This is a genomic window from Serratia sp. 121840015-1, from assembly GCF_053627655.1.
On record NZ_JBSEYF010000007.1, the window covers coordinates 1 to 226767 of the forward strand.

A 226767-nucleotide genomic window follows, 5' to 3' on the forward strand; every position below is an offset into this window, starting at 1 on the left:
GCAGTGAGTTAGGCGCTTTCGCTTGCTAACTCGAGGTGGCGTATATTACGCTTTCCTCTTTCAGAGTCAACCCTAATTTTCAGGATTTTTTCTCTTTCTTCCCGGCCGCTGTGTGAAGTGAATCACTTGCGCCGTGTCGATGGAGGCGCATTATAGGGATCCGAGTTTTTTGCACAACCCCTTTTTTGATCTTTTCTTTCTGTTTGCACACTTTTCAGCCCTTCCGGGTGGATCTTGTGCGATCAGGGCCATTTTCCGCAGGATCCGGCGCTGCTGTTGGTTGTAATTCCATCGCCAGAGTCTAGTATTGCCGGTAAATATGATCCCGACGTGAGGCAGCATTATGTCCGATGCAGTACGTTCTTATCTTCAATACACCCCCAAGCTCGGTCAGCGCGTCTTGATCGATCCTTCCAGCGTCGTGATCGGCGACGTCGATCTGGCGGATGACGTCAGCATCTGGCCGCTGGTCGCTATCCGCGGCGACGTCAATGCGGTAAAGATCGGCGCGCGCAGCAATATTCAGGACGGCAGCGTACTGCATGTGACTCACCGTTCCGAACACAACCCAGACGGTTATCCCCTGCTGATTGGGGAAGACGTGACCGTGGGCCATAAAGCGATGCTGCACGGCTGCGCCATCGGCAACCGGGTGCTGGTCGGTATGGGATCGATCCTGTTGGACGGTGTAGTAGTAGAAGACGACGTAATGATTGGTGCCGGCAGTTTGGTGGCGCCGGGCAAGCGCCTGGCGAGCGGCTATCTTTATATGGGCAGCCCGGCACGCCAGGTTCGGCCGTTGACCGCCGCCGAGTTGGAGGGATTGCTTTACTCTTCTAACAACTATGTACGCTGGAAAGACGAATACCTGTCGGAAGATATCTGATGGGCGCCCCGTTCCCTATAAAGAGAACGGGGTAGGATTTATGCCGCCAGCTCGCTGCGCAGCTGGCGCAATACCGGCTCGATCTCTGGCATCACTCCGTGCCAAAGCAGGAAAGCATGCGCCGCCTGCCCCACCAGCATACCCAGCCCATCGGCATATTCCGTTGCCCCCCGCTGCTGCGCCCAGGCCAGGAATGGCGTGACGCCCTGCTGATAGAACATGTCATAACAACGGGTTTTCGCGTTGACTACGCCCGCGGGCAAGGCCGGGATCTCCCCGCTGATGCCGGACGCCGTCGCATTGATCACCAGATCGAACGCTTGCTGATCCAGTTGATCCATCGGCGCCGCCGAGATTTCCCCCAAATGCCGGAAAGCGTGTGCCAACTCTTGAGCCCGGCTGAAGGTGCGGTTGGTGATCGTGAGCCGGCAGCCGAAAGACAGCAGCGGTAGGATCACACCGCGCGCTGCGCCGCCGGCGCCCACCAGCAGAATGCGATCCTGCGGCCGGATCAATTGTTGACGCTGCAGATCGGTCAGCAAACCGACGCCGTCGGTGTTATCCCCCAATAGACCGCCATTCGGCAATACCTTCAGGGTATTGACCGCCCCGGCCATCGCTGCACGCTCGCTCAGCTCGGAGGCGAGCTCATAAGCACGCTCTTTGAAAGGCACCGTGACGTTCGCCCCCAGCCCTCCGGCGTGGATAAACGCCTGCAGGCTGGTTTCAAAACCGTCCAACGGCGCCAACACCGCTCCATAAGGATGCTCAATGCCAGTCTGGGCAGCGAACAGCGCATGAATTCGCGGCGACTTGCTGTGACCAATAGGGTTGCCAAATACCGCAAACTTCTCCATGCCCATTACCTCTAGCCCTGACGGATCTGTTCGCCGGTCAGAGCATCTCTGATTTCGGAAGGATTAAGACGGCCACCCACCTCGCCGGCCAATACCGGGAAAGCAGTGCCGAATTGTCGTGTGACTTCATCCGCACTGCGGCACGGCTCCAACCCACTGAGATTGGCACTGGTCGATACCAGTGGCTTACCGTACTGCCGACACAGCCGCTGCACCAACGGGTGATCGCTAACGCGCACCGCCAGCGAGCTGAAACGCCCGGTCAGTAAACGTGGCGTCTCCGGGCGAGCAGGCAATACCCAGGTTACCGGCCCAGGCCAGCTGGCGAACATCGTCGCGCGCTGCTGTTCGCTGAGCGCACTGTCGTCGATATAAGGCTTAAGCTGCGCATAGTCGGCGGCGATCAGAATCAGCCCCTTTTCCCACGGCCGCTGTTTCAACGCCAGCAGCGCATTGACCGCCTGTTCGCTGTCGGGATCGCACCCCAGGCCGAATACCGCTTCGGTAGGATAGGCAATCACCTGCTGTTGATGCAAAGCATCGATGATAGATACAAGGTTCGGGCTTAATTCTGAGTTCATGATGTGATTATTCTGTAGTCGCGACGGGTTTTCCGCACAGCTTGCTGGCACAGCACAGGACGGGGCCTTTTGCCGTGCGCTTTTCCATCAGCAGCGGATAATGGCAATAGGCACATTCACCGGCGACGGGTTTAACATTGAGGGCAAATTGGCATTCCGGGTAACGATCGCAGGAGTGAAAAACCTTGCCATAGCGCGATTTACGCTGCAGCAGTTTGCCCTGACCGCACTGCGGACAGGTAATGGCGGTTTCGTCAGGCTTATCGATCACTTCAGTGTGATCGCACTGCGGATAATCGCTGCAACCGATAAACATGCCATAGCGCCCCTGGCGCAGCACCAACGTCGCCTGGCACTTCGGGCACTGTTGCCCATCCAGCACCTTGACGATATGCCCGTCGGCCTGCGCTTTCAGCGGGCGAATATATTGGCATTCAGGGTACTGGGAACAGCCGAGGAAGGGGCCATGGCGACCGCTACGGATCACCAACTCGGCCCCGCATTCCGGACAGGGTTCATTTTGCCTGGCGGCAAAAATCGCGTTTTTTGTCATAACGTCTTCTATGCGCGTTATCGGCTCAATGCAGATAACCTTCGTTCACTTCAAACAACAGTTCTTCCATTTGCTGATAGGCGCTTTCATATCCGGGGATATTAAACAGCACCATCAACACGACCCATTTCAGATCTTCGAGATCGAATTCCGCATTATCCAAGGCCATAACGCGGTCGATAACCATTTCACGGGTTTCGAGGTTCAATACCTGAATCTGTTCCAGGAACAGGAGAAAACCACGGCAGCCGGCGTCCAAACGCGCGCTTTCCTCTTCGGTGTAGATCCGCATCGCCAGCGGATCGGCATCCATAAAGTAAGGCGCATTTTGACCTTCTTGCAGGTCAGCCAACTTCTCAAGCCAATTCAACGCGTTGTAGATATCATCCCGATGAAACCCCGCCTGAGCGAGATCATCAGTCAGTTGATCCTGATCGACGCGCATCTCTGGTTCATTGTGGATATAAGTTTCAAACAAGTACATGAGTACGTCGAACATGGCTTGCCCTCCTTATTCGGACATAGCCGCCGGGTACAGCTGCGATCCAACCTGCTAACTCCAGTTCGAGTAACTTGATTACCACCACTGGCACAGGTTGGCCGGCACGTTCAGCGACGACGTCAACAGGTGTCACCTCATCTCCTACGTTAGCCAACACATCGGCAAATGGCAATTCAACTTCAGCCTGCGACGCACAAATAGTTGTATTTTCGTTCAGTGGCAGCCAGTGAAGGCCGCTTCCCAGCAATTCTGCGATATCTTTAGGCCCGGTGACCAGGTGCGCGCCCTGTTGGATCAGCCAATGTGTCCCCTCGCTCATCGGGTTCCCTAACGGCCCCGGCAAGGCGAACACTTCACGCCCCTGCTCCAGCGCATAGCGAGCCGTCACCAGAGTACCGCTGCGCAACGAGGCTTCTATGACCAGAACGCCCTGGCTCAGCCCGCTGATAATACGGTTACGGCGCGGAAAATGGTCGGCCAGAGGTAAATCAGTGACCAAATGATCTGAAATCACCGCGCCGCCCTGCTCGACAATATGCTCCGCGAGCCTGCGGTGCCGGCGTGGATAAACATTGGCCAGTCCGCTGCCCAGCACCGCTACCGTGCAACCCCCGACCGCCAGCGCTGCGCGATGGCAAATGCCGTCGATGCCGATCGCCAAACCGCTGGTGATGGTGAAACCGCAACGCGCCAATTCCTCGGCGAAATAATTGGCCCAACGCTCACCGTAGTGGCTGAACTGCCGGCTGCCAACCATGGCGAGCTGCGGGCGCAGCAACGCCTGAGGATCGCCCTCGATCAGCAGAAACAGCGGCGCATCGTCGATCTGGGCCAGGCGTTCCGGATAACCGGCCGCTCCGTAGTTCAGCATACGGTGCGCCGGCTCCTCCAGCCAACGCAGGGTCGCGGCCAGATAACCGGGATCCACCTGGTTGAACTGCGTCTGCTGCCGTTCGTCCAACCCTAGCTCATGCAGCACGCGGCGAGGCTCGCACCCCATTTGCGATAGCTGCCGCACGAGCCGGCTGGCCACAACGGTCTGCAGCCCCGTTACCCCTCGCATCCGTAAAGCGATCTCTTCCGGCCGCATCGTCTGTTCCCTCAGCAAAAACGGTGGTATTACCAATCTGAGCAATTGGTGCGCAATGCTGTCAATCAGGCCGGGAAATGTCTAGAATAGAGGTTAAACCTCGTTCATTACTCGGATACAGATCTAAAGATATATGTCAGTCTTGCAGGTATTACATTTCCCAGACGAGCGTCTGCGCAAAGTCGCAGCGCCGGTAAAAGAAGTCAATGCAGATATCCAGCGCATCGTGGATGATATGTTTGAAACCATGTACGCAGAGGAAGGCATTGGCCTGGCTGCGACTCAGGTGGATATCCATCAGCGCATTATCGTGATCGACGTCTCCGAGAATCGCGATCAGCGCCTGGTGCTGATCAACCCGGAACTGCTGGAAAAAAGCGGCGAAACCGGCATCGAGGAAGGCTGTCTTTCCATTCCCGAACAGCGTGCGTTGGTACCCCGTGCCGCGCAGGTGAAGATCCGCGCACTGGATCGCGAAGGCAAACCTTTCGAGCTGGAAGCGGACGATCTGTTGGCGATCTGCATCCAGCACGAGATGGATCACCTGATGGGTAAACTGTTCGTCGATTACCTGTCGCCGCTCAAGCGTCAGCGCATTCGTCAGAAACTGGAAAAAATGGCCAAGCTTCAAGCCCGCGCCTAACCGATCAGGAAATCAACGTGTCTGACTCTTTACGGATTATTTTCGCCGGAACACCAGACTTCGCAGCGCGTCATCTTGACGCGCTGTTGTCATCTGAGCACCAGATTGTCGGCGTTTTTACCCAGCCCGACCGCCCGGCGGGCCGCGGCAACAAGCTGACGCCAAGCCCGGTCAAAGTGCTGGCTGAACAACACCAACTGCCGGTCTTCCAGCCCAAATCGCTGCGCCCCGAAGAAAATCAACGCCTGGTGGCCGATCTCCACGCCGACGTGATGGTGGTGGTTGCCTATGGGCTGATCCTGCCGCAGGCGGTGCTGGATATGCCGCGTCTCGGTTGCATCAACGTACATGGCTCGCTGCTGCCTCGCTGGCGCGGCGCGGCACCAATCCAGCGTTCGCTCTGGGCCGGCGACAGCGAAACCGGCGTGACCATCATGCAGATGGACGTAGGTCTCGATACTGGCGACATGATGCACAAGATTGCCTGCCCGATTGAGAGCAGCGATACCAGCGCCAGTCTCTACGACAAGCTGGCACAGCTCGGCCCGCAGGGCATGCTGACTACGCTGCGCCAAATGGCAGACGGCAGCGCCACCCGCGAAGTGCAGGACGAAGCGCTGGTCACCTACGCAGAGAAGCTGAGCAAAGAAGAAGCCCGCCTGGACTGGAATCTGTCCGCCGCTCAGTTGGAGCGTTGTATCCGCGCCTTCAACCCTTGGCCGGTCAGCTACTTCACCATCGACGATCAACCGGTGAAAGTGTGGCAAGCCAGCGTACTGGCGCAAAGCGCCAACGTGGAGCCAGGCACCGTTGTCCATGCCGACAAGCACGGCATTCAGGTGGCGACCGCCGACGGCATCCTCAATCTGATCCAACTGCAGCCCGCCGGCAAGAAACCGATGTCGGCGCAAGACCTTTTAAATTCACGTCGTGAATGGTTTACCCCGGGTAACCGGCTGTAAGTCACCCCACTGCCCGGCCGTTCATCGCCGGGCCGTTATTTTCTTAATGCCGATCGTTATCAGCTTCAGCCTATGAAAAATAATTACAATCTCCGCAGCATCGCTGCCAAAGCCATCGGCCAGGTGCTGGATCAAGGGCAGTCGCTCAGCACCGTCCTGCCGGCGCTCCAAACCACCATCAGCGATAAAGATCGCGGGTTGCTGCAGGAACTGTGTTTCGGCACGCTGCGCGTGCTGCCGCAGCTCGAATGGTGCATTCAGCAATTGATGGCCAAGCCGCTGACCGGCAAGCAGCGTACGCTGCACTATTTGCTGATGGTCGGCCTGTATCAGCTGCTGTATACCCGTATCCCGGCGCACGCCGTATTGGCGGAAACCGTGGAGGGCGCGGTAGCGCTGAAACGCCCGCAGTTGAAAGGCCTGATTAACGGCGTCTTGCGGCAATTCCAGCGCCAGCAGGAAGAGCTGCTGCAGCGCGCCGCCAACAATGACAGCCGCTATCTGCACCCAAGCTGGTTGCTGAAACGCCTTCACCAAGCCTATCCCGCCAACTGGGAACAGATCGTCGACGCCAATAACCAGAAGCCACCGATGTGGCTGCGCGTCAACCGCCTGCATCACACTCGGAAAGCTTATCTGCAGTTGTTGACCGACGCCGGCATCGCCGCAGAACCTCACGCAGACTATGCCGATGCAGTGCGTTTGCTGGCGCCTTGCGCCGTGACCGATCTGCCTGGGTTCGCCGACGGCTGGGTCACCGTGCAAGATGCCTCAGCCCAGGGCTGTGTCGATCTATTGGATCCGCAAGACGGTGAACAGATCCTCGATTTGTGCGCCGCGCCTGGCGGCAAAACCACGCATATTCTGGAAGCGGCACCGAAAGCGCACGTCATGGCGGTCGATATCGACGAACAGCGCCTGGCGCGGGTGAAAGAAAACCTGCAGCGCCTGCGTTTGCATGCCGAAGTTAAGCTGGGTGATGGCCGCACCCCGCAGCAATGGTGCGGTGACAAGCAGTTCGACCGGATCCTGCTGGACGCGCCTTGTTCCGCCACCGGCGTGATCCGCCGTCACCCCGACATCAAATGGCTGCGCCGCGATCGCGACATCGCCGAACTCGCCGCGCTGCAGGCCGACATCCTGGAAGCCGTCTGGCCCCATCTGAAATCGGGCGGCGTGATGGTTTACGCGACCTGCTCTATCCTGCCGGATGAAAACAGCAGCCAGATCGCCGCGTTCTTGCAGCGCCACGCCAATGCCAAACTGGTTGAAACCGGTGATGCGCAGCGGCCAGGGCGGCAGAATATCCCGCATCCCGAGGACGGCGATGGCTTCTTTTACGCTAAGCTGATTAAAATGTAATGCTTCGGGGCGTGCACGCGCGCCCTAAGTCTTTCAGTGTGAAGCAGAGAACACGATGAAAATAATTATTCTTGGTGCCGGTCAGGTTGGCGGGACGCTGGCGGAAAACCTGGTGGGTGAAAACAACGATATCACCGTCGTCGATACCGATTCCGGTCGTCTGCGTCAGCTGCAGGATAAATTCGATCTGCGCGTGGTTCAGGGGCACGGCTCTCACCCTCGAGTGCTGCGCGAAGCCGGCGCGGAAGACGCCGACATGCTGGTCGCCGTCACCAACTCCGACGAAACCAACATGATCGCCTGCCAGATCGCCTATTCTCTGTTTAATACCCCCAACCGTATCGCCCGTATCCGCGCGCCGGAATATATCCGCGAGTCGGAGAAACTGTTCCTGCCGGAAGCGGTGCCGATCGACCATCTGATTTCACCGGAACAGTTGGTCATAGACTATATCTACAAGCTGATTGAGTACCCCGGCGCGTTGCAGGTGGTCAATTTCGCCGAAGGCAAGGTCAGCATCGCCGCGGTTAAAGCCTATTACGGTGGCCCGCTGGTCGGCAATGCGCTCTCTTCGATGCGCGAACACATGCCACATATCGACACCCGCGTCGCCGCAATTTTCCGCCAGGACAGACCGATCAGGCCGCAAGGCTCGACCATTATCGAAGCCGGTGATGAAGTCTTCTTCGTCGCCGCATCACAACACATCCGCGCGGTGATGAGCGAACTGCAGCGGCTGGAAAAACCGTATAAGCGCATCATGATCGTCGGTGGCGGCAACGTCGGCGCCGGCCTGGCCGCCAAGCTGGAAAAAGACTACAACGTCAAACTTATCGAGCGAAACCAGCAACGCGCCGCCGAACTGGCCGAGCAGCTGCACGATACCATCGTGTTCTACGGCGATGCCTCCGACCAGGAGCTGCTGGCCGAAGAGCACGTCGAGCAAGTGGATGTCTTCATCGCTATCACCAACGACGATGAGGCCAACATCATGTCCGCCATGCTGGCCAAGCGCATGGGCGCCAAGAAGGTAATGGTATTGATCCAGCGCCGCGCCTATGTCGATCTGGTGCAAGGCAGCGTGATCGATATTGCCATTTCCCCCCAACAGGCGACCATCTCCGCCCTGTTGGGGCACGTGCGCAAAGCGGATATCGTCAGCGTTTCGTCACTGCGCCGCGGCGTGGCGGAAGCGATCGAAGCGATTGCCCACGGCGATGAAAGCACGTCCAAAGTAGTCGGCCGCATCGTCGAAGACATCAAGCTGCCACCAGGTACCACCATCGGTGCGATCGTGCGTGGCGACGACGTTATCATCGCCAATGGCAACAGCAAAATCGAACAGGGCGATCACGTCATCATGTTTATTACCGACAAGAAATTCGTGCCGGACGTTGAACGCTTGTTCCAACCGAGCCCGTTCTTCTTGTAGAACGAATTTATTAGGCGATGGTCTATAATCGCGTAGTTGTTCTCTGCCTTGGGGAGATAAAACTTCTCTCCTTTTGTGGCAAAGGGAAATTGCTTTGTTAAACTTGAGTTATTAATTCTGCAAGGGGTGCGTTCTATGAGTATGTTGAAAGAGTTTCGCGAATTTGCCATGCGTGGCAACGTGGTCGATTTGGCCGTCGGTGTGATTATCGGTGCTGCATTCGGCAAGATTGTTTCGTCCTTCGTGGCCGATATCATCATGCCACCTCTGGGCTTACTGATCGGCGGCGTCGACTTTAAACAGTTTCATCTGGTATTACGTGAAGCTCAGGGCGCCGTTCCGGCGGTGGTAATGAACTACGGTTCATTCATTCAAACCGTATTCGACTTCGTGATTGTCGCCTTCGCCATCTTCCTGGCGATTAAATTGATGAACAAAATGCGCCGCAAGCAGGAAGAAGCCCCGGCAGCGCCGCCAGCACCTACCGCAGAAGAGAAACTGCTGACGGAAATCCGTGACCTGCTGAGCCAGCAACAGCAGCCAAAACTGTAAAACAGCGTTGGTTACGCCAATAAAAAGCCACCTGACGAAGGTGGCTTTTTTAATGCTTAAAACCAGAAGGCCAGTGGTAACTTATCGTTTGATAGTTTACCACTGGCCTCCCAGTTACCGCCTTTGTTGTGTTTTTCTTTACGCCGATAGCTGCCTTTGCCTTTCACATTCTTTTCTACTCGTTGACGGAATAGCGGATCATGCAGCAGCGCCTCAATGGCGTTATCTTGAATCTGACCTTTAGTGTGACGATATTTCGTCATGATAATGCTCCTGTAAAAGGTGGGGTAATAAAACGGGGCGATAATACTGCCGGCGGTATAAAAATTAAAGTACCGTCAGCAACCTTTTTTGCCTTTTTCATCGCTTGCGCCCTGTTCCAAGGCTTCCAGAATAGAGCAATAATTGCTGGTATGGGCAGTGCCGCAGCAGGCATCACTCAGCCGCTTCAGCGATTCGCGCATACGCGTCAGCTCCGCCAACTTGCTTTCCACTTCGCTCAGGCGCGCATCGACGATCGACTTCGACTCTTGGCAGGTATGATGTTCAGGATCGACACGGATCGACAGCAGCTCGGCGATCGTTTCCAGAGTAAACCCCAGCTGCTTGGCATAGCGAATGAAGCGCAGCCGCTGCAGATCCTGCTCGGTGTAGAGCCGATAACCGCCCTCGGTGCGGACATTGTGATCCATCATGCCCTGCTTTTCATAGTAACGCACGGTATCCGGCGTCACTTCAGCAAGCTTGGCCAACTGACCTATCTTGAACATTACTTCTCCTCTCGGGTGAATTTGCCGTCCAATGCACGCTGATATTCGCCATGCAAGAAATCCGTACTCATCCCAGCCTGACGCAATCGATGCTCCAGCAGCGCCATGCGTTTACTGAGTTCGACATAGTCCGGATGCTCACAGCTAATCCCTTGCAGCAAGCGAGCAACGGTCAACGCCTCTTTGCGATCTTCCAGCTCCGGTGGCAGGTAACCGGCATTTTTCAGCAGACGGTAACCGGCGCGTAGCTCAGCCGGCACCGCGCTGTCATCTTCCAACGTCAACGGTTGGCCCTGGCCGGGCAGATTGTCGAACTCGCCTTTATCCTGGGCATCAAGGATATGACGTTCCGCCCATTGATCGAGCAACCCCATAACAAACAGCCTCGGTAAGCCTAATGATGAAGCCTTAGCATAGCGGATAGGGGCGGGGATCTTAAGCGCAGCGGGAGAATTACGCACATTTGGCTGGGTTTGGACGTAAAAAAACCGGGCAAGCCCGGTTTTTTTACGCGTCTACAGATTACTCTGCAGTTGCTACTTCTGCTTGAGACTCAGCACGATCAACCAGCTCGATGTATGCCATCGGCGCGTTGTCGCCTGCGCGGAAGCCACACTTCAGAATGCGAGTGTAACCACCGGCACGGCTCGCGAAACGCGGGCCCAGCTCGTTAAACAGTTTTGCCACGATCTCGTTATCACGAGTACGGGCGAATGCCAGACGACGATTAGCTACGCTGTCGGTCTTGGCAAGAGTAATCAGCGGCTCAACAACGCGACGCAGCTCTTTTGCTTTTGGCAGGGTCGTCTTGATGATCTCATGACGAACCAAAGAGCCGGCCATGTTACGGAACATAGCCTGGCGATGGCTGCTGTTACGGTTCAGTTGACGACCACTCTTACGATGGCGCATGACCTTATCCTTCTCAGTAAAACCTTAACCTGTGATCCGGTTACTCGTCAGCAATGCTTGCCGGTGGCCAGTTTTCCAGGCGCATGCCCAGAGACAGACCACGTGAGGCCAGCACGTCTTTAATCTCGGTAAGAGATTTTTTACCCAGGTTTGGCGTTTTCAGCAACTCAACCTCGGTACGCTGTACCAGATCACCGATGTAGTGGATAGCTTCTGCCTTGAGGCAGTTAGCAGAGCGGACAGTCAATTCCAGATCGTCAACAGGGCGCAGCAAGATCGGATCGAACTCTGGTTTCTCTTCTTTAACTTCCGGCTGACGTACATCACGCAGGTCAACGAAAGCTTCAAGTTGTTCAGCCAGAATGGTGGCCGCACGGCGGATCGCCTCTTCAGGATCGATCGTGCCATTGGTCTCCATCTCGATGACCAGCTTATCCAAGTCAGTACGCTGTTCTACACGCGCAGCTTCAACATTGTAGGCGATACGCTCTACAGGGCTGTAGCAGGCGTCAACCAACAGACGACCGATTGGGCGCTCATCTTCTTCCGAATGAATTCGGGCAGAAGCCGGCACATAACCGCGACCGCGCTGAACTTTGATACGCATGCTGATAGCCGCGTTCTCATCAGTCAGGTGGCAAATCACGTGCTGAGGCTTGACGATTTCGACATCACCATCATGGGTGATGTCGGCAGCGGTCACAGGGCCAATGCCAGATTTATTCAGGGTAAGAATAACTTCGTCTTTGCCTTGAACTCTCACCGCCAGCCCTTTCAGGTTGAGCAGGATCTCCAGGATATCTTCCTGTACGCCTTCTTTGGTGCTGTACTCATGCAGTACACCATCAATCTCAACCTCGGTCACCGCGCAACCCGGCATAGATGAAAGCAGAATACGGCGCAGTGCGTTGCCAAGAGTATGGCCAAAGCCACGCTCTAAAGGCTCAAGGGTCACCTTGGCGTGCGTCGAACTGACTTGCTCGATATCTACCAGGCGCGGTTTTAGAAACTCTGTCACAGAACCCTGCATTGTGTCCTCTCTTTGGTACTAAGCTTTACTTGGAGTAAAGCTCGACGATCAGGTGTTCGTTAATGTCCGCAGACAGATCGGTACGTTCAGGCATACGCTTGAACACGCCTTCCATCTTAGCAGCATCAACTTCCAGCCAAGTCGGCTTTTCACGCTGCTCAGCCAGCTCCAGAGAAGCTTTAACACGAGACTGCTTTTTAGCTTTCTCGCGGATGCTGACTACGTCATTCGGAGATACCTGATAAGAAGCGATGTTAACAACGTGACCGTTTACCATAACTGCTTTGTGGCTAACCAGCTGACGTGACTCTGCACGAGTAGCGCCGAAGCCCATACGGTAAACAACGTTGTCCAGACGACCTTCCAGCAGCTGCAACAGGTTTTCACCGGTGTTGCCCTTCAGGCGGGTTGCTTCTTTGTAATAGTTACGGAATTGACGCTCCAGAATGCCGTACATACGGCGAACTTTCTGCTTCTCACGCAACTGAACACCGTAATCAGACAGACGCGGTTTACGCGCACCGTGCTGACCAGGTGCTTGTTCAATTTTACACTTGGAATCGATCGCGCGAACGCCAGACTTAAGGAACAGGTCTGTGCCCTCACGACGGCTCAGCTTGAGCTTAGGACCCAAATATCTTGCCATTTTCTTTCTCCAACAATCCTAAAAGCTGCGTTACACGCGGCGCTTTTTCGGCGGACGACAACCGTTATGAGGGATCGGAGTCACATCAGTAATATTAGTGATGCGGAAACCAGCCGCGTTCAGAGCGCGGATAGTAGACTCACGACCAGGACCAGGTCCTTTAACCATAACTTCCAGGTTCTTGATACCGTATTCTTTTACTGCGTCAGCACAACGTTCTGCTGCAACCTGTGCTGCGAACGGAGTGGACTTACGAGAACCACGGAAACCGGAACCACCGGCTGTTGCCCAACCCAAAGCATTACCCTGACGATCAGTGATGGTAACGATGGTGTTGTTGAAAGAAGCATGGATATGAGCCACGCCGTCAGAGACTTGCTTTCTTACACGCTTACGTGTACGAACAGGTGCCTTTGCCATTATTCAATAACCCCGATTATTTCTTGATCGGCTTGCGCGGACCCTTACGGGTACGAGCGTTGGTCTTGGTGCGCTGACCGCGTACCGGCAGACCACGACGATGACGCAAACCACGATAGCAACCAAGGTCCATAAGACGCTTGATGCTCAGGGTAATTTCACGACGCAAATCACCCTCAACGGTGTATTTGGCAACTGCATCACGAAGCTTTTCGATTTGCTCTTCAGACAGCTCACTGATCTTAACATTTTCAGCAATACCCGTGGATGCACAGATAGCCTGTGAACGGGTTTTACCGATACCGAAGATCGACGTTAAGGCGATAACGGTATGTTTATGATCAGGAATGTTAATGCCTGCTATACGGGCCACTATGCACTCCTACTATTTTATACAGCAACACCATTCTGAAAAGCCCGTTTTCAGGATACTCAAATAGTGTTGCAGTGCGACATACAAAAGATTGGCTGGCTAATCTAGCCAGCTCAACCCAACTTTGCAAGAAAAATATGCGAGATAATCAGCCTTGACGCTGTTTATGCTTCGGCTCGGCGCTGCAAATCACACGAACGACACCGTTACGCTTAACGATTTTGCAGTTACGACATAATTTCTTGACGGAAGCACGAACTTTCATTTTTACTCTCCGTAACTTCTCAAACGAATCTGACTAGCGGTTATAGCCTTTCAGATTTGCTTTCTTCAATGCAGACTCGTACTGACTTGACATCATCAGAGTTTGCACTTGAGCCATAAAGTCCATGATGACGACAACCACGATCAGTAGCGAGGTACCACCAAAGTAGAATGGTACTTTCATTGCATCACGCATGAACTCCGGGATCAGGCAGATGAAAGTAATGTACATCGCGCCCACCAGGGTTAAACGCGTCATTACTTTATCGATATACTTCGCCGTTTGCTCTCCCGGACGAATTCCTGGTACGAAGGCACCGGACTTCTTCAGGTTATCTGCTGTCTCACGCGGGTTGAAGACCAACGCCGTGTAGAAGAAACAGAAGAAGATGATTGCAGACGCATAGAGTAACACATAAAGCGGTTGCCCTGGCTGCAAATACAGCGAAATCGTAGTCAGCCAGTTCCAACCGGTACCGCCCCCAAACCATGATGCAATCGTGGCCGGGAACAGAATAATGCTGGAAGCGAAAATCGCCGGGATAACACCCGCCATGTTCACTTTCAACGGTAAGTGTGTACTCTGTGCTGCATAAACACGACGACCTTGTTGACGCTTCGCATAGTTAACGACGATACGACGTTGACCACGCTCGATGAAAACAACGAAGAAGGTTACTGCAAACACCAATACTGCAACCAACAGCAGCAGGAGGAAGTGCAGGTCGCCTTGCCGCGCTTGCTCGATAGTATGGGCCACTGCCGGCGGGAGCCCCGCTACAATACCCGCGAAGATAATGATCGAGATACCGTTGCCGATACCGCGCTCAGTAATCTGCTCACCCAGCCACATCAGGAACATTGTCCCGGTCACCAGGCTCACAACCGCAGTAAAGTAGAATGCAAAGCCTGGGTTTAACACCAGGCCCTGCATACCAGGCATATTCGGCAGACCGGTAGCAATACCGATCGACTGGAATATGGCCAATACCAGCGTACCGTAACGGGTGTACTGGCTAATCTTGCGACGGCCAGCCTCCCCTTCTTTCTTGATTTCGGCCAACGCTGGATGAACCACCGTCAGCAGCTGGATAATGATCGACGCCGAGATATACGGCATGATCCCCAGAGCAAAGATAGAAGCACGGCTGAGGGCACCACCAGAGAACATGTTAAACATTTCAATGATAGTGCCTCTCTGCTGCTCAAGCAATTTGGCAAGCACAGTGGCATCGATACCAGGAATCGGAATGAAAGAGCCGATACGGAAGACAATCAGCGCGCCGATTACAAACAAAAGTCTGCGCTTCAGCTCGCCGAGCCCGCCTTTAGCACTTTGAAAATCTAATCCTGGTTGCTTAGCCATCTGCTACTTATTCCTCAATTTTACCGCCAGCAGCCTCGATAGCAGCACGAGCGCCTTTGGTGACACGCAGACCACGCAGGGTTACCGGACGAGCGACTTCGCCAGAAAGTACAACTTTCGCGAATTCGATCTGGACACCAACTACGTTAGCGGCTTTCAGCGCGTTCAGGTCGATAACATCGCCTTCAACCAGAGCCAGTTCAGACAGACGAACTTCTGCCGTGATCATCGCTTTGCGTGAAGTGAAGCCGAATTTCGGCAGACGACGGTACAGAGGCATCTGACCACCTTCGAAACCACGACGTACGCCACCGCCAGAACGAGACTTCTGACCTTTGTGACCACGGCCGCCGGTTTTACCCAGGCCAGAACCAATACCACGACCTACACGCTTAGGCGCATGCTTGGCACCTTCAGCCGGAGACAGAGTATTTAAACGCATCTGTTACTCCTCAACTTTAACCATGTAGGAAACCAGGTTGACCATACCGCGAACAGCAGGAGTATCCTCGCGCTCTACGGTGTGACCAATACGACGCAGACCCAGACCGAGCAGAGTAGCTTTATGCTTCGGCAGACGGCCAATTGAGCTGCGAGTTTGTGTAACTTTAATAGTCTTAGCCATGGTCAATTACCCCAGAATGTCGGCAACGGATTTACCACGCTTAGCAGCGACCATTTCAGGAGACTTCATATTCGCCAGAGCGTCGATAGTTGCACGAACCACGTTGATCGGGTTAGTGGAACCATAAGCTTTAGCCAATACGTTGTGCACCCCAGCAACTTCGAGAACGGCGCGCATTGCACCACCCGCGATGATACCGGTACCTTCATGAGCAGGCTGCATGAACACGCGAGAACCCGTGTGAGCGCCCTTAACAGGGTGCTGCAGGGTGCCGCTGTTCAGCGCGACGTTCATCATGTTGCGACGGGCTTTTTCCATCGCTTTCTGGATCGCTGCTGGAACTTCGCGTGCTTTGCCGTAGCCAAAACCAACGCGACCGTTACCATCACCAACTACAGTCAGTGCGGTAAAGCTGAAAATACGGCCACCTTTTACGGTTTTAGATACGCGGTTTACCGCGATCAGCTTTTCCTGCAGTTCGCCAGCTTGTTTTTCGATGTGAGCCATCTTAAACCTCTTCCTTAGAACTGAAGGCCAGCTTCACGGGCAGCATCTGCCAGTGCCTGGACTCGACCATGATATTGGAAACCGGAACGGTCAAAGGATACTTTCGCAATCCCTTTTTCCAACGCGCGCTCAGCCAGAGCTTTACCTACGGCTGCTGCTGCGTCTTTGTTACCGGAATACTTCAGTTGCTCCGCGATAGCTTTTTCTAAAGTAGAAGCGGCTACCAGTACTTCAGAACCGTTTGGAGCAATCACCTGTGCGTAAATGTGACGCGGGGTACGATGTACCACCAGGCGGGTTGCACCCAGCTCTTGGAGCTTGCGGCGTGCGCGGGTCGCACGACGGATACGAGCAGATTTCTTATCCATAGTGTTACCTTACTTCTTCTTAGCCTCTTTGGTACGCACGACTTCGTCGGCGTAACGAACACCTTTACCTTTGTAAGGCTCAGGACGACGGTAAGCGCGCAGATCTGCTGCTACCTGGCCAATAACCTGCTTATCAGCGCCTTTCAGCACGATTTCAGTTTGGCTTGGGCATTCAGCAGTGATACCTGCCGGCAGCTGGTGATCGATAGGGTGAGAGAAGCCCAGGGCCAAATTCACCACGTTGCCTTTAACGGCAGCACGATAACCAACACCTACCAGTTGAAGCTTTTTGGTGAAGCCTTCGGTAACACCAACAACCATTGCGTTCAGCAGAGCGCGCGTGGTACCCGCTTGAGCCCATGCGTTAGCAAAACCTTCGCGCGGAGCGAAAGTCAGTGCGTTAGCTTCTTGCTTCACTTCAACGGCGTCGTGGATAGTACGAGTCAACTCGCCGTTTTTACCCTTAATCGAAATAACCTGACCGTTGAGTTTTACCTCTACGCCGGCAGGAATGACGACGGGTGCTTTTGCAACACGAGACATTCTTTCCTCCCGAATTAAGCTACGTAGCAGATAATCTCGCCACCCAGACCAGCCTGGCGAGCTGCACGATCGGTCATAACACCTTTAGAGGTAGAAACAACAGCGATACCCAAACCGGCCATAACTTTTGGCAGCTCATCTTTTTTCTTGTAGATGCGCAGACCTGGACGGCTGATACGTTGAATGCTTTCTACCACAGCTTTGCCCTGGAAGTACTTCAGTACCAGTTCCAGAACAGGCTTGGCGTCGCCTTCGATTTTGAAATCTTCAATAAAACCTTCTTCCTTCAGCACGTTGGCAATTGCCACTTTCAGCTTGGAGGAAGGCATGGTGACCGCAACTTTGTTCGCGGCTTGACCGTTACGGATACGGGTCAGCATATCCGCGATCGGATCTTGCATGCTCATCTGTCTTTACTCCCGTGATTCAATTGGTAATTACCAGCTAGCCTTTTTCAAGCCTGGTACTTCACCGCGCATAGCGGCTTCACGAAGCTTAATACGGCTCAACCCGAATTTGCCCACATAACCATGTGGACGGCCAGTTTGGCGGCAGCGTTTACGCTGACGAGACGGGCTGGAATCACGCGGCAGAGTTTGCAGCTTGAGAACGGCATCCCAACGATCTTCATCGGACGCGTTCACATCAGAGATAATAGCTTTCAGTTCAACGCGTTTTGCAAAGAACTTGTCAGCTAATTTCACGCGCTTGACTTCGCGTGCTTTCATTGATTGCTTAGCCATCAGTAACCCTGCCTTACTTGCGGAACGGGAAGTTAAAAGCAGCCAGCAGCGCGCGGCCTTCATCATCAGATTTCGCAGTAGTGGTAATGGTAATATCCAAACCACGAACGCGATCGACTTTGTCGTAGTCGATTTCTGGGAAGATGATTTGCTCACGCACGCCCATGCTGTAGTTGCCACGGCCATCGAATGACTTGGCGGACAGGCCACGGAAGTCACGGATACGTGGAACAGCAATGGAGATCAGACGCTCAAAGAACTCCCACATGCGTTCGCCACGCAGAGTTACTTTACAGCCGATCGGATAGCCCTGACGGATTTTGAAGCCTGCAACAGATTTGCGGGCTTTGGTGATCAACGGTTTTTGACCGGAGATGGCTGCCAGGTCCGCTGCGGCGTTATCCAGCAGTTTCTTGTCAGCAATCGCTTCACCAACACCCATGTTCAGGGTGATCTTCTCGACCCGAGGGACTTGCATGACAGAGTTGTAATCAAACTGAGACATCAGTTGTTTGACTACCTCGTCTTTGTAGTAATCATGCAGTTTCGCCATCGTATTACTCCAAATTACTTGATAGTTTCGCTGTTAGACTTGAAGAAACGGACTTTTTTGCCCTCTTCGAATCTAAAGCCTACACGGTCAGCCTTGCCGGTAGCCGCGTTGAAGATAGCAATGTTAGAAACCTGAATTGCAGCTTCTTTTTCAACAATGCCGCCTGGTTGGTTCAGAGCCGGAACCGGCTTCTGGTGTTTCTTAACCAGGTTGATGCCTTCAACAATGACCTTGCCAGCAGACAGGACATTTTTTACTTTACCGCGCTTACCTTTGTCTTTCCCGGTAATCACGATAACTTCGTCATCACGACGGATCTTCGCTGCCATGTTCGCTCCTTAGAGTACTTCTGGTGCCAGAGAGATAATTTTCATGAACTTCTCATTACGCAGTTCACGAGTTACCGGCCCAAAAATACGCGTACCGATTGGCTGCTCGCTGTTATTGTTCAAAATAACGCATGCATTGCCATCGAAGCGAATGACAGAACCGTCCGGGCGACGTACACCCTTCTTGGTGCGCACCACTACCGCCTTCAGAACATCGCCTTTCTTCACCTTACCGCGAGGAATTGCTTCCTTGATGGTAATTTTGATGATGTCGCCGACGCCTGCGTAGCGACGGTGCGAGCCACCTAGAACCTTGATACACATTACGCGACGTGCACCGGAGTTGTCGGCGACGTTCAGCATAGTCTGTTCTTGGATCATTTTAGTGCTCCGCTAATGTCAACTACTACTTTAAAGACCCAAGTAAAAATTAGGCCGTTGAAAAGCCCCATAACCGAGGGCGCAGCATTATAACACCGCTTACTTGGTATGGGTAGAAAAAATAAACGGCTCATTTTCTGAGCCGTTTATTAAGTGAGAGCCAGCTACTCTATTACAGAATCGCTTTCTCTACAACGCGAACCAACGTCCAGGACTTAGTCTTGGACAGTGGGCGGCATTCGCGGATTTCCACCACGTCGCCGGTACCACATTCGTTGTTCTCGTCATGTACGTGCAGCTTGGTCGTACGTTTGATGAATTTCCCGTAGATCGGGTGCTTCACAGTACGCTCGATAGCAACAACGATGGATTTCTCCATTTTATCGCTAACAACACGACCCTGCAGGGTACGGATAACTTCAGTCATTTACACACCCGCCTTTTGAGTCAGTAAAGTCTTAACGCGTGCGACGTCACGACGCACTTGTTTCAACAGGTGAGTTTGTTGCAGCTGGCCACTGGCCGCCTGCATGCGCAAGTTGAATTGCTCACGCAGCAGGTTGAGCAGCTCGGCATTCAGCTCTTCAACGCTTTTTTCACGCAGCTCTTGTGCTTTCATTACATCACCGTCTTAGTTACAAAGGTGGTTTTGATCGGCAGTTTCGCTGCTGCCAGTTTGAATGCCTCGCGGGCAACCTCTTCTGGCACGCCGTCCATTTCGTACAGGACCTTACCAGGCTGGATCAGGGCAACCCAATACTCCACGTTACCCTTACCTTTACCCATACGCACTTCCAGCGGCTTCTCGGTGATCGGTTTGTCCGGGAATACACGGATCCAGATCTTGCCTTGACGCTTAACTGCACGAGTCATTGCACGACGAGCTGCTTCGATTTGACGAGCAGTCAGACGGCCACGGCCAACAGCTTTCAGACCGAAAGTGCCGAAGCTAACATCCGTACCTTGCGCCAGACCACGGTTGCGGCCCTTGTGCACCTTACGGAATTTTGTACGCTTTGGTTGTAACATCAGCGACTCTCCTTACTTGCGGCCTTTACGCTGCTGCTTTTTAGGTTGAGCAGCCGGTTCCGGTTGTTCAACTGCAGCCATACCACCCAGGATCTCACCTTTGAAGATCCATACCTTAACGCCGATTACACCATAAGTGGTGTGCGCTTCAGATGTGTTGTAGTCGATGTCCGCACGCAGAGTGTGCAATGGAACACGACCTTCGCGGTACCATTCGGTACGTGCGATTTCAGCGCCGCCAAGACGGCCGCTTACTTCAACTTTGATACCTTTAGCGCCAAGACGCATTGCGTTCTGTACTGCACGCTTCATAGCACGACGGAACATAACGCGACGTTCCAGCTGAGAAGTGATGCTGTCAGCAACCAATTTAGCGTCGAGTTCCGGTTTACGGACTTCGGCGATGTTGATCTGTGCAGGAACGCCAGCGATGTCCGCTACGACCTTGCGCAGTTTTTCGACGTCTTCACCTTTCTTGCCGATAACGATGCCTGGACGAGCAGTGTGAATGGTCACACGGATGCTCTTCGCAGGACGCTCGATAACGATGCGAGAAACGGAAGCTTTCGACAGTTCCTTAGTCAGGAATTGACGAACTTTAAAGTCGCTGTCCAGGTTGTCAGCGAATTCTTTGGTATTCGCATACCAAGTAGAGTTCCAAGGTTTGACAATACCCAGGCGAATACCATTAGGATGTACTTTCTGACCCATTGCTAGTCTCCAGAGTCTCAGCGATCGGACACAACCACAGTAATGTGGCTGGTGCGCTTCAGGATGCGATCTGCACGACCTTTTGCACGCGGCATAATGCGCTTCATGCTTGGGCCTTCGTCTACGAAGATTTTCGTAACTTTCAGATCATCGATGTCAGCGCCATCGTTGTGTTCTGCGTTAGCAATGGCAGACTCCAGCACTTTCTTAACCAGACCAGCAGCTTTCTTGTTGGTGTAGGTCAGAGTTTCCAGAGCTTGCGACACTTTCTTACCGCGAATCAGGTCAGCAACAAGGCGAACCTTCTGAGCAGAAGAACGAGCGTGGCGATGTTTAGCGATAGTTTCCATCTCTTCCTCCTACCTTAGCGCTTTTTAGCTTTTTTATCAGCCGCATGGCCGCGATAAGTACGAGTCGGCGCGAATTCACCCAGTTTGTGACCGACCATTTCATCGGAAACGAACACTGGTACGTGCTGACGACCATTATGGACAGCGATGGTCAAACCGATCATGTTAGGAAAGATCGTTGAACGACGGGACCAAGTGCGCAAAGGCTTCTTGTCACCGCTTTCCACCGCTTTCTCTACCTTCTTCAGCAAGTGCAGGTCAATAAAAGGACCTTTCTTGAGAGAACGTGGCATGGCTTATCCTCTAATTATTTTTTGCTACGGCGACGTACGATGAACTTATCAGTACGCTTGTTGCTACGGGTCTTCTTACCTTTGGTCTGAACGCCCCACGGAGTTACCGGGTGCTTACCAAAGTTACGACCTTCACCACCACCGTGCGGGTGATCTACCGGGTTCATCGCCGTACCGCGAACGGTAGGACGAACACCACGCCAACGTGCAGCACCTGCTTTACCCAGAACGCGAAGCATGTGTTCAGCGTTACCGACTTCACCCAGGGTGGCGCGGCAATCAGCTGGAACTTTACGCATTTCGCCGGAGCGCAGACGCAGAGTTACGTAGGAACCATCACGAGCAACGATCTGAACGTAGGCGCCAGCGGAGCGAGCCATCTGGCCGCCTTTACCTGGTTTCATTTCTACGTTGTGAACCGTTGAACCAACTGGAATGTTGCGCATCGGCAGGGTGTTACCCGCTTTGATTGCAGCATCAACGCCAGATTGAATCTGGTCACCAGCTTTCAGGCCTTTCGGCGCCAGGATGTAACGGCGTTCGCCGTCTTTGTACAGAACCAGCGCGATGTTCGCGGAACGGTTCGGATCGTACTCCAGACGCTCAACCACAGCAGGGATACCGTCTTTGTTGCGCTTGAAGTCAACCAGACGATAATGTTGCTTGTGGCCACCACCGATATGACGGGTGGTGATACGGCCATTGTTGTTACGACCACCGCTTTTGCTCAGTTTTTCCAGCAGCGGGGCATAAGGTTTACCCTTGTGCAGCTCAGGGTTAACCACTTTAACAACGTGGCGACGACCCGGAGATGTAGGTTTACATTTAACAATTGCCATTGTTCTTACTCCTCCGACTTACTCTGCGCCGCCGATGAAGTCCAGATTCTGGCCTTCTTTCAGGGTGACGTAAGCTTTTTTCCAGTCGCTACGACGACCAACACGCTGACCGTGACGCTTCACTTTCCCTTTAACTACCAGGGTGTTCACGTCTTTGACTTCGACTTCAAACAGTTTCTGCACTGCAGCTTTGATTTCTGCTTTGGTCGCGTCTTTGGCAACTTTGAGAACGATGGTGTTGCTTTTTTCCATCGCAGCGGATGCTTTTTCAGATACGTGCGGTGCACGCAGCACTTTCAGCAAACGTTCTTCACGGATCATGCCAGCATCTCCTCAACTTGCTTCACAGCATCAGCAGTCATAACCACTTTGTCGAAGGCGATCAGGCTAACCGGATCGATACCTGCTACATCGCGCACGTCAACCTTGTACAGGTTGCGAGCTGCCAGGAACAGATTCTCATCCAGTTCACCGGTCACGATCAGCACGTCTTCCAGAGCCATATCTTTCAGTTTCTGTGCCAGCAGCTTAGTTTTAGGCGCTTCTACAGAGAACTTCTCGACAACGATCAGACGATCTTGACGTACCAGTTCGGACAGGATGCTTTTCAGCGCGCCGCGGTACATCTTTTTGTTTACTTTCTGACTGTGGTCCTGTGGCTTAGCAGCAAAGGTCACGCCGCCTGAACGCCAGATCGGGCTCTTTACAGAACCTGAACGCGCACGGCCGGTGCCTTTCTGACGCCATGGCTTTTTGCCGGAACCAGTTACTTCAGCACGGGTCTTCTGAGCACGAGTACCTTGACGGGCACCTGCTGCATAAGCAACAACAACCTGGTGTACCAGCGCTTCGTTGAAATCACGACCGAAGGTAGTTTCGGAAACAGTCAGCGCGCTTTGCGCGTCTTTCAATACTAATTCCATTGCTATCCCCTTACGCCTTCACAGCTGGTTTAACGATCAGGTTGCCACCGGTTGCGCCCGGTACAGCACCCTTAACCAGCAGCAGGTTGCGCTCAGCGTCAACACGTACTACGTCCAGGCTTTGAACGGTTACGCGCTCATCACCCAGGTGGCCAGCCATTTTCTTGCCTTTGAACACTTTGCCCGGAGTCTGGTTCTGACCGATAGAACCCGGAACGCGGTGAGACAAGGAGTTACCGTGGGTAGCGTCTTGGGTACGGAAGTTCCAGCGCTTAACAGTGCCAGCAAAACCTTTACCTTTAGAAGTACCGGTAACATCGACTTTTTTAACGTCAGCGAAGATTTCTACGCTAATTTCCTGACCTGCAGCGAACTCTTGACCTTCTTCAAGGCGGAATTCCCACAGACCACGGCCAGCTTCAACGCCAGCTTTAGCGAAATGGCCCGCTTCCGGCTTGGTTACACGGTTAGCTTTTTTGCTACCAGTGGTAACCTGAACGGCACGGTAACCGTCGGTGTCCAGGCTTTTAACCTGAGTCACGCGGTTCGCTTCAATTTCAATTACGGTTACTGGGATAGAAACGCCATCTTCAGTGAAGATACGGGTCATACCCACTTTTTTACCGACTAAACCAATCATTGTTTCAACCTCTCAATCGCTCAATGACCTGATTAACCCAGGCTGATCTGCACGTCTACACCGGCAGCCAGATCCAGACGCATCAGAGCATCAACGGTTTTCTCGGTTGGCTCAACGATGTCAACCAGACGCTTGTGAGTGCGAATCTCGTACTGATCGCGCGCGTCTTTGTTGACGTGCGGAGAGATCAGAACGGTAAAGCGCTCTTTGCGAGTTGGCAGCGGGATCGGACCACGGACTTGCGCACCAGTGCGCTTTGCAGTCTCGACGATTTCCGCGGTTGATTGATCGATCAGACGATGATCAAACGCTTTCAGGCGGATACGGATTCTTTGGTTCTGCATGAGACCAGAGCTCCAATTATTTATAAACGTAAATAATTACTCCTCACACCCATTTCGATTGATGGGGGAGTGTAATCGTCAACATATAACCCCCATATCGGGAGTATTGTTCGAAAGGCAAAAAAGGCCTGCCAATCGACTGATTCGCTAAAATCAGGCTTACCAAGATTAGGTAAGCCCGCGCATTATACGCAAAATGGCCCAGGAAGCAAGCCGCAGTTGGAAATATGCTCAGGAAATCGTCATTTTTGCGCGTTCAGCGGCAGTCGCGAGATGAGGACGGCTAACAGGGTATGAATTATGCTTGGCGGGGAAGCTCCCCTGCCCCACCGTAAAAACGGTCGCCGGCAGGAGAGACGATGACGAACGGAAGACAGGCTTACTCTTTGCGCTCTAGAACCTGGGCCTGGGCATAGTTTTGAATACCGAGGCGAGCGATCAGATCCAGCTCGGTTTCCAGCCAGTCGATATGCTCTTCTTCATCAGCCAGGATATCGATCATCAAATCGCGGCTGACGTAATCATGAATCGAGTCGGCATAGGCGATACCTTCACGCAGGTTTTTAGCGCCTGCCAGCTCCAGCGCCAGATCGGAACGCAGCATCTCTTCAATGTCTTCGCCGATGTTCAGCTTGCCGAGATCCTGCAGGTTAGGGAGCCCTTCCAGGAACAGGATACGCTCGATGTAGCGATCGGCATGCTTCATTTCGTCGATCGACTCGTGGTATTCCTTGTCGTTGAGGCGCATTAAGCCCCAATTCTTGAACATGCGGGCGTGCAGGAAATATTGATTGATGGCAACCAGCTCGTTGCCGAGCAGCTTGTTGAGGTGAGCAATGATCTTTTTATCGCCTTTCATAGGTAACTCCTCCTGGCCAGTTCTAAAAGTGTAGAACCTGTAAGCCAAGAGTCAAAAATAACCTTACCCTTTGTTAGGCAACTTCATGCATTGGGATGATAGTTCCGCGTTCCTCCACCATAATCTGTCTTGCCTGACGAATGCACTTTCCACAATCGGTACCAATCGGCACAAGTTCACGCAGCTGCTTCATGGTATGGGGATTGTGCTGACGCACCGCATTACGGATCGCTTTGTCAGTCACCGCATTACACAGACATACATACATAGAGAGACTCACTTCTTAACCAATGCATTGAGTCTAAATAGGAATGGTTTTTATTTCAATTAAGATTTGAACAAATTGCATAAAAAAAGGGCACCGAAGTGCCCTTTTTGTGTCGAAAAATTATTCGCGATTAAGCGATAACTTTAGCAACAACACCAGCGCCTACAGTACGGCCGCCTTCACGGATTGCGAAACGCAGACCGTCGTCCATCGCGATTGGGTGAATCAGGGTTACAACCATGTTCACGTTGTCGCCTGGCATTACCATCTCTACGCCTTCTGGCAGTTCGATGGTACCGGTCACGTCAGTAGTACGGAAGTAGAACTGTGGACGGTAGCCTTTGAAGAATGGCGTGTGACGACCACCTTCATCTTTGCTCAGGATGTACACTTCAGATTCGAACTGGGTGTGCGGCTTGATGGAGCCTGGCTTAGCCAGTACCTGACCACGTTCGATTTCTTCACGTTTGATACCACGCAGCAGAACACCTACGTTCTCACCAGCACGGCCTTCGTCCAGCAGTTTGCGGAACATTTCAACGCCAGTACAGGTAGACTTAACGGTGTCTTTGATACCAACGATTTCAACTTCTTCGCCAACTTTGATGATACCGCGCTCAACACGACCGGTAACAACGGTACCACGACCGGAGATGGAGAATACGTCTTCGATTGGCAGCAGGAACGGCTTGTCGATAGCACGCTCTGGCTCTGGGATGTAGCTGTCCAGGGCTTCGGCCAGTTCGATGATTTTCGCTTCCCACTCAGCTTCGCCTTCCAGCGCTTTCAGCGCGGAACCGCGGATTACCGGCAGGTCGTCGCCTGGGAAGTCGTAAGCGGACAGCAGTTCGCGAACTTCCATTTCTACCAGTTCCAGCAGCTCTTCATCATCTACCATGTCGCATTTGTTCATGAATACGATGATGAAAGGAACGCCAACCTGACGACCCAGCAGGATGTGCTCACGAGTCTGAGGCATTGGGCCGTCAGTCGCAGCTACTACCAGGATCGCGCCGTCCATCTGAGCAGCACCGGTGATCATGTTTTTCACGTAGTCGGCGTGCCCTGGGCAGTCAACGTGCGCGTAGTGACGAGTCGGGGTGTCATATTCAACGTGAGAGGTGTTGATGGTGATACCACGAGCTTTTTCTTCTGGCGCGTTATCGATCTGGTCGAAAGCACGTGCAGAACCGCCGTAGGTTTTAGCCAGTACGGTGGTGATCGCTGCAGTCAGGGTAGTTTTACCGTGGTCAACGTGGCCGATAGTACCAACGTTAACGTGCGGTTTTGTACGTTCAAATTTTTCTTTAGACACGGCTATATTCCTTACTATAGCGCTCTCCCCTTCTGGAGAGAGCACGGGACTTTGGTTTTAACCCTGCGGCTTATTTGCCACGGGCTTCGATTACGGCCTGAGCGACGTTGTTCGGTGCATCATCATACTTCAGGAATTCCATGGTGTATGATGCGCGACCTTTAGTCAGAGAACGCAGCTGAGTTGCGTAGCCGAACATTTCGGACAACGGTACTTCAGCGTGGATCTTAACGCCAGTCACTTCAGATTCCTGACCGCGCAGCATGCCGCGACGACGGCTCAAGTCACCGATAACGTCACCGGTGTTCTCTTCTGGAGTCTCAACTTCAACCTTCATGATAGGCTCAAGCAGAACTGGTTTCGCTTTCTTAAAGCCTTCTTTAAAGGCGATAGACGCGGCCAGTTTAAACGCCAGTTCAGAGGAGTCAACGTCGTGGTAAGAACCGAAGTGCAGACGAATACCCATGTCTACTACCGGGTAACCAGCCAACGGACCAGACTTCAGCTGCTCCTGGATGCCTTTATCAACGGCAGGGATGTATTCGCCAGGAATTACACCACCTTTGATGTCGTTGATGAACTCGTAACCTTTCGGGTTAGAGCCCGGCTCCAGTGGGTACATGTCGATCACAACGTGACCGTACTGACCGCGACCACCAGACTGCTTGGCGTGCTTACCTTCAACGTCGGTAATCTTCGCGCGAATCGCTTCGCGGTAAGCTACCTGAGGTTTGCCCACGTTAGCTTCAACGTTGAATTCACGCTTCATGCGGTCAACGATGATGTCGAGGTGCAGTTCACCCATACCGGCGATGATGGTCTGGTTAGACTCTTCGTCAGTCCATACGCGGAATGACGGGTCTTCTTTAGCCAGACGGCCCAGAGCCAGACCCATTTTTTCCTGGTCAGCTTTGGTTTTCGGTTCAACGGCGATAGAGATTACCGGCTCAGGGAATTCCATACGCTCCAGGATGATTGGAGAGTCTGGGTCACACAGGGTGTCCCCGGTGGTCACGTCTTTCAGACCGATCGCAGCGGCGATGTCGCCTGCGCGAACTTCTTTGATCTCTTCACGCTTGTTAGCGTGCATCTGAACGATACGGCCGAAACGCTCGCGCGCAGACTTAACGGAGTTCAGCACGGTGTCGCCGGAGTTAACAACGCCGGAGTACACGCGGAAGAAGGTCAAGTTACCTACGAACGGGTCGGTAGCGATTTTGAACGCCAGCGCAGAGAACGGCTCGTCATCACTTGCGTGACGCTCAGCCGGAGTGTCTTTACCGTCGTCCAGGATACCGTTGATCGCAGGAACGTCAGTTGGTGCCGGCAGGTATTCGATTACCGCATCCAGCATCGCCTGCACGCCCTTGTTCTTGAACGCAGAACCACAGGTAACCAGGATGATTTCGTTGTTCAGTACGCGCTGACGCAGAGCGGATTTGATTTCTTCCTCGGTCAGCTCTTCGCCGCCCAGGTATTTTTCCATCAGCTCTTCGGAAGCTTCCGCAGCGGACTCGATCAGGTTCTGGCGCCATTCTTCAGCCAGATCCATCATGTCAGCCGGCACGTCTTCGTATTCGAAGGTTACGCCTGCGTCTTCTTCGTTCCAGTTGATCGCCTTCATCTTCACCAGGTCGATAACGCCGGTGAATTTGTCTTCTGCGCCGATAGCCAGCTGCAGAGGAACAGGGTTAGCGCCCAGACGAGATTTGATCTGGCCAACAACTTTCAGGAAGTTAGCACCCATACGGTCCATTTTGTTAACGAACGCGATACGTGGCACTTTGTATTTGTTAGCCTGACGCCATACGGTTTCAGACTGTGGCTGAACACCACCAACAGCACAGTAAACCATTACCGCGCCATCCAGCACACGCATGGAACGTTCTACTTCGATGGTGAAGTCAACGTGCCCTGGGGTGTCGATGATGTTTACGCGATGCGGTTCGAACTGCTTGGCCATACCAGACCAGAAAGCAGTAGTCGCTGCAGAAGTGATGGTAATACCACGCTCCTGCTCCTGTTCCATCCAGTCCATGGTGGCAGCGCCGTCATGAACTTCACCGATTTTGTGGTTTACACCGGTGTAGAACAGAATACGTTCGGTAGTGGTGGTTTTACCGGCGTCGATGTGAGCACTGATACCGATGTTGCGGTAGCGTGCAATGGGTGTTGTACGAGCCATTTGATTCCTCTATTCCTAGGGCGTTCAAGTTCAGTTAACCCAAGCGGGCCGATTTGACGCGCCCGCTTGGTTAGCATGACTACAGCCGGGTGATTACCAGCGGTAGTGGGCGAACGCCTTGTTGGCTTCGGCCATACGGTGAACGTCTTCACGCTTCTTAACAGCAGAACCTTTGTTCTCTGCTGCGTCAGACAGCTCGTTCGCCAGGCGCAGAGCCATGGATTTATCACCGCGTTTACGTGCAGCATCAACGATCCAACGCATTGCCAGAGCATTACGACGAACCGGGCGGACTTCAACTGGTACCTGATAAGTAGAACCGCCAACGCGACGCGACTTAACTTCTACAGTCGGGCGAACGTTGTCGAGAGCGACTTCGAAAGCTTCCAGGTGATCTTTACCAGAACGCTGAGCCAGGGTCTCCAGCGCGGTATAGACGATTGCTTCTGCAGTAGATTTTTTACCGTCTACCATCAGGATATTTACAAATTTGGCCAGCAGCTCAGATCCGAACTTAGGATCTGGCAGGATTTTACGTTGGCCGATTACGCGACGACGTGGCATGGAAATACTCCGTTGTTAATTCAGGATTGTCCAAAACTCTACGAGTTTATTTTGACATTAAAGTTAAAACGTTTGGCCTTACTTAACGGAGAACCATTAAGCCTTTGGCTTCTTCACGCCGTACTTGGAACGAGCTTGCTTACGGTCTTTAACACCGGAGCAGTCAAGTGCACCACGGACGGTGTGGTAACGCACACCTGGCAGGTCTTTTACACGACCGCCACGGATCAGGATTACGGAGTGTTCCTGCAGGTTGTGGCCTTCGCCACCGATGTAGGAAGTTACTTCGAAACCGTTGGTCAAACGCACACGGCAAACTTTACGCAGTGCGGAGTTTGGTTTTTTCGGGGTAGTGGTGTATACGCGGGTGCATACGCCACGTTTCTGCGGGCAGGCTTCCAGCGCTGGAACGTTGCTTTTAGCAGCCTTCACAGAGCGTGGTTTGCGAACCAGCTGGTTAATTGTTGCCATTAAAAAAGCTCCTGGTTTTTGCTTCGTACTAGCTTCGTAAACATGTGATAAATCCCCTCGTATGCACTATTGGCAAAGTACGAGGACGCAGAATTTTAGGGCTGACCAGTATGGGTGTCAAGAAATATACAACATCACTCTCATCACCAGGCCATTTGGCTGCGGTGTTGTTCGGTTAATTCAACGAAGTGATTATAGCCGACGACAGTGATTTTGTGCGAGAAATGACCAACCAATCCCCGGGCTTCCAGGTCGTCCTGCAGCGCGTAAAGGGATATGGGGGCGGCGAGCAGCAATTCAAGATGGGCGCTGCCGGCAAGGCCGGCAAGCACGCCGTCCTGCAGCAGCAGCAGCGCGTCGCCCTCTGCCGTCAGGCGCAGCAGCGCAGGTAAGTCACATTGGTTTGGCGAATGGCTCAGGGTATACAGCATCAAAGGATCCTAAAACGTCATCACGGCGTCGTAGCCGGCCAGTTCGCGGCGCAGTTCGTCCGGCGCCAACACCTCGGCGTCCAGCACCCAATCGGTCACCTGGCTCAGCCCACGCTCCTGCAGCGAAGCCTGGCACAGATAGCAGCGCTCCACGTCATACAGCGGCAGCACGCCGAAGGTGGCAATGTAATTGCGCGCCAAAATCTTTTCCGGTTGCTGGCCCGGCAACAGCTGCAATACGCCATCGCCGACAAAAAACACCCCCAAGTCTTCGCTGAGCGCCGACGTGGCGAGCAGCGCATCCAGCCCTTCCCTGCCGCCGGCGCCGCCGTGCGGCCCGTGGGTGAAAACAAAAGCGACTCGTTTCATCATATCCTCAGAACTGCACCAGACGGTCGCAACTCAGCGACGCTTCGGCCAGGGAACCCAGCCCGCTCAGGGTAAAACCGGGCTGCAGGTTGGCGCTTGCCAGCCCCTGCTGCGCCGCCTCCTGCTCGTCGGTGACGCCACGGCGCAGCGCAGCAGCAACGCAGACGTTGAGCGCCACGCCGTGTTGCTGCGCCAGCTGCGCCCAGCCGCGCACCAGGTCGAACTCGTCGCTGGCCGGCGCGGTCAGCTGGTTGGCGTTCAACACCCCTTCACGGTAGAAAAAAACGCTGGAAAGCCGGTGCCCTTTCGCCAGCAAAGCCTGAGCGAACTGATAGGCGCTGCTGGCCTGCTGCGTGCCGTAAGCCGGGCCGGTGACCAACAGGCAATAATCGAGCATCAACGGTCGCTTCCCAACAGATCGCCGCTCTTGAACTGGCGGATGTACAGATACACGGTGTGTTTGGAGATATTCAGGCGATCCGCCACCTGGTTGATCGCATCCTTGATGTCGAAGATGCCTTTTTCATAGAGATTGAGCACCACCTGACGATTCTTGGCGTTATTGGACACCGAGCGGTCGGCGTTCACCTCTTCGATGGTGAACTCCAGCGTCTGCGCCACCAGATCGTCGACGGAAGAAGCGAAATTCACCGACGACGGCACGTCCTGCGTGGCTGGCGGCATAAAGGTCTGCATGATCTGCGAGAACGGCACGTCGAGGTTCATGTTGATGCACAGCAAGCCGATCACCCGCTGCTCGCGATTGCGAATGGCGATGGTCACCGACTTCATCAACACGCCGCTCTTGGCGCGGGTAAAGTAGGCTTTCGACACGCTGCTGTCGTCGCCGGCCATGTCGTGCAGCATGCGCAGCGCCAGATCGGTGATCGGCGAGCCGATTTTACGCCCGGTATGTTCACCGTTGGCGATGCGTACCGCAGAGCTGTTCAGGTCTTCCAGCGCGTGCAGTACGATCTCGCAGTGGCCGCCGATCAACATCGCCAACCCGTCGACCACCGCTTCATAGGATTTCAGGATTTCATGATCCGTTTGAGTAAACGGACGTTCATTCAGCAAATCAAGTTCGCTGGCTTCGCTGGATAAAAGCGAATTCGACATCGAAGATACCACCCTCATAGATCGCCTGTGCCAGGGGGCGCAGCTAAAACCGCTCGGACCGGATCGCTGCCGTCGTCGGCACGCCGCATCGCGGCCGGCTGAGAGCGGCATCAAACGGCACGATGACATCCGCGGGCGAGGCGGCCGGGAACAATTTTAGGTACACGCCCTAAGGGGCAGACGCATGACTGATAAATCAGAATTATTAGTCTAGCAAAGCGGCCGGAGCAAAGTCCTTGCGTTTGCGCGTGGTATTGACGTTAAGCCCGATGCCCGGCAGGCGTCAAGCGTTCAATGGAGAGAGAGGCGGCGGCTGCCGAAATGAAAACCGCCGCGGAGGGCATCCGCGGCGGTGGCAAACAGAGCGACGATGTTATTTCGCTTTGGTAGCGGCTTTCGCGTCAGCCGGTTTTTCAGCTTTAGCGTCGGCTTTCGGCGCCGCTTTCACGTCCAGCAGCTCAACGTCGAAGACCAGCGTGGAGTTAGCCGGGATGCCCGGAACGCCGGTTTTACCGTAGGCCAGCGCCGGTGGGATCACCAGCTTGATTTTGCCGCCTTTCTTGATGTGCTTCAGGCCTTCGGTCCAGCCTGGGATCACGCCGTCCAGACGGAACGACAGCGGCTCGCCGCGGGTGTAGGAGTTATCGAACTCGGTACCGTCGGTCAGGGTGCCTTTGTAGTTCACTACCACGGTGTCGCTGTCTTTCGGTGCTTCACCCGCGCCCGGTTTCTCTACCTGGTACAGCAGGCCGGATTCGGTTTTCTTCACGCCTTTTTCTTTAGCGAAGCTGTCGCGGTACTTGGCGCCTTTGGTTTCGTTGTCCTTGGCGTCCTGTTCCATCTTCGCCTGAGCGGAAGCCTTCACGCGCGCTTCGAAGCCCTGCAGGGTCTTCTCGATGTCGGCATCGTTCAGCTTGCTCTTGTTGGCGAATGCGTCCTGAACGCCGGCGATCAGCTGATCTTTGTCCAGCTTGATGCCCAGCTTCTCTTGCTCTTTCAGAGAGTTGTCCATGTAACGACCGAGAGAGGCGCCCAGTGCGTAAGCCGCTTGCTCGTCGTCGTTTTTGAACTTGCCGGTGCTCGGTGCTGCTGCCGCGTCCGCTGGTTTAGCGGCTTCTGCCGGTTTGGCGGCATCGGCTGCCATGACCTGGGTCGCATTCAGAGCAAAAGCCATGGTGGTTGCCAGAAGCGTGACTTTAAACAAAGATTTCATCCATTTCTCCAGTGTCTGAAGCAATGCCCCAAACAATCATTAGGTAAGATAACCGGGCTACTATAGCTGCCTGAAACAAAACAAAACAGTCGCACAGGTAACCAATCGAGTCAAAGTGTGACTCCCGCTTTGCCAAGAAGTTTCCCACCGCGTGCTACTCGCATGATAAATCAGATTTTTCTTGCAGAATATTCGGCGAGGTTAGCAAAAAACGGCGTATCAGGCGCGCAACTTTTCAGCACTTTACACTGCCGATCGCAACGTTGCGCGCCGTCTGGAGAAATAGCGCGAGCAAACCCGGCGCCAGCTGTTACCATAGCGCCGAATCAGGATTTTATCGCGTCAGAGGTAGCCTCATGCACAACGCCGACACTCAACGCCTGCTACAGCGGCTTGAAGAACTGGAGAGCCGTCAGGCCTTCCAAGAGCTCACCATCGAAGAGCTCAACCAGACCGTCATCCAGCATCAAATGGAAATGCTGAAGATGCGCGAACATCTGCGCATGTTGACCGACAAGCTGCGCTCGCCCCAAACCTCAATGATCGCCTCGCAATCGGAAGAAACGCCTCCGCCGCACTATTGAGGGCCCGCCATGCGGTTATTTCAGGCGTGCCAGCCCTGCGACGGCACGCTCGAGATACCGGCGCGGGCATCCCAGGTTGATACGGATAAAACCGCTCCCCTGCGGGCCGAAACCGCTGCCCATCGACGGCGCCAGCTTCGCCACCGCCACCAGCGCCTGCTGCAAGTCAGCATCGTTCAAACCCAGCGAGCGGCAATCCAGCCAGGCGAGATAGGTCCCTTCAGCCTGGGTCATCGTGCACCAGGGCGCGGCGTCCGCCAGCGCCTGCTTAAACCAACGCCGGTTCTCCGCCAGGTAGTCGAGCAGCTCATCAAGCCAGGCCGCGCCCCGTTGATAGGCCGCGGTCGCCGCCGTCATCGACAACGCGTTGAACACATCCAGCCCGTGGGCGTTCAGCCGATCGACAAACGCCTGCCGAAGCCAGGCATTGGGGATCAGGAAATTCGAAATGCGCAGCGAGGAAAGGCCGAACGTTTTGCTGGCGGACGTCGCCGCAATGACCCGCTCGCGATATTCCTCGCCCAGATGCAACACCGACGTAAACGTCTCGCCGGGCAGCAGCAGATCGGCCCAAATTTCATCGGAGATCACCGTGACGTCGTGGGCGTGGCAGAGCGCCATGAGCCGCTCCAGTTCATCACGGCGCCAGCAACGGCCAGTCGGGTTGTGCGGATTGCACAGCAACAACAGCGGCGGTTTACGCTGCGCCAGACAGGCGGCCAGCTGGTCGAAATCGATCCGGTATCCCTGCGGGGTTTCCAGCAGCGGGTTTTCAATCACCTCTCTGCCGTTCATGGTGACTATCTTGGCGAACGAGCCATAATACGGCCCCTGCACCACCACGCCATCCCCCGGCTTGCTGAGCAGTTGGATCAGCATCGCCAACCCCGGCACTACCCCTTCAATCGACGTGAACCATTCGCGCCGCAGCGGCAAGCCGTGCCGCTTGGCAAACCAGTCGATCGCCGCCTCATAGTAAGCGTCGTCGCGTTCGCTGTAGCCAAAGACGCCGTGGTCCACCCGCTGATGCAGCGCCTGCTGCACCTCCGGCGGGCACGGAAAGTCGAAATCGGACACCCACATCGGCAACAGTTCACTGCCGTCCAGTTGCAGATAGCGGTCGATGAAGTCCCACTTCACGGAGCCGGTGTTGTGGCGATCGATGATGGCGTTGAAATGACTCGTCATGTCAGGCTTCCTTACGCTGCAAGTCGTTCTGAGGTTGGAGTTTGGCGATACCGAAGCCGGTGAACCCATAAATCAGGGCGAACACCACCGCGGCATAACATTGGATCGCCCACGGCAGCAGATCGAGGGTGCTGACCCCCAGCGTGGTGGCCATGTAAATGCCGGCGGCCGTCCACGGGATCAGCGGTTCAATGACGGTGCCCGCATCTTCGACGGTGCGCGACAGATTTTTGTTGTCCAGCCCCATGCGTCGATAGGCCCCTTTGAACAGTTCCGCCGGGATCAGCAGCGCCAGCTTGCCGTCGCTGGTCGCGCCGGTCACCAGGATAGTGGTGGCAACGGTGGCGGCGATCAGCTGGCCGGTGGTGTGCACCACTTTCAGCAGCCGGCTGATGATCACCGTCAGCGCGCCGGTCAGCGTCAGGGCGCCGGCGAAGGAAAAGGCGCAGAACACCAGCAGGATCGTACTCATCATCGAGAACATGCCGCCGCGGTTCAGCAGGCGCGGCACATCGGCGACGATCCCTTCGACGTTATGGCCCTGAGTGGCGAACATCGACAGATTGAAGCCGTCCATCAACGCATTCAGCCCCTGCTGCAGGCTAAAGCCCTGCAGCGCGACGCCGATGGCGATCGCCAGCGCGCAGGCGGCCAGCATGACGGGGATCACCGGCCGTTTGGTCACCGCGCCCCACAGCACCAGCACCGGCGGCAGGATCAGCAGCAGATTGAAGTGGTACAGCCCCTCGAGCGCACCGACAATTTCGGTCACTTTCTCGGGCGTTGCCACACTGCCCACCGCACCGGTGTGGCCGGCGATCAGGTACACCACGGCGGCCAGGATAAAACTCGGCAGCGTCGTGTACATCAGATGCTGGATATGGCTGTAGAGATCGGTATCCGCAACGATAGCCGCGAAGTTCGTCGAATCGGACAACGGCGAAATTTTGTCGCCGAAGTAAGCGCCGGACACCACCGCCCCGGCCGCGGCGGCCAGCGGCACGTCCAGACCGGCGGCCACGCCCATCAGCGCCACGCCCACGGTGCCGGCCGCCCCCCACGAGGTGCCGGTGCACACCGAGATCACGCTGGTGATGAAGAACGCGGCGATCAGAATGTATTGCGGGCTGATCAGCTTCAGCCCCCAATACACCATGTAAGGGATGGTGCCGCTGATCATCCAGGTGCCGATCAGGCCGCCCACGCAGATCAGGATCATGATCACCGGCATCGCCTTCGCCAGCTTGGCCACGATGGCCTCGATGATGTCGTCCCAGCGGTAGCCTTGCCACCAGGCTAACGCCGCGGCGATGGCGGCGGAAACCAGCAGCAGCGGTTCAATGCGCAGGCCAAACTGGCCATAGCCGATGATGAGCAGCAACAGCATGGCCACAATCGGCAGCGTCGCCAGCCCAAGGTTGAGCGTTTTCTTATTATCCATATACGGCTCCTGTTGAAGATGGGGTACTGCAACAGCGTAATGGCTTCGGTAATTGGAGGATGTGAGCGCAGGCAAGCGGCCATGTAATCGGTTTCATGAGATGGCGTTGTGTGAGCCGTCTCTCATTCGCCGAGCTTGCTTTGCTCATGCGGTTCGCCGTCGGCTACGGAGTCTCGCAGGATAAGTTCGGCCGAAAAGCGGTTGTTCCGTGGCGCGATGTCGCTGCCGCTGTGGATCTGTAGCGCCAGGCGCGCGGCACGCCGAGCCATTTTCTCGATGGGATAATGCACGGTGGTCAACGCAGGGTGGAGATACTTCGCCAGGGCAATGTCGTCAAAACCGACGATCGACAGCGCCTCAGGCAGCTGAATGTGCCGTTGGTGGCAGGTGCGCATCATGCCGGCGGCCATTACGTCGTTGAAGGTCACTGCGGCGGTGAAGCATGGGTCGCTGGCCAGCACGCGCTCGGCCGCCAGTTCGCCCCCTCGCTCGTTGAAGGGCACGCTGATGATCCAGCTGCCGGGTGCCTCAATGCCGGCGGCGGCCATGGCCTTGCGGTAACCCGCTAACCGCTGCGCGCGGTCGTCGATCGGCAGATCCGCCGTCACGCAGGCAATTCTCCGATGCCCCTGGCGTATGAGCAACTCGGTCGCCGTCTGCGCCGCATTGGCGTTGTCGAGCCAGATGCAACGGTTGGCGATGGCGGGCAGATAACGATTGATCAGCACCAGCGCAGGCGTGTGGGCGGCGTAGCGCAGCAGCTCCTCCTCCCCCATGCGCGTGACGTGCGCCACGATGGCTTCGCATCCCTGGTTGATGAGAAAATCGAGGCCGCTTTTTTCCAGCTCGGCCTGATGCCCGCCGCTGCACAACATCAACCGCACGCCGGCCTGCCGCGTGATGTCTTCCACGCCCCGCGCCAGGCGTGAAAAAAACGGATCGTCGAGGTTGCCGGTCAGCAATCCCAGCATATTGCCGCTTCTTTTCGCCAGCGCCAGCGCGGCGGCGTTGCGATGGTAGTTAAACTCGCGCATCGCTTTCTCGACGCGTTCGCGGGTCACCGGTTCAACGTAGGCGGTATTATTGATCACCCGGCTGACGGTGGCCGTGGAAACGCCGGCGCGGCGCGCAACGTCTTTCATGGTGGCCATGGCATGTCCTGTTGTGCCGTTCGGCGCCCGGTGCGCCGCGCATAAAAAAGGGCAGCCGATGGCCGCCCTCTTGTCTCGTCACTGCGCTCTGCTTAGTGGCAGCCGCAGCCGCCGTTACCGCAACCACCTTTACCATGGTCGTGACCATGGTCGTGATCGTGGCTGTGGCCGTGACCGCCGCAGCAGCCTTCACCGTGCTCGTGGTGATGGTCGTGCTCGCCGTGTACGTGGCCGTGCGCCAGTTCTTCTTCGGTCGCTTCGCGGATCGCGACAACTTCCACGTTGAAGTTCAGGTTTTGGCCGGCCAGCATGTGGTTGCCGTCAACCACCACGTGGTCGCCGTCAACTTCGGTGATTTCAACCGGTACCGGGCCCTGATCGGTGTCAGCCAGGAAACGCATGCCAACCTGCAGTTCGTCAACGCCCATGAAGACGTCTTTCGGTACGCGCTGCACCAGGTTTTCGTCGTAGTTGCCGTACGCGTCGTTCGCGCCGACGTGAACGTCAAAACGATCGCCAACGTCGTGGCCTTCGAGTGCTTTTTCCAGACCTGCGATCAGAGAACCATGCCCGTGCAGATAGTCCAGCGGTGCGCTCACCGGAGACTCATCAACCAAAACACCGTCTTCTGTACGTACTTGGTAAGCCAGGCTGACCACCAAGTCTTTTGCTACTTTCATGATATCTCCTACCGTTGGCTACTAGGACGCGCACCGTTATCGGGATGCGCGCCTTTTCCGGACAGATTGTAACGGAAATCTGCCTCGCTGTACCCTCCGGGATAAAAAAACGCTACTTCGGCTGGAAAATGCCGATCACCTGCTCTTGCGGGCGAACGTGTTTTTCCACCTGTTGTTCGGTCTGGCGCTGATGGTGGCCGCACTTGACACACTCCACCACCTCCACCTGATCCTCCCGCCATACCGCCAACGTATCCATGGCGCTACAGCTCGGGCACACCGCCCCGGCGATAAATCTCTTACGTGTTGCAGACATCGTTATGCTCCCGCTTATTCGTATTCGTCCCAGCCGTCGAACTGGCGGCTTTCTTTTTGCATTTCGCGATGGAACAGCTCTTCCAGCTCGCGCCGCGCCTCTTTCACACGGGAAATTTGCGCCACGTCGCCCTGATGCGGCGGCATCAGTTCACGCAGCATGCGCATATCCAGGCGGCGGAAATGCTGCTGGGCGCGGAAGGCCTGATGCGGGTGCATCCCCAACTCCATCAGCGCCTTGCGCCCCAGTTCCAGCGCGCTGGAGAAGGTTTCGCGGCTGAACTGTTTCACCCCCGCCTGCAGCAACTCATGCGCCTCCACGCGGCCGCGCGCCCGCGCCAGAATGCTCAGGTTCGGGAAGTGTTGCTGGCACAGCCGCACGATCTCCATGGTGTCTTCCGGCTCGTTGCAGGTGATCACGATCGACTTGGCCTTCTCGGCGCCCGCCGCGCGCAGCAGCTCCAGCTCGGTGGCATCGCCGTAATAAACCTTGTAGCCGTAGCGCCGCAGTACGCCAACGGCGCTGACGTCGCGCTCCAGAACGGTAATGCGCATTTTGTTGGCCATCAACAGGCGGCCGATCACCTGGCCGAAACGCCCGAAGCCGACGATGATCACCTGCGGATCGTCATCTTCCACGTACGGCGTCTCCTCGTCTTCGTCTTTGGCGTTATAGCGGCGCGCCAAAATGCGGTCAATGGCCTGCATCAGCAGCGGCGTGGTCATCATCGACAGCGTCACCACCACCAGCAGCAAAGAGAGTTGATCCGGCTGCAGCACCTTTTGGGCGCCCGCCGCCGAAAACAGCACGAAGGCGAACTCACCGCCCTGGCTGAGCACCCCGGCGAACTGCAGGCGCACCGAACTGCGCAGGCCGAACAGGCGCGACACGCCGTAGAGCACGCCGGATTTGACCGTCACCAGCACCAGCACGCCGATCAACACCTCGGCCAGATGGGTGTAGAGCACGCCGATATTCAACACCATGCCCACCGAAATAAAGAACAGCCCCAGCAGCAGCCCTTTAAACGGCTCGATGGAAATTTCCAGTTCGTGGCGGTATTCGCTCTCCGCCAGCAGCACCCCGGCAATGAAGGTGCCGAGCGCCATCGACAGGCCGAGCGCTTCCATAAACAGCGCCGAGCCGAGCACCAGCAACAGCGCCGCGGCGGTGAAGATCTCGCGCACGCCGGAAGCGGCGATATAGCGGAACAGCGGCCGCAGCAGGAAACGGCCGCCGATCAGCATGCCGCCGAACGCCGCCACCTTGAGCGCGATCTTCGCCCAGTCGTCGCTGGTGCCGCCGGCGCCGGCCAGAATCGGGATCAGCGCCAGCGCCGGGATCACCGCCATATCCTGGAACAGCAGCACCGAGAAGCCGAGTTGCCCCCCTTCGTTGCGGTTCATGCCCTTCTCGCGCATCAGCTGCAGCGCCATGGCGGTGGAAGACATCGCCAGGCCGACGCCGCCGATCACCGCCGCCTGCCAGGCGAAGTGCGTCAGGTACAGCAACGCACCCAGCACCGCCGCGGTGATCAACACCTGGCCGGCGCCGGCACCGAAGATCGAACGCCGCAGCTCCCACAGCTTGCTGGGGTTCAGCTCCAGACCGATGATGAACATCAGGAACACCACGCCCAGCTCGGAGAAGTGCAGGATCTCGTCGACGTCGCGAATGAAGCCCAATCCCCAAGGGCCGATGGCGATGCCGGCGATCAGATAGCCCAGCACCGCGCCGATCCCCAGGCGACGGGCGATCGGCACCGTCACCACCGCGGCGAACAGGAACAGTAAAATGGCGGTCAGTAAGGTCGATCCTTCCATGCTCACCGTCCTCCGCGCGGCAGCGGGTGGCTCAGCCACTCGCCGTAGGCATCCGCATGGCTACGCAGCACCTCCGGCTTTTGCCGCCGCGCCCAATACACCACGAACGGTGTCAGCCAATGCATATGGCACATCCCGGCGGTCAGCTCGAACGGCCGCAGAATATCTTCCATCGGGTAGTGGTTATAACCGCCGGTGCGGTAGGCGCCTTCCGGTTCGCCGGTGGTGATCACCGAACGCCAGTATTTGCCCGCCAGCGCATTGCCGCCCACGCCGCTGGCAAAGCCGCGCGACAGCACGCGATCCAGCCACTCCTTCAGCAGCGCCGGGCAGCTGTAGGTGTACAGGGGATGCTGAAACACGATGACCTGATGCTCACGCAGCAGCTGTTGTTCGTGATGGATATCGATAAAAAAATCAGGGTAGTGCGCGTAGAGATCGTGCACGGTGACATGTTCCAACTGCTGCGCCGGTCGAAGCAAAACCCGGTTCGCCACCGAGTCATGGGATTCCGGATGGGCATACAGCAGCAAGACCTTGGGCGGCTGCGACATCATTCCCCTCCAAAGCGTCGTCAGGGTAGCGGTTTTCCGTTACCATGCATCGCAAAGACAAAAACAGCGCGCGGTGCGCGTTCTGTTACCTTAATGATAATTTAACATACTCTGAACATACGGCGCTTTATGATTGTATTCTCCTCGCTACAAATCCGACGCGGCATCCGCGTCCTGCTGGACAACGCCACGGCGACGGTTAATCCAGGTCAGAAGGTCGGCCTGGTGGGCAAAAACGGCTGCGGCAAATCCACGCTGCTGTCGCTGCTGAAGGGCGAGATCGCGGCGGACGGCGGCAGCTTCACCTTCCCCGGCAACTGGGCGCTGGCCTGGGTCAACCAGGAGACGCCGGCGCTGGACGTGCCGGCAATCGAGTATGTTATCGACGGCGACCGCGAGTTTCGCCAACTCGAAGCCGAATTGCAGGCGGCCAACGATCGCAACGACGGCCACGCCATCGCCACCCTGCACGGCAAGCTGGACGCTATCGACGCCTGGACCATCCGCTCCCGCGCCGCCAGCCTGCTGCACGGCCTCGGCTTCTCCAACGAACAGCTGCAAAGCCCGGTGCGCGACTTCTCCGGCGGCTGGCGCATGCGCCTCAACCTGGCGCAGGCGCTGGTGTGCCGTTCCGACCTGCTGCTGCTCGACGAACCGACCAACCACCTGGATCTCGACGCGGTGATCTGGCTGGAGCGCTGGCTGAAAAGCTATCCCGGCACGCTGGTGCTGATCTCGCACGACCGCGACTTCCTCGATCCGATCGTCGACAAGATCCTGCATATCGAACAGCAGACGATGAATGAATACACCGGCAACTATTCGTCGTTCGAACGCCAGCGCGCCACCAAACTGGCGCAGCAGCAGTCGCTGTATCAGCACCAGCAAGAAAAAGTGGCGCACCTGCAAAGCTATATCGACCGTTTCCGCGCGCAGGCCACCAAGGCCAAGCAGGCGCAGAGCCGCATCAAGATGCTGGAGCGCATGGAGCTGATCGCCCCGGCGCACGTCGACAACCCGTTCACCTTCAGCTTCCGTCCGCCGGAAAGCCTGCCGAATCCGCTGCTGCGCATGGACAAAGTCAGCGCCGGGTATGGCGACAAAGTGATCCTGAAGTCAATCAAGCTGAACCTGGTGCCCGGCTCGCGCATTGGCCTGCTCGGCCGCAACGGCGCCGGTAAATCGACGCTGATCAAACTGCTGGCCGGCACTCTGGAACCGCTGAGCGGCGAGATCGGCCTGGCGAAAGGCATCAAGCTGGGTTACTTCGCCCAGCACCAGCTGGAATTCTTGCGCGCCGACGAATCGCCGCTGCAGCACCTGAGCCGCATCGCGCCACGGGTGCTGGAGCAGCAGCTGCGCGACTATCTGGGCGGTTTCGGTTTCCAGGGCGACAAGGTCAGCGAAGTGACCGAACGTTTCTCCGGCGGCGAGAAGGCGCGGCTGGTGCTGGCGCTGATCGTCTGGCAGCGCCCTAACCTGCTGCTGCTCGATGAACCGACCAACCACCTGGATCTCGACATGCGTCAGGCGCTGACCGAAGCGCTGATCGATTTCGAAGGCGCGTTGGTGGTGGTCTCGCACGACCGTCACCTGCTGCGTTCCACCACCGACGATCTGTACCTGGTGCACGACGGCCAGGTCGAGCCTTTCGAGGGCGATCTCGACGACTACCAGCAGTGGCTTGTCGACCTGCAGCGCCAGGAAAGCCAGCAGGACGCACCGGAAAAAGAGAGCGGCGGCAACAGCGCGCAGGCGCGCAAGGATCAAAAACGCCGCGAGGCGGAGTTCCGTACGCAGACCCAGCCGCTGCGCAAGCAGATCGCCAAGCTGGAACAGCAAATGGAAAAACTGGGCGCCGAACTGGCGGCGGTGGAGGAACAGCTGGCGGATTCCGCACTGTACGACATCAGCCGCAAGGCCGAGTTGACCGACTGCCTGCAAAAGCAAAGCCAGGCCAAATCCGCGCTGGAAGAGACGGAAATGACCTGGCTGGATGCACAGGAACAGCTGGAACAGTTAACGCAGGCGTTCGAAGCCTAAGCCTCAGGCCTTGTAAAAAGGCCTATCCCCCAGAATGGTCGCGCGGTGCATGATGCGCCGCTGCGGCAGATAATCCGCGTTGGCGTAGTGTTGCGTCACGCGGTTATCCCAGATCGCCACGTCATTTTCCTGCCAGCGCCAGCGCACCTGAAACTCCGGTTTGGTGATGTGAGCAAACAGGAAGTTCAACAAAGCGTCGCTCTCTTTCGGCGCCAGATCGACGATCCGCGTGGTAAATCCTTCATTGACGAACAGCGCCTGCCGGCCGCTGACCGGGTGGGTGCGTACCACCGGATGCAGCAGCGGCGGGTTTTTCTGCACCGCCAGCTGCCAGCGCTGATGCTCCTCTTCACTGCCGCGATGTTTATGTTCCGGGAACGACTTGGTGAAGTCATGCTCCGCACGCAGCCCTGCGAGCAGCGTTCTGAACGGCGCCGACAACGCCTCGTAGGCCGCGATGCCGCTGGCCCACAGCGTATCGCCGCCGGTGGAAGGCAAGGTCTTGGCCGCCAGGATCGCCCCCAGCGGCGGGTTCTCGATAAAGGTCACGTCGGTGTGCCAGTTATCGTTGTCCGGCGGGTTGTCGTCGTGGGTATCGAGCACGATGATCTCTTCCACGTCGGTGGCGTGCGGATAGACCGGATGGATATGCAGATCGCCGAAGCGGCCGGCCAGATCGCGCTGCTGCAGCGGCGTGATCGGCTGATTGCGGAAGAACAGCACCTGATGCTTCAGCAAGGCATGATAAAGCTGTTCAAACTGGCCGTCGCCCAGCGGCCGGGCCAACTCGACGTTTTCCACCAGCGCCCCGATGTAAGGCCCCAGCGGGGTGATATTCAGACGTTCGTTCATTGCTGTACTCCATGCCACGGGGTCAATCGGCGCTGCAGGGCACGCAGCCCCAGCTCCAGCCCAAATGCAATCACCGCAATCACGCCGATGCCGGCCAACACCACGTCGGTCGCCAGAAACTCACCGGCGGATTGCACCATAAATCCCAGGCCGCGCGTGGCGGCGATCAGTTCGGCAGCCACCAGCGTCGACCAGCCGACGCCCAGCCCGATGCGAATGCCGGTCAGGATCTCCGGCAGCGCGCTCGGCAGCACCACGAAACGCAGCACCTGCCAACGCGTGGCGCCCAACGCGCGGGCGGCACGCACCCTCACCTGCGCCACGCTGCGCACGCCGGCCACGGCAGACAGCGTCACCGGCGCGAAGATCGCCAGATAAATCAGCAAGATCTTTGAGGTTTCGCCGATGCCGAACCAAATCACCATCAGCGGCAGATAGGCCAGCGGCGGCACCGGGCGATAGATTTCAATCAGCGGATCGAGGATGCCGCGTACCGTGTCGTTCAGCCCCATGGCAATGCCCACCGGAATGCCGACGATCACCGCCGCCAACAGCGCTACCAGAATGCGCCCCAGGCTGGCCGCCAGATGTTGCCACAGCGTGGCGTCCATAAAGCCTTGCGGGCTGGCGATGGTGATCAACTGGTGCAGCACCTGCTGCGGCGCCGGCAAAAACAGCGGGCTGATCAGCTGCAGCGCCGTTACGCCCCACCAGACGATCAACACCGTCAACAGCGTGGCGCCGCTCAGCCAAACGTTGCGCGGCACGCTGAAACGGCGTGCCGCTTTGCCCTGCGGCTGCGCCGCGGCCTTCAGAGTGGAATGCAGGCTCATAGCAAGGCCTCGCGCTGTTGGAAAACTTTGCCCAGCACGTATTCGCGCTGCGCGATAAATTCAGGATCTGACTTGATGGCGCGGCAGGCTTCGCCGTCGGCATAGCGTTGGCCGAAGTTCAGCGACAGCCGCTCCACCACCTGCCCTGGCCCCGGCGACAGCAGCAGCAGTTCGCTGGCGAGGAACACCGCCTCTTCGATATCGTGGGTGATCAGCAGCACCTGCTTGCCGGTATCACGCCAAATGGTCAGCAACAGCTCCTGCATCTGCTCGCGGGTGAACGCGTCCAGGGCGCCGAACGGCTCGTCCAACAACAACAGCCGCGGATCGGCGGCCAGAGCGCGGGCGATGCCGACGCGTTGGCGCATGCCGCCGGAAAGCTGCCAGATGAAGTGCTGTTCATAGCCCGCCAGCCCCACGCGCTGCAGCATCTGCTCCGCCACCTGGCGGCGCTGCGCCTTGCCGACGCCGGCCAGTTGCAGGCCGAACTCGACGTTGTCCACCACGTTGCGCCACGGCAGTAAGCCCTCATGCTGGAACACCACGCCCCGTTCGGCGCTCGGGCCGTGAACGGGCGTTCCATCCAGCGTGATGCTGCCAGCTGAAGGCTCGATAAACCCGGCGATCAAATTCAGCAGCGTGGTCTTGCCGCAGCCCGACGGGCCGAGCACCACCACCAGTTGCCCGGCGGCGATCTGGAACGACACGTCACGCAGCGCGGGCCGCCCCTGATACTCTGCTGAAAGATGATTGACGTTTAGCATCCTGCTTCCTTACGACTGCGGCGCAGCCTGCACCTGTTTCACAAAGCGGTCGGTCACGTAAGCGCTGTAGTCGCTGTCGACCTGCGGGATCTTGCCCTGCTGCTTGAGGAATTCGGCGGTATCGCGGATCGCCTTGTCCACCGGCTGGCCGAGCTGGGCAACCTGATCCGCCACCGGCAGATAACGGTTTCCCTTCACCAGCTCCGGCACCTGCGCTTCCGGCACGCCGCTCAGGCGTGCCAGCGTGCTGAGGTGGTTCGGATCTTTCAGCCACTGTTCCGGCGCCGCCAGGTAGGCTTTTTGCGCCTGCAGGGCGCTGGCGGCAAAGGCGGTCACCACGTCGGGATGTTTCTCGGCAAAATCTTTGCGCACCACCCACACGTCCAGCGTCGGCGAGCCCCATTCGCCCACCTGCGCGGAGTCGGTCAACACCTTGCCCTGTTTGGCCAGTTCGTTGACCACCGGCGCCCAGACGTAGGCGCCGTCGATGTCGCCGCGCTGCCAGGCGGCGGCGATGGCCGGCGGCTGCAGATTGAGGATCTTCACCTGCTCAGGCTTGATGCCCCAATGCTTGAGCGAGGCCAGCAGGCTGTAATGGGTGGTGGAGATAAACGGCACCGCAATGCGCTTGCCGATCAGATCCTGCGGGCTTTTGATGTCATTTTTCACCACCAGCGCTTCGGAACTGCCGAGCTGCGAGGCGATGAGGAACACTTCGATGGGGAGTTTCTGGCTGGCGGCCACCGCCAGCGGGCTGGAGCCGATATTGCCGATCTGCACGTCGCCGGAGGCCAACGCACGCAGCACGCTGGAGCCGCTGTCGAACTTACGCCAGTCGACGGTCGCGCCGGACCGTTTGGCGAAGCTGTTTTCCGCCTGCGCCACCTTGGCCGGTTCCGCCGACGTCTGGTACGCCACGGTCACATCCACCGCGTAGGCGCTGGTTGCGCTGAGCGACAGCGCCAACAGCGCCGCGTTGCGTAAGGAAAAGAGTTTGCCCGCCATGTTCCGCTCCGTTGATAAAAATCTGTTCAGTTGCTGACAGTTTTATCTGAGCGATGACGGGCTATAAAAGAATAAAAAAGTCTTCTTTATTACCGTGAGTAATATAAACACGGGTTACAGCGCGATACTTCCGTGCAGGAACACATGAGCATAGCCGCCGAGCAGCGTGCGATCCCCGTGCAGTTCGCAGAACAGTTCGCCGCCGCGTGCCGAGATCTGCTGCGCATGCAGCCGATGGCGGCCGAGACGCGCCGTCCAGTAAGGCATCAGCGTGCAGTGCGCGGAGCCGGTAACCGGATCTTCACCGCCGTCGAGCGTGAAATAGCGCGACACGAAGTCCACGGTGTCACCCGGCGCGGTAACGATTACCGCACGCCCGGCCAGCGCGATCAGCGCCGGGATGTCCGGCCGCAGCGCGCGTACCTGCGTCTCATTTTCCAGCACCACCATCAGCGCTTTCGCCTGCCACACCTCCAGCGGCTGCTCGCCCAGCAGCGCCGCGAGGCCCGCCGGTTCAGCCACCTTCTGCGGCGGCCGTGCGGGGAAGTCGAGCACCAGCCGTTCCCCGTCCTGCGCATCGCGCTTGACGAACAGCTCGCCGCCGGCCGAACGGAAGCGGATATCCTGCAGCGCCGGATTGATCGCGCTGAACATCACATGCGCCGCCGCCAGGGTGCCGTGGCCGCAAAGGTCGACCTCGCGTTCCGGGGTAAACCAGCGGATAGCGGTCATGTCGCCGTCATCCCAGACAAAGCTGGTTTCCGGCAGGCCGATCTCGTTGGCGATCGCCTGCAGCCGCGCCGCCGGCAGCGGCTGCGTCAGCAGGCAAACCCCGGCCGGGTTGCCGCGCAGCCCTTTGCCGGTAAAGGCAACCACGTGATAATAATTTTCCGCCATCGTTCGCTCCTTAATGCCAGATCAGTAACACACAGGCTGCGGTCAACAACCCCATGGAAACGTTGAAGATAACCCAGGCCTTTTTGCTGCGCAGCAGGCGGCCGATCACGGTGCCGAACGCCAGCCAGATAATGCCGGCGACAATGTTGACCACCAAAATGCCCAGCGCGATCGCCGCAATGGATCCGTTGTACTTATCGCCCGCCAGGCTGAAGCTGGCCACCGCCCCCAGCGCCATCAGCCAGGCTTTCGGGTTGAGGAACTGCAGCAGCCAGCCCTGATACAGCCGCACCGGCTGCGGCGGCGCCACGTCGGTTTCCAGTTTTTCATAGGCGGCGGTGGCGACTTTCCACGCCAGCCACAGCAGGTACAGACTGCCGAGGATTTTCAGGATCAGGTGCAGCGACGGGTAGACCAGGATCAGGCTGCCGACGCCGAAAGCCACCAGCAGCAAAATGCTTTGCATGCCGAGCATGATACCGACCATCAGCCACAGCGATCGCATAAAGCCGAAGTTAGCGCCGGAGGTAGTCAACAGCAGGTTATTGGGGCCAGGCGTGATGGCGGCGACCCACAGGAAGCCCAGCATCGAAAGGAATAAACTCGGTTCCATGGCACGGGTGCTCCTCACCCAAGGCGCTTTTTTGCAGTATCATTGTTAGTTCTTGGTATTGAAGCTAACAGTGCGCTAGGGATCTCACAATAGCCGCCCACAACATTTTTACTCAGCCTATGCCTAACACCTTTCGCCCTCTGACCGGGGCCAGTAACCCGCACCTGCAAACGCTGTTGCCGCGGTTGGTGCGCCGCCGCGTGTTATTGAAACCGCATTGGCAACGGCTGGAATTGCCCGACGGCGATTTCGTCGATCTCGCCTGGAGCGAAGATCCGGCGCAGGCGCGCGACAAACCGCGCGCGGTGCTGTTCCACGGCCTGGAAGGCAGCTTCTACAGCCCCTACGCACATGGCCTGCTCAACGCCTGGCGTGAGCGTGGCTGGCTCGGCGTGGTGATGCACTTTCGCGGCTGCAGCGGCGTGCCCAACCGCAAGCAGCGCATCTACCACTCCGGTGAAACCGAAGATGCACGCTTCTTCCTGCGCTGGCTGCGCGACCGCTACGGCGAGGTGCCGACCGCGGCGGTAGGCGTTTCGCTCGGCGGCAACATGCTGGCCTGCTATCTGGCGCAGCAAGGCGCCGACAGCCTGCTGCAGGCGGCGGTGGTGGTCTCGGCGCCGCTGATGCTGGAGCCCTGCGCCTACCGCATGGAGCAAGGTTTCTCCCGCGTTTATCAGCGCTACCTGCTGGGGCAGCTGAAACAAAACGCCACCCGCAAGCTGTTGCACTACCCGGACACTCTGCCGCTCAAGCTGTCACAGCTGAACGGGTTGCGGCGCATCCGCGAATTCGACGACGCCATTACCTCGCGCATTCACGGCTTTAGCGACGCTATCGACTACTATCGCCGCTGCAGCGCCCTGCCGCTGTTGCCGGCTATTCAGACGCCGCTGCTGATCATCCATGCGAAGGACGATCCCTTCATGACCCATGAGGTGATCCCCGACGTCGCCGGCCTGCCGCGCAATATCGAATATCAACTGACCGAGTACGGCGGCCACGTCGGCTTCGTCGGCGGCACGCTGAAAAAACCGCACATGTGGCTGGAACATCGCATTCCGGCCTGGCTTTCCCCTTATCTGGACATCCCGACGTGATCATTCCCTGGCAAGAACTGGCAACCGACACCCTGAACAGCCTGATCGAATCCTTTGTACTGCGCGAAGGCACCGATTACGGCGAACATGAACGCTCGCTGGAACAGAAGGTGGAGGACGTGCGCCGCCAACTGAAAAACGGCGAAGTGGTGCTGGTGTGGTCGGAACTGCACGAGAGCGTCAACATCATGCCGCGCGGCCAGTTCCGCGCCGGGCAGGAAGAAATTTAGTGGCGCTCGGTTCTATGACTGACGGAAAAAATCAGGTAACAATGGGGCATTGCAAACCAGCGCGCGCCATTTTTTCCTGAGATAGAGAGCGTCAACAAGAGCCACAATAATCCCCTGACGCCGGCGCATTCAACACGGAGTGACAACCATCATGTCTGCCAAACATCCCGTTATCGCGGTGACCGGTTCCAGCGGCGCCGGCACCACCACCACCAGCGTGGCGTTCCGTAAGATCTTCCAACAGCTCAACATCCGCGCCGCCGAGCTGGAGGGCGACAGTTTCCATCGCTACACCCGGCCGGAAATGGACGCGGCGATCCGCAAGGCGCGCGATCTGGGCAGACACATCAGCTATTTCGGCCCCGAGGCCAACGACTTCGGCCTGCTGCAGCAGAGCTTTATCGACTACGGCAAGAACGGCACCGGGCGCTCGCGCAAGTATCTGCACACCTACGACGAAGCGGTGCCCTACAATCAGGTGCCGGGTACCTTCACCCCGTGGGAACCGCTGCCGGCGCCGACTGACGTGCTGTTCTACGAGGGGCTGCACGGCGGCGTGGTCACCGAGCACCATGACGTGGCCAACCACGTCGATCTGCTGGTCGGCGTGGTGCCGATCGTCAACCTGGAGTGGATTCAGAAACTGATCCGCGATACCGGCGAGCGTGGCCACTCTCGCGAAGCGGTGATGGATTCGGTGGTGCGTTCGATGGAAGATTACATCAACTACATCACGCCGCAGTTCTCGCGCACCCACATCAACTTCCAGCGCGTGCCGACGGTGGACACCTCCAACCCGTTCGCCGCCAAGGCGATTCCCTCACTGGACGAAAGCTTCGTGGTGATCCACTTCCGCGGGCTGGATCAGATAGATTTCCCCTATTTGCTGGCGATGCTGCAGGGCTCGTTTATCTCACACATCAATACGTTAGTGGTGCCGGGCGGCAAGATGGGGCTGGCGATGGAGCTGATCATGGCGCCGCTGGTGCAGCGGTTGCTGGAAGGCAAGAAGATCGAATAAATGCGTTGAGCGCGGCGCCGGGCCGCGCTCCGTTTCGATTACGCCGGTTGGCGGATCTCGAAGCTGTGGGTCACCGTGGCAGCCTTGTTGAGCATCAGCGCCACCGAGCAGTACTTCTCCGCCGACAGGTTCACCGCACGCTCGACGATCTTGTCGGTCAGGTCCTGGCCGGTAACGATGAAGTGCAGGTTGATATGGGTGAACAACCGCGGGGCTTCTTCGCGGCGCTCGGAGGTCAGCTTCACCTCGCAGTCGCGCACGTCGTTGCGCCCTTTTTGCAGGATGGACACCACGTCGATCGCGCTGCAGCCGCCCAACGACATCAGCACCATCTCCATCGGGCTGGGCGCTTTATCACCGGCGTTGCCGTCCATCAGCACCTGGTGGCCGGAGGCCGATTCCCCCAAAAACGTTAACCCTTCCACCCATTTAACTCTTGCCTGCATTCTGGTCACTCCGGTTGATTTCTTAAAATCAGAGTACGCTTTCGCATAGAAACAGGCAACGTAACCTGATGCTAATCATGCTGAAGCGAGACAACACGAGACACCCGCCTTACTCTGTGCTACAAACAGAGCCGCAATAAATCTTTCCGGGACACTGAATTTCAGGGAAACGCCCAGAGAAAGGCTCCTTTACCGGTATGTTAACAGAATGTAGCTTGCAGCGCTTACGGCAAGTTAATATGCTAGAGCGACAGCGTATTTTTATGACACGCCTCAAAACTTGCCGGTAGCCCTCGCTCATGACTGCGGCTACAGGCGGGTTTTACAGGGAACTCTGACCCCTGTGACACAAGGCAGCGATAACAACAGAGGATAACAGCGAATGGTTCTCGGCAAACCGCAAACAGACCCTACTCTCGAATGGTTCCTGTCTCATTGCCATATCCACAAATATCCATCGAAGAGTACGCTGATTCACCAAGGTGAAAAGGCCGAAACGCTTTACTACATCGTGAAAGGCTCCGTCGCGGTGCTGATCAAGGATGAAGAAGGTAAAGAGATGATCCTGTCCTACCTCAACCAGGGGGATTTCATCGGCGAGCTCGGATTGTTCGAAGAAGGCCAGGAGCGCAGCGCCTGGGTTCGCGCGAAAACCGCCTGTGAAGTGGCCGAAATTTCCTACAAGAAATTCCGCCAGCTGATCCAGGTGAACCCGGACATCCTGATGCGTCTGTCCGCCCAAATGGCGAGCCGCCTGCAGGTCACCTCCGAAAAAGTGGGCAACCTCGCCTTCCTGGACGTTACCGGCCGCATCGCGCAAACCCTGCTGAATCTGGCGAAGCAACCCGACGCCATGACTCACCCGGACGGCATGCAGATCAAGATCACCCGTCAGGAGATCGGCCAGATCGTCGGCTGCTCGCGTGAAACCGTTGGCCGTATTCTGAAAATGCTGGAAGATCAAAACCTGATTTCCGCCCACGGCAAAACCATTGTCGTCTACGGCACCCGTTAATCCCTGAAAAAACGGCGCAGTCTGCGCCGTTTTTTTGTCTGCTCTCTGCCATGTGGCGCCGCCTGATCTACCACCCGGAAATCAACTACGCACTGCGACAAACGCTGGTGTTGTGCCTGCCGGTGCTGTTCGGCCTGCTGATAGGCCAGCTGCAGCTCGGCCTGATGTTCTCCCTCGTGCCCGCCTGCTGCAATATCGCCGGGCTGGATACGCCGCATAAGCGCTTCTTTAAACGACTGATCGTCGGCGGTTCGCTGTTCGCCTTCAGCAGCGTGCTGCTGCAACAGGCCCTGCTGTGGCACGTGCCGCTGCCGGCGCTGATGCTGGGCCTGGCGCTGCTGCTCGGCGTCACCGGCGAAATCAGCCCGCTGCACGCCCGGCTGTTGCCGGCGGCGCTGGTGGCAGCCATCTTCGCCCTCAGCACGGCCGGCACGGTGCCTATCTGGCAGGCGCCGCTGCTGTACGCGATCGGCACCGCCTGGTATGGCTTATTCACCTGGTTCTGGTTCAAGCTGTGGAAAGAGCAGCCGATGCGCGAGACGCTGAGCCAGCTCTACCTGGAACTGGCGGACTATTTCGAAGCCAAATACTCGCTGCTGACCCAGCACACCGATCCGCAGACCGCGCTGCCGCCGCTGCTGGTGCGCCAGCAAAAGGTGATGGACCTGATCAGCCTGTTGTACCAACAGCTTAATTTCCTGCCGCACGCCAACAATCTCGAGCAAAAGCGCCTGCAGCGCGCCTTTCAGGTGGCGATGGACCTGCAGGAGCACATCACCGTCAGCCTGCATCTGCCGGAAGAGGTGCAAAAACTGGTGGAGCAGAGCCAGGCCGAAGCGATCATTCGCCGCAATGCTCAGGTGATCGCCGGCCGGCTGCGCGTGGTGGCGCACGATATTCTCTATCATCAACATTCGAAGCGCTTCTCCATGACCCACGAGCTGGCGGCGCTGGAAAAAATGGCGGCGCAGCATCCCGATAATCCGGTCGGCCAGTTTTGTTATTACCACTTCAGCCGCATCGCCCGCCTGCTGCGCACCCAGCATCCGCTGTACCGCCGCGACCTGATGCCCGGCCAGCACCGCCTGCCGTTTTGGCCGGCGCTGGTCAGCTATCTGTCGTTCAAATCCACCGCCCTGCGCAACGCCGCGCGGCTGGGCGTAACGCTGGCGGTCGGCAGCAGCCTGGGTGCGGTATTCAACCTGCCGAAGCCTTACTGGATCCTGCTCACCATCATGCTGGTGAGCCAAAACGGGTATAACGCCACCCGGGTGCGTATTCAGCACCGTGCGCTGGGCACGATTGCCGGGCTATTGCTGGCAGCCGGGCTGCTGCAGCTGCAGTTGCCGGAGGGAGAAACGCTGAGCATCATGCTGGTGATCACGCTGCTGGCCTACCTGGTTTCGCGCAAGAACTACGGGCTGTCGGTGATTGGCTTTACGGTCACGGCGGTTTACACCCTGCAGCTGCTGGCGCTGAACGGCTCGCATTTTCTGGTACCGCGCCTGATCGATACGCTGATCGGCTGCGTGCTGGCGTTCGGCGGCACCATTTGGCTGTGGCCGCAGTGGCAAAGCGGGCTGCTGCGCAAGAATGCCCATCAGGCGCTGGAGAACGATCAAGCCGCGCTGCGGCTGATGCTGAAGCAACCGGAACCGGACGCCACCGCGTTGGCCTATACCCGCATGCAGGTCAACCAGGCACACAACGCGCTGTTCACCTCGCTCAATCAGGCGATGCAAGAGCCGGGGTTCGCGTCAAACTATCTGGCGGACATGCGGCTGTGGGTCACTCACAGCCAGTTCATCGTCGAACACCTGAACGCCATGACCATTCTGGCACGCGAGCACTACATGCTGACGCCGAAACTGGCGGAAGAGTATCTGCAGACCTGTGAAATCGCGCTGCAAAGCTGCCAGCAGCGGTTGGAATACGACGGCCCGAGCAGCGGCAACAGCGGCATCATGCAGCCGCCGGATCTGCATCCGGACATGCCCGTTACCGAGATGGAGCGCCATCTGCGGCGCATTTTGTCGCACCTGAGCGTGATGCACACCATTTCGTCGCTGGCCTGGCGCCAGCGCCCGCACCACGGCATCTGGCTCAAGCGCAAACTGCGCGATCAATAAGGGCGCGGCATGCCGCGCCCCGTTATATGCCGCGCGGGCTTCAGGCGTTGATCACATCCTGCACCGCCAGCTCGAACAGCGCCATGCCGGCCTCGATATCCTGCAGCTCCACCACCAGCGACGGCGCGAAGCGGATCACGTTCGGCCCGGCATTGAGGATCATCAACCCACGCGCGGCGGCGGCGGTGAGGAAGTCGCGCGCCCTGCCGTGATAATGCGGCGTCAGCTCGGCGCCAATCAGCAGCCCCATGCCGCGAATCGCGGTGAAAATACCGTATTTATCGCCGATATGCTGCAAAGCCTGCACATACAGCGCATGACGCTGCTCAATGCCGCTCAGCACCTCCGGCGTATTGATCACGTCCAGCGCCGCCTCCGCCACCGCGCAGGCCAGCGGGTTGCCGCCGTAAGTGGTGCCGTGGGTGCCCACCTGCATCACCGACGCAATGTCTTCGGTGGTCAGCATGGCGCTGACCGGGAAACCGCCGCCCAGCGCCTTGGCGGTGGTGAGAATGTCCGGCGTCACGCCATAATGCATATAGGCGAACAGTTTGCCGCTGCGCCCCATGCCGCTTTGCACTTCGTCGAACACCAGCAGCGCCTGATGTTGGTCGCACAGCTCGCGCACGCCTTTGAGGAAGCCGGCGTCGACCGGCGTAATACCGCCCTCGCCCTGAATCGGCTCCATCACCACCGCGCAGGTGTGGTCGTCCATCACCGCCTTCACCGCCGCCAAATCGTTGAACGGCACGTGCACGATGTCGGCCGGCTTCGGCCCGAACCCGTCGGAGTATTTAGCCTGCCCGCCCACCGACACGGTGAATAGCGTGCGGCCGTGAAACGCGTTATAGAAAGCGATGATTTTAGTTTTGTACGGGCTGTGGCGGGTGATGGCGTAATGGCGCGCCAGTTTGAACGCCGCCTCGTTGGCCTCTGCGCCGGAGTTGGCGAAGAACACCCGATCGGCGAAGGTGGCGTCGATCAGTTTGCTTGCCAGGCGCAGCGCGGGCTCATTGGTGAAGACGTTGCTGGTATGCCACAGGGTTTCGCCCTGGCGTTTAAGCGCCTCGACCAGCGCCGGATGGCAGTGCCCCAGCGCCGTCACCGCGATGCCGCCGGAAAAATCGATGTACTCTTTTCCCTGCTGATCCCAGACCCGGCTGCCTTGGCCACGCACCGGCACAAACTGGGCAGGCGCATAAACAGGCAGGATCACCTGGTCAAAGGTACTGCGGCTCACTGCGGATTTTTCAGTCATTTTCGGCTCCACCCTGAAAGTTTTTCAGCGCTATCGTAATGTTAGATTGAAAACATAATCACGAAATATGCATAAAAAACCAATCAAGCGCAAACGCAAAACGCCTGACGGGCGAAAAAAACGCACCGGAATTAACGCTTGAGGAAATTATCCAGCAGCTGGTGGCCCTGCTCGCTGAGCACGCTTTCCGGATGGAACTGCACGCCTTCCAACGCCAAAGTGCGGTGGCGGATGCCCATGATCTCGTCGCGCACGCCGTCGCGCTCGCTCCAGGCGGTCACTTCAAAGCAGTCCGGCAGCGTATCGGCTTTCAGCACCAGCGAGTGATAGCGGGTCACGGTCAGCGGATCGCTCAAGCCGCGAAACACGCCGACGCCCAGGTGACGAATCGCCGAGGTTTTGCCGTGCATCACCGCGCGGGCGCGCACCACCTCGGCGCCGAACGCCTGCCCCAGCGCCTGGTGCCCCAGGCACACGCCGAGGATCGGCAGCTTGCCGGCGAAATGACGAATGGCGGCCAGCGAGATACCCGCTTCGTTCGGGGTACAGGGGCCAGGGGAAATCACCAGATGCTGCGGCGCCAGCCGCTCGATATCGGCCAGCTGCAGCTCATCGTTGCGCTTCACCAGCACCTCGGCGCCCAATTCGCAGAAGTACTGGTAAAGGTTATAGGTAAAGGAGTCGTAGTTATCGATCAGCAGCAGCATGTTAGGTCCGGCAGAGAAAAATGCCGCCACAGTGTACTGATTTAACCCGCCGCTGCCGACGATAATTTCCGCTTACTTTTTACGGCCGCCGGTGATCGACCCCAGCACGCCGCGCAGGATCTGGCGGCCGAGATCGCGCGCCATGCTCTTGGCGGCGGTCTGGACGATGCCGTCGCGCTTGCCGCCGCGCGGGCCGGTGGAACCGAACAGCAGCTCGTTCAGGCCGTCCATCAGGCCGCCGCCCGCCTGCTGTTGTTGCTGTTGCGCCTGCGGTTGCTGCCCCTGCTGCGGGGTGCCGACGGTGGCGAAGCCGCCCGACGACAGCTTCTCGTAGGCGGATTCGCGGTCGATCATATCCTCATAGCGGCCATACAGCGGCGACTTGTTGATCGCGCTGTTCAGCCCTTCCGCACCGAGCATGCCCATTTTGGATTCCGGCGCGATCACCATCGCCCGCTCCACCACGTTAGGCCGGCCCTTCTCGTCGAGGAATGACACCAGCGCTTCGCCCACACCCAGCTCGGTGATCGCCGTTTCGGCATCGAAGGCCGGATTGGCGCGCAGGGTTTGCGCCGCCGTCTTCACCGCCTTCTGATCGCGCGGAGTAAAGGCGCGCAGCGCATGCTGTACGCGGTTGCCCAGCTGGCCCAGCACGCTGTCCGGAATGTCCAGCGGGTTCTGGGTGACGAAGTAAATGCCGACGCCTTTGGAGCGGATCAGACGCACCACCTGTTCGATCTTGGTCAACAGCGCCGCCGGCGCATCGTTGAACAGCAGGTGCGCCTCATCGAAGAAGAACACCAGCTTCGGCTGTTCAGGGTCGCCCACTTCCGGCAAGTGCTCAAACAGCTCGGCCAGCAGCCACAGCAGGAATACCGAATACAGCTTCGGCTGATTGATCAGCTTGTCCGCCGCCAGCAGGTTGATCACGCCGTGACCGTTGGCGTCGGTTTTCATCAGATCGTTGATGTCCAGCATCGGCTCGCCGAAGAACTGGTTGGCTCCCTGCTCTTCCAGCGTCAGCAACCCACGCTGGATGGCGCCGATCGACGCGGCAGAGATATTGCCGTACTGGGTCTGGAATTGTTTGGCGTTGTCGCCGACGAACTGCACCATGGCGCGCAGGTCCTTCATGTCCAGCAACAGCAGCGCATTGTCATCGGCGATCTTGAACACCAGCTGCAGCACGCCGCTTTGCACCTCGTTCAGATCCAACAGGCGCCCCAGCAACAGCGGCCCGAGATCGGAAATCGTGGCGCGGATCGGGTGGCCCTTTTCGCCGTAAATATCCCACGGGATAATGGTGCAGGCCTGCGGCTGCCAGTCGGTGACGCCGATCGCCGCCAGGCGCGCCTGCAGTTTCTCGGAAGGCACGCCCTCGGCGCCGATGCCTGACAGATCGCCCTTCACGTCGGACAGGAACACCGGCACGCCGATGCGCGAGAACTGTTCGGCCATTTTCTGCAGCGTCACCGTCTTGCCGGTGCCGGTTGCCCCGGTGATCAGCCCGTGGCGGTTGGCCAACGCCGGCAAAATCACCAGATCCTGCTCCGGTTTTCCGTCTTTCATCGCTTTGGCGATAATCCGTGGTTCACTCATTTTCTGTTCCTTTGACGCTGACGCAGCGCGAAACGCGCCTGTTGATGCAATAAAGCTATAAGCGCCGCGTAACCCCGTCAAGGACAAACAAAATGGGCGCCGTCGGGATGCCCATGATGCCTGTCTTTTCAGAATCCCCCTAAGACCTGCGTCACCCCCGCAGCCCCAGTTGCTCTTTCAGCGCCTTCAAATAGCGTCGGCTGACCGGTACAGGATCGCCGGCCGACATGATCATCTCCGCTGCGCCGCCCTCTTCGAAACGGATCTCGCGCACCTGCTCCAGATTGACCAGATACTGCCGATGGCAGCGCACCAGCGGCGTACGGCTTTCCAGCGTGCGCAGCGTCAGCTCGGTGAAACACTCCATGCCGTCGCTGCGCACCACGAAGACCCCGCTCAGTTTGGAACGGATCGCCAGCACTTCATCGAACCGCAGCAGGTAGATGCGGCTGTGGCCGGTGCAGGGAATGTATTTCAGGTAACCGGCGCTCTCTTCCAGCGCCGCCACGTCCTGCGGTGCACTGCGCTGCCGCAGGCGTTGCAGCGTCTTGCTCAGCCGCTTCGGCTCCGCCGGCTTCAGCAGATAGTCGAAGGCATGCTCCTCGAACGCCTGCACCGCGTATTCGTCGTAGGCGGTCAGAAACACGATGTGCGGCATGCGGTTGGGATCCAGCATGCCGACCATTTCCAGCCCGCTGATGCGCGGCATCTGGATATCGAGAAACACCACGTCCGGCTGCAGCCGGTGGATCTGGCTGATGGCTTCGATGGCGTTGGCGCATTCGCCGATAATCGCGATCTCCGCCTCGGCCTCCAGCAGATGGCGCAGGTTGTCGCGCGCGGAAGGTTCATCGTCAACAATCAGTGCGTTTAACATCAGGCGGCCCTCTCCATGGGGACATTGAGCGTAATGCGGGTGTAGGCGTCCGGCCGGCAATCCACCTGCACGCCATAGCCTTCGCCGTAGCGCACGCGAATGCGTTTATCCACCAGATTCATCCCCAGCCCGCTGCAGTTCGGTTTCGGCTGGAACAGCCCGGCGTTGTCCGTCACCTGCAGCAGCAGATGCTCGCCTTCGCAGCAGGCGCCGATTTCGATGCGACCCACGCCCAACAGATGCGAGGTGCCATGCTTGATGGCGTTTTCGACGATTGGCTGCAGCGAGAACGCCGGCAGCCGCACCGCCAACAGCGCCTCCGGCAGCGATACCGCGATCTCCAGCCGATCGGCGAAGCGCGCTTTCTCGATCTGCAGGTAGGCGTTCACGTGTTCAATCTCATCCGCCAGGCTGACTTCGTCATCCGAGCGTTTGAGGTTTTTACGAAAGAAGGTTGAGAGGGACTGCACCAGATCGCAGGCGCGCTCGCCATCGCGGCGGATCACCGCCACCAGGGTATTCAAGGCATTGAACAGGAAATGCGGATTGACCTGCGCATGCAGCAGCTTGATCTCCGACTGCGCCAGCAGCTGCTTGTGGCGCTCGTACTGTCCGGCCATGATCTGCGCCGACAGCAGGCTGGCGATGCCTTCGCCCAGCGTACGGTTGATGGTGCTGAACAGCTGGCTTTTCGGTTCGTACAGTTTGATGGTGCCGATCACCCGCTGGTTTTCGCCGCGCAGCGGGATCACCAGCGTCGAACCCAGCTTGCAGGCCGGGTTGATCGAGCAGCAATAAGAGAGCTGATTGCCGTCGGCGTACACCACCTCGTTGTTGTCGATGGCGCGATGCGAATGCACCGAGGCGATCGGCGTGCCCGGCAGGTGATGATCGTCGCCGATGCCGATAAACGCCAGCAGCTTGTCGCGATCGGTGATCGCCACCGCGCCGATGCCCAGCTCCTGATAGATCACCCGGGCGACCTTCATGCTGTTCTCCTGATCGAACCCCTGCCGCAGGATGCCCTCGGTGCGCTCGGCTATCTTCAGCGCCTTGGAAGAGAAGGCGCTGGTGTATTTTTCGAACATCGCGCGCCTATCCAGCAGGATTTGCATGAACATCGCCGCGCCGACGGTATTGGCGATCATCATCGGCAGCGCGATGTGCTCCACCAGCTGCAACGCTTCGTCGTAAGGGCGCGCCACCGCCAGGATGATCGCCATCTGCAGCACTTCCGCCACCAGCGCCACGCCGCCGACGAACAGCGGATTGAACAGCAGCTCGATGCGCCCCCGGCGCATGGCGATGCTGTGCACAATGCCGCCGACCAGGCCTTCCGACACCGTGGAAATCGCGCAGGCCACATCGGTCATGCCGCCGAGCGTATACCGGTGCAGGCCACCGGTCAGCCCGACCAGAAAGCCCACCGACGGCCCGCCCAGCAGCCCGCCCAGGACCGCGCCTATCGCGCGGGTGTTGGCGATCGAATCCTGAATGTGCAGCCCGAAATAGGTGCCCATGATGCAGAACACCGAGAAGATCACGTAGCACAGCAGCTTGTGCGGCAGGCGAATGGTCACCTGCATCAGCGGGATGAACAGCGGGGTTTTGCTCAGCAGATAGGCGATAACGAGATAGACGCACATCTGCTGCAGCAGCAACAGCACCTGGTTAAATTCATACATGGCAGCAACTCATCCAGAGACAACAAAGGGCGAACGCCGGATTTCCGGTCTGATTATTGTCTGCCGATTAGAGCATGGGGCGCAGGAGAAAACAGTGATGAAGGCAAGGCTTCGGGAGGAAGGAGCGGCCGACCCCGGCGGGATCGGCCAAAAAACTTACGGCAGTACCTTGGCCGACAGAATCACCACCGGTTTGGTCGGCACATTCTGGTAAGGGCCGACGTTGCCGGTCGGCACCTGGGCAATTTTGTCCACCACGTCCATGCCTTTCACCACTTTGCCGAACACCGCGTAGCCGAAGTCACGCTGGCCGTGATCCAGGAAGGCGTTATCCGCCACGTTCAGGAAGAACTGGCTGGTGGCGCTGTCCTTGTCGGCGGTGCGCGCCATCGAGATGGTGCCGCGCAGGTTGCGCAAGCCGTTGTCGGCTTCGTTCTTGATCGGCGCCTTGGTGGATTTTTGCTGCATGTCAGCGGTGAAACCGCCGCCCTGGATCATAAAGCCCGGGATCACGCGGTGGAAGATGGTGTTGTTGTAGTACCCGCTGTTCACGTAGTCGACGAAGTTCTGGCTGGAAACCGGTGCCTTCTGGCTGTCGAGCGCCAACTCGATATTCCCCGCCGAGGTCGTCAGCATGACGTGGGTCTCACCGGCGGCGAGTGCGGCTGGCGCCACTGCGGTCAGGGAACACAGCGCGACGAAGGTCACTAAAGTACGTTTGAACATTAACGGGTCCTTTCTCTGAGAGACAAACAACGGAAAAGCGCTTTGATTCTAAAGAGCTGTATCGGCAAGTGCCAGCCATTTACCTATATTTACCCAATTACGGGACATATCCTAGGCGGCCCTGAATTTTGCTGCGGAAAGTATGGGCGCAGAAGACTTTTTTGCCAACCGCATCACGCATTTTTTGCCCCGCGCCACCCTGGGTCGGTTTTTGCGATCTGCCTCCCAGTTTGCACACGCATTGTCGTTACTCTATTTAAATGAGAGCGCTCTCATTATAAAAAGAACGGATACTGAAGCATCCCACGGCGGCGTCGCCGCGCAACCCCTGGAGAAATGACGTGAGTGAATTGATGACTGAAGTCAGCCCCGAGTTTGAAAGCACCATCATGGAACTGCTGGTGTTCTCCGGCAGCGCGCGCAGCAATGCGTTGATGGCGCTGCGGCAAGCGCGCGCCGGCGACTTCGCCGCCGCGGCCAAGCACATGGCCGAATCCAAAGAATGGGTGAAGAAGGCGCACCTGATCCAGACCGAGCTGATCGGCCTGGACGAAGGCTGCGGCAAGCTGGCGATCAACCTGATCACCGTGCATGCGCAGGACCATCTGATGAACGCCATGGTGATCCAGGATCTGGCCGACGACATGATCGAGCTCTATCGCCGTCAGTCGCAGACGGAGGGCCGCCCATGAGCACGCTCAAAATCGCCGTGATCGGCGGCGGCAGCAGCTACACCCCCGAACTGGTGGACGGGCTGATCCAGCGCATCGAGGAGCTGCCGGTCACCGAACTGGCACTGGTGGACGTCGAACCGGGCCGGCAAAAAGTGGAAACCATCGCCGCCCTGACCCGCCGCATGCTGGCGCGCCACGGGCTGGAGCAGGTGAAGGTCAGCGTGCACTTCGCGCTGGACGACGCCATTCGCGACGCCGCTTTCGTGCTGACCCAGTTCCGCGTCGGGCAACTGCCGGCACGCGCCGCCGATGAACGGCTGGGCCTGAAATATCAGCTGCTCGGCCAGGAGACCACCGGCGTCGGCGGCTTCGCCAAAGCGCTGCGCACCATCCCGGTGATGCTGGATATCGCTCGCCGGGTGGAAAAGCTGGCACCCGACGCCTGGATCATCAACTTCACCAACCCGGCCGGCATCGTCACCGAGGCGGTGTCTCGCTTTACCAAAGCGAAGATCATCGGCCTGTGCAACGTGCCGATCAGCATGCATCACATGATCGCCAACATGCTGCAGGCGCCTTACGCCGACGTACAGCTGCAGTTCGCCGGCCTGAACCACATGGTCTGGGTGCATCGGGTCACGCACCAGGGGCGCGACGTCACCGCCAAGGTGATCGACATGCTGTGCGACGGTGCGGCGCTGACCATGAACAACATCAAGGAAGAGCCCTGGCAGCCGGACTTCCTGCGCGCGCTCGGCGCGATCCCCTGCCCGTACCACCGCTATTTTTACCAGACCCGCGAGATGCTGGCGGAAGAGATGGCCGCCGCCGGCGAGCGCGGCACCCGCGCCGAGCAGGTGATGCAGGTAGAAAAAGAGCTGTTCGAGCTGTATGCCGATCCGCAGTTAAACACGAAACCGGAGCAGCTCAGCTTCCGCGGCGGTTCTTTCTATTCCGAAGTTGCGCTGGAGCTGATTCGTGCTATCCATAATAATCTCGGCACGCAATTAGTGGTCAACACCGCAAACCGCGGCGCAATCCATGGCCTGCCGGACGATGCTGTGATAGAAATCAACTGTATCGTCGATGCCCAGGGCGCACACCCGCTGACCTTCGGCCCGCTGCCGGAGCCGATGCAGGCCCTGACGCAGCAGGTGAAAGCCTACGAACGTCTAACCATCGAAGCCGCGGTGCACGGCGATCGCCGCAGCGGGTTGCTGGCGCTGATCGCCAACCCGTTAGTGGGCAACGCCAACCTGGCGCAGCCGCTGCTGGACGAGGTGTTGACGATAAACGCGCCGTATTTGCCGCAGTTCAGGTAAGCGGCTATACGCAGCCAGACAGGGGTTCGGCGCGCCGAACCCATTTTTTTAGCCGTAATTCAGGAGTGGGACGATGGTGACACTGGAAGATGTCGCGGCGCTGGCGGGCGTTTCGCGCGCCACCGTATCGCGCGTGGTGAACGGCGACAGCAACGTCAAGGCGCCGACCCGCGAGAAGGTTGAACGCGCCGTCGCCCAGCTCGGTTATACCCCCAACCCGGCGGCCCGCGCGCTCGCCTCCAGCCACAGCAATACCCTCGGACTGGTCACCACGTCGTACCGCGGCGGCTTCTTCGGCGCGCTGATGGACTTCGTGCAGACCGAGGCCGAATCCCACGGCAAACAGCTGCTGGTGACCCAGGGCCGCAACAGCGCCGAAAACGAATGGCAGGCGATACAGCGGCTATTTAGCCTGCGCTGCGACGGCGTGATCCTGCACGTGCGTTTTCTCAGCGACGATCGGCTGCGCCAATTGGCGGCGGAACAACGTGATTTCGTGTTGCTCGATCGTCTGGTACCGGGGCTGGAAGCCCGCTGTGTCACCTTCGATCACCCGCTCGCCAGCCGCATGGCGACGCAGCAACTGCTCGATGCCGGGCACCGGCGCATCGCCTGCATCAGCGGCCCGCGTGAGCGCCCGTCGAGCCGCCTGCGGCTGCAGGGGTTTGAAGAGGCAATGCAGGCGGCGAATATCGAACCGGTGGCCTGCCTGGAGGGCGTCTACGATCTGGAAAGCGGTTACCGCTGCGCCGATCGACTGCTGCAGCAAGCCGCGCGGCCCAGCGCCATCTACTGCTGCAACGAAGAGATGGCGATCGGCGCACTGCTGGCGATCAACGAGCACCGCCTGCGGGTACCGCAGGATATCTCCTTGATCTGCTACGACAGCGGCGAACGCGCGCCTTTCGTGCGCCCGGCGTTGAGCAGCGTCCATTTTCCCATCAGCGAGATGGCCCAATACGCGGCGCGCAGGCTGATCGACCCCGCCACCCCGGCGCACCGGTTTGAGCCGACGATAGTCAACCGTGATTCCATTGTGACGGTACGCAAATAGATCACAATAATGCGCATCACCCCTTCATGGGTTACATCAAAAAATCGACAACCATCACAAAAAATCCCGTTGTCTGTGCTAGGATCCGCCCCCTGGTGGCCTGATCGGGACTTTTTTCTGCGTTTGTCAGGAAAAGCCAGCGGCCTTATGCCAGCTTTAAAACCTCTAACAGACATATTCAGGCCTATACAATGAATGACAGTAACCGCATACGGCTTACCTGGATCAGCTTCTTTTCGTACGCGCTGACCGGTGCTTTAGTGATCGTCACAGGGATGGTGATGGGAAACATTGCAGAGTACTTTAACCTGCCGGTTTCCAGCATGAGTAACACCTTTACTTTCCTCAACGCCGGCATTTTGATTTCGATCTTCCTCAATGCCTGGCTGATGGAAATCATCCCGCTGAAGCGTCAGCTGATCTTCGGCTTTGTCCTGATGGTGCTGGCGGTCGCAGGACTGATGCTCGGCAAGAGCCTGACCATGTTCTCGCTGTGCATGTTTATCCTCGGCGTGGTTAGCGGTATCACCATGTCGATCGGCACCTTCCTGATCACCCACATGTATGCCGGCCGCCAGCGCGGTTCACGCCTGTTGTTCACCGACTCCTTCTTCAGCATGGCCGGGATGATCTTCCCGATCGTCGCCGCGATGCTGCTGGCTCGCCACATCGGCTGGTACTGGGTGTATGCCTGCATCGGCCTGCTGTACGTGGGGATCTTCGTGCTGACCCTGTGCTCCGAATTCCCGGTGCTGGGCAAGAAAGGCGCCGACGCCGGTCAGCCGGTCGAAAAAGAAAAATGGGGCATCGGCGTGCTGTTCCTGTCGATCGCCGCGCTGTGCTACATCCTCGGCCAGCTGGGCTTCATTCAGTGGGTGCCTGAGTACGCCACCAAGTCGTTCAACATGGACATCGGCCAGGCCGGTAAGCTGGTGAGCGACTTCTGGACCTCTTACATGGTCGGCATGTGGGTGTTCAGCTTCATCCTGCGCTTCTTCGATCTGCAGCGCATCGTTACCGTGCTGGCCGCATTGGCTACCGGCGCGATGTACCTGTTCGTCAGCACCGACAACCCGGAGCACCTGGGCTACTACATCATGGCCCTGGGCTTCGTTTCCAGCGCCATCTACACCACGCTGATCACCCTCGGCTCGCTGCAGACCAAGGTCTCCTCACCGAAGCTGGTCAACTTTATCCTGACCTGCGGCACCATCGGCACCATGCTGACCTTCGTGGTCACCGGCCCGATCGTGGCGAAAGGCGGCGCGCACGCAGCGCTAACCACCGCCAACGGCCTGTACCTGGCAGTGTTCGTGATGTGTCTGCTGCTGGGCTTCGTAACCAAGCACCGCAGCCACGGTCACGTGACGCACTGATTTCTTTTTATTAAATGCACCAAGGGCGCCCGCAAGGCGCCCTTTTTTTGCGCCTTAGCGCCGAAAATCCACCGTCTCATCCTGCTGCAAATGCAGCGTGGTTTCCGCCGGCCGCGTTTCGGCGATCACCGCTCCCTGGCGAATCGAATAACGCACCGGCGTCTGGCGGCGCACTGCGTCGAAGCCGCTTTCCGCCGGCAGGATCACCAGGTTGGCGCTGTTGCCGGCCGCCAGGCCGTAGTCGCTCAGGTTAAGGGTCCGCGCGCTGTGGTGGGTGATCAGCTTCAGCCCATCGTCGATCTGGCCATAGCCCATCAGCTGGCACACGTGCAGCCCCATATGCAGCACCTGCAGCATGTTGGCGGTGCCGAGCGGGTACCAGGGATCGAACACGTCGTCATGGCCGAAGCAGACGTTGATCTCTGCCTCCAGCATCTCCTTCACCCGCGTCACGCCGCGCCGTTTCGGGTAGCTGTCGAAACGTCCCTGCAGGTGAATGTTCACCAGCGGGTTGGCGACGAAGTTGATGCCGGACATTTTCAGCAGGCGGAACAGCCGCGAGGCGTAAGCGCCGTTGTAAGAGTGCATCGCCGTGGTGTGGCTGGCGGTAACTTTCGCTCCCATCTCCAGCTTCAGCGCCAGCGCCGCCACGGTCTCGACGAAGCGCGATTGCTCGTCGTCGATTTCATCGCAGTGCACGTCCACCAGCCGATCGTATTTTTGCGCCAGCGCGAACGCCTTATGCAGCGACTCCACGCCGTATTCGCGGGTGAATTCGAAGTGCGGAATGGCACCCACCACGTCGGCCCCCAGCCGCAGCGCCTCTTCAAGCAGCGCTTCGCCATTAGGATAGGAAAGGATCCCCTCCTGCGGGAAGGCGACGATCTGCAGCGTCACCCAGGGCGCCACCTCCTGCTTCACCTCCAGCATGGCACGCAGCGCGGTCAGCGTGGGATCGGAAACGTCGACGTGGGTGCGCACATACTGCACGCCGTTGGCGATCTGCCACTTGAGCGTTTGCCAGGCGCGCTGTTTGACGTCTTCATGGGTCAGCAACGCTTTACGTTCGGCCCAGCGCTCAATGCCCTCGAACAGCGTGCCGGACTGGTTCCAGGCCGGCTGACCGGCGGTTTGCGTGGTATCCAGGTGAATATGCGGTTCGACGAACGCCGGCAACGCCAGCCCGCCCTGCGCATCCAACACGTCGCTGCGCCACTCCTGCCCTTCCGGCTGCGGCACCAGATGCGCGATGCGCCCCTGTTCGATCGCCAGTTGCCACAACCCTTCATGCCCGCTTAAACGCAGGTTGTCGATAAACTTCAATGGACGTTTCGCCACCCTTCACCTCTGCCGTTGCGCTGGTTTTCTTCATCATACTGGCAGCGGATCGCGCTGACAAAGTCGCCGTTGCCTGCCTACCCCCTGCGTTTACTCCCTGCGGGGTAATTTGCATGCAAACTGACTCGCTTCAGCTAAAGGTGAATAAAATCCGCAACTTATCAAAAAACGTGAAAAATCATCCATATACCACGTTAGAGGTATATAAGGGTGTGATTGATTTGCATCAATAAATTGCCCATCGGGAGAGATAAGGTAAGCCTAGGAAACCAGAATTTTGAGGCAATAATGAGCAGAGTCAAACTTGCCGTCGTCGGCAATGGCATGGTCGGCCACCGGTTCATCGAAGATCTGTTGGATAAAGCAGACAAAGACCAGTTCGAAATCACCGTATTTTGCGAAGAGCCACGCATCGCTTACGATCGCGTGCACCTTTCCTCCTACTTCTCGCACCACACCGCCGAAGAGCTGTCGCTGGTGCGCGAAGGCTTTTACGAAAAACACGGCGTGAAAGTGCTGGTCGGCGAGCGCGCTATCACCATCAATCGCGACGAGAAGGTGATCCACTCCAACACCGGCCGCACCGTCTATTACGACAAGCTGATCATGGCCACCGGCTCCTATCCGTGGATCCCGCCGATTAAAGGCTCGGATAGCCAGGACTGCTTCGTTTACCGCACCATCGAAGACCTGAACGCCATCGAAGCCTGCGCGCGCCGCAGCAAACGCGGTGCGGTAGTCGGCGGCGGACTGTTGGGGCTGGAAGCCGCCGGCGCGCTGAAAAGCCTGGGAGTGGAAACGCACGTGATCGAGTTCGCTCCGGTGCTGATGGCCGAACAGCTCGACCCGATGGGCGGTGACCAGCTGCGCCGCAAGATCGAGCGCATGGGCGTCAAGGTACACACCGGCAAAAATACCCAGGAGATCGTCAACGGCGGCGGCACGGCGCGCAAAACCATGCATTTCGCCGACGGTAGCCTGCTGGAAGTGGATTTCATCGTGTTCTCCACCGGCATCCGCGCCCAGGACAAGCTGGCGCGTCAGTGCGGGCTGGAGATTGGCCGCCGCGGCGGCATCGCCATCAACGACAGCTGCCAGACGTCGGATCCGGACGTGTACGCCATCGGTGAGTGCGCCGCCTGGCGCGATCGCACCTTCGGCCTGGTGGCGCCGGGTTACAAAATGGCGCAGGTGGCCGTCGATCACCTGCTGGGCCGCGAAAACGGCTTCCAGGGCGCCGACATGAGCGCCAAGCTGAAGCTGCTGGGCGTGGACGTCGGCGGCATCGGCGATGCCCACGGCCGCACCGAGGGCGCCCGCAGCTACGTTTATCTGGATGAAAGCAAAGAAGTCTACAAACGCATCGTGGTCAGCGCCGACAACAAAACCCTGCTCGGCGCGGTGCTGGTGGGCGACACCAGCGATTATGGCAACCTGCTGCAGCTGGCGTTGAACGGCATCGAACTGCCGGAGAACCCGGACGGCCTGATCCTGCCGGCCCACGCGGGCAGCAAACCGGCCATCGGCGTGGATTCGCTGCCGGAAAGCGCGCAGATCTGCTCCTGCTTCGACGTCAGCAAAGGTAACATCATCCAGGCAGTCAACAAAGGCTGCCACACCGTAGCGGCGCTGAAGGCCGAAACCAAGGCCGGCACCGGCTGCGGCGGCTGCATCCCGCTGCTCACCCAAGTGCTGAACGCCGAGCTGAGCAAGCAAGGCATCGAGGTCAACCACCACCTGTGCGAACACTTCGCCTATTCGCGCCAGGAGCTGTTCCACCTGATCCGCGTTGAAGGCATCAAGTCGTTCGAGGCGCTGCTGGCCAAATACGGCAAAGGCTACGGCTGCGAAGTGTGTAAACCCACCGTCGGCTCGTTGCTGGCTTCTTGCTGGAACGAATACATCCTCAAGCCGCAGCATACGCCGCTGCAGGATACCAACGACAACTTCCTCGGCAATATCCAGAAAGACGGCACCTACTCGGTGATCCCACGCTCCGCCGGCGGCGAAATCACCCCGGACGGCCTGCTGGCCATTGGCCAGATCGCCAAGGAGTACAATCTCTACACCAAAATGACCGGCTCGCAGCGCATCGGCATGTTCGGCGCGCAGAAAGACGATCTGCCGGCCATCTGGCGCAAGCTGCTCGCCGCCGGCTTTGAAACCGGCCACGCTTACGCCAAGGCGCTGCGCATGGCGAAAACCTGCGTCGGCAGCACCTGGTGCCGCTACGGCGTCGGCGACAGCGTCGGTTTCGGCGTCACGCTGGAACATCGCTACAAAGGCATCCGCACCCCGCACAAAATGAAGTTCGGCGTCTCGGGCTGCACCCGTGAATGCGCCGAAGCGCAGGGCAAGGACGTCGGCATCATCGCCACCGAGAACGGCTGGAACCTGTACGTCTGCGGCAACGGCGGCATGAAACCGCGCCACGCCGACCTGCTGGCCGCCGACCTCGATCGCGAGACGCTGGTGCGCTATCTCGACCGCTTCATGATGTTCTATATCCGCACCGCCGATAAACTGCAGCGCACCTCGGTGTGGCTGGAAAGCCTGGAAGGCGGTATCGACTACCTGCGCAAGGTGATCATCGACGACAAGCTCGGCATCAACGACCAACTGGAAGCGGAGATCGCCCGCCTGCGCGACGCGGTAATTTGCGAGTGGAAAGAGACCGTCGAGCATCCGGAAACGCAGCTGCGCTTCGCCCACTTCATCAACAGCCCGCTGCGCGATCCGAATGTGCAGGTGGTGGCCGAACGCGACCAGCACCGCCCTGCGCGCCCGGACGAGCGCATTCCCGTCACCCTGATCGATACCGAGGAGAGCCACGCATGAGCCAGTGGATTACCGTTTGTCCCGTCGCCGACATTCTGCCCGGCACCGGCGTGTGCGCCCTGATCGGCGATCGGCAGGTGGCGGTGTTCCGCCCCTATGCCGACGAGCAGGTGTTCGCCATCAGCAATATCGACCCGTTCGCCCAAGCCAGCGTGCTGTCGCGCGGCCTCATCGCCGAGCATCAGGGCGAGCTGTGGGTCGCCAGCCCGCTGAAGAAACAACATTTCCGCCTGTACGACGGCCACTGTCTGGAAGACGACAGCCGTTCCGTCGCCAGCTTCACCAGCCGGGTGGTCGACGGCATCGTGCAAGTCGCGGCATAACCTTTCGGGAGGCAACATGTTTACCGACACGATCAATAAATGCGCCGCCAACGCGGCGCGCATCGTCCGACTGGCGAAGGAGAGCCCGCTCGGCTTCTGGATCAGCTCGGCGATGGCCGGCGCCTACGTCGGCCTCGGCATCATCCTGATCTTCACCCTCGGCAACCTGGTCGACCCAAGCGTGCGACCGCTGGTGATGGGCGCCACCTTCGGCATCGCGCTGACGCTGGTGATCATCGCCGGTTCCGAGCTGTTCACCGGCCATACGATGTTCCTGACGCTCGGCGTCAAGGCCGGCTCCATCCGCCAAAGCCAGATGTGGGCGGTGCTGCCGCAAACCTGGCTCGGCAACCTGCTCGGCTCGGTGCTGGTGGCGCTGATGTATTACTACGGCGGCGGCAGCCTGCTGCCGGTGGATACCAGCCTGGTGCACAGCGCCGCGCTGGCGAAAACCACCGCGCCGGCCGAAGTCCTGTTCTTCAAGGGGGTGCTGTGCAACTGGCTGGTTTGCCTGGCTATTTGGATGGCGATCCGCGTAGAAGGCGCCGCCAAGTTCATCGCCATTTGGTGGTGCCTGCTGGCCTTTATCGCCTCGGGTTACGAACACTCCGTCGCCAACATGACGCTGTTCGCCCTCTCCTGGTTCGGCAACCACAGCGAGGCCTATACCCTCACCGGCATCGGCCACAACCTGCTGTGGGTGACGCTGGGCAATATCCTGTCCGGCTCGGTGCTGATGGGCCTGGGGTATTGGTACGCCACGCCGCTCGCCGAACGCCCGCAGGCGGCGAAAGCCGCTGCACGTCAGACCGCCTGAGTTTTCGGGGGCGCACTTCGCCCCCACACTGATTACCCCGAGGAGTGCCGATGGATTACCTGCCTATCTTCTGCCAACTGCAACATAAAGCCTGCCTGCTGGTGGGCGGCGGCGAGATCGCCGAACGCAAGGCGCGCCTGCTGCTGGACGCCGGCGCAGCGCTGACCGTCAACGCCGTGGACTTCACCCCGCAGTTCCGCCTGTGGGCGGAAGAAGGCCGGTTGACGCTGGCCGAAGGCGAATTCAGCCCGGCCCTGCTGGCGGAAAAATGGCTGGTGATCGCCGCCACCGACCGGCTGGAGGTCAACGCACTGGTGTATCAGTGCGCCAACCAGCAGCGGGTGTTCTGCAACGTGGTGGACGATCCGAAACGCGCCAGCTTTATCATGCCGTCAATCATCGATCGTTCGCCGATCATGGTGGCGGTGTCCTCCGGCGGCAAAGCGCCGGTGCTGGCGCGGCTGCTGCGCGAGAAGCTGGAAGCGATGCTGCCGCAGCACCTCGGCAAGCTGGCCCAGCTGGGCGGCTCGCTGCGGCAGCGGGTAAAACAACGCTTCAGCAGCCTCGGCGCGCGCCGTCGCTTCTGGGAACGGTTATTCGCCCACGATCGGCTGGCGCAGTCGCTGGCCGACGACGACGCCACGCTGGCCGAACGCCAGCTCGAGCAGCTGTTCAGCGAACAGCCGGAAGATCGCGGTGAAGTGGTGCTGGTGGGCGCCGGGCCGGGCGATGCCGGCTTGCTGACGCTGAAAGGGCTACAGCAGATCCAGCAGGCCGACGTGGTGGTTTACGACCGGCTGGTCTCCGAAGAGATCATGACGCTGGTGCGCCGCGACGCCGAACGCATCTTCGTCGGCAAACGCGCCGGCCACCACTGCGTGCCGCAAGAGCAAATCAACCAAATCCTGCTGCAGCAGGCGCAGCAAGGCAAACGCGTGGTGCGCCTGAAGGGGGGAGATCCCTTTATCTTCGGCCGCGGCGGCGAAGAGCTGGAGACGCTGGCGGACGCCAACGTGCCGTTCTCGGTGGTTCCGGGCATCACCGCCGCCTCCGGCTGTTCCGCCTACAGCGGTATCCCGCTTACCCACCGCGACCATGCGCAGAGCGTGCGCCTGGTGACCGGCCACGCCAAGGCCGACGGCGGATTGGACTGGGCGACGCTGGCCGCCGGGCAACAGACGCTGGTGTTCTATATGGGGCTGTCGCAGGCGGCGGAGATCCAACGCCAGCTGATAGCGAATGGATTGGCGGCCACCACGCCGGTGGCGCTGGTAGAAAACGGCACTTCCTGCCACCAGCGGGTGATCGAAGGCGAACTCGGCCAACTGGGCGCCCTGTCACTGCAGGCCGCCAGCCCCAGTCTGATCATCGTCGGCAGCGTGGTCAGCCTGCGCAGCAAACTCAACTGGTTCGCCAGCGAGGTACCGCCTGCCGGCCTGGCGCAAATGGCGTGATACCGACATAAAAAAAGCGGCCCGTGGCCGCTTTTTTTATTTTCGCTGGCGTTACGCCTGCGGCGGTACGAAACCGACGGCCTGATAGACCTTCGCCAGGGTTTCCTGCGCGCGTGCGCGGGCCTTGGCGGCGCCGTCGCGCATCACCTGCTGCAGATAGGCTTCGTCGTTACGGAAGCGGTGATAGCGCTCCTGCAGCTCACCCAGCATGCCGGAGACGGCTTCCGCCACCGCGCCTTTCAGGTGGCCGTACATCTGGCCTTCGAACTCGGCTTCCAGCTGCGCGATGCTCTTGCCGGTCACGCCGGCGAGAATATCCAGCAGGTTGGAGACGCCCGCCTTGTTGACCACGTCGTAACGCACGACAGGCGGCTCTTCCGAGTCGGTCATTGCGCGCTTAATCTTCTTGGTCACCGCTTTCGGATCTTCCAGCAGGCCGATCACGTTGTTGCGGTTATCGTCCGACTTGGACATCTTCTTGGTCGGTTCCTGCAGCGACATCACGCGCGCGCCGGATTTAGGAATAAACGGCTCCGGCACTTTGAACACGTCGCCGTACAGCGCGTTGAAACGCTGCCCCACGTCGCGGCTCAGTTCCAGGTGCTGCTTCTGGTCTTCGCCCACCGGCACCTGGTTGGTTTGATACAGCAGGATATCCGCCGCCATCAGCACCGGATAGCTGAACAGCCCGGCGTTGATGTTCTCCGCGTAGCGCGCGGATTTGTCTTTGAACTGCGTCATGCGACTCAGTTCGCCGAAATAGGTGTAGCAGTTCAGCACCCAGCTCAGCTGCGTGTGCTCAGGCACGTGCGACTGCACGAAGATGGTGCTTTTTTCCGGATCGATACCGCAGGCCAGGTACAGCGCCAGCGTATCCAGCGTGGCTTTGCGCAGTTTCTCGGCGTCCTGGCGCACGGTGATGGCATGCAGATCGACGATGCAGTAGATGCAGTCGTAGTCGTCCTGCATCTGCACCCACTGACGCAGCGCACCCATGTAGTTGCCGATGGTCAGTTCGCCGGACGGCTGCGCGCCGCTAAATACGATGGGCTTACTCATGTTTAAATTTCCTGATTCTCTAAAGATGACAGCCCAAGAGCGGGCAACAAATCGGCAAAGCGCTCCAACACCCGATCGGGGTGGCTCAGGGCTATCGATTCGCCGTAGTTATAACCGTAGGTAAAGCCGACGCTTGGGCAACCGGCGCCCTGCGCGGCTTGAATATCGTTGCGTGAATCGCCGACGAACAGCAGTTCATGCGCGCGCAGCCCAAGCTTGCCGAGCACCAGATACAACGGCGCCGGGTGCGGTTTCTTTTCCGTCACGTCGTCGCCGCCGATCACCAGCGAGAAATAGTCGCCAATCCCCAACGATGCCAGCAGCGGCGCCACGAACGGCGTCGGTTTGTTGGTCACCAGCGCCATCGGGTAGCCGTGCGCGGCCAGTCGGGCCAGCGTCTCTTGCACCTGCGGAAACAGGCGGCTACCGCTGTCGACGGTCTGCGCATAGAAATGGTCGAAGCGTTCACGCAGCCGGCCGCACTGTTCCGGCGTGCCTTCTGCTTCCGCCCAGCGCAGCGCGCGCTGCACCAGCACGTCGGCGCCGTTGCCGATCCAGGTGCCAACCCGCTCCTCACCCGCTTGCGGCAGGCCCGCTTCTTCCAGCGCCATATCGATGGCGGCCGTCAGGCCCGGCGCGCTGTCGACCAGCGTGCCGTCCAGATCGAAGGCCAATGCGCGGATCGCGCCGAAATCAGCCATGGGAAACCTTCGCCAACTCGCTGCGCATCTCGTCGATCACCTTGCGGTAGTCCGGCTGGCCAAAGATGGCGGAACCGGCGACGAACATATCGGCGCCCGCAGCGGCGATTTCGGCGATGTTATCCACCTTCACCCCGCCGTCGACTTCCAGGCGGATGTCGCGACCGCTGTCGTCGATCAGCTTGCGCACCTGGCGCAGCTTGTCCAGGGTGCCGTGGATGAACGACTGGCCGCCGAAGCCCGGGTTAACCGACATCAGCAGGATCACGTCGATTTTATCCATCACGTAGTCGAGATAGCTCAGCGGCGTGGCCGGGTTGAACACCAGGCCGGCTTTACAGCCGTGCTCTTTGATCAGCTGAATGGTGCGATCGACATGCTCGGAAGCTTCGGGGTGGAAAGAGATATAAGACGCGCCGGCCTTGGCGAAATCAGGCACGATGCGGTCCACCGGCTTGACCATCAGATGCACGTCAATCGGCGCGGTAATGCCGTAGTTGCGCAGCGCTTCGCACACCATCGGACCGATGGTCAGATTGGGCACGTAGTGGTTGTCCATCACGTCGAAGTGCACCACGTCGCCGCCTGCGGCCAGCACGTTGGCGGTATCTTCACCTAACCGGGCAAAATCTGCCGACAGAATGGACGGGGCAATCAAAAACTTTTTCATCCGCTTCTCCAAACGTAGGGTCGAGTTGTTATGCGCCGGGGTGCCCCGGCTTAGCGATACAGCGCCAAAAGCTCGTTCACTTTGCTGCGGCCGAGAATATTGCGGCTGATCGTGCGGCGCGCTTTCACCACATACAGCGCAGCATTCTGGTACCAGTCGCGCGTCAGCTCGGTATCGTGATTGGAGATCAATACCGGTACCCGGCTCTCTACCGAGAGCTGATGCGCCAATTGCGCCAGGCTCTGCTGATCGGCGATGCTGAAGCTGTTGGTGTGGTAAGCGGTGAAATTCGCCGTCGCCGACAGCGGCGCATAAGGCGGATCGCAATACACCACGGCGCCGGCCACGGCCTTCGCCATGGTATCGCGGTAATGCTCGCAGACAAAAGTGGCATTGCGCGATTTTTCAGCAAACCAGTAGAGCTCTTCTTCCGGGAAGTACGGTTTCTTGTAGCGGCCGAACGGTACGTTGAACTCGCCGCGCAGGTTATAGCGGCACAGGCCGTTATAACAGTGGCGGTTCAGGTACAGGAACAGCAGCGCCCGGCGGTAAGGCTCGGTGCTAGTATTGAACTCTTCTCGCAGCAGGTAAAACTGATCCGAGTTATTGAATTCATCGGCGAAAAGCGTGCGGGCATCGCGCACGAAGTCATCCGTGCGCAGCTTAACGATGTTATACAGGTTGATAAGATCGCTATTGATGTCGGCGAGAATGTAGGCGTCGTAATCCGTATTCAGGAAGACGGATCCCGCACCCACGAAGGGCTCGATTAAGCAGTCTCCCGCCGGCAGATGGCGACGAATCTCGTCTACCAGCGGGTATTTTCCACCAGCCCATTTTAAAAAAGCGCGGTTTTTCTTCATGCCGTCAATTAGCTACTTATACAATTCAGAGCGGCGGATTGTACTCTGTTTCAGACAGCACATCAGCGCACAAATTTAAATGATTTATTTTTTAAGATCTTGCTGTACCTGATGTACAGGTCGGACCCATGGTTTTTTCGCCTGTACATCCGCCGGCAACGAAGCAATGGCGCGCTTCGCTTCCGCGGAAGACGCGTAGTTGCCGCTTACCAGCACATACCACGGCTTGCCGTCACGCTTGGTGGCGTACACCAGGTAGTTCTGCAGCTTCTGCTGTTTGGCGTAGGCGTTCAGCGTATCGGAACGCGAAGCGCTGCTCAGCTGCAGCGTGTAATGGCTGCCCGGTGCAGACTGCAGCGAACTGCCGCTGCTGCTGACCGCTCCCGCTTTCGCGGTGGAAGACGGCTTGACCGGCGGCGTATACACCGTAGTCGGCGATTTATGCTGCGTCGCGGTCGGTTTGGTGGCGGCGGTTTTCGCCGGCGTTTTATGCTGTTGCTGCGCGGTACCTTGCACAGGGCGAGTCGCCTCGCGCGCCGCGGCGCCGCTCATCACCGTCGCCGGTGCGGTCGGCAGCGTCGAGGCTGCGCCGGTCATGCCCTGGGTCGCGGCATCCACTTGCCCCTGCTGCTGCGACAGCGCATCCGCCATGTTGCCCGGCAGATCGACGCGCTGCTGCGCACCGCCCTGCTGAGGCTGAGTTTGCGCTTCGGTCGGCGTGCCGGAGATCGGCGGAACGCTGACGTTCTGCGGTTGCTGCGGCTGAGTCGCACTCACGCCGTTGTTGTCGTGGGTATCCGTCGTGCCGCCCGGCACGCCGTTGTTGGCGGTGGTCAGCGACGAAGAACCGGACAGGTTGATATCGCGAGCCGCGCCGTTTTGCGCGCCGCTCTCCTGAGCCGCCTCATGCTTGGTCGGCGCCTTCAAGGCGGAACCGATACCGATAATCAGCAGCAACAGCACCAAAATGCCGATGCCGATCATCAAATGCTGGCGCGAAACGGCGAAGCGCGGCGCGGCGGCCGGCTTGCGCGAACGCGTAGGACGACGATCGCTGCTATCAGGTCTGAGATCGTCTTCCGGTTTAAACTCGTCCATCTGAAACCCTCCAACTAGAGGCAAAAGCCCACCACCGTAGACCTACCGTGGCACGGGCAGATTAACCCGATGATGGCAAAGCGACACCCGTCGTGCTCTGCTCACTGTATTAATATAGATGCAAATGGCGGCTAAGCCACTGTTACTTGGTCCGATTTAATTACGCTGCTGCTCAGGCAGGCAGGCGGCGATCGACGCCAGCACCAGCTCATGCCCTACGCCGCCGCGCACTTCGGCCGCACCGATCGCGGTCGGCAGCACCAGACGCAGTTCACCCGCCAGCACTTTCTTGTCGCGCAGCATGTGCGGCAAATAGGATTCCGGCGTCATTTCCTGCGGCCCGCAGACCGGCAAGCCGGCGCGCAGCAGCAGCGTTTTGATGCGTTCGATGTCTTCAACGGAGAACTGGCCGAGACGGTGCGCGGTTTCCGCCGCCATCACCATGCCCGCAGCCACCGCTTCGCCGTGCAGCCATACGCCGTAGCCCATTTCGGCTTCGATGGCGTGGCCGTAAGTATGGCCCAGATTCAGCAAGGCGCGCAGGCCGCTTTCGCGTTCGTCGGCGGCCACGACCTCGGCCTTCAGCTCGCAGCAGCGGCGGATACAGTAGGCCAACGCCTGCATATCCAACGCCATCAGCGCATCGATGTTGTTTTCCAGCCAGACGAAGAACTCGCGATCGAGGATGATCCCGTATTTGATGACTTCAGCCAGACCGGAAGAGAGTTCACGCGTCGGCAACGTTTTCAGGCAATCCAGATCAACCACCACCGAAGCGGGTTGATAGAAAGCGCCGATCATGTTTTTGCCGAGCGGGTGGTTGACGGCGGTCTTGCCGCCCACGGAAGAATCCACCTGCGACAACAGCGTGGTGGGAACCTGAATGAAGCGCACGCCGCGTTGATAGCACGCGGCGGCAAAGCCGGTCAGATCGCCGACAACGCCGCCACCGAGCGCGATCAGCGTCGTGTCGCGCCCGTGCGGTTTTTCCAGCAGCGCCGAAAACACCTGCTCCAACACCGCCAGAGATTTGTACTGCTCACCATCGGGAAGGATCACCTGATCCACCACGACGCCGCCCCGCTCCAGCACCTGCCGGACGCGCTCCAGATAGAGCGGCGCCAGGGTCTGGTTGGTGACCAACATCGCTTGCTCACCCGCCTTCAACGGCATAAAAGAAGCCGGATCGTTAAACAATCCGGCGGCGATGGTAATCGGGTAGCTGCGCTCCCCAAGCGTTACAGTAATTCTCTCCATGTCGCGCTCAGTTCTCTGTATGGTGCGGCGGTGGTTGATCCCCGCAGCGGCGGGGAACACAAATCAGTTTTCCGCATTGGCCGACGGCGAACGCGAAAATCGGCAATCAGTTGCTTTCCAGCATGTTGATGATCTGGTTAGCAACCACTTTAGCGCTCTGATCGTCGGTGCGGATGGTGACATCGGCAATCTCTTCATACAACGGATTGCGCTCTTTCGCCAAGGCTTCCAGCACTTCACGCGGCGGAGAATCGACCTGCAGCAGCGGGCGTTTTTTATCACGCTGGGTACGAGCCAGCTGCTTCTCGATCGTGGTTTCCAGATAGACCACCACGCCGCGCGCGGACAGACGGTTGCGCGTTTCGCGCGACTTCACCGAACCGCCGCCGGTCGCCAACACAATCCCTTGTTTTTCCGTCAGTTCATTAATGACTTTTTCTTCACGATCGCGGAAACCTTCTTCCCCTTCCACGTCGAATACCCAGCCCACGTCAGCTCCGGTACGTCGCTCAATTTCTTGATCGGAGTCGAAGAACTCCATATTGAGTTGCTGAGCTAACTGACGGCCAATAGTGCTTTTGCCGGCACCCATAGGCCCAACCAGAAAGATATTGCGTTTCTCTGCCATGTTTTTCGGTATTACTAAGACAATTCGTTAATGTTAACCCGCCCCGCCAATCAAATCAGCGGCGGGACCTAAACTGAAACCTCATGAGCGATAGTGCGAGATCAGACGAAAAATTATCTCAACACTCTTGGTAGTTTGGCAACCGAATAAATCGCAATCCACGCCGCGGGAGGGAAACCATATGTTTTTAACGGCGTCTTGACGCTAACAAAAAACCTCGGTGCTCAATTCGGTAACCCTTGTAAGCTAAATCGGCCGCAGCGTCAAACGCAGATCCCCCCAAGGAGATAAAAAAGTGTATCTGCTCATCAACTTTAGGAGATTTGCCGTCCGGCTGACAGGTAGCCGCTTATCCCTTAATCAGGGTCGGCGTAATGAAGATCACCAGCTCGCGTTTTTTCTGTTGTGCGCCGCTTTGTCGGAACAAACCTCCCAATAACGGCGCATTCGCCAATCCCGGCACCTTGTCCGCCGTCTTGCCGCTATGCCGTTGAAAAATACCGCCGAGCACCAGGGTTTCACCGTTTTTCACCGTGATCTGCGTTTTAATCTCCTGTTTATCGATGGTCAGCGCTTCCCCCGCGCCTCGGCTGATGGCGCGCCCCGGCATATTTTGGCTGATGTGCAACGTCAGCGTGATGCGCCCGTCCGGCAACACTTTCGGCGTCACCTCCATGCCCAGCACCGCCTCTTTGAACTCGATGGCGGTCGCACCGCTGGCGCCGCTTGACACTTCGTAAGGGATCTCGGTTCCCTGCTTGATGCTGGCTGTTTGCAGGTGGGCCGTCAGCAGCCGCGGGCTGGCGATGATCTCCACCTGATTCTCCTGTTCCAGCGCCGTCAGCTCGAGGCTCAGCAAACGCCCGCTGATGCGCGCCAGATGGAAACCGGCGTTCACCGCGCTGCGCTCCAGCGGCAGGTTGACGCCGAGATTGCCCGGCCGCAGCAGCTGCGCCGGCCTGTCGTCAGGCGCCAATCCCCAACGCACGCCGAGTTCGCGCAGGCTTTCGCTGTTGATGGTCACGATATGCGCCGCCAGCTGGACCTGTGCCAGCGGCGCGTCCATTTCCGTTACCCGCTTTTTCAACTGCGCCAGGATCGGCGCGGTGTCGCGCAGCAGCAGCGTATTGGTGCGCTTATCCGCCAGCACGCTGCCCCGCTCGCTGAGCAAGGCGCCGCGTTGGGCATTGAGGCTTTCGGCAATCTCCGCCGCATCGCCGTTCTGTAACGTCAGGCTCAGGCTGTGCAGCGGTTGCCGCTGCGCCAGCGCCTCTCGCTGCTGCCTTTTTTCCTGCGCGTCCGGCTCCGGCGCAATCAGCATCACGTTACCCTCACGCGTCATCGCCAATTTGCCCATGCGCAGGGTCAGCGCCAGCGCCTGAGGCCAGGGCACATTCTCCAGCCGCAGCGTCAGGTTGCCGCTCACGCCGGGCGCGGCGATCAGGTTCATCTGCCGATAATCCGCCAGCGCCTGCAGGATGACCGTGACCGGCGCATCCTGAAACTCCAGCGAAATAACCTGTTTATCCTGCGCCTGTGCGGCGCCGAGCGTCAGACACCACAGCGCCACGCCCAATCCAGCGCGTCCTTTCATGGTTTCCCATCCTTGTTGTCCATTATCAGCGAGATGTCGCCCTGGCTCGCCGGGCAATCCGGTTCGGCCGCCAGCGCCGTTAACGTCAGGCTGCGCGCCTGCACCTGCGTCACCTGCCAACGCTCGGCCAGCACCCGCTGCTGCGGCCGCAGGCGCAGCCACTGCCCCGCCGGCGTCACCACCCAGCCATAGCGCAGCGTCGGTTGCCCGATGACGCCTTTCAGTCGCCAGCCCGCCGGCGATGCCGCCGTTTGGGCACAAGCAGGCAGCGGAGGCGGCGCAAACGGGTCGCGCGGCTCAGCACATAGGGCCCACGGCCATAGCAGCCACCACCACCCACGGCCGGGTCTTTTACTCATCTGCCTGCTCCTCGGTGGCATCCTGCAAAACCAACCGCGCCGTCATGCCAAGGGGCGGCGTCTCCACGCTCAGCTGCTCGAGGCGCAAATCGGCGGGCAGCGCCTCCAGCAGCGCCAACAAACCGGCGTAGTCAATGCGCAAACTCAGCGTTTGCCGCAGCGGTTTTTCCTGCCGCTGCCAGCGCAGCAAAGCGCCCCCCGCCCGTTGCAGCACGCTCGCCAAATCGCCGGTGGTGGTCGGCGCAAGCACCGCCGCCGGGATAATGGTTTGCGGCGTCTCTTCCAACTGGCTCTGCACCATAGCGATCTGTTGCAGCAGGCGCTGTTGCCGCTCCGCCGCATTTTCCCGCTGACGCCATTCGTCTTGCAGCAGCCAACCGCCGCCCAACAGCGCCAGCGTGCCGATGCCCAACCCTTGCGACAGCAGCAATAGCCAGCCCGGTAAGCTCAGCCAGAGGCGCAGCCCGGAGGACAAACGGCTATCCATCACGCCCCCACTGCGCCGCCAGATGAAAGGAGTACAGGCCGTCTTCGCGTTGCGCCATCTCCGCCAAATGCAGCCGTGGCAACGCAGGTATCCCCGCCAGCCGCCGTTCGAACTGCGTGATGGCCGCAGGAGAGCGGCTCAATCCACGCAGCCGCAGGCCGTTCGCCGCATTGCAGTCCAACGCCGTGAGCCACAGCGGCGGAGGAATGCTGGAGGACAATTGCTGCAGCAGCTGCAAATAACGCCGGTTATGTTGGGCGTTATTTGCCTGCCGTTCGGCGCGGGCACTGTGCATCGCTTGCTTCGCCCGCTCTTGTTGCTGATGGCGGGCGAGCGACGTCAATGCCGCCAGCTCCTCACCCAGCATCGCCAGCCGCGCCTGCCGCTGCGCCTGTTGGTGACGCAGCTGGCCAGCGACCAGGAACAGAGCCAACAGCAGCGCCGTTACCTGCAACAGCAGCACGCCCAGCCAGAAATAGGCGCGTCGCCGATCGCGGCGCTGGCGCCAGGGCAGAAAGTTGACCTGATACATCAACGATCCTCCTCGCGCAGCGCCAGACCACCGGCCAACGCGAACGCCGAGGGATGCACGGGCAACGGCGGACGCAGCTGCGTGAAGGCGCTGAGCGGCGACCAAGCCAGGCAGCCGGCGGGCAGGGCTCCCGCCAGCACGCTGCCGGCATAGACAGGCCGCTCGTCGCCCGCCGGCGTCTGGGCTTGCAGCGCCCGCAGCGCCTGGGCGCCATCGTCGCCCGGCGCCAGACCAAAGGCGAAGGCGCCATCGGCCGGCGCCACCCACAGCCATTCTCGTTCGAGGCGATGCATCAGCCCCGCGGCGGGCGGCACGCCTGCCGCCGTCGCCATCATCCGCAGCGCGCAGGGGGTGATATCGACCGCCTGCGGATGCAGGCCAGCCTGACGCAGACAAAGCAGCCACTGCTGCAGTTCCTGCCGCCGCGCGGCGGTCAACAGCAGCGCCGCCTCATCCCCCGGTGCGGCGCGATAGTCGAGCGCCAGCGTCTGGCCGTCGAGCGGAAACTGCTTCAAACCGTGGCCGCCGATATAGTCGCTGCGTTCCGGCTCGCGCAGCCGCGCATCAGGCCGTGCCATACGCTGCTGCAACACACGCTGCGCCGGCAGGGCAATGCGTAAGGAAATATGTCGCGGCAGCTGGACGCGCCATTGCCGCAGCGCCCGGATCAGGAATTCGGAAGGTTCCAGGCAGCCGTCGCGTAAAACTGCCTGCGGCAGCGCCTGCTGCCACCAGTGGCGCAACTGCCAGCCGTTGCGGCGGCGTTGGGCCGCCACCGCCCGCACGCAGTCGATTTGTATATCCAGCCCCACCTGCCATGCTTGAGGGAACATGTTTCGCAAGCCTCCATAACATCAGATGATAAAAGAACATATCCATGTCGCAGGCTTGCCTTTATACTACCGCGCGGTTGTTTATAAACTGCCCAAATGACTTAGAAATGGGAAATCTCAGGTGAAGTTCGTAAAGTATTTACTAATCCTTGCAGTATGTTGCATCGTGCTGGGAGCAGCCTCGATTTTCGGCTTGTACAAATATGTCGAGCCACAGCTGCCCGACGTCGCAACGCTGAAAGATGTGCGGCTGCAAATACCGATGCAGGTTTACAGCGCCGATGGCGAACTGATCGCCCAATACGGCGAGAAGCGCCGCATTCCGCTGAAGCTGGATCAAATTCCACCGGTGATGGTGCACGCATTCATCGCCACCGAAGACAGCCGCTTCTACGATCACCACGGCGTCGATCCGGTCGGCATCTTCCGCGCCGCCTCCATCGCGCTGGTCTCCGGCCACGCTTCGCAGGGGGCCAGTACCATTACCCAACAGCTGGCGCGTAACTTCTTCTTAAGCCCGGAACGCACCCTGATGCGTAAAATCAAGGAAGCCTTCCTGGCTGTGCGCATCGAGCAGATGCTCACCAAGGATGAAATCCTTGAGCTATATCTGAACAAGATCTATCTGGGTTACCGCGCCTACGGCGTGGGCGCCGCCGCGCAGGTCTATTTCGGCAAAGACGTCAGCCAGCTGACCCTGAGCGAAATGGCGACCATCGCCGGCCTGCCGAAAGCGCCGTCCACCTTCAACCCGCTCTATTCGCACGATCGCGCCGTTGCCCGTCGCAACGTGGTGCTGTCGCGCATGCTGGACGAACACTACATCACGCAGGCGCAGTACGATCAGGCGCGCGCCGAAGATCTGGTCGCCAACTACCATGCACCGGAAATCAGCTTCTCCGCGCCGTATCTCTCCGAGATGGTGCGTCAGGAGATGATCAAGCGCTACGGTGAAAATGCCTATACCGACGGTTACAAGGTTTACACCACCGTCACCAAGCGGCTGCAGCTGGCGGCGCAGGAGTCGGTACGCAACAACGTGCTGGCCTATGACATGCGCCACGGCTACCGCGGCCCGTCCAACGTGTTGTGGAAAGTCGGCGAAGCGGCCTGGGATCGCAAACAGATTGTTGATTCGCTGAAAAACCTGCCGAACTACGGCCCGCTGGCGCCGGCGGTGATCACCGCCGCCAACCCGCAGGAAGCGACGGCGATGCTGGCCGACGGCAGCAGCATTGCCCTGCCGATGGCGACCATGCGCTGGGCGCGCCCATACCGTTCAGACACGCAGCAAGGCCCAACGCCGAAACGCGTCACCGACGTGGTGCAGGCCGGCCAGCAGGTGTGGGTGCGTAAAGTGAACGAGGCCTGGTGGCTGTCGCAGGTGCCGGACGTCAACTCGGCGCTGGTCTCGATCAACCCGAACGACGGCGCGGTGAAAGCGCTGGTTGGCGGCTTCGATTTCAACCAGAGCAAGTTCAACCGCGTCACGCAGGCTCTGCGCCAGGTAGGGTCGAACATCAAACCGTTCCTGTACACTGCCGCGATGGATAAAGGCCTGACGCTGGCCACCATTCTGAACGACTTGCCGATTACCCGTTGGGATGCCGGCGCCGGCACCGACTGGCGGCCGAAGAACTCGCCGCCGACCTACGACGGCCCGATTCGCCTGCGGCAGGGGCTGGGGCAATCGAAGAACGTGGTGATGGTACGCGCGATGCGTGCGATGGGCGTCGACTACGCGGCGGAATATCTGCAGCGCTTCGGCTTCCCGGCGCAGAACATCGTGCATACCGAATCGCTGGCGCTGGGCTCCGCCTCCTTCACCCCGATGCAGCTGGTACGCGGCTACGCGGTGCTGGCGAACGGCGGTTACCTGGTTGACCCGTACTTCATCACCAAAATTGAAGACGACAACGGCAATACGGTGTTCGAAGCCAAACCGAAAGTGGTGTGCAGCAGCTGCAACCTGCCGGTGATCTACGGCGACACCCACCGTTCGGCGGTGCTGTCCGACGACAACATCGAAAACGTCGCCACCTCGCAGGAAGGCAGCAACAGCACGGTGCCGATGCCGCAGCTGGAGCAGGTTACCCCGGCTCAGGTGCAGCAGGACGGCGACCAACAGTATGCGCCGCACGTGATCAGCACGCCGCTGGCCTTCCTCATCCACGACGCGCTGAACAGCAACATCTTCGGTGAACCGGGTTGGATGGGCACGGCCTGGCGCGCCGGGCGCGATCTGAAGCGTCATGACATCGGCGGCAAAACCGGTACCACCAACAGTTCCAAAGACGCCTGGTTCTCCGGCTATGGCCCGGATACCGTGACGTCGGTGTGGATCGGTTTCGACGATCACCGCCGCGACCTGGGCCGTTCGACGGTATCCGGCGCCATCCCGGATCAGATTTCCGGCGGTGAAGGCGGAGCCAAGAGCGCCCAGCCGGCGTGGGACGACTTCATGAAGACCGCGCTGGAAGGCATCCCGGAGCAGAAAGTCACGCCGCCGCCGGGCATCATCAGCGTCACCATCGACAAGAGCAGCGGCAAGCTCTCTGGCGGTGGCGGCGGTAGCCGTTCCGAGTACTTCATCGAAGGCACTCAGCCGACGGACTACCCATCGCGCGATACCGGCACCACGTTGACCGATCCGGGCGGTGAAAGCCACGAGCTGTTCTGATCGAAAAGGGCCAGAGAAATCTGGCCCTTTTTTTGTTTGGCGCGAAGCGTATCAGCGCGAAGCGCGCAAAAATGCCTCTGAGAGGAACAGCGCGCTGACGTTGCGCGCCTCACGAAAATCCGGTTCCGCCAGCAGCGCCATCATGTCGGCGATCGGCCAACGCACCTGCGGCAGGGGCTCCGGCTCATCCCCTTCCAGGCTCTGCGGATAGAGATCGTGCGCCAGCACGATATTCATTTTGCTGGAAAAGTAAGAGGGCGCCATCGTCAGCTTGCTGAGAAAATCGAAGCGCTTCGCGCCGTATCCCACCTCTTCCATCAGCTCGCGGTTGGCGGCCTCCAGCACCCCCTCACCGGGATCGATCAGCCCTTTCGGGAACCCCAGCTCATAGGATTCGGTGCCTACCGCATATTCGCGGATCAGCAGCAGGTCATCACCAATCACCGGCACGATCATCACCGCTTCGCGATCCGAAGGACGCATGCGCTCATACACCCGCCGCACACCGTTGCTGAATTCCAAATCGACCGACTCGACGTTGAACAAACGCGAACGCGCGACGGTTTCCACTTTCAGAATTTTAGGTTTTTGCAGGTGTTTATCCATGATTGCCTCAAAGAGGTTACCCAGGCGCGGACGGGGCAACCGAAATAATGATTGGCGTAACGCACGGCTTGTTGGCGCTCAAACGCTGACCAAATTCGATCCTGATCACATTGTGCGTTAAGGGTAAGCTCCGCCGCAACGAGCATGAGCAGTAATTTACTTTCTTTTAACAAGCGTAGCCAGCGGCGGGCGATTTTCCGTACTGATTCAGCAAACAGCACGCATGAAAATAGGATAATACCGATATCGACGGCAGAGGCCGGTTGCTAGTATCACGCAGGCAAGAATCAGTGATAAAATGGCCTTGCGTCATGAAGGAATGAGATCCAGAGCGAGAATCTGTTTGTTCCCTCATTAGTTCTGGGTGCCTCCTGGCGGTTTACTCCGTATAATATTCACCTTTTCATCAGGTTGGCGAAATTCACGGGTGTGAGATGGGGATTGCATGAGCACAATAGTGTTGATATTGGCCTTAGTGCTTGTCTGCCTGATTGCCGCCGGCCTGTACCTGTGGTTCAAGGCGCGCAACCCGTCGGCGCTGGCGCACGCGCTGCCGTTTATCAAACCTGCCCACCGCAAGCTGACCGACGAAGAGCGTGCTGCGGTCGAGTTCTATCTCAATCAGCAAAACAAGCTGAGCAACAAGCTGTTGCCCGGCGGTGGCGCAACCTTGCCCGCAGCCAAACTGGCGCTCACCCCGCAAAGCGATAACGTTTATCCCGTCACGCACGCCATCACCCGCTATGGGCTGGCCAGCGACGATCCCAATAAATGGCGCTATTATCTCGATGCCGAAGAGGTGCACCTGCCGCCGTTTTGGGAACCCTATATCACCGCCGACAACCATGTGGAAGTGATCCGTACCCAGACGCTGCCGCTGGTGATTTCGCTCAACGGGCACTCGCTGAAAGATCATATTCACGACCGGCCGCAACCGCCGGTGGTGAGCGCCGCGCCGACCAAAAACGCCTCTATCCGCAAGGAAGAGAGCGAGCATGTCGAGCTGGTCAATATTCGCAAGGAAACGCCGGAAGAGCATGCGCTGAACCGGCCGAACGGCATCCGTGAAGCCGTCATCATCTCCGCCGCGCTGCTGCTGCTGTTCTTCAGCCTGATAAGCCCGGTGCTGGTGATCCCCTGGATGATTTTCGTGGCGGTGCTGATGATCGCCTGGGGATGCTGGAACCTGTTCCGCCGTCCGGCGTCACGCGAGCTGAAAGAGATCCACTGTCTGCGCGGTACGCCGAAGCGCTGGGGCCTGTTCGGCGAATCCGGCCAGGGGCAGATCAGCAACATTTCACTCGGCATCATCGATCTTATCTACCCGCCGCATTGGCAGCCTTACCTGACGCAGGACCTGGGCAAGACCACCGATGTGGACGTCTACCTCAATCGGCAGGTGGTGCGCCAGGGGCGCTTCCTCTCGCTGCATGACGAAGTGAAAAACTTCCCGCTGCAGCAGTGGGGCCGCAACGCGGTGCTGGTCGCCAGCTCGGCGCTGGTGCTGCTGTTGCTGCTGATCTATATCCCGCTCAACCTGCCGCTGACCCTCAGCATGGCCTGGCTGCAGGGTGCGCAAAAAGTGGAAGTGACCAGCGTTCAGGCGCTGGAAGCCACGCCGCTGCGCATCGGCGACACGCTGAAAGTGCGCGGCAGCGGCATGTGCTATGTGCCCCCGCCGGCCAATGGGGGCAGCGCCGTCAATTTTGCGCCGTTCGACTGTTCCGGCATCTACTGGAACAACGCCGCCCCACTGCCGCAGCCGGAATCGGAAGTCATAGACAAAGCGACGGCCCTGCTGGCCACGGTCAACAGCCAGCTGCATCCGAGCGGCGCCGATCAGAAGGTCAACCCTCAGTTGGCCAGCGCCATCGAGAAATCCGGCATGATCCTGTTGGACGACTTCTCTGATATCGTTTTGAAAACACAGGATTTGTGCCAGGCAGAAAGCGACTGTGTGCGGTTGAAGAACGCCCTGGTCAACCTGGGCAACGCCAAAAACTGGAGCGGTCTGGTGAAACGCGCCAGGTCCGGCGCGCTGCAAGGCGTCAACGTCCTGCTGCGCCCGGTGAGCGCCGAGTCGCTGGAAAGCCTGACCAAAGTGGCCACATCGTCGTTCATCTTCAATGAAACGCGTTTGGCAGCCGCAGCGCTCAACAGCCCGCCGCCGGGCGGTTTCCTGATCAGCAGCGACGAAGGCCGCCAGCTGGTCAGCCATCCGCAGCCGTCGGCGCCGCAGAGCGAATACAACGCCCTCGACCAGTGGAATGAGTTGCAGCGCCTTTCCACTCTGCTGCTGCACACCCCCTTCCAGGCACAGGGCGTGATCACCAGCCTCAGCGTCGACGCCAACGGCACCCGTCATGTGGCGCTGCACAGCGAACCGGACATGATCACCCTGTGGCGCTACCTCGGTACCAGTCTGCTGTTGCTGGCGGTCGTCATCAGCCTGGGCTATAACGCCTGGCGGCTGGTGCAGCGTCGGCGCATCAATCAGCACCGCGTCGCCGATATCCAGCGTTACTACGACAGCTGCTTCAATCCGCAGCTCAATCCGATGTCGATGCGGCCGATGGCCTGAACCTGACGCCGGGGCCTCCGCCCTGTCATCTGCTTATGCTACGCTAACGCTATTATTCTCATCTGCGGACCGCCCGTCGGTCCGCCCGTGGAGTTTTTATGGTTCCCGAGTTTGATTGGCCGCAGATCGATACCGTGCTGCTGGATATGGACGGCACCTTGCTGGATCTGGAGTTCGACAGCCACTTTTGGCTCAGCCTGGTGCCGCAGGCGCTGAGCGAAAGGCGCGCCATTCCTTTCGACGAAGCCCGTCATATCATTGAGCGGGAGTATCAGGCGGTGCAGCACACCATGAACTGGTATTGCTTCGATTACTGGAGCGAGCGGTTGGATCTGGATATCTACCGCATGACCAGCGAAGTCGGCAGCCGCGCCCGGCTGCGCGAAGACACCGAGCCGTTTTTACGGGCGCTGCGCGACGCCGGTCTGCAAACCATTTTGCTGACCAACGCCCATCCGCACAGCCTGGCGGTGAAAATCGAGCATACCGGCCTCGATCGGCACCTTGATTTATTGTTTTCCACCCACACATTTGGTTATCCGAAAGAAGATCAGCGTCTGTGGCAGGCGGTGCAACAGCACACCGGATTCAATCCGCAGCGCACGCTGTTCGTCGACGACGGCGAGCCGATCCTCGACGCGGCGCGCACTTTCGGCATTCGTTACTGCCTGGGCGTGCAAAACCCGGACTCCAGTACGGCGGAGAAAAGCTTCCAGCGCCATCCGTCGATGCGTGACTACCGCCTGCTGATACCGGCGCTGGCCAAGGGGGAAGCATGAAGGAAAAAGCGACGCGCGACGACGCGGTACGGCTGGATAAGTGGCTCTGGGCCGCTCGCTTCTATAAGACCCGTGCGCTGGCACGCGAAATGATCGACGGCGGCAAGGTGCATTACAACGGCCAGCGCGGCAAGCCGAGCAAGATTGTCGAACTCAACGCCGAGCTCAAGCTGCGGCAAGGCAACGAAGAACGTACGGTGATCGTGCTGGCGCTGACCAGCCAACGCCGCGGCGCCGGCGAGGCGCAGCAAATGTATCAGGAAACCGAAGCCAGCATCGCCAACCGCGAAAAGATGGCGCTGGCGCGCAAGATGAACGCGTTGACCATGCCGCATCCGGACCGTCGTCCGGACAAAAAGGAGCGGCGAGACCTGATGAAATTTAAATTTGGTGAGCCGGAATAACCCCTCACCGCAATGAGAGAAGATTATGTCCAACCATGACCAATTGCACCGTTACCTGTTTGAAAACTACGCGGTGCGCGGCGAGCTGGTTACCGTCAGCGAAACCTATCAGCAGATCCTGAACAACCACGACTACCCGGCGCCGGTACAGAAGCTGCTGGGCGAACTGCTGGTCGCCACCAGTCTGCTGACCGCGACCCTGAAGTTCGACGGCGACATCACCGTGCAGCTGCAAGGCGACGGCCCGCTGAAGCTGGCGGTGATCAACGGCAACAACCGTCAGGAGATGCGCGGCGTTGCGCGCACCCAGGCGCCTATCGCCGACGACAGCACCTTGCATCAGATGATCGGCAACGGCGTCATGGTCATCACCATTTCGCCGACGGAAGGCGAGCGCTATCAGGGCGTAGTCGGTCTGGAAGGTGAAACCCTGGCCGAATGCCTGGAAGCCTACTTCCGCCAGTCCGAGCAGCTGCCAACCCGCCTGTTCATCCGCACCGGCGAAGCGGAAGGCAACGCCGCGGCGGCCGGTATGCTGCTGCAGGTGCTGCCGGCGCAGGACGGCAACCTCGATGATTTCGATCATCTGGTGCAACTGACCAACACGGTAAAAAGCGAAGAGCTGTTCGGCCTGCCGGCCAACGAAGTGTTGTACCGCCTGTATCACCAGGAAGAGGTCACCCTGTACGAACCGCAGGACGTGCAGTTCCGTTGCACCTGTTCGCGCCAGCGTTGCGCCGACGCGCTGCTGACCCTGCCGACCGACGAAGTGGCGGACATGCTGGAGCAGGACGGCAATATCGACATGCACTGCGACTACTGTGGCAGCCACTATGTCTTTGACCCGGTTGATGTTGCCGCTTTGTATGCGGGTAACACCGGCGAAAGCGACCAGTTGCACTAAGTCACACCCTCTTGGCGGGCGCGCTCGGCGCCCGCCAACGCCCGCCGTTTGCACGTTTGCTTTTTTCCGTGTGCTATCTCTCAGATCGTAACGAAATACCGCCTAAAACGTTAAATATTTGATACCCATCGCGGTTACGCACCGTTAGATCCCTACAATTGCCGCCAGAAATTCTGTGACCAAGGAGTAGTAACATGCGCGTTAAAGGTATAACCCCTCAGGATCTGGCCGCTTACGGCATTCACGACGTTAGCGAAATCGTTCACAACCCGAGCTATGAACTGCTGTTTAAGGAAGAAACAGACCCATCTCTGGAAGGTTTTGAGCGTGGGGTAGTCACCAAGCTGGGTGCCGTCTCCGTCGATACCGGCATCTTCACCGGCCGCTCGCCGAAAGACAAATACATCGTCCGCGACGACATCACCCGCGATACCGTGTGGTGGGCCGATCAGGGCAAAGGCAAAAACGACAACAAACCCCTCAGCCCGGAAGTGTGGGCCGATCTGAAACACCTGGTCACCGAACAACTGTCCGGCAAACGCCTGTTCGTGGTGGATACCTTCTGCGGCGCCAACGCCGACTCGCGCCTGAAAGTGCGCTTCATCACCGAGGTGGCCTGGCAGGCGCACTTCGTGAAAAACATGTTCATCCGCCCGAGCGATGAAGAACTGGCTGACTTCGAGCCGGACTTCGTGGTGATGAACGGCGCCAAATGCACCAACCCGAACTGGCAGCAGCAAGGCCTGAACTCGGAGAACTTCGTCGCTTTCAACCTGACCGAGCGCATGCAGTTGATCGGCGGCACCTGGTACGGCGGCGAAATGAAGAAAGGCATGTTCTCGATGATGAACTACCTGCTGCCGCTGAAAGGCATCGCCTCGATGCACTGCTCGGCCAACGTGGGCGAGAAAGGCGACGTGGCGGTGTTCTTCGGCCTGTCCGGTACCGGCAAGACCACCCTCTCCACCGATCCGAAGCGTCAGCTGATCGGCGATGACGAGCACGGCTGGGACGACGACGGCGTGTTCAACTTCGAAGGCGGCTGCTACGCCAAGACCATCAAGCTGTCTGAAGAAGCCGAGCCGGACATCTATCACGCCATCAAACGCGACGCGCTGCTGGAAAACGTCACCGTGCTGGCCGACGGCAGCATCGACTTCAACGACGGTTCGAAAACCGAGAACACCCGCGTTTCTTACCCGATCTACCATATCCAGAACATCGTCAAGCCGGTGTCCAAGGCGGGTCACGCCACCAAGGTGATCTTCCTGACCGCCGATGCCTTCGGCGTGCTGCCGCCGGTATCGCGTCTGACCGCCAACCAGACTCAGTACCACTTCCTGTCCGGCTTCACCGCCAAGCTGGCCGGCACCGAGCGCGGCGTAACCGAACCGACGCCAACCTTCTCCGCCTGCTTCGGCGCCGCATTCCTGTCGCTGCACCCGACGCAGTACGCCGAAGTGCTGGTGAAACGCATGCAGGCCGCCGGCGCCCAGGCTTACCTGGTCAACACCGGCTGGAACGGTACCGGCAAGCGCATCTCGATCAAAGATACGCGCGGCATCATTGACGCCATCCTGAGCGGTGAAATCGACAAGGCGGAAACCGTTACCCTGCCGATCTTCGATCTGGCGATGCCGACCGCGCTGCCGGGCGTGAACCCGGAGATCCTCGATCCGCGCAATACCTATGCCAGCCTCGAGCAGTGGCAGGAAAAAGCGCAGGATCTGGCCGAGCGCTTCATCACCAACTTCGATAAATACACCGACACGCCTGCGGGCGCCGCGCTGGTCAGCGCCGGCCCTAAGCTGTAATTCGGTAGCGTTACCTCTTCAGCTAAGGCGCGGATCCCGCGCCTTTTTTTATTTTCAGCGATTGCTTTTTAACCAGCAAGGCGAGAAAATAAGTCAATGCAATCATTGATAGCAAAGGAGGTTTCAATGGCTACTATCACCGTCAGAAATCTGGACGACGAAATCAAAGAGCTGCTGCGTATTTCAGCGGCGAAAAACGGCCATTCTATGGAAGAGGAAGCGCGCATGATCCTGAAACAGGCGCTGGTGAAAAAACCGCCGCGCTATGGGTTAGGAACACGCATGCATCAGTACTTCGCCGAATTCGGCGGCGTTGAGTTGGAGATCCCCCCACGTGATGAAGCCCCTCATCGTATTGTCAACTTTGATGAAGACGATGAAAAATGATTGTGCTGGATACCAACGTCGTTTCGGAATTGCTGCGGCCGGCGCCTCACTACAATGTATTGCGCTGGTTAGATGAGCAGGATACGTATCGGTTCTATTTGAGCGCCATCGTGGTTGCGGAGCTGTATACGGGCATCGCCTGCAGGCCTCACGGCAAGAAACAGCTCGAACTGCAAACTAACCTCGGCGACATGCTGCAGGAAGAGTTTTCAGACAGAATCTTACCCTTTGACGTCGGCTGTGCGATGCAGCATGCGGAATTAATGGGCGCCAATCGCCGCCGAGGCATTGGCGTCAGCATGCCGGATACCCAAATCGCCGCCACCTGCCTGCATTACGGTGCCGCCCTGGCCACCCGCAACACCAAAGACTTCCTCCACTGCGGCATCGAGTTAATCGATCCGTGGCAGGCGCCGACCGGCCGTCGGTTGCATGAGGATGCGGCGGAATACTACGTGATGAGCAGGAAGTCCTGACGGGGCCGCAGCAACGCGGCCCGCGCCAAGAGCGTCAGGCGTTTTCCCTGGCGGTTTGATGGCCGTTGGCCGACTCTTTTTTCTCCATCGGCAACGGAATATACGCGCGGATCAATAGCCCGCCGCGTTCGCTGGTGCCGATATCCAGTTCGCCGTCGTGCGCGTCGATAATGCGCTGCACGATCGCCAGCCCCAGACCGGTGCCGCTGGTGCTGCGCGCGCTGTCACCGCGTACGAACGGCTGCAACAGATGCTTCAATTCTTCCGGTTTGATGCCCGGGCCGTCATCCTCCACCTGGAACCAGCCGCGCTGCAGCTCACGGCCGCTGCTGACCTTGATCCAGCCGTTGCCGTAACGTGCCGCGTTCACCACCATGTTCACCGCCGCCCGCTTAATCGACAGCGGATGCACGTTCATCATCAGCTCGCCCGGCGACAGCGCGGTTTCAATCACCCGCTCATAGCCGCTCTCCGCCGCGACCACCTCGCCCAAAATGGCGTTCAGATCGCTGCTTTCGGTCGGCATCTCCTGCCCGGTGCGCAGGTAATCGATGAACTGCTCGATGATGGCGTTGCACTCTTCGATGTCTTTATTGATCGACTCGGCCAGATAGCCGTCTTCGGCGCTCATCATCTCCGTCGCCAGCCGGATGCGCGTCAACGGCGTGCGCAGGTCATGGCTGACCCCGGCCATCAGCAAGGTGCGGTCGTCCGCCAGCTGCTTGACGCCCGACGCCATCTGATTGAATGCGCGAGTCACCGACCGCACTTCGGAAGCGCCATACTCGCGCAGCGGCGGCGGAATGATGCCCTTGCCCACCTGCAGCGCCGCATGTTCCAGCTCCACCAGCGGGCGGTTTTGAATGCGGATAAATAGCCAGGCGCCGCCGATCGCCAGTAGCATGATCGCCAGCGTATAGCGGAACAGCGGAGAGAAGTCGCCCTGGTGGATTTCCGTCAGCGGTACGCGCACCCAGATATCGGGCTGCAGCCAGGTTTTCAGCCACACCACCGGGGAGTTCTTGTTCACCTCCACCCGCACATCGGTCGGCCCGCCGAGCTGCTGCGCCATCTGCTGGCTGAGGAACTGGTAGTGCTGCGCCCAGCGCAGGCCGCTCTCCTCCGCCGCCGAGTTGGTGTAGAGAGAGATGCCCAGTTCGCGGTAGATCTCACGGCGGAACGCTGGCGGCACTTCCAGCAGCGTGCCGTCCTCCAGCTGCAGCCGATCGGTCATCAGCATACGCACTTCGTACGCCAATACCTTGTTGAACTGCTGCAGGCTGGGCAGGATGGCGAAGTTCAGCACCACCAGATAGGTCGTCACCAGGCTGACGAACAGCAAGGTGACGATCAACAACAGGGTTCGGGCAAACGAGCTACGCGGTGAAAAGCGCAATCGCCTCATGCCTTACTGCCGTCCGGGACGAACACGTAGCCGAGACCCCAAACGGTCTGGATATAACGCGGATGCGCCGGATCTTCTTCCACCATGCGGCGCAGGCGCGAGATCTGCACGTCGATGGAGCGCTCCATGGCGCTGTATTCGCGGCCACGCGCCAGGTTCATCAGCTTATCGCGCGACAGTGGTTCACGCGGGTGGCTGACCAGCGCCTTCAGGACCGCGAACTCGCCGCTGGTCAACGGCATCGGTTCATCTTCGCGGAACATCTCGCGGGTGCCGAGGTTCAGTTTGAATTTGCCGAACGCGATCACCGCTTCTTCCTGCGAAGGCGCGCCCGGCAGTTCGTTAGCCTGGCGGCGCAGCACCGCGCGGATGCGAGCCAACAGCTCACGCGGGTTGAACGGCTTAGGAATGTAGTCGTCGGCGCCGATTTCCAGCCCCACGATGCGATCGACCTCTTCGCCTTTGGCGGTGACCATAATGATCGGCATAGGGTTGCTCTGGCTGCGCAGGCGGCGGCAGATGGACAGCCCATCTTCGCCCGGCAACATCAGATCGAGCACCATCAGATGGAAGGATTCACGTGTCAGCAAGCGATCCATTTGCTCAGCGTTGGCAACGCTGCGAACCTGGAAGCCCTGCTCGGTTAAATAACGTTCTAAAAGCGCGCGCAGGCGCATGTCATCATCGACAACCAGGATCTTATGATTCTCTTGCATGGTATTACTCCCAAAGGCTTTATTGCCTGACTCGAATATTGTTAGAAAACCTTGCCATTTGAGACAGCGTTTAATGGTATGTATTCTAGACGAAATTGTTACAAAGCTTATTCTTTTCCCCATTTATCAACAATTTTCATCGAATGTCGACGGGGGTTCGTCAAAATTTCGCCCTTTATCGGCGCAATGTGGGGCAGTGGCCCAATTTTACGCAATTTCGCCACCGGCAAACCGCACGGTGGCGTTTTGACGACGAGTCAGGAAGTCTGCAGGAAACGCGCCAGTTGCCGGCGCAGCTGCCGGTTCTCTTGCTGCAGTGCATCAACCCGGTCGAGCAGCGTCAGCGCCATGGCGATCCCCGGCCAATCCAGATCCAGTTCGGCCCGCAGCCTGCGCGCACGCTGCAGATGGCTCAGCGCCGGGTAATCGAACTCCCAGCTCGGCTGCGCCGGCTCCAGCGGCACGATCACGCCCAGGCCGACGATCTCGACCAGCTCATCCTCTGAAATCTCCACCCTCTGACACAGTTCCACCACGGTGAATGTGATCTCTTTTTTCATCATGTGCTTTACTCCCATTCCGCGCGCGGGTTGAACGCCGCCTGTTCAGCCAGTTCTCGCCACAGGGCGCTGGCCTTCTCGTTCGGCTTCGGCGGCATCACCACCTTGAGAATGACATACAGATCGCCGGGCTCTTTCTTGCCCGCCAGCCCCTTGCCCTTGACCCGCAGCCGTTTGCCGCTCTGGCTGCCGGCCGGCACGGTCAGCGCGATTTTGCCGGTCAGCGTCGGCACCTCGATGCTGGCCCCCAGCGCCGCTTCCCACGGGGCGAGCGGCGCCACGATGCTCAGGTTGTGGCCGTCAATCTCGAACAGCGGATGCGGCGCGAGGCGGATGACCAGATACAGGTCGCCGTTCTGGCCGCCGCCCACGCCGGCAACGCCCTGCCCCTTGAGGCGAATGCGCTCGCCGTCGCCCACGCCGGCCGGGATTTTCACGTTCAGCGTTTTGCTGGCTTCGCTCACCTGCCGCCCCAGCTCGTCGTACACCGGCAGCTTGTAGGCGATCTCGCGGCTTTGGCCATGCAGCGTTTCCTCGAGGAACAGCGGCACCTCCATCTCGAGATCCTGGCCGCGGAAGCCATGCCCACCGTGCGAGTGCGAAGCGGAGCGGTGCCCGCCTGCCGCACGCCCGCCGAACATGCTTTCGAAGAAATCGGAGAAGTCTTGTGCGTCGGCACCGCCGCCATGCCATGAAGCGCTCTGCTGATAGCCACCGTGCTCGCCGCGCGCCTGGCGGCCAAAGTTCGGATCGTTGCGGTGCAGCCGGATCTGATCGTACTCGGCGCGGCGCTCTTCGTCCTTCAGCACCTCATAGGCTTCGGCCAGCTCCTTGAATTTGCTCTCGGCGTCTTCTTCGGTGCTCACGTCAGGGTGATATTTACGCGCCAGCCGGCGGTAGGCCGTTTTGATGGTTTTCAGATCGGCGTTGGGCTCAACGCCCATCGTTGCGTAGTAATCTTTAAATTCCATGCGGTAATACCTTCAATGTGTTGGGTTGTGCGCCAAAATTCCTTGTCTCTCTCGCCAGATATCCTCCTTTCGTCACATTCCTTTTCCGCTATCGCTAAGCATACTCCCGATTGTTAAAAGCTGCGCAAACTGAATAAAAACCGTGCGACAACGCGCAGGCCCCCACGCCATTTCTAAAGCCCTGCGCATTCACGTACACTGTGGCGGTGGCCCCATAAAGATAAATCACGATGAGAACTCAACTGATAACCCGTGAAGGGTATGACAAGCTCAAACAAGAGCTGGATTACCTCTGGCGCGAAGAACGCCCCGAGGTGACCAAGAAAGTGACCTGGGCCGCCAGCCTGGGCGACAGAAGCGAAAACGCCGACTACCAGTACAACAAGAAGCGGCTGCGCGAAATTGACCGCCGCGTCCGCTATCTGACCAAATGCCTGGAGCAGCTGAAGATCGTCGATTACTCCCCGCAGCAGGAAGGCAAAGTGTTCTTCGGCGCCTGGGTGGAAGTAGAGAACGAAGACGGCGAGACCAAACGCTTTCGCATCGTCGGTTACGACGAGATCTTCGGCCGCAAGGATTACATCTCCATCGACGCGCCGATGGCGCGCGCCCTGCTGAAAAAAGAGGTCGGGGACGTCGCCACCGTCAATACGCCGCTGGGCGAGGCGCAGTGGTACGTGAACGAGATAGACTACCCGAAGTAAGCTTTCAGCTTTTTCCGAACCGCCGCCAACGCCACCGCCTGAGCTGTTCTCCACGCCGCGGCCGCGCGGCGGCGGCCCGCTCCGCTGGCATTTTCCGCGATCAATCCGTATAACTGTCCCCTGTTTATTCACCGTTCTCAATACAGATACCAGACCTATGAATGACCCACTGAGCCGCATTATTGCAACAGAACTGCAGGCCCGGCCGGAGCAAGTCGACTCCGCCATCCGTCTGCTGGATGAAGGTAATACCGTGCCCTTTATTGCACGCTATCGTAAGGAAGTCACCGGGGGCCTGGACGACACCCAACTGCGCCAGCTGGAAACCCGCCTGGGTTATCTGCGTGAACTGGAAGATCGTCGCCAGACCATCCTGAAGTCGATCGATGAACAGGGCAAACTGACCGAACAACTGGCGGGGGCGATCAACGCCACGCTGAGCAAGACCGAACTCGAAGACCTCTACCTGCCGTACAAACCGAAGCGCCGCACCCGCGGCCAGATCGCCATCGAGGCCGGTCTGGAACCGCTGGCGGACGCGCTGTGGCAGGATCCGCAACAGCAGCCGGAACAGCTGGCTGAACGCTACGTCGATGCCGACAAGGGCGTGGCGGACGTCAAAGCCGCCCTCGACGGCGCGCGCTATATCCTGATGGAGCGCTTCGCCGAAGACGCCGCGCTGCTGGCCAAGGTGCGCGACTACCTGTGGAAAAACGCCCATCTGGTGTCCAAAGTGGTCGAGGGCAAGGAAGAAGAAGGCGCCAAGTTCCGCGACTACTTCGATCACCACGAACCGATTTCTCAGGTGCCTTCGCACCGCGCGCTGGCGATGTTCCGCGGCCGCAACGAAGGCGTGCTGCAGCTGGCGCTGAACGCCGATCCGCAGTTTGAGGAAGCGCCGCGCGAAAGCCAGGCGGAGCTGATCATCATCAACCACCTCAACCTGCGCCTGAACAACGCCCCGGCCGACGCCTGGCGCAAGGCGGTGGTCAACTGGACCTGGCGCATCAAGGTGCTGCTGCACCTGGAAACCGAGCTGATGGGCACGGTGCGCGAACGCGCGGAAGACGAAGCGATCAACGTGTTCGCCCGCAACATGCATGATCTGTTGATGGCCGCACCGGCCGGCATGCGCGCCACCATGGGCCTCGATCCTGGCCTGCGCACCGGGGTGAAAGTCGCCGTGGTCGACGCGACCGGCAAGCTGGTGGCCACCGACACCGTCTACCCGCACACCGGGCAAGCGGCCAAAGCCGCCACCATCGTCGCGGCGCTGTGCATCAAACACCACGTGGAACTGGTGGCGATCGGCAACGGCACCGCTTCGCGTGAAACCGAGCGTTTCTATCTCGACCTGCAAAAGCAGTTCAGCGACGTCCGGGCGCAGAAAGTGATCGTCAGCGAAGCGGGTGCGTCGGTGTATTCCGCGTCCGAACTGGCGGCGCAGGAATTCCCGGATCTCGACGTGTCGCTGCGTGGCGCGGTGTCCATTGCCCGTCGCCTGCAGGATCCGCTGGCGGAGCTGGTGAAGATCGACCCGAAATCCATCGGCGTCGGCCAGTATCAGCATGACGTCAGCCAGAGCCAGCTGGCGAAGAAGCTGGACTCGGTGGTGGAAGACTGCGTGAACGCCGTCGGCGTCGACCTGAACACTGCGTCGGTGCCGTTGCTGACCCGCGTGGCCGGCCTGACGCGCATGATGGCCCAGAACATCGTCAACTGGCGCGACGAGAACGGCCGCTTCAGCAACCGTGAACAGCTGCTGAAGGTCAGCCGTCTGGGGCCGAAGGCCTTCGAACAGTGCGCCGGCTTCCTGCGCATCAACCACGGCGACAATCCGCTGGACGCTTCGACCGTTCACCCGGAAGCCTACCCGGTGGTGCAACGCATTCTGGCCGCTACCGAGCAGGCGCTGCAGGACCTGATGGGCAACGCTTCGGCGGTGCGCAGTCTCAAAGCGGTCGATTTCACCGACGACAAGTTCGGCGTGCCGACGGTTACCGACATCCTGAAAGAGCTGGAGAAACCGGGCCGCGATCCGCGTCCGGAGTTCAAAACCGCGACCTTTGCCGAAGGCGTGGAAACCCTCAACGATCTGCAGGTGGGCATGATCCTCGAAGGATCGGTCACCAACGTCACCAACTTCGGCGCCTTCGTGGATATCGGCGTGCATCAGGACGGCCTGGTGCACATCTCCTCGCTGGCGGACAAGTTCGTTGAAGATCCGCATACCGTGGTGAAGGCCGGCGACATCGTCAAAGTGAAGGTGATGGAAGTCGATCTGCAACGCAAACGCATCGCGCTGAGCATGCGGCTGGATGAGCAACCGGGCGAAGGTTCGCCGCGCCGCGGCGGCAATGCGCCGGCGCAAACGCGCGACAACGCCAACCGTTCGGCGGGCGGCAACAAGGCCAAACCGCGCAACGCGGCGCCGGCCGGCAACAGCGCCATGGGCGACGCGCTGGCCGCGGCGTTCGGTAAGAAACGCTAAGCCAGAACCGTCAGGGCGGAGCCTGCTCCGCCCTTTCTGATGAATAAAACCTGCGGCATTTTTTGACCCGTCTCAATAAACCGTTATCTTTTTACGCCCCGTTCCTGCGTGACCGTCCTCCCATTATTCAGGCAATAAAAATCCTCTCCGCAGCCATTTATTAACAACTTCGTTAACACGCCTGTTTCATCTCGCGAATTGTGAACGAAACACAAATGGTTACCGCTCGCATTACGCCGGAATAATGTTATTGAATTGCCTTTCGGCGGAAATAAATAAAGGGAAAAAACCCTCGAAGTTTGCAAACGAGAAAACTCGGCTACAAATACGTAACTGATTTAACTCGTCATTCTCATTTGTTCCCGCTCGCCAGCGGTGGTAAAACGTCATTAATCTAGGCAACGCCATCAAAAACTGTCGTCGCCATAATAATTGGTTACAATACCCTTACTTTTTGTATTGAACGCGATAATGATAATTACTATTATTTGCGCTCACTTTATTGCATGACCTTATGGATGAATACCGCCGACGGCGTGGCATTTTCGCCGGCAACGTCCAATTATCATCAGCCCGATGTTCATCGGCACCCGGAAGGTTAATCACATGCAGCTTCAACCTAAACGCACGTATAAGATTGTCGGCTTTTCCGGTGAAATTGCGCCGGCCTACCGCCAGAAATTGTTATCGCTCGGCATGCTGCCCGGCTCTTCGTTCGACGTGGTGCGCGTCGCGCCGCTGGGCGATCCGATAGAAATTAAAACTCGCCGCGTCAGCCTGGTGCTGCGCAGGAAGGATCTGGCGCTGCTGCAGCTCGACGGCCAGTCCTGAGCCGGCACGCCCTCCGTTTGCCGACGCGCCCTTGCGCCGGCGCTGTTCTCCTTGAAGACGACACGCTGAACTATGAAAAAACTCACCATCGGCTTAATCGGTAACCCGAACTCCGGCAAAACCACGCTGTTCAACCAGCTGACCGGCGCACGCCAACGGGTCGGCAACTGGGCGGGCGTGACGGTCGAACGCAAAGAAGGCCATTTCACGACCCCGCAGTCCGACGTGCGGCTGGTCGATTTGCCGGGCACCTATTCCCTGACCACCATTTCAGAGCAAACCTCGCTCGATGAGCAGATCGCCTGCCACTACATTTTGAGCGGCGACGCCGATCTGCTGATCAACGTGGTCGACGCCTCCAACCTGGAGCGCAACCTCTATCTGACGCTGCAGCTGCTGGAGCTGGGCATTCCCTGCATCGTGGCGCTGAACATGCTCGACATCGCCACAAGCCAGCATATCGATATCGACGTCGCCGCGCTGTCGGCGCGCCTCGGCTGCCCGGTGGTGCCGATGGTCTCCACCCGCGCCGACGGCATCGGCGTGCTGAAACAGATGATCGATAATCACCACATCAACGAACAGCAGGCGCTGGTGAACTATCCGCCGCGGTTGCTGAAAGCGGTCGCCACGCTGAGCGACGCCATGCCGCAAACGCTGCCGGCAGTACAGCGCCGCTGGCTGGCGCTGCAGATGCTGGAAGGCGACATCTACAGCCACCGGCTGGCCGGCCCCGCCGTCGCACTGCTGCCTGCGGCCACCCAGGCGTTGCAACAGCAGCAGCAAGAAGACCCGGCGCTGGTGATCGCCGACGCGCGCTATCAGTCTATCGCCGCCCTGTGCGACGCGGTCAGCAACTCGCAGCAGGCGATGCCCAACCGCCTGACCGAGATGCTGGATAAAGTGATCCTCAACCGCTGGCTGGGTGTGCCGATCTTCCTGCTGGTGATGTACCTGATGTTCCTGCTGGCGATCAACATCGGCGGCGCGCTGCAGCCGATCTTCGATATCGGCTCGGCGGCGATCTTCATTCAGGGCATTCAGTGGCTCGGCTACACCCTGCACTTCCCCGACTGGCTGACCGTTTTCCTGGCGCAGGGCATCGGCGGTGGTATCAACACCGTGCTGCCGCTGGTGCCGCAGATCGGCATGATGTACCTGTTCCTGTCCTTCCTGGAGGATTCCGGCTACATGGCGCGCGCGGCGTTCGTGATGGACCGCCTGATGCAGGCGCTCGGGCTGCCGGGCAAATCCTTCGTGCCGCTGATCGTCGGCTTCGGCTGCAACGTGCCGTCCATCATGGGTGCCCGGACGCTGGACGCCCAGCGTGAGCGCCTGATCACCATCATGATGGCGCCGTTCATGTCGTGCGGTGCCCGTCTGGCGATCTTTGCGGTGTTCGCCGCCGCTTTCTTCGGCCAGGACGGCGCCGGGGTGGTGTTCTCGCTGTACATGCTCGGCATTGCGGTGGCGATCCTCACCGGTCTGGTGCTCAAATACACCATCATGCGTGGCGAGGCCTCGCCGTTCGTGATGGAGCTGCCGGTCTACCACGTGCCGCACCTGAAAAGCCTGCTGCTGCAAACCTGGCAGCGGCTGAAAGGCTTCGTGCTGCGCGCCGGTAAGGTGATCGTGGTGGCCAGCATGTTCATCGGCGGCCTGAACAGCTTCTCGTTCAGCGGCAAGACGGTCGACAATATCAACGACTCCGCGCTGGCCTCGGTCTCCAAGGTGTTGACGCCGCTGCTGCAGCCGATGGGCGTCCACAGCGATAACTGGCAGGCCACCGTCGGCCTGGTGACCGGCGCGATGGCGAAAGAAGTGGTGGTCGGCACGCTGAACACGTTGTACACCGCCGAGCACATCAACAAAGAGGCGTTCGACGCCGCCAACTTCAACCTGCTCGATGAGCTGGGCGGCGCGCTGAACGAAACCTGGGACGGCCTGAAAAACACCTTCAGCCTGAGCGTGCTCTCCAACCCAATCGAAGCCAGCAAGGGCGACGGCGAGATGGGCGTCGGCTCGATGGGCGTAATGAGCAGCAAATTCGGCTCCGGCATCTCCGCCTACAGCTACCTGATCTTCGTGCTGCTGTATGTGCCTTGCGTCTCGGTGATGGGCGCCATCGCCCGTGAATCGAGCCGCGGCTGGATGACCTTCTCTATTCTGTGGGGGCTGAACGTGGCCTACTCGCTGGCGACGCTGTTCTACCAGGTGGCCACCTTCAACCAACACCCGCAGTACAGCCTGACGGCGATCCTGGTGGTGCTGGCGGTGAACCTGCTGGTGCTGTTCGGCCTGCGCCGGGCGCGCAGCCGCGTTACGGTGCGCCTGGGCAACGCTACGCCGGCGGCCTGTTGCCAGGGCGCCAAGGGGAGCTGTCACTGATGGCCGGGCTGCTGCAGGTGCGCGATGCGCTGGCGCTGCTTGGCAGCGCTCAGGCGCAGCAGCTCAGCCAATCGCTGGCGACGCCGCTGCCGTTGGTGCAGGCGATGCTGGACCGTTTGGCGGCGATGGGAAAAGTAGAGCGTATCGAACAGGATGACGGCGCCTGTCTGAGCGGCAGTTGCAAAGGCTGCCCGCAGGGCCAGGGGTGCAGCACGGTTTTCTACCGGCTGAAGGCCTGACGATCAGGGGCGCCGCAGCGGCGCCCCTTGCCGTTGAAGGCTTATTGCTTGTCTTTGTAAACTTCAGCGATGGCGCTGAATTTACCGTGCTCGCGGCCTGCCAGGATCACGTAGTATTGACCGCCCTTCTCGTCCGCCAGTTTGGACAGCTCATCCTTGGCATCCATCGGCGAGGTGGTCTGCGCCGTGGTGGTCACGGTGCCGATCTTCTCGTATTTACCCGGGTTCTTATCCAGATCTTCCTTGGTCAGCAGGGTTGCCGCCATGGAGCCGAAAGACACCGAACCCAGCACTGCCGCTGCAATAATCATCTTCAATGATTTCATGACACTAACCTCTCAATGGATAATTTATCTGTTATGAAAGCCGTCAAGAATCCATGCGTAGTACAGCAGGCTGCCGCGACATCCTCAGGCCTCGTTGCTTTCCCTGACGGGGCCTGTTTCCCAGAGACGAAACGCCAAAATGAAAAGCGCCGCACGCGGTCTTTTCATTTTGCAGCCAACGCATTGACTCACTAAGTATCGAACAGCTTTGTCTTTTATCCACCCGGCAGCGTTTTTTTTCGCGCCCTATCGTGCGTTTTACCGCCGCATTCAATGTGCTGCAATAAACGCTTCGATCATCGTCACAAATTCGTCGGGATGAGAGATAAACGGCGCATGGGCGGCTTTGGCCACGACCTGCGACGTAGAATTCGGCCAGGCCGCGTCGAGCAGCTCGGCGACCTTGCGCGGCACCAGCCCGTCCAGATAGCCGTAAATCCGCAGCAGCGGCAGCTCCAGCGCGGCCAACGGCGCACGCAGATCGGCGGTGCGCAGGATCTCCAGCCCGCCGTTCAACACTTCGACGCTCGGCGTCGGCTGGTTGAGCACTACCGCTTTCAGCTGGCGCGCATCCTGGCGCGCGCTCTCGGTGCCCAGCGTCTGCAACGCCAGAAAACGCTCGACGGTGCGCTGGAAATCCAGGCTCAGCTGGTGCTGAAAACCGCTCAGCACGTCCGGGCGGATCCCCGGCCACTCATCGCGGGCGGCAAAACAGGGCGAAGAGGCCACGGTGATAAGCCCACTGACGCGCTGCGGCTGCATCAACGCCGCCTGGCTGGCCACCAACCCGCCGAGCGACCAGCCTAGCCACCAGGCCTGAGAGGGGGCAGCCGCCAGCACGATCTCCGTCATCTGCTCCAGCGAGGGAGCACCGAACCCCTGGCTGCGGCCGTATCCCGGCAGATCGACCAAATGCAGGCGAAAATGCGGCGCCAGTCGCGCCTGAATGCAACTCCACACTTCAGCGTTCAATCCCCAGCCGTGCAGCAGCACAAGATCGCGTTCGCCTTCACCTATTGTTTGCCAGTACAGCGCTGTCATTGGTTATTGTCCTTTCATGCTTACCCGTCTCGGAGTCTCTATGCTATCAATCCGCAGCCGCTGTTGGCTATGCCGACAGCCGTTGAGCCTGATGCGTCATGGCATCTGCAGCTGCTGCCTGCGCCATCTGCCGGTCAGCCCACCGTGTTGCCCGCGCTGCGGGTTGCCCGCCGGGAGAACGCAAACGCCCTGCGGCCGCTGCCTGCAACGGCCGCCGCCCTGGCAACGGCTGGTGTTCGTCGGCGACTACGTTGCGCCCCTCAGCCAACTGGTAAAGAGGTTCAAGTTTCACCGCGCGTCCGAGCTGGCCCCGGCGTTGGCGCGCCTGATGCTGTTGCGCTGGCAGCAGGCGCGCAGAGAGCAGTATCTGAACAGACCCGACCTGATTTTAGCGGTACCCTTGCATGCATCACGCTGCTGGCGCCGCGGCTATAACCAGAGCGATCTGCTGGCCCGGCCGCTGGCGCGCTGGCTGGGCTGCCCCTATCGGCCCGCCGCCTTGCGCCGGGTACGCAAGACCGCCCTGCAACAGCGGCTGAGCGCCGGAGCACGCAGGCGCAATCTGCAGCGCGCGTTCGTCTGCACCGTCTCGGTCGCCGGCCGGCATATCGCCCTAGTGGATGACGTGGTGACCACCGGCAGCACCGTCGCGGAGATCGCGGCGCTGCTGCGGCGGCAAGGCGCCGCCTCGGTGCAGATCTGGTGCGTTTGCCGCACGTTGTAGTGCCACGGCAATGGGCGTATTATAACCGACTATAGAAGTCAACTATTGAGCTAATGCTATGATCCGTATAACAGATGCTGCACAGGAACACTTTGCCAAACTGCTGGCAAATCAAGAAGAAGGCACCCAAATCCGCGTATTCGTGATCAACCCGGGCACGCCGACGGCCGAATGCGGTGTCTCTTATTGCCCGCCGGACGCGGTAGAAGCGACGGATACCGAACTGAAGTTCGACAAACTGTCCGCCTATGTCGATGAGCTGAGCGCGCCGTATCTGGAAGACGCCGAAATCGACTTCGTGACCGACCAGCTGGGTTCTCAGCTGACGCTGAAGGCGCCGAACGCCAAAATGCGCAAGGTCGATGACAACGCGCCGCTGATGGAGCGCGTGGAATACGTGCTGCAGTCGCAGATCAACCCACAGCTGGCGGGCCACGGCGGCCGCGTGACGCTGATGGAGATCACCGACGACAACATGGCGATCCTGCAGTTCGGCGGCGGTTGCAACGGCTGTTCGATGGTCGACGTCACGCTGAAAGAAGGCATCGAGAAAGAGCTGCTGCAGAAGTTCCCGGAGCTGAAGGGCGTGCGTGATCTGACCGAACACCAGCGCGGCGAGCACTCTTACTACTGATACCCGGCGCTCACGCCACGGTAGATAACGCAATGCCGGAAGGGGGAACCCGTTCCGGCATTGTCGTTTTTAGCCCACCGACACCTTGCGCCGCCGTTTGTCCAAATCCTTCAGCAGCCGGTTTATCCGCGGATCGGCGAACATCTCCTCCAGCGTTTGGGTCAGCTTGCGCCGCCAGTTAGGGTACTGGTCACTGGTGCCGGGAATATTGACCGGATCGGCCATGTCCAGCCAGTCTTCCGGCTGCAGGCCGAGCAGGGCGCTGGCGCTGTCGGCGACATAACGCTGCAGGCCGCGGTTAAGCAGCGGGCTCATGCCGAGCAGCGCCGCCCTCTTGCCCACCTTCTGCGGCACGCAGCCATAGCGATGCAACCCGTCCAGCAGCCCTTGCTTGGCGCGTTCCCGATCGGCGAACAGCGCCCGCAGGATCTCCGCGTCCGGATAGAGCCCCAGTCGGTTGCCCAGCGTCAGATCGCCGCTTTGCCAATAGCCGCGCAACGTCGGCAGATCGTGAGTAGTGATGGTCGCCATCGCCTGCACCGGATAGGCCTGTGGCGCGCGGAAATGGTGTTCACCGTCGCTTTCGAAATACAGCACCTTGTAGGAATAGACGCCGCTGTCGCGCAGCTTGCCGACGATCTCTACCGGCACGGTGCCGAGATCCTCGCCGATCACCATGCAACGGTGGCGCTGGCTTTCCAGCGCCAGCACCGCCAGCAGATCGTCCACCGGGTATTTGACGTAGGCACCGCGATCGGCGGTTTCGCCATAAGGGATCCACCACAGCCGCAGCAGCGCCATGACGTGATCGATACGCAGCGCGCCGCAGCTGGTCATGTTGGCGCGCAAAAGATCGATGAACGGCTGATAACCGCGCGCCGCCATCACGTGCGGATCCATCGGCGGCAGGCCCCAGTTTTGCCCCAGCGGCCCCAGGATGTCCGGCGGTGCGCCGACCGACGCTTTCAGGCAGTACAGCTCGCGGTCGCACCAGGTTTCCGCCCCGCCTTCCGCCACCCCGACCGCCAGATCGCGATACAGACCAATCGGCATCTGCTGCTGCCGGCTCTGCTCAAAACACTGCGCAAACTGCGTGGCCGCCAGCCATTGCAACCACAGGTAAAAGCGGACCGCGTCCTGATGTTCGTCGCAGAACTGCCGCACCGCTTCGCTCTGCCCCCGCCGATAGCCCTCGGGCCAGGCCGGCCATCCCCACTGGCTGGCGTCTTTGGCCGCCAGGTGGGCATGCAGCGCGTCGAACGCCGCCTGCTGATACAGGCTGTCGCCGCCCTCAGTCACGAACCGTTCGAACGCCTGACGCTGCGCGTCGTTCGGCTTGCGCGCCTGAAACAGTGGGAACGTCAGCTTCAGCGCCGCCAGCTTCAGCTGCATCACGGCGGTGTAATCCACCCACTCCGCGGCGCGCGCCTTGGCCAGCTGCTTCTGCGTCGCCGGCTTCTGCCACCAGCGCTGCGCTGCGTCGCTGCGCTGGAAATCCTCCACCGCGTTGACGTCGATATACGCCAGATTCAGCCAGCGGCGCGACGAGGGGCTGTAAGGGCTGGCGCTCTCCGGGTTGGCCGGATACAGCGCATGGATCGGATTGAGACCGACGAAGGCACCGCCGCGCTCCCCCACCTGCTCCACCATCAGACGCAGATCGCCGAAATCGCCGATGCCCCAGTTGCGATCGGAACGCAGCGTATACAGCTGAACGCAGGCGCCCCACAGTTTCTTGCCGGTCAGCAAGGCGTCCGGCTCGAAGCAGCGCCTCGGCGCGACGATCACTCGGCATGGCCACTGCCGTGCGCCCTGGCTCAGCGTCAATTGGTGATACCCCGCCGGCAGGTCGCCGGGCAGCGTCAGGGTCTTGCGCGCGCCGACGCGCCCCTGCAGGCATTCGCCGTCTTCACGCTGCAGCACCCACAGGTAGTCGCCTTCGCCCGCCGGGGTCAGCGCCAGCGGCGCGCCCTGATAGAACACCTTGACCGCCGGCAACGGCGATGCCGCCCCTTCCTGCGCAGCATCGGCCCGGTTCATGGCCGCCAGCAGCTTGCGCTTGGTCTCCAGCTCAATCGCCTGCCGCTTGCCGTGGGCATTGATGAAATCGGCAGCGATCCCCGCCTGCGCTGCCGCCTGATCGATACGCTTACGATCCATTCGCTCTCCTTAACGTTTGGCTTGCCAGATGCGCTGCTGGTAATCGCGAATCGAGCGATCCGAGCTGAACATGCCGACGCGCGCAGTGTTAAGGATAGTCCGCCGCGTCCATTCGTCCCGGTCGCGGTACAGTTCGTCGACCCGGCGCTGCGCCTGGCAGTACGAGGCGAAGTCCGCCAGCACCAGATAGGGATCGCCGCCTTCCAGCAGGCTGTGCAGCATCATGTCGAACGCGTGCTTGTCGCCGTGGCTGAATGCGCCGCTCGCCAGCTCGTCCAAAATCGCCTTCAGGTGCTTGTCTTTCTTGCGGTAGCTGAGCGGATCGTAGCCCTTCGCCAGTATCGCCTTCACCTGCTCCACGGTATTGCCGAAGATAAAGATATTGTCTTCGCCCACCTGCTCGGCGATTTCGACGTTGGCGCCGTCCAGCGTGCCGACCGTCAGCGCGCCGTTCAGCGCCAGCTTCATGTTGCCGGTGCCGGAGGCCTCTTTACCGGCGGTGGAGATCTGCTCGGAGATATCCGCCGCCGGGATCATCAGTTCGGCCACCGACACGCGGTAGTCGGGAATGAACGCCACTTTCAGGCGATCTTTCACCAACGGATCGTTATTGATCTTCTCGGCCGCCTGGTTGATCGCGTAAATGATGTTTTTCGCCAGGTAGTAGCCCGGCGCCGCCTTGGCGCCGAACAGGAAGACGCGCGGCACGATGTCCAGATTCGGGTTGTCGCGCAGCTGGCGATACAGCCACAGGATGTGCAGCAGGTTCAGGTGCTGGCGTTTGTACTCGTGCAGACGCTTGATCTGCACGTCGAAAATCGCGTCCGGATCGAGCGTCAACCCCATCACGCCGTGCACGTAATGGGCCAGTGCCACCTTGTTGTCGCGTTTGATCTGCTGATAACGCTGGCGGAACGCCGGGTCGTCGGCGAATTTTTCCAGCCCGCGCAACGCGTCGAGATCGTTCGCCCATTCCACCTTCAGCGTCTCGTCGATCAGGCCCGACAGCGCCGGGTTGCACTGTTTCAGCCAGCGACGCGGCGTGATGCCGTTGGTGACGTTATGGAATTTGTTCGGCCACAGCTGGTGATATTCCGGGAACAGATCTTTCACCACCAGATCCGAGTGCAGCTGCGCCACGCCGTTGACCGCAAAGCCGCTGACCACGCACAGGTTGGCCATGCGCACCTGCTTGTTGTGATGCACCGCCAGTTTGGCCCACACCGCCTCGTCGCCCGGCCAGTGCTTATCCACCTGCTTTTTGAACCTGGCGTTGATCTGTTTGATGATGGAGAAATGGCGCGGCAGCAGGCTGCGCACCAGTTTTTCATCCCAGCACTCCAGCGCTTCCGGCATCAGGGTGTGGTTGGTATAGGCGAAGGTGTTGCTGGTGATCGCCCAGGCCGCCTCCCACTCCAGATGGTGTTCGTCCAGCAGAATACGCAGCATTTCCGGAATGGCGATGGTCGGGTGGGTGTCGTTCAGCTGGATCACTTCGTACTTCGGCAGCTCTTCAATCTTGCGGCCGGCCTGATGGTGCTTGCGCAAAATGTCCGCCACCGAGCAGGCACACTGGAAATACTGCTGCATCAGGCGCAGGCGCTTGCCGGCCTGATGGTTGTCGTTCGGGTAGAGCACCTTGGTCAGCTTGTCGGCTTCTACGCCCTGCTTCTCCGCCTGCAGGAATTTGCCGTCGTTGAAATCGCTCAGGTTGAACGGATGCTGATGGGTCGCCTGCCACAGGCGCAGCGGCTGCGCCACGCCGTTGCGATACCCCAGCACCGGCAGATCCCAGGCTTCGCCGCGCAGGGTGAAGGCCGGGCGCCACAGTTCGCGGCCGTCGACCTGCTTTTCCAGCTTGCCGCCGATGCCCACGTCCACCGCCAGCGCGGCGTTGTGGCGGAACCACGGGTAGCTCTCGCGCTGCCAGTTATCCGGCGCCTCTTGCTGCTGCCCGCCCTGGAACGACTGGCGGAACAGCCCGTACTGGTAGTTCAGCCCATAGCCGGTGGCCGGTTGCTCCACCGTCGCCATCGAGTCGAGGAAACAGGCCGCCAGGCGCCCCAGCCCGCCGTTGCCCAGCGCCGGATCGGTTTCCTGCTCCAGCAAATCCGCCAGCTTGACGTTCTGCTCCGCCAGCGCCTGCTCGACGGTATCGTACCAGCCCAGGTTGATCAGGTTGTTCGCCGTCAGCCGGCCGATCAGAAACTCCATCGAGATGTAGTTCACATGGCGCAGCGGTTTGGCGCTTTTGCGCGGCGCCGGCTGCGCGGCCAACTGCTCGGCCAGCGCCGCACTGACGGCTTCCCACCATTGATGCTGCGTCATCTGCTGTGCGGAACTGAGGCCGAACCGTTGCCACTGGCGGGCAAGCGCCGCCAGAAAAGCATCCTTCTTGAGCGTAGGCTGTGACATAAGGAAAACTCTCTATCCAGTAAGTGGGTCAAATTGCCGCTATCGTGCCGGTGAGAAAGCCTGACGGCATCATCCCGCCTGGGGATTAGCTGGGGAGGAGGATTGGGGCGTAGCTGGAATTGTGATCTCAGGCACTTTTTGACTCCCTTGCAACGATGCAAAAAAGCCCGCCAACGCGTGCGGCGAGCACTGAGAACGTTAACCATGACGTTAGCACAAGTATTCGCACTGCTGAAGTTTTGTCCATGGCCGGAAATGCGATCTGCAACCGCATCGCCGCGCGCCGGCGCCAAACGTAAAAAAGTGTGATCGATAGCAACTTAACTCCAAGCCGATGCGGAAGCTTGTTGCAATACGTTTAGGGTTGGCAGAAGTTAGGGGGAGCTATTAATTACGAACCATAAAATAATTAGCGCCACTCCAATCCCGGCGGGAACCGCGATTTATACCCTGGAATACTATGCTGATCCCATCAAAACTGAGCCGCCCGGTACGGCTGCAAAATACCGTGATCCGCGATCGCCTGCTGGCCAAACTGGCCAGCGCGGGCAACTATCGCCTGACACTGGTCAATTGCCCGGCGGGATACGGGAAAACCACGCTGATCGCCCAATGGGCGGCCGGCAAGGCCGATCTGGGCTGGTATTCCCTGGATGAGAGCGACAACCAGCCGGAGCGCTTCGCCAGCTACCTGATCGCCGCGCTGCAGCAGGCCAGCGGCGGCCGCTGCGTCAAGAGCGAGGCGCTGAGCCAGAAGCATCAGTACGCCAGCCTGTCGGCGCTGTTCGCCCAGCTGTTTATCGAGCTGGCCGACTGGCACCAGCCGCTGTACCTGGTGATCGACGACTACCACCTGATCACCAACGACGCCATCCACGAAGCCATGCGCTTTTTCCTGCGCCATCAGCCGGAAAACCTGACGCTGATCCTGCTCTCGCGCACCCTGCCGCCGCTCGGCATCGCCAATCTGCGGGTGCGCGATCAGCTGCTGGAAATGGGTACGCAGCAGCTGGCGTTTACCCATCAGGAAGCCAAACAGTTCTTCGACTGCCGCCTGGCGGCACCGATGGAACAGCAGGACAGCAGCCGCCTGTGCGACGAAGTCGAAGGCTGGGCCACCGCGCTGCAGCTGATCGCGCTGTCGGCCCGTCAGTCCGCCTCGTCGGCCCAGCTGTCGGCCAAGCGCCTGGCGGGGTTGAACGCCAGTCACCTGTCCGACTACCTGGTGGACGAAGTGCTGGATCACGTCGATGCCGATGCGCGCGCCTTCCTGCTGCGCTGTTCAGTGCTGCGCTCGATGAACGACGCGCTGATCGTGCGGCTGACCGGCGAAGACAACGGCCAGCAGCGGCTGGAGGAGCTGGAGCGCCAGGGGCTGTTTATCCACCGCATGGACGACACCGGCGAATGGTTCAACTTCCACCCGCTGTTCGCCTCTTTCCTGCGCCAGCGTTGCCAGTGGGAACTGGCACTGGAGCTGCCGGGGTTGCACCGCGCCGCCGCCGAAGGCTGGCTGGCGCTGGGATATCCGGCAGAGGCCATTCACCATGCGCTGGCGGCCAGCGACGTCAGCATGCTGCGCGATATCCTGCTGCAACACGCCTGGTCGCTGTTCCACCACAGCGAACTGGCCTTGCTGGAAGAGTGCCTCAACGCGCTGCCCTATGAGCGCCTGATCCAGAATCCCAAGCTGGCGCTGCTGCAGGCCTGGCTGGCGCAGAGCCAGCACCGCTACGGCGAGGTCAACACCCTGCTGGAACGCGCCGAGCGCACCATGCGCGAACAGAAAATCGAGATAGACCAAACGCTGCACGCCGAGTTCGACGCCTTGCGCGCCCAGGTGGCGATCAACGCCGGCAAACCGGAAGAGGCCGAACGGCTGGCGACCGAAGCGTTGAAATTCCTGCCGCTGTCCAGCTATTACAGCCGCATCGTCGCCACCTCGGTGACCGGCGAAGTGCACCACTGCAAGGGCGAGCTGGCGCGCGCGCTGCCGATGATGCAGCAAACCGAGCAGATGGCGCGTCGCCATCAGGCCAACCATTACGCGCTCTGGGCGCTGCTGCAGCAGAGCGAAATCCTCATCGCCCAGGGCTTCCTGCAGGCCGCTTACGAAACCCAGGACAAGGCGTTCGAACTGATCCGCGAGCAGCACCTGGAACAGCTGCCGATGCACGAGTTCCTGCTGCGCATTCGCGCGCAGATCCTGTGGTCGTGGTCGCGGCTGGACGAGGCGGAAGACGCGGCGCGCACCGGGCTGAAAATCCTGGCGAACTACCAGCCGCAGCAACAGCTGCAGTGCATCGCCATGCTGGCCAAATGCTCGCTGGCGCGCGGCGATCTGGACAATGCCAATACTCACCTGCAGCGCTGCGAAACCCTGCTGCACGGCGCCCACTACCATCGCGACTGGCTGACCAACACCGACAAGTCGCGGGTGATCCACTGGCAGATGACCGGCGACACCGCCGCCGCCGCCCAGTGGCTGCGCCACACCGAAAAGCCCGGCATGGCGGATAACCACTTCACGCAGGGCCAGTGGCGCAACATCGCGCGGGTGCAGATTCTGCTCGGCCAGTATGACGAGGCCGGCGTGGTGCTGGATGAACTGAACGAGAACGCCCGCCGGCTGCGGCTGGTGAGCGATCTCAACCGCAACCTGCTGCTCAGCAACCAGCTGTACTGGCTGCAAGAGCGCAAGGGCGAAGCGCAGCAGGCGTTGATCGAAGCGCTGTCGCTGGCCAACCGCACCGGCTTTATCAGCCATTTCGTCATCGAGGGCGAAGCGATGGCGCAGCAGTTGCGCCAGCTGATCCAGCTCAACACGCTGCCGGAGCTGGAACAGCATCGCGCCCAGCGCATCCTGCGCGACATCAACCAGCATCATCGGCACAAGTTCGCGCATTTTGACGAGAACTTCGTCGATAAGCTGCTGACCCACCCGCAGGTGCCGGAGCTGATCCGCACCAGCCCGCTCACCCAGCGCGAATGGCAGGTGCTGGGGCTGATCTATTCCGGCTACAGCAACGACCAGATCGCCGGCGAGCTGGACGTGGCGGCCACCACCATCAAGACGCACATCCGCAACCTGTACCAGAAGCTCGGCGTAGCCCATCGCCAGGAAGCGGTGCAGCAGGCGCAGCAGCTGTTGAAGATGATGGGTTACGGTGCCTGAGAGTCAGCGCTGGCCGTAATAGGCACCGGCGCCATGTTTGCGGCTGAAATGCTTTTCCAGCAGATAGTCATCGATCCGCCGTAGGCCGGGGTTAATATCCCGGCTGATCCACGCCATTTTCGCCACCTCCTCCAATACCACGGCGTTATGCACCGCCTCATCCGGCGTCCTTCCCCAACTGAACGGGCCATGCTGATACGCCAGGATACCGGGAACGTGCAACGGTTCACGCCCTTTCAGGGTTTCGATAATCACCCGACCGGTGTTCAGCTCATATTCCCGCGCCACCTCTTCCGCCGTCAGCCCGCGGGTACAAGGAATATCGCCGGAAAAATAGTCGGCGTGGGTGGTGCCGAGCACCGGTATCGCTTCCCCTGCCTGCGCCCAGGCGGTGGCATGGGTGGAGTGCGTATGCACCACACCGCCGAGTTGAGGGAATGCCCGGTACAGCGCCAAATGCGTCGGCGTATCGGACGAAGGCCGCAGTTGCCCCTCAACAACCTCACCTCGCACATTCACCACCACCATATCCTCAGCCCGCATCGTTTCATAAGGTACGCCGCTGGGTTTGATCACCACCAGCCCACTGGCCCGATCGATACCGCTGACATTGCCCCAGGTATAGGTCACCAGCCCGTGCTCAGGCAACGCCATATTGGCTCGGTACACCTGACTTTTCAGTTGCTCCAGCATGCTACCTCCTTATTTCCAACCCGGCCTCGACCATGCGTTCAACCACCCAGGCACGCGCCTCCCGCACCGCCCGCAGCGGATCGTTCGCTTTCTCGCTCCACATCTCGAGCAGATAGGGACCACGATAGCCGCTCGCAAGCAACGTTTCGAAACAGCGTACGAAATCCACTACGCCCTCGCCGAACGGTACATTCTTAAACTCCCCCGGCCGCGTATCCTTAACGTGTACCGCCACAATATGTCCGCGCCCGGCCATGAGCTCCATCGGCACATCGTTGTCCCAGGCAGACAAGTTGCCGATATCCGGGTACAGCTGAAACCACGGGTTATTCAGGTAGTGGGCATAGCCCAGCGCCTTGCTGATCGAGTTCATCAGCGGATAGTCCATGATTTCCATCGCCAGCATGACCTGTGCACAGCTGGCCATCTCTACCGCCTGCACCAATCCGGCGCGGAACCGGGCGCGGGTCTGCGCAGTAGACTGCTGGTAATAAACGTCATACCCGGCCAGTTGGATCACCCGGATGCCGGTATCCTGCGCCAGCCGAATAGCTTTTCGCACGATATCCAGTCCTCGGTCGCGCGTCGTGTCGTCTTCACTGCCCAACGGAAAACGCCGGTGGGCGCTGAGGCATAAAGAAGGCACGCGCACACCGCTCGCCGCAACGGCGCTAACCAACGCGAGCCGCTGTTCAACGCTCCAGTCCAGCCGCGCCAGGCGGCCGTCGCTTTCATCGATCGACATTTCAACGAAATCGAATCCCAACTCACCCGCCAGTTGCAGGCGCGTCAGCCAGTCCTCGCCCGGCGGCAACGCTTTCTCATAGATGCCCAACGGCACGGATTTGTGCAACATAACCGCTCCTCAGCCCCACCGCTGGGCGATGACACGTTTAAATTCCCGCGCCGCCGCGACCGGATCGGCGGCATCACGAATGCTGCGCCCGGCGATAAAGACATGGATGGGAATACCTTGGAACAGAGGCAAATCCTCCAGCGCCAGTCCGCCGGTGACCGTCACCTTAAAACCCATCTCGCTCAGGCGACGAACCGCGCGGATATCGTCATCGCTCCAGGATACCCCCGCCGCCTGCGCGTCACGGCTGCGGTGATACACCACCTGACCAATTCCCGCTTCACGCCACGCCTGCGCCTGTTCCCAGGTCCAGAACCCCGTCAGTTCTATCTGCACGTCACCACCGAACTCATGTGCCACCTGCAGCGCGCCCTTGGCCGTATTGATGTCAGCGCAGCAGATCACCGTGATCCAATCGGCATGCGCCTCGAAGCACATTCGCGCCAAAATCTGACCCGCATCGGCGATTTTTGCGTCCGCCAACACGATGCGATCCGGATACAGCGCTTTTAAATCGCGTATGGCTCGCACGCCTTCTGCCACGCACAAAATAGTGCCGACTTCGATGATGTCGACTTCGGCCGCGATCAGGCGAGTCGTGTCATAAGCCGCAGCCATGGACAGATTATCCAGCGCCACCTGCAACATCGGTAAATGCGTGTTCATTGTTTGTCCCCTTCAATTCGCCGCCGTAGACGTTTTGTCGATCAACGCCAATACCTCGCTCGCGTGGCGACAGGCCCGCAAGCGATCGAAATTCGCCTCATCTTCAAACAGGTTCACCACTTGCATGATCCCCTCCTCCTGATGCGTTTTGGCGTCCACCGCCGCCATGGTGATCAAGATGTCTATCGGATCGTTGTCCTCATCGCCGAAACACACCGGCGTCTTCAGGGTGACCAAGGCGAAGCCGGTTTTCAGCACCCCTTCCTCCGGCCGGCCGTGCGGCATCGCCAGGCCCGGCGCCAGCACGAAGTAAGGGCCGTGCCGTTCGACGCCGGCCAAAATGGCGTCGAAATAGCGGGGTTCCACCACGCCGGCGGCCACCAGCAGATCGACCCCCAGCCGCACCGCCTGGCGCCAGTCGGCAGCCTCCGCCTGCAGTTGGATAGCGTTATTCTGCGCCAACGAATCGCTCAGCTTCATGACTCGCTCCTCACTGCTTCAAATCTTGCGGAAAATGCGCGCCGATGACGTCCATCAGCTTCGGGCCGAAGTCCGCCGCCGAGAGCATATTGCGTACCCCGACCACGTATTTGTTGCCGCTGACGACGATTTCATCCGCGACATGGGTGGAAGCAATGATGATGTCAGCCCCATTCAACTCGGATTTGTATTCCCCCACCGCACAGCTGTTGACCGAATGATCCACACCTTGCTGCGTTAAAAATTGGTCGACTTTCATTTTCATGATCATGGAACTGCCTTGTCCGCAACCGCATACCGCCAGGATTCGTACCGTCATAATCTGCACTCCTATTAACGTGACGCCGATTCAACCGATTGTTTTTCAGCATCTTCTTCCGCACGCAGGGTGCGTCCGGCGAAGAACATGTACAGCAGGGCGATAACGATCACCACGCCCATAAACCACAGGCCCAGACTCAGCCCTTGCATCAGCGGCGGCGCCAGAATCGACCAGTCCGCCATGCCCATCCAGGCACTTAGCCCAGTCAGTTTGATGGCCCACACGCAGCCGAAGATCTCTATCATTCCCATCACCAGACAGATCTTCATCGCCGCGCGCCAGCCACCAAAGTGGTTAGCGAATACGCCGATGGTGGCGTTAGAAAAGAACATGGGAATGAAACCGGGAATAATCATGATGGAAGAGCCAAGCGCTAACAGTATGCCGACGGCGATCAGTTGGCCGATGGTGCCCCACATAAAACCCCACACCACGGCGTTGGGCGCGAAGCTATAAATGGCGGCACAGTCGATGGCCAGTACCGCGCCGGGGATCAGACGTTGGGAAATGCCGTTAAAGGCCTCGGTCAATTCGGCGACGAACATGCGCACGCCCTGCACGATGATGAAAATCGCCACCGCGAACATCAGCCCGGTTTGCAGGATATAGATGCTCCAGTGAGTTTTACCGGCCATCGCCTGCAGAGTGTCCAAGCCGAACGAGCACAGAATGATGCCGAAAAACAGCGTCATCACGATGGCGGTGGACACGATGTTGTCATGGAAAATGTTCAGCCATCCGGGCAGCTTCAGATCTTCTACGCTGTCCTCTTTTTTACCGAGATACGGTGCGGCCTTGTATGCCAGCCACGAAGCGAACTGCTGTTGGTGCCCAATGGAGAAACCGCTGTTTTCCGTTACCGCCTGCGTCGGTTTGAACATCATGTTGGAGGTGATGCCCCAGTACAGTGAAGCCAAGAGCGCACTGCACAATACCGTCGTCCACATGCCGTAACCCAGAATGTAGAAAAATACCGCGATCAACCCAACCTGCTGAAACATGATGTGGCCAGTGAGCATGATGGTGCGGATGCCGGTGATGCGCCTCAACAACACGTAGAGTATGTTCAGCGCCAATGCCAGCAAGACCGCGTAGCCGACCCAACTATAGGCGTCCCCCATACGTTCGATGGTGGCCATCATCGAGGCATAGGTATCTGAAATCGCCCCGTTGATGCCGTATACCTCGGACAACTTCGCCACAACGGGTTTGAACGTGCCGGTCAGGATGCCGGAGCCGGCCTGCAATAACATGAAACCGATAATGGTTTTGATCGTGCCTTTGATAATGACCGCCGCGCTTTTGCGCAGCAACGTGTAACCCAGCAGCGTAACCAGCCCCAACAGCAGCGGCGCATTGGTCATCACCTGGTTAAAAAAGACGGTGAAGATGGTGTAAAGAGTTTCCATACGGCTCTCCCGAAAAGGTTGGCATGCAGGTAACGCCTTCACCATACCAATCACAATAAATCACAAAAAGATCATTAATGATTATTTGTGAACAACCTCGCAAGTTAAAAATCAATTCCACTAACATTCAATGAATTAGACAACTTACATTTCATTACTCATTGAATTTAATAGCAGTTAATCAAACAAAAAGGAGATAGAAGGACGGCGCAGCACGTAAATCCGGCGGTGTTAACGTGTATTTCGATCGTTGTCAGTTGAAAAAAACGGTGCTAGATTCGATCAAAACAAATCACATAAAATCTTTAAATGATTATTTGTGATTGCATTATCACCGCCAACGAGGAACGACCCATGAGTAAAGTCAACGACATCACCCGCGAATCCTGGATATTGAACACCTTTCCCGAATGGGGCACCTGGCTGAACGAAGAGATAGAGCAGGAGAACGTCGCGCCCGGCACTTTCGCCATGTGGTGGCTGGGCTGCACCGGCATCTGGCTCAAGTCTGAAGAAGGCGCCAACCTGTGCGTCGATTTCTGGTGCGGCACCGGCAAGCAGAGTCACGGCAACCCGCTGATGAAAACCGGCCACCAAATGCAGCGCATGGCCGGGGTGCGTAAACTGCAACCGAACCTGCGCACCACCCCATTCGTGCTCGATCCGTTCGCCATTACCCAGCTCGACGCCGTGTTGGCCACGCACGATCACAACGATCATATCGATGTGAACGTAGCGGCGGCAGTGTTGCAGAACTGCGCCCCCACCGTCCCGTTTATCGGGCCGCAAAGCTGCGTAGATATCTGGATCGGCTGGGGCGTGCCGCCGGAGCGCTGCATCACCGTCAAACCTGGCGACGTGATAAAAATCAAAGACATTGAAATTCATGCGCTGGACGCCTTCGATCGCACGGCACTCATCACATTGCCGGTGGAACAAAAAGCGGCGGGCGTTCTGCCGGACGGCATGGACCTGCGGGCGGTCAACTACCTGTTCAAAACGCCGGGCGGCAACCTTTATCACAGCGGCGATTCCCACTACTCCAACTATTACGCCAAGCACGGCAACGATCATCAGATCGATGTCGCCCTCGGTTCCTACGGCGAGAACCCGCGCGGCATTACTGACAAGATGACCAGCGCAGACATCTTGCGCATGGCGGAATCGCTGAACGCCAAGGTCGTTATCCCCTTCCACCATGACATTTGGTCTAATTTCCAGGCAGATCCGCAGGAGATCCGCGTGTTGTGGGATATGAAAAAGGACCGGCTCAAGTACGGTTTCAAACCGTTTATCTGGCAGGTTGGCGGCAAGTTCATCTGGCCGCAGGACAAAGACAATCTGGAATATCACTACCCGCGCGGGTTCGATGATTGTTTCATCCAGGAACCCGACCTGCCCTTCAAGTCTTTCTTGTAATCAATCGGTGTTGCATACGGATGCGCGCTTTTGAACGGCAATGATTCAAATCGTCAAACGGCGCGCATATAATCGAAGGCAACGACGTTTTTTCTCTCCACGGAGCCCGCATGACAGAGTCCCAACGCCACAACGCTATTCTCGATCTCTTGCAGCGCAAGGGGCAAATCTCCGTGGCGGACGTCATCGCGGCGTTTGACATCTCTCCGGCCACCGCGCGCCGGGACATCAACAAGCTGAATGAAATCGGCAAATTGCGCAAAGTACGCAACGGCGCCGAAGCCACGCAAACTCCGCGCCCGGCCTGGACGCCGCTCAATATCCACCAAACCCAGCACCTCGATGAAAAAATGCGCATTGCGGCGGCCGCGTCACAGCTCTGTCAGCCGGGTGAAAGCGTGGTGATCAACTGCGGCTCCACCGCATTTCTGTTGGGCCGTGAAATTTGCGGCAAGCCGGTTCAGGTGATCACCAATTATCTGCCGCTAGCGAATTACCTGATCGATCAGGAACACGACAGCGTGGTGATCATGGGAGGCCAGTACAACAAAACCCAGTCGATTACTCTGGCGCCTCAGGAAGGCGACGCAACCCTGTACGCCGGGCACTGGATGTTCACCAGCGGTATCGGCCTCACCGCTGACGGTTTGTATAAAACCGATATGCTGACCGCGATGGCAGAACAGAAGATGCTCAACTATGTCGGTAAACTGGTGGTGCTGGTCGACAGCAGCAAAGTCGGCCAACGCGCCGGCATGCTGTTCAGCCGCACCGAGCAAATTGCCATGGTGATCACTGGCCGGGCCGCCGATCCGGCAATCGTTGAGCAACTGCGTCAGCAAGGCGTTGAAGTGCTGCTGGTGTGACAAAACCACAACCTTAATCTGGTCTTAAACGCCGCAGAGTTGGTTACAATAGCGGCGTCCCCCAATTACGAGGCAGTCAGCAGTATGGAACAGTTCGAAGCGATCAACGTTGAGCAGGCGTACACCCGCTGGAAAGAGGGCAGCGCCGCCCTGGTCGACATCCGCGATCCGCAAAGTTTTGAAGCCGGGCATACGCCGGGCGCCTTTCACCTCACCAACGCCACCCTGTCGGCCTTTATGCAACAAAATGACTTCGAGCGGCCGGTGATGGTGATGTGCTACCACGGCAACAGCAGCCGCAGCGCGGCTCAGTACCTGCTGCACCAGGGGTTCGACGCGGTCTACAGCATCGACGGCGGCTTCGAGGCCTGGGCCCGCCAGTATCCGCAAGACGTGGAAACCTCTGCCTGATTCCCGCCGCCCGCCGTGCGTCGGCGGGCTTCCCCTTCATTTTTGTGCGCGTTTTCGCGGGTTTTTCGCAGATCCGTTTGCCAGCGCTCAGGATTTCGACGTTATAATCGGCCGTCAGGGTCGCCGGCGAGCAAGCCGCGGCCAAAATCATTCACTTACGACGGAAGAGCAATGGTTAGAGTAATCGCCATATCCAACCCGCGCCTGGCGCTGGCCTTTGTCGACTATATGGCGACCCAGGGCATCCGGCTTGAGCTGCGCAACAGCGGCGAGGCGGCGGAAATCTGGCTGGCCGACGACGGCCACCTCGAACAGGTGCAACACGAGCTGCAGCAGTTTCTGGTCGATCCGCTCAACCGCCGTTATCAGGCCGCCAGCTGGCAGACCGGCCATACCGACGCCGGTCTGCACTATCAGAGCGAATCCTACCTGCACACCCTGCGCAGCAAGGCCGGGCCGCTGACGCTCGGCGTGATGGTGCTGTGCATCGCGATCTACATCCTGATGCAGGTGCTGGGCGACAACACCGTGATGTACTGGCTCTCCTGGCCGCAGGACAGCAGCCAATACACGCAGCTGTGGCGCTGGGTCAGCCATGCGTTCCTGCATTTCTCCCTGCTGCATATCCTGTTTAACCTGATGTGGTGGTGGTATCTCGGCGGCCAGATGGAAAAACGCCTCGGCGCCGGCAAGCTGTTCGTGCTGGCGGTGGTGTCGGCCTTCTTCAGCGGCTGGGCGCAATCGCTGTTCAGCGGCGCGCTGTTCGGCGGGCTGTCGGGCGTGGTCTATGCGCTGATGGGCTATGTGTGGCTGACGGGCGAACGGGCGCCGGAGCGCGGCCTGATGCTGCCGCGCGGGCTGATGGTGTTCTCGGTGCTGTGGCTGGTGGCCGGATATTTCGATATTTTAGGAATGTCGATCGCCAACGCGGCACACGTAGCCGGTTTAGTGTTAGGGTTATTGATGGCATTTTGGGATACGCGTCATCGCGCACACAACGAACAATAACAGCCGGGAGCTGTGCCCAGCGGGCACAGCGGGCGTTTTAGGGGATTATCGTGAAGCAAACACAGCGTCATGACGCAATTATCGAGCTGGTGCGCCTGCAGGGTTACGTCAGCACGGAAGAGCTGGTGGAACATTTTGACGTCAGCCCGCAAACGATTCGCCGCGATTTGAATGACCTGGCCGACCAGAACAAGATCCAGCGTCACCACGGCGGCGCGGCGCTGCCTTCCAGCTCGGTCAACGCTGCCTATAACGATCGCAAGGTGATGTGGTCGGAAGAGAAAGCCCGCATCGCGCAGCGCGTCGCCAGCCAGATCCCGGACGGCGCCACGCTGTTCATCGATATCGGCACCACGCCGGAAGCGGTGGCCCATGCGCTGATGAACCACAAGAACCTGCGCGTGGTCACCAACAACCTCAACGTCGCCACCCTGCTGACCGCCAAGGAAGACTTCCGCCTGATCCTGGCCGGCGGCGAAGTGCGCACCCGCGACGGCGGCATCATGGGCGAAGCCACCCTGGACTTCATCTCCCAATTCCGCCTCGATTACGGCATTCTCGGCATCAGCGGCATCGATATGGACGGCTCGCTGCTCGAATTCGACTATCACGAAGTGCGCACCAAACGCGCGATTATCGAAAATTCCCGCTGCGTGATGCTGGTCACCGACCACTCCAAATTCGGTCGCAACGCCATGGTCAACCTGGGTAACATGAATCTGATCGACTACCTGTTTACCGACCAGTTGCCGCCGCCGAGCGTGATGAAAATCATCGAACAGTACGACGTGCAGCTGGAGCTGTGCTGATCCGCTGTTAACCTGCGGGGCGCGCCGCCGCCCCGTTTCCTACCCCCCGCCCTCTTCATCGACAGCCGTTTGCGCGCTCGCGCCATATCCACATCATTTATGTGACTATCATCACCAAACTGTTACCTCTATCACGCCTAAATGTTTTTGTTTGGTTAAGTCTTGGCTTGCTTGTTGGTTTTTGATTACAATCATGAGCGAAAACGAACATGAAAGAGCTATTTCGAACATCTGGAGGAAGATGACGTGGAAACCAAAGACTTGATCGTTATCGGTGGCGGCATCAACGGTGCCGGCATCGCGGCGGATGCTGCCGGGCGCGGGCTGTCGGTACTGCTACTGGAAGCGCAAGACTTGGCCTGTGCTACGTCTTCCGCCAGTTCCAAACTGATCCACGGTGGCCTGCGCTACCTGGAACACTACGAATTCCGTCTGGTGAGCGAAGCGCTGGCCGAGCGTGAAGTGCTGCTGAAGCTGGCGCCGCACATCGCGTTCCCGATGCGTTTCCGCCTGCCGCACCAGCCGCACCTGCGTCCGGCCTGGATGATCCGTATCGGCCTGTTCCTGTACGATCACCTGGGCAAACGCACCAGCCTGCCGGGCAGCAAGGGCTTGCGCTTTGGACCAGAGTCGGTGCTGAAGCCTGAACTGAAGCGCGGTTTCGAATATTCCGACTGCTGGGTCGACGATGCTCGCCTGGTGGTGCTGAACGCGCAGGAAGTGGAAAAACGCGGCGGCGAAGTGCGCACCCGCACCAAAGTGACCCGCGCATGGCGTGAAAACGGCCTGTGGATGGTGGAAGCGGTCGATATCGACAGCGGCAAAACCTTCACCTGGCGCGCCAAAGGCCTGGTGAACGCCACCGGCCCGTGGGTGAAAAACTTCTTCGACGACGGCCTGAAGCTGAAATCGCCTTACGGCATCCGCCTGATCAAAGGCAGCCACATCGTGGTGCCACGCGTGCACGATCAGCCGCAGTCTTACATTCTGCAGAACGAAGACCACCGCATCGTGTTCGTGATCCCGTGGAATGACGAGTTCTCCATCATCGGCACCACCGACGTGGAGTACAAAGGCGATCCGAAGGACGTGAAGATCGACGAGAACGAAATCGCTTATCTGCTGAAAGTGTACAACGATCACTTCAAGAAGCAGCTGGGCCGCGACGACATCGTCTGGACATACTCCGGCGTGCGTCCGCTGTGCGACGACGAATCCGATTCGCCGCAGGCGATCACCCGCGATTACACGCTGGACGTGCACGACGAGCAAGGCAAGGCGCCGCTGCTGTCGGTCTTCGGCGGCAAGTTGACCACCTACCGCAAGCTGGCCGAGCACGCGATGGAAAAACTGGCCCACTACTACCCAGGCTGCGGCCCGGCGTGGACCAAAAACGCCACGCTGCCAGGCGGTGACATCGGCGGCGATCGCGACGGCTACGCAGCCAAACTGCGCCGTGCGCACGGCTGGCTGCCGGAAGCCCTGGCGCGCCGCTATGCCCGCACCTACGGCAGCCAGAGCGAGCTGATCCTGGCCGGCGCCAACGGCCTCGGCGATCTGGGCGAAGATTTCGGCCACGGTCTGTATGAAGCCGAACTGCGCTACCTGACCGACAAAGAGTGGGTCGTAGAGCTGGACGACGCCATCTGGCGCCGCACCAAGCTGGGTATGTGGCTGGACGACGCGCAACAGGCGCGGGTGAAAGCCTGGCTGGCGGAACACGCGAAAACGAAAGCGCTGTCTCTGGCTTCCTGAGCCGCAGCGTAACGAAAAAGGGCCGGTTATCCGGCCCTTTTCTTTGCGCTTTCTCTTCCGTCTTACAGCTTCACCGGCTGAATGTGCCAGATTTCGTCCGCGTATTCCTGGATGGTGCGATCGGAGGAGAAGTAGCCCATGTTGGCAATATTCAGCACCGCGCGCCGCGTCCACTCGTCCTGATTGAGATACACCTCGTCCACCTTGTCCTGCGTATCCACGTAGCTGCGATAATCCGCCAGCAGCTGGTAGTGATCCCCCAGGTTCACCAACGAGTCGAACAGGTTGCTATAGCGCTTCGGTTCGTCCGGGCTGAACACGCCGGTGGCGATCTGCGTCAGCGCCTGATGCAGCTCGGGATCCTGCTCGTAGTATTGATGCGGGTTGTAACCGTTGCGGCGCAGTTCCTCTACCTGTTCGGCGGTATTGCCGAAGATAAAGATGTTCTCCTCCCCCACGTGCTCACGCATCTCGACGTTGGCGCCGTCCAGCGTACCGATGGTCAGCGCGCCGTTCAGCGCAAACTTCATGTTGCTGGTGCCTGAGGCTTCGGTGCCCGCCAGCGAGATCTGTTCCGACAGATCCGCCGCCGGGATAATGATCTGCGCCAGGCTGACGCCGTAGTTCGGAATGAACACCACCTTCAGTTGGGTATGCACGCGCGGATCGTTGTTGATCACTTTGGCCACGTCGTTGATCAAGCGGATGATCTGCTTGGCGGCATAGTAGGCCGAGGCCGCCTTGCCGGCGAAGATCACCACCCGCGGCACGCGCTCGATCTCCGGATCGTCCAGCAGGCGGTTATACAGCGTGATGACGTGCAACACGTTGAGCAGCTGCCGTTTGTACTCGTGGATGCGCTTGATCTGCACGTCGAACAGCGCATCCGGGTTGACCACCACGTTGAGCGTTTTGGCGATGTACAGCGCCAGCCGCTCCTTGTTCTGCCGCTTGGCGCGCTGCACCGCCTGCAGGAAACTCGGGTAATCGACGTTGGCTTTGATCTCGCTCAACTGGCTGAGATCGGTGCGCCAGGTTTGCCCGATGCAGTCGTCCAGCACCGCCGCCAGCGGCGGGTTGGCCAGCGCCAGCCAACGGCGCGGCGTCACCCCGTTGGTTTTGTTGCAGAAACGATTGGGGAACAGCCGGGCAAAGTCGGCGAACAGCGACTGCACCATCAGCTCGGAATGCAGGGCAGAAACGCCGTTGACCTTGTGGCTGGCCACCACTGCCAGCCACGCCATGCGCACCCGGCGGCCGTTGGTTTCATCGATGATCGAGACCCGCGCCAGCAGGTCGTTGTCGCCCGGCGCCACTTCCTGCACCATCTTGAGGAAGTGATCGTTGATTTCGAAAATCAGCTGCAGATGGCGCGGCAAGATGCGCCCTATCATGTCCAACGGCCAGGTTTCCAGCGCCTCGCTCATCAGCGTGTGGTTGGTGTAGGAAAACACCTGCTCCACCACTTCCCAGGCGTCGAGCCACTTGAATTTGTGCTCGTCGATCAGCCGGTGCATCAGTTCGGGAATCGACAGCACCGGGTGAGTGTCGTTGAGGTGAATGGCGATCTTGTCCGCCAGGTTGTCGAAGGTTTTGTGCATCAGCCAATGGCGGTTGAGGATGTCCTGCACCGTGGCCGACACCAGGAAATACTCCTGCCGCAGCCGCAGCTCGCGCCCGGAGGAGGTCGAGTCGTCCGGATACAGCACGCGCGACACGTTCTCCGAGTGGTTTTTATCCTCCACCGCGGCGAAATAATCGCCCTGGTTAAACTTGCCGAGGTTGATCTCGTTACTGGCCTGCGCGCTCCACAGCCGCAGGGTGTTGGTGGCGTCGGTGTCGAAACCGGGGATCACCTGATCGTAGGCGATGGCCACGATCTCTTCGGTCTCCAGCCAGCGGGCCTTGGCCCCCTCCTGCTGCACGCGGCCGCCAAAGCGCACCTTGTAGCGGGTGTTGTGGCGCGGAAACTCCCACGGATTGCCGTACTCCAGCCAATAGTCCGGCGACTCCATCTGCTGGCCGTTGACGATATTTTGCTTGAACATGCCGTACTCGTAGCGAATGCCGTAGCCGCGCCCCGGCAGCGCCAGCGTCGCCAGCGAATCGAGGAAGCAGGCCGCCAGGCGCCCCAGACCGCCGTTGCCGAGGCCAGGGTCGTTCTCTTCTTCCAGCAGTTCACCCAGGCTCAACCCCATTTCGTTCAGTGCGTTGTCGATGTCCTGATAGATGCCCATCGACAGCAGCGCGTTCGACAGGGTGCGGCCGATCAGGAACTCCATCGACAGGTAATACACCTGCCGCACGTCCTGCGACAGCTGGGCGCGGTTGGAGCGCAGCCAGCGTTCAACCATGCGATCGCGCACCGCGAACAGCACGGCGTTCAGCCAGTCGTGCCGGTTGGCGATGGCCGGATCCTTGCCGACGATAAACATCAGCTTATAGGCGATGGAGTGTTTCAGCGCTTCCACACTGACCGTAGGTGAGGTGTAACTAAACGGTGAAGTCATGGCTTTTTGATCCCTTTTAGGGAGCCCAGCCATTCGCCGCGGAATAGCTGGCCCCGCTGAACATGGACGCGGTATGCCGCGCCCCGACAATCAACCCAAACGGCTGCCCGCCGCGCGTCAACCCAAGACGCGAAACGCGGGCTACAAACGTTGATAAAGCGACAGATACTCTTTCGCCGCCACCGGCCAGCCGAAGTCCACGCTCATGGCGTGGCGCTGAACGTGGCGCCAGTGTTTCGGCCGGCTCCACAGCACCATGGCGCGGCGGATGGCGTTGCCCAGCGCGACGGCATCGCAATCGTCGAACACGAAGCCGCTGGCAGTGCCGTCGGCCAGATTTTCCAGCGCGCAGTCCACCACCGTGTCTGCCAGCCCGCCGGTGCGGCGCACCAGCGGCAGCGTGCCGTATTTCAGGCCGTAGAGCTGCGTCAGGCCGCAGGGCTCGAAGCGGCTCGGCACCAGAATCACGTCGGCACCGCCGATGATGCGGTGGGAGAAGGATTCGTGATAGCCGATCTGCACCCCAACCTGCTCGGGATAGTCGGCGGCGGCGGCCAGAAACGCCTGTTGCAGCACCGCGTCGCCGGCGCCCAGCAGCGCCAGCTGCCCGCCCTGCGCCAGCAGCTCAGGCAATGCCTGCAGCACCAGGTCCAGACCTTTTTGGCTGGTCAAGCGGCTCACTACCGCGAACACCGGCAGCGATTCGTCCACCTTCAGCCCCATGGCCTTTTGCAGATGCAGCTTGTTTTTGACCTTACTTTTCAGATCGTCGGCGTCGTAGCGGGTACTCAGCCGCGGGTCGTGGGCCGGATCCCAAATCTTGTCGTCCACCCCGTTGAGGATGCCGCTCAGCCGGCCCTGCCGCTGCCGTTCCTGCAGCAGCCCCTCCATGCCATAGCCGAACTCCGGCCGGGTGATCTCGCGCGCATAGGTCGGGCTAACGGCGGTCACGTGGTCGGCATAAAACAGCCCGGCCTTGAGGAACGACATCTGGCCGTAGAACTCCAGGCCATAAACGTCGTAAAACGACGCCGGCAGCCACAGCTCGGTCACATGATGGGCGGAGAACAGCCCCTGATAGGCCAGGTTGTGCACCGTGAACACCGAGCGCGCCGGGTGGCCGTTGGCGGCCAGATAGGCGCAGCTCAGGCCGGCGTGCCAGTCGTGGGCGTGCACCAGCTGCGGGCGCCAGTAGCGATCCAGCCCCTTGGCCAGCTCGCAGGCCATCCAGCCCAGCAGCGCAAAGCGGCGATGGTTGTCGGGGTAGGCGTACATGGATTGGTCGTGGTACGGGCTGCCCGGCCGGTCATACAGCCAGGGCGCATCGATGAGATAGATGCCCACGCCATGGTAGGTGCCGTAACGCAGGCCCACCCGGCCGGCGAACGAGTCGATTTCCGCCACCAGCACGGTGTCCGGAATGCCGTTGCGTACGTCAGGGAAAGCGGGCAATAGCACCCGAACATCGGCGCCTTCGGCGATTTGCGCCGCCGGCAGTGCGCCAACCACGTCTGCGAGTCCGCCCGTTTTCAGCAGGGGGAACATTTCAGAACATACGTGTAAGACCTGCATTATCACTCCTGAAAGTCGGCCGAAGGCCTCTGGATAAGAAATAAAGCAGGCTTGCCGCTGTTATGTTTGCCGCGTTGCGCAAGCCATCGAACCGTTCATCAGGCGGCAGGCTATCGTTCTGCCGCCCACGTTAACTCACAATTTTGACAACATTTCGCGCGTCACCAGCACGATGCCGCCTTCCGAGCGATAAAAGCGCTTGCTGTCCTCATCGGCGTTTTCCCCGATCACCATGCCCTCCGGAATGTGGCAGGCGCGGTCGATGATGCAGCGCCGCAGGCGGCAGGAACGGCCGACGTTCACGTCCGGCAACAATACGGTAGAGTCGATGGTACAGAACGAGTTCACTCGCACGCGCGGGAACAGCACCGAATGCACCACCACCGACCCGGACACGATGCAACCGCCGGACACCAGCGAGTTCATGGTCATGCCGTGGCTGCCGGAGCGATCCTGCACGAACTTGGCCGGCGGCAGCGGCTCCATGTGGGTGCGGATCGGCCAGGCGCGGTCGTACATGTCCAGCTCCGGCGTTACCGACGCCAGATCGAGGTTGGCGCGCCAGTAGGCGTCCAGCGTGCCCACGTCGCGCCAGTACGGCGGCAGATCGGGGTTGGAGGTCACGCAGGACAAGGTAAACGGATGCGCCCACGCCGCCTGTTGCGCGGTGATTTTCGGGATCAGATCCTTGCCGAAATCGTGGCTGGAGCCGGGAGTCGACATATCCTCTTCCAGCAGCTGGAACAGGTAGGCGGCATTAAAAATATAGATGCCCATGCTGGCCAGCGACATATCCGGGTTGCCCGGCATCGCCGGCGGATCGGCGGGTTTCTCCAGGAACTCGATAATGCGGTCGCTTTCATCCACCTTCATCACGCCGAATTCGCCGGCTTCGCTGCGCGGCACCGGCAGGCAGGCCACGGTGCACTGGGCCCCCTTCTCGACGTGGTCGATCAGCATGCGCGAGTAATCCATCTTGTAGATATGGTCGCCCGCCAGGATCACCACGTATTCGGCCTCATAGCGGCGGATGATGTCCAGATTCTGGTAGACCGCGTCGGCGGTGCCTTTGTACCAATGTTCGGTGCTGAGGCGTTGCTGGGCCGGCAGCAGGTCGACGAACTCGTTCATTTCCTCGTTGAGGAACGACCAGCCGCGCTGAATGTGCTGCACCAGCGTGTGCGACTGGTATTGGGTGATCACGCCGATGCGGCGGATGCCGGAGTTCAGGCAGTTCGACAGGGCGAAATCGATGATGCGGAATTTGCCGCCAAAGTGGACGGCGGGCTTGGCGCGGGTGGAGGTCAAATCTTTCAGGCGCGAGCCGCGGCCGCCGGCCAGGATCAGCGCTACGGATTTAATCGGCAGCTGGCGCGCCAACATCAGGGGGTCTTTATTTTCAAACCTAACCATAGCGGACTCCTTTTATTATTTCCGTACCAGAACGCAAAGCGAGCGCGCGTCCTGGTGCCAGGCGGGTAACACCGCCCGTGAGTCTTCCTGAGTGAACGGAGCGACAACCTGCCAATCGCCTTCCGGCAACCTCATCTCCACCGTTTGCGGCGTGGCGTTAACCAGCAGCAGCCAGCGCTGCGACAGCAGGATCTGCATAAGCAGATCGCCTTGCTCCCACTGCTGCGCATCGAGCGCCTGCCCTTGTGCGTTCAGCCACTGCACGCTGCCGTCGTCCTGCTGCCACCAGCGGTCCTGTTGCAACGCGGGGATCCGGCGGCGCAGCGCGATCAGCGCCGCGACGTAATCGGTCAGCGCGTCATCCGCCGTGGACCAGTCGAGCCAGGTGGTGGCGTTGTCCTGACAATAGGCGTTGTTGTTCCCCTGCTGGCTGTGTCCCTGTTCATCGCCGGCCAGCAGCATCGGCGTTCCCTGGGACAGCAACAGCGTGGCGAGCATCGCCCGCTGGCTGGCCCTGCGGCGTTGCACAATGGCGTCGTCGGCGACCAGGCCTTCCACGCCGTGGTTGTTGCTGAAATTACGATCGCTGCCGTCGCGGTTGCCTTCGCCGTTCGGCTGATTGTGTTTCTCGTTGAAGCTGACCACGTCCTGCAGGGTAAAACCGTCATGGGCGGTCAGCATGTTGACGGTGGCGTAAGGCGCTCGCCCGCGCTGGTTGTACACATCGCTGGAGGCGGCAAAACGCCGGGCGAACTGGCCGAGCGACACGCCGCTCTGCAGCCAGAAACGGCGCATGTCGTCGCGGTAATGGTCGTTCCATTCGGCGAAGCGGCCGGGAAACGCCCCCACCTGATAGCCGCCGGGGCCAACGTCCCAGGGTTCGGCTATCAGCTTGCAGCGCGACAGCACATCGTCCGCCAGCATCGCCTGGAACAGCGGCGCATCGCGATCGAACCCCGGCGTGCGGCCGAGCACGCTGCCCAGATCGAAGCGGAAGCCGTCGACGTGGCACTCCCGCACCCAAAAATGCAGGCAGTCCATCACCCAGGCCACGCCCTGCGGCTGATCGAGCCGCAGGGTATTGCCGCAGCCGGTGTCGTTGACGTAGTCCCCTTCCGGCGTCAGCCAGTAGTAGCTCTGGTTGTCGATGCCGCTCAGCGACAGCATCGGCCCGTCCATATCCAGCTCGGCGCTGTGGTTGAACACCACGTCGAGGATCACCTCGATGCCGGCTTGATGCAGCGCCTTGACCGCATCGCGAAATTCGTTCAGCGGCGTGCCGTCGGTGCTCAGGCTGGCGTAGCGGTTGTCCGGCGCATAGGGCGCCAGCACGTTATAGCCCCAGTAGTTGATCAGCCCCAGCCGCTGCAGACGCGGTTCGGAGGTATGTTGCTGCACCGGCAGCAGTTCCAGCGCGGTGATGCCGAGGCGTTTGAAGTGGGCGATCATCACCGGGTGCCCCAGCGCGGCGAAGCTGCCGCGCAGCGCCGGCGGGATCTTCGGGTGCAGCAGCGTCAGGCCGCGTACGTGCGCTTCGTAAATCACCGTCTGCCCCCAGGGCGTGGCGGGCGGGCGATCGTCCTGCCAGTCATAGCATTGGTCCACCACCACGCATTTCGGCATCAGCTCGGCGCTGTCGTGCGGATCCGGCCGATCGTAACCGCCGTGCAGGTGCGGGTGGTCCGCCACCGGCCCTTCCACCGCGCGCGCGGCCGGATCGAGCGCCAGCTTGTTGGGGTTGAACCGCTGTCCGTTCGCCGGGTCGAACGGGCCGTAGACCCGGTAACCGTAACGTTGTCCCGGCTTGCCGCCCGGCAAATAGCCATGCCAGATATCGCCGCTGCGCGCCGGCAGCGGCAGGCGCACCTCACGCTGCTGGCCGTCGAACAGGCACAGCTCCACCCGCTCGGCGTGCGCCGAGTACAGGGTAAAATTGATGCCTTCGCCGTCGTAATGCGCGCCCAGCGGCGCGGCGAGGCCGGCCGTCAGCTCCGTCATGGCGCCTCCCGCAGCAGATAAATGGTCGCCAGCGGCGGCAGCGTCACGCAGATGGAAAAGTCGCGGCCGTGGCTGCCGACCGCTTCGGAAGAGACCCGCCCCTGATTGCCGGCGTTGCTGCCGTGATAGTGGTGCGAATCGGTATTGAGGATCTCGCGATAGTCGCCGGCGCGGGAGAGGCCGATGCGGTAGCGGTAGCGCGGCACCGGGGTAAAGTTGCTGATGGCGATCAGCTCATTGCCCTGCGAATCGTAGCGCGCGAACGCGAACACCGAGTTGTCGTGATCGTCGACCACCAGCCACTCGAAGCCGTCCGGGCGATAGTCACGCTCATACAGCGGCGCCTGCTGCCGGTAGCAGTGGTTCAGATCGCGCACCAGCCGCTGCACGCCGTTGTGCCAGTTATCCAGCCCTTCCAGCAAATGCCAATCGAGGCTGGTATCGAAATTCCACTCGCGCCCCTGCGCAAACTCGCAGCCCATAAACAGCAGCTTTTTGCCCGGATGCGCCCACATAAACCCGTAGTAGGCGCGCAGGTTGGCGAACTTTTGCCAGGCGTCGCCCGGCATGCGGTCGAGGATCGATTTTTTGCCGTGCACCACTTCATCGTGCGAGATCGGCAGCACGAAGTTCTCGGTATAGGCATACAGCATGCCGAAGGTCATCTGGTTGTGGTGATACTTACGGTGCACCGGATCGCACTTCATGTAATTGAGCGTGTCGTGCATCCAGCCGAGGTTCCATTTGTAGTGGAACCCCAGACCGTTGGCGTCCGGCGGCAGGGTGACGCCGGGGTAGTCGGTGGACTCCTCCGCCAACGTCACCGCGCCCGGCTGCGCCTGGCCGATAGTCTGGTTGGTATAACGCAGGAAGGCGATCGCCTCCAGGTTCTCGTTGCCGCCGTAGTAATTCGGCACCCACTCGCCGTCGGCGCGGCTGTAGTCGCGATAGATCATCGACGCCACCGCATCGACCCGCAGCGCGTCGATGCCGAAGCGCTCCAGCCAATACAGCGCGTTGCCCGCCAGGTAGTTGCGCACCTCGTGGCGGCCGTAGTTGTAGATCAGCGTATTCCAGTCCTGATGGAAGCCCTCGCGCGGATCGGCGTATTCGTACAGCGCCGTGCCGTCGAAGTTTGCCAGGCCGTAGGCGTCGCTCGGGAAGTGCCCCGGCACCCAGTCGAGGATCACGTTGATGCCCGCCTCATGCGCCGCCGCCACGAACGCCCTGAAATCGGCCGGCGTGCCGAAGCGCCGGGTCGGCGCATACAGCCCCAGCGGCTGGTAGCCCCAGCTGCCGTCGAACGGGTGCTCGTTGATCGGCAGCAGCTCGATATGGGTGAATCCCATGTCCTTCACATAGTCGATAAGCTGCACCGCCAGCTCGCCGTAGCTGAGCCAGAAGTGGTTGTCGGTGTGGCGACGCCATGAGCCGAGATGCACCTCGTAGATAGCGATCGGCTGGTCAAAATCGTTGGCGCGGCGGCGCGCCTGCGTCGACGGCACCACCTCCGGCAGCGGCGCCACCAGCGAGGCGGTGTCCGGGCGCATCTGCGCCTCGAAGGCGTAAGGATCGGCTTTCAGCTGGGTATTGCCGTAGCAATCGACGATTTCATATTTGTACAGCTGGCCGGCCCGCACGCCGGGCAGGAACAGCTCCCAGATGCCGTTTTCACGCCGCAAACGCATCGGATGGCGGCGGCCGTCCCAGAAGTTGAACTCCCCCACCACCGAGACGCGCTGGGCGTTAGGCGCCCAAACGGCAAAGCTGACGCCGTCGACGCCATCCAGCGTGGCGAGGTGAGCCCCCAGGCGTTCATAGGGGCGCAGGTGCGTGCCCTCGGCCAGCAGCCAGCTGTCGATGTCCTGCAGCAGCGGGCCGAACCGGTAGGGATCGTCGACAGTCTGTTGGTGATCGCGCCAGCTGACCTGCAGCTGATAGCGGAAAGGATTTTTGCGCCGCGGCACCACGGCGCTGAAGAAGCCGCGCGGATCGTCGCAGTTCAGCTGCGCCAACCGCCGGCCGGTTTGCTGCTCAATCAGCCAAACCTCGGTGGCGTCCGGCAGCAGCGCACGCACCTGCAGACCGTTATCGGTCGCATGCATGCCAAGCAGAGCAAAGGGATCGGCGTAATGGCCGGAGATGATCTGATCAATCACGTCACGATCGGGAAGTACAGGCATAGTCTTCTTCCTTAGATTAACAGCATGATCTAAGCACGGCTTGTTGGTTATTCCTTGGCCGTTTTGGTCATCATGCAATGCATTCGGACTCTAAAGCGTGATTGCGGTCGGTTATTGACCAATCTTTACTCTGCCGACCTGAATTTCGCTCTTTATGCTTATTTTTTGAAATATTTCAGTCATGGTGAAAAATTGTTCGCCCATGCGTTAAGCATAGCCAATGTCTGTTAAAAACTGCTCAGCATTGCTCAGGAAAATTCTTCATTAAGAAAACTGCCAGCCCGCCGGCTTCTGCATGCGGCGGCCGACGAGGAGATATGCGGGGTGGAGCCCGGTGAAACGAGGCTTGCGGTGACGTTGCCCGGCGCGGTGCGCGGCGAACAAAAAAGCGGAAAATGAGGCTTTAGGGGGCTGAAATCAGCCAGCCCCCAGGAAGTGCGGGTTTACAACAGGATACGCAGCATGCGGCGCAGCGGCTCGGCCGCGCCCCACAGCAGCTGGTCGCCCACGGTGAACGCCGACAGGTACTCCGGCCCCATATTCAGCTTGCGCAGACGGCCGACCGGCGTATTCAGCGTACCGGTCACCGCCGCCGGCGTCAGTTCGCGCATGGTCAGCTCGCGGTCGTTCGGGATCACGCGCACCCAGTCATTGTGCGTCGCCAGCATCTGCTCGATTTCCGGCAGCGACACGTCTTTTTTCAGCTTCAGGGTGAACGCCTGGCTGTGGCAGCGCAGCGCGCCGACGCGCACGCACAGGCCATCGACCGGGATCACGCTCCCGGTGTTCAGAATCTTGTTGGTTTCCGCCTGGCCTTTCCACTCTTCACGGCTCTGGCCGTTGTCGAGCTGCTTGTCGATCCACGGGATCAGGCTGCCGGCCAACGGCACGCCGAAGTTATCGGTCGGCAGTTTGCCGCTGCGGGTGGCCTCGGTCACCTTGCGCTCGATATCCAAAATGGCGGAAGCCGGGTCCTGCAGTTCCTTCGCCACGTCGGCGTGCAACATGCCCATTTGGGTCAGCAGTTCGCGCATGTGGCGCGCGCCGCCGCCGGAGGCCGCCTGGTAGGTGGCGACCGACGCCCACTCCACCAAATCGTTGGCGAACAGACCGCCGAGCGACATCAGCATCAGGCTGACGGTGCAGTTGCCGCCGACGAAGGTTTTGATACCTTTGTCCAGGCCCTGCTGAATCACCGCGTGGTTGACCGGATCCAGGATGATGATGGCATCGTCCTGCATGCGCAGCGACGAGGCCGCGTCGATCCAATAACCCTGCCAACCGCTGGCGCGCAGCTTAGGATACACTTCGTTGGTATAATCGCCGCCCTGACAGGTAATAATGATATCGAGCGCGCTCAGCGCGTCGATGTCATACGCATCCTGCAGCGTGCCCTGCTGGCCGCCGAAGGCCGGCGCGGCAGAACCGTGCTGCGAGGTGGAGAAAAAGACCGGGCGAATGGCGTCGAAATCGCGCTCTTCCGTCATGCGTTGCATGAGAACCGAGCCGACCATTCCGCGCCAACCGATGAAACCAACGTTTTTCATAATATCTGTTTCCCGCCCGGATAAGGGCTATGTAGGTGATAACGAGTTGTGTGCAATATCTCCTCACCTTACAAAATGTCGGCGCGGGCGCAAAGTGAATTTATTCGATGGCTGAGGATTTCTCAGCAATCCTTCTTATAGGCAAGGACGCGGCCAGAAAGGCCGAGGCGTTTTCCCGATCACGAGGTCACCATGACAGAGATGATTTCCGCTACGGTATTGCTGTTTTTAATTATGGATCCGCTGGGCAATCTGCCAATTTTCATGTCGGTGCTCAAGCACCTGGAGCCGCGCAGGCGCCGGGTGGTGCTGATCCGCGAGCTGTTGATCGCCCTGCTGCTGATGCTGATTTTCCTGTTCGCCGGCGAGAAAATTCTGGCGTTCCTCAACCTGCGCACCGAAACCGTCTCCATTTCCGGCGGCATCATCCTGTTTCTGATCGCCATCAAGATGATTTTCCCGTCTCAGGAGGGCAACAGTTCGGGGCTGTCCGCCGGCGAAGAGCCCTTCCTGGTGCCGCTGGCGATCCCGCTGGTGGCCGGGCCGTCGATTCTTGCAGCGCTGATGCTGCTGTCGCACCAGTATCCGCACCAGCTGCCCCATCTGGTGGCGGCGCTGTTAATCGCCTGGGGTCTCTCTGCGGCCATTTTGCTGATGTCGAACCTGTTCCTGCGCCTGCTGGGCAGCAAAGGCGTCAGCGCGCTGGAGCGGTTGATGGGGCTGATTCTGGTGATGCTGTCGACCCAGATGTTCCTGGACGGCGTGCGGGCTTACATGAAGCTGTAGGCGCCTGGCGGCGCCGACAACGGCCCGCGCTTAGCGGGCGGTGATGCGGTTGATGCAGGCGAGCGTGTCGGCGACCACGCCGTCCAGCGGCTGGTTGATGTCGATCGCCTGCACATCCGGCTCCTGCTCGCCCGGCTCTTCCAGCGTGGCGAACTGCGAAACCAGCATCTGCGGTTTGAAGAAGTGGCCTTTGCGCTGTTTCAGGCGCTCCTCAATCACCGTTTTATCCCCTTTCAGGTAGAGGAAATGCAGGTTGCGATTGCCTTCGCGCAGGCGGTCGCGATAGCTTTTTTTCAGCGCCGAGCAGACCAGCAGCGACACCGGATTGGTGCGTTGCATGGCGAAGATGGCGTCGTTGAGCGCAGCCAGCCACGGAGCGCGATCGTTGTCGTCCAGCGCATGCCCGGCGGCCATTTTGTTGATGTTGGCGCGCGGGTGCAGGTAATCGCCGTCCAGCATGGCGGCATCGGCTTCCCGGGCGACGGCGCTGGCCACGGCGGATTTACCGCTGCCGGACACCCCCATCAGGATAAATACGTGATTCTGCGGATTACTCATTGTGTCATGCCCTTATGGGAACTGGCGCGAGCGCGCCAAATGCGTCCCAACTGATAAAGATACTCTGGAACGCCGACGCCCCGCAGGGCGTCGGATAACGATTATACGACCGTCGCCAGCAGCAGGCAGCCCACCAGGCCGCACACCGAGATGATGGTTTCCAGCACCGACCAGGATTTGATGGTTTCCATGATGCTCAGGTTGAAGTACTCCTTGAACAACCAGAAGCCCGGATCGTTAACGTGCGAGAAGATAACGCTGCCGGAACCGACCGCAATCACCATCAGCTCAGGGCTGACGCCGGTGGTGGCGATCAGCGGGGCGACGATGCCGCCGGCGGTGATCGCCGCCACGGTGGCGGAACCCAGCGCCAGACGCAGCGCGGCGGCGATCGACCAGGCCATCAGGATCGGCGAAACGTTGCTGCCTTCCATCAGGCCGGCGATGTACTGCTCGACGCCGCTGTCCACCAGCACCTGTTTGAAGGCGCCGCCACCGCCGATGATCAACAGCATCATGGCGATGATTTTAATCGAGTCGGTGATGGTGCCCATCACTTCATCCATGGTGCGGCCGCGGTTCAGGCCGAAGGTGAAGATAGCGATCAGCACGGCGATCAGGGTCGCCATCACCGGGTCGCCGAAGAACTCGGCGAAGCGCAGCAGGCTGTGGCCCTTCGGCAACACCATTTCAGCCACCGCGCGCAGCGCCATCAGGATCACCGGCACCAGCGACGTGGCGACGCTGACGCCAAAGCTCGGCATCTCTGCTTCGGTAAAAGTTTTCGGGTTGTACAGGCCTTCCGGCACCGGCTTGTCGATGCCTTTCAGGAAGCGGGCATAAACCGGGCCGGCCAGGATCACCGTCGGGATCGCCAGCAGCGTGCCGTACAACAGGGTTTTACCCATGTCGGCATGGAAGATGGTGGCGATGGCCGTCGGGCCCGGGTGCGGCGGCAGGAAGCCGTGGGTCACCGACAGCGCGGCGGCCATCGGCACGCCGACGTACAGCAGCGGGATGCGCGCGGAGGCGGCGATGGTGAACACCAGCGGCAGCAGCAGCACGAAGCCCACTTCGTAGAACAACGCGAAGCCGACGGTGAAGCCGGTCAGCACCACCGCCCATTGAATATGTTTTCTGCCGAACTTGTCGATCAGCGTGGTGGCGATGCGCTGTGCGCCGCCGCAGTCCGCCAGCAGTTTGCCGAGCATGGCGCCGAAGCCCATGATCAGCGCCAGGCTGCCCAACGTGCCGCCCACGCCGGCCTTGATGGAGCCGATGACCTTATCGACCGGCATACCCTGTGCGATCCCGACCGCCAGAGCAACCAGCACCAGAGAGATAAAGCCGTTCAGCTTGAAGCGGATCATCAGCAGCAGCAGCAGCGCTACGCCGCCTGCAACAATCACTAATGGCATAATTTTTCTCCAACCTTTTATCGCGACTCTCTTTACGATAGGCGTAAAGCGTGCGGTTGTTTTATTTTTAGGCTCTTTCCCGGTGTTTAAGAAGAGCTGTAGGTGTTGTTGATTCAGAGGTTCAGTCTTGCAGCAAGATGACCGCACGCTCGTTGTTACCGGTATCATGATACCGGTAACAACATGAGCGCCGGAACCGGGTAAGCGGCTAAAATTCGCGTTCTGGGACAGAGATCAAACTTATGCCGGCAACGACCGGCGGGCTTACAGGCGGGATAACCCGCGCGCCTCAGGGCGCGCTGCAAAAAGAAAGGGTGTTAAAACAGAACGTTAAAATGGCTCAGATACTGCCGCCGGGGATCACGGTGAAACCGACGTCCACCATGCGCGGGCACACCGTTTCGCCGCGCAGCCGGGCCAGCAAGCGCTCGGCACCGATCTGCCCCATGCGTTCGCGCGGCGTCAGCACGCTGGCCAGCTTAGGCACCATCACCTGGCCGATATCATGGCCGTGGAAACCGGCGATCGCCATGTCCTGCGGGATCGACAGCCCCTGCCGCTGGCACTCGAAGGCCGCGCCGATCGCCAGGTCATCGTTGGTGCAGAAGATACTGTCGATCTGCGGATAGTCGCGCTGCGCCAGGCGCAGCAGCTCGCCGCCGGCGGAATAGGAGGAAGAACGCGCGGTCATGATGCTGTAAGGCTCCAGGCCGGATTCGCGCATCGCCTGCTCATACCCCTGCTGCTTGATGAGGGTACGTTCATCCTGACGGGCACCGAAATAGACCACGTGGCGGTGGCCGTGCGCGATGATCTGCTGGGTCATCTGGCGCGCCGCCTCGAAGTTGTTGAAGCCCACCGCCAGATCGATGCACGGCGAGACGCAGTCCATCAGCTCCACCACCGGAATGCCCGCCACCTCGATCATTTTCAGGGTGCGCGCCGTGTGATGGCGCTCAGACAGGATCAGGCCGTCGATATTGTAAGAAAGCAGCGAGGTCAGACGCTCTTCTTCACGCTCCGGCAGGTAGCCATAGTGCGCCAGCATAGTCTGGTAGTTGTGCGCGTCGGTGACGCTTTCGATGCCGCGCAGCACTTCGGCGAACACCTGGTTGGTCAGCGACGGCAACAGCACGCCAATCGCCCGGCTGGTGGCGTTGGAGAGGATGTCCGGCGCGCGGTTGGGGATGTAACCCAGCTCATCCAGCGCGACGGCGATTTTTTGCTGCAGGGCGGCAGAAACCTGGTCGGGATTGCGCAGATAACGGCTCACCGTCATCTTGGTCACGCCCACCTTGTCCGCCACATCCTGGAGTACCGGCCGTTTTTTCTTCATTATCAATGAACTGACTAACCGTGAATGGGCAGTCATTTTAGCAAAAAAAACGGCGGGCCGATATTGTCGGTTATGCGACGGCCAACGCAAAAAGGGCTCACAGCGTGAGCCCTTCATACGGTGACAAAGGGGAAAAAGCGTGGTTTTTCCCCTTTGTGATTGTCAGCCGAAAATCAATAAATTGATTTTCCTTGTTTTTATATGCTGCCGGCTTTCAGGCGGGCAACGTCATCAGGCTTGTCGTTAACCTCAAGGGCTCACAGCGTGAGCCCTTGAAATTTACCGCTTAATCACACCGGCGGCAGATCGAACAGCAGGATTTCGCTCTCTTCGTCGGCCTGGATCGTCAACGCCGATTCATCCCACACCGCGAATGCGTCGCTGATGCCGGCGGCCTGGCCGTTGACCGAGACCTTGCCGCGCACCACCTGGATCCAAATGCGACGGCCGGCGGCGATCGGGTACTCACCCTGTTCGCCTTTATTCAGCGCCCAACGCGACAGCGTCATATCCTGGAACACCTTCAGCGAACCGTCGCGCGCATCCGGCGACAGCACCAGCTGACGGCCCTGCGGCGCGTCGAACATGCGCTGCTCGTAGCGCGGCTCCAGCCCGACCTGATCCGGAATGATCCAAATCTGGTACAGGTGCAACGGACGATCCTGATTGGCGTTGTACTCGGAGTGACGCACCCCGGTGCCTGCGCTCATGATCTGGAATTCGCCGGCCTGGATCTGCTCCTTGTTGCCCATGCTGTCCTGATGTTCCACCGTGCCGCTCAGCACGTAGGTCAGGATTTCCATATCTTTATGCGGATGGGTACCGAAACCCTGCCCCGCGTCGATCACGTCTTCGTTGATCACACGCAGCGCCGAGAACCCCATAAAGTTCGGATCGTAGTAGTCGGCAAAAGAGAAGGTGTGCCAGCTATCCAGCCAGCCATGATTGGCGTGGCCGCGGTCTTCCGCTTTACGTACATAAATCATATTCAACTCTCCTCAATGTTTTTTTACAGTCTAGTCCTGCGGGCAGAATAAGAAAGCGTAAAAAACTCATGCCTCTGTTCAAAAATTTCGATGGAATGAAGCGGCAGATGGGCAACGGATTTGTTGAAGGCGGAAGCGGTTGAAAAAGGGCAAAAAAAAAGCCAGCACCCGAGCTGGCTAAGTAAACACTGGAAGCAATGTGAGCAATGTCGTGCCTTCGCAGCGAGAGTATCAAGGGTTGATGCCCTCCCCGGAACGCATCGCAATAATAATCATTATCATTCGCATCTGTAAAGCGTTTTTTTTGACCCGTTCAAATAATATTGACTCAAGGCAGTAAACGGATAAATTCAGAGGTTATTCAACCGGTAAGCAACAGGAGCAGCGAGATGAGCGAGATCGTGATACGCCACGTGGAAACGACGGATGCGCAAGCCCTGCATCATCTTTATTCTCAGACGCCCGTCTATCGCGATACGCTGCAGCTCCCGCTACCGTCCGTCGAGTCCTGGCAGAAGCGCCTCGCCAATCCCGAGCCGGGTACGCATAACCTGGCGGCCTTCATCGACGGGCAGCTTGCTGGCCAGCTGGCCGTCATGCTGAATCAGCGCGTGCGCCGCCGCCACGTGGCAACCTTCGGCATCGGCGTCGATCCTCGCTACCACGGCAAAGGCGTTGGCAGCCGCCTGATGCAGGCGATGATAGACCTGTGCGACAACTGGGCGGCCATCGAGCGCATCGAGCTGACGGTGTTCACCGACAACCCGGCGGCCATTGCGCTGTACCGCAAATTCGGTTTCGAGATAGAGGGCACCAGCCGCGCCTATGCCATGCGCGACGGCGTGCTGGTCGACGCCTACCATATGGCGCGTTTGCGCTCCGGGCAGCCGCACGGCGATGCGTAATCGCCCTTACCCACAGGGGCCGCTGCGCCGGCCCCTGTGCATCAACCGCCGAACCTTTTTACAAGCGCTGGCCGGCCTGACCGCCGCCGTCGGCATATTCTCTCCTCTCACCCCGTTAGGTGCCGCTATGCCAACTTCCGCCGCCGGGCGCCCAGGCGCCCGCAACCTGATTACCGATGTGCCGGGCCTGAAGGTCGGCGTAGCGCAAGACAGCCGGGTGCGTACCGGCACGACGGTTATCCTGCCGGACAGCCCGGCGATCGCCGCCGTGGACGTGCGCGGCGGCGGCCCCGCCACCCGGGAAACCGACGCGCTGGGTGAAGACAATTTGGTACAGACCGTCGATGCGCTGACGTTCAGCGGCGGCTCGGTTTACGGCCTGGCGGCGGCGGACGGCGTCGCAGCCTGGCTGGGGCAACAGGGCCGAGGCTACGCGCTGCGCCCGGCCCCCGGCGTGCCGGTATCCCCTATCGTGCCCACCGCCTGCCTGTACGATCTGGCCAACGGCGGCGACAAAAACTGGCAGCTCACGCCGCCGTATCGCCAACTGGGCATCGATGCGGTCGGCAAGGCCGGATTGGACTTTCCGCTGGGCACCGTCGGCGCCGGCTACGGTGCCATGACCGGCATGGGTAAGCTGAAAGGCGGCCTCGGCTCGGCATCTATCATTGCCGCCAATGGCGCTACCGTCGGCGCACTGGTGGCGGTCAACAGTTTGGGTGCGGTGGTCGCACCCGGCACCCGCGCCTTCTGGGCGACCCCCTATGAAATTGACGGTGAATTCGGCAACGGCGGCGCAGCGGCGCTGGCACAACTGCGCGCGCAGGGCGAAGATTGGATGGAACAAGAGCCGCAGGGCGGCAGAAAGAACACCACCCTGGCCTGCATCGCCACCGACCTGGCGCTGACGCGGGTGGAGTTGAAACGGGTGGCCATCATGGCGCAAGACGGCATGGCGCGCGCCATCCGCCCGCTGCACAGCCCGTTTGACGGCGACGTAGTGTTCGCCCTGTCCACCGGGCAGCGCGAGGTTCAGGGCAGCCGCGAACTGGCGGTGCTACAGATCGGCGCGCTGGCGGCGGACACCCTGGCCCGGGCGATCGCCCGTGGCGTACATGCCGCCACGCCGTGGCCCGGCAGCCAGGTCGCAACCTGGCAAACGCTCGGCGGCTAACACGCCGCCACCAAAAAAGGGGCGCTGGCGCCCCTTAATCATGATTAACCCTCGTCGCTTAAATGCCGGCGGTTTCCCGAATATAACGGCGCGCTTTTACCGCATACTCGAACGGATTGGCCAGCGCCGGATCCTGCTCGGCCTCCACCACCATCCACCCTTTGTAACCGCGTTCGTCCAGCAGCTTGAACACCGGCCTGAAGTCGATCACGCCATCACCCGGCACGGTGAAGGTGCCCTTCTTCACGCCGTCGAGGAAGCTCAGCTTGTTGGCCTTCACTTCCGCCACCACCTCATCGCGCACGTCCTTCAGATGGACGTGGTTGATGCGCGGCAGATACTTCTCCAGGATCGCCATCATCGTCTGCTGGCTGCCTTCCGAATAGTAGGCGTGGCCGGTATCGAACAGCAGGTAGACGTCGTCGTTGACCATGCTCATGTAGCGATCGATTTCGGCCGTGGTCTGAATGCCGGTGCCCATGTGGTGGTGCAGACACACCTGCATGCCTTTGCCGGCGGCGATCTTCGCCAGCTCGTTGTAACCGTCGGCCACGCGCTGCCACTCTTCGTCGCTGAAGTACGGCTTCTCTTCGAACACGCCTTTGGTGGTGCCCTGAATGCTCTTGCTCTGCTCGGAGCAGCCGATCACCCTGGCGCCCATGGCATGCAGGAAATTCATGTGGTTGATAAATTCATCGATGGTTTTGTCTTTCTGGCCGTCGGCGAAAAAGGTGCTGAACCAGGCGTTGCAGATCTGGATGCCGCGAATATCCAGCATCGGTTTCAGCACCGCCGGATCGCGCGGGTATTTGCTGCCCACTTCGCTGCCGGTGAAGCCGGCCAGCGCCATTTCGCTGACGCACTGCTGGAAGGTGTTTTCCTTGCCCAGATCGGGCATGTCGTCGTTGGTCCAGCCGATCGGCGCAATGGCCAATTTCACGTTGTCTTTATTCATGGTCTGCCTCGGTCCTTGGAGGGCCGCCGGTGCAAACGCCGCCGGCGAGCCGAATAAGATTATTTGCCCAACAGCTCTCTTTCGATGCGCTCTCTGGTCGCCACCGCCTGGCTCGGCATCTTTTCCGGGTAGCCGAACAGCGAGGTGCAGATGATCGATTCGCCGCCGACCTTGAAGCTGCGGTTGGCAAATTCCATGTCGCGCAGCGTCTGGAACAGGGCGTCGAAATTCACCTCGCCTTCGCCGATGCCGACGTGCTGATGCACCGCGGCGTCAACGCCCGGCGGGTTGACGATATAACGGCAATGCTTGGTGTGATTCATGGTGTCGGCGATCAGCACGTGGGAAAGATCGTCCCCGGCGTACTGCAGCATGCCGGCCACGTCACCCTGCCCCTTGTCGTAGTAGAAGGTGTGCGGCACGCTGTAGAGGTATTTGACGTGGTCGCTGCGCAGCGACTTCACCAGATCGGCGGTTTCGTTGCTCAGCTCGCAGAAGTCCCACGGGTGCGACTGGATCTCCATACGGATACCCTCGCGCTCGACGATCGGCAGCAGCTCCTCCATCGAGCGATACCACAGCTCCTCGCAGATCTCCGGTTCGTTGGGGTTGCCCGCCAGTTCGGTGTTAATCACCTGCACGCCCATTTCCACCGCGATTTCGATCATCCGCCGCCAGTTTTTGACCGCCGCCTGGCGGCGATCTTCCCCTGGCCCGGACCAGCGATACACCACGATAAATGAGGAGATCTCCACGCCGGTCGCTTTCAGGGCGTTTTTATACTCCGCCATGATTTCGCGGCTGGCCTTCGGATGCTTGTAAAACGGGTTGATCTGCGGGTGCGGCGACTGCTCGATGTATTTGTAGCCCCAGTCCGCCACCTGCTGCACCATTTTGGTCACGCCCAAATCCCGTATAACGTCGACATCAAAAGCGATCTTCATGGTCACTCCTCTGCAATCGTAGGTATGGGGGACAAGCCGATTATTTGTTGTAGAACACCGGGCGCGCCGGCAAGGTCACCGGCACAATCTCGCCGCTGAGCTGGGCCGCCACGCAGGCGTCGGCGGTCACCGCGGCGGCGTAGCCGTCCCAGGCGGAAGGCCCGGTCAGCTTGCCCGCAGCCACGTCGTTGATGAAACCCTGCAGCTCGACGTCATAGGCGTCGATAAAGCGATCTTTCCAGTCGGTCAGGATTTCGGTCGACAGGCGGGCGCCGCTGCGCATCTGCACCGAGGACGGCTCCGGCAGTTTGGCGATGCCGGTTTCCCCCACCACTTCGCACTGAATGTCGTAGCCGTACTGGCAGTTGACGAAGATTTCGACGTCGATGCGCGTACCCTTGGCGGTTTCAAACAGCACAATCTGCGGATCTTTCAGGTGCGGGAACGCCTTCGGGCTCTTACGCGGGAACACCACCTGCACCGACACGTAGTCATCATCGAGCAGCCAGCGCAGCACGTCGATTTCGTGGATCAGGGTGTCGGTGATCGCCATATCGGTGGTGTAGGCCTCGCCGACCGTCGGGTTGCGGTGCGCGCAGTGCAGCATCAGCGGTTCGCCGATCTGGCCGCTGGTCAGCACCTGTTTCAACGCGCGATAGCCCTGGTCATAGGGGCGCATAAAGCCGACCTGCACCAGCCGCTTGCCGTGTTTCGCTTCGGCATCGACGATGTTTTTGCAGCCCTGCGCGGTCACCGCCAGCGGCTTCTCGCAGAACACCGGTTTGCCGGCGGCGATGGCCGCCAACACGAACTCTTCGTGGCTCGGCCCCCAGGAGGTGACCAGCACCGCCTGCACGTCGGCGGCCTTGATCAGATCGTGGCCGTTGTCATACACCCGCGCATCCAGCTGCAGATCGCTCACCACCTTGGCGGCGTTGTCGCGGTTGATGTCGTTTACCGCCACCACGCGGGCACCCTGCAACACTTTGCTGCAGCGACGGATATGATCGCGGCCGATGGCGCCGGTGCCGATAACCCCAATGTTCAATGTCATTTTCGCTACCCTCGAGATTTATGTATGAAAACGAATCAGTAATCGCGCGCCTTATCGATGTTTTCCTGCAGCTTGCGCGCCACTTCGACGATTTTCTCGCTGTCGGCCACCTGAGCGCCGCCCACGCGCCACCAGCTGAGATACTTGTGCACCATGGTCTTCGGCAACACCTTGATGTCCAGCAGCGTGGACACGGTTTGCCTGCGGGCGTCGGCCAGCGCGTCGAGCAGCTGCTGCTCGGTGGTGACGCGATAGGTTTTACAGCCGTAAGCCGCCGCCAGCATGGCAAAATCGACCGGCACCAGCTTGCCGTCGAGCTTGCCGCCCTCTGGATTGCGGAAGCGGAATTCGGTGGTGTAGCTGTCCATGCCGTGTTCCATCTGCAGGTTGTTGATGCAGCCGTTGGTCATGTTGTCGAACAGCACCACGTTGATCTTGCAGCCTTCCTGAATCGAGGTGACCAGTTCGGAATGCAGCATCATGAATGCGCCGTCGCCCACCATTGCGTACACCTCGCGCTGCGGCTCGGCCAGCTTGACCCCCAGCGCGGCGTTCACCTCGTACCCCATGCAGGAGTAGCCGTATTCCACGTGGTAGCCGTGTTCGCCACGGTTGTGCCACACCCGCTGCAGATCGCCCGGTAGGCTGCCGGCGGCGGCGACGATCACGCTGTCCGCCGGCAGCTCGCGGTTCAACACCCCCAGCACGCGGCTCTGGGTCAGCGCGGAATCGGTCTGGGCGATAAATTCGGCGAACACCCGCTCGCGATCGAGGTGATCGTCGATCTCCGGTACAAAACCCGCGCCGCCGTATTCCACCGCGTAAACACGCGCGGTCTCTTCACGCTGGGCACCGCGCGCCGCGGCGATGGCGTCGCCCCAGCCGGCGCGGTAGTCAGCCTGCGCCAGCAGCGCACCCAGTTCGCTCAGGGCCTCGCGGGCGTCCGCCAGCACCTGCACGCCGTCGAGCTTGCCGGCGTCAAAGGCGCTGACATTGATATTGAGGAAGCTGACTTCCGGGTGTTGGAACAGCCATTTGGACGAGGTGGTGAAATCGGTGTAACGGGTACCGACGCCGATCACCAGATCGGCCTGCCGGGCCAACGTGTTGGCCGCCAGGCAGCCGGTTTCCCCGATGCCACCGAGGTTGAATTCATGGTCGCTCGGCACCGTGCCTTTGCCGGCCTGGGTTTCGGCAAACGGAATGCCGAAGCGCTCGGCAAATTCACGCAGCGCCCGCCCAGCCTGCGAGTATTTCACGCCGCCGCCGCACACCAGCAGCGGTTTGCGCTTGGCGGTCAGCAGCGCCAGCGCGTCCGCCAACATGCCGTCGGTCGCCGGGCGGCGATCGAGCCGATGCACGCGTTTCTGGAAGAAATAGTCGGGATAGTCGTAGGCTTCACCCTGCACATCCTGCGGTAGGCACAGCGTCACCGCGCCGGTATCCGCCGGATCGGTCAGCACGCGCATCGCGTTGATGCAGGCGCTCATCAGCTGCTCCGGCCGCACGATGCGATCCCAGTATTTGCTCACCGCGCGGAACGCGTCGTTGGTGCTGATGCTGAGATCGTAAGGCTGCTCGATTTGCTGCAGCACCGGATCCGGCTGGCGGGAGGCGTAAACGTCGCCCGGCAGCAGCAATAAAGGAATGCGGTTGGCGGTAGCGGTGGCCGCGGCGGTGATCATGTTGGCGGCGCCGGGGCCGACCGATGAGGTGCAGGCGTAGATCTGCCGGCGCAGCTTCTGTTTGGCGAAGCCGATCGCCGCGTGGGCCATGCCCTGCTCGTTGCGGCCCTGATGTACCCGCAGCTCGCCGCTATCCTGTTCCAGCGCTTGCCCCAGCCCCAGCACGTTGCCGTGGCCGAAAATCGCGAAAATGCCCGCGACGAATTTGGTCTCCACGCCGTCGGCCAGCAGATACTGGTTATCGAGAAATCTGACGAGCGCCTGCGCCATGGTTAGCCTGATCTTGCCCATTTACTCACCCTTTAGATTGAGGGCCGCCCCGGAAAGGGCTCGCGCCGAGCCGACAATCCCGTGTTTGTGTTACGCGGCGGCAGCTATTATCTTGAGCAGGCGATGCCCGCTGCTCACGAAGTCGACAACCTGAAACGTGAAGCGATTATAAACAAATATATTTTTCATAAAATCACATTACAGAAGAAACATTTCATTTTGCGATAAAGATCGCATATTGCATGAAAAGCCCGTTTCATCTCGTGCTTCAACCTTCGCTGACTTCGCGCCGCGCAATGGCGGGTGACCACCGTCAGCACTCAGGATGACAGCCTTTTATCCTGTCCTCGCACTCCTTTTCAGCGCGCGCCTGGCCGCCCTTCCGTGGCCGTTTCACCGCCTTTTCCCCCCCCTTGCCGATGTTTTAAATGCATCACATTTTTGGGGTGTAAATTTCATTCCATATTGAAATTGAAATTTTCATTCCCCATACTGTCCACATGCTTCCTGCAGGGCGCCACGCTCGGGCCGCCGCCGGAGTTTTGCTTAAACAGAAGGAAACGGGTATGGCTACACAAGAAAAACAGCTTGATGTCATTTGTCTCGGGCGCATCGCCGTCGATTTCTATGCTCAGCAGATCGGCGCGCGGCTGGAAGACGCCGGCACATTCGCCAAGTACCTCGGCGGCTCTTCCGGCAACGTGGCCTACGGCACCGCCATTCAGGGGTTAAAATCCGGCATGCTGGCGCGGGTCGGCGACGAGCACATGGGCCGCTTTCTGCGTGAAGAGCTGCAGCGCGTCGGGGCCGATACCCGCTGCCTCATCACCGACAAGCAACGATTAACCGGCCTGGTGATCCTCGGCATCAAGGATCAGGAAACTTTCCCGCTGATCTTCTACCGCGAAAACTGCGCGGACATGGCGCTGACGCCGGACGACATCGACGAGGCCTACATCGCTTCCTCGCGCGCGCTGGCCATCACCGGCACGCACCTGTCGCACCCGAACACCCGCGCCGCGGTGCTGAAGGCGCTGGAATACGCGCGCCGCCACGGTCTGCGCACCGCCCTGGACATCGATTACCGCCCGGTGCTGTGGGGGCTGACGTCGCTGGGCGACGGCGAAACCCGCTTTGTGGAATCAGATCAGGTCACGCGCGAGCTGCAAGAGGTGCTGCACCATTTCGATCTGATCGTCGGCACCGAAGAAGAGTTTCACATCGCCGGCGGCAGTACCGACACGCTGACGGCGCTAAAAAACGTGCGGCGGGCCACGGCGGCCACGCTGGTGTGCAAGCGCGGCGCGCAGGGTTGTTCGGTGTTCGAAGGCGAAATCGCCGACGACTGGGCGCAGGTGAAGCTGCACGCCGGCGTGCGGGTTGAGGTGCTGAACGTGCTGGGGGCCGGCGATGCCTTTATGTCCGGCCTGCTGCGCGGCTACCTGAACGATGAGGGCTGGGATCAGGCCTGCCGCTACGCCAACGCCTGCGGCGCATTGGTGGTATCGCGCCACGGCTGCGCGCCGGCCATGCCGACCAAACGGGAGCTGGACGACTACCTGCTGCGCGAACGGCAGGTTACGCGCCCGGACCGCGACGCACGCCTGAACCACCTGCACCGGGTGACCACCCGCAAGCAGCAATGGCCAGAGCTGTGCGTGTTCGCTTTCGATCACCGCAAGCAGCTGGCGGACATGGCGCGCGAAGCCGGCGTCGGCGAGGAACGCATTCCGCGCCTGAAAACCCTGCTGCTCACCGCGGCGCAACAGGCTGCCGCGCAGGCCGGCCTCAACGGCAACAGCGGCATTCTGGCCGACACCACCTACGGGCAGGCGGCGTTGAACGAGATCACCGGCCAGGGATGGTGGATCGGCCGGCCGGTGGAGCTGCCCAGCTCGCGCCCGCTGCGCCTGGAGCACGGCAATATCGGCTCGCAATTGATCGACTGGCCGCAGGAGCACGTGGTGAAGTGCCTGGTGTTTTATCACCCGCACGACGCGGCGGAACTGCGCCGCGAGCAGGATGCGCTGATCGCCGACGTCTACCGCGGCTGCTGCAAATCCGGCCACGAGCTGCTGCTGGAGGTGATTCTGCCGGACAACAACCCCGACAAGGACGAACGCCATTACCTGGAGATGATTGAACACTTCTACCGGTTGGGCATTCAGCCGGACTGGTGGAAACTGCCGCCGCTGAGCGCGGAAAACTGGCGGCGGGTCGGTGCGCTGATCGACACCTACGATCCCTTCTGCCGCGGCGTGCTGATCCTGGGGCTCGACTCCCCGGAAGCGGTGCTGAAGGCGGGCTTTGCCGCCGCCGCGGATGCGCGCTGGGTGAAGGGTTTCGCCGTCGGCCGCACCATCTTCGGCCAGCCTTCGCGCCGCTGGCTGCAGGATGAAATCGACGACGCGGCCCTGATCGAGCAGGTGAAACAAAAATACCTGACGCTGATCGGTTTCTGGCGCCAGTACCGTCCGCAGGCGAGCGGCGCGCACTGACAGCGAGCGCGAGTTCACGTCCCCTTAAGGCCATTTCGCCGCTTTAAGGGGATTTTTTTGCCCCTTTTCTGTGAAGTCGCGCAATGTGCGATCGAATAAATCGCTTTTTGAGGAAATGAAATTTCCGCTCCGTCTGTTAAAATACCCTGTCAATATTTCAGGCGTCAGGCCAATGCGCCTTCACCCCACTGCGAGCCGAATGGATGAACAACCCAACTCAACTTTCGCTGTTACAGGACGAGATTCGCCACCGTTATGAAACGCTGAGCAAGCGTTTGAAGCAGGTGGCGCGCTATATTTTGGATAACAGTAACAGCATCGCTTTCGATACCGTTGCCTCCATCGCCGCACAGGCCAGCGTACCGCCTTCCACCCTGATCCGTTTCGCCAACGCCTTCGGCTTCAGCGGCTTCAACGAAATGAAGCAGGTGTTCCGTCAGCATCTGATGGAAGAGACGGTGAACTATACCGAACGCGCGCGCCTGTTCCGCCAAACCTCCACCGACGACAACGTCGCGCCGGAGAAACCGGCGGAAATTCTCAACGTATTCACCATGGTCAACGCGCAGGCGCTGCAGCAGCTGGCGATGCAGATCGCCCCCGAGCAGCTGGATCGCGCCGTCGAGCTGCTCAACAACGCCGAAAATATCTACGTGATCGGCCTGCGCCGTTCGTTCAGCGTCGCCTCCTACCTCACCTATGCGCTGCGCCATCTGGAGCGCCGCGCGTTTCTGATCGACGGCCTGGGCGGCATGTTCACCGAACAGCTGAGCATGGTAAAACCGAAGGACGTGGTGATCGCCATCAGCTATTCGCCGTACGCCCGCGAAGCGGTGGAACTGGTGGAACTGGGCGCCAAGCGCGGTGCGCAGCAGATCGCCATCACCGACAGCCAGGTCAGCCCGCTGGCCGCCTTCAGCGACGTCTGTTTCGTGGTGCGTGAAGCGCAGGTGGACGGCTTCCGCTCGCAGGTGGCTTCGATGTGCCTGGCGCAGACGCTGGCGGTCTCGCTGGCGCTGAATAACGCCCGGGACGAGTAAGGCTGGGGTGAACGCGCCCGACAGGCTCGGGCGCGGCGGGATTATTGCAGCAACAAATAGCGGTAGAGCGCGCTTTCCAGATCCTGCTTCATGCTGATGAAAAGCAGAATCTCCACCGTCTGGCCGTCATAGTCATAGATGACGCGGTATTCGCTATCGGGATCCAATCGCTCGTGCAACCGTACCCCCATGCCCGCCAGCACGGCGTTGAAGCGGTAGCGGGCAGGATCGTCGGCAATTGCCGCAAGGGACGATAACAACAGATTGTCCACGAACACCCCGGCTGCGGCGGCCCCTATCGTTCCGCTCTTGTAAGACTCGATGTCTTTCAGGCTCCATTCCGCCGCCGGCGCGACGGTAAAACGTATTTCCTTGGGCATCCTGCACCTCGGGCCTATTTCCGCGCGTCGCGCAGCCGCTGCAACGTTTCTTCGGGCGACAGACCGCGCTGATTTTTAATCTCTTGCTTCGCCATCATAGTCAGTTTCAGCAACGCGTTGGACTGGCGCTCCAGATTGCGTTCCCGAATTTCGGCCTCTCTCTCAGCCGCCGTTTGCACAAACAGCTCGGCAACACCATTTTTTGTGACGTAAACCCCGCCTTCAAACAGATCGGGCGAACCTAATCCTTCTCGCGCCGCTTTTTGGGACATGGTAGTCGTCATGGTTTTTCCTCCTGCGCATAGGCAATCACGCTGTATCACAGCGGTTCTTTGGATTCACTCAGCCGGGGAGCGATCGTGTGCGGACAGGTTATCATTTGAACAAGATGGAGGGCAAATTTAGGTCAAATTTATACCCTGATAAAAAGAAAGCCCGGCAAGCCGGGCCTCAAGCGCTTATTGCGCGGCGGGATAGCCGTCGCCGTTAATCCAGGCGTGGTCTTTTTCCCAGGTGAATTTCCACTGCCGCACCGGCCCGGCCATCACGTTGAGATAATAGTTGTCGTAGCCTGCCAGGGTCGCCACCGGGTGATAACCGCGCGGCACTTTCACCACGTCGCGATTGTAGACCGGCATGCACTCGTCGAGCGTGCGATCGTCGGTATAGACACGCTGCATGCAGAACCCCTGCTCCGGCTGAATACGGTGATAATACGTCTCTTCGAGATAGGTTTCGTCCGGCGAGTCTTCCCGATCGTGCTTGTGGCTCGGGTAGGAACTGGTGTTGCCCTCGTCGGTGTAAACCTCCACCACCAGCAGGCTGTCGGCCGGCTCGCTGTCCGGCAGAATGTTGTGCACCAACCGCTGGTTACGCCCCTTGCCGCGCCGCTCCACGCCGATATCCGCCGGCGTGATCAGCCGTGAGGGCAGGTGGCCGCTGCCGGGCGCGCTGCACACCGCCAGCTCCAGATCGGTTTCTGCCCGCACGTCGATGCGATCGTGATGCGGCACATACACCGCGTAAGGCGGCGTGCGCTCGAACGGGCTCATGCGCTTGCCGATATGCGGGTACTCGGCGCGCAGCGTGGCGACGGAGGCGATACCGGCCACCAGCACCAGGCACAGCTCCTTATCGCCGCACTCAAGCTGCAGCGACTGCCCGGCGGCCAGGCGATAAACGTCAAAGCCGACATAGCGCCAACCGGCATTTTCCGGCGTCACATGCTGGATGCGCCCTTCGGCGTTCGGCGTCTGACATTTGGCAAGCAGTGAAGACATCTCGATTCTCCTGTTAATGATTCGTGCAAAGGCCGCTGCCCCGAAGGAGCAACGGCCTGGCCTGAATATGACAGCGCTTAACCCAGCGTCGGCATGCTGAATTCGGACACCGTCTGCTGCCCGGCCGGCCAGCGCGCGGTGGCGGTCTTCATGCGCGTGTAGAAGCGCACGCCGTCGGTGCCGTGTACGTTCAGCGCGCCGAACACCGAGCGCTTCCAGCCGCCGAAGCTGTGGAACGCCATCGGCACCGGCACCGGCACGTTGACGCCGACCATCCCGGCCTGCACTTCTTGCACGAACTGGCGCGCGTAGTGGCCGCTGCCGGTAAAGATGGCGCTGCCGTTGCCGAACTCGTGGCCGTTCACCGTGTCGATGGCGGTACGGTAGTCCGGCACCCGCACGATGCCCAGCACCGGCCCGAAGATCTCTTCACGGTAGATGCGCATGTTCGGTTTCACATGGTCGAACAGCGTGCCGCCGACGTAGTAGCCTTCAGGATAGCCCGGCACCTGATAATTGCGGCCGTCGGCCACCAGGGTCGCGCCTTCTTCCACGCCCAGATCGATGTAGCCCAGCACCTTCTTCTGGTGGGCGGACGACACCAGCGGCCCCATTTCATTCTCTTCGCCGCCCTGCTGCAAGCCCGGCCCGACGCGCAGCTGCGCGATCAGCGGCTTCAATTTGGCGATCAGTTTGTCGGCGGTATCGTCACCGACCACCACGGCGATCGGCAACGCCATGCAGCGCTCGCCGGCGGAGCCGAACGCGCCGCCCATCAGCGCGTTAACCGTGGCGTCCAGATCGGCGTCCGGCATGACGATCGCCTGGTTCTTCGCCGCCCCGAAGGCCTGCACCCGCTTGCCGTGCGCACTGGCGGTGGTGTAGATATGTTCCGCCACGGTGGAGGAGCCGACGAAGCTCACCGCCTGAATGCGCGGATCGGTGCACAGCTGCGCCGCGTCTTCATTGGCGCAGTGCACCACGTTGAACACGCCGTCCGGCAGGCCGGCTTCTTTCAGCAGCTCCGCCAGGCGCACCGAGGCGGAAGGCACCAGCGCCGGCGGCTTGAGGATGAAGGTGTTGCCGCAGGCCAGCGCGATAGGGAACATCCACATCGGCACCATCGCCGGGAAGTTGAACGGGGTAATGCCCGCCACCACGCCCAGCGGCTGCATCAGCGAGAAGCTGTCGACGCCGCTGCCGACGTCCGGCGAATACTCGCCCTTGATCAGATGCGGGATGCCGCAGGCGAATTCGACCACTTCCATGCCGCGCATCAGTTCGCCTAGCGCATCCGAGTACACTTTGCCGTGCTCGCTGACGATAAGCTCGGCCAGCTCGTCGCGGTGCTGTTCCAGCAGCGCCTTGAAATTGAACATGATGCGCGCGCGGCGCAGCGGCGTGGTGCGCGACCAGTCGGCAAACGCCCGATGGGCCACGTCGATGGCCTGTTTGACTTCGGCAGCGGTGCTCTGCGTGACGCGCCGCTCAACCTGCCCGCTGGCCGGGTTGTGCACGTCAACGGTTTGATTACTGCTGCTCAGGCACACCTGCCCGCCAATAAAGTTACCCACGGTTTTCATGTCACGCCCTCTTTTCAAGTCCGCTGTCGCCTGGCCACTCGCCGGCGGCGCGGCGTTAATCATCCCGCTCGCCAAACCCCGTCGGCAAGCCGGCTAAATCCTGACCGGATGCAGCAAACTCTATTTCATTGAAAAAAAAGTTTCAAATAAATTGTTTTGGAAAATTTATTTTTAGTGCGTGAGGTCGCAATTTTGCGGTGTCGATCCGGTTGGCGCTTTCATTACCGTGCCAGGGAAAGCGCAACGGCGGAGAAGAAATCCGGGGTAATGCACACTGACTTTGCTACAGAAAACCCGCGCTATGCCTGCCCTGTCGTCGTTACCGCCAGCCCCCGTTCGCCCAAGGTGCCCGAATCGCTCGCGACGGTTTTTTTTGAACTGGATCTAAAAATCAATATTCCATTATTCACTAATTATGAAATAAATGTTCTTGTTTGTTCCAGCATTTATCGACGACATCGCCTTGATGACAGGCACGGTTCACACCCTTCCGCTCGCCCTCTTCCCGACACCCCAACCGTGCGGACGGAAGCCAGGATAAAAATCGGAGCAACACATGTCATATCAGCGTAAGCACAATACCGGCTACATATTGCGAATTTGCGGCATCGCCGCCCTGGGCGGCATTCTGTTCGGCTACGATACCGCCGTGATCTCCGGCGCGATCGAAGCGTTAAAAACCTATTTCAGTCTCAGCCCGGCCGAAACCGGTTGGGCGGTCTCCAACGTGGTGATCGGCTGCGTGGTCGGCGCCTTCGCCGCCGGGCCGCTGGCGGCGCGCTGGGGCCGTAAAAAGGCGCTGATGCTGGCGGCGCTGCTGTTCACCGTGTCCGCCGTCGGCGCGGCCTTGGCCCCGACCTTCACCTGGTTCGTCATCTACCGCATCATCGGCGGGCTGGCGGTCGGCATTGCCGCCACCGTGTCGCCGATGTACATGTCGGAAGTGTCGCCAAAGGACATGCGCGGGCGCGCGCTCAGCATGCAGCAGTTCGCCATCGTCTTCGGTCAGATCGTGATTTTCTACGTCAACTTCAAAATCGCCAGCCTCGCCAGCGAAGCCTGGCTGGTGGAAATGGGCTGGCGCTGGATGTTCGCCTCGGGCGTAATCCCCTGCATTCTGTTCTGCATCCTGGTGTTCGTCATTCCTGAATCGCCGCGCTGGAACGTAATGATGGGGCGCGACGATCAGGCGCTGGCGATGTTGACCAAGGTCTCCAACGCCGCCCACGCGCAGAATCTGTTGAAAGAAATCAAAGACTCGCTGCAGCAGGATCAACAGCAGCAGCACCGGAAGCTGAACTACGGCGATGTGCGGGTACGTTTCATCCTGTTCGTCGGCTGCATGATCGCCATGTTGCAGCAGGTGACCGGCGTCAACGTAATGATGTATTACGCGCCGGTGGTGCTGAAAACCGTGACCGAAAACGCGCAGGAAGCGCTGTTTCAGACCATCTGGATCGGCGTGCTGCAGCTGGTCGGTTCGGTCATCGGCGCCATGCTGATGGATCGCATGGGCCGCATTCCCTTGATGCGTTATGGCACGCTGGGCGCCATCGCCGGCCTGCTGCTCACCTCGTACGCGCTCTACACCCAGGCCACCGGCTATTTCGCGCTGTTCGGCATGCTGTTCTTCATGGTGTTTTATGCGCTGTCCTGGGGCGTCGGCGCCTGGGTGCTGGTGTCGGAAATCTTCCCGAACCGCATGCGCGCGCAGGGGATGAGCATCGCCGTCGGCTGCATGTGGGTCGCCAACTTCGCGGTGTCGCAGTCGTTCCCGATGATCAACGACCACCCGTATCTGTTCTCGCATTTCCACGGTGCCTTCCCGATGTGGATCTTCGCCGCCTGCTGCCTGTTCAGCTACTGGTTCATCGGCCGCTACATTCCGGAAACCAAAGGCGTCTCGCTGGAAAAAATGGAGCAGGTGGTGCTGGCCAAACGCCACCGTCACCCCCTGCCCGACGGCAAGCCGCTGCCGCTGGAAAACGGCAAATCCTGATCTCTCAACCCTGACCGCTGGAGTAATGCCTCATGACACTTGCGCTGGACCGCTTCTGCATTAACCGCAAGATCGCGCCGAATCTCGATCTGGACAGTTTTTTCCGCCTGGTGAAACGCTGCGGGCTCAGCAAAGTTGAGCTACGCAACGACATGCCCAGCGGCAAGGTAACTGACGATCTGAGCGACGCGCAGCTCAACGCGCTCGCCGCGCAATACGGCATCGAGATCGTCACGATCAACGCCCTTGGCATGTTCAATCGGGTAGACGACCCGGCGGCGCTGCTGCAGCGCGCCGAAGCGTTGCTGGCGCAGGCGCAGGCCATCCACAGCCGGGCGCTGGTGCTGTGCCCGCACTGCAGCACCGATGACAAGCGCAGCGAGCAGCAAAAACGCGACGACACCCTCGCGGCATTGCGGTTGCTGGCGCCGCTGTTTGCGCGCTATGGCGTGCAGGGGTACGTCGAGCCGCTGGGCTTCGGCATCAGTTCGCTGCGATCGTCGCTGCTGACTCAGGCGCTCATCCGCGATTCGGGCGCGCCGTACCGCATCGTGCTCGATACTTTCCACCACTACCTGAGCGATGTGACGCAGGCCGACTTCGATGCGCAAATCCAGGTGGCGCAGATCGGCCTGGTGCATCTGTCCGGCGTGGAAGACGGGCGGGATAAAGGCGCGCTGAGCGACGAAGAGCGCATCATGCTGAGCGAGGGCGATCGGCTGGAGAGCCGCCGCCAGGTGCAGAACCTGGAACGCCTGGGCTACACCGGCGTCTATGCCTTCGAGCCCTTCTCTTCGCAGCTGGACAGCTGGAGCGAGGCGGATATCGAACGGGAAATCCGCCACAGCATTGCCCTGCTGCAAGGGTAAAAAAACGGCCTCCGCGGAGGCCGTTTTTCATGGCGTTACTTCAGGTTGCCGACCACCAGCTGGTGGCGCTCGTTGTAAAACTTACGGTAGGCCAGATAGCAGGCGATGATGGTCGACAGGCTGGCGGTAGAAAGCAGCATGAAGGTCACCATAATCTGGTATTTGATCGCTTTCACCGGGTCGATGCCGGCGAAGATCAGCCCGGACATCATGCCCGGCAGGCTAACCAGCCCAACGGTTTTCGCCGAGTCCACGGTCGGGATCAGCGAAGCGCGGATGCTGTCGCGGATCAGCGCCGCCGAAGCGAACTTGGGCGTCGCCCCCAGGCTGAGCATCTCCTGAATCTTCTGCTGTTCGCTTTTGAAACGCTGGCCGAGGTTGGTGTAGCACAGCCCCACCGCCACCATGGCGTTACCGGCGATCATCCCGGAGATGGGGATCACCTGCATCGGCGTAAATTCGATGGAACCGGTCAAGACCAGCACCGCCAGCGTCAGCACCGCGCCGGTGGTGATGGCGATAAACGACGTCACGAACGCGTGTTCGACGTACTTGCTGCGTTTCTTGGCGTTGTAGGCCGCGTTAAAGCAGATGAACAGCACCATCAACACGGTAAGCACCGCGTTATCCAGGTCGAAAATATACTTCAGCACATAGCCGACGATGATCAGCTGCACCACCGCGCGGCAGATGCTCCAGATAATGTCCTTTTCCAGCGCCAGCTTTTCCCGGTGGCTGATCAGGATGGCGACCACCACCAGGATCATCGACAAGCCTAAGGATTCGTTGGTGATGTTATGCTGATTCATGCTGTTGCTCCTGTTGCTCGGCGCCGTGCGCGCGCAGGGTGATCACCTCATCCGCATGCGCTATCTCTTCGGTATCGTGCGTCACCCACAGCACCGCCAGCCGGTGCTCCGCCACCAGCTGATGCACTATCTCATTGACGTTGCGTTTGTTTTCCTCGTCCAGCGCGCTGGTGATCTCATCGAGCAGCAGCACCCGGGGCATAAACTGCAGGTTGCGGATCAGGGACACGCGCTGCTTCTCTCCGCCGGACAGCTCATTGATGCTTTTGGTCAGCATCGCCTCCGGCAGCCCGAAACGCGTCAGGTCGGCCTTCATTTTTCGTTCATCCGGCGACTGCTGACGGATCTGGTAGGGCAGCGCCAGATTGTCATAAACCGTATTGCCGAACAGCGCCGGCGTCTGGAAGCAGTAAGAAACCTGCTTGCGATACGCCTCCGGCGACATCTCGGCGATCGCCTGGCCGTCGAAATAGAGGCTCCCGCGGGTCGGATCCATTAAGGAAGAGATGATTTTCAGCAGCGTGCTTTTCCCGCAGCCGGAAGGCCCGGTGATCAGTTTGAACTCGCCCTCACCCAGCGTGAAAGAGACAGAGTCCAGGATCACCTGGTTGTCTATTTGATAATGAATATCATCCAATCTCAGTATGTCTTTCTTTTCCTTCATTACGATGCCGGCTCCCTACACCTGTTCCCGTCTGAGCGATAAGTATATGGCCGCAAAAAACATCTTAGCAATGCCTGCGCGGATGGCAGAGAGCGGAAAGGAGGATTGGCGGAGCAAAACGCCCCGCCAAATGATAAGATTAATTAATGATTAGCTGTAGAGATAGTCAAAAGCGACCGCCAGGGTCGAATCACTCTTTTTTTAGCGCTGCCTGTTCGTCGCCGCTGTACCAGCGTAGAGAATTGTTGATGCTGCGGTGGGTGCAGTGGACCTTGCCCTCCTTTTCCAGCGCCAGCAGCAGGGTTCGGGTGGTATAAATGTTTTCGCCGCATTTATCCGCCAGCTCGCGCGTCTTCGGCCACTGCTCCGGCGGGGGATGATGGCCCCCTGCCCCTTCGACACGCTCCCTGCACAATCCTTGCAACACATTCAGCATCAGCGATTTTCTGCTTTCAAACGTTTTCGGCGCCTTGGCCATAGCATTCCTCCTGAGTGGTTACTGCTGAGCTCCCCCGCTCACGGCTGCACGTCAGCGATGCGCAGGGTATAAATCATGGTGGCGTCCGGGGGGATTGCCGGCGGGCTGCCCTGCTTGCCGTACGCCAGCGCCGGCGGCACCACCAGCGTGATCGAGCCGTGGCGCTGCAGCTTCTCGATAGCGGCGCGAAACAGCGGCGGATAGCGCGTCAACGGCTGCGAGATCACCGTCCCTGCCAACTCCATATCTTTGACCACCCGGCCGTCGACCAGGCTTTCGCGCACCACGATATCCACCCGATCGTCGGCGCCAATCGCCCCATTGCCGGCATAGTCCACCCGGTAGTAGAAACCGAGCGCATCCTGCTTGACGCCCTCCTGACGGGCGAAATCGGCCAGATAGGCTTTGTCGTCCAGCGGAGGAGCCTGTGTCTGCTGCAACCGCTGCTGCGCCGTGCGCAACGCGCTGTCGATGGCGGCCTCATCCAGCCGCAACCGCCCGGCCAGGGTATCGGCGATGCCGGCCAGCAACAGCCGGCTGTCAGCCTCCAGCCCCGCGCGCCGGTTCTCCTGCTGCAAATGCACAATGTCGCGCCCCAGAGACACGCCAGCGGCATACGCCTGTTGGTCCGCCTCGCTGGCCAGCAAGGGCGGTTCGGTGGCCTGCTGCCGCTCGGCCAGCAAGGTGTCGATCCGCTGCTGCTGCTGCGCCAACTGCGCCGCCAACCTTGCGCTGCGCTGTTCGGCCCGCGTGAGCGAAGCGGCCAATGCGCCCACCTCAGGCACCGGCGCAACGGCTTGCCGCAATCCCTTCAGGGCATCGGCCAGCGGCCGAATGTCGACGGCGGCCCGCTCCCGTTTCGGCGCCGCCGCGGCCTGAGCCGCCGCTAACTGCCGCTCCAACTGACGAATTTTCTCCGCCTGCTGTTGCAAAGACTGCTTCAGAGAAGTTAAACGAACGCCGTCTGCCCCGGCGATGGCAGCCGATTTGGCGGCCGGTGCGGGCGCCGGTTTACGCGCGGCGTCTTCCCCGAGCGCGGCCGGCGGCGCCTGCCGTTGTTCAGCGAACTTCAACAGGGCGGGAATACCGTCGTCGGCGGCGCAAGCGGCCCCGTTCGCCGCCAACAGCAAAAAGCCCATCGCCCATCCTTGCGCGCATCGCTTCATGGCTACAGATTCTCAACCCGGCTGGACAGATCGGACATCAGCTCATGCTCGACGTCGGCGCAGAATTTCTCGGTTTTATATTGATAAAGAGCATCAATCGCTTTACGGGTACTCTCATCCACGTTGCCGCGCACCCCGGCATATCCCGAGGCGTTGGAAAGCAGGCCGTTAAAATAGGCAATGCGCTTTTGGTAACTTTGCGGATTAATATTCTTTAACGAATTAACCCGTTGTTGGCAAAGCGCGATGCGTTGTTCATCGGATTTATCATTAGGATTGTTCTGTGAAAGTTTTTTCACAGAATTCAGTTTTGTCTTGCTACCGTCCGCACAGCCAGATAGCACCATAAAAGACAGCAAAAATATAGCCAATCCCACCTTGCGGCGTCCGCCGCAAGCATTAATCATCGTTATCATTCCGTTTATAATCCTTTAATTGTCACTTAGGTCATCATTATGTGGCGAACGGCAGCGGCACATGCCTTAATTTGATTAATCAAAAGGGGTTAGACAGCGAAAAATCCCTATGCTGCAATGCGATAGAATAATTCACTACCGGTGTAATTGTTATTCAATTGTTAATTAATCAGATCTAAACGCAGGTTAAACGCGAATAAGAAACCCAATCACTCGCGAACAGAAAACCACGAAACAACAATAAAAACAATGAATTATGTTTTATATTTTGTTTCTAAAGAGAAATGCATCATCTGCTGCCTAAGGGCGATATTAGCAAAACAATATTGTGAATTGTAGGTGCACCCCTATTTCCCCCGATCTAATATCTCGCATATCGTTATTTATATAGTGATTTATACTGGATAATATTTGTATACGATCTATTGATTTTAAAGCAAATATATTTCTTTTTCCTTTTGGTTTTATATTCTGAATTTGACTTAATTTAATAAAATCTATTTCCAAGCAATACTATTATTTGCAAGAATATTCCCAGCAACACGCCACACATAAAACTCGTATTTTATTTACCAGAAAATCCATTGTCGATTTTCCAAATCTCGTTATTTCTCATAAATAACGGATGTTGGCGTATTGCCCAGAGCAAAAGGATCTGGCTCCAACCGCACGGCCGGCGACATGGCGTTGCTGCCGCCGCGGGGGATTTAGATGTGCTGTTCTTTTTATTTAAAAACTCTCTACAGGAACCTGAGAAATGAAACTGAATAAATTAATGCTGGCAACCGTGATTGCTTTCGCTTCCGCATCTGTTGCTCATGCCGCATCTAATCAGGGCAGCGGTAAAGTCACCTTTACCGGCGAAATTATCGATGCGCCATGCAGCGTCGCGCCGGAATCCGTTGATCAGACCGTGCCAATGGGCCAGATCAGCAGCCGCATCCTGGCCAACCAGGGTAAATCCAGCATGCAGCCTTTCAACATCGAACTGAAAGATTGCTCCATCTCCACCATGAAAAACGTCAAAGTGACCTTTACCGGCACGCCTGATCCGATCAACAGCAAATTGCTGGCTCTGAGCGGCACCGCAACCGGCGCCGGCATCGTGATCTACGACAACCTGCACTCCAAAGAAGTGGAACTGGGCACCGCGACCGACGGCCAGGGCCTGAACGACGGCGACAACTCGCTGAAATTCGCCGCTTACCTGCAGGGCAGCAGCGCCTCAAGCACCGTGGTACCGGGCGACTTCACCAGCGTGGCGAACTTCACCCTGGCTTACCTGTAATACCCCACAGGGGATGTCTCAGGGCATCCCCCGCTTTATTGCATGCCGAGGATACCGGCAAGGGAACAGGGAAAGACAGGGAGACGCCAGTATGACTATCCGCCTTTGCGGCCTGTTGCTCATCGCGCTCAGCGCTGGCAACGCGGCGGCGGCAGCGAAAAATCAGGGCCACGGCAAAGTCAGCCTGGGCGGCACCATCGTCGAAACGCCGTGCGGCATCGCCAGCGACAGCCTGGATCAAACCGTCGATTTCGGGCTGATCTCCATGAGCGACGCCTCGCAGGACGGGCAGTCGGTGCTGATCGGCAGCCGCCGCCATTTCACGATCAAACTGGTGAACTGCGAGCTGGCCAGCCAGGTGAAGCCTGACTTCATCTATCGCGCGGCCAACGTCACGTTCGACGGCACCGCCGACAGCCGGGATCCTTCTCTGCTGGGCGTTTACGGCGAGGCGAAGGGGGTGGCTATCGAGCTGTTGACCGATGCCGGCACCCCGATCCCGCTCGGCAGCACGACGGCGGATTACCAGATTGTCGCCGGCGACAACACGCTGCGCTTCGGCGCGCAGTTGCGCCTGCATCCCGACAAGGCGCGGGCGGGCGGCTTCAGCTCTCTGGCCAAATTCACCCTGTCTTATCTCTAGCGCCGGCGGGCGCTGCACAGCATTACGTATTCAGGTCGTACGGATGACCTGCTATTGGGCGCGGACTTGCCATGAGTGATTATGCTATGACGTCATTACTGACACGGAAACACCTACCTCTCCTCGTCATTCTATCTTTCCTCTGGGTGCGTCCGGCATTTTCCGCCACGGAGTTCAATACCGACGTTCTGGACATCGGCGAGCGCAGCAAAGTGGATCTTTCGCGTTTCTCCGATGCCGACTACGTCATGCCCGGCGCTTATTTGCTGGACATCAAGATCAACCAGAAAACGCTGCCCCAGCGCAGCATTCAGTATTTCCCGTCGCCGGATAACAAAAGTGGCAGCCAGGTGTGCCTGCCGCCTGACCTGGTGGAAAAAATGGCGCTGAAAGAAGAAGCGGCCAAAAAAGTCACCCTGTGGCACGACAACCAGTGCGCCGACATTCGCGGTATCAAAGGCGCGACCGTCTCCGATCGCATCGGCGGCGGCGTGCTGGCGATCACCATCCCACAGGCGTGGATGAAATACTCCGATCCCGACTGGACGCCGCCCGAGCAGTGGGACGACGGCATTCCCGGCCTGCTGCTGGATTACAACATCAGCGGCCAGCTAGGCAAGCAGAGCCACAACAACAACACTGCCCAGAACCTGAGCAGCTACGGCACCTTGGGCGCCAACCTGGGCGCCTGGCGCCTGCGCGCGGACTTCCAGTCCAATTACAATCAGCAGGCCGGCGATCGCAGCACCGGTTTCGACTGGAACCAGATCTACGCCTATCGCGCGCTGCCGATGCAGGCCGCCAAGCTGACGCTGGGCGAGATCTACCTCGACTCCGGGGTGTTCGACGCCTATCGCTTCACCGGCCTCAACCTGGCCAGCGACGAGCGCATGCTGCCGCCCAACCTGCAGGGCTACGCGCCGGAAGTGCGCGGCATCGCCAAGAGCAACGCCAAGATCACCGTCTCGCAGGAAGGCCGCACGCTGTACGAAACCACCGTGCCCGCCGGGCCGTTCGCCATTCAGGATCTCAACAGCTCGGTGCGCGGCAAGCTGGACGTCAAGGTGGAAGAGCAAGACGGCACCGTCTCAACCTTCCAGGTGGATACCGCCACCATTCCGTACCTGACCCGACCGGGCTACGTACGCTACAACGTGGCGCTGGGCAAAACCTCGGCCTACGACCACCGCACCCAGGGGCCGCTGTTTTCCGCCAGCGACTTCTCCTGGGGCCTGAGTAACGCCTGGTCGCTGTACGGCGGCGCGCTGCTCGGCGGCGACTATAACGCCTGGGCGCTCGGCCTCGGCCGCGATCTGAACGTGTTCGGCGCCATGTCGCTGGACGTCACCCAGTCGATCGCCCGCCTGCCCGGCGAACCGACCGCCAGCGGCATGTCGTTCAAGCTCAACTACGCCAAACGCTTCGACGAGCTGAACAGCCAGATCACCTTCGCCGGCTACCGCTTCTCACAGCGCAAGTTCATGAACATGTCGCAGTACCTGCAGGAGCGTTACGGCGATTACGACAAGAATTACAACGGCCGTCAGAAAGAGCTGTACACCATCACCGCCAGCAAAACCTTTATGGCGGAAGACAGCGCCAAGGCGATCACCGCCTACCTGACCTACTCGCACCAGACCTATTGGGATGCGCGAACTCAGGATCGTTACGGGCTGTCGGCCAGCAAGCTGTTCAGCGTCGGCGATATCAGCAACATCACCGCCTCGCTGTCGGCTTACCGCACCTATTACCAGGGCCGCACCGACGACAGCGTGATGCTCAACTTCACCGTGCCGATCGGCGATCGCCGGCGCGTCGGTTATGCGCTGCAAACCAACAATGGCGATGTCACGCAGACCGCGTCGTACAACGACTACAGCGATCCGGACAATACCTGGCAGGTCAGCGGCGGCTTTAATCAGTCCGGCAAATCGCTGGCGCGCGGGTACTACACCCATAACGCTTCGTTCGGCTCGCTGAACGCCAGCGCCTCTTACCAGCAGGACAGCTACTCGTCGATCGGCGGCTCGTTCCGCGGCGGCCTCACCGCCACCCGGCACGGTATCGCGGCGCACCAGAACTCGAGCAACGGCGGCAGCCGCATGATGCTCGACACCGACGGCATCGCCGGCGTGCCGATCAACAACGGCCGCGCCTACAGCAACCGTTTCGGGCTGGCGGTGATTTCCGACATCACCAGCTACTACAACACCGACACCCGCATCGACGTCAACAAGCTGGCGGACGACGTTGAGGCCACTCGCGCCGTGGTGCAAGGCACGCTGACCGAAGGCGCGATCGGCTACCGCCACTTCGAGGTGGTGAAAGGCAGCAAGCTGCTGGCCACCATTCGCCTCGCGGACGGCAGCGAACCGCCGTTCGGCGCCGCAGTGCTGAGCGAGAAAGGCCGCGAGGTCGCGGTGGTCAACGACGGCGGTTCGGTCTACCTGACCGGCGTGCAGCCGGAGGAAAAGCTGGACGTCGCCTGGGAAGGCCAACGCCGCTGCCGCATCGTGATCCCGGGCGCCGCCAAGCCGCTGGACCAGCTGCTGCTGCCGTGCGCCACCCTGTAATCCGTAACGCTGAGAAATAATGACATGAACAAACACCCGATAACGCTACTGACCACCGCCGGCCTGGCCCTGAGCGCCGTACTGCCCACCGCCGACGCGGCGATATCGCTGGATCGCACGCGCGCCGTCTATGTGAGCGACGCCAAATCGATCAGCCTGAATATCGTCAACGAAAACAAAGAGCTGCCTTTCCTGGCGCAGTCCTGGTTGGAGAACGAGCAGCACCAGAAAATCACCTCGCCGCTGGTGGTGCTGCCGCCGTTGCAGCGCGTGGAGCCGAGCGAACGCAGCGTAGTGCGCATCACCAAGACGCCGGAGGCAGATCGCCTGCCGCAGGATCGCGAGTCGGTGTTCTACTTCAACCTGCGCGAAATTCCGCCGAAAAGCACCAAAACCAACGTGATGCAGCTGGCGCTGCAAACGCAGATCAAGCTGTTCTACCGGCCGAAGGCCATCGTCGCGCCCAAAGGCCAGGTGTGGCAGGAAAAGCTGGTGTTCCGTAAAAGCGGCGGCGCCGTCACCGTCGACAACCCGACGCCGTTTTATATCACCCTGACCGGCATGACGCGGCAGACGCAAAAACAGGGCGGTGGCGCGATCGGCGGTTTTCAGCCGCTGATGCTGAAGCCGAAATCCAGCGAAAGCCTCAAGCTGCACGACACCGGCATGAACAGCTTCGTCATCACCTACATCAACGACTACGGCGGCCACCCCGAACTGCGCTTCGCCTGCAACGGCAACGTTTGCACCGCCGTGCCCGAGAAAAAATAAGGAGGTCCAGCATGGCTGAATTCACCGATCGACTGCGCCCGCTGCTGCTCGGCGCGCTGCTGTGCGGCGGCAGTGCGCTGGCGGCAACGCCGCTGGGCGTGATCGAAGGCACCACCGGCACCGTCAGCTTTCACGGCGGCCTGCTCAGCTCCCCCTGCAGCCTGACGCCGGACAGCCGGGATCAGTCCGTCGATCTGGGCGACGTCAGCGCACGCGACTTCCGCAACGCCGGCGATCGCAGCGCGCCGGTGCGTTTTCGCCTCTCGTTCCGCAACTGCCTGCTGGGCGCGCGCGCGTTGGCGGATAACCCGGCCGGCCCGCGCAACGGCGACGCCGGCCGCCTCTATCTGCAGGGAGAGCAGGCCGCGACGCTGGTGTTTCTCGGCGAAAGCGACGTCGACAACCCGTCGCTGCTGAAGTTGAACGGCGGCGTGCAGGGCATCGGCCTGCGGCTGCAAGACCAGCAGGGCCAGGCGCTGGAGCTGAATCAGCGCAGCCGCCCCTACATTCTGCAACCCGGCAGCAACACCCTGTGGTTCAGCGCCAGCGTGGAGTCCACCCAGCGGGCGGTGATGGCGGCCGGGTTCGCCGCCGTGGCGCACATTCAGGTGATTTACCTGTGAGGCTCGAGAACGCGATGAAAACTCAACTGACCAAACTCTGCCTGCCGCTGGCGATCGCCCTGGCGGCCCCCGCCGCCTGGGCCAACGGCTACGTCACGCCGGACGGCGGGCCGAAACAGTTCTATATCGATCTGAATGAAACCAACATCACTAACCAGGTGGGGTTCACCAAACTGTTTCCCTATGACCTGGGCGGAACCTATACCGGCAAGGTGTATTGCGATACCCCCATCCCCACCAGCCCGCACTTTTACAAGTCGGATTCGGCGTTGCCCCCCTCCGACTATGGCAATGGCTATTTAAAACTGAATGACTTTTTGGATTTAAAGGCCGAGGTGTGGATCGCCGGCAACAAGAACGCCTACGTCACCGTGCCTTTTTACAACGAATCGAATTTGCTTAACCAACACAGCTGCCGGCCACCGTACTTGCAGGTCAACAACTACGGCAGCGGCTCCAAAGGCAAGATCACCTTCCGGGTGCGCAAAAAGATCATCAACGGCGTTGAGATTAACGATCGGCAGATCATCGAGATGTACGGCCGCCTCGGCTCGACCGACGGCGGCTTCGGCCCCAACCCGATGGCGCAGGTGTTCATCCAGTCCGCGATCCTCTACGTGCCGGATAAATGCGTGGTGAACGAAGGCCAGTTGATCAACGTGGAGTTCGGCGAGATCGGCGGCAGCGATCTCAACGGCTCGAACTACCCGCAAAGCATTCCGGTGCGCTTCCAGTGCGAGGGCGGCAGCTTCGAGGACGGTACGCTGAACATCAAGCTGGCGGTGTCGGGCACGGCGGCCGCCTTCAGCAACGAGGTGTTCAAAACCGACAAGAACGATCTCGGCATCCGGCTGACGCACAATGGCCAGCTGGTTATCCCGAATGAGTTTTACCCGGTGCCGAATATCGGCAACGGCGGCTCCTGGAACCTGGTGGCGGCACCGTTCTCCAACGGCGGCGCAGAGATCGGCGAAGGGGAATTCAACGCATCGGCCACCATCGTGGCGGCATTCCAGTAACCGAGGGAGGAACGAAAATGCGTCTACGCGCTTTAGCGCTGCTGAGCTGCGTGCCCTGGTGGTTTACCGCCATGCCGGCGACGGCGAACACCGAGCTTATCGGCGCGCCGGTGCAGTTCCACGGCACCGTGGTGAGCCGCCCGTGCAATATCGAACCGCAGTCCGCCGATCAACTGGTGGAGATGGGCACGGTGATCGTCAAAACCCTGTACCGCTACGGCCACACCACGCCGGTACCGTTCAGCATCAAGCTGACCGACTGCAAGACTACGGTGTTCAAATCCGTCAGCGTGACCTTCAGCGGCACCGAAGACGGAGAGCTGCCGGGCAAGCTGGCGATCAACAACGGCGCGAACGGCGCCGCCATCGCCCTGTTCGATCATCAGGGTGCAGATATCGATCTGAATAAGGCCACCAGCGCCGTCGCGCTGCAAAACGGCCCCAACAGCCTGAACTTCACCGCCTATGTACAGGGGCGGCCGAGTGCGATTCAGAACCAAAGCATTACCGAAGGCGAATTCACATCCGTCGCCAATTTTGTGCTGGCGTACCAATAAGCCCGCACCGCCCCAGGGAAATCAGGAAAACGACCGGCGCGCGAACGCCGGCGATTGGCCGTCACCGTTCGCTCCGGCGCGGTGACGCGGCCTTTTAAGGAGCCACCCATGCCAGATATTCGCTTCACGCTGTTCGACAGCGATAACTTCTACCAGCAGGGGCTGCGTCTGCTGCTGCAGGACTATCTGCACTCCCTGAACGAATGCCAGCGCCGGTATCCGCAGTTCTCACCGCTGGCGCTGCAGGCGTTGGATAACATCGAAATCGTGTTCCGTACGCCGGAAGAGCGCTGGGGCTGCGCCTGCTGTTATCAGAGCCCCTACGGCATCCCGCGCCAGCGGCAGCTGACCCTGCTGATCCTCGACGACACGACCCAGCAACAGGTGAAAAACCTGCCGCCGCTGTTCAGCATCCATCGGCGCGATTCGGCCTACGCCATCCGTCTCAAGCTGCAAATGGCGTTGGAAAAATTCATCCAGCATCCGTGGATGGCGCTGCATGCCGCCGGCATGTGGAAATGCCAGGCCTGCCGCATCGCCGCGCTCAGCCACTGCGAGAAAAAGGTGCTGGGATTGATGAGCAGCGGCATGTCCGCCTGCAGCATCGCCGGCCTGCTGCAGCGCAGCCAGAAAACCATCAGCGCCCACAAGCGTTCGGCGATGCGCAAGCTGAACGTGCGCAAAAACAGCGAGTTGAATAAGGTGCTGCTGAATCAGCGGGGGCTTGGCTGAGCAACAACAGGCTCGCGAGTGACGCCAGAGTGGTTTACTCTGAATGCTCATTTTTGCCCTATCAAGCGAGCCGGAATGCATGCCCAGAACAGCCAAAGTCGTTGACATCCCCGCCATCGGCGAGCTCGATCGCCTGGCGGGCCAGCTTAGCCACCAGCTGGCGCAGGCCCTGCGCCAGGCCATCCATCGGGGCGATCTGAAAGCGGGCGATCTGCTGCCCTCGACGCGCCGGCTGTCGGCGGCGCTGAATCTGGCACGCGGCACGGTCTTGGAAGCATTCGCTCAGCTAACGGCGGAAGGCTTTCTCGAACCGCAGCCCGGCTCCGGCACCCGGGTCGCTCACTATCAGGCGCCGCGCCGCACGCCGCACGCCATCGTACAGGCGAGCTCGGCGGTAGCGGTGCCGCTTTCTTCACAGGCGCAGCATCTGGCGCGCTTCGCCGCCCAGGCACGGGCGCTGCCGCCGGTGCCGTTCACCGTCTCGGTGCCGATCGGCGATACCGCGCCCGACGATGTCTGGCGGCGGCTCGGCAACCGCATCCGGGCGCGCGGCCCCGGCGCCCCGTCGGGCTACGGCGATCCGCTGGGCGCGTTGCCGCTGCGCGAAGCCATCTGCGACTATGTGCGCCGTTCCCGCTCGGTAAACTGCACGCCGCAGCAAATCCTCATCACCTCCGGCACGCAACAAGGGCTCTATTTGGCCGCCCAGATCCTGCTGGACGCCGGCGACAGCGCCTGGGTCGAAGATCCCGCCTACGCCGGTATTACCGCCATTTTCGACAGCCTGTTTCGCGATCGGCACATGATTAGGGTGCCCGTCGCCGACGACGGCATCGACGTTGCCGCCGGCGTGCGTCTGGCCGCCGACGCCCGCGCCGCCTTTGTCACGCCGTCGCATCAATATCCGCTGGGCATGCCGATGAGCATGGCGAAAAGAAGCGCCCTGCTGGCCTGGGCCAAAGAGCGGCAGGCCTGGATCGTGGAAGACGACTACGACAGCGAGATGCGCTACGCCGGTCACCCGTTCCCTTCGCTGCAGGGACTGGCGCCCGAACGGACGCTCTATCTCGGCACCTTCAGCAAGGTGCTGTTCCCTTCGCTGCGGCTGGGTTACGCCGTCGTGCCGCCGCCGCTGGTCGACGCCTTTTGCGGCGCCAGGATCCTGATGGATCGCCATCCACCCAGCGCGGATCAACACGTGCTGGCCGCCTTTATCGCCGAAGGGTATCTCGACCGCCATATCCGCAAAATGCGCGGCGTCTACGCCGAGAAACGCCGGGTGCTGATCGAGGCGATCAACACGCATATCCCCGCGGAGCTGGCGGTCGTGCAGCCCTGCGATCAGGGCATGCACATGGTGCTGTGGCTGAGGAAAGATCTCGATGACGTGCGGGTCGCCCAATGCGCCAACGAAGCCGGATTGGCGCTGCGGGCGGTGTCGCCAATGTATGCGCCCGGCCACGGTGAGCCGGGTCTGGTGCTGGGATTGGGCGGTTACGCCGACCGCCAGGTGCAACAGGCGGTGGAACGGCTCGGACAGGTGATCCTGGCCTGCGCCGGCAGCGACGCCTAGCGGGAAAAACGTTTGGCACCGAACACGCAAACCACCACGCCGGCCATCACGGCGATCATCATCGGCTGGACGGTCTCATGCAGCAGCCAGCCCGCCAGCGCCAGGCCAAAGAACGGCTGCAGCAGCTGCAACTGTCCGACGGCGGCGATGCCGCCCTGCGCCAGGCCGCGATACCAGAAAATAAACCCAATCCACATGCTGAACACCGAGACGTAAACCAGCGACAGCCAGGCGGCGCCGCTGATCGCAGGCCAACCGGCCGGCGCCGCCAGCCAGGTGGCCGCCAGCGTCAACGGCAACGCCACCACCAACGCCCAGGAGATCACCTGCCAGCCGCCGACCCGGCGCGACAGCACCGCCCCTTCGGCATAACCCAGGCCGCACAGCAACACCGCCCCGACCATCAGCGCATCCCCTTGCCAGGCACCGCCGCTCCCCTGGCTCAACGCGAAAGCGCCCACCAGCACGGCGCCGACGCCTGAAAAAGCCCAAAAAGCGGGCTTGGGCCGTTCTCCGCCGCGCAAAACGCCAAAACCGGCGGTCGCCAGCGGCAGCAGGCCGATGTACACCAGCGAATGCGCCGAGGTGGTGTGCTGCAGCGCCAGCGCCGTCAGCAGCGGAAAACCGATGACCACGCCGAGCGCCACAAACAGCAGCGGCGGCAAATCGGCCCGCGTCGGCCGCGCCTGCCGGGTGAGCAGCAACGCACACAGGGCCAGCAAGGCGGCTATCGCCGCCCTGACCGCCGTCAGAAACAGCGGATCGAGCTCCAGCACCGCCACTCGCGTGGCGGGCAGCGAGCCGCTGAAGATCATCATGCCGAGGAAGCCGTTCATCCAGCCCTGGGCCGAATGCCCGGCGGCGGGATGAGCAGGGGGAACAACGAGAGTTTTTTCAGACTGACTGTCCGTCATGTGAACGCTCCGCACGCCTGAGGCATACCGAAATCGGCAACCCGCGAGGCGATGTCATAGTGAAAGAGAACATCGTTCCCCGGCGTCGCTTGCCGGGGCCAGGTTCTATTTTTCAGATAAAGCGGTTCACAGACAGGTCCAGATAGCGAAATTTTCACTGTGCCGGTTAGCAAAGCGCGCCGCTAACGCCAAAGAAGGGCGTTTTTCGGGCTGTCCTTGGCCGTTTGGCGGCTCTGCCTGCGGGGTATCATGGACTTTTATGCGTTTTTGCAGAACAGGACAAGGTGCGGTGCCGTGGTGAAACCCTTCTTACGCAGTGGCAGTTTGGATGATGTGCTGGCTTTAGGCGAAAACGGGCAACCGGTCTACGCCTGCGCGCAGCAGCTGCGGGAAACCCTGCGTCTTCGCCGGCAGCAGCAGGCCGCCGACTGTCTGGCGATCCCCCAGCCGAACGAAAGCGGCACCCGCATCGACTGGTATGCGCCCTTCCCCGGCAAGGTCACCTCCTGGCTGGCGGCGAGCGACGCCCAGCGCGCGCAGGCGGTGCGCCACCTGGAACACTGCCTGACGACCTTCCGCAGCCTGACGGAACAGGCCCAGGCGACCGATCACCCCAGCCATCGCCTGTTCGGCGCGCTGCTGGCCAAAGCGATGCACATGCCCGATCCCAACCACGTTTATCTGGTGGACGACCGGCCGGTGCTGACCTTCTGGGGCTTTATCAAGCCGCAGGCGCAGAGCCCGGACGATCCGTTGGCCTGCCTGCGCCCGATCGAAGCAGAGGTGAAAGTCGAAGTGGAAAAACCGGCGCCGATCGCCGCCGCACCGCGTAAACCGGCCGTTGTCGAACCGGTAAAACCGGCCCCGGCCGCCGAGCCCGAACCGGTGCCTGCCCCGGCAGCGCCTATCGCCCCCCCTGCCGCCGTTCGCCCGCGCCGGCGCCACGCGCTGTGGCTGTTGCCCGTACTGCTGCTAGGCAGTGCGGCGCTGGCCGCCTGGCTGCATCGCTCACCACCGCCGCAACCGGCGATGCCGACTGAGGTGCAGCATCCGGCGCCGCCGGAAAAAGCCGCCGCGCCGTTGCCCAAGCTGCGCTTGCCGCTGGCGCACGCGACGCTGATGCCGCCGCCACCGGCGCCGGTCATCCCGCAGCCGGCGGACAAAAATGCGCTGGTGCTGCCGCCCGAGGCGGTGAAGGCCGGCTCCACCCGTTTCCTTAACGGCAAATGGCGCGCCACGGTGGCGCTGAAAGACCCGATCACCGGCAAACGCCCCGGCCTGCAATACCGTCTGAACGGCGGCAAAGGCAACGCCATCATCGCCTACGGCGACGGCGTCAGCTGCCGGGTGGCGGTCGAAGCCGGGCTGATGCAGTCCGGCAATCTGGTGATCAACAGCCGCACCAAGGCGCGCTGCAGCGACGGCAGCCGCTACCAGATCCCGGAGATCGTTTGCCGCCAGGGCGAAACCGGCGCGGCGGAGTGCACCGGCCGCTACGATGCGGACACCACCTATCCCATGACGTTCAAGCGCGAGAGTAAATGATGCTGGCACCCCTTACGGACTACAAACACGGCATTACGCTGATTCAGGACAGCGGCATTCAGTTTCTGGACTTTGCCCTGACGCCTCTGCTGGACGCCGAGTTTCCCGGCAAATTCGTGCGCAAGACCGCCAGCGGCCCGCTGCTGCGCCTGCAATGGGAGGCCGAGAGCGGCAAATACCAGCTGCCGGCCGTGGGCGACCAGGCCGCCGAAGTGGTGCGGCCGGAGTTCAGCTATCCGCTGCAGCAGTCGCTGCGCCTGCTGGATAAGCTCTGGCTGCCGCTGCCCTTCTTGCGCCACACCCCGGCGGGCCTGTTTTTGTCGGGCCCGGACAACTGGGCGCGCCTGCAGGTGGTGCAGCTGGATGAACCGGATCAGGACGGCAACCTGCTGCGCGTGGTGCTGGCCTTCGACACCCGCGCCGCCGCGCCCGGCCAGGAGACGCTGGCGCCGGGCGAAAGCGATCTCGGCACCGGGCTGAACTTCGCGCTGGCGCACCGCAACCACGAGCTGGGCGAGTTTCTCGATCTGACCTGGGTAGACGGCTGGCTGCGCGAAGCGTTCAGCCAGCGCGCCGCCGAGCGGGAGCAGCGTGCCGAAGTGGAGATCAACGCCGGGCTGAAAACCTTCGAGTATCAGGCGCACTACCTCAATCTGCTGCACATGCTCGGCCATCAGTTGGCGGTACCGCAGATAAAGATGGTGGCGGCGACGCTGCAGCAACCGGCGATCGACGTCGATCTGGTGCTGGACGTCGGCAACTCGCACACCTGCGGCGTGCTGGTCGAAGACCACCCGGAAGAGAGCAACGGCCTGAAACAAACCTACGAGCTGCAGCTGCGTTCGCTGTTCGAACCGCACTGTGTCTACAACGAACTGTTCGAGAGCCGGGTGGAGTTTTCTCAGGCCAGCTTCGGCAAGCCGCATCTGTCATTCCAGAGCGGGCGCGACGACGCCTTCCAGTGGCCCTCCATCACCCGCGTCGGCCGCGAAGCCGCGCAGCTGGCGCAGCGGCGAACGGGCCATGAAGGCACTACCGGCATTTCCAGCCCGCGCCGCTACCTGTGGGACGAGGAGCGCTATGCGCCCGGCTGGCGCTTCAACGAGCGGCACGAGCCGATGGCCGCCGCCGCGCCGTTGACCACCCTCATCAACGACGAAGGCGTGCCGCTGTCCGCCCTGCCGACGGCGCAACGGCTGCCAGTGTTCGCCGCCCATTACAGCCGCAGCGCGGTGATGACGCTGATGCTGAGCGAGCTGCTGGCGCAGGCGCTGATGCAGATCAACAGCATCGCCCAGCGCAGCCGCATGCCGAACGCCGCCGCGCCGCGCCGTTTGCGCGCCATCATTCTGACGCTGCCTTCGGCCATGCCGAAGCCGGAGCGCGAGATCTTCCGCCGCCGCATGCAGGAGGCGATCGGGCTGGTGTGGAAGTCCCTCGGCTGGCACCCGCAGGATGCGCCGTTCGACGGCGCGCACGTCCGCTTCCCGGTGCCTCAGGTGCAGATGGAGTGGGACGAGGCCACCTGCGGCCAGATGGTCTATCTGTACAATGAAACCCAGGTGAACTTCGCCGGCCGCACCGACGCCTTTTTCGCCGCCATGGCCCGGCCCGACCGGCCGCTGGCGCCGGGTGAGCAGGCGGGAAAAACGCTGCGCATCGCCTCCATCGACATCGGCGGCGGCACCACGGATCTGGCGATCACGCACTATTCGCTCGATGACGGCGTGGGCAACAACATCAAAATCAACCCGCGCCTGCTGTTCCGCGAGGGCTTTAAAGTCGCCGGCGACGATATCCTGCTGGACGCCATCCAGCAGTTTATCCTGCCCGCCGTGCAGCAGGCGTTCGAAGCCGCCGGCGTGAGCGCCGCCCCGGCGTTGATGGACAGGCTGTTCGGCAACGAAGGGCGCATGGACGGGCTTTCTACCCTGCGTCAGCAGGCGGCGCTGCAGATTTTCATGCCCGCCGGACGCGCGCTGCTCGGCGCCTATGAAGAATACGATCCGCTGGACAGCCGGGCGGAAATCGCCGCCAGCCTGGGCGATCTGCTGCCGCAGCCGCCGACGCCGCAGGTGCTGGCGTTTATCAACGGCGAGGTGCAGCGCGAAGCCGACAGCGACGCCTTCGATATTCTGCACACCCCGCTGGTGATCCGCCTGGCCGATCTGCACGCCGCCTTCTTGTCCGATCGCATCGGCATCGGCCGCTGCCTGCGCCTGCTGGCCGAGGTGGTGGCGCTGTATACCTGCGACGTTCTGTTGTTGACCGGCCGCCCGGCGCGTTTCCCCGGCGTGCAGGCGCTGCTGCGCCATCTGCAGCCGCTGCCCGCCAGCCGCATTCTGCCGCTCGAGGGCTACCACACCCGCAGCTGGTACCCGTTCAACAAACGCGGCCGCATCGACAACCCGAAATCCACCGCCGCGGTAGGTGCCATGCTGTGCCTGTTGGCGATCGACCTGCGCCTGGAGAGCTTTTACTTCAACGTCGGCGATTTCCAGCCCTACTCCACCATTCGCCATCTGGGCATGCTGGACGGCAACAACATGCTGGCGGACGATAACGTCTATTACCGCGACATCGATCTGGATCGCGCCGACTTCGCGCTCGACCCCGCCGGCAGCTTCCAGCTGCGCGGCCCGCTGCGCCTGGGCTTCCGCCAACTGGACAACGAACGCTGGCCGGCCTCGCCGCTCTATACGCTGACCATCAATGATGCCCAGCTGGCGCGCAAACTGGCCGGCGATGCGGTGATCACCCTGCGGCTGGCCATTACCGCCAGCGCCGAACAGGGCGCAGAAAGCGTCAAGATCGCGCAGGCGTTGCTGGCCGACGGCAGTCCCGTCCCGGCGCACCACCTGCAACTGAAACTCAATACCCTGGCTGCCAGCGCCTCCGGCGCGACCCATTACTGGATAGACAGCGGGAGCATTTACCCACGATGAAAGCTACCACTACCGCCCAATCGGCCCCGAACCACGCACTCAGCACCGGCATTCTGCAGGCGATCGCCTGGGTGGGCGCCGCGCGCCGGCAGTCCACCCGTTTGGAACAGGAGGCGGATCGCCTGACGCTGCGCCTGCGCCGTTGCCATAACCGCGCGCTGCAATTGGCGAATGCGCAACCTGAGCAGGTCGCTATCGGCCTGTACGGCCACAACGCCGCCGCCAAGGCCCACCTGCTGGCGGCGCTGGCCCCCGGCGCAGAAAGGCTGCACGCAGACGCCGCGCTGGCGGTGCGTTACGGCGCCGCCGCGCCGTCGCCGTGCGCCGAGTATCCTCTCGCCCTCGCGCTGCTCGATGAAGCGCAGTGGCTGGCCATCACGCTCGATGCCGCCACGATGGGCGGCTTCCGGCTGGACTGGGACGCCCGCGCGATCGCCGGCCATCTGCAAGCGTTGGCGCGCCACCGCCAAACCGTCGCCCTCGACGGCCTCAGCGACAGCGATGTACTGACGCTGTGGGATAGCCAACGCCGCCACGGCGACAAGGGGCAACAGACGCTGGACAGGCATTTCTGGCCGCAGGCCGTGGCGCTGGCGCCGCAGCTGAGCATCGACGATCGCGCGCGCCTGTTTGCGCCGCTGTGGGGAGAGGAAACAACGCTGACGGCGCGTTATCGCCAGCTGGCACACACGCTGCATGCCCTCGGCGGCAGCCGACAGGTTCATGCTCCGCACCGCGCCTTGCCGCTGCTGGCCGCAAGCGCCACAGCGGAAAACGCGACGATCGTCGTGATGGCCGAACACGGCGGGGAACAGGAGATCGCGCTGAGCGATCTGACCTGGCTGACCGCCGAAGTCACCACCGTTCTGCCGCAAACGGCGCAGACGGGCCTGCCCGCCGACGTGGCGCTGATCGACCTGCCCGGCAGCCGCGCTTGCCCGCAGGCGGAACCGACGCAGCGGCTGCAACAGGCGAAACGCGCCCATTTGCTGACCCGCTGCGCAGACGGCCTGCACGCCAACCTGTTGCTGGTAGCCGATGCGGCCGCCACGCCACAGGACGCCGCCCGCATCGGCCAGGGGCTCGCCAACTGGGTCAACCAGACTCAGGGGGAAACCCCGGCGCTGCGCCAACGCCGCAAACCCGGCCTGATCTGGGCGATCACGCCGTTTGATCAACGCGGGGAAGGCAAAACGCGCCCCGACGACGCCGTACAGCGCCAGGTCGGCGAGCCCGGCGACAGCTGGGCCACGCTGCTGGCGCTGGATGAACAGGATTGCCGCCGTATGGTGAGCTACCTGACCGCTCAGGCGCGCCCGGCCCAGAAGCAAGCGCGCCTGCTCGAACAGCGCGAAGAGTTGCAGCGCGAGCTGACGGAAAGCCTGCTCGGCAACTGGCTCACCGCCGCCGATCCACACGCGGCGCAGCAACGCGGCCAGCAGCTGCTGCGAGCGCTGCAGGCGCAGGCCGGCCGCCACGGCGAACTGCTGGAACGGCTGTTACCGCAGCGCGATACGTTGCGCCAGCTTTATCAGCAACAGCAGCACGCCGCGCCGGCCCCGACGGCGACGCCAGCGCCGTTCGGGCTCGATATCGATCTGTTCGGCGCACCGGAAACCCCGGCGCCCGGCGAGCCCCCCGCGTCATCCTTTGCCGCGCGGGTATTCGCGGATTGGATCAACCATCTGCGCAGCCTGCCGGACAGCCGTCGGTTGCTGGAGCTGCTCGGCGTCGAAAAACCGCACCTGGAACTGCTGGTCGATGCGCTGATCGGCGCCGCCTGCCGCCTGCGGCTCGATGATGAGCTGGAGAACGCGCTGTGCGCCGGGGGCCTGCCGGAACAGAGCGAAGATCGGCAAATCAGCCAGGCGCTGGCGATACTGGGCGACTTCGTCGCCTGGCTCGGCTTCCAGCGGCGCGATGCGGCAACGCGCCCCGAGAGCCGCGTCAATCCCGGCCAGCCGATCTTTACCCCACCGCCGCAGCCGGCGGTGGACTGGAGCCGCCAGCAGCGGTTAACCCGGCTGGCTCCGACGCCGACCAAAAACACCGCGTTTTATATCTATGACTGGCTGATCGGCCTGCAAACCCTGCTGGCGGAGAATGCGGCGACGGAAAGCGCGCTCGGCGAGGCGCAGCGCGCGGCGTTGGAAGAGATCGTGGCGACTCTGCGCTAAGCGGCGGCTCTGGCTGCAATAGGGGGAGAAAACAGGATAAATCGGGCGTTGCCGATTATGCTGATGAGTAACGCCGTGATTCTGGGAGAAAATCATGCCCCCTTTCAGCCTGAAGACTATCGACCATGTGGTTCTGCGCGTGCGCGATATGCAGAAAAGCCTGCATTTTTATACCCAGATCGTCGGCTGTGATATCGCCAAACGGCGGCCGGATTTGGGGCTGATGACCTGCGCGCCGGGGCGGCCATGATTGATCTGGTCGACGTTAACGGCCAGCTTGGAAAAAAAGGCGGCGATGCGCCCGATCCTCACCGGCAAAATGTCGATCACCTCTGCCTGCGCATCGATCCTTTCAACGAAGACGAACTGCTGGCCTATCTGCGATCGCAAGGGATCGCCGTCGATCCCGCTGAAACGCGCTACGGCGCGGAAGGCGACGGGCCGTCGATTTATTTCAGCGATCCGGACGGCAATCGCATCGAGCTTAAGGGGCCGGCGATCGGCTAGATCCTGGCGCTCCCGTTGATGTCGGCCAGCCGTTGGCTATCCACCACCCGTAGCGATTTGTTTTTAAACTGAATAATACCGTCCGCCGCGAGCTGCGCCAGCGCGCGGCTCAGCTGCCTGACGGAGATCCCTAATCTGCCCGCCAGCAACTCCCTGTTTTCGAGCTGAATCTGCACGCCTTCCTGCTTTATTTTAAATAACAAAAATTTGCGCAGCTTATATTCTGCCGTTAAGCCGCCGCTCGCATGCAGCAATGAAGCGTTAAGCAGCTTGTCGCTCAACTGCCGGCACATAAAGGCGAGGAAAACAGGATCGTGCATGGCCCGCTCTTTGATGGCCTCGATAGGCAGCGTGAAGAGCAGCGCGTCCGTCACCGCCTGAACGGTGCTGAACACCGCCCGCTGCGCCTGGGAGAACAGCTCCAGATCGCCTATCACGGAGAAATCCGTTTCGAAGGAAAAGACGATGTGCATGCCGTTCACATCGTAATTATCAACCTGCAATTTTCCCTGCACGAGAAAAAACAGGTGGGTCAACCGATCGCTTTGCGTCACCAGGTATTCACCGGCCTCGACCCTGACCAGGCGCAAAGCGGCCAGCAGCGGGGGCGAAAGCGCCGTTCGCAGATCGTGAGCTTCGATAAACGCTTCTTTCAGCTTGCTGTCACCGACAGTTTTCACGGCGATTCACTCCCAGGGTTTATCCGTTAACGTCTTGCATCCTATCTTTTCGGCTGCGCCCAGAATAGCCGGCGCACTTCAGAACGAAACAGGACATCTGACCTTTTTTGCCTCGGGCCGTCTGGGTATTTTCTCCGCAGCCCCCACCCAAGGAGAGTGCCATGCGACATATTTTGATAGATACCGATACCGCCTCCGACGATGCCGTCGCCCTGCTGATGGCGTTGCGCGAGCCTGACGTGAGGGTGGAAGCGATCACCACGGTCGCAGGCAACTGCCCGCTTGAACAATGCGTCAAAAATGCGCTTATCTGCGTGGAAAAAGCGGGAACCTATGCCCCTCCGGTATACGCCGGCATGGCGAAACCGCTGTTCCGCACGCGCTATCACTCGCACCACATTCACGGCGAAGACGGCATGGGCGACATGGCCTTGCCCGACCCGCAGCTGACCGCCGCACCCATTCATGCCATAGACGCCATCATCGACTGCGCCGCACGGCTCAATGGCGAGCTGGAAATCGTCACCCTCGGGCCGCTGACCAATCTCGCGATGGCGGTGCTAAAAGCGCCCGCGCTGGCCGAACAAGTGAAAAGGGTTTATGTCATGGGCGGTTCCGGGCTGACGCCGGGCAATATTACCCCGCTGGCCGAATTTAACTTCTACGCCGACGCTGAGGCCGCCCATCTGGTGTTGAATGCCGGGCTGCCCCTCACCCTCGTCGGTTGGGAGATCGGGATGGGAGAAGCGTTTATTGGCGAGGACGATATTGAACGATTGCATCATCTCGGCGAACTGGGGCGCTTTGCCGTGCGCTGCAACCGCACGCTGATGGCGTTCAACGCCGGGCGCACAGAGCGTAAAGGCTTTGATTTGCCCGATCCGACCACCATGGCGGTGGCGCTCTACCCGGATATCGTCGAAACCAGTCTGGAGGCGTATTCCTGGGTAGAATATAAAAGTGAAAGGTCTTACGGCCATTACGTCATTGATTCCACCCATCTGACCGGCGAACCGGCCAATGCCCGCGTGATCACCCGCATTAAACCCGGCCTGTTTAAAGAAAAACTGTTTTCGTTGTTATCTCAGCCGTTAATGAAATAAGTGGCCCGTATGAAATTCGCTCCAAGAAAATTGAAGAAAGTGGAATTACACGTCCATTTGGATACCTGTTTAAGCTACCACTATGTCAAAAAGATCGACCCGCAAATAACCAGAGCGGCCTTTAATCGGCAATTTATCGCGCCGAAACGATGCGCCGATCTGGGGGACTTTCTAAGCAAGATAGCGCCGCAAATAGATCTATTGCAGACAAGCCAGGCGATAACGCTGGCCGTCGAGGACTTATTCGCGCAGTTGGCGGCGGATAATGTCATCTATGCCGAGCTGCGCTTCGCGCCGCTGCTGCATACCCGGCTGGGGTTAGGCGGTGAAGCGGTGGTCGAGACGGTGCTGGCGGCCATGCATAACGCCTCGCGGGCTTACGGTATCGCCGCCGGGCTTATCCTGTGCACGCTGCGGCATTTCGATGCGGCCGCCAGCCTGCAAACGGCGAAACTGGTTATCGATTATCAGGGAAGCGGCGTGGTGGCGCTGGATTTGGCCGCCGACGAAGCGCGTTACCCGCTGGCCAATCACATAGCGGCCTTTCGGGCGGTGCGCGAAGCCGGCGGCAACGTCATCGCCCACGCCGGTGAGGCGAAGGGCGCCGACAGCGTACGGGAAACGCTGGATAGGCTGCAGGTGTCGCGCATCGGCCACGGCGTCAGGAGCATCGAGGATGCTGCGCTTATCGAGCGCCTGGTAGCCACCGGCGTCCTGCTCGAGATCTGCCCCAGCTGCAATCTCGTCTGCAATCTGTTCGACAGCATCGACAGTCACCCGATAGACCGGCTGAAAAGGATGGGAGTGCGGCTGAACGTGAATACCGATGCGCGCACCGTCGCCGATACCACGCTGAACAAAGAGTACCAGCTGTTGCATGACGCCTTCGGCTGGCAGGATGACGATTTTAACCGCAGCAACCGACAGGCGTTGGAAGCGAGTTTTCTCGACGGCGATACTAAAATTAAATTAATGAATCAGCTCAAGGCCGGGCCAATGTGACCCGGTACGTTTCAAGGCTGAGCGGGTTTTAACGCCCCTGCGCCGCCAACGCCTGGGCGCAGGCCCAGGCCGAGCTCCAGGCCCACTGGAAGTTGTAGCCGCCCAACCACCCGGTCACGTCCACCACTTCACCGATAAAATAGAGCCCCGGCGCCTTGTGGGCTTCCATCGTCTTGGAGGAAAGTTCGTTGGTGTCGACGCCGCCGAGCGTTACTTCCGCCGTGCGATAGCCTTCGGTGCCGTTCGGCTGCACGCGCCAGTTCTGCAACAGATCCACCAGCGCCGCCTGCTGCGGCGCATTCAGCTGCTTCAGCGTGGCCTCCGGCAGTTGTCCCAACGTTTGCAAGCATTCCACCAGCCGCTTCGGCAAGTGCAACGCCAGGGTGTTTTTCAGGCTTTGATTCGGATGCTGGCGGCGCTGGTCATCCAGGAAGGCCGCCAGATCCAGCTCAGGAAGTAAGTTAACGCTCACATACTCACCCGGCTGCCAGTAGCTGGACAGCTGCAACACCGCCGGGCCGGACAGGCCGCGATGGGTGAACAGGATGCTTTCACGGAAGCTGACGCCGTTCTCGGCAGTGATCACCGTCGGCAACGAGACGCCGGACAGCGTCTGCACATGCTCCAGCAGCGGCTTATGCAGGGTAAAAGGCACCAGCCCGGCGCGCGTCGGCAGCACCTTGAGGCCGAACTGCTCCGCCAGCTTGTAACCGAATGGCGAAGCGCCCAGCCCCGGCATGGACAAACCGCCACTGGCCACCACAAGTGAGCGAGCACTTACTTTTTCACCATTCAGCGCCAGCGTGTAGCCATGTTCGGTTTTCTCCACGCCCAGCACTTCGCTGCGCAGGCGCATCGTCACCTGGCCCAGCTCGCACTCTTTGACCAACAGATCCACCACCTGCTGCGCCGAGTCGTCGCAGAACAGCTGCCCCAGCGTTTTTTCATGGTAGGCGATGCCGTAGCGGTTGATCAGATCGATGAAGTCCCACTGGGTGTAGCGCGCCAACGCCGACTTGCAGAAGTGCGGGTTGTTCGACAGATAGGCCGCCGGCTCGGCGTACATATTGGTGAAGTTGCAGCGCCCGCCGCCGGACATCAGGATCTTGCGGCCCGGTTTTTTGCCGTTGTCGAGCAGCAACACGCGGCAACCGAGTTGCCCCGCCTGCGCGGCGCAAAACATGCCGGCGGCGCCCGCCCCAATCACTACGACATCAAACTGTTCCACCTGAGCCTCACTTATCAAAACCACAATCGCGACAAAAGAGCGCCATATTACGCCGTTTCGCCGCCGGTCACCGCCAAATTCACGGCGGCAGATTGTAAAGCCCCGGCGCCGCCAACGCCATAGTAAGAAAATATTACAGAGGTCAGAGGAGAATAACGCGTTGATATTCCATATTTTTGTTATAGACACGCCATCATTTCGTCATGTCCAAATCAAAAAAACGTCATATTTTCCTTTTCCCCGGCCCCGGTTGTCACTGATAATGCGCGGCGTTCATGTCCACAAACTGGCGTAACGCTTATGCTGCATTTGTTCGCTGGCCTGGATTTCCATACCGGCCTGATGTTAATTCTCGCATTGTTGTTCGTGTTGTTTTATGAAGCCATCAACGGTTTTCATGATACGGCCAATGCGGTCGCTACAGTTATTTATACCCGCGCCATGCGCTCGCAACTTGCGGTCGTGATGGCAGGTTTGTTCAACTTTCTTGGCGTAATGCTCGGCGGTTTGAGTGTTGCTTACGCCATCGTCCATTTGCTGCCTACCGATCTGTTGTTGAACGTCAGTTCAGCACACGGATTAGCCATGGTCTTCTCCATGCTGTTGGCGGCAATCATCTGGAACCTCGGCACCTGGTATTTCGGTCTGCCGGCCTCCAGTTCCCATACGCTGATAGGCGCAATCATCGGTGTCGGTTTAACCAACGCCCTGATGACCCACACTTCGGTGGTGGATGCGCTTAACGTCCCGAAAATGATTGGTATTTTCCTTTCTCTGCTGTTCTCGCCGCTGGTCGGCATGATGGTGGCGGGAGTGATGGTGTTCGCCTTGCGCCGCTATTGGAGTGGCACCAAGAAACGCCAGCGTATCCACATGACCCCTGCGGAACGTGAAAAGGTCGACGGCAAACGCAAGCCGCCGTTCTGGACCCGTATCGCGCTGATCCTGTCGGCGATTGGCGTCAGCTTCTCGCACGGCGCCAACGACGGCCAGAAAGGCATCGGCCTTATCATGCTGGTGCTGATCGGCGTTGCGCCGGCCGGCTTCGTGGTCAATATGAATGCAACCGGCTATGACATCACCCGTACGCGTGATGCCGTGACCCACCTGCAGCAATATTACCAGCAGCACGGCGACGCGCTGTCGCATGCGGTGTCGCTGACGCCGCTGGTGCCAAGCCCGGATGATGAAGCTGCGCCGAACAAGCCGGCCGAGTTCCACTGCGACAGTTCGCGCGCCATGCCGGCGATCGAGCTGGCTCAGGGCATGCTGACCAACCTGCAAAGCTACGATCAGCTGACGGTTGAGCAGCGCAGCCACCTGCGCCGCCTGCTGATGTGCGTGACCGACACGGCGGATAAAGTCGCCAAGCTGCCGGAAACCTCATCCGCCGACCAGCGCTTCCTGAAGAACCTGCGTCAGGATCTGCTGCAGACCGTCGAGTACGCGCCGATGTGGATCATCGTCGCCGTCGCGCTGGCGCTGTCGCTCGGCACCATGGTGGGCTGGAAACGCGTGGCCACCACCATCGGCGAGAAGATCGGCAAGAAAGGCATGACCTACGCCCAGGGCGTGTCGGCCCAGATGACCGCAGCGCTGTCGATCGGCGTGGCGAGCTATACCGGCATGCCGGTCTCCACCACCCACGTCCTCTCTTCGGCGGTTGCCGGGACGATGATCGTGGACGGCGGCGGCGTGCAGAGCAAAACCGTGAAGAACATCCTGTTGGCCTGGGTACTGACCCTGCCAATCTCGATTCTGCTTTCCGGTGCGCTGTATTGGGTCGCGTTGAAGCTGATCTAAGCGATAAGCATCATGAGAAAGGCGGCCGAAAGGCCGCCTTTTTTTGCCTGCATCAAGGGAAACAGGAAGGCATTAATACCAAATCATCAGCGCTATCAGGCTGATGACCACCAGACCGCACAGGGCCGAGGTCAGCATAAACTGCCCGCGCACCCGCTCGCAGCGGCGAATAAACTCCGGATCGTGGTGCTCGACATAGCGTTGCGCAAAGATATAGCGCACCAGCCTCAGCTGCTTGCTGGGTTGCCCGTGGGCGGTGAAGAAACCGCCGCCGTCAACGTATTGGTACAGCAGCGGGTCACAGCCGCGCAATACCACCAGCAGCGCGCGCAGAGAAGAGTAATACCGCACCATGTTTACCACACACACCACACATAAGGCCCAAAACAGCGCGACGGTACTGATCATGATTGCCCCCTCAAGGCGTTGTTATCCGCGGCCATCCGCCGGGTCCAACCGCCCTACCTCATTACCCGATACTCTGCTGGAGCTTACCGCTCTCATCCCCTTTTTTGCCTGCACGGGCCACGCCCATAACCCACCGCCTCCGGAGACGTTACCGCACCGCACAGAGAGATTTGCACAGCGTGGTTCCACTCAGAGGGGAAATGATGAGGCCCATATCCATCATTGTAGGTTAATGAAACGCAAACTGGCCTGATCAGTGGATAAAATTTACCGCCCCGCGCCGAAATGCCCTCCGCCGGGGCGGGCTAACGGCAGTGATTGGTCGGTTTTTCTGGATAGTCTATCCCGCTCCACGCCGCTGATCTTTCCCCCCACGCTGGCTAGACTCAGGTTTCCGTTACGTTCATCCAAGGAAACTGTTATGGCAAACCATTCAATCAAGGGAAAAACCGTCCTCATCGCCGGCGGCGCCAAAAACCTCGGCGGGCTGATCGCACGCGATTTGGCTGAACAAGGCGCCAAAGCGGTGGTGATCCACTACAACAGCGCCGCTTCCCAAGCCGAAGCGGAAAAAACCGTCGCCGCCATTCAGGCCGCCGGGGCGCAAGGCGTCGCGCTACAGGCCGATCTCACCACCGCAGGCGCGGTCGAAAAGCTGTTCGCCGATGCGGTCGCCGCCGTCGGCAAGCCGGATATCGCCATCAATACCGTCGGCAAAGTGCTGAAAAAGCCGATGGTCGACATCAGCGAAGCCGAGTACGACGAGATGACGGCGGTCAACGCCAAAACCGCGTTCTTCTTCCTGAAAGAGGCGGGCAAACACCTCAACGACAACGGTAAAATCTGCACGCTGGTCACCTCGCTGCTCGGCGCCTTCACGCCGTTTTACGCCGCTTACGCCGGCACCAAAGCGCCGGTGGAACACTTCACCCGCGCCGCCGCCAAGGAGTTTGGCGAACGCGGTATCTCCGTGACGGCGGTCGGCCCCGGCCCGATGGACACCCCGTTCTTCTACCCGGCGGAGGGTGCGGACGCCGTGGCCTACCACAAGACGGCAGCGGCGCTGTCGCCGTTCAGCAAAACCGGCCTGACCGATATCGAAGACGTGGTGCCGTTCATCCGCCACCTGGTCAGCGACGGCTGGTGGGTAACCGGCCAAACCATCCTGATCAACGGCGGCTACACCACCAAATAAGTTCGACGGGGGCACAGATGCCCCCGCACCTGCTCGCGCGCAACCGCGCCATGCGGCTACACTCTCTGTCAGAAACGGCGCCAAGGAACAGCAGGTCAACGAGATGGACAGATTCAATCAATACCGCGTATTCGTCCAGGTGGCGGAAATGGGCAGCTTTATCCGGGCGGCCCATGCGCTGGAGGTGCCGCGCGCCTCGGTGTCCGCCGCCGTGCAACAGCTGGAAACGCAGCTGGGCGTGCGCCTGCTGCACCGCACCACGCGGCAGGTGCGGCTGACCGCCGACGGCGAACAGCTGCTCGAGCGGCTGCGCCCGCTGCTGGCCGAGGTGGAAGACATCGATCAGTCGTTTCAGGCCAGCCAGCGCCAGGCCTCCGGCCGGCTCAGCGTCGACGTGCCGAGCCGCATCGCCCGCCGGCTGATCGCGCCGGCGCTGCCCGGCCTGCTGCGGCGCCACCCTCATCTGCAGCTGGTGCTCGGCTCCGCCGATCGCGCCATCGATCTGGTGCAGGAAGGGGTCGACTGCGCGGTGCGCGTCGGCGATCTGCACGACAGCAGCCTGGTGATGCGCCCGCTCGGCCATATCGCGCTGATCAACTGCGCCAGCCCCGCTTACCTGGGCGAATTCGGCCATCCGCGCCAGCCCGGCGATCTCGTCGAGGGACACTGGAGCATCGGCTACGCCTCGCCCAAAACCGGCCGCGAATCCCCCTGGGAATACCAGGCCGGCGACGGCCATACGCAACGGCTCGAACTGCCCAGCCGGGTGGTGGTCAACAACGCCGAAAGCTATATCGCCTGCTGCCGCGCCGGGCTGGGGCTGATGCAGATCCCGCGCTACGACGTGCAACACCTGCTCGACGCCGGTGAACTGGTTGAAGTCCTGCCCGGTTACCGCGCCGCCTCCATGCCGATCGCCCTGATCTACCCCCACCGCCGCCAGCGATCGCGCCGCCTGGCGGTGTTTCATGAGTGGTTTGAAAGCCTGCTGCAGCCACATCTGGAGCGCTGATTGCACATTTAGCGCTATACTTTGTTTAATAACGCTTATAATTCAAGCGGTCAGACCGTCAGCATCCGCATAATTCATAGGCTTTTACGCCGCGCGGGTGTACAACGAAAGGTATCGGGCGGAGAGATTTTCGATGCGGCGCAGTGTGATCGCCCCAACATATCATTGCGTTATCCGAATGATACTATGGAACCAAAAGCGCCAGGCGGGTAAACGGAACGCCTGCTAACCCTTTTTAATCGGCATGTTTATGGAAGGAGTATTCTTATGGCTTACAAACACATACTGATCGCGGTGGACCTATCCCCGGAAAGCAAAATCCTGGTAGAAAAAGCCGTCTCGATGGCGCGGCCGTACAACGCTAAAGTTTCTCTGATCCACGTCGATGTCAACTATTCCGACCTCTATACCGGCCTGATCGACGTCAATCTCGGCGACATGCAAAAACGCATCTCCGAGGAAACCCATCAGGCGCTGACCGAGCTGTCGCAGAACGCCAGCTACCCGATCACCGAGACCCTGAGCGGCAGCGGCGATCTGGCGCAGGTATTGGTCGATGCCATCAAGAAATACGACATGGACCTGGTGCTGTGCGGCCACCACCAGGACTTCTGGAGCAAGCTGATGTCTTCCGCTCGCCAGCTGATCAATACCGTGCACATCGATATGCTGATCGTGCCGCTGCGCGATGAAGAAGACGAATAAAGTAAGCACTCGCTAACTTAACTGCCCAACGCCCGCGCCCTGCGGGCGTTTTTCATGCCGCCACGCCGATTAATCGCTTGATAATCAACCGCCCTCCGATGATATAGTCGCTAAAGACACAACATCCTCCCCCGGGCATCGCCTATACCCATATCTATAAGAAATAGCGGGGGAAATTTAATGCGAAAAGGAGTTATCCATGGAATATGCCGTATCGGTAGAGTCTTTCCTGTCCTCGTTACAACGCCATAACCCCCACCAGCCGGAATATTTGCAGGCGGTGCGCGAAGTATTCACCTCGCTGTGGCCGTTTATCGAACGCAACCCGCACTATCGCGAACAGGCGCTGTTGGAGCGCCTGGTGGAGCCCGAGCGCGTCATTCAGTTCCGCGTCAGCTGGGTGGACGATCGCGGCCAGGTGCAGGTCAACCGCGCCTTCCGCGTACAATTCAACTCGGCTATCGGTCCCTACAAGGGCGGCATGCGCTTCCACCCGTCGGTGAACCTGTCGATCCTGAAGTTCCTCGGTTTTGAGCAGACCTTCAAGAACGCGTTGACCACCCTGCCGATGGGCGGCGGCAAAGGCGGCTCCGATTTCGATCCGAAGGGCAAAAGCCAGGGCGAGATCATGCGCTTCTGCCAGGCGCTGATGACCGAGCTGTATCGTCATCTGGGCCCGGACACCGACGTGCCGGCCGGCGATATCGGCGTCGGCGGCCGCGAAGTCGGCTTTATGGCCGGCATGATGAAAAAACTGTCCAACAATACCGCCTGCGTGTTTACCGGCAAGGGCCTCTCCTTCGGCGGCAGCCTGATCCGCCCCGAGGCGACCGGCTATGGCCTGGTGTACTTCACCGACGCCATGCTGCAGCGCCACGGCCTGGGCTTTGAGGGCATGCGGGTGGCGGTGTCCGGCTCCGGCAACGTGGCGCAGTACACCATCGAGAAAGCGCTGGAGCTGGACGCGCGCGTGATCACCGTGTCGGATTCCGGCGGCACCCTGGTGGACGAAGACGGCTTCACCACCGAGAAGCTGGCGCACCTGGCGGAGATCAAAAACCAACGCTACGGCCGGGTGGCGGACTACGCCCGCGAACGCGGCCTGACGTATCTGGCGGGCCAGCAGCCGTGGAACGTGCCGGTGGATATCGCCCTGCCGTGCGCCACCCAGAACGAACTGGATCTCGAGGCGGCGCAAACGCTGATCCGCAACGGAGTGAAGGCGGTCGCGGAAGGCGCCAACATGCCGACCACCATCCAGGCCACCGACGCCTTCCTCGACGCCGGCGTGCTGTTCGCGCCGGGCAAGGCGGCCAACGCCGGCGGCGTCGCCACCTCGGGGCTGGAGATGGCGCAAAACGCCGCGCGCATCGGCTGGCGGGCAGAGAAAGTGGATGTACGTTTACAACATATCATGGCCGATATTCACCACGCCTGCGTGGAATACGGCGGCGAAGGCAAGCAAACCCACTACGTGCACGGCGCGAATATCGCCGGTTTCGTCAAGGTCGCGGACGCCATGCTGGCGCAGGGCGTGCTGTAATCCGCCTTAAAGGTGATCTTGTTCACACATCGATTAAATGCTTCAATGCCGGCCTCTGCGCCGGCATTTTTTTATGCTTTCACGCCATCCAGATGATACCAATACGTTAAATAAAAGTTAATAAAAGGTTATTTATTGCTTCATGATCGGTAGTAAATTTACCACCGCCAAATAATTAAACATTTATTTAACATTAAATACGCCATTATTTTACTTAAATGTGCGCAGATCACATTTCATTAACTTCAGCTACGCCCCCTCTTCCATTCCTTTGTAATCTGCAGCGGTGGAAAAACCGCCACCCCTACAGATAAAAAAAGGTACAGCTAATGAAATTTAACCTCGCATTATTAAATGCATGTGTGGTTTCTGCGTGCATGTTATCAACAACACCTGTGTTCGCCGCTGATAAGTATGAGATTGCCGTGGTCGCTAAAGTGACCGGCATTCCGTGGTTCAACCGCATGGAAGTGGGCGTCAACGAAGCGGCGAAAAAACTCGACGTCAACGCCTACCAGACCGGCCCTTCTACGCCGGATCCGGCTGCGCAGGTCAAGGTGATTGAGGATCTGATCGCCAAGAACGTCAACGCCATCATCGTGGTGCCGAACGACGCCAAGGTGCTGGAGCCGGTGCTGAAAAAAGCGCGCGACAAAGGCATCGTGGTGCTGACCCATGAATCCCCGGACCAGCAGATCGGCCAGTGGGACATCGAGACCATCGACAGCGAGAAATACGCGCAGGCCAACGTCGATGAGCTGGCGAAAGACATGGGCGGCAAAGGCGGCTATGCGATCTACGTCGGCTCGCTGACCGTGCCGCTGCACAACGCCTGGGCCGACTCCGCCATCAAATACCAGAAAGAAAAATACCCGGACATGTTTGAAGTCACCTCGCGCCTGCCGGTGGCGGAAAGCATCGACAAATCCTACGCCACCACGCTGGATCTGATGAAAACCTATCCGCAGATGAAGGGCATCATCGGCTTCGGCTCGCTCGGCCCGATCGGCGCCGGCCAGGCGGTGGCCAAGAAACGCGCCAAGGACAAAATCGCGGTGGTGGGCATCGCCATGCCGGCGCAGGCCGCCCCTTACCTGATGCGCGGCGACATCAAGAAAGCGCTGCTGTGGGATCCGAAAGACGCCGGTTATGCGCTGGTGACGGTGGCCGACCAGCTGCTGCAGGGCAAGGAAGTGAACAAAGACCTGTCGATCGAGGGCCTTGGCAAGGCTGACGTCGATATGGAACACAAAGTGATTCGGTTTAATAAGATTTTGGAAGTGACCAAAGACAACGCCCAATCGCTTGGATTCTGATTTTTCGCGTAATTTCGCCACACCGGGAAAGTAGTTAAACCCTCGTAGGGGCGCAGCATTGCTGCGCCCAGGGCTTCGGCCGCTACGCAAGCACAGGTTAACGTTATGACAGCCTCCCCCGCATTTATCACCCTGGAGAATATCAGCAAGCGATTCCCAGGCGTGCTGGCATTAGACCAGATCAACCTGACGCTGAATAAAGGCGAAGTGCACTGCCTGGCCGGGCAAAACGGCTGCGGCAAAAGCACCATCATTAAAATCATCTCCGGCGTTTATCAGCCGGAAAAAGGCGCCAACATTTCGCTGGAAGGCAAACTCTTCCACGCCCTGACGCCGCAGCTGTCCGGTTATTACGGCATACAGGTGATCTACCAGGACCTGTCGCTGTTCCCCAACCTGACGGTGGCGGAGAACATCGCCATTCACCGTTACCTGCCCGGCGGCCGCTTCTGGGTGCGCAAGCGGGTGATGCGCCAGACGGCGCTCGACGCCATGGCGCGGGTCGGCATACGCATCGACCCCGATAAAAAGGTGGAAAAACTGTCGATCGCCGATCGGCAACTGGTGGCGATTTGCCGTGCCATCGCCGCCGAGGCGCGGTTGGTTATCATGGACGAACCGACCGCCTCGCTGACCCGCCAGGAGGTCGACGGCCTGCTGCGGGTGGTCAACGAGCTGAAGGCGGCCGGCATCTGTGTGGTATTCGTCAGCCACAGATTGGATGAAGTAATGGAAGTCGCCGATCGCATCAGCGTGATGCGCGACGGCAAGCTGGTGGGCACCTGGCCGGCCAGCGAACTGGACAGCCATGAACTGGCGTTCCTGATGACCGGCCAACGCTTCCACTACAGCCCGCTGCCGCCGCTACCGCCGGCCGAACAGGCACCGCTGCTCGAGGTGCGCAACCTCAGCCGCGGCGAGAAATACCGCAACGTCAATCTGGCGCTGCGCGGCGGCGAGATCGTCTCGATCGTCGGCCTGCTCGGCGCCGGCCGCACCGAACTGTGCCTCAGCCTGTTCGGCATGACGCGGCCGGACAGCGGCGAGATCCGCATCGAGGGCCAGGCGGTGCAGCTGCACAACAACCGCGAAGCGGTGCGCCACGGCATCGGCTATGTGTCGGAGGATCGCCTGACGCAGGGGTTGATCATGGAACAATCGATCTACGACAACACCATCGTCACCGTCTTCGATCGGCTGCATACCTCGCTCGGGCTGTTGGATCACGCCAAGGCGACCGAGCTGGTCAACCGGCTGATCCGCGATCTGAACATCAAGGTGTCCGACAGCGCGTTGCCGGTGAAAACCCTGTCCGGCGGCAACGCCCAGCGCATCGCCATCGCCAAATGGGTGGCGACCCAGCCGAAGATCCTGATCCTCGACTCGCCCACCGTCGGCGTGGACATCGCCAACAAAGAGGGGATCTACCAGATCGCCCGCGATCTGGCGCAGCTGGGCATGGCGGTGCTGATGATCTGCGACGAGATCCCGGAAGCCTATTACAACAGCCATCGGGTGATGGTGATGCGCAAGGGCGAACTGATCGCCGAATTCGCGCCGCACCAGAGTACCGAGCAACAGATCGCCGAGGTGGTGAATGGATAAGTCATTATTGGCCCGCCTGGCCGGGCGGCACGAGTTTTATCTCGGCCTGTTGGTGCTGCTGCTGGCGATCGGCCTGAGCGCCGGCACCGACGAGTTTCTGACGCTCGGCAACCTGACCGACGTCGCCACCAGCTACGCCATTCTCGGCATCCTGGCCTGCGGGCTGTTCGTGGTGCTGATCGCCGGCGGCATCGACATTTCGTTCCCGGCGGTCACCGCCATCGCCCAGTATGTGATGGCCAGCTGGGTGATCCAGCACGGCGGCAGCTTCCCGCTGGCGTTCGCCCTGGCGATTGGCGTCGGCCTGCTGCTCGGACTGGTGAACGGTTTCCTGGTGTACTGGCTGAAAGTGCCGGCGATCATCATCACCATCGCCACCCTTAACCTGTTCTACGGCCTGCTGGTGTACGCCACTAACGGCACCTGGCTGTACGGCTTCCCGGACTGGTTCATGAACGGCATCAACTGGTTCTCGTTCCAGGGCGCCGACGGCTACGACTACGGCCTGACGCTGCCGCTGCTGTGCCTGCTGGGGACCATCGTCGTCACCGGCGTGCTGATGAACCGCACCCGGCTGGGGCGCCAGATCTACGCGATGGGCGGCAACCGCGACGCGGCGTCGCGCCTGGGGTTGAACCTGCTGCGGCTGCATTTTTGCGTCTACGGCTACATGGGCATTCTGGCCGGCGTCGCGGCGGTAGTGCAGGCGCAGATCACCCAGTCGGTGGCCCCCAACTCGCTGCTTGGCTTCGAGCTGACGGTATTGGCGGCGGTGGTGCTGGGCGGCACCAGCATGAGCGGCGGCCGCGGCTCGTTGACCGGCACCCTGCTCGGCGTGGTGCTGCTGGCCTTCCTGCAAAACGGGCTGACGCTACTCAGCGTCTCGGCCTATTGGCACCAGGTATTCAGCGGCGCGATCATTTTGATCAGCATCAGCACCACCGCCTGGAACGAAAAACGCAAGCTGCTCAAGGAGATCTGACATGACGCAGTTAACTCGGTTGATCCCAAGCGATCGGATCATTCGCCTGCAGGGCGCGATCATCATCGCGGTGGCGCTGCTCTTCGCCGGGCTGCTCGGATCGCGCTTCTTCAGCCTCGGCAACTTCCAGTCGATCGCCTCGCAGCTGCCGATCCTCGGCCTGCTGGCGCTCGGCATGGGTATCACCATGCTGACCGGCGGCATCAACCTGTCGATCATCGCCGGCGCCAACGCCTGTTCGCTGGTGATGGCGGCGATCATCGTCAGCCATCCCGACCAGCCGCTGTTCCTGGCGCTGGCGCTGTTGGCCGGCCTGCTGGTGGCGGTGGCGATCGGCGCGCTGAACGGCGCGCTGGTGGCCTGGATCGGCGTCTCGCCAATCCTCGCCTCGCTCGGCACCATGACGCTGATCACCGGCCTGAATATCCTGCTGTCCAACGGCGCGGTGATCTCCGGCTTCCCGGCAGCGATTCAATTTCTCGGCAACGGCGCCGTGCTCGGCGTGCCGGTGGCGCTGATCCTGTTCCTGCTGGTGGCGGCCGGGCTGTGGCTGCTGCTGGAGCACACCACGCTGGGCCGCAGCCTGTACCTGATCGGCTCTAACGAACAGGCCACCCGCTTCAGCGGCGTGAACACCGCACGGGTGCAGATCGCGGTGTATATCCTGTCGGCGCTGCTCGGCTGGGGCGCCGCCCTGCTGATGATGGCCAAGTTCAACTCGGCCAAGGCCGGCTACGGCGAATCTTATCTGCTGGTGACCATTCTGGCCTCGGTGCTGGGCGGCATTAACCCGGACGGCGGTTTCGGCCGTATTCTGGGGCTGGTGCTGGCGCTGATCGTGCTGCAAATGTTGGAAAGCGGCCTCAATCTGCTGGGGGTCAGCAGCTACCTGACCATGGCCCTGTGGGGCGGCGTGCTGATCCTGTTTATCGCGTTACAGAATCGAAAAGCCTGAGGAGAAAATAATGGCGAGCTATTTTATTGGCGTAGATGTGGGCACCGGAAGCGCGCGCGCGGGCGTATTCGATCTCAATGGCCGCATGGTCGGCCAGGCCAGCCGGGCCATCGATCTGTACCGACCGAAGGCGGATTTCGTCGAGCAGTCGTCGGATAACATCTGGCAGGCGGTGTGCAATGCGGTGCGCGACGCGGTCAACCAGGCCGACATCAACCCGATTCAGGTCAAGGGGCTGGGCTTCGACGCCACCTGTTCGCTGGTGGTGTTGGATAAAGAGGGCAAGCCGCTGACCGTCAGCCCCTCCGGCCGCACCGAACAGAACATCATCGTGTGGATGGATCACCGGGCGATCGCCCAGGCCGAGCGCATCAACGCCACCAAACACCGGGTGCTGGACTTCGTCGGCGGCATCATTTCGCCGGAGATGCAGACGCCGAAACTGCTGTGGCTGAAACAGCACATGCCTACCACCTGGGCCAACGCCGGTTACCTGTTCGATCTGCCGGACTTCCTCACCTGGCGCGCCACCCAGGACGCCACCCGTTCGCTGTGCTCGACGGTGTGCAAGTGGACCTATCTCGGCCACGAACAGCGCTGGGACAAGAGCTACTTCCAGCAGATCGGGCTGGAAGACGTGCTGGAACATGACGCGGCCAAGATCGGCAGCGACGTCAAAATGATGGGCGAGCCGCTGGGCCACGGCCTGACCCAGCGCGCCGCCAGCGAGATGGGGCTGATCGCAGGCACGGCGGTGAGCGTGTCGATCATCGACGCCCACGCCGGCACTCTCGGCACGCTGGGCGCCACCGGCGTCTCCGGTGAGGTGGCCGACTTCAACCGCCGCGTCGCGCTGATCGGCGGCACCTCCACCGGCCACATGGCGATGTCGCGCACCGCTCGCTTTATCGGCGGCGTCTGGGGGCCGTATTACTCGGCGATCCTGCCGGAATACTGGCTGAACGAGGGCGGCCAGTCCGCCACCGGCGCACTGATCGACCACGTCATCCAGTCGCACCCGTGCTACCCGGAGCTGCTGGCGCAGGCGAAAACCCAGGGACAGACCATCTATGAAGTGCTGAACGCCATTCTGCGCCGCATGGCCGGCGAGCCGGAGAATATCGCCTTCCTGACGCAGGACATCCATATGCTGCCGTACTTCCACGGCAACCGCTCGCCGCGCGCCAACCCGACGCTGACCGGCATCCTGACCGGGCTGAAGCTGTCGCGCACGCCGGAGGACATGGCGCTGCACTACCTGGCCACCATTCAGGCCATCGCGCTCGGCACCCGCCACATCATCGAAACCATGAACCACAGCGGCTACAGCATCGACACCATCATGGCCAGCGGCGGCGGCACCAAGAACCCGATCTTCGTGCAGGAGCACGCCAACGCCACCGGCTGCGCCATGCTGCTGCCGGAGGAGAGCGAAGCGATGCTGCTGGGCGGCGCCATGATGGGCACCGTGGCGGCGGGCGTGTTCGACACCCTGCCGGAGGCGATGAGCGCCATGAGCCGCATCGGCAAGACGGTCACGCCGCAGACCAACCAGATAAAAAGCTACTACGACCGCAAATACCGAGTATTCCACGAGCTGTACAACGACCACATGAAATACCGCCGGTTGATGCAGGAGGAGGCGTGATGCAGCAGGAATGGCGGCAGGCTGTGCAGGGTTGGCAAACCTACAGCCAGGAGCTGGCGCAGCTGGGCGAGCGCCTCGACGCGCGCACCTGGCAGCGGCTGCTGGCGCTGCTGGCCGACTGCCGCGGTAAAATCGCCGTCACCGGCGTCGGCACCTCGGGGATTGCGGCGCGCAAGATAGCCCACATGCTGGCCTGCGTGGAACGGCCGGCGGTCTACCTCGACGCCACCGGCGCGGCGCACGGCGATCTGGGTTTTCTGCGCGCCGACGATCTGCTGATCCTGATCTCGCGCGGCGGCAATTCCGACGAGCTGACCCGCCTGCTGCCAACGCTGCAGGCCAAGGGTGTGACGCTGATCGCGGTGACGGAAAACCCGCATTCCGCCATCGCGCAGGCGGCGCAGCTGACGATCGCCACCGGGGTGCAAAAGGAGATAGATCCGCTGAACATGCTGGCCACCACCTCAATTGTGCTGGTGCTGGCGATCTTCGACGCCGCCTGCGCCTGCCTGATGGCGCGCAGCGGTTACGACAAGGAGGCCTTGCTGGCGGTGCATCCGGGCGGCGGCGTGGGGAAAAGCTTGCGGGAGGAAAACTGAGGGCCCGACACCGCGGGCCCGGCAGACATTACAGCGGCATGTAGATATCGAAACGGTGGCTTTTGGTCAGCGTGGCGGCGTGCGCCGGCACGTCGGCCAGCGGCGGCGCGTAGTCCGGGCGTTTCACCACCACGCGCTTGGTTGCCAGGCGGCGCGCCGGCTCCAGCAGGCCGTCGGCGTCATCGTCGCTGCCCACCAGCGATTGAAACACCCGCATCTCTTTTTTCACCAGCGCGCTTTTTTGCTTGTGCGGGAACATCGGATCGAGATACACCACCTCGGGGCGCGGGCTGAGATCCGCCAGCGCCGTCAGGCTGGAGGCGTGCAGCAGCGTCAGACGCTCGCGCAGCCACGGGCCGATTTCCGCATCCTGATAGCCACGCTGCAGACCGTCGTCCAGCAACGCCGCCACCACCGGATTGCGCTCCAGCATCCGTACCCGGCAGCCCAGCGCCGCCAGCACGAAGGCGTCGCGCCCCAGCCCGGCGGTAGCGTCCACCACGTCCGGCAGATAGCTGCCCTTGATGCCGACCGCTTTGGCCACCGCCTCGCCGCGGCCGCCGCCGAAGCGGCGCCGGTGCGCCATGGCGCCGAAGACGAAATCGACGTAGATCCCGCCGAGTTTCGGCTCGTCGCGCTTGCGCAGCTCCAGCCGCTGCGGGGTCAGTACCAGCGCCATCGGCGCGTCGTCGTCGGACACCAGCTGCCAGCGCTGCGCCAAAACAGACAAGGCGCCGGGATCGGCGCCTGCTTCACACAATAAATACACGCTCACGTGTCGGGTTATCCTTTAATGCCGTAATGGCGCAGCATAGCATCCAGCTGCGGCTCGCGGCCACGGAAGCGTTTGAACAGCGCCATCGGCTCTTCCGACCCGCCGCGCGACAGGATGTTGTCGAGGAAGGATTTGCCGGTTTCGGCGTTGAAAATCCCCTCTTCTTCGAAGCGCGAGTAGGCGTCGGCCGACAGCACTTCCGCCCACAGGTAGCTGTAGTAACCCGCCGCATAGCCGCCGGCGAAGATGTGGCTGAAGGCGTGCGGGAAGCGGCCCCAGCTTGGCGAAGGCACCACCGCCACCATTTTCTTCACTTCCGCCAACGTCGGCAGGATCTGCGCGCCTTTTTCCGGGCTGTATTCGAAGTGCATGCGGAAATCGAACAGGCCGAACTCCAGCTGGCGCAGGATGAACAGCGCCGCCTGGTAATTCTTGGCCGCCAGCAGCTTGTCGAGCATGGCCTTCGGCAGCGGCTCGCCGCTCTGGTAGTGGCCCGAGATAAACGCCAGCGCTTCCGGCTCCCAGCACCAGTTTTCCATAAACTGGCTCGGCAGTTCGACCGCATCCCACGGCACCCCGTTGATGCCGGAGACGCCGGCGGTATCGATCTGCGTCAGCATGTGGTGCAGACCGTGGCCGAACTCGTGGAACAGCGTGGTCACTTCGTTATGGGTGAACAGCGCCGGCTGGTCGCCCAGCGGGCGGTTGAAGTTGCAGGTCAGGTAAGCGACCGGTTTTTGCAGCGTGCCGTCGGCCTTGCGCAGGCTGCCGACGCAGTCGTCCATCCAGGCGCCGCCGCGTTTGTTTTCGCGGGCGTACAGATCGAGGTAGAAGCTGCCGCGCAGCTCGCCGTTAGCGTCGAACAGATCGAAGAAGCGCACGTCCGGATGCCAGGTCTCCACGTCTTTACGCTCTTTGGCGGTGATGCCGTAAATGCGTTTCACCACTTCGAACAGCCCTTCCACCACCCGCTGTTCCGGGAAGTACGGGCGCAGCTGCTCGTCGCTGATGGAGAACAGGTGCTGCTTCTGTTTTTCGCCGTAATAGGTGATGTCCCAGGCTTCAAGCTCGTCCACGCCATAGTGCTGTTTGGCGAAGGCGCGCAGCTGCGCCAGCTCCTGCTCGGCCTGCGGGCGGGCGCGCTTGGCCAGATCGCTCAGGAAGCCGATCACCTGCTCCGGGCTCTCCGCCATTTTGGTCGCCAGCGACTTGTCGGCGTAGGTATCGAAGCCCAGCAGCTGAGCCAGCTCGTGGCGCAGCGCCAGCGTTTCCGCCATCACTTCGCTGTTGTCCCATTTGCCGGCGTTCGGCCCCTGATCGGAGGCGCGGGTGGCGAAGGCGCGGTACATCTCTTCGCGCAGCGCGCGGTTGTCGGCGTAGGTCAACACCGGCAGGTAGCTCGGCATGTCCAGCGTCAGCAGCCAGCCGTCCTGCTCTTTGGCCTGCGCCATCGCCTGTGCCTGCGCCAGGGCGCTCTCCGGCAGGCCGCTCAGCTCGGCTTCGTCGGTAATCAGTTTGCTCCAGCCCATGGTGGCGTCGAGCACGTTGTTGCTGTAGGTAGACCCCAGTTCGGACAGGCGCGCGACGATCTCACCGTAGCGCTGCTGTTTATCCGCCGACAGGCCGATGCCCGACAGTTCGAAATCGCGCAGCGCGTTGTCCACCGCCTTGCGCTGCGGCACGCTCAGCGCCTCGAACGCCGCACCCTCTTTCAGGCTGCGGTAGGCCTGGTACAGCCCTTCGTGCTGGCCAACCCAGGTGCCGTATTCAGACAGCAGCGGCAGCGCCTGCTCATAGGCGGTGCGCAGCTCCGGGCTGTTTTTCACCGAGTTCAGGTGCCCGATCGGCGACCAGATGCGCGACAGGCGATCGTCCGACTCCGCCAGCGGCTGACACAGATTATCCCAGGTGAACGGCCCCGGCTGCGCAACCACGCGCTCTACCGCGGCGCGGCAGTCCGCCAGCGCGGATTGCACCGCAGGCACGATATCTTCAGGGCGGATCGCCGAGAACGGCGGCAGGGAAAACGGGGTCAGCAACGGATTTGTCATAGGGCAGTCCTGATTAGCGTTGGGGCCCGCCGCGGGGGCGAGCCTTAAAATGCGTATGAATCTCTAACATGGAGCCAGACAACAGGAAAATCAATGCCCGGCGTTGATCGTTCGTGCCTTAAACGGCGCTTTGGCGGATGCGGGCGGCCAGCGCCGCCAGCTGTTCGTCGTCGGCGCGCGCGGCGTCGTGGGAGGAGATATAGCCCTCGTAACGTTCGAAAAACTTCGGCGAGGTCGATTCGATCGGCCGCCACTGATCCAGCGACGCGGTGCCGTGCAGCGGGATCAGTTTGGCGTGCACATGGTCGACGCCGTAGCCCTCGAACACCATGCCGCAGCGGCCGACGTCGTCGAACGCGCGGTCCAGCTGCTTCACCACCCGCTTGGTCGCCAGCATCAGCGCGCTCAACACCTCGTCCGGCAGGTCAAAGACGTAGCTCGGGTGGTGGGCCTTGGGGATCACCACGCTGAAACCGTCGGTGTTGGGAAAGATGGACAGGAACGCCAGATGGTCGTCGTCTTCCCAGATTTTATGGCACGGCGCCTTGCCCGCCGCGATGTCGCAAAAAATGCAGCTCATATCGCCTCCAGGGTGCAGCGTCGAGCCGACGGCCCGCCATCAAACACCTCTCGGCAACATAGCGGATATTTTGCTTTTTTACCGCTATTAAACGGCATTCCCCGCCCAAATCGCCGGACGCCGCCCATGCCAGGGCGCGGCGCGTTCCAGCTGTCCGGCCAGCTGCAACAACCGATCCTCACGGCCAAAACCGGCGACAAACTGCATGCCTATCGGCAGGTTGTGCTGCGCATCCTGGGCCAGCGGCACCGACATCGCCGGTACGCCGGCGACGTTAAATACCGGGGTGAACGGTGAATGATCGAACAAATGCGCCGTCCATTCCAGCCCGTCCATATTCGCCGCATTCGCGCCATAACGGCCAAGCCGCCAGGGCAGGTCGGGTAGCGTCGGCGTCAGCAGCAGGTCGTATTGCTGGAAATAGGCGCCGACTGCGCGAGTCACCCGGTTGCGTACCTCGAGCGCACGCACCATATCCACCGCCCTGGCCGCCTGGCCGTAGCGATAGCAGGCCAGCGTTTCCGGCTCCAGCGTTTCGCTTGAAATAGCCCGTCCGCTCGCTTGGCTCAGACCATCGACCCAGCCGACCAGATTGGCGCACCAGATTTGCGCATTGGCGAACACCAACTCTTGCCAACTGACGCCGATCGCCATTTCCGTTTCGCTGACCTGATGCCCCAACGCCGCCAATAACACCGCCGTTTCCGCCGTGGCGCCGGCGATGTTCGACTCGGTTTTTCCGCCGTTCCACGCCTCGGTCATCATGCCGATGCGCAGCCTGCCCGGTTGCCGCGTCACCTGCGATAACCAGCTGTGCGCCGGCGGCGCCGTGTAATACGGCTCGCCAACGTGAGGACGCTGCATCACATCCAGCAACGCGGCGCTGTCACGCACCGTGCGGCTGAGCCCCAGCTGGACGCCAAAGCCGTTGAAGACCTCATCCATCACCGGGCCATGCGGCACCCGACCGCGCGTAGGCTTGAGACCAAATACCCCGTTTGACGAAGCCGGTACGCGAATCGAGCCGGCGGCGTCGGTGGCGTGAGCGATGGGCACCATACCGGCGGCAACCGCCGCACCGGCGCCACCACTGGATCCACCGGCGCTGAAATCCAGGTTCCAGGGGTTGCGCGTGGCACCGTAAAGCACGGCCTCGGTGGTGGTGCTGAACGCCATTTCCGGCGTGCTGGTGCGGCCAAAGGTCACCAGCCCGGCCTGGCGGATATTGCTCATCAGATGGCTGTCGGCGGCGGCGACGCTGCCCTGCGCCAACCGGCTGCCCAGCTCAACGCGCTTGCCTGCCATGCTGATGGCGATGTCCTTGATCAGGAAAGGCACGCCCGACAAAGGCCCGTCGTCTTGTTCCGGCGGCTGCTCCCAGTGTTCCACCACCGCGTTAATCGCCGGGTTCACCGCCTCGACGGCGGCCCGCGCCGCCTCGACGGCGGCCCGCGCCGCCTGTTGCAGCGCCGCTGCGCTGACCTCGCCACGCCGCACCAATTCGGCCAATCCCAGCGCATCGTAGCTCACGTATTCGCTCAATTTCATCATCGTCCCCCTCTCCGTTGCGGTTTCACCGGTCTGTTCCGGCGTCCGTTCCACGGTAGGGAGATCGGCGCTATAGTTGAAATTGATAGATTTAATTCGGGGAATAGTTATCAACAATTTAAAGCGGCTCGATCTCAATCTTTTGGTTACATTGGAAGCGTTGCTCAGCGAGCGCAGCGTGACGCGGGCGGCGGCGCGCCTCAATCTCAGCCAGCCTTCGGTCAGCATTCAGCTTGCCAAGCTGCGTGAGATCTACCGTGACCCGCTGCTGCTGCCGAACCCGCGCGGCATGCTGCCGACGGCGCGCGCGCTCGGCCTGTTGGCACCGCTGCGCCAAACGCTGGCCGATGTGGGCCGCTTGGTCGCGCCGGAGCAGCCCTTTGATCCGCGGCAGGCGGAAGTCACCTGGCAGCTGGCCGCCGCCGATGCCGCTGAATACGCAATTTTGCTGCCGATGCTGCCCCGTCTGCGGCTGGCGGCGCCGAAATCCCGTCTGGCGATCCGCGAAGCGGCGCCCAAACGCATGAGCCGCGATTTGGCGGACGGGGTGATCGATCTCGGTTTTCTGAGCCGGGAAGAAGCGCCGGCGGAGCTGCGCCATCGGCCGCTGTTTCACGAGAACTACCTGCTGGTCGGCCGCCGGGATCACCCGCTGTTGCAACGGCCGCCCTCACTCGAACAGTTCTGCCAGCTTGAGTTTGTGATGGTTTCGCAAGATGGCGGCGGTTTTCGTACCCAGATCGATACGCTGCTGGCCGCACAGGGGCTAACCCGACGGGTCGTAATGTCGGTGCCGCACTTCCTGTTTATTCCCGCGTTGCTGGCGAAGTCCGATATGGTCGCCATGCTGCCTTCGCGCATGCTGGGGGAACTGTTGGGGGAATTGCGCACCTGCGCGGCTCCGCTGGAGATGCCGGGTTACGACATGGTGATGGTATGGCATGAACGTTCCCATCTCGACCCGGCCCACAGCTGGCTGCGCGAGCAGGTGGTGGCCGCGCTGGGGCCGCTATAAAATCTCCACCAGCGCAAACTCTTCGAACACCAGCCACATATCCGCCGCAAAAGTGCCTTCGCGGGTGAAAAATTCCCGATGCCCCTCGCGCCAAAACGCCAGGCTTTTGTCGCCTTCGCCCTCTTTGGCCGCCATCTCGGCGGTCACCTGGTCGTAGCGCACCAGGCGCAGCGCCAGGGTTTTGATCACGCAGGCCGGTTCGCCGCGGCCGTCGAGAATAATGCTATCGTCGCCGATCATCGGCGTTTGCTCCCGGCGATAGCTCTCATAGGAGCTGCAGGTGGCGGTCTTTTCCCCGCTCAGCACCAACTGCAGCAGTTCGTCGGCCAACTCGGGGCCGTCGCCGAACGCCCAGCGCGCCGCGTCGGGGTAGTTCGCCAAAATCGCCTGTTTGCTCATCGTCCTGTCCCTTTCTGTGAACGTCTGCGGCAACGGAGTCCAGTTTTTCCCGGCCAGACAGTTTATACTGTGCAGATTATAAGCCTTATTGCATTGAATGCTCCGTCTGCGGAGCACAAGGAATCGCCACCCGTCATGTTAAGTTATCGCCACAGTTTCCACGCCGGCAACCACGCCGACGTGCTCAAACACACCGTTCAGAGCCTGATCATCGAGTCGCTGAAGGAAAAAGAGAAGCCGTTCCTGTATCTGGATACCCACTCGGGCGCAGGCCGTTATCAGCTCAGCGGCGAACACGCCGAGCGCACCGGCGAATACCTGGAAGGCATCGGCTTGCTGTGGCAGCGCGACGATCTGCCGGAAGAGCTGGCGGCCTACATGAGCGTGGTACACAACTTCAACCGTTCCGGCACGCTGCGCTACTATCCCGGCTCGCCGCTGATCGCCCGCCAGCTGCTGCGCCCGCAGGACAAAATTCACCTGACCGAGCTGCACCCGAGCGACTACCCGCTGCTGCGCAGCGAGTTCCAGAAAGACGAACGCGCCAAAGTGCAGCGCGCCGACGGCTATCAGCAGCTGAAATCCCAGCTGCCGCCCCTGTCGCGCCGCGGCCTGATCCTGATGGACCCGCCGTATGAAATGAAGACCGATTACCAGGACGTGGTCAAAGGCATTCAGGAAGGCTACAAGCGTTTCGCCACCGGCACTTACGCGCTGTGGTACCCGGTGGTGATGCGCCAGCAGATCAAACGCATGCTGCGCGATCTGGAAGCCACCGGCATTCGCCGCATTCTGCAGATCGAACTGGCGGTGAAACCCGACAGCGATCAGCGCGGCATGACCGCCTCCGGCATGATCGTCATCAACCCGCCGTGGAAGCTGGAACAGCAGATGAAAAACGTGCTGCCGTGGCTGCACAAGGTGCTGGTGCCGTCGGGCATCGGCCACCATCTGGTGAACTGGGTGGTACCGGAATAATCCCCGGCAGGGCGCGGTTCGCCGCGCCCTGCGTCCACCTATCGCAGCCATCGACGCAATCTTTGCGACAAACCCCGGTCAGGCGTTAAACTCTTACCCTCTTCAAATTCACAACTCATGGAAATCCCAGATGACGAAACATTACGATTATCTAGCAATTGGCGGCGGCAGCGGCGGTATCGCATCGATCAACCGGGCAGCCATGTACGGCCAAAAGTGTGCGCTGATTGAAGCCAAAGAGCTGGGCGGCACCTGTGTAAACGTGGGTTGTGTACCGAAAAAAGTCATGTGGCACGCGGCGCAGATCGCCGAGGCCATCCATCAGTACGGCCCGGACTACGGCTTCGACACCACCGTCAACGCCTTCGACTGGAAGAAGCTGGTCGCCAACCGCACCGCCTATATCGACCGCATCCACAACTCCTACGACAACGTGCTGGGCAAGAACAAGGTCGACGTGATCAAAGGCTTCGCGCGCTTCGTGGATGCGCACACCGTGGAAGTGAACGGCGAGACCATCACCGCCGACCACATCCTGATCGCCACCGGCGGCCGCCCGAGCCACCCGGCGATTCCGGGTGCGGAATACGGCATCGACTCCGACGGCTTCTTTGAGCTGGACGCCATGCCGAAGCGCGTCGCCGTAGTCGGCGCCGGCTATATCGCCGTAGAGATCGCCGGCGTGCTGAACGCGCTGGGCGCGGAAACGCACCTGTTCGTGCGCAAGCACGCGCCGCTGCGCAGCTTCGATCCGATGATCGTCGAAACCCTGGTGGAAGTGATGAACACCGAAGGGCCGAGCCTGCACACCGAATCGGTGCCGAAAGCGATCGTCAAGAACGCCGACGGCAGCCTGACGCTGCAGCTGGAAAACGGCAAGGCATTCACCGTCGACTGCCTGATCTGGGCCATCGGCCGCGAACCGGCGACCGACAACCTGAACCTCGGCGTTACCGGGGTGAAGACCAACGAGCAAGGCTATATTGACGTCGATAAGTTCCAGAATACCAACGTCAAAGGCATCTACGCGGTGGGCGACAACACCGGCGCGGTAGAGCTGACCCCGGTCGCCGTGGCCGCCGGCCGCCGCCTGTCCGAGCGCCTGTTCAACAACAAGCCGGACGAGCACCTGGATTACAGCAACATCGCCACCGTGGTGTTCAGCCACCCGCCGATCGGCACCGTCGGCCTGACCGAGCCGGAAGCCATCGAGAAGTTCGGGGCGGACAACGTGAAGGTATACAAATCCTCCTTCACCGCCATGTACAGCGCCGTGACGCAGCACCGCCAGCCGTGCCGCATGAAGCTGGTGTGCGCGGGTAAAGAAGAGAAGATCGTCGGCCTGCACGGCATCGGCTTCGGCATGGATGAAATCCTGCAGGGCTTCGCGGTAGCGGTGAAGATGGGCGCCACCAAGAAGGACTTCGACAACACCGTGGCGATCCACCCGACCGCGGCGGAAGAGTTCGTTACCATGCGCTAACCGCTGCGGTTAGCCCATTCTCAGGCCGGTAAACACCGGCCTGTTCTTTTTGTGCGGTTTACTATTCCCTTCGCACCCGCCTGCTTTTTCTGCCATTATTCTGCCTGATAAATTAGCGGGACTGATACAACCTCCCCGCGCCTCTGGAGAACACCGATGCTGTTCAAACTATGCAAAACCCTTGCGATGGCCTGCGTGGCCCTGATTATCGCCCAGAGCAGCGCGCTCAGCTTTACCCTGGAAGTGGCGGGCAAGATCGACAACGTGACCGACCCGGTCAATAAAAGCTATCTGTTCACCGATAAGCAGCTGTTGGCGATGCCGGTGCGCAGCATCACCACCTCCACGTCCTGGACGCCGCAGAGAAAATTCGAAGGAATTTCAGTGGCCGATATCCTGGAGCGCGTCGGCGCCAAGGGCGAGACGCTGACCTTCTACGCGCTGAACGATTATTACATCGACGTGCCGCTGTCCGACGTCAAAAAGTACAACATGATCCTGGCCTACAAGATGGACGGGGAAATGCTGAAGCTCAGAAACTTCGGCCCGCTGTTCCTGGTTTACCCGCGCGACGCCGCCGGGCCTGAACTGAACTCGCCGTTGTACAACTCGCGCTTTATCTGGCAAGTCGACAGGATCGTGATCAAATGAAGCTGACGACCTTTAAGAACGGCAGCAGGCTGGCGATCCCGGCGATCTTTGCCGCGCTGTTTCTGGTGGCGTCGACCGTCACGCTCTATTACTACAGCGCCACCCTGTCGAAGAAAGGGCTGTATGCCATCGCCGGCACGCAGGAGAACTACTCGTGGTCGATCGCCAAGTTCTCCATCAAGCTGGCGGAATTCGACACCTTCGTCGAGCAGCAGAGCCACGCTCCGCAGGTCGACAACGACAATCTGCGGCTGCGGTTCGAAATCCTCTATTCGCGCTTTTACGTGCTGGAAACCGTCTCCGAATCGACCCAGCCGCTGTACGCCGAGCCGGGCTACCCGGAAGTGGTCAAACAGATGCGCCTGCAGATGGATCGCATCGATAAGCTGCTGGACAGCCCGAAAATCGACTTCGACCAGGTTTTCGCGGCCATGAAGGCCATCAAGCCTTACGCCATCGAAATGGCCAACCTGACCGACCACGCCGAGGTGAAGCAGCGCACCGCCGCCTATGAGGACTACATCGAGAAACGGCACATCATTTTCTATGGGCTAGTGATCGTCATGTTCTCGGTGATTGCACTGATCGCCATCACCCTGATCGTGTTCCGCCAGCAGCGGCTGACCATTCGCCAGCAGGCCAAGGCGATCGAGGCGGAGAAAGCGACTCGCACCAAGAACGCCTTCCTCGGCGCCATCGGCCACGAGCTGCGCACCTCATTGCAGAGCGTGATGTCGGCCATCGACGTACTGGTGAACACCCGGGTGTCGGCGGAGCATGCGGACACTTTCCAGCGGCTGGAGACCGCCGCGCAGCAAATCGAAAGCCAGATGAAAGATCTGACCGACTATGCGCACCTCGACAGCGGCATGATGGAATTGCGCATCGTGCCGTTCGACGCGCAGAAGCTGATCGCGGAGACCGCCAACGAAATCGCCACCCTGACCCGCAAAGAGCAGGTCAAACTCAGCTGCGAGGTGGAGTGCAGCCACCTGCTGGTGCACTCCGATCCGCTGCGCATCCGGCAGATTATCGTCAACCTGCTGACCAACGCCTACAAATACACCGAAAGCGGCAGCATCACGCTGCACAGCTGCCTGCGCCGCCAACCGGGCGGCAGTTCGTTGATCATCGAAGTGACCGACACCGGCATCGGTATCGAAAAAGACCAGCTCGATCAGATCTTCAAACCCTTTACCCAGTTGGATCAGTCGCATACCAAGCAGTATGCCGGCGTGGGGATGGGGCTGGCGATCGTGCACGGCCTGGTGACGTTGCTCGACGGCACCATCACGGTGTACAGCGAAATCAAGAAGGGCAGCACCTTTATCGTCAGCATTCCGGTGCAGATCAGTGAAGACGAACGTGCCGACGAGCCCGCCGCCGCCAATGCTTCTCTGCAGCAGAAGCCGCAGCAGGTCCTGGTGGTGGATGACAACAAGTCGGTGGGTGACGCCTTTGCGGCGCTATTGGACAAGCTGGGCTATCAGCACGAACTGTGCGACTCGCCGGAGCGCGCGCTGCAGAAGCTGCTCAGACGCCCTTACGACGCGCTGTTGCTAGATCTGCAGATGCCGGGCATCGACGGGGCCGCCCTGGCCAGGCAGCTGCGCAACCGTCGCGGCCCCAACCGCCATGTGCCGATCATCGGCATCAGCGCCTACACGCCGGAGCAGCTGACGGCGGACCAGCGCGCCCTGTTCGACAACTATCTGATGAAGCCGGTCCGGCTGGATGCGCTGTCGAGCGCGCTGGCCGAGGTGTTCCCCGCTAAAGATTAAAACAGCGTTGCAGTGCGGCTTCGATCACATGGAGCCGCACCGGCTTTTCATAAGGGCCGAGCACGTCGTACTCGCGCATCGCCTGAGCGATTTCCGACTCGCGTCGGTCGGTCCCCAGCTCGCCGGTCAGCACCAGTACCGGCGCATCCGGGTTGTCGGAAGCGCGGATGGTGGCGATACAGCGATCCGCCGTTTCCTCACCGATCAGCCAGTCCACCACGTAGCCGTCGAACAGGCTTTGCTGCAATGCCTGACAGAAGCTGTCGACGTCGTAAAACGCCACCACGTTAAAGCCGCAGCCGCCGAGATACTTGGCCAGCTCATCGGCCGCCTGATGCGAATCGTCCAATACCGCGATGCTCAGCCGCTCGTCGTCGCCGAAGCCGGGCCGGATTTCGATCAGATCGACGCCGTAACGCGGGCCTGCCGGCGCCTCATCGGCGCGATAGATATGCCACTGCCCTTCCACGCGCAGCGCCACAAACTCCGCCGGCCGCCCGGCAGCAAGCTCGTCGCCGATGTGCCCGACGCAAGGTATCGCCACCCCCGCCACGACAAAGATGGCATCGCGCGCCATGTTTGGCTCAGGCGTCTCGTGTTCGGCGCTCAAATCGGCGATCGCCGCCGGCGTTTCTCCCAGCGCGGCCGCGACGCTGTTGATCTGCTCCAGCGTCCAGGGGCTTTGCCCTTTCAGTTTGCGGTGCGCATGTGAAAAACTCAGATCCAAGATGCGGCTGAGCTCTCGGGCATGCTGACGTTTTCCAATCCCGTAATGTAAAAACAGCTCCCTGACCCGATTGGCATTCGACTGTGAATCGAATTTTTGGTGATTGTTATCCATTTGTTCCTTCGATTTTTTTTACTGATTTATCAGTCGTTTTGATTATTTCTGCTGAAAAAGCCACATCTAAAACTAGCATCCCATGCAATTATGCGTTAAAAACGTTGCTTGACATACCATGTTGCATCGTCAAACATGGTATCAAAAGAGACATACAGCAATACACTATAAAAAATAACACCAGCACGTTTTTTAATAATAACCATAGTAACACCAGGGAAAATTTGTTCCGTTGCCGCTACTGAGACGATGAGCACATCGCTCGGACTGCACAAGCAAAACGGGGCTTGAGCCTTTAGCGCTAATCTGTTTTACCCACTTTTGAGCCGGGATCCGTCAGGGTCCCGGTTTTTTATTGCCCCTGGCGCCGCGCCATCATACGGACTCACCCCGCCGCCGCAAATAAAAACGGAGCCGGCATGCCGGCTCCGTTGTCCTTGAGATCGCCGTTGAAGGTCAGAAGCGCCAGGTGAAGCCGGCGTTGACGCTGTTGTCCTGGTGGTGCTGCGACAGCAGCCCGCCGTAGCCCAGCGACAGCGTGGCGTTTTCGTTCACCGCCACTTCCGCCCCCGCCTTCAGCACCATCCCGTCGCGCGAGACCGGCACGCTGTCCACCACGAACGGCGCGTTGCCGCCGTTGAACCGCAGCCCGGTGCCTCGCTCCAGCCCGCCGTACTGGTGTTGCCACCCCAGCTCACTGCGCAGCGCCACCGTCGTGCCCGCGCTCACCTGCCATTCGGTGTCCGCACGCAGGCCCAGCGTCGACACCGTCGCATCCGTGTGTTGCTTATCCCCGCGCAAGGCCGCCGCGCCGCCGCTTTCCGCGATGCCGTTGTTCTCGAAGTTCACGTACGCCAGGTTCACGAACGGCTCCAGGTTCAGCCACTCGCCCTGTACGCTGTAGCCCGCTTCCGCGAACAGCTGCTCGGTGCGCGCGCTGTACTTCGCCGTGTCGCGGTCCGACTGCATTCCGTAGTTCACCGACCGCCTGGTGTCGATGCGGTGCCAGGTGTAGCCCGCCCCGCCGCGCAGCGCCAGCGCCCCGAACTGCTTGTCGCCGTACGCCGCCAGGTGGTAGTTGTCGCTGTCCGCCTTCGACCCGTACCCGCCGTGCAGCGAGGTGCGGGTGTAGCCGGTCGCCACCCCCAGCCGCCAGTCGTCCGCCGCCGCCGAGTCCAGCCCCACCAGCACCCCGTAGGTCGAGGCCTGATAACCCGTGGCGTTGGCGTCGCCCGACGCGTGGTCCCACGCCCCCAGCAGCTGCGCCCAGGCACCGCCCTCGTCCGCCTTGATGGCCGACGAGCTCGCCAGCCCTTCCGCCTGACGCAGACGCCCGTTCAGCGCCTCACGCAGGTAGCGGCTGTCGTTCACCAGCGCCGACGCGATATCCGCATGGATTTGCCCCGACAGCTGACGGAACGCCTGCCGCGCTTCGCCCGCCGTGCCGCTGCCGAGCAGGCTCTCGTACACCGGGTTGCCCGCCGCCAGCGCATCCGCCGCCGCCGCCACCGCCCGCTCGTTCGGCGTCTGTGCCACGCTGGCGAAGCTCGTGCCGTTGCGCCCGACGCTCAGCGTCACCCCGGTCGGCTGGTAGCTCAGCCCGGTGCCGAGGAACAGGTAGTTCGGCGCCACCGCGTCAAACTGCCCGCTCACCCCCTGCTGCGCGCTCAGAATGGTGTACTGCTGGCCCAGCAGGCTGCGTACCTCGTTTTGCGTCAGCAGGTTGGGGCTGTTCTCCAGCGTCACCGCCACCTCGCCGCCGCCGATCGTCGCCGATCCGCTGCTCTGGATCCGATCGCTCTGGCCGTTCGGCCCCACTTCCACCGCGTAGCGCGAACCCGGCTCGAAGCTGACGTTGCCCGCCACGTTCAGGGTGCCGATCGAGTTGCCCGGTGCCACGGTGCCGCCCTGACGGGCGGTCAGCGAACCGACCGTGCCGCTGCCGCCGACGATGCCGCCGTTCTGCACGCTGACGGCCGAGGTGATCGAGCCGTTGACTGCCAGCCGGCCCTGATTGACCAGCGTCGGGCCGGCATAGGTGTTGGTGCCGGTCAGCTCCAGGATTCCCGCGCCCTCTTTGGTCAGGCCGCCGTGGCCGGAAATGTTGTTGGAGTAGATTTCCCATCCACAGTGGAAGTCATCACATTTCCTGGCGTGCAACGTACCGGCATCCACCTCGGCGCCCCTCCCCGGAATATTGGCGACAAACTGGGTCGGGCCATAGGCCACGCCCGTCGGATCCGGGATGCGGAACTCCGCGGGAATATCCTCGACGGTATAGAACATACCCGGGCCGTTGATGGCCTTGCCCAGGTTGATCATCCCCCAGCCGTAGAGTGCATCGATGCCCGGCGCGCCCATGTCGGTGGCGGTGGTTTTCAGCACGTCGGCAATCTGCGCCGAGGTCATGTACGGGAAGCGCTGCAGCAACACCGCCACCGCGCCGGTGACGTGCGGCGTCGCCATCGAGGTGCCGTTTTTATTGCCGTAGTCCGACACCAGGTTGGCCGGATCGGAACCGTTGGCCACGGTGCTGTAGATTTTGCTGCCCGGCGACGAGACGCAGAAGCTGGCGGTATAGCCGCAGCGGGAAGAGAAGCTGCTGATGGTGTAAGGCACGCTGTTGGTCGATGCCGCATCCTGCGCCACGCTGGCAACCGACAACCAGTTCGGCGCGATGTCCGGCACGAAGTAGGCCAGCCCGCTGATCACATCCGGTTGGTTGTAGTTGCCGTCGTTGCCGGCGGCGAACAGCACCAGAATATTTTTGCGCGCCGCGTCGATGGCGCCCTGATAGCCTGCGCCGGCCAGGCTGCCGAGCAGCGGTTTGACCTGATCGAATTGTTCCTGCGCATCCTGCAGCTCAAAGTGCAGCGCGTTAGGATCGCGGCCGCCGTCGGACAGAAAGTCGGGAATACTGACGCCCCAGCTGTTGTTGATCACCCGCGCACCGCTGTTGATCATCGCCTGCCAGCCGGCATTGGTGACGGCGCCGTCCAGGCCGAGAAATTCGCCGTAGGCCGGGCCGTCGTTGTCGTTATCGACGCTGATCACCTGCGAATCGAAGGCCACGCCATGCATGCCGACGCCATCGCGGTTGGCGGCGCTGATGCCCGCGACGTGCACCCCGTGATTGCTCAGCATGCCCTGTGAGCCGCTGTAGAAGTGGAAGGTGCCGTCGAAGTAAAAGCGGTCGCCGGCGTTAATGCCCGGCCGGTGCGGATCGGTGTAGGCGCGATAGCCTTCGGTGACCACGTTGATCAGTTTGCCGTCGCCGGCGAACTCGGGATGGCGGTTGACCGGGGTATCGAAAATGCCCACCTTCTGCCCTTTGCCGGTATAACCGGCGGCGTAGGCCTCATCGGCATGGATCGCCCCCAGCCCCCAGTTGGCGTTGAATTCGGCGCTGCGCCAGCTGGCCGGATCGCCGGCTTGGCCGTTCACCTCGTGCGGTGCCGCCTGCGCATACCCCGCCAGCGCCATGCAGCAGACCAGCGCGTTCAGCCGCCACGGCGAGCGACGAACGTTTCCTTTGCTATCAAAACCCATTGTTGTTGTCATTTCCTTACCTTTTGCTTGTTATTGGCCGACGCCCCAGGTGCGCCGGGTTCTCATTAGCAGGATGTGAAAAAGGAACCGCCCGCAGACGGTTCCCTACAAGGATTAAGTCGATGTTGCTTAGAAGCGCCAGGTGAAGCCGGCGTTGACGCTGTTGTCCTGGTGGTGCTGCGACAGCAGCCCGCCGTAGCCCAGCGACAGCGTGGCGTTCTCGTTCACCGCCACTTCCGCCCCCGCCTTCAGCACCATCCCGTCGCGCGAGACCGGCACGCTGTCCACCACGAACGGCGCGTTGCCGCCGTTGAACCGCAGCCCGGTGCCTCGCTCCAGCCCGCCGTACTGGTGTTGCCACCCCAGCTCGCTGCGCAGCGCCACCGTCGTGCCCGCGCTCACCTGCCATTCGGTGTCCGCACGCAGACCCAGCGTCGACACCGTCGCATCCGTGTGCTGTTTATCCCCGCGCAAGGCCGCCGCGCCGCCGCTTTCCGCGATGCCGTTGTTCTCGAAGTTCACGTACGCCAGGTTCACGAACGGCTCCAGGTTCAGCCACTCACCCTGCACGCTGTAACCCGCTTCCGCGAACAGCTGCTCGGTGCGCGCGCTGTACTTCGCCGTGTCGCGGTCCGACTGCATCCCGTAGTTCACCGACCGCTTGGTATCGATGCGGTGCCAGGTGTAGCCCGCCCCGCCGCGCAGCGCCAGCGCCCCGAACTGCTTGTCGCCGTACGCCGCCAGGTGGTAGTTGTCGCTGTCCGCCTTCGACCCGTACCCGCCGTGCAGCGAGGTGCGGGTGTAGCCGGTCGCTACCCCCAACCGCCAGTCGTCCGCCGCCGCCGAGTCCAGCCCCACCAGCACCCCGTAGGTCGAGGCCTGATAACCCGTGGCGTTGGCGTCGCCCGACGCGTGGTCCCACGCCCCCAGCAGCTGCGCCCAGGCACCACCCTCGTCCGCCTTGATGGCCGACGAGCTCGCCAGCCCTTCCGCCTGACGCAGACGCCCGTTCAGCGCCTCACGCAGGTAGCGGCTGTCGTTCACCAGCGCCGACGCGATATCCGCATGGATTTGCCCCGACAGCTGACGGAACGCCTGCCGCGCTTCGCCCGCCGTGCCGCTGCCGAGCAGGCTCTCGTACACCGGATTGCCCGCCGCCAGCGCATCCGCCGCCGCCGCCACCGCCCGCTCGTTCGGCGTCTGCGCCACGCTGGCGAAGCTCGTGCCGTTGCGCCCGACGCTCAGCGTCACCCCGGTCGGCTGGTAACTCAGCCCGGTGCCGAGGAACAGGTAGTTCGGCGCCACCGCGTCAAACTGCCCGCTCACCCCCTGCTGCGCGCTCAGGATGGTGTACTGCTGGCCCAGCAGGCTGCGCACCTCGCTTTGCGTCAGCAGGTTGGGGCTGTTCTCCAGCGTCACCGCCACCTCGCCGCCGCCGATCGTCGCCGATCCGCTGCTCTGGATCCGATCGCTCTGGCCGTTCGGCCCCACTTCCACCGCGTAGCGCGAACCCGGCTCGAAGCTGACGTTGCCCGCCACGTTCAGGGTGCCGATCGAGTTACCCGGCGCCACGGTGCCGCCCTGACGGGCGGTCAGCGAACCGACCGTGCCGCTGCCGCCGACGATGCCGCCGTTCTGCACGCTGACGGCCGAGGTGACCGAGCCGTTGACTGCCAGCCGCCCCTGATTGACCAGCGTCGGGCCGGCATAGGTGTTGTTACCCGTCAGCACCAGCGTGCCGATGCCCTGCTTGGTCAGGCCGCCGTGGCCGGAGATGTCGTTGCTCCAGAAGTCCAGGCCGCAAAGATCGCTGCTGCAGACGCGCTCGGTCGGTTTACCCTTGTCCAGCACCGCACCGACGCCCGGCAGATCCACCACGAACTGGGTCGGGCCGTAAGCCACGCCTGTCGGATCCGGAATGCGGAACTCCGCAGGAATATCTTCGACGGTCACCAACATGCCCGGGCCGTTGATGGCCTTGCCCAGGTTGATCATCCCCCAGCCGTAGAGCGCGTCGATGCCCGGCGCGCCCATGTCGGTGGCGGTGGTTTTCAGCACGTCCGCCACCTGTGCGCCATTCAAATACGGGAACCGCTCCATCAGCACCGCAACGCTGCCGGCCACGTGCGGCGCCGCCATCGAGGTACCGCTGTATTTGGCGTAGCCGGTCGTCAGATTCTCCACGCTGGTGCCTTCAATCACCGAGCTGTACACCCGGGTACCCGGTGCCGAGACGCACAAACTGGCGGTATAGCCGCAGCGGGAAGAGAAGGTGCTGATGCTGTAATCGCCGGTATTGGTGGGATCTTGCAGGCTGGCGACCGACAGCCAGTTCGGCGCGATATCCGGCACGAAATACGCCAGGCCGGCCATGGCGTCCGGGTTGTTCAGGTTGTAATCGTTACCGGCGGCGAAGATGGTGACCACGCCGCTGCGCGCCGCGTCGATCGCGCCCTGATAGGCGCCGCCGGGCTTGGTGCCCAGGATAACCTTGATCTGATCGAACTGCTTTTGCGCATCGTCGACCGTGAAATGAGGATAAGCGGGATCTTTGCCTCCCTTGGCGAATTTATCGGTAATGCCGATGCCCCAGCTGTTATTGATAATGCGCGCGCCGCTGGCCACCAGCGCCTCCCAACCGGCCTGGTACACCGCGCCGTCGTTGCCGAGGATGATGCCGTCCTCCGGGCCGGGATCGCCGTTTTCCGCGCTGATGATCTGCGCGTTGAACGCCACGCCGTGCATGGCGCCGCCGTCGCGGCTGCCGGCGGCGATGCCGCCCACGTGGGTGCCGTGCGAACCGAGCGTGCCATCGGAATCCACGCTCGGCGTGCCGTCATAGCGGAAAGCGTCGCCTTTTTTCACCGGAATATAGGGGTCGGTGTATTCGCGGATGCCTTCGGTAACCAAATTGATCACCTTATTCTCACCGGCAAATTCGGGATGTTTGGCGTAAACCGGCTGATCGAAAATGCCGAGTTTGATGCCTTTGCCGGTATAACCGGCGGCGTAGGCCTGGTCGGCGTGGATCGCCCCCAGCCCCCATTCCGCGTTGAACTCACTGCTGCGCCAGCTGGCCGGATCGCCCGCTTTGCCGTTCTCTATATAGGTGGCAGCCTGCGCCCCGCCGATCGCCGTCAGGCAGATCAGCATCGCGCTCCATTGTGCGCGATGAACTCCGATTTCAGGCCAGCCGAAGGCCGCCCGAGCGGATTTGACTCCTCTAAGTTTCTTCTCCATCCCAGATACCGTCCGTTGTTGTTTGCAAATGTTTTATAAGATTTTTTGTGTAACAGTTTGGTAACACCAAATAAATAAAGCACAACAATCTCAAGTGCGCTTAATGTGTCATCCGGCAGTCAGGAGGGAGGAGAGAAAGTTTCAGGGGTGGATCAGGCGAAGGAGGATAAGAAATGGCAATGACATCTCCCAACGCCTAAGTCGCGGCATGAGGTGAGAGAAACAATATTATGATTATGATAAATAAGAATATAATTCAGTAAACAACAAAGAGACAGAACGCCTGAAAAGTGATTAACAGGCGTCTTTTATCACTTTTAATTATAAATTTTGCCAATATTCACTCAGTGAATTATGCTGGATTTTCACTCAGCCATCGGCAAAAATTGGATTATCCTGCTGATGTTTTTTTGCTGTTCATCGCGTCTTCTTCCGCCTGACGAAGGATGGCTTTGGCCATCCATTGCGTGACGTCCTGAATATTATCCAGCTCCAGGCCCCAGATATCTTTCAACACCAGAAATACTTCCGAGCCGTAAATCAGCGAGAAAGCATGAATCACTCTCTGCAGAGAGTCCGACGGCAGTTTGCCCTGCAACGGTTCTACCGCCAGCGCCAGCAGACGCTTGCGGTTGCCGCGCACGAATTTTTCGCCCGGCGTCGCGTTCGCCCACTGCTGTAAAGAGAGTTGCAACGCCGCGCGCAACGCCCCCTCATGCCGCTCCATCTGAGGATAGGCGAAGCTCAGCAATTGCTGAATACGCTTCAAAGCATCATCGTCTTGCGGGCGCCATTCCAGGATTGGGCCCAGGCTTTCCGCCACCACGGCGCTAATCAGCGCACTTTGGGTCGGAAAGTAACGGTAGGCCGTCGCACGCGATACCTGTGCATGCGCCGCCAGTTCGGTGATCGAAGGAAACGCGCCTTCGTCATACAGCGCCATCGCGCTGGCCAGCAACAAACGGTAGGTTTTTGCCCGGGCGGAGGTCAGAGAAGGATCGAGAGGGACGGGAAAAGCATCTATCGGCACATAAACCTCATGCATCTGCACACGCTAGCACAACCGGGGACGATGCCTCTGTTGGCCGGTTGCCGGCAAAGCGCCGGCCACGTTGAAAAGCTCAAAAATGAGACAGAAGTCCCATTTTGCATCGCCTAACCCTTGCAAAAATGATACGGCCGTCTCATTATATAAATACATTAATTACTTTAACTTAATAGCCAGCACCAGGGTTCCACTAAAAATATAACATCATAATTTATAAATAAAAACTAGAAACACTCGGGAAAACCCCATGATTGATACTTCAAATTTTGTCTATATTGCTACCACAGCAGATACCAAAGGACAAGAGTTGGAGTACGTACGGCGGCTGATCGCTGCCCTGAATTTACCTACGCGAACCGTCGATCTCTCCACCCGTAGCCTGCCGTTTGATTCCCCCGCCGATATCAGCCCAGAGGACGTTGCCCGCCACCATCCGGCAGGCGCCGGCGCGGTCTTCTGCGCCAGCCGCGGCCAGGCGATCGCCGCCATGGCGACCGCTTTCGAACGCTTTATCCTGACGCGCCGCGATATTGCCGCCCTGCTTGGCCTGGGGGGCTCCGGTGGCACCGCCATCATCACGCCGGCCATGCAGCAGCTGCCGATCGGCCTGCCGAAAATAATGGTCTCAAGCATGGCGGCGGGTGACGTTTCCGCCTATGTCGGCGCCAGTGACATCAACATGCTGTATTCGGTCACCGATCTCGCCGGTCTGAACCGCATCTCGCGACGGGTGCTCGGCAACGCGGCGCGCCAGATAGCCGGGGCCGTACGCTTCGCCGCCGTCGACTATCCCGACGACAAGCCCGCGATTGGCCTGACGATGTTTGGCGTCACCACGCCCTGCATTCAGGCGCTGGTTGCCGACCTTGAGCCGCAATGGGATTGCCTGACGTTTCACGCCACCGGCAGCGGCGGCAGAGCGCTGGAAAAACTGATCGATAGCCGCCAACTGCACGGCGCCATCGACTTGACCACCACCGAAGTGGCCGATTACCTGTTTGGCGGTGTGCTACCCTGCAATGCAGATCGTTTCGGGGCCATCGCGCGTACCGGCATCCCTTGCGTGCTCTCCTGCGGCGCGATCGACATGATCAACTTCGGCGCGCCGAATACGGTGCCGGCTCGCTACGCCAACCGCCTGCGCCACCATCACAATCCGCAAGTGACGCTGGTGCGCACCAGCGCGCGGGAAAGCGCGTTAATCGGACGTTGGATGGGCGAAAAAATCAATGCCTGTACGGGCGAAGTGCGCTTCGTGATCCCGGCAGGCGGCGTATCGGCTCTGGATGCGCCGGGGCAACCGTTCTGGGATCCGGCGGCGCTGGCCGCCTTTACGCAAGCGCTGGAGGAGACGGTATACGCCACCGACAAACGCCGGCTGATAAAAACGCCTTATCATATTAACGACCCGCGCTTTGCACAGGCCGTTGCCGAACAGTTCCGGCACATTGTCGGCGGGGAATGATTATCACTCACTGCAGAACCTGCCGGTGATAACGCCAAATAAAAAAGGCCAGACAAATAGTCTGGCCCTTTTTTATTCACCGCGAGCGGATATTACTGACCGGAGGACATCTGCTCCTTCATTTTATTCATATGGTCCATCATCTTTTGCTCGCGTTTCTGATAATTCTCATTGTATTGTTTTTTCTGCTCAGGAGTCAGCAGGTTATACATTTTATTTTCCGCTTTGGCGCGTTCCAGCATGCGTTCGGATTGCGCTTTGCCCATCGCGTCAATTTGCGCTTTCGCCTTCGCTTCGTCAAAGCTGTCGGAAGCCACCAGATTATGCAGCGCCTGGCGTTCCTCTTTCATGCCCGGCCCGCGCTTCTGGTGCGACTCTTTCATGATGTCGCGCATCTGCTGGCGCTGCTGTTCGGTCAGGTTCAGCCCGGCGAACGGGCCGCCTTTGCCTTCACCCTTGTGATGCATCATTTTCATCGGCGCCGCATCCGGTGCCGGTGCCGTCGTGTCTGCAGCGAACGCCGCAGAAGCAGAACCCAGAGCCAGCGTGGAAGCAATAAATAAAGCCGTCAATTTACGCATAATCATTTCCTTAAAAGTTTTTCTTCATCAGGAGCGCTGTACGTTAACAGGCTCATTCGTCGTCGGAGATAATAATAGGCTGATAAAATTCAAGTAATGCGAGGGTGTGTAAACTTTTTAAAACCCGTCTCGGATTTATTCACCAATTATGAGAAAACTATGAAGATGGCGTTTATTTGATGGAAATTTTAATTTCCCGGTAAAAATCCCCCCGGTGGAGTTATTTTTCCGCTTTCCCCTCACCGCTATAATTTACTCGCCTCCACGGCAACCTTGCATCAACCGTTTTCCGATAGCGGGGAGGTCGGTACAAACATCACAGGATCCGATGTTCTCCTACACTTTAAGACAACCGGCCGCCGGGTGACGTTTACACCGCAAAACTAATCATTGCTTATATAATAGTTTCCATCACCCGCCTCGCTTGTGAAAACCTGTTATATGATGCACAGATGCGCACGGCGACCACTTTCGGGCCAACAGGCTGCCCCGGAGCTGTGCTGACCGGCCGCCCGTGCTCTTTTGAGGAATCATCATGCCCGCAGACCAAGGCCCTGAGCTTCTTAACGCCCACTTCGGCACCCAAAGCCCCCACTGGCGGCTGGCGTTTGACAGCAATGCCCTGGAGCTGTCCGCCGTTAAGGGCAAAGCCCACGTCGCGGTGGCGCTCAGCGCCATGGAAGCGGCGAAAATCCGCCGTCTGACCGGCGTCACCGCCAGCCTTGAACTGACCATTACGCTCGCCGGAGAACCGCTGCATCTGCATCTGGTGGGGCGCCGCGTCAATAATCTCGAATGGGCGGGCACCGCTTCCGCCTTCAGCGACACCCAATCCGTGGCGCGCGATCTGGTGCACGGCCTCTCCTTCGCCGAGCAGGTGGTGTCCGAAGCCAACTCGGTGATCGTGATCGTCGATCAGCACGGCCGCATCCAACGCTTCAACCGGCTGAGCGAGGAGTACACCGGGCTGCGCGAACATGAAGTGATCGGCAAAAACGTTTTCCAGCTGTTTATGAGCCCGGAAGAAGCCGCCGCTTCGCGGCGCAACATCGCCGGCTTCTTCCGCAACGGTTCGTCCTATGAGGTGGAACGCTGGGTAAAAACGGTCAAGGGCGAACGGCTGTTCCTGTTCCGCAATAAGTTCGTGCACAGCGGCAGCGGCAAGAACGAGGTGTATCTTATCTGCTCCGGTACCGACATCACCGAAGAACGCCGTGCGCAGGAGCGGCTGCGGGTGCTGGCCAACACCGATCTCATCACCGGCCTACCGAACCGTAACGCGATCCAGGACAAAATCAATCACGCCATCGCCACGCGCGGCGAAGAGAGTTTCGGCCTGGTCTACCTCGATCTCGACAACTTCAAGAAGGTCAACGACGCCTACGGCCATATGTTCGGCGATCGGCTGCTGGTCGAGGTCGCGCTGGCGATCCTCGGCTGCCTGAGCCCGGACCAGGTGCTCGCCCGCCTCGGCGGCGACGAATTCTTGGTGCTGGCGCCGCAAACCGATCGCGAGCGCCTGCAAACGCTGGCGCAGCGCATCATCGACAGGCTGAAAACCCCTTTCCGCATCGGCCTGATTGAGGTGTATACCGGCTGTTCGATCGGCATCGCGCTGTGCCCGGAGCACGGCAACGATCTCGACAGCCTGATCCGCAGCGCCGATACCGCCATGTACGTCGCCAAGGAGCACGGCAAACGCACCTATACCGTCTTCTCGCCGGAGATGAACAAGCGCGTCGCCGAATACATGTGGCTGGACACCAATCTGCGCAAAGGCCTGGAGCAAAATCAGCTGGTGCTGTATTACCAGCCGAAAATCGACGCGCGCAGCGGTGAAGTGCACAGCGTGGAAGCGCTGGTGCGCTGGGATTCGCCGGAGCGCGGCCTGATCCCGCCGCTGCAGTTCATCTCCTACGCCGAGGAGTCCGGCCTGATCGGCCCACTGGGGCAATGGGTATTGCAGACCGCCGCCGGCCAGGCGGCGCAGTGGCAAGAGCAGGGATTGAATCTGCGGGTGGCGGTCAACCTCTCCGCCCGGCAGCTGGCCGACGACAGCATCGTCAACGACCTGCTCGGGGTGCTGCGCCGTCACCGCATGGCCCCTTGTCTGTTGGACTTCGAGTTGACCGAAAGCAGCCTGATTGAAGACGAGAACCGCGCTCGCGCGCTGATCACCCGGTTGCGCGAACTGGGCGCGCAGGTGCATCTCGACGACTTCGGCACCGGCTATTCGTCGCTGGCGCAGCTGGCGCGTATTCCGCTGGACGCCATCAAGCTGGATAAAAGCTTCGTGCGCGGGGTGAATTTCAACCCGGTATCGCAATCGTTGGTGCGCGCGATCGTTGCGGCGGCAGAGGCGTTGGCGTTCCGGGTGATCGCCGAAGGGGTGGAGACCGAGAGCGAAAACCACTTCCTCGACGAGGTCGGCGTGGACGAAAAACAGGGCTTTCTGTTTGCGCGGCCAATGCTCCCGGAACAGCTGGAGCATTGGCTGCAGTCCTACCGCCCGCACTCACCCTCCGCGTGAGGCGGGCGCGTTAACGTTAGCCGGCACGACGCAGGTTCAGGGTATGGCGATCCTGCAACATCACCAGCCGCTCGATGTAGGCGCGGTCTTTTTCCTCAATGGTAAAGGCCGAGTGCACCCAGTCTTCAGTAATGTCCATCAGCTCGGAACGCGTCAGCTGCAACACGCGCTGACGCGCCCGCAGCATGGCGCGCATGCCGTTGAGCTTCGGCCGTATGGTATCGATAAAGGTGCGCGTCGCCATGTAGGCGTCGCCGGGCTGGAACAGCTGGTCTACCAGCCCGCGGCTCTCGAACCACTCTGCGGTGTGCGACTCGCCGCCCCAAATCAGCTCCTCGGCCAAGCGCATGCCAGCCTTGCGCGCCACCAGCGAGTAACCGCCCATACCGGGAAACAGGTTGAACGCGATCTCCGGAAACCCCATGCGCGCGTTGTTCTGCGCCAGCACGAAATGGTGCGCCAGCGCCGCTTCAAAGCCGCCGCCCAGCGCGCTGCCTTCGACCATCGCAATGCTGACCGCGCCGGTGTCGAAACCGCGCGCCGCCGCATGTACGCAGTCGATGCAGGCGCGCGCGTAGGCCATCATCGCCTCGCGCTTGCGGTTTTTGATCGCTTCGGCGAAGAACTGCAGATCGCCGCCGACGTTGAACATGTTCGGCACCAGCGAGCCGGTGACCCAGAAATCGAACCGCAGCGAAGACTCCTTCGCCGCCTGCGCCAGCGTCATGATGTCTTCGATCAGCGCCTGGTTGAAGCAGGGGCGCGGCGCGGCGCGCAGCAGCATCCACATGATGTGCCGCCCCTCTTCATAGTAGGCGGACAGCTGCGACAGATTGCCCGCTTCGGTAAACGGACGACAGGTGGGGTGATTAAGCAATTTCATAAGACCTTCCAGTTTTTCTGTTGATGACGGATGAGACCGTTCCAGCCCCTACGGCTGCAGCGGAGCGGTGGGCGGCAAAAGCGCGACGCCACATCATGAGTAAACGCTTTCTCGCCGACGAAACAGATAAAAATTGGAGGTAGGGAAGTGAAAAAAACCGAGGCGCCACGGGGTTTTCATAGGAATTTTACCTATCGACCCCTCCCCGGCATTTCATGCCGGGCGCTAACGCGCTAAGCTCGGAAAATGACCGTTTGCCGCCCCGGCGTTCAAAACGCTGCGGGGCTTTGGCTATAATCAACGCTGAAACATGCCGTTTAACGTTAAGGAAATCGTGAAGTAATGCCTACAGGACCAGACCAGGAACGCCACCAGCCCGCACAAGACACGCCGCCGAAGCCGCTTATCGCCATCAAGACCGGCCATGAGACCCTCGACCGCCGCATCGGTGGTTTTTCACGTCTGATTGAACGCATCAAAGCCTGGCCAAGCGTGGCGCACCTGCTGCGCGCCGCCGAACGCTTTAACGATCGGCTGGGTAGCCAGTTCGGCGCCGCTATTACCTATTTTTCATTCCTCTCGCTGATCCCGATCCTGATGGTGTCGTTTGCCGCCGCCGGCTTCGTGCTGGCCTCCAACCCGGATCTGCTGGCCCGCTTGATCAACCGCATCGTCGGCAGCATCAGCGATCCGACGCTGGCCAGCACGCTGAAGAACACCGTCAACACCGCCATTCAGCAGCGCACCACCGTGGGATTGACCGGCCTGGCGCTGGCGCTCTATTCCGGCATCAGCTGGATGGGCAACCTGCGCGAGGCGATCCGCGCGCAGTCGCGCGATGTCTGGGAGCGCAATCCGCAGGATCAGGAGAAAATCTACTTCAAATACACCCGCGACTTCATCTCGCTGACCGGCCTGGTGGTCGCGCTGATCATTACGCTGTCGCTGACTTCGGTCGCCGGGTCGGCGCAGGCGGCGATCGTCAATGCGCTGGGGCTGGACGGCATCGAATGGCTGCGGCCGGCGCTGACGCTGATCGCGCTGTCGATCTCGATCTTCGCCAACTATCTGCTGTTCCTGTGGATTTTCTGGATGCTGCCGCGCCACAAACCGAAGAAAAAAGCGCTGCTGCGCGGCACCTTGCTCGCCGCCATCGGCTTTGAGGTGATCAAGTTCGTGATGACCATGACGCTGCCGCAGGTGGCGAAGTCGCCTTCCGGCGCGGCCTTCGGATCGGTGATCGGGCTGATGGCGTTCTTCTACTTCTTCGCTCGTTTGACGCTGTTTTGCGCCGCCTGGATCGCCACCGCCGACTACAAAGGCGACAAAGCGTTGCCGGAACGCGAGCCGCCGACGCGCTGAAGCCATGCGATCGTGCCGGTGTTATCGCACACACCGGCACTTTCCTCTGGATATCAGCCAGAAAACCAGTCAATACGTCTAAATAACTCGGCACGCGATCCGAAAAACCAGCATAACAAACTGCCCGCTCACTTTTCTTTGCCGCTTTTACAGCCATTCCCTCTGCACGAAAGCCCTTTCTCAACGTTTAACGCTGCAGAAAACAAGCCAGATAAAACATTAGTCTTTTTAACCGGTTAGCGGGGCCATTGCCCAAAGTTCCCGCGTTGAAAAGGCCGAATGCTGTCACTAAGATGGATTTTTACCCCTTCCAACAATAAGAAATATTATGCAAGCCACCATCGCACCCCCACTCGACGCCGACGACGCGTCCACACCGGTGAACTCCCGCGGGAAAGTCATCGTCGCCTCGCTGGTCGGTACCGCCATCGAGTTCTTCGACTTCTACATCTACGCCACCGCCGCGGTGATCGTGTTTCCACATATCTTCTTCCCACAGGGCGACCCGACCACCGCAACGCTGCAGTCGCTGGCCACCTTCGCCGTCGCCTTTGTCGCGCGCCCTATCGGCTCTGCGCTGTTCGGGCACTTCGGCGATCGCGTGGGGCGCAAGGTCACGCTGGTCGCCTCGCTGCTGACCATGGGGATTTCCACCGTGCTGATCGGCCTGCTGCCGAGCTATGAAACCATCGGCATCTTCGCCCCTATCCTGCTGGCGCTGGCGCGCTTCGGGCAGGGCCTGGGACTGGGCGGCGAATGGGGCGGCGCCGCCCTGCTGGCGACGGAGAACGCGCCGGCCAAAAAGCGCGCGCTGTACGGCTCCTTCCCCCAGTTGGGCGCGCCGATCGGCTTCTTCTTCGCCAACGGCACCTTCCTGCTGCTCTCCTGGCTGCTGAGCGACCAGCAGTTTATGGAATGGGGCTGGCGCGTGCCGTTCATCCTCTCCGCCGCGCTGGTGCTGATTGGCCTGTACGTTCGGGTGTCGCTGCATGAAACGCCGGTGTTCGCCAAAGTGGCCAAAGCCGGCAAACAGGTGAAAGTGCCACTCGGCACGCTGCTGAGCAAGCATCTGAAAGCGACCATCCTCGGCACTTTCATCATGCTGGCGACCTACACGCTGTTTTATCTGATGACGGTGTATTCGATGACCTACGGCACCACGCCGCAGCCGTTGGGGCTCGGCTACTCCCGCAACAGCTTCCTGTGGATGCTGATGGTGGCGGTAATCGGTTTCGGCGTGATGGTACCGATCGCCGGCCTGCTGGCGGACGCGTTCGGCCGCCGCAAGACCATGATCGCCATTACCCTGCTGATGATCGGCTTCGCGTTCCTGTTCCCGACCCTGCTGGGTTCCGGTAACCAGGCGCTGGTGATGGGCTTCCTGCTGTGCGGCCTGAGCATCATGGGGCTGACCTTTGGCCCCATGGGCGCGCTGCTGCCGGAGCTGTTCCCGACCGAAGTGCGCTATACCGGCGCATCGTTCTCCTACAACGTCGCGTCTATTCTCGGCGCGTCCGTGGCGCCTTATATCGCCACCTGGCTGGCGGCCCACTACGGGCTGTTCTACGTCGGCATGTACCTGGCGGCGATGGCTGGGTTGACGCTGTTGGCCCTGCTGCTGATGAAAGAAACCCGCCACCAGTCGCTGTGATCCCCTACGGCCCCCTCACTGCGGGGGGCCGCACGCGTTGTTCGTTTCCTGTCATAAAACCGGGCTATGCTGGACGTTTCTCTCGGTAACAGGATTGGCCGATGTCTCTGCGTCGTGGGGTATTTGTCTGCGTTGCGCTGCTGGCGGCTCTCGCCATCGCGCTCTATTACGGGTTGAAGCCCGACCATCCCGATGCGCTGTGGCGCATCGTCAGCCAGCAATGTCTGCCCAATCAGCAGGCGCATGACAACCCGGCGCCCTGCGCGCAGGTGGATGTGCCGGCCGGCTTCGTGGTGTTTAAAGATCGCAACGGGCCGCTGCAATACCTGCTGATGCCCAGCGCCAAAATCACCGGGATAGAAAGCCCGGCGGTGCTGGACGCCGCCACGCCGAATTTCTTCGCCCAGGCCTGGCGCGCGCGCCACGTGATGGCGGAACGCTATGGCAAACCGATCGACGACGGCGATATTTCACTGGCGATCAACTCGGAATATGGCCGCACGCAAAACCAGCTGCATATTCATATCTCCTGCCTGTTGCCGGCGGTAAAACAGCGGCTGGCGCAGATCGGCCCCGATTTTATCGAGCAATGGCAACCGCTGCCCGGCGGCCTGTTGGGGCATGACTATCTGGGGCGGCGGGTGACCCCTGCCGAGCTGGAGCAACAGGGCGCCTTCCGTCTGTTGGCCTCCGGCCTGCCGCGCGCCGACGGGCGCATGGGCAGCTTCGGCCTGGCGATGACCGCGCTGCCGGACGGCGATTTCCTGCTGCTGGCGACCGAGCGCAGCCTGCTGCCGTTCACCCTGGCCTCGGCGGAAGAGATCCAGGATCACGACTGCCGGCTACTCTCACCGCCGCCGCGTGCCTGATTACTTTTTGCCTTTCATCTCCCGCAGGATCTGCCCGCACTGGTTTTCCTCGCCGCCTTCACTGGGCGAGACCAGCGCCAGCAGCGCCGCCGCCGGCGTCAGCACCGCCCCCAACGCCACCGCCGCCGCGCCGCGCGCGATCAGCGGCCCGGCTTTCACCCCGGCGTCGGGGTGCTTGAAGGTGCCTTTCACGTACAGCGGCGAGCGCAGGGTCAGCACGCGCATCCCCTTGCTTTCCGGATCGATGGACAAATCCAGCCGTTCGGTGGCGAGGTTGGTGTTGCCGGTGATGTTGATCACCGCGTTCTCGGTGTCGAACACGAACAGCCGCGGCGCGGCGACGCCGCTGCGGATGCCGACGTCCGCCGCGGCACAGTTGATGCCCACCACGTCGTCGCCGAACAGCTGCGCCACCAGATAGTTGCCGACGTTCAGGCCGAGGATCTCCATCAGGCTACGGCTGATCACCCCGTTATTGATCAACAGGCGCAGGTCGCCGTTGCTGGTCGCCAGCAGCTCGGCCACCGAATTTCCGCTGCCCGTCAGCCTGGCATCGCCGTTCATTTGCCCAAGGCTGCGCTTCATCGCCGCTACGTTCGGCAACAGCTGTTTGAGCTGGAGTTTGCGCGCGTGCATATCCACCTGGCCGCGCATCGGCTTTTTGCCGCCGTCGAGGCGCACCACGGCGTTCAGGCTGCCGCCCGCCATGCCGAAGCGCAGCGGATCCAGACGCAACTCGCCATTGTTCAGCTTCAGGTGCGTGGCCAAATCGCTCAGCGGTAAATCGCTGCCGCGTTCGATGCGCGCGGCGGCAAACTTCACGTCCGCATCCATCTTGCGCCAGCTTTGCGTATCGAACTGCGCGACCGGCAGCACCTTATCCGCCGGTTGGCGGCTCTTCTCGCCGCGCCCGGCTTTGGCAGCGTTGGAATCCGCGCCGATCAACGGCGCCAGATCCGCCAACCTCAGCTGCCGGGAGCTCACCGCGCCGCTCAGCGTCGGCCGCGGCTTACCGGCAACGTATTTCAAGTCACCGTGAATGTCACTGTCGCCGATTTTGCCGTCGAACTTCTGATATTCGAACACGGCGCCGCCCGGCTGATGCAGGCGGGCTATCAGATGGCCATCGGTCGCATACGGCGGCGTGTTCGGCAGCAGCACGCCGGTCAGGCCATAGAGGTCACCCAGGCTTTCGCCGGAAAATTTCAGCTGCACGTCCAGGCCGCCGAGGTTCAGCGGATCGGACAAGGTGCCCGCCACCGCAACAC

221 protein-coding genes (1 of these 221 only partly in view) are annotated in these 226767 nt (G+C 60.3%); 87 read left to right on the top strand and 134 right to left on the bottom strand.

Going from position 1 to position 226767, the window contains the following annotated elements; genetic code table 11:
* The first annotated feature begins 343 nt into the window (after positions 1 to 343).
* A complete protein-coding gene (locus ACUXAC_RS22990) occupies positions 344 to 886 on the top strand; it encodes a gamma carbonic anhydrase family protein (protein ID WP_004929699.1) in 543 nt (180 codons plus the stop codon).
* 38 nt (positions 887 to 924) lie between these two features.
* Here ACUXAC_RS22990 and aroE read toward each other — a convergent pair whose 3' ends face one another.
* The 5 genes from aroE to dprA are packed head-to-tail and all read right to left on the bottom strand — an operon-like array spanning position 925 to position 4469.
* Positions 925 to 1743 (bottom strand): shikimate dehydrogenase, encoded by an 819-nt coding sequence (aroE, locus tag ACUXAC_RS22995; protein WP_087762906.1) that lies wholly within the window; start codon positions 1741 to 1743, stop codon positions 925 to 927.
* Positions 1744 to 1754: 11 nt separating this feature from the next.
* On the bottom strand, positions 1755 to 2324 hold the full coding sequence (tsaC, locus tag ACUXAC_RS23000; RefSeq protein ID WP_047729720.1) for an L-threonylcarbamoyladenylate synthase type 1 TsaC: 570 nt from the start codon (positions 2322 to 2324) through the stop codon (positions 1755 to 1757).
* A 7-nt stretch (positions 2325 to 2331) separates the two neighbouring features.
* Positions 2332 to 2877 carry a DNA topoisomerase family protein gene (locus tag ACUXAC_RS23005; RefSeq protein ID WP_019456195.1) on the bottom strand — a complete coding sequence of 182 codons (546 nt, stop codon included), beginning with the start codon at positions 2875 to 2877 and terminating at the stop codon, positions 2332 to 2334.
* Between the two features lie 25 nt (positions 2878 to 2902).
* Positions 2903 to 3376 carry a DUF494 family protein Smg gene (gene smg, locus ACUXAC_RS23010; RefSeq protein ID WP_033650013.1) on the bottom strand — a complete coding sequence of 158 codons (474 nt, stop codon included), beginning with the start codon at positions 3374 to 3376 and terminating at the stop codon, positions 2903 to 2905.
* Positions 3348 to 4469 (bottom strand): DNA-protecting protein DprA, encoded by a 1122-nt coding sequence (dprA, locus tag ACUXAC_RS23015; protein WP_060441500.1) that lies wholly within the window; start codon positions 4467 to 4469, stop codon positions 3348 to 3350. The genes smg and dprA overlap by 29 nt, the downstream gene beginning before the upstream one ends.
* Positions 4470 to 4602: 133 nt before the next feature.
* Between dprA and def the strand changes: the two genes are divergently transcribed.
* The 5 genes from def (at position 4603) to mscL (ending at position 9420) form a co-directional block, all read left to right on the top strand.
* On the top strand, positions 4603 to 5112 hold the full coding sequence (gene def, locus ACUXAC_RS23020; protein ID WP_015379260.1) for a peptide deformylase: 510 nt from the start codon (positions 4603 to 4605) through the stop codon (positions 5110 to 5112).
* A 17-nt stretch (positions 5113 to 5129) separates the two neighbouring features.
* Complete coding sequence (gene fmt / locus ACUXAC_RS23025; protein ID WP_387445064.1) at positions 5130 to 6074, top strand: methionyl-tRNA formyltransferase; 945 nt, start codon at positions 5130 to 5132, stop codon at positions 6072 to 6074.
* A 72-nt stretch (positions 6075 to 6146) separates the two neighbouring features.
* Positions 6147 to 7436, top strand: coding sequence for a 16S rRNA (cytosine(967)-C(5))-methyltransferase RsmB (gene rsmB, locus ACUXAC_RS23030; protein WP_387445066.1), 1290 nt, complete (start codon positions 6147 to 6149; stop codon positions 7434 to 7436).
* A gap of 55 nt (positions 7437 to 7491) precedes the next feature.
* Positions 7492 to 8868 carry a Trk system potassium transporter TrkA gene (gene trkA / locus ACUXAC_RS23035; RefSeq protein ID WP_004929716.1) on the top strand — a complete coding sequence of 459 codons (1377 nt, stop codon included), beginning with the start codon at positions 7492 to 7494 and terminating at the stop codon, positions 8866 to 8868.
* 135 nt (positions 8869 to 9003) lie between these two features.
* Positions 9004 to 9420 carry a large-conductance mechanosensitive channel protein MscL gene (gene mscL, locus ACUXAC_RS23040; RefSeq protein WP_025304493.1) on the top strand — a complete coding sequence of 139 codons (417 nt, stop codon included), beginning with the start codon at positions 9004 to 9006 and terminating at the stop codon, positions 9418 to 9420.
* 56 nt (positions 9421 to 9476) lie between these two features.
* On the opposite strand, the gene ACUXAC_RS23045 is transcribed toward mscL, so the two are convergent.
* The 42 genes from ACUXAC_RS23045 to fkpA all read right to left on the bottom strand — a co-directional run bounded on the left by ACUXAC_RS23045 (position 9477) and on the right by fkpA (position 33173).
* The gene (locus tag ACUXAC_RS23045) at positions 9477 to 9683 is read right to left on the bottom strand and encodes an alternative ribosome-rescue factor A (RefSeq protein WP_047729715.1); all 207 of its coding nucleotides are present in this window, start codon (positions 9681 to 9683) and stop codon (positions 9477 to 9479) included.
* 75 nt (positions 9684 to 9758) lie between these two features.
* On the bottom strand, positions 9759 to 10190 hold the full coding sequence (zntR, locus tag ACUXAC_RS23050; RefSeq protein ID WP_033636251.1) for a Zn(2+)-responsive transcriptional regulator: 432 nt from the start codon (positions 10188 to 10190) through the stop codon (positions 9759 to 9761).
* Entirely contained in the window at positions 10190 to 10564 is a 375-nt protein-coding gene (locus ACUXAC_RS23055) for a DnaJ family domain-containing protein (RefSeq protein WP_387445069.1), read from the bottom strand. Before ACUXAC_RS23055 ends, zntR begins: the two co-directional genes overlap by 1 nt.
* A gap of 148 nt (positions 10565 to 10712) precedes the next feature.
* Positions 10713 to 11102, bottom strand: coding sequence for a 50S ribosomal protein L17 (gene rplQ, locus ACUXAC_RS23060; RefSeq protein ID WP_004929726.1), 390 nt, complete (start codon positions 11100 to 11102; stop codon positions 10713 to 10715).
* Between the two features lie 40 nt (positions 11103 to 11142).
* On the bottom strand, positions 11143 to 12132 hold the full coding sequence (locus ACUXAC_RS23065) for a DNA-directed RNA polymerase subunit alpha (RefSeq protein ID WP_002919219.1): 990 nt from the start codon (positions 12130 to 12132) through the stop codon (positions 11143 to 11145).
* Between the two features lie 25 nt (positions 12133 to 12157).
* Entirely contained in the window at positions 12158 to 12778 is a 621-nt protein-coding gene (gene rpsD / locus ACUXAC_RS23070; protein ID WP_025304496.1) for a 30S ribosomal protein S4, read from the bottom strand.
* Between the two features lie 30 nt (positions 12779 to 12808).
* Complete coding sequence (gene rpsK / locus ACUXAC_RS23075; RefSeq protein ID WP_004929731.1) at positions 12809 to 13198, bottom strand: 30S ribosomal protein S11; 390 nt, start codon at positions 13196 to 13198, stop codon at positions 12809 to 12811.
* Between the two features lie 16 nt (positions 13199 to 13214).
* Positions 13215 to 13571 (bottom strand): 30S ribosomal protein S13, encoded by a 357-nt coding sequence (gene rpsM / locus ACUXAC_RS23080; RefSeq protein WP_004929734.1) that lies wholly within the window; start codon positions 13569 to 13571, stop codon positions 13215 to 13217.
* A gap of 148 nt (positions 13572 to 13719) precedes the next feature.
* Positions 13720 to 13836 (bottom strand): 50S ribosomal protein L36, encoded by a 117-nt coding sequence (rpmJ, locus tag ACUXAC_RS23085; protein ID WP_002227352.1) that lies wholly within the window; start codon positions 13834 to 13836, stop codon positions 13720 to 13722.
* A gap of 33 nt (positions 13837 to 13869) precedes the next feature.
* Positions 13870 to 15201, bottom strand: a complete 1332-nt coding sequence (secY, locus tag ACUXAC_RS23090) for a preprotein translocase subunit SecY (RefSeq protein WP_004929740.1) — start codon at positions 15199 to 15201, stop codon at positions 13870 to 13872.
* Positions 15202 to 15208: 7 nt separating this feature from the next.
* A complete protein-coding gene (gene rplO, locus ACUXAC_RS23095; RefSeq protein WP_004929742.1) occupies positions 15209 to 15643 on the bottom strand; it encodes a 50S ribosomal protein L15 in 435 nt (144 codons plus the stop codon).
* Positions 15644 to 15646: 3 nt separating this feature from the next.
* On the bottom strand, positions 15647 to 15826 hold the full coding sequence (gene rpmD, locus ACUXAC_RS23100; protein ID WP_048232028.1) for a 50S ribosomal protein L30: 180 nt from the start codon (positions 15824 to 15826) through the stop codon (positions 15647 to 15649).
* A 6-nt stretch (positions 15827 to 15832) separates the two neighbouring features.
* Positions 15833 to 16333: a 30S ribosomal protein S5 gene (gene rpsE, locus ACUXAC_RS23105; protein ID WP_004929747.1), complete on the bottom strand. Its 501-nt coding sequence runs from the start codon at positions 16331 to 16333 to the stop codon at positions 15833 to 15835.
* Positions 16334 to 16347: 14 nt separating this feature from the next.
* Positions 16348 to 16701, bottom strand: coding sequence for a 50S ribosomal protein L18 (gene rplR, locus ACUXAC_RS23110; RefSeq protein ID WP_004929748.1), 354 nt, complete (start codon positions 16699 to 16701; stop codon positions 16348 to 16350).
* A gap of 9 nt (positions 16702 to 16710) precedes the next feature.
* Positions 16711 to 17244: a 50S ribosomal protein L6 gene (gene rplF / locus ACUXAC_RS23115; RefSeq protein ID WP_004929751.1), complete on the bottom strand. Its 534-nt coding sequence runs from the start codon at positions 17242 to 17244 to the stop codon at positions 16711 to 16713.
* 14 nt (positions 17245 to 17258) lie between these two features.
* A complete protein-coding gene (rpsH, locus tag ACUXAC_RS23120; RefSeq protein ID WP_004929753.1) occupies positions 17259 to 17651 on the bottom strand; it encodes a 30S ribosomal protein S8 in 393 nt (130 codons plus the stop codon).
* 30 nt (positions 17652 to 17681) lie between these two features.
* Complete coding sequence (rpsN, locus tag ACUXAC_RS23125) at positions 17682 to 17987, bottom strand: 30S ribosomal protein S14 (protein WP_019456186.1); 306 nt, start codon at positions 17985 to 17987, stop codon at positions 17682 to 17684.
* A gap of 13 nt (positions 17988 to 18000) precedes the next feature.
* Positions 18001 to 18540 carry a 50S ribosomal protein L5 gene (gene rplE / locus ACUXAC_RS23130; RefSeq protein ID WP_004929756.1) on the bottom strand — a complete coding sequence of 180 codons (540 nt, stop codon included), beginning with the start codon at positions 18538 to 18540 and terminating at the stop codon, positions 18001 to 18003.
* Positions 18541 to 18554: 14 nt separating this feature from the next.
* Positions 18555 to 18869, bottom strand: coding sequence for a 50S ribosomal protein L24 (gene rplX, locus ACUXAC_RS23135; RefSeq protein WP_019456185.1), 315 nt, complete (start codon positions 18867 to 18869; stop codon positions 18555 to 18557).
* Between the two features lie 9 nt (positions 18870 to 18878).
* A complete protein-coding gene (gene rplN / locus ACUXAC_RS23140; RefSeq protein WP_000613954.1) occupies positions 18879 to 19250 on the bottom strand; it encodes a 50S ribosomal protein L14 in 372 nt (123 codons plus the stop codon).
* A 172-nt stretch (positions 19251 to 19422) separates the two neighbouring features.
* Positions 19423 to 19677 carry a 30S ribosomal protein S17 gene (gene rpsQ, locus ACUXAC_RS23145; RefSeq protein WP_004929760.1) on the bottom strand — a complete coding sequence of 85 codons (255 nt, stop codon included), beginning with the start codon at positions 19675 to 19677 and terminating at the stop codon, positions 19423 to 19425.
* Positions 19678 to 19869: a 50S ribosomal protein L29 gene (rpmC, locus tag ACUXAC_RS23150; protein WP_004929762.1), complete on the bottom strand. Its 192-nt coding sequence runs from the start codon at positions 19867 to 19869 to the stop codon at positions 19678 to 19680.
* Entirely contained in the window at positions 19869 to 20279 is a 411-nt protein-coding gene (gene rplP / locus ACUXAC_RS23155) for a 50S ribosomal protein L16 (protein WP_004929764.1), read from the bottom strand. Before rplP ends, rpmC begins: the two co-directional genes overlap by 1 nt.
* 12 nt (positions 20280 to 20291) lie before the next feature.
* A complete protein-coding gene (gene rpsC / locus ACUXAC_RS23160) occupies positions 20292 to 20990 on the bottom strand; it encodes a 30S ribosomal protein S3 (protein WP_004929766.1) in 699 nt (232 codons plus the stop codon).
* A gap of 17 nt (positions 20991 to 21007) precedes the next feature.
* On the bottom strand, positions 21008 to 21340 hold the full coding sequence (gene rplV / locus ACUXAC_RS23165; protein ID WP_002223844.1) for a 50S ribosomal protein L22: 333 nt from the start codon (positions 21338 to 21340) through the stop codon (positions 21008 to 21010).
* A 14-nt stretch (positions 21341 to 21354) separates the two neighbouring features.
* Positions 21355 to 21633: a 30S ribosomal protein S19 gene (gene rpsS, locus ACUXAC_RS23170; protein ID WP_004929772.1), complete on the bottom strand. Its 279-nt coding sequence runs from the start codon at positions 21631 to 21633 to the stop codon at positions 21355 to 21357.
* A gap of 14 nt (positions 21634 to 21647) precedes the next feature.
* On the bottom strand, positions 21648 to 22472 hold the full coding sequence (gene rplB, locus ACUXAC_RS23175; protein WP_004929775.1) for a 50S ribosomal protein L2: 825 nt from the start codon (positions 22470 to 22472) through the stop codon (positions 21648 to 21650).
* Positions 22473 to 22490: 18 nt separating this feature from the next.
* Positions 22491 to 22793 (bottom strand): 50S ribosomal protein L23, encoded by a 303-nt coding sequence (rplW, locus tag ACUXAC_RS23180; protein ID WP_004929776.1) that lies wholly within the window; start codon positions 22791 to 22793, stop codon positions 22491 to 22493.
* Positions 22790 to 23395 carry a 50S ribosomal protein L4 gene (gene rplD / locus ACUXAC_RS23185; protein ID WP_004929779.1) on the bottom strand — a complete coding sequence of 202 codons (606 nt, stop codon included), beginning with the start codon at positions 23393 to 23395 and terminating at the stop codon, positions 22790 to 22792. Before rplD ends, rplW begins: the two co-directional genes overlap by 4 nt.
* Before the next feature lie 10 nt (positions 23396 to 23405).
* Entirely contained in the window at positions 23406 to 24035 is a 630-nt protein-coding gene (rplC, locus tag ACUXAC_RS23190) for a 50S ribosomal protein L3 (RefSeq protein WP_015379265.1), read from the bottom strand.
* 32 nt (positions 24036 to 24067) lie between these two features.
* Positions 24068 to 24379 carry a 30S ribosomal protein S10 gene (rpsJ, locus tag ACUXAC_RS23195; RefSeq protein WP_001181005.1) on the bottom strand — a complete coding sequence of 104 codons (312 nt, stop codon included), beginning with the start codon at positions 24377 to 24379 and terminating at the stop codon, positions 24068 to 24070.
* Between the two features lie 379 nt (positions 24380 to 24758).
* A complete protein-coding gene (bfr, locus tag ACUXAC_RS23200; RefSeq protein ID WP_060424586.1) occupies positions 24759 to 25238 on the bottom strand; it encodes a bacterioferritin in 480 nt (159 codons plus the stop codon).
* Between the two features lie 73 nt (positions 25239 to 25311).
* Positions 25312 to 25506 carry a bacterioferritin-associated ferredoxin gene (bfd, locus tag ACUXAC_RS23205; protein ID WP_015379266.1) on the bottom strand — a complete coding sequence of 65 codons (195 nt, stop codon included), beginning with the start codon at positions 25504 to 25506 and terminating at the stop codon, positions 25312 to 25314.
* Between the two features lie 130 nt (positions 25507 to 25636).
* A complete protein-coding gene (gene tuf, locus ACUXAC_RS23210; RefSeq protein WP_015376315.1) occupies positions 25637 to 26821 on the bottom strand; it encodes an elongation factor Tu in 1185 nt (394 codons plus the stop codon).
* Positions 26822 to 26891: 70 nt separating this feature from the next.
* Positions 26892 to 29006, bottom strand: coding sequence for an elongation factor G (gene fusA, locus ACUXAC_RS23215; RefSeq protein WP_060428649.1), 2115 nt, complete (start codon positions 29004 to 29006; stop codon positions 26892 to 26894).
* Between the two features lie 93 nt (positions 29007 to 29099).
* A complete protein-coding gene (rpsG, locus tag ACUXAC_RS23220; RefSeq protein WP_004956203.1) occupies positions 29100 to 29570 on the bottom strand; it encodes a 30S ribosomal protein S7 in 471 nt (156 codons plus the stop codon).
* A gap of 96 nt (positions 29571 to 29666) precedes the next feature.
* Complete coding sequence (gene rpsL / locus ACUXAC_RS23225; protein ID WP_004930426.1) at positions 29667 to 30041, bottom strand: 30S ribosomal protein S12; 375 nt, start codon at positions 30039 to 30041, stop codon at positions 29667 to 29669.
* A 143-nt stretch (positions 30042 to 30184) separates the two neighbouring features.
* Entirely contained in the window at positions 30185 to 30472 is a 288-nt protein-coding gene (gene tusB, locus ACUXAC_RS23230) for a sulfurtransferase complex subunit TusB (RefSeq protein WP_019456119.1), read from the bottom strand.
* Between the two features lie 9 nt (positions 30473 to 30481).
* Complete coding sequence (gene tusC, locus ACUXAC_RS23235; protein WP_033636258.1) at positions 30482 to 30841, bottom strand: sulfurtransferase complex subunit TusC; 360 nt, start codon at positions 30839 to 30841, stop codon at positions 30482 to 30484.
* Between the two features lie 7 nt (positions 30842 to 30848).
* A complete protein-coding gene (gene tusD, locus ACUXAC_RS23240) occupies positions 30849 to 31238 on the bottom strand; it encodes a sulfurtransferase complex subunit TusD (protein WP_015379269.1) in 390 nt (129 codons plus the stop codon).
* Positions 31238 to 31960, bottom strand: coding sequence for a helix-turn-helix transcriptional regulator (locus ACUXAC_RS23245; RefSeq protein WP_004930418.1), 723 nt, complete (start codon positions 31958 to 31960; stop codon positions 31238 to 31240). Before ACUXAC_RS23245 ends, tusD begins: the two co-directional genes overlap by 1 nt.
* 373 nt (positions 31961 to 32333) lie before the next feature.
* A complete protein-coding gene (gene fkpA, locus ACUXAC_RS23250) occupies positions 32334 to 33173 on the bottom strand; it encodes an FKBP-type peptidyl-prolyl cis-trans isomerase (protein ID WP_038878056.1) in 840 nt (279 codons plus the stop codon).
* 356 nt (positions 33174 to 33529) lie between these two features.
* On the opposite strand from fkpA, the gene ACUXAC_RS23255 reads away from it, so the two are divergent.
* Positions 33530 to 33757, top strand: coding sequence for a SlyX family protein (locus ACUXAC_RS23255; RefSeq protein WP_421082760.1), 228 nt, complete (start codon positions 33530 to 33532; stop codon positions 33755 to 33757).
* A 15-nt stretch (positions 33758 to 33772) separates the two neighbouring features.
* Here ACUXAC_RS23255 and ACUXAC_RS23260 read toward each other — a convergent pair whose 3' ends face one another.
* The 7 genes from ACUXAC_RS23260 to kefG form a co-directional block, all read right to left on the bottom strand.
* A complete protein-coding gene (locus ACUXAC_RS23260) occupies positions 33773 to 34945 on the bottom strand; it encodes a MalY/PatB family protein (RefSeq protein ID WP_193158457.1) in 1173 nt (390 codons plus the stop codon).
* Position 34946: 1 nt separating this feature from the next.
* Positions 34947 to 36386, bottom strand: a complete 1440-nt coding sequence (gene nhaC / locus ACUXAC_RS23265; protein ID WP_047729710.1) for a Na+/H+ antiporter NhaC — start codon at positions 36384 to 36386, stop codon at positions 34947 to 34949.
* A gap of 122 nt (positions 36387 to 36508) precedes the next feature.
* The gene (locus ACUXAC_RS23270; RefSeq protein WP_387445096.1) at positions 36509 to 37537 is read right to left on the bottom strand and encodes a LacI family DNA-binding transcriptional regulator; all 1029 of its coding nucleotides are present in this window, start codon (positions 37535 to 37537) and stop codon (positions 36509 to 36511) included.
* Between the two features lie 92 nt (positions 37538 to 37629).
* Positions 37630 to 38217, bottom strand: coding sequence for a peptidylprolyl isomerase (gene slyD, locus ACUXAC_RS23275; protein ID WP_038878063.1), 588 nt, complete (start codon positions 38215 to 38217; stop codon positions 37630 to 37632).
* 112 nt (positions 38218 to 38329) lie between these two features.
* Positions 38330 to 38533 (bottom strand): YheV family putative zinc ribbon protein, encoded by a 204-nt coding sequence (locus ACUXAC_RS23280; protein ID WP_015379274.1) that lies wholly within the window; start codon positions 38531 to 38533, stop codon positions 38330 to 38332.
* Between the two features lie 14 nt (positions 38534 to 38547).
* A complete protein-coding gene (kefB, locus tag ACUXAC_RS23285; protein ID WP_033645251.1) occupies positions 38548 to 40356 on the bottom strand; it encodes a glutathione-regulated potassium-efflux system protein KefB in 1809 nt (602 codons plus the stop codon).
* A gap of 2 nt (positions 40357 to 40358) precedes the next feature.
* Positions 40359 to 40910, bottom strand: coding sequence for a glutathione-regulated potassium-efflux system ancillary protein KefG (kefG, locus tag ACUXAC_RS23290; RefSeq protein WP_033645385.1), 552 nt, complete (start codon positions 40908 to 40910; stop codon positions 40359 to 40361).
* 129 nt (positions 40911 to 41039) lie between these two features.
* On the opposite strand from kefG, the gene ACUXAC_RS23295 reads away from it, so the two are divergent.
* Positions 41040 to 42953, top strand: coding sequence for an ABC transporter ATP-binding protein (locus ACUXAC_RS23295; RefSeq protein ID WP_060424569.1), 1914 nt, complete (start codon positions 41040 to 41042; stop codon positions 42951 to 42953).
* A 3-nt stretch (positions 42954 to 42956) separates the two neighbouring features.
* Here the strand turns inward: ACUXAC_RS23295 and tauD are convergent, their stop codons facing one another.
* From tauD to ACUXAC_RS23325, 6 genes are all read right to left on the bottom strand, one after another.
* A complete protein-coding gene (gene tauD, locus ACUXAC_RS23300; protein ID WP_033636267.1) occupies positions 42957 to 43805 on the bottom strand; it encodes a taurine dioxygenase in 849 nt (282 codons plus the stop codon).
* The gene (gene tauC, locus ACUXAC_RS23305) at positions 43802 to 44638 is read right to left on the bottom strand and encodes a taurine ABC transporter permease TauC (RefSeq protein WP_033631937.1); all 837 of its coding nucleotides are present in this window, start codon (positions 44636 to 44638) and stop codon (positions 43802 to 43804) included. Before tauC ends, tauD begins: the two co-directional genes overlap by 4 nt.
* Entirely contained in the window at positions 44635 to 45402 is a 768-nt protein-coding gene (tauB, locus tag ACUXAC_RS23310; protein ID WP_038878069.1) for a taurine ABC transporter ATP-binding subunit, read from the bottom strand. Before tauB ends, tauC begins: the two co-directional genes overlap by 4 nt.
* Positions 45403 to 45411: 9 nt before the next feature.
* Positions 45412 to 46407: a taurine ABC transporter substrate-binding protein gene (gene tauA, locus ACUXAC_RS23315; RefSeq protein WP_060424564.1), complete on the bottom strand. Its 996-nt coding sequence runs from the start codon at positions 46405 to 46407 to the stop codon at positions 45412 to 45414.
* A gap of 114 nt (positions 46408 to 46521) precedes the next feature.
* Positions 46522 to 47304: a PhzF family phenazine biosynthesis protein gene (locus tag ACUXAC_RS23320; RefSeq protein ID WP_343181916.1), complete on the bottom strand. Its 783-nt coding sequence runs from the start codon at positions 47302 to 47304 to the stop codon at positions 46522 to 46524.
* Positions 47305 to 47314: 10 nt separating this feature from the next.
* Positions 47315 to 47917, bottom strand: coding sequence for a LysE family translocator (locus ACUXAC_RS23325; RefSeq protein ID WP_038878079.1), 603 nt, complete (start codon positions 47915 to 47917; stop codon positions 47315 to 47317).
* A gap of 119 nt (positions 47918 to 48036) precedes the next feature.
* Between ACUXAC_RS23325 and ACUXAC_RS23330 the strand changes: the two genes are divergently transcribed.
* The 3 genes from ACUXAC_RS23330 to ACUXAC_RS23340 all read left to right on the top strand — a co-directional run bounded on the left by ACUXAC_RS23330 (position 48037) and on the right by ACUXAC_RS23340 (position 50268).
* Positions 48037 to 49017 carry a hydrolase gene (locus ACUXAC_RS23330; protein WP_047729705.1) on the top strand — a complete coding sequence of 327 codons (981 nt, stop codon included), beginning with the start codon at positions 48037 to 48039 and terminating at the stop codon, positions 49015 to 49017.
* Complete coding sequence (locus tag ACUXAC_RS23335; RefSeq protein WP_004930376.1) at positions 49014 to 49247, top strand: YheU family protein; 234 nt, start codon at positions 49014 to 49016, stop codon at positions 49245 to 49247. The genes ACUXAC_RS23330 and ACUXAC_RS23335 overlap by 4 nt, the downstream gene beginning before the upstream one ends.
* Before the next feature lie 151 nt (positions 49248 to 49398).
* Positions 49399 to 50268: a phosphoribulokinase gene (locus tag ACUXAC_RS23340; protein WP_033636275.1), complete on the top strand. Its 870-nt coding sequence runs from the start codon at positions 49399 to 49401 to the stop codon at positions 50266 to 50268.
* A gap of 38 nt (positions 50269 to 50306) precedes the next feature.
* Here the strand turns inward: ACUXAC_RS23340 and ACUXAC_RS23345 are convergent, their stop codons facing one another.
* Entirely contained in the window at positions 50307 to 50714 is a 408-nt protein-coding gene (locus ACUXAC_RS23345; protein ID WP_387445103.1) for an OsmC family protein, read from the bottom strand.
* 382 nt (positions 50715 to 51096) lie between these two features.
* On the opposite strand from ACUXAC_RS23345, the gene crp reads away from it, so the two are divergent.
* Positions 51097 to 51729: a cAMP-activated global transcriptional regulator CRP gene (crp, locus tag ACUXAC_RS23350; RefSeq protein WP_004090925.1), complete on the top strand. Its 633-nt coding sequence runs from the start codon at positions 51097 to 51099 to the stop codon at positions 51727 to 51729.
* Between the two features lie 50 nt (positions 51730 to 51779).
* Positions 51780 to 53858 (top strand): YccS/YhfK family putative transporter, encoded by a 2079-nt coding sequence (locus ACUXAC_RS23355; RefSeq protein WP_060424556.1) that lies wholly within the window; start codon positions 51780 to 51782, stop codon positions 53856 to 53858.
* A 40-nt stretch (positions 53859 to 53898) separates the two neighbouring features.
* Here ACUXAC_RS23355 and argD read toward each other — a convergent pair whose 3' ends face one another.
* From argD to ppiA, 6 genes are all read right to left on the bottom strand, one after another.
* A complete protein-coding gene (gene argD, locus ACUXAC_RS23360; RefSeq protein ID WP_033649310.1) occupies positions 53899 to 55116 on the bottom strand; it encodes a bifunctional acetylornithine/succinyldiaminopimelate transaminase in 1218 nt (405 codons plus the stop codon).
* 131 nt (positions 55117 to 55247) lie between these two features.
* On the bottom strand, positions 55248 to 55823 hold the full coding sequence (locus ACUXAC_RS23365; protein WP_049198366.1) for an aminodeoxychorismate synthase component II: 576 nt from the start codon (positions 55821 to 55823) through the stop codon (positions 55248 to 55250).
* A 72-nt stretch (positions 55824 to 55895) separates the two neighbouring features.
* Positions 55896 to 57422 carry a helicase HerA-like domain-containing protein gene (locus tag ACUXAC_RS23370; protein WP_033649312.1) on the bottom strand — a complete coding sequence of 509 codons (1527 nt, stop codon included), beginning with the start codon at positions 57420 to 57422 and terminating at the stop codon, positions 55896 to 55898.
* A 151-nt stretch (positions 57423 to 57573) separates the two neighbouring features.
* Entirely contained in the window at positions 57574 to 58299 is a 726-nt protein-coding gene (btsR, locus tag ACUXAC_RS23375) for a two-component system response regulator BtsR (RefSeq protein ID WP_047729698.1), read from the bottom strand.
* On the bottom strand, positions 58299 to 59984 hold the full coding sequence (locus ACUXAC_RS23380) for a sensor histidine kinase (protein ID WP_033636285.1): 1686 nt from the start codon (positions 59982 to 59984) through the stop codon (positions 58299 to 58301). Before ACUXAC_RS23380 ends, btsR begins: the two co-directional genes overlap by 1 nt.
* A gap of 156 nt (positions 59985 to 60140) precedes the next feature.
* Positions 60141 to 60710, bottom strand: a complete 570-nt coding sequence (gene ppiA, locus ACUXAC_RS23385; protein ID WP_038878108.1) for a peptidylprolyl isomerase A — start codon at positions 60708 to 60710, stop codon at positions 60141 to 60143.
* Between the two features lie 353 nt (positions 60711 to 61063).
* Here ppiA and ACUXAC_RS23390 point away from each other — a divergent pair, with 353 nt between their 5' ends.
* The 4 genes from ACUXAC_RS23390 (at position 61064) to tsgA (ending at position 65136) form a co-directional block, all read left to right on the top strand.
* On the top strand, positions 61064 to 61402 hold the full coding sequence (locus tag ACUXAC_RS23390; RefSeq protein ID WP_038878111.1) for a PTS lactose/cellobiose transporter subunit IIA: 339 nt from the start codon (positions 61064 to 61066) through the stop codon (positions 61400 to 61402).
* Positions 61399 to 62706: a 6-phospho-beta-glucosidase gene (locus tag ACUXAC_RS23395; RefSeq protein ID WP_197862554.1), complete on the top strand. Its 1308-nt coding sequence runs from the start codon at positions 61399 to 61401 to the stop codon at positions 62704 to 62706. Before ACUXAC_RS23390 ends, ACUXAC_RS23395 begins: the two co-directional genes overlap by 4 nt.
* Positions 62707 to 62779: 73 nt before the next feature.
* On the top strand, positions 62780 to 63760 hold the full coding sequence (locus tag ACUXAC_RS23400; protein ID WP_038878117.1) for a LacI family DNA-binding transcriptional regulator: 981 nt from the start codon (positions 62780 to 62782) through the stop codon (positions 63758 to 63760).
* A 191-nt stretch (positions 63761 to 63951) separates the two neighbouring features.
* Positions 63952 to 65136, top strand: a complete 1185-nt coding sequence (gene tsgA / locus ACUXAC_RS23405; RefSeq protein WP_033636290.1) for an MFS transporter TsgA — start codon at positions 63952 to 63954, stop codon at positions 65134 to 65136.
* A gap of 54 nt (positions 65137 to 65190) precedes the next feature.
* On the opposite strand, the gene ACUXAC_RS23410 is transcribed toward tsgA, so the two are convergent.
* On the bottom strand, positions 65191 to 66459 hold the full coding sequence (locus ACUXAC_RS23410; protein ID WP_207188402.1) for a cytosine deaminase: 1269 nt from the start codon (positions 66457 to 66459) through the stop codon (positions 65191 to 65193).
* A gap of 303 nt (positions 66460 to 66762) precedes the next feature.
* Between ACUXAC_RS23410 and nirB the strand changes: the two genes are divergently transcribed.
* The 4 genes from nirB to cysG are packed head-to-tail and all read left to right on the top strand — an operon-like array spanning position 66763 to position 71906.
* Positions 66763 to 69312 (top strand): nitrite reductase large subunit NirB, encoded by a 2550-nt coding sequence (nirB, locus tag ACUXAC_RS23415; RefSeq protein WP_454266888.1) that lies wholly within the window; start codon positions 66763 to 66765, stop codon positions 69310 to 69312.
* A complete protein-coding gene (gene nirD / locus ACUXAC_RS23420; protein WP_038878129.1) occupies positions 69309 to 69635 on the top strand; it encodes a nitrite reductase small subunit NirD in 327 nt (108 codons plus the stop codon). The genes nirB and nirD overlap by 4 nt, the downstream gene beginning before the upstream one ends.
* A gap of 16 nt (positions 69636 to 69651) precedes the next feature.
* Positions 69652 to 70452: a nitrite transporter NirC gene (gene nirC / locus ACUXAC_RS23425; RefSeq protein ID WP_454266889.1), complete on the top strand. Its 801-nt coding sequence runs from the start codon at positions 69652 to 69654 to the stop codon at positions 70450 to 70452.
* Positions 70453 to 70502: 50 nt separating this feature from the next.
* Positions 70503 to 71906 carry a siroheme synthase CysG gene (cysG, locus tag ACUXAC_RS23430; RefSeq protein WP_454266891.1) on the top strand — a complete coding sequence of 468 codons (1404 nt, stop codon included), beginning with the start codon at positions 70503 to 70505 and terminating at the stop codon, positions 71904 to 71906.
* A 51-nt stretch (positions 71907 to 71957) separates the two neighbouring features.
* Here cysG and trpS read toward each other — a convergent pair whose 3' ends face one another.
* The 12 genes from trpS to pilM all read right to left on the bottom strand — a co-directional run bounded on the left by trpS (position 71958) and on the right by pilM (position 81987).
* Positions 71958 to 72965 (bottom strand): tryptophan--tRNA ligase, encoded by a 1008-nt coding sequence (gene trpS, locus ACUXAC_RS23435; protein WP_025304534.1) that lies wholly within the window; start codon positions 72963 to 72965, stop codon positions 71958 to 71960.
* Positions 72966 to 72967: 2 nt separating this feature from the next.
* Positions 72968 to 73666, bottom strand: coding sequence for a phosphoglycolate phosphatase (locus ACUXAC_RS23440; RefSeq protein WP_454266893.1), 699 nt, complete (start codon positions 73664 to 73666; stop codon positions 72968 to 72970).
* Positions 73659 to 74336: a ribulose-phosphate 3-epimerase gene (rpe, locus tag ACUXAC_RS23445; protein ID WP_019456160.1), complete on the bottom strand. Its 678-nt coding sequence runs from the start codon at positions 74334 to 74336 to the stop codon at positions 73659 to 73661. Before rpe ends, ACUXAC_RS23440 begins: the two co-directional genes overlap by 8 nt.
* A gap of 50 nt (positions 74337 to 74386) precedes the next feature.
* A complete protein-coding gene (dam, locus tag ACUXAC_RS23450; RefSeq protein WP_038878140.1) occupies positions 74387 to 75199 on the bottom strand; it encodes an adenine-specific DNA-methyltransferase in 813 nt (270 codons plus the stop codon).
* Positions 75200 to 75283: 84 nt separating this feature from the next.
* Complete coding sequence (locus tag ACUXAC_RS23455; protein WP_060441383.1) at positions 75284 to 76297, bottom strand: SPOR domain-containing protein; 1014 nt, start codon at positions 76295 to 76297, stop codon at positions 75284 to 75286.
* A gap of 156 nt (positions 76298 to 76453) precedes the next feature.
* The gene (gene aroB / locus ACUXAC_RS23460) at positions 76454 to 77554 is read right to left on the bottom strand and encodes a 3-dehydroquinate synthase (protein ID WP_060424528.1); all 1101 of its coding nucleotides are present in this window, start codon (positions 77552 to 77554) and stop codon (positions 76454 to 76456) included.
* A 106-nt stretch (positions 77555 to 77660) separates the two neighbouring features.
* Complete coding sequence (gene aroK / locus ACUXAC_RS23465; RefSeq protein ID WP_004391482.1) at positions 77661 to 78182, bottom strand: shikimate kinase AroK; 522 nt, start codon at positions 78180 to 78182, stop codon at positions 77661 to 77663.
* A gap of 349 nt (positions 78183 to 78531) precedes the next feature.
* Positions 78532 to 79776 carry a DNA uptake porin HofQ gene (hofQ, locus tag ACUXAC_RS23470; RefSeq protein WP_343181936.1) on the bottom strand — a complete coding sequence of 415 codons (1245 nt, stop codon included), beginning with the start codon at positions 79774 to 79776 and terminating at the stop codon, positions 78532 to 78534.
* On the bottom strand, positions 79773 to 80135 hold the full coding sequence (locus ACUXAC_RS23475) for a HofP DNA utilization family protein (protein WP_048232072.1): 363 nt from the start codon (positions 80133 to 80135) through the stop codon (positions 79773 to 79775). Before ACUXAC_RS23475 ends, hofQ begins: the two co-directional genes overlap by 4 nt.
* Positions 80128 to 80622 (bottom strand): hypothetical protein, encoded by a 495-nt coding sequence (locus ACUXAC_RS23480; protein ID WP_060424523.1) that lies wholly within the window; start codon positions 80620 to 80622, stop codon positions 80128 to 80130. The genes ACUXAC_RS23475 and ACUXAC_RS23480 overlap by 8 nt, the downstream gene beginning before the upstream one ends.
* Entirely contained in the window at positions 80615 to 81154 is a 540-nt protein-coding gene (locus ACUXAC_RS23485; RefSeq protein WP_203089136.1) for a PilN domain-containing protein, read from the bottom strand. Before ACUXAC_RS23485 ends, ACUXAC_RS23480 begins: the two co-directional genes overlap by 8 nt.
* Positions 81154 to 81987, bottom strand: coding sequence for a pilus assembly protein PilM (gene pilM / locus ACUXAC_RS23490; protein WP_070913840.1), 834 nt, complete (start codon positions 81985 to 81987; stop codon positions 81154 to 81156). Before pilM ends, ACUXAC_RS23485 begins: the two co-directional genes overlap by 1 nt.
* A 121-nt stretch (positions 81988 to 82108) precedes the next feature.
* Between pilM and mrcA the strand changes: the two genes are divergently transcribed.
* On the top strand, positions 82109 to 84667 hold the full coding sequence (gene mrcA, locus ACUXAC_RS23495; protein ID WP_047729686.1) for a peptidoglycan glycosyltransferase/peptidoglycan DD-transpeptidase MrcA: 2559 nt from the start codon (positions 82109 to 82111) through the stop codon (positions 84665 to 84667).
* Positions 84668 to 84718: 51 nt separating this feature from the next.
* Here mrcA and nudE read toward each other — a convergent pair whose 3' ends face one another.
* Entirely contained in the window at positions 84719 to 85273 is a 555-nt protein-coding gene (gene nudE / locus ACUXAC_RS23500; RefSeq protein WP_038878156.1) for an ADP compounds hydrolase NudE, read from the bottom strand.
* A gap of 445 nt (positions 85274 to 85718) precedes the next feature.
* Between nudE and ACUXAC_RS23505 the strand changes: the two genes are divergently transcribed.
* The 7 genes from ACUXAC_RS23505 (at position 85719) to ACUXAC_RS23535 (ending at position 92618) form a co-directional block, all read left to right on the top strand.
* Entirely contained in the window at positions 85719 to 87854 is a 2136-nt protein-coding gene (locus ACUXAC_RS23505) for an intracellular growth attenuator family protein (RefSeq protein WP_070913841.1), read from the top strand.
* A gap of 98 nt (positions 87855 to 87952) precedes the next feature.
* Positions 87953 to 88633, top strand: coding sequence for a GMP/IMP nucleotidase (gene yrfG, locus ACUXAC_RS23510; RefSeq protein ID WP_025304546.1), 681 nt, complete (start codon positions 87953 to 87955; stop codon positions 88631 to 88633).
* Positions 88630 to 89037, top strand: a complete 408-nt coding sequence (hslR, locus tag ACUXAC_RS23515; protein WP_015379306.1) for a ribosome-associated heat shock protein Hsp15 — start codon at positions 88630 to 88632, stop codon at positions 89035 to 89037. Before yrfG ends, hslR begins: the two co-directional genes overlap by 4 nt.
* Positions 89038 to 89062: 25 nt before the next feature.
* The gene (hslO, locus tag ACUXAC_RS23520) at positions 89063 to 89941 is read left to right on the top strand and encodes an Hsp33 family molecular chaperone HslO (protein WP_015379307.1); all 879 of its coding nucleotides are present in this window, start codon (positions 89063 to 89065) and stop codon (positions 89939 to 89941) included.
* Positions 89942 to 90135: 194 nt separating this feature from the next.
* Positions 90136 to 91755: a phosphoenolpyruvate carboxykinase (ATP) gene (gene pckA, locus ACUXAC_RS23525; RefSeq protein WP_015379308.1), complete on the top strand. Its 1620-nt coding sequence runs from the start codon at positions 90136 to 90138 to the stop codon at positions 91753 to 91755.
* Between the two features lie 126 nt (positions 91756 to 91881).
* The gene (locus tag ACUXAC_RS23530; RefSeq protein ID WP_015379309.1) at positions 91882 to 92142 is read left to right on the top strand and encodes a FitA-like ribbon-helix-helix domain-containing protein; all 261 of its coding nucleotides are present in this window, start codon (positions 91882 to 91884) and stop codon (positions 92140 to 92142) included.
* The gene (locus tag ACUXAC_RS23535; RefSeq protein ID WP_387445120.1) at positions 92139 to 92618 is read left to right on the top strand and encodes a type II toxin-antitoxin system VapC family toxin; all 480 of its coding nucleotides are present in this window, start codon (positions 92139 to 92141) and stop codon (positions 92616 to 92618) included. Before ACUXAC_RS23530 ends, ACUXAC_RS23535 begins: the two co-directional genes overlap by 4 nt.
* 34 nt (positions 92619 to 92652) lie before the next feature.
* Here ACUXAC_RS23535 and envZ read toward each other — a convergent pair whose 3' ends face one another.
* The 4 genes from envZ to cbpA all read right to left on the bottom strand — a co-directional run bounded on the left by envZ (position 92653) and on the right by cbpA (position 96270).
* Positions 92653 to 94023, bottom strand: coding sequence for a two-component system sensor histidine kinase EnvZ (gene envZ / locus ACUXAC_RS23540; protein ID WP_038881686.1), 1371 nt, complete (start codon positions 94021 to 94023; stop codon positions 92653 to 92655).
* Positions 94020 to 94739, bottom strand: a complete 720-nt coding sequence (ompR, locus tag ACUXAC_RS23545) for an osmolarity response regulator transcription factor OmpR (protein WP_004709363.1) — start codon at positions 94737 to 94739, stop codon at positions 94020 to 94022. Before ompR ends, envZ begins: the two co-directional genes overlap by 4 nt.
* Before the next feature lie 257 nt (positions 94740 to 94996).
* Positions 94997 to 95302, bottom strand: coding sequence for a chaperone modulator CbpM (locus ACUXAC_RS23550; RefSeq protein ID WP_049202813.1), 306 nt, complete (start codon positions 95300 to 95302; stop codon positions 94997 to 94999).
* A 5-nt stretch (positions 95303 to 95307) separates the two neighbouring features.
* Entirely contained in the window at positions 95308 to 96270 is a 963-nt protein-coding gene (gene cbpA / locus ACUXAC_RS23555) for a curved DNA-binding protein (protein WP_060424513.1), read from the bottom strand.
* A 230-nt stretch (positions 96271 to 96500) separates the two neighbouring features.
* Here cbpA and greB point away from each other — a divergent pair, with 230 nt between their 5' ends.
* The 5 genes from greB to ACUXAC_RS23580 all read left to right on the top strand — a co-directional run bounded on the left by greB (position 96501) and on the right by ACUXAC_RS23580 (position 102923).
* Entirely contained in the window at positions 96501 to 96974 is a 474-nt protein-coding gene (gene greB, locus ACUXAC_RS23560; protein WP_038878177.1) for a transcription elongation factor GreB, read from the top strand.
* 157 nt (positions 96975 to 97131) lie between these two features.
* Positions 97132 to 99465, top strand: coding sequence for a Tex family protein (locus tag ACUXAC_RS23565; protein ID WP_387445124.1), 2334 nt, complete (start codon positions 97132 to 97134; stop codon positions 99463 to 99465).
* Between the two features lie 606 nt (positions 99466 to 100071).
* Positions 100072 to 100296 (top strand): ferrous iron transporter A, encoded by a 225-nt coding sequence (gene feoA, locus ACUXAC_RS23570; RefSeq protein WP_038878234.1) that lies wholly within the window; start codon positions 100072 to 100074, stop codon positions 100294 to 100296.
* A 72-nt stretch (positions 100297 to 100368) separates the two neighbouring features.
* Entirely contained in the window at positions 100369 to 102684 is a 2316-nt protein-coding gene (gene feoB, locus ACUXAC_RS23575) for a Fe(2+) transporter permease subunit FeoB (protein WP_387445126.1), read from the top strand.
* Complete coding sequence (locus tag ACUXAC_RS23580; RefSeq protein ID WP_048232091.1) at positions 102684 to 102923, top strand: FeoC-like transcriptional regulator; 240 nt, start codon at positions 102684 to 102686, stop codon at positions 102921 to 102923. The genes feoB and ACUXAC_RS23580 overlap by 1 nt, the downstream gene beginning before the upstream one ends.
* Before the next feature lie 41 nt (positions 102924 to 102964).
* On the opposite strand, the gene ACUXAC_RS23585 is transcribed toward ACUXAC_RS23580, so the two are convergent.
* A complete protein-coding gene (locus ACUXAC_RS23585) occupies positions 102965 to 103249 on the bottom strand; it encodes a YdgH/BhsA/McbA-like domain containing protein (protein ID WP_049202818.1) in 285 nt (94 codons plus the stop codon).
* A 270-nt stretch (positions 103250 to 103519) separates the two neighbouring features.
* Positions 103520 to 104290 (bottom strand): pimeloyl-ACP methyl ester esterase BioH, encoded by a 771-nt coding sequence (bioH, locus tag ACUXAC_RS23590; protein WP_387445129.1) that lies wholly within the window; start codon positions 104288 to 104290, stop codon positions 103520 to 103522.
* 40 nt (positions 104291 to 104330) lie between these two features.
* Between bioH and gntX the strand changes: the two genes are divergently transcribed.
* Together gntX and nfuA are read left to right on the top strand one after the other, a co-directional pair.
* Positions 104331 to 105014, top strand: coding sequence for a DNA utilization protein GntX (gntX, locus tag ACUXAC_RS23595; RefSeq protein ID WP_060441391.1), 684 nt, complete (start codon positions 104331 to 104333; stop codon positions 105012 to 105014).
* Between the two features lie 58 nt (positions 105015 to 105072).
* A complete protein-coding gene (nfuA, locus tag ACUXAC_RS23600; protein ID WP_033631902.1) occupies positions 105073 to 105648 on the top strand; it encodes a Fe-S biogenesis protein NfuA in 576 nt (191 codons plus the stop codon).
* A gap of 69 nt (positions 105649 to 105717) precedes the next feature.
* On the opposite strand, the gene malQ is transcribed toward nfuA, so the two are convergent.
* Both malQ and malP read right to left on the bottom strand, forming a co-directional pair.
* Positions 105718 to 107808, bottom strand: coding sequence for a 4-alpha-glucanotransferase (gene malQ, locus ACUXAC_RS23605; RefSeq protein WP_149571543.1), 2091 nt, complete (start codon positions 107806 to 107808; stop codon positions 105718 to 105720).
* A 9-nt stretch (positions 107809 to 107817) separates the two neighbouring features.
* Positions 107818 to 110223: a maltodextrin phosphorylase gene (gene malP, locus ACUXAC_RS23610; RefSeq protein WP_454266895.1), complete on the bottom strand. Its 2406-nt coding sequence runs from the start codon at positions 110221 to 110223 to the stop codon at positions 107818 to 107820.
* Between the two features lie 460 nt (positions 110224 to 110683).
* Between malP and malT the strand changes: the two genes are divergently transcribed.
* Positions 110684 to 113398 (top strand): HTH-type transcriptional regulator MalT, encoded by a 2715-nt coding sequence (gene malT, locus ACUXAC_RS23615; protein WP_060424501.1) that lies wholly within the window; start codon positions 110684 to 110686, stop codon positions 113396 to 113398.
* 3 nt (positions 113399 to 113401) lie between these two features.
* On the opposite strand, the gene ACUXAC_RS23620 is transcribed toward malT, so the two are convergent.
* The 6 genes from ACUXAC_RS23620 to ulaA are packed head-to-tail and all read right to left on the bottom strand — an operon-like array spanning position 113402 to position 117824.
* Positions 113402 to 114088: an L-ribulose-5-phosphate 4-epimerase gene (locus ACUXAC_RS23620; protein ID WP_060424600.1), complete on the bottom strand. Its 687-nt coding sequence runs from the start codon at positions 114086 to 114088 to the stop codon at positions 113402 to 113404.
* A gap of 4 nt (positions 114089 to 114092) precedes the next feature.
* Complete coding sequence (locus ACUXAC_RS23625; protein ID WP_387445133.1) at positions 114093 to 114947, bottom strand: L-ribulose-5-phosphate 3-epimerase; 855 nt, start codon at positions 114945 to 114947, stop codon at positions 114093 to 114095.
* A gap of 9 nt (positions 114948 to 114956) precedes the next feature.
* On the bottom strand, positions 114957 to 115613 hold the full coding sequence (locus ACUXAC_RS23630; RefSeq protein WP_070913845.1) for a 3-keto-L-gulonate-6-phosphate decarboxylase UlaD: 657 nt from the start codon (positions 115611 to 115613) through the stop codon (positions 114957 to 114959).
* Between the two features lie 12 nt (positions 115614 to 115625).
* Entirely contained in the window at positions 115626 to 116093 is a 468-nt protein-coding gene (ulaC, locus tag ACUXAC_RS23635) for a PTS ascorbate transporter subunit IIA (RefSeq protein ID WP_387445135.1), read from the bottom strand.
* 10 nt (positions 116094 to 116103) lie between these two features.
* Entirely contained in the window at positions 116104 to 116412 is a 309-nt protein-coding gene (ulaB, locus tag ACUXAC_RS23640) for a PTS ascorbate transporter subunit IIB (RefSeq protein WP_047729673.1), read from the bottom strand.
* A 14-nt stretch (positions 116413 to 116426) separates the two neighbouring features.
* Entirely contained in the window at positions 116427 to 117824 is a 1398-nt protein-coding gene (gene ulaA, locus ACUXAC_RS23645; RefSeq protein ID WP_060424498.1) for a PTS ascorbate transporter subunit IIC, read from the bottom strand.
* A 354-nt stretch (positions 117825 to 118178) separates the two neighbouring features.
* Between ulaA and ulaG the strand changes: the two genes are divergently transcribed.
* From ulaG to glpD, 6 genes are all read left to right on the top strand, one after another.
* Complete coding sequence (gene ulaG / locus ACUXAC_RS23650) at positions 118179 to 119243, top strand: L-ascorbate 6-phosphate lactonase (RefSeq protein WP_060424495.1); 1065 nt, start codon at positions 118179 to 118181, stop codon at positions 119241 to 119243.
* A gap of 110 nt (positions 119244 to 119353) precedes the next feature.
* A complete protein-coding gene (gene ulaR / locus ACUXAC_RS23655; protein WP_454266897.1) occupies positions 119354 to 120109 on the top strand; it encodes an HTH-type transcriptional regulator UlaR in 756 nt (251 codons plus the stop codon).
* A gap of 84 nt (positions 120110 to 120193) precedes the next feature.
* Complete coding sequence (gene glpE / locus ACUXAC_RS23660; protein WP_004930790.1) at positions 120194 to 120520, top strand: thiosulfate sulfurtransferase GlpE; 327 nt, start codon at positions 120194 to 120196, stop codon at positions 120518 to 120520.
* A gap of 171 nt (positions 120521 to 120691) precedes the next feature.
* Entirely contained in the window at positions 120692 to 121528 is an 837-nt protein-coding gene (gene glpG, locus ACUXAC_RS23665; RefSeq protein WP_336948365.1) for a rhomboid family intramembrane serine protease GlpG, read from the top strand.
* Between the two features lie 50 nt (positions 121529 to 121578).
* Positions 121579 to 122337: a DeoR/GlpR family transcriptional regulator gene (locus ACUXAC_RS23670; RefSeq protein WP_004930797.1), complete on the top strand. Its 759-nt coding sequence runs from the start codon at positions 121579 to 121581 to the stop codon at positions 122335 to 122337.
* A gap of 246 nt (positions 122338 to 122583) precedes the next feature.
* Positions 122584 to 124092, top strand: coding sequence for a glycerol-3-phosphate dehydrogenase (gene glpD, locus ACUXAC_RS23675; RefSeq protein WP_049202828.1), 1509 nt, complete (start codon positions 122584 to 122586; stop codon positions 124090 to 124092).
* Between the two features lie 62 nt (positions 124093 to 124154).
* Here glpD and glgP read toward each other — a convergent pair whose 3' ends face one another.
* From glgP to asd, 6 genes are all read right to left on the bottom strand, one after another.
* Positions 124155 to 126602, bottom strand: coding sequence for a glycogen phosphorylase (gene glgP, locus ACUXAC_RS23680; RefSeq protein ID WP_055311829.1), 2448 nt, complete (start codon positions 126600 to 126602; stop codon positions 124155 to 124157).
* Between the two features lie 141 nt (positions 126603 to 126743).
* On the bottom strand, positions 126744 to 128174 hold the full coding sequence (gene glgA / locus ACUXAC_RS23685) for a glycogen synthase GlgA (protein WP_049202834.1): 1431 nt from the start codon (positions 128172 to 128174) through the stop codon (positions 126744 to 126746).
* A 135-nt stretch (positions 128175 to 128309) separates the two neighbouring features.
* Positions 128310 to 129587, bottom strand: a complete 1278-nt coding sequence (gene glgC, locus ACUXAC_RS23690) for a glucose-1-phosphate adenylyltransferase (RefSeq protein ID WP_004930810.1) — start codon at positions 129585 to 129587, stop codon at positions 128310 to 128312.
* A 15-nt stretch (positions 129588 to 129602) separates the two neighbouring features.
* Positions 129603 to 131585 carry a glycogen debranching protein GlgX gene (gene glgX / locus ACUXAC_RS23695; RefSeq protein ID WP_060424485.1) on the bottom strand — a complete coding sequence of 661 codons (1983 nt, stop codon included), beginning with the start codon at positions 131583 to 131585 and terminating at the stop codon, positions 129603 to 129605.
* Positions 131582 to 133768 (bottom strand): 1,4-alpha-glucan branching protein GlgB, encoded by a 2187-nt coding sequence (gene glgB, locus ACUXAC_RS23700; RefSeq protein WP_060441400.1) that lies wholly within the window; start codon positions 133766 to 133768, stop codon positions 131582 to 131584. The genes glgX and glgB overlap by 4 nt, the downstream gene beginning before the upstream one ends.
* Positions 133769 to 134211: 443 nt before the next feature.
* Positions 134212 to 135315: an aspartate-semialdehyde dehydrogenase gene (asd, locus tag ACUXAC_RS23705; RefSeq protein ID WP_016930397.1), complete on the bottom strand. Its 1104-nt coding sequence runs from the start codon at positions 135313 to 135315 to the stop codon at positions 134212 to 134214.
* Between the two features lie 192 nt (positions 135316 to 135507).
* Here asd and ACUXAC_RS23710 point away from each other — a divergent pair, with 192 nt between their 5' ends.
* A complete protein-coding gene (locus ACUXAC_RS23710; RefSeq protein ID WP_025159894.1) occupies positions 135508 to 136101 on the top strand; it encodes a YhgN family NAAT transporter in 594 nt (197 codons plus the stop codon).
* Between the two features lie 30 nt (positions 136102 to 136131).
* Here the strand turns inward: ACUXAC_RS23710 and gntK are convergent, their stop codons facing one another.
* From gntK to ACUXAC_RS23730, 4 genes are all read right to left on the bottom strand, one after another.
* Positions 136132 to 136659 carry a gluconokinase gene (gntK, locus tag ACUXAC_RS23715; RefSeq protein WP_033649350.1) on the bottom strand — a complete coding sequence of 176 codons (528 nt, stop codon included), beginning with the start codon at positions 136657 to 136659 and terminating at the stop codon, positions 136132 to 136134.
* A 101-nt stretch (positions 136660 to 136760) separates the two neighbouring features.
* Positions 136761 to 138077, bottom strand: coding sequence for a gluconate transporter (gene gntT / locus ACUXAC_RS23720; protein ID WP_033636339.1), 1317 nt, complete (start codon positions 138075 to 138077; stop codon positions 136761 to 136763).
* Between the two features lie 340 nt (positions 138078 to 138417).
* Positions 138418 to 139413: a gluconate operon transcriptional repressor GntR gene (gene gntR / locus ACUXAC_RS23725; RefSeq protein WP_060424481.1), complete on the bottom strand. Its 996-nt coding sequence runs from the start codon at positions 139411 to 139413 to the stop codon at positions 138418 to 138420.
* Between the two features lie 290 nt (positions 139414 to 139703).
* The gene (locus ACUXAC_RS23730; RefSeq protein ID WP_038873615.1) at positions 139704 to 140399 is read right to left on the bottom strand and encodes a pirin family protein; all 696 of its coding nucleotides are present in this window, start codon (positions 140397 to 140399) and stop codon (positions 139704 to 139706) included.
* 389 nt (positions 140400 to 140788) lie between these two features.
* Between ACUXAC_RS23730 and ACUXAC_RS23735 the strand changes: the two genes are divergently transcribed.
* Both ACUXAC_RS23735 and ACUXAC_RS23740 read left to right on the top strand, forming a co-directional pair.
* Positions 140789 to 141304: a GNAT family N-acetyltransferase gene (locus ACUXAC_RS23735; RefSeq protein WP_060441401.1), complete on the top strand. Its 516-nt coding sequence runs from the start codon at positions 140789 to 140791 to the stop codon at positions 141302 to 141304.
* Positions 141297 to 142478 (top strand): P1 family peptidase, encoded by a 1182-nt coding sequence (locus ACUXAC_RS23740; RefSeq protein WP_060441402.1) that lies wholly within the window; start codon positions 141297 to 141299, stop codon positions 142476 to 142478. Before ACUXAC_RS23735 ends, ACUXAC_RS23740 begins: the two co-directional genes overlap by 8 nt.
* Positions 142479 to 142536: 58 nt before the next feature.
* Here the strand turns inward: ACUXAC_RS23740 and iolE are convergent, their stop codons facing one another.
* From iolE to iolD, 4 genes are read right to left on the bottom strand one after another with little or no spacing between them, the layout of a single operon-like run.
* On the bottom strand, positions 142537 to 143433 hold the full coding sequence (gene iolE, locus ACUXAC_RS23745) for a myo-inosose-2 dehydratase (RefSeq protein WP_387445145.1): 897 nt from the start codon (positions 143431 to 143433) through the stop codon (positions 142537 to 142539).
* A gap of 59 nt (positions 143434 to 143492) precedes the next feature.
* The gene (locus ACUXAC_RS23750) at positions 143493 to 144377 is read right to left on the bottom strand and encodes a sugar phosphate isomerase/epimerase family protein (protein WP_004930845.1); all 885 of its coding nucleotides are present in this window, start codon (positions 144375 to 144377) and stop codon (positions 143493 to 143495) included.
* A gap of 40 nt (positions 144378 to 144417) precedes the next feature.
* Positions 144418 to 145431 carry a Gfo/Idh/MocA family protein gene (locus ACUXAC_RS23755; protein WP_038871433.1) on the bottom strand — a complete coding sequence of 338 codons (1014 nt, stop codon included), beginning with the start codon at positions 145429 to 145431 and terminating at the stop codon, positions 144418 to 144420.
* A 35-nt stretch (positions 145432 to 145466) separates the two neighbouring features.
* Positions 145467 to 147407, bottom strand: coding sequence for a 3D-(3,5/4)-trihydroxycyclohexane-1,2-dione acylhydrolase (decyclizing) (gene iolD / locus ACUXAC_RS23760; RefSeq protein WP_387445147.1), 1941 nt, complete (start codon positions 147405 to 147407; stop codon positions 145467 to 145469).
* Between the two features lie 545 nt (positions 147408 to 147952).
* On the opposite strand from iolD, the gene ACUXAC_RS23765 reads away from it, so the two are divergent.
* Entirely contained in the window at positions 147953 to 149884 is a 1932-nt protein-coding gene (locus tag ACUXAC_RS23765) for a bifunctional 5-dehydro-2-deoxygluconokinase/5-dehydro-2-deoxyphosphogluconate aldolase (RefSeq protein ID WP_060441404.1), read from the top strand.
* A gap of 203 nt (positions 149885 to 150087) precedes the next feature.
* Positions 150088 to 150924, top strand: a complete 837-nt coding sequence (locus ACUXAC_RS23770; RefSeq protein WP_004930856.1) for a MurR/RpiR family transcriptional regulator — start codon at positions 150088 to 150090, stop codon at positions 150922 to 150924.
* 41 nt (positions 150925 to 150965) lie between these two features.
* Here the strand turns inward: ACUXAC_RS23770 and ACUXAC_RS23775 are convergent, their stop codons facing one another.
* The 4 genes from ACUXAC_RS23775 to ACUXAC_RS23790 form a co-directional block, all read right to left on the bottom strand.
* Positions 150966 to 151304 carry a type II toxin-antitoxin system RelE/ParE family toxin gene (locus tag ACUXAC_RS23775; RefSeq protein ID WP_049202849.1) on the bottom strand — a complete coding sequence of 113 codons (339 nt, stop codon included), beginning with the start codon at positions 151302 to 151304 and terminating at the stop codon, positions 150966 to 150968.
* Positions 151305 to 151318: 14 nt separating this feature from the next.
* Complete coding sequence (locus ACUXAC_RS23780; RefSeq protein ID WP_004930864.1) at positions 151319 to 151588, bottom strand: hypothetical protein; 270 nt, start codon at positions 151586 to 151588, stop codon at positions 151319 to 151321.
* Between the two features lie 174 nt (positions 151589 to 151762).
* Positions 151763 to 152584 carry a 5-deoxy-glucuronate isomerase gene (gene iolB / locus ACUXAC_RS23785; RefSeq protein WP_033636349.1) on the bottom strand — a complete coding sequence of 274 codons (822 nt, stop codon included), beginning with the start codon at positions 152582 to 152584 and terminating at the stop codon, positions 151763 to 151765.
* A 77-nt stretch (positions 152585 to 152661) separates the two neighbouring features.
* Positions 152662 to 154167: a CoA-acylating methylmalonate-semialdehyde dehydrogenase gene (locus tag ACUXAC_RS23790; protein WP_454266900.1), complete on the bottom strand. Its 1506-nt coding sequence runs from the start codon at positions 154165 to 154167 to the stop codon at positions 152662 to 152664.
* A gap of 556 nt (positions 154168 to 154723) precedes the next feature.
* On the opposite strand from ACUXAC_RS23790, the gene ACUXAC_RS23795 reads away from it, so the two are divergent.
* Positions 154724 to 156166 (top strand): sugar porter family MFS transporter, encoded by a 1443-nt coding sequence (locus ACUXAC_RS23795; RefSeq protein WP_049202853.1) that lies wholly within the window; start codon positions 154724 to 154726, stop codon positions 156164 to 156166.
* Between the two features lie 32 nt (positions 156167 to 156198).
* Positions 156199 to 157035: a TIM barrel protein gene (locus ACUXAC_RS23800; protein ID WP_197757769.1), complete on the top strand. Its 837-nt coding sequence runs from the start codon at positions 156199 to 156201 to the stop codon at positions 157033 to 157035.
* A 35-nt stretch (positions 157036 to 157070) separates the two neighbouring features.
* Here ACUXAC_RS23800 and fetB read toward each other — a convergent pair whose 3' ends face one another.
* The 5 genes from fetB to ACUXAC_RS23825 form a co-directional block, all read right to left on the bottom strand.
* Entirely contained in the window at positions 157071 to 157844 is a 774-nt protein-coding gene (gene fetB / locus ACUXAC_RS23805) for an iron efflux ABC transporter permease subunit FetB (RefSeq protein WP_049202855.1), read from the bottom strand.
* On the bottom strand, positions 157831 to 158508 hold the full coding sequence (gene fetA / locus ACUXAC_RS23810; protein WP_047729658.1) for an iron efflux ABC transporter ATP-binding subunit FetA: 678 nt from the start codon (positions 158506 to 158508) through the stop codon (positions 157831 to 157833). The genes fetB and fetA overlap by 14 nt, the downstream gene beginning before the upstream one ends.
* A gap of 190 nt (positions 158509 to 158698) precedes the next feature.
* Positions 158699 to 158986, bottom strand: a complete 288-nt coding sequence (locus tag ACUXAC_RS23815) for a FaeA/PapI family transcriptional regulator (protein WP_343181954.1) — start codon at positions 158984 to 158986, stop codon at positions 158699 to 158701.
* Between the two features lie 38 nt (positions 158987 to 159024).
* On the bottom strand, positions 159025 to 160125 hold the full coding sequence (locus ACUXAC_RS23820) for an FKBP-type peptidyl-prolyl cis-trans isomerase N-terminal domain-containing protein (protein WP_225529512.1): 1101 nt from the start codon (positions 160123 to 160125) through the stop codon (positions 159025 to 159027).
* A gap of 29 nt (positions 160126 to 160154) precedes the next feature.
* Positions 160155 to 160568 (bottom strand): hypothetical protein, encoded by a 414-nt coding sequence (locus ACUXAC_RS23825; RefSeq protein ID WP_038871468.1) that lies wholly within the window; start codon positions 160566 to 160568, stop codon positions 160155 to 160157.
* 757 nt (positions 160569 to 161325) lie between these two features.
* On the opposite strand from ACUXAC_RS23825, the gene ACUXAC_RS23830 reads away from it, so the two are divergent.
* The 9 genes from ACUXAC_RS23830 (at position 161326) to pdxR (ending at position 170347) form a co-directional block, all read left to right on the top strand.
* Positions 161326 to 161856 carry a fimbrial protein gene (locus ACUXAC_RS23830; protein WP_038871472.1) on the top strand — a complete coding sequence of 177 codons (531 nt, stop codon included), beginning with the start codon at positions 161326 to 161328 and terminating at the stop codon, positions 161854 to 161856.
* A gap of 91 nt (positions 161857 to 161947) precedes the next feature.
* Positions 161948 to 162499 carry a fimbrial protein gene (locus tag ACUXAC_RS23835; protein ID WP_060441410.1) on the top strand — a complete coding sequence of 184 codons (552 nt, stop codon included), beginning with the start codon at positions 161948 to 161950 and terminating at the stop codon, positions 162497 to 162499.
* Positions 162500 to 162570: 71 nt separating this feature from the next.
* Positions 162571 to 165072: a fimbria/pilus outer membrane usher protein gene (locus ACUXAC_RS23840; protein ID WP_157800492.1), complete on the top strand. Its 2502-nt coding sequence runs from the start codon at positions 162571 to 162573 to the stop codon at positions 165070 to 165072.
* A gap of 24 nt (positions 165073 to 165096) precedes the next feature.
* Complete coding sequence (locus tag ACUXAC_RS23845; RefSeq protein ID WP_454266901.1) at positions 165097 to 165843, top strand: fimbrial biogenesis chaperone; 747 nt, start codon at positions 165097 to 165099, stop codon at positions 165841 to 165843.
* Positions 165844 to 165854: 11 nt separating this feature from the next.
* Positions 165855 to 166466 carry a fimbrial protein gene (locus ACUXAC_RS23850; protein WP_047729654.1) on the top strand — a complete coding sequence of 204 codons (612 nt, stop codon included), beginning with the start codon at positions 165855 to 165857 and terminating at the stop codon, positions 166464 to 166466.
* Between the two features lie 14 nt (positions 166467 to 166480).
* A complete protein-coding gene (locus ACUXAC_RS23855) occupies positions 166481 to 167485 on the top strand; it encodes a fimbrial protein (RefSeq protein WP_387445153.1) in 1005 nt (334 codons plus the stop codon).
* A 17-nt stretch (positions 167486 to 167502) separates the two neighbouring features.
* Positions 167503 to 168042: a fimbrial protein gene (locus tag ACUXAC_RS23860; protein WP_038871490.1), complete on the top strand. Its 540-nt coding sequence runs from the start codon at positions 167503 to 167505 to the stop codon at positions 168040 to 168042.
* A 108-nt stretch (positions 168043 to 168150) separates the two neighbouring features.
* Entirely contained in the window at positions 168151 to 168774 is a 624-nt protein-coding gene (locus ACUXAC_RS23865; RefSeq protein WP_060441415.1) for a LuxR C-terminal-related transcriptional regulator, read from the top strand.
* A 79-nt stretch (positions 168775 to 168853) separates the two neighbouring features.
* Complete coding sequence (gene pdxR, locus ACUXAC_RS23870; RefSeq protein WP_387445156.1) at positions 168854 to 170347, top strand: MocR-like pyridoxine biosynthesis transcription factor PdxR; 1494 nt, start codon at positions 168854 to 168856, stop codon at positions 170345 to 170347.
* Here pdxR and ACUXAC_RS23875 read toward each other — a convergent pair.
* Positions 170344 to 171183: a DMT family transporter gene (locus ACUXAC_RS23875; protein WP_387445196.1), complete on the bottom strand. Its 840-nt coding sequence runs from the start codon at positions 171181 to 171183 to the stop codon at positions 170344 to 170346. The genes pdxR and ACUXAC_RS23875 overlap by 4 nt on opposite strands.
* A 372-nt stretch (positions 171184 to 171555) precedes the next feature.
* Here ACUXAC_RS23875 and ACUXAC_RS23880 point away from each other — a divergent pair, with 372 nt between their 5' ends.
* The 5 genes from ACUXAC_RS23880 (at position 171556) to ACUXAC_RS23900 (ending at position 178435) form a co-directional block, all read left to right on the top strand.
* The gene (locus ACUXAC_RS23880; protein WP_387445158.1) at positions 171556 to 172806 is read left to right on the top strand and encodes an SrfA family protein; all 1251 of its coding nucleotides are present in this window, start codon (positions 171556 to 171558) and stop codon (positions 172804 to 172806) included.
* Entirely contained in the window at positions 172806 to 175751 is a 2946-nt protein-coding gene (locus tag ACUXAC_RS23885; protein WP_421115343.1) for a virulence factor SrfB, read from the top strand. Before ACUXAC_RS23880 ends, ACUXAC_RS23885 begins: the two co-directional genes overlap by 1 nt.
* Positions 175748 to 177928 (top strand): virulence factor SrfC family protein, encoded by a 2181-nt coding sequence (locus ACUXAC_RS23890; protein WP_454266902.1) that lies wholly within the window; start codon positions 175748 to 175750, stop codon positions 177926 to 177928. Before ACUXAC_RS23885 ends, ACUXAC_RS23890 begins: the two co-directional genes overlap by 4 nt.
* A 94-nt stretch (positions 177929 to 178022) precedes the next feature.
* Complete coding sequence (locus tag ACUXAC_RS23895; RefSeq protein WP_387445164.1) at positions 178023 to 178178, top strand: VOC family protein; 156 nt, start codon at positions 178023 to 178025, stop codon at positions 178176 to 178178.
* On the top strand, positions 178175 to 178435 hold the full coding sequence (locus ACUXAC_RS23900) for a VOC family protein (protein WP_387445166.1): 261 nt from the start codon (positions 178175 to 178177) through the stop codon (positions 178433 to 178435). Before ACUXAC_RS23895 ends, ACUXAC_RS23900 begins: the two co-directional genes overlap by 4 nt.
* Here the strand turns inward: ACUXAC_RS23900 and ACUXAC_RS23905 are convergent.
* On the bottom strand, positions 178432 to 179115 hold the full coding sequence (locus ACUXAC_RS23905; RefSeq protein ID WP_387445168.1) for a Crp/Fnr family transcriptional regulator: 684 nt from the start codon (positions 179113 to 179115) through the stop codon (positions 178432 to 178434). The two genes, ACUXAC_RS23900 and ACUXAC_RS23905, sit on opposite strands and share 4 nt — an antisense overlap.
* A gap of 161 nt (positions 179116 to 179276) precedes the next feature.
* Here ACUXAC_RS23905 and ACUXAC_RS23910 point away from each other — a divergent pair, with 161 nt between their 5' ends.
* Both ACUXAC_RS23910 and add read left to right on the top strand, forming a co-directional pair.
* Positions 179277 to 180218, top strand: a complete 942-nt coding sequence (locus tag ACUXAC_RS23910) for a nucleoside hydrolase (protein ID WP_100396783.1) — start codon at positions 179277 to 179279, stop codon at positions 180216 to 180218.
* 9 nt (positions 180219 to 180227) lie between these two features.
* Positions 180228 to 181220, top strand: a complete 993-nt coding sequence (gene add, locus ACUXAC_RS23915; protein WP_454266904.1) for an adenosine deaminase — start codon at positions 180228 to 180230, stop codon at positions 181218 to 181220.
* Positions 181221 to 181248: 28 nt separating this feature from the next.
* Here the strand turns inward: add and ACUXAC_RS23920 are convergent, their stop codons facing one another.
* Complete coding sequence (locus ACUXAC_RS23920; protein ID WP_454266905.1) at positions 181249 to 182448, bottom strand: NAD(P)/FAD-dependent oxidoreductase; 1200 nt, start codon at positions 182446 to 182448, stop codon at positions 181249 to 181251.
* Positions 182449 to 182748: 300 nt separating this feature from the next.
* Between ACUXAC_RS23920 and pitA the strand changes: the two genes are divergently transcribed.
* Entirely contained in the window at positions 182749 to 184251 is a 1503-nt protein-coding gene (gene pitA, locus ACUXAC_RS23925; RefSeq protein WP_033636373.1) for an inorganic phosphate transporter PitA, read from the top strand.
* 72 nt (positions 184252 to 184323) lie between these two features.
* Here pitA and uspB read toward each other — a convergent pair whose 3' ends face one another.
* Positions 184324 to 184659, bottom strand: coding sequence for a universal stress protein UspB (gene uspB, locus ACUXAC_RS23930; RefSeq protein ID WP_016930435.1), 336 nt, complete (start codon positions 184657 to 184659; stop codon positions 184324 to 184326).
* 421 nt (positions 184660 to 185080) lie between these two features.
* Between uspB and ACUXAC_RS23935 the strand changes: the two genes are divergently transcribed.
* The 10 genes from ACUXAC_RS23935 to ACUXAC_RS23980 all read left to right on the top strand — a co-directional run bounded on the left by ACUXAC_RS23935 (position 185081) and on the right by ACUXAC_RS23980 (position 196219).
* Complete coding sequence (locus ACUXAC_RS23935) at positions 185081 to 185854, top strand: SDR family oxidoreductase (protein ID WP_049202881.1); 774 nt, start codon at positions 185081 to 185083, stop codon at positions 185852 to 185854.
* 103 nt (positions 185855 to 185957) lie between these two features.
* Entirely contained in the window at positions 185958 to 186866 is a 909-nt protein-coding gene (locus ACUXAC_RS23940; protein WP_447259812.1) for a LysR family transcriptional regulator, read from the top strand.
* Between the two features lie 267 nt (positions 186867 to 187133).
* A complete protein-coding gene (gene uspA / locus ACUXAC_RS23945) occupies positions 187134 to 187571 on the top strand; it encodes a universal stress protein UspA (protein WP_049273181.1) in 438 nt (145 codons plus the stop codon).
* A 199-nt stretch (positions 187572 to 187770) separates the two neighbouring features.
* Complete coding sequence (gdhA, locus tag ACUXAC_RS23950; RefSeq protein ID WP_060441424.1) at positions 187771 to 189114, top strand: NADP-specific glutamate dehydrogenase; 1344 nt, start codon at positions 187771 to 187773, stop codon at positions 189112 to 189114.
* Between the two features lie 329 nt (positions 189115 to 189443).
* Positions 189444 to 190430, top strand: a complete 987-nt coding sequence (locus ACUXAC_RS23955) for an autoinducer 2 ABC transporter substrate-binding protein (RefSeq protein WP_033636379.1) — start codon at positions 189444 to 189446, stop codon at positions 190428 to 190430.
* 105 nt (positions 190431 to 190535) lie between these two features.
* A complete protein-coding gene (locus ACUXAC_RS23960) occupies positions 190536 to 192035 on the top strand; it encodes a sugar ABC transporter ATP-binding protein (protein WP_060441425.1) in 1500 nt (499 codons plus the stop codon).
* The gene (locus tag ACUXAC_RS23965; RefSeq protein ID WP_047729644.1) at positions 192028 to 193017 is read left to right on the top strand and encodes an ABC transporter permease; all 990 of its coding nucleotides are present in this window, start codon (positions 192028 to 192030) and stop codon (positions 193015 to 193017) included. Before ACUXAC_RS23960 ends, ACUXAC_RS23965 begins: the two co-directional genes overlap by 8 nt.
* Position 193018: 1 nt before the next feature.
* The gene (locus ACUXAC_RS23970) at positions 193019 to 193972 is read left to right on the top strand and encodes an ABC transporter permease (protein WP_060424425.1); all 954 of its coding nucleotides are present in this window, start codon (positions 193019 to 193021) and stop codon (positions 193970 to 193972) included.
* Positions 193973 to 193982: 10 nt separating this feature from the next.
* Positions 193983 to 195620, top strand: a complete 1638-nt coding sequence (locus tag ACUXAC_RS23975; protein ID WP_038873847.1) for an FGGY-family carbohydrate kinase — start codon at positions 193983 to 193985, stop codon at positions 195618 to 195620.
* Positions 195620 to 196219 (top strand): KpsF/GutQ family sugar-phosphate isomerase, encoded by a 600-nt coding sequence (locus ACUXAC_RS23980; RefSeq protein ID WP_060424423.1) that lies wholly within the window; start codon positions 195620 to 195622, stop codon positions 196217 to 196219. Before ACUXAC_RS23975 ends, ACUXAC_RS23980 begins: the two co-directional genes overlap by 1 nt.
* A 28-nt stretch (positions 196220 to 196247) precedes the next feature.
* Here the strand turns inward: ACUXAC_RS23980 and rsmJ are convergent, their stop codons facing one another.
* From rsmJ to ACUXAC_RS24000, 4 genes are all read right to left on the bottom strand, one after another.
* A complete protein-coding gene (gene rsmJ, locus ACUXAC_RS23985) occupies positions 196248 to 196994 on the bottom strand; it encodes a 16S rRNA (guanine(1516)-N(2))-methyltransferase RsmJ (RefSeq protein ID WP_342121384.1) in 747 nt (248 codons plus the stop codon).
* An 8-nt stretch (positions 196995 to 197002) separates the two neighbouring features.
* Positions 197003 to 199045 carry an oligopeptidase A gene (gene prlC / locus ACUXAC_RS23990; RefSeq protein WP_147840532.1) on the bottom strand — a complete coding sequence of 681 codons (2043 nt, stop codon included), beginning with the start codon at positions 199043 to 199045 and terminating at the stop codon, positions 197003 to 197005.
* A 118-nt stretch (positions 199046 to 199163) separates the two neighbouring features.
* Complete coding sequence (locus ACUXAC_RS23995; protein WP_387445178.1) at positions 199164 to 199625, bottom strand: HIT family protein; 462 nt, start codon at positions 199623 to 199625, stop codon at positions 199164 to 199166.
* An 87-nt stretch (positions 199626 to 199712) separates the two neighbouring features.
* A complete protein-coding gene (locus ACUXAC_RS24000) occupies positions 199713 to 201176 on the bottom strand; it encodes an amidase (protein ID WP_454266907.1) in 1464 nt (487 codons plus the stop codon).
* Positions 201177 to 201282: 106 nt separating this feature from the next.
* Between ACUXAC_RS24000 and ACUXAC_RS24005 the strand changes: the two genes are divergently transcribed.
* Positions 201283 to 202188 (top strand): LysR family transcriptional regulator, encoded by a 906-nt coding sequence (locus ACUXAC_RS24005; protein ID WP_033649404.1) that lies wholly within the window; start codon positions 201283 to 201285, stop codon positions 202186 to 202188.
* Here the strand turns inward: ACUXAC_RS24005 and ACUXAC_RS24010 are convergent.
* A complete protein-coding gene (locus tag ACUXAC_RS24010) occupies positions 202183 to 202587 on the bottom strand; it encodes an ASCH domain-containing protein (RefSeq protein ID WP_060441427.1) in 405 nt (134 codons plus the stop codon). The genes ACUXAC_RS24005 and ACUXAC_RS24010 overlap by 6 nt on opposite strands.
* Positions 202588 to 202722: 135 nt before the next feature.
* Here ACUXAC_RS24010 and ACUXAC_RS24015 point away from each other — a divergent pair, with 135 nt between their 5' ends.
* From ACUXAC_RS24015 to ACUXAC_RS24030, 4 genes are all read left to right on the top strand, one after another.
* Positions 202723 to 203565, top strand: a complete 843-nt coding sequence (locus tag ACUXAC_RS24015; protein WP_004931012.1) for a 23S rRNA (adenine(2030)-N(6))-methyltransferase RlmJ — start codon at positions 202723 to 202725, stop codon at positions 203563 to 203565.
* Between the two features lie 130 nt (positions 203566 to 203695).
* Positions 203696 to 205048, top strand: a complete 1353-nt coding sequence (gorA, locus tag ACUXAC_RS24020) for a glutathione-disulfide reductase (protein WP_025304617.1) — start codon at positions 203696 to 203698, stop codon at positions 205046 to 205048.
* 156 nt (positions 205049 to 205204) lie between these two features.
* Entirely contained in the window at positions 205205 to 205699 is a 495-nt protein-coding gene (locus ACUXAC_RS24025) for a molybdopterin-dependent oxidoreductase (protein WP_033636391.1), read from the top strand.
* Positions 205696 to 207480, top strand: coding sequence for an ATP-binding response regulator (locus tag ACUXAC_RS24030; protein WP_087762438.1), 1785 nt, complete (start codon positions 205696 to 205698; stop codon positions 207478 to 207480). Before ACUXAC_RS24025 ends, ACUXAC_RS24030 begins: the two co-directional genes overlap by 4 nt.
* Here the strand turns inward: ACUXAC_RS24030 and ACUXAC_RS24035 are convergent.
* The 4 genes from ACUXAC_RS24035 to ACUXAC_RS24050 form a co-directional block, all read right to left on the bottom strand.
* Complete coding sequence (locus ACUXAC_RS24035) at positions 207470 to 208321, bottom strand: helix-turn-helix domain-containing protein (protein ID WP_454266909.1); 852 nt, start codon at positions 208319 to 208321, stop codon at positions 207470 to 207472. The two genes, ACUXAC_RS24030 and ACUXAC_RS24035, sit on opposite strands and share 11 nt — an antisense overlap.
* Before the next feature lie 456 nt (positions 208322 to 208777).
* Entirely contained in the window at positions 208778 to 211882 is a 3105-nt protein-coding gene (locus ACUXAC_RS24040; protein WP_454266910.1) for an autotransporter outer membrane beta-barrel domain-containing protein, read from the bottom strand.
* A 117-nt stretch (positions 211883 to 211999) separates the two neighbouring features.
* Positions 212000 to 215023, bottom strand: a complete 3024-nt coding sequence (locus ACUXAC_RS24045) for an autotransporter outer membrane beta-barrel domain-containing protein (protein ID WP_454266912.1) — start codon at positions 215021 to 215023, stop codon at positions 212000 to 212002.
* A 478-nt stretch (positions 215024 to 215501) separates the two neighbouring features.
* Complete coding sequence (locus tag ACUXAC_RS24050; RefSeq protein WP_038874652.1) at positions 215502 to 216155, bottom strand: TetR/AcrR family transcriptional regulator; 654 nt, start codon at positions 216153 to 216155, stop codon at positions 215502 to 215504.
* A 250-nt stretch (positions 216156 to 216405) separates the two neighbouring features.
* On the opposite strand from ACUXAC_RS24050, the gene ACUXAC_RS24055 reads away from it, so the two are divergent.
* Entirely contained in the window at positions 216406 to 217623 is a 1218-nt protein-coding gene (locus tag ACUXAC_RS24055; RefSeq protein ID WP_100396791.1) for a Tm-1-like ATP-binding domain-containing protein, read from the top strand.
* Between the two features lie 92 nt (positions 217624 to 217715).
* Here ACUXAC_RS24055 and spy read toward each other — a convergent pair whose 3' ends face one another.
* Positions 217716 to 218204, bottom strand: a complete 489-nt coding sequence (gene spy / locus ACUXAC_RS24060) for an ATP-independent periplasmic protein-refolding chaperone Spy (protein ID WP_038874659.1) — start codon at positions 218202 to 218204, stop codon at positions 217716 to 217718.
* A 535-nt stretch (positions 218205 to 218739) separates the two neighbouring features.
* Between spy and pdeR the strand changes: the two genes are divergently transcribed.
* Complete coding sequence (gene pdeR / locus ACUXAC_RS24065) at positions 218740 to 220734, top strand: cyclic di-GMP phosphodiesterase (RefSeq protein ID WP_060425399.1); 1995 nt, start codon at positions 218740 to 218742, stop codon at positions 220732 to 220734.
* A 16-nt stretch (positions 220735 to 220750) separates the two neighbouring features.
* Here the strand turns inward: pdeR and ACUXAC_RS24070 are convergent, their stop codons facing one another.
* The gene (locus ACUXAC_RS24070; RefSeq protein WP_038874666.1) at positions 220751 to 221617 is read right to left on the bottom strand and encodes a crotonase/enoyl-CoA hydratase family protein; all 867 of its coding nucleotides are present in this window, start codon (positions 221615 to 221617) and stop codon (positions 220751 to 220753) included.
* Positions 221618 to 221959: 342 nt separating this feature from the next.
* Here ACUXAC_RS24070 and yhjD point away from each other — a divergent pair, with 342 nt between their 5' ends.
* The 3 genes from yhjD to ACUXAC_RS24085 all read left to right on the top strand — a co-directional run bounded on the left by yhjD (position 221960) and on the right by ACUXAC_RS24085 (position 225499).
* Positions 221960 to 222979 (top strand): inner membrane protein YhjD, encoded by a 1020-nt coding sequence (yhjD, locus tag ACUXAC_RS24075; protein ID WP_060441491.1) that lies wholly within the window; start codon positions 221960 to 221962, stop codon positions 222977 to 222979.
* A 328-nt stretch (positions 222980 to 223307) separates the two neighbouring features.
* Positions 223308 to 224630: an MFS transporter gene (locus ACUXAC_RS24080; RefSeq protein WP_038874673.1), complete on the top strand. Its 1323-nt coding sequence runs from the start codon at positions 223308 to 223310 to the stop codon at positions 224628 to 224630.
* A 101-nt stretch (positions 224631 to 224731) separates the two neighbouring features.
* Positions 224732 to 225499 (top strand): CDP-diacylglycerol diphosphatase, encoded by a 768-nt coding sequence (locus tag ACUXAC_RS24085; RefSeq protein ID WP_047729636.1) that lies wholly within the window; start codon positions 224732 to 224734, stop codon positions 225497 to 225499.
* Here the strand turns inward: ACUXAC_RS24085 and ACUXAC_RS24090 are convergent, their stop codons facing one another.
* A protein-coding gene (locus tag ACUXAC_RS24090; RefSeq protein WP_060425392.1) for an AsmA family protein crosses the window boundary here: on the bottom strand, positions 225500 to 226767 show its 3' portion. The gene runs 772 nt beyond the window's last position; the window shows 1268 of its 2040 coding nt (coding positions 773–2040); its start codon lies beyond the right edge, outside the window — the gene reads right to left on this strand; it ends in the stop codon at positions 225500 to 225502.

Excerpts from the sequence above, each read along its gene's own strand:
- ACUXAC_RS22990 (WP_004929699.1), top strand. The coding sequence starts at position 344 with ATGTCCGATGCAGTACGTTCTTATCTTCAATACACCCCCAAGCTCGGT.
- aroE (WP_087762906.1), bottom strand. The coding sequence starts at position 1,743 with ATGGAGAAGTTTGCGGTATTTGGCAACCCTATTGGTCACAGCAAGTCG.
- tsaC (WP_047729720.1), bottom strand. The coding sequence starts at position 2,324 with ATGAACTCAGAATTAAGCCCGAACCTTGTATCTATCATCGATGCTTTG.
- ACUXAC_RS23005 (WP_019456195.1), bottom strand. The coding sequence starts at position 2,877 with ATGACAAAAAACGCGATTTTTGCCGCCAGGCAAAATGAACCCTGTCCG.
- smg (WP_033650013.1), bottom strand. The coding sequence starts at position 3,376 with ATGTTCGACGTACTCATGTACTTGTTTGAAACTTATATCCACAATGAA.
- dprA (WP_060441500.1), bottom strand. The coding sequence starts at position 4,469 with ATGCGGCCGGAAGAGATCGCTTTACGGATGCGAGGGGTAACGGGGCTG.
- def (WP_015379260.1), top strand. The coding sequence starts at position 4,603 with ATGTCAGTCTTGCAGGTATTACATTTCCCAGACGAGCGTCTGCGCAAA.
- rsmB (WP_387445066.1), top strand. The coding sequence starts at position 6,147 with ATGAAAAATAATTACAATCTCCGCAGCATCGCTGCCAAAGCCATCGGC.
- trkA (WP_004929716.1), top strand. The coding sequence starts at position 7,492 with ATGAAAATAATTATTCTTGGTGCCGGTCAGGTTGGCGGGACGCTGGCG.
- mscL (WP_025304493.1), top strand. The coding sequence starts at position 9,004 with ATGAGTATGTTGAAAGAGTTTCGCGAATTTGCCATGCGTGGCAACGTG.
- ACUXAC_RS23045 (WP_047729715.1), bottom strand. The coding sequence starts at position 9,683 with ATGACGAAATATCGTCACACTAAAGGTCAGATTCAAGATAACGCCATT.
- zntR (WP_033636251.1), bottom strand. The coding sequence starts at position 10,190 with ATGTTCAAGATAGGTCAGTTGGCCAAGCTTGCTGAAGTGACGCCGGAT.
- ACUXAC_RS23055 (WP_387445069.1), bottom strand. The coding sequence starts at position 10,564 with ATGGGGTTGCTCGATCAATGGGCGGAACGTCATATCCTTGATGCCCAG.
- rplQ (WP_004929726.1), bottom strand. The coding sequence starts at position 11,102 with ATGCGCCATCGTAAGAGTGGTCGTCAACTGAACCGTAACAGCAGCCAT.
- ACUXAC_RS23065 (WP_002919219.1), bottom strand. The coding sequence starts at position 12,132 with ATGCAGGGTTCTGTGACAGAGTTTCTAAAACCGCGCCTGGTAGATATC.
- rpsD (WP_025304496.1), bottom strand. The coding sequence starts at position 12,778 with ATGGCAAGATATTTGGGTCCTAAGCTCAAGCTGAGCCGTCGTGAGGGC.
- rpsK (WP_004929731.1), bottom strand. The coding sequence starts at position 13,198 with ATGGCAAAGGCACCTGTTCGTACACGTAAGCGTGTAAGAAAGCAAGTC.
- rpmJ (WP_002227352.1), bottom strand. The coding sequence starts at position 13,836 with ATGAAAGTTCGTGCTTCCGTCAAGAAATTATGTCGTAACTGCAAAATC.
- secY (WP_004929740.1), bottom strand. The coding sequence starts at position 15,201 with ATGGCTAAGCAACCAGGATTAGATTTTCAAAGTGCTAAAGGCGGGCTC.
- rplO (WP_004929742.1), bottom strand. The coding sequence starts at position 15,643 with ATGCGTTTAAATACTCTGTCTCCGGCTGAAGGTGCCAAGCATGCGCCT.
- rpmD (WP_048232028.1), bottom strand. The coding sequence starts at position 15,826 with ATGGCTAAGACTATTAAAGTTACACAAACTCGCAGCTCAATTGGCCGT.
- rpsE (WP_004929747.1), bottom strand. The coding sequence starts at position 16,333 with ATGGCTCACATCGAAAAACAAGCTGGCGAACTGCAGGAAAAGCTGATC.
- rplR (WP_004929748.1), bottom strand. The coding sequence starts at position 16,701 with ATGGATAAGAAATCTGCTCGTATCCGTCGTGCGACCCGCGCACGCCGC.
- rplF (WP_004929751.1), bottom strand. The coding sequence starts at position 17,244 with ATGTCTCGTGTTGCAAAAGCACCCGTCGTCATTCCTGCCGGCGTAGAG.
- rpsH (WP_004929753.1), bottom strand. The coding sequence starts at position 17,651 with ATGAGCATGCAAGATCCGATCGCGGATATGCTGACCCGTATCCGTAAC.
- rpsN (WP_019456186.1), bottom strand. The coding sequence starts at position 17,987 with ATGGCTAAGCAATCAATGAAAGCACGCGAAGTCAAGCGCGTGAAATTA.
- rplE (WP_004929756.1), bottom strand. The coding sequence starts at position 18,540 with ATGGCGAAACTGCATGATTACTACAAAGACGAGGTAGTCAAACAACTG.
- rplX (WP_019456185.1), bottom strand. The coding sequence starts at position 18,869 with ATGGCAGCGAAGATCCGTCGTGATGACGAAGTTATCGTGATTACCGGG.
- rplN (WP_000613954.1), bottom strand. The coding sequence starts at position 19,250 with ATGATCCAAGAACAGACTATGCTGAACGTCGCCGACAACTCCGGTGCA.
- rpsQ (WP_004929760.1), bottom strand. The coding sequence starts at position 19,677 with ATGACTGAAGTTATCCGTACCCTGCAGGGTCGTGTTGTTAGCGATAAA.
- rpmC (WP_004929762.1), bottom strand. The coding sequence starts at position 19,869 with ATGAAAGCACAAGAGCTGCGTGAAAAAAGCGTTGAAGAGCTGAATGCC.
- rplP (WP_004929764.1), bottom strand. The coding sequence starts at position 20,279 with ATGTTACAACCAAAGCGTACAAAATTCCGTAAGGTGCACAAGGGCCGC.
- rpsC (WP_004929766.1), bottom strand. The coding sequence starts at position 20,990 with ATGGGTCAGAAAGTACATCCTAATGGTATTCGCCTGGGTATTGTCAAA.
- rplV (WP_002223844.1), bottom strand. The coding sequence starts at position 21,340 with ATGGAAACTATCGCTAAACATCGCCACGCTCGTTCTTCTGCTCAGAAG.
- rpsS (WP_004929772.1), bottom strand. The coding sequence starts at position 21,633 with ATGCCACGTTCTCTCAAGAAAGGTCCTTTTATTGACCTGCACTTGCTG.
- rplB (WP_004929775.1), bottom strand. The coding sequence starts at position 22,472 with ATGGCAATTGTTAAATGTAAACCTACATCTCCGGGTCGTCGCCACGTT.
- rplW (WP_004929776.1), bottom strand. The coding sequence starts at position 22,793 with ATGATCCGTGAAGAACGTTTGCTGAAAGTGCTGCGTGCACCGCACGTA.
- rplD (WP_004929779.1), bottom strand. The coding sequence starts at position 23,395 with ATGGAATTAGTATTGAAAGACGCGCAAAGCGCGCTGACTGTTTCCGAA.
- rplC (WP_015379265.1), bottom strand. The coding sequence starts at position 24,035 with ATGATTGGTTTAGTCGGTAAAAAAGTGGGTATGACCCGTATCTTCACT.
- rpsJ (WP_001181005.1), bottom strand. The coding sequence starts at position 24,379 with ATGCAGAACCAAAGAATCCGTATCCGCCTGAAAGCGTTTGATCATCGT.
- bfr (WP_060424586.1), bottom strand. The coding sequence starts at position 25,238 with ATGAAAGGCGATAAAAAGATCATTGCTCACCTCAACAAGCTGCTCGGC.
- bfd (WP_015379266.1), bottom strand. The coding sequence starts at position 25,506 with ATGTATGTATGTCTGTGTAATGCGGTGACTGACAAAGCGATCCGTAAT.
- fusA (WP_060428649.1), bottom strand. The coding sequence starts at position 29,006 with ATGGCTCGTACAACACCCATTGCACGCTACCGCAACATCGGTATCAGT.
- rpsG (WP_004956203.1), bottom strand. The coding sequence starts at position 29,570 with ATGCCACGTCGTCGCGTAATCGGCCAACGTAAAATCCTGCCAGATCCT.
- rpsL (WP_004930426.1), bottom strand. The coding sequence starts at position 30,041 with ATGGCAACAATTAACCAGCTGGTTCGCAAACCACGCTCTGTGAAGGCT.
- tusB (WP_019456119.1), bottom strand. The coding sequence starts at position 30,472 with ATGCTGTATACCCTGAGCCATTCGCCAAACCAATGTGACTTACCTGCG.
- tusC (WP_033636258.1), bottom strand. The coding sequence starts at position 30,841 with ATGAAACGAGTCGCTTTTGTTTTCACCCACGGGCCGCACGGCGGCGCC.
- tusD (WP_015379269.1), bottom strand. The coding sequence starts at position 31,238 with ATGCTCGATTATTGCCTGTTGGTCACCGGCCCGGCTTACGGCACGCAG.
- ACUXAC_RS23245 (WP_004930418.1), bottom strand. The coding sequence starts at position 31,960 with ATGTCGAATTCGCTTTTATCCAGCGAAGCCAGCGAACTTGATTTGCTG.
- fkpA (WP_038878056.1), bottom strand. The coding sequence starts at position 33,173 with ATGAAATCTTTGTTTAAAGTCACGCTTCTGGCAACCACCATGGCTTTT.
- ACUXAC_RS23255 (WP_421082760.1), top strand. The coding sequence starts at position 33,530 with ATGCACAACGCCGACACTCAACGCCTGCTACAGCGGCTTGAAGAACTG.
- ACUXAC_RS23260 (WP_193158457.1), bottom strand. The coding sequence starts at position 34,945 with ATGACGAGTCATTTCAACGCCATCATCGATCGCCACAACACCGGCTCC.
- nhaC (WP_047729710.1), bottom strand. The coding sequence starts at position 36,386 with ATGGATAATAAGAAAACGCTCAACCTTGGGCTGGCGACGCTGCCGATT.
- ACUXAC_RS23270 (WP_387445096.1), bottom strand. The coding sequence starts at position 37,537 with ATGGCCACCATGAAAGACGTTGCGCGCCGCGCCGGCGTTTCCACGGCC.
- slyD (WP_038878063.1), bottom strand. The coding sequence starts at position 38,217 with ATGAAAGTAGCAAAAGACTTGGTGGTCAGCCTGGCTTACCAAGTACGT.
- ACUXAC_RS23280 (WP_015379274.1), bottom strand. The coding sequence starts at position 38,533 with ATGTCTGCAACACGTAAGAGATTTATCGCCGGGGCGGTGTGCCCGAGC.
- kefB (WP_033645251.1), bottom strand. The coding sequence starts at position 40,356 with ATGGAAGGATCGACCTTACTGACCGCCATTTTACTGTTCCTGTTCGCC.
- kefG (WP_033645385.1), bottom strand. The coding sequence starts at position 40,910 with ATGTCGCAGCCGCCCAAGGTCTTGCTGCTGTATGCCCATCCGGAATCC.
- ACUXAC_RS23295 (WP_060424569.1), top strand. The coding sequence starts at position 41,040 with ATGATTGTATTCTCCTCGCTACAAATCCGACGCGGCATCCGCGTCCTG.
- tauD (WP_033636267.1), bottom strand. The coding sequence starts at position 43,805 with ATGAACGAACGTCTGAATATCACCCCGCTGGGGCCTTACATCGGGGCG.
- tauC (WP_033631937.1), bottom strand. The coding sequence starts at position 44,638 with ATGAGCCTGCATTCCACTCTGAAGGCCGCGGCGCAGCCGCAGGGCAAA.
- tauB (WP_038878069.1), bottom strand. The coding sequence starts at position 45,402 with ATGCTAAACGTCAATCATCTTTCAGCAGAGTATCAGGGGCGGCCCGCG.
- tauA (WP_060424564.1), bottom strand. The coding sequence starts at position 46,407 with ATGGCGGGCAAACTCTTTTCCTTACGCAACGCGGCGCTGTTGGCGCTG.
- ACUXAC_RS23320 (WP_343181916.1), bottom strand. The coding sequence starts at position 47,304 with ATGGCGGAAAATTATTATCACGTGGTTGCCTTTACCGGCAAAGGGCTG.
- ACUXAC_RS23325 (WP_038878079.1), bottom strand. The coding sequence starts at position 47,917 with ATGGAACCGAGTTTATTCCTTTCGATGCTGGGCTTCCTGTGGGTCGCC.
- ACUXAC_RS23330 (WP_047729705.1), top strand. The coding sequence starts at position 48,037 with ATGCCTAACACCTTTCGCCCTCTGACCGGGGCCAGTAACCCGCACCTG.
- ACUXAC_RS23340 (WP_033636275.1), top strand. The coding sequence starts at position 49,399 with ATGTCTGCCAAACATCCCGTTATCGCGGTGACCGGTTCCAGCGGCGCC.
- ACUXAC_RS23345 (WP_387445103.1), bottom strand. The coding sequence starts at position 50,714 with ATGCAGGCAAGAGTTAAATGGGTGGAAGGGTTAACGTTTTTGGGGGAA.
- crp (WP_004090925.1), top strand. The coding sequence starts at position 51,097 with ATGGTTCTCGGCAAACCGCAAACAGACCCTACTCTCGAATGGTTCCTG.
- ACUXAC_RS23355 (WP_060424556.1), top strand. The coding sequence starts at position 51,780 with ATGTGGCGCCGCCTGATCTACCACCCGGAAATCAACTACGCACTGCGA.
- argD (WP_033649310.1), bottom strand. The coding sequence starts at position 55,116 with ATGACTGAAAAATCCGCAGTGAGCCGCAGTACCTTTGACCAGGTGATC.
- ACUXAC_RS23365 (WP_049198366.1), bottom strand. The coding sequence starts at position 55,823 with ATGCTGCTGCTGATCGATAACTACGACTCCTTTACCTATAACCTTTAC.
- ACUXAC_RS23370 (WP_033649312.1), bottom strand. The coding sequence starts at position 57,422 with ATGAGTGAACCACGGATTATCGCCAAAGCGATGAAAGACGGAAAACCG.
- btsR (WP_047729698.1), bottom strand. The coding sequence starts at position 58,299 with ATGTTAAACGCACTGATTGTTGACGATGAACCTTCCGCGCGCGACAAC.
- ACUXAC_RS23380 (WP_033636285.1), bottom strand. The coding sequence starts at position 59,984 with ATGTATGAATTTAACCAGGTGCTGTTGCTGCTGCAGCAGATGTGCGTC.
- ppiA (WP_038878108.1), bottom strand. The coding sequence starts at position 60,710 with ATGTTCAAACGTACTTTAGTGACCTTCGTCGCGCTGTGTTCCCTGACC.
- ACUXAC_RS23390 (WP_038878111.1), top strand. The coding sequence starts at position 61,064 with ATGACTGAAGTCAGCCCCGAGTTTGAAAGCACCATCATGGAACTGCTG.
- ACUXAC_RS23395 (WP_197862554.1), top strand. The coding sequence starts at position 61,399 with ATGAGCACGCTCAAAATCGCCGTGATCGGCGGCGGCAGCAGCTACACC.
- ACUXAC_RS23400 (WP_038878117.1), top strand. The coding sequence starts at position 62,780 with ATGGTGACACTGGAAGATGTCGCGGCGCTGGCGGGCGTTTCGCGCGCC.
- tsgA (WP_033636290.1), top strand. The coding sequence starts at position 63,952 with ATGAATGACAGTAACCGCATACGGCTTACCTGGATCAGCTTCTTTTCG.
- nirB (WP_454266888.1), top strand. The coding sequence starts at position 66,763 with ATGAGCAGAGTCAAACTTGCCGTCGTCGGCAATGGCATGGTCGGCCAC.
- nirD (WP_038878129.1), top strand. The coding sequence starts at position 69,309 with ATGAGCCAGTGGATTACCGTTTGTCCCGTCGCCGACATTCTGCCCGGC.
- nirC (WP_454266889.1), top strand. The coding sequence starts at position 69,652 with ATGTTTACCGACACGATCAATAAATGCGCCGCCAACGCGGCGCGCATC.
- cysG (WP_454266891.1), top strand. The coding sequence starts at position 70,503 with ATGGATTACCTGCCTATCTTCTGCCAACTGCAACATAAAGCCTGCCTG.
- trpS (WP_025304534.1), bottom strand. The coding sequence starts at position 72,965 with ATGAGTAAGCCCATCGTATTTAGCGGCGCGCAGCCGTCCGGCGAACTG.
- ACUXAC_RS23440 (WP_454266893.1), bottom strand. The coding sequence starts at position 73,666 with ATGGCTGATTTCGGCGCGATCCGCGCATTGGCCTTCGATCTGGACGGC.
- rpe (WP_019456160.1), bottom strand. The coding sequence starts at position 74,336 with ATGAAAAAGTTTTTGATTGCCCCGTCCATTCTGTCGGCAGATTTTGCC.
- dam (WP_038878140.1), bottom strand. The coding sequence starts at position 75,199 with ATGAAGAAAAACCGCGCTTTTTTAAAATGGGCTGGTGGAAAATACCCG.
- ACUXAC_RS23455 (WP_060441383.1), bottom strand. The coding sequence starts at position 76,297 with ATGGACGAGTTTAAACCGGAAGACGATCTCAGACCTGATAGCAGCGAT.
- aroB (WP_060424528.1), bottom strand. The coding sequence starts at position 77,554 with ATGGAGAGAATTACTGTAACGCTTGGGGAGCGCAGCTACCCGATTACC.
- aroK (WP_004391482.1), bottom strand. The coding sequence starts at position 78,182 with ATGGCAGAGAAACGCAATATCTTTCTGGTTGGGCCTATGGGTGCCGGC.
- hofQ (WP_343181936.1), bottom strand. The coding sequence starts at position 79,776 with ATGAAAGGACGCGCTGGATTGGGCGTGGCGCTGTGGTGTCTGACGCTC.
- ACUXAC_RS23475 (WP_048232072.1), bottom strand. The coding sequence starts at position 80,135 with ATGAGTAAAAGACCCGGCCGTGGGTGGTGGTGGCTGCTATGGCCGTGG.
- ACUXAC_RS23480 (WP_060424523.1), bottom strand. The coding sequence starts at position 80,622 with ATGGATAGCCGTTTGTCCTCCGGGCTGCGCCTCTGGCTGAGCTTACCG.
- ACUXAC_RS23485 (WP_203089136.1), bottom strand. The coding sequence starts at position 81,154 with ATGTATCAGGTCAACTTTCTGCCCTGGCGCCAGCGCCGCGATCGGCGA.
- pilM (WP_070913840.1), bottom strand. The coding sequence starts at position 81,987 with ATGTTCCCTCAAGCATGGCAGGTGGGGCTGGATATACAAATCGACTGC.
- nudE (WP_038878156.1), bottom strand. The coding sequence starts at position 85,273 with ATGGATAAACACCTGCAAAAACCTAAAATTCTGAAAGTGGAAACCGTC.
- ACUXAC_RS23505 (WP_070913841.1), top strand. The coding sequence starts at position 85,719 with ATGAGCACAATAGTGTTGATATTGGCCTTAGTGCTTGTCTGCCTGATT.
- yrfG (WP_025304546.1), top strand. The coding sequence starts at position 87,953 with ATGGTTCCCGAGTTTGATTGGCCGCAGATCGATACCGTGCTGCTGGAT.
- hslR (WP_015379306.1), top strand. The coding sequence starts at position 88,630 with ATGAAGGAAAAAGCGACGCGCGACGACGCGGTACGGCTGGATAAGTGG.
- hslO (WP_015379307.1), top strand. The coding sequence starts at position 89,063 with ATGTCCAACCATGACCAATTGCACCGTTACCTGTTTGAAAACTACGCG.
- pckA (WP_015379308.1), top strand. The coding sequence starts at position 90,136 with ATGCGCGTTAAAGGTATAACCCCTCAGGATCTGGCCGCTTACGGCATT.
- ACUXAC_RS23530 (WP_015379309.1), top strand. The coding sequence starts at position 91,882 with ATGGCTACTATCACCGTCAGAAATCTGGACGACGAAATCAAAGAGCTG.
- ACUXAC_RS23535 (WP_387445120.1), top strand. The coding sequence starts at position 92,139 with ATGATTGTGCTGGATACCAACGTCGTTTCGGAATTGCTGCGGCCGGCG.
- envZ (WP_038881686.1), bottom strand. The coding sequence starts at position 94,023 with ATGAGGCGATTGCGCTTTTCACCGCGTAGCTCGTTTGCCCGAACCCTG.
- ompR (WP_004709363.1), bottom strand. The coding sequence starts at position 94,739 with ATGCAAGAGAATCATAAGATCCTGGTTGTCGATGATGACATGCGCCTG.
- ACUXAC_RS23550 (WP_049202813.1), bottom strand. The coding sequence starts at position 95,302 with ATGATGAAAAAAGAGATCACATTCACCGTGGTGGAACTGTGTCAGAGG.
- cbpA (WP_060424513.1), bottom strand. The coding sequence starts at position 96,270 with ATGGAATTTAAAGATTACTACGCAACGATGGGCGTTGAGCCCAACGCC.
- greB (WP_038878177.1), top strand. The coding sequence starts at position 96,501 with ATGAGAACTCAACTGATAACCCGTGAAGGGTATGACAAGCTCAAACAA.
- ACUXAC_RS23565 (WP_387445124.1), top strand. The coding sequence starts at position 97,132 with ATGAATGACCCACTGAGCCGCATTATTGCAACAGAACTGCAGGCCCGG.
- feoA (WP_038878234.1), top strand. The coding sequence starts at position 100,072 with ATGCAGCTTCAACCTAAACGCACGTATAAGATTGTCGGCTTTTCCGGT.
- feoB (WP_387445126.1), top strand. The coding sequence starts at position 100,369 with ATGAAAAAACTCACCATCGGCTTAATCGGTAACCCGAACTCCGGCAAA.
- ACUXAC_RS23580 (WP_048232091.1), top strand. The coding sequence starts at position 102,684 with ATGGCCGGGCTGCTGCAGGTGCGCGATGCGCTGGCGCTGCTTGGCAGC.
- ACUXAC_RS23585 (WP_049202818.1), bottom strand. The coding sequence starts at position 103,249 with ATGAAATCATTGAAGATGATTATTGCAGCGGCAGTGCTGGGTTCGGTG.
- bioH (WP_387445129.1), bottom strand. The coding sequence starts at position 104,290 with ATGACAGCGCTGTACTGGCAAACAATAGGTGAAGGCGAACGCGATCTT.
- gntX (WP_060441391.1), top strand. The coding sequence starts at position 104,331 with ATGCTATCAATCCGCAGCCGCTGTTGGCTATGCCGACAGCCGTTGAGC.
- nfuA (WP_033631902.1), top strand. The coding sequence starts at position 105,073 with ATGATCCGTATAACAGATGCTGCACAGGAACACTTTGCCAAACTGCTG.
- malQ (WP_149571543.1), bottom strand. The coding sequence starts at position 107,808 with ATGGATCGTAAGCGTATCGATCAGGCGGCAGCGCAGGCGGGGATCGCT.
- malP (WP_454266895.1), bottom strand. The coding sequence starts at position 110,223 with ATGTCACAGCCTACGCTCAAGAAGGATGCTTTTCTGGCGGCGCTTGCC.
- malT (WP_060424501.1), top strand. The coding sequence starts at position 110,684 with ATGCTGATCCCATCAAAACTGAGCCGCCCGGTACGGCTGCAAAATACC.
- ACUXAC_RS23625 (WP_387445133.1), bottom strand. The coding sequence starts at position 114,947 with ATGTTGCACAAATCCGTGCCGTTGGGCATCTATGAGAAAGCGTTGCCG.
- ACUXAC_RS23630 (WP_070913845.1), bottom strand. The coding sequence starts at position 115,613 with ATGAACACGCATTTACCGATGTTGCAGGTGGCGCTGGATAATCTGTCC.
- ulaC (WP_387445135.1), bottom strand. The coding sequence starts at position 116,093 with ATGAAGCTGAGCGATTCGTTGGCGCAGAATAACGCTATCCAACTGCAG.
- ulaB (WP_047729673.1), bottom strand. The coding sequence starts at position 116,412 with ATGACGGTACGAATCCTGGCGGTATGCGGTTGCGGACAAGGCAGTTCC.
- ulaA (WP_060424498.1), bottom strand. The coding sequence starts at position 117,824 with ATGGAAACTCTTTACACCATCTTCACCGTCTTTTTTAACCAGGTGATG.
- ulaG (WP_060424495.1), top strand. The coding sequence starts at position 118,179 with ATGAGTAAAGTCAACGACATCACCCGCGAATCCTGGATATTGAACACC.
- ulaR (WP_454266897.1), top strand. The coding sequence starts at position 119,354 with ATGACAGAGTCCCAACGCCACAACGCTATTCTCGATCTCTTGCAGCGC.
- glpE (WP_004930790.1), top strand. The coding sequence starts at position 120,194 with ATGGAACAGTTCGAAGCGATCAACGTTGAGCAGGCGTACACCCGCTGG.
- glpG (WP_336948365.1), top strand. The coding sequence starts at position 120,692 with ATGGTTAGAGTAATCGCCATATCCAACCCGCGCCTGGCGCTGGCCTTT.
- glgP (WP_055311829.1), bottom strand. The coding sequence starts at position 126,602 with ATGACTTCACCGTTTAGTTACACCTCACCTACGGTCAGTGTGGAAGCG.
- glgA (WP_049202834.1), bottom strand. The coding sequence starts at position 128,174 with ATGCAGGTCTTACACGTATGTTCTGAAATGTTCCCCCTGCTGAAAACG.
- glgC (WP_004930810.1), bottom strand. The coding sequence starts at position 129,587 with ATGGTTAGGTTTGAAAATAAAGACCCCCTGATGTTGGCGCGCCAGCTG.
- glgX (WP_060424485.1), bottom strand. The coding sequence starts at position 131,585 with ATGACGGAGCTGACGGCCGGCCTCGCCGCGCCGCTGGGCGCGCATTAC.
- glgB (WP_060441400.1), bottom strand. The coding sequence starts at position 133,768 with ATGCCTGTACTTCCCGATCGTGACGTGATTGATCAGATCATCTCCGGC.
- asd (WP_016930397.1), bottom strand. The coding sequence starts at position 135,315 with ATGAAAAACGTTGGTTTCATCGGTTGGCGCGGAATGGTCGGCTCGGTT.
- ACUXAC_RS23710 (WP_025159894.1), top strand. The coding sequence starts at position 135,508 with ATGACAGAGATGATTTCCGCTACGGTATTGCTGTTTTTAATTATGGAT.
- gntK (WP_033649350.1), bottom strand. The coding sequence starts at position 136,659 with ATGAGTAATCCGCAGAATCACGTATTTATCCTGATGGGGGTGTCCGGC.
- gntT (WP_033636339.1), bottom strand. The coding sequence starts at position 138,077 with ATGCCATTAGTGATTGTTGCAGGCGGCGTAGCGCTGCTGCTGCTGCTG.
- gntR (WP_060424481.1), bottom strand. The coding sequence starts at position 139,413 with ATGAAGAAAAAACGGCCGGTACTCCAGGATGTGGCGGACAAGGTGGGC.
- ACUXAC_RS23730 (WP_038873615.1), bottom strand. The coding sequence starts at position 140,399 with ATGATTTATGTACGTAAAGCGGAAGACCGCGGCCACGCCAATCATGGC.
- ACUXAC_RS23735 (WP_060441401.1), top strand. The coding sequence starts at position 140,789 with ATGAGCGAGATCGTGATACGCCACGTGGAAACGACGGATGCGCAAGCC.
- ACUXAC_RS23740 (WP_060441402.1), top strand. The coding sequence starts at position 141,297 with ATGCGTAATCGCCCTTACCCACAGGGGCCGCTGCGCCGGCCCCTGTGC.
- iolE (WP_387445145.1), bottom strand. The coding sequence starts at position 143,433 with ATGAATAAAGACAACGTGAAATTGGCCATTGCGCCGATCGGCTGGACC.
- ACUXAC_RS23750 (WP_004930845.1), bottom strand. The coding sequence starts at position 144,377 with ATGAAGATCGCTTTTGATGTCGACGTTATACGGGATTTGGGCGTGACC.
- ACUXAC_RS23755 (WP_038871433.1), bottom strand. The coding sequence starts at position 145,431 with ATGACATTGAACATTGGGGTTATCGGCACCGGCGCCATCGGCCGCGAT.
- iolD (WP_387445147.1), bottom strand. The coding sequence starts at position 147,407 with ATGGGCAAGATCAGGCTAACCATGGCGCAGGCGCTCGTCAGATTTCTC.
- ACUXAC_RS23765 (WP_060441404.1), top strand. The coding sequence starts at position 147,953 with ATGGCTACACAAGAAAAACAGCTTGATGTCATTTGTCTCGGGCGCATC.
- ACUXAC_RS23770 (WP_004930856.1), top strand. The coding sequence starts at position 150,088 with ATGAACAACCCAACTCAACTTTCGCTGTTACAGGACGAGATTCGCCAC.
- ACUXAC_RS23775 (WP_049202849.1), bottom strand. The coding sequence starts at position 151,304 with ATGCCCAAGGAAATACGTTTTACCGTCGCGCCGGCGGCGGAATGGAGC.
- ACUXAC_RS23780 (WP_004930864.1), bottom strand. The coding sequence starts at position 151,588 with ATGACGACTACCATGTCCCAAAAAGCGGCGCGAGAAGGATTAGGTTCG.
- iolB (WP_033636349.1), bottom strand. The coding sequence starts at position 152,584 with ATGTCTTCACTGCTTGCCAAATGTCAGACGCCGAACGCCGAAGGGCGC.
- ACUXAC_RS23790 (WP_454266900.1), bottom strand. The coding sequence starts at position 154,167 with ATGAAAACCGTGGGTAACTTTATTGGCGGGCAGGTGTGCCTGAGCAGC.
- ACUXAC_RS23795 (WP_049202853.1), top strand. The coding sequence starts at position 154,724 with ATGTCATATCAGCGTAAGCACAATACCGGCTACATATTGCGAATTTGC.
- ACUXAC_RS23800 (WP_197757769.1), top strand. The coding sequence starts at position 156,199 with ATGACACTTGCGCTGGACCGCTTCTGCATTAACCGCAAGATCGCGCCG.
- fetB (WP_049202855.1), bottom strand. The coding sequence starts at position 157,844 with ATGAATCAGCATAACATCACCAACGAATCCTTAGGCTTGTCGATGATC.
- fetA (WP_047729658.1), bottom strand. The coding sequence starts at position 158,508 with ATGAAGGAAAAGAAAGACATACTGAGATTGGATGATATTCATTATCAA.
- ACUXAC_RS23815 (WP_343181954.1), bottom strand. The coding sequence starts at position 158,986 with ATGGCCAAGGCGCCGAAAACGTTTGAAAGCAGAAAATCGCTGATGCTG.
- ACUXAC_RS23820 (WP_225529512.1), bottom strand. The coding sequence starts at position 160,125 with ATGGGCTTTTTGCTGTTGGCGGCGAACGGGGCCGCTTGCGCCGCCGAC.
- ACUXAC_RS23825 (WP_038871468.1), bottom strand. The coding sequence starts at position 160,568 with ATGATAACGATGATTAATGCTTGCGGCGGACGCCGCAAGGTGGGATTG.
- ACUXAC_RS23830 (WP_038871472.1), top strand. The coding sequence starts at position 161,326 with ATGAAACTGAATAAATTAATGCTGGCAACCGTGATTGCTTTCGCTTCC.
- ACUXAC_RS23835 (WP_060441410.1), top strand. The coding sequence starts at position 161,948 with ATGACTATCCGCCTTTGCGGCCTGTTGCTCATCGCGCTCAGCGCTGGC.
- ACUXAC_RS23840 (WP_157800492.1), top strand. The coding sequence starts at position 162,571 with ATGAGTGATTATGCTATGACGTCATTACTGACACGGAAACACCTACCT.
- ACUXAC_RS23845 (WP_454266901.1), top strand. The coding sequence starts at position 165,097 with ATGAACAAACACCCGATAACGCTACTGACCACCGCCGGCCTGGCCCTG.
- ACUXAC_RS23850 (WP_047729654.1), top strand. The coding sequence starts at position 165,855 with ATGGCTGAATTCACCGATCGACTGCGCCCGCTGCTGCTCGGCGCGCTG.
- ACUXAC_RS23855 (WP_387445153.1), top strand. The coding sequence starts at position 166,481 with ATGAAAACTCAACTGACCAAACTCTGCCTGCCGCTGGCGATCGCCCTG.
- ACUXAC_RS23860 (WP_038871490.1), top strand. The coding sequence starts at position 167,503 with ATGCGTCTACGCGCTTTAGCGCTGCTGAGCTGCGTGCCCTGGTGGTTT.
- ACUXAC_RS23865 (WP_060441415.1), top strand. The coding sequence starts at position 168,151 with ATGCCAGATATTCGCTTCACGCTGTTCGACAGCGATAACTTCTACCAG.
- pdxR (WP_387445156.1), top strand. The coding sequence starts at position 168,854 with ATGCCCAGAACAGCCAAAGTCGTTGACATCCCCGCCATCGGCGAGCTC.
- ACUXAC_RS23875 (WP_387445196.1), bottom strand. The coding sequence starts at position 171,183 with ATGAACGGCTTCCTCGGCATGATGATCTTCAGCGGCTCGCTGCCCGCC.
- ACUXAC_RS23885 (WP_421115343.1), top strand. The coding sequence starts at position 172,806 with ATGCTGGCACCCCTTACGGACTACAAACACGGCATTACGCTGATTCAG.
- ACUXAC_RS23890 (WP_454266902.1), top strand. The coding sequence starts at position 175,748 with ATGAAAGCTACCACTACCGCCCAATCGGCCCCGAACCACGCACTCAGC.
- ACUXAC_RS23895 (WP_387445164.1), top strand. The coding sequence starts at position 178,023 with ATGCCCCCTTTCAGCCTGAAGACTATCGACCATGTGGTTCTGCGCGTG.
- ACUXAC_RS23900 (WP_387445166.1), top strand. The coding sequence starts at position 178,175 with ATGATTGATCTGGTCGACGTTAACGGCCAGCTTGGAAAAAAAGGCGGC.
- ACUXAC_RS23910 (WP_100396783.1), top strand. The coding sequence starts at position 179,277 with ATGCGACATATTTTGATAGATACCGATACCGCCTCCGACGATGCCGTC.
- add (WP_454266904.1), top strand. The coding sequence starts at position 180,228 with ATGAAATTCGCTCCAAGAAAATTGAAGAAAGTGGAATTACACGTCCAT.
- pitA (WP_033636373.1), top strand. The coding sequence starts at position 182,749 with ATGCTGCATTTGTTCGCTGGCCTGGATTTCCATACCGGCCTGATGTTA.
- uspB (WP_016930435.1), bottom strand. The coding sequence starts at position 184,659 with ATGATCAGTACCGTCGCGCTGTTTTGGGCCTTATGTGTGGTGTGTGTG.
- ACUXAC_RS23935 (WP_049202881.1), top strand. The coding sequence starts at position 185,081 with ATGGCAAACCATTCAATCAAGGGAAAAACCGTCCTCATCGCCGGCGGC.
- ACUXAC_RS23940 (WP_447259812.1), top strand. The coding sequence starts at position 185,958 with ATGGACAGATTCAATCAATACCGCGTATTCGTCCAGGTGGCGGAAATG.
- uspA (WP_049273181.1), top strand. The coding sequence starts at position 187,134 with ATGGCTTACAAACACATACTGATCGCGGTGGACCTATCCCCGGAAAGC.
- gdhA (WP_060441424.1), top strand. The coding sequence starts at position 187,771 with ATGGAATATGCCGTATCGGTAGAGTCTTTCCTGTCCTCGTTACAACGC.
- ACUXAC_RS23955 (WP_033636379.1), top strand. The coding sequence starts at position 189,444 with ATGAAATTTAACCTCGCATTATTAAATGCATGTGTGGTTTCTGCGTGC.
- ACUXAC_RS23960 (WP_060441425.1), top strand. The coding sequence starts at position 190,536 with ATGACAGCCTCCCCCGCATTTATCACCCTGGAGAATATCAGCAAGCGA.
- ACUXAC_RS23965 (WP_047729644.1), top strand. The coding sequence starts at position 192,028 with ATGGATAAGTCATTATTGGCCCGCCTGGCCGGGCGGCACGAGTTTTAT.
- ACUXAC_RS23970 (WP_060424425.1), top strand. The coding sequence starts at position 193,019 with ATGACGCAGTTAACTCGGTTGATCCCAAGCGATCGGATCATTCGCCTG.
- ACUXAC_RS23975 (WP_038873847.1), top strand. The coding sequence starts at position 193,983 with ATGGCGAGCTATTTTATTGGCGTAGATGTGGGCACCGGAAGCGCGCGC.
- ACUXAC_RS23980 (WP_060424423.1), top strand. The coding sequence starts at position 195,620 with ATGCAGCAGGAATGGCGGCAGGCTGTGCAGGGTTGGCAAACCTACAGC.
- prlC (WP_147840532.1), bottom strand. The coding sequence starts at position 199,045 with ATGACAAATCCGTTGCTGACCCCGTTTTCCCTGCCGCCGTTCTCGGCG.
- ACUXAC_RS23995 (WP_387445178.1), bottom strand. The coding sequence starts at position 199,625 with ATGAGCTGCATTTTTTGCGACATCGCGGCGGGCAAGGCGCCGTGCCAT.
- ACUXAC_RS24000 (WP_454266907.1), bottom strand. The coding sequence starts at position 201,176 with ATGATGAAATTGAGCGAATACGTGAGCTACGATGCGCTGGGATTGGCC.
- ACUXAC_RS24010 (WP_060441427.1), bottom strand. The coding sequence starts at position 202,587 with ATGAGCAAACAGGCGATTTTGGCGAACTACCCCGACGCGGCGCGCTGG.
- ACUXAC_RS24015 (WP_004931012.1), top strand. The coding sequence starts at position 202,723 with ATGTTAAGTTATCGCCACAGTTTCCACGCCGGCAACCACGCCGACGTG.
- gorA (WP_025304617.1), top strand. The coding sequence starts at position 203,696 with ATGACGAAACATTACGATTATCTAGCAATTGGCGGCGGCAGCGGCGGT.
- ACUXAC_RS24025 (WP_033636391.1), top strand. The coding sequence starts at position 205,205 with ATGCTGTTCAAACTATGCAAAACCCTTGCGATGGCCTGCGTGGCCCTG.
- ACUXAC_RS24030 (WP_087762438.1), top strand. The coding sequence starts at position 205,696 with ATGAAGCTGACGACCTTTAAGAACGGCAGCAGGCTGGCGATCCCGGCG.
- ACUXAC_RS24035 (WP_454266909.1), bottom strand. The coding sequence starts at position 208,321 with ATGGATAACAATCACCAAAAATTCGATTCACAGTCGAATGCCAATCGG.
- ACUXAC_RS24040 (WP_454266910.1), bottom strand. The coding sequence starts at position 211,882 with ATGACAACAACAATGGGTTTTGATAGCAAAGGAAACGTTCGTCGCTCG.
- ACUXAC_RS24045 (WP_454266912.1), bottom strand. The coding sequence starts at position 215,023 with ATGCTGATCTGCCTGACGGCGATCGGCGGGGCGCAGGCTGCCACCTAT.
- ACUXAC_RS24050 (WP_038874652.1), bottom strand. The coding sequence starts at position 216,155 with ATGCATGAGGTTTATGTGCCGATAGATGCTTTTCCCGTCCCTCTCGAT.
- ACUXAC_RS24055 (WP_100396791.1), top strand. The coding sequence starts at position 216,406 with ATGATTGATACTTCAAATTTTGTCTATATTGCTACCACAGCAGATACC.
- spy (WP_038874659.1), bottom strand. The coding sequence starts at position 218,204 with ATGCGTAAATTGACGGCTTTATTTATTGCTTCCACGCTGGCTCTGGGT.
- pdeR (WP_060425399.1), top strand. The coding sequence starts at position 218,740 with ATGCCCGCAGACCAAGGCCCTGAGCTTCTTAACGCCCACTTCGGCACC.
- ACUXAC_RS24070 (WP_038874666.1), bottom strand. The coding sequence starts at position 221,617 with ATGAAATTGCTTAATCACCCCACCTGTCGTCCGTTTACCGAAGCGGGC.
- yhjD (WP_060441491.1), top strand. The coding sequence starts at position 221,960 with ATGCCTACAGGACCAGACCAGGAACGCCACCAGCCCGCACAAGACACG.
- ACUXAC_RS24080 (WP_038874673.1), top strand. The coding sequence starts at position 223,308 with ATGCAAGCCACCATCGCACCCCCACTCGACGCCGACGACGCGTCCACA.
- ACUXAC_RS24085 (WP_047729636.1), top strand. The coding sequence starts at position 224,732 with ATGTCTCTGCGTCGTGGGGTATTTGTCTGCGTTGCGCTGCTGGCGGCT.